208 protein-coding genes, 7 pseudogenes and 2 riboswitches (1 of these 217 running past the window's edge) are annotated in these 224,435 nt (G+C 74.1%); of the genes and pseudogenes, 95 read left to right on the top strand and 120 right to left on the bottom strand.

The window, feature by feature from the left end:
* The 9 genes and pseudogenes from ACIBPB_RS15670 to ACIBPB_RS15630 form a co-directional block, all read right to left on the bottom strand.
* A protein-coding gene (locus ACIBPB_RS15670) for an SDR family NAD(P)-dependent oxidoreductase (RefSeq protein WP_396840300.1) crosses the window boundary here: on the bottom strand, positions 1 to 502 show its 5' portion. 248 nt of this gene lie to the left of the window's left edge; 502 of the gene's 750 nt are visible here — the first part of the coding sequence; the start codon lies at positions 500 to 502; its stop codon lies beyond the left edge, outside the window.
* A 132-nt stretch (positions 503 to 634) separates the two neighbouring features.
* On the bottom strand, positions 635 to 1,750 hold the full coding sequence (locus ACIBPB_RS15665) for a branched-chain amino acid ABC transporter permease (protein ID WP_357324194.1): 1,116 nt from the start codon (positions 1,748 to 1,750) through the stop codon (positions 635 to 637).
* Complete coding sequence (locus ACIBPB_RS15660) at positions 1,747 to 2,637, bottom strand: branched-chain amino acid ABC transporter permease (protein WP_396840299.1); 891 nt, start codon at positions 2,635 to 2,637, stop codon at positions 1,747 to 1,749. The genes ACIBPB_RS15665 and ACIBPB_RS15660 overlap by 4 nt, the downstream gene beginning before the upstream one ends.
* On the bottom strand, positions 2,634 to 3,419 hold the full coding sequence (locus ACIBPB_RS15655) for an ABC transporter ATP-binding protein (protein ID WP_396840298.1): 786 nt from the start codon (positions 3,417 to 3,419) through the stop codon (positions 2,634 to 2,636). Before ACIBPB_RS15655 ends, ACIBPB_RS15660 begins: the two co-directional genes overlap by 4 nt.
* 55 nt (positions 3,420 to 3,474) lie before the next feature.
* Positions 3,475 to 3,879 (bottom strand): ATP-binding cassette domain-containing protein, encoded by a 405-nt coding sequence (locus tag ACIBPB_RS15650; protein ID WP_396840297.1) that lies wholly within the window; start codon positions 3,877 to 3,879, stop codon positions 3,475 to 3,477.
* A gap of 89 nt (positions 3,880 to 3,968) precedes the next feature.
* A pseudogene (locus ACIBPB_RS15645) lies at positions 3,969 to 4,118 on the bottom strand (ATP-binding cassette domain-containing protein); the annotation flags it as partial.
* A 96-nt stretch (positions 4,119 to 4,214) separates the two neighbouring features.
* Positions 4,215 to 5,411 (bottom strand): substrate-binding domain-containing protein, encoded by a 1,197-nt coding sequence (locus tag ACIBPB_RS15640; RefSeq protein ID WP_396840296.1) that lies wholly within the window; start codon positions 5,409 to 5,411, stop codon positions 4,215 to 4,217.
* A gap of 231 nt (positions 5,412 to 5,642) precedes the next feature.
* Positions 5,643 to 5,885, bottom strand: a pseudogene (locus ACIBPB_RS15635) (hypothetical protein); the annotation flags it as partial.
* A complete protein-coding gene (locus ACIBPB_RS15630; RefSeq protein ID WP_396840295.1) occupies positions 5,882 to 6,190 on the bottom strand; it encodes a DivIVA domain-containing protein in 309 nt (102 codons plus the stop codon). The pseudogene ACIBPB_RS15635 and the gene ACIBPB_RS15630, both read right to left, overlap by 4 nt.
* A gap of 309 nt (positions 6,191 to 6,499) precedes the next feature.
* Between ACIBPB_RS15630 and ACIBPB_RS15625 the strand changes: the two genes are divergently transcribed.
* Positions 6,500 to 6,730, top strand: coding sequence for a winged helix-turn-helix domain-containing protein (locus ACIBPB_RS15625; protein ID WP_396840294.1), 231 nt, complete (start codon positions 6,500 to 6,502; stop codon positions 6,728 to 6,730).
* 378 nt (positions 6,731 to 7,108) lie between these two features.
* Here the strand turns inward: ACIBPB_RS15625 and ACIBPB_RS15620 are convergent, their stop codons facing one another.
* Positions 7,109 to 7,552 carry a winged helix-turn-helix transcriptional regulator gene (locus tag ACIBPB_RS15620; protein ID WP_396840293.1) on the bottom strand — a complete coding sequence of 148 codons (444 nt, stop codon included), beginning with the start codon at positions 7,550 to 7,552 and terminating at the stop codon, positions 7,109 to 7,111.
* Positions 7,553 to 7,677: 125 nt separating this feature from the next.
* Between ACIBPB_RS15620 and ACIBPB_RS15615 the strand changes: the two genes are divergently transcribed.
* The 3 genes from ACIBPB_RS15615 to ACIBPB_RS15605 all read left to right on the top strand — a co-directional run bounded on the left by ACIBPB_RS15615 (position 7,678) and on the right by ACIBPB_RS15605 (position 10,659).
* A complete protein-coding gene (locus ACIBPB_RS15615; protein ID WP_396840292.1) occupies positions 7,678 to 8,589 on the top strand; it encodes an NADP-dependent oxidoreductase in 912 nt (303 codons plus the stop codon).
* Between the two features lie 77 nt (positions 8,590 to 8,666).
* Positions 8,667 to 10,001, top strand: coding sequence for a TrkH family potassium uptake protein (locus ACIBPB_RS15610; RefSeq protein ID WP_396840291.1), 1,335 nt, complete (start codon positions 8,667 to 8,669; stop codon positions 9,999 to 10,001).
* Positions 9,991 to 10,659: a potassium channel family protein gene (locus ACIBPB_RS15605; protein WP_396840290.1), complete on the top strand. Its 669-nt coding sequence runs from the start codon at positions 9,991 to 9,993 to the stop codon at positions 10,657 to 10,659. Before ACIBPB_RS15610 ends, ACIBPB_RS15605 begins: the two co-directional genes overlap by 11 nt.
* A gap of 67 nt (positions 10,660 to 10,726) precedes the next feature.
* On the opposite strand, the gene ACIBPB_RS15600 is transcribed toward ACIBPB_RS15605, so the two are convergent.
* The 7 genes from ACIBPB_RS15600 to ACIBPB_RS15570 all read right to left on the bottom strand — a co-directional run bounded on the left by ACIBPB_RS15600 (position 10,727) and on the right by ACIBPB_RS15570 (position 19,524).
* The gene (locus ACIBPB_RS15600; RefSeq protein ID WP_396840289.1) at positions 10,727 to 12,334 is read right to left on the bottom strand and encodes a protein kinase; all 1,608 of its coding nucleotides are present in this window, start codon (positions 12,332 to 12,334) and stop codon (positions 10,727 to 10,729) included.
* 71 nt (positions 12,335 to 12,405) lie between these two features.
* A complete protein-coding gene (locus ACIBPB_RS15595) occupies positions 12,406 to 13,959 on the bottom strand; it encodes a fused MFS/spermidine synthase (RefSeq protein ID WP_396840288.1) in 1,554 nt (517 codons plus the stop codon).
* 36 nt (positions 13,960 to 13,995) lie between these two features.
* The gene (locus ACIBPB_RS15590; protein WP_396840287.1) at positions 13,996 to 15,036 is read right to left on the bottom strand and encodes a coiled-coil domain-containing protein; all 1,041 of its coding nucleotides are present in this window, start codon (positions 15,034 to 15,036) and stop codon (positions 13,996 to 13,998) included.
* Between the two features lie 184 nt (positions 15,037 to 15,220).
* On the bottom strand, positions 15,221 to 16,030 hold the full coding sequence (locus tag ACIBPB_RS15585; RefSeq protein WP_357324160.1) for an inositol monophosphatase family protein: 810 nt from the start codon (positions 16,028 to 16,030) through the stop codon (positions 15,221 to 15,223).
* Positions 16,023 to 16,475: a response regulator gene (locus tag ACIBPB_RS15580; protein WP_396840286.1), complete on the bottom strand. Its 453-nt coding sequence runs from the start codon at positions 16,473 to 16,475 to the stop codon at positions 16,023 to 16,025. The genes ACIBPB_RS15585 and ACIBPB_RS15580 overlap by 8 nt, the downstream gene beginning before the upstream one ends.
* A complete protein-coding gene (locus ACIBPB_RS15575) occupies positions 16,472 to 18,250 on the bottom strand; it encodes an ATP-binding protein (RefSeq protein WP_396840284.1) in 1,779 nt (592 codons plus the stop codon). Before ACIBPB_RS15575 ends, ACIBPB_RS15580 begins: the two co-directional genes overlap by 4 nt.
* Before the next feature lie 35 nt (positions 18,251 to 18,285).
* Positions 18,286 to 19,524: a PP2C family protein-serine/threonine phosphatase gene (locus tag ACIBPB_RS15570; protein ID WP_396840282.1), complete on the bottom strand. Its 1,239-nt coding sequence runs from the start codon at positions 19,522 to 19,524 to the stop codon at positions 18,286 to 18,288.
* Positions 19,525 to 19,795: 271 nt separating this feature from the next.
* Between ACIBPB_RS15570 and ACIBPB_RS15565 the strand changes: the two genes are divergently transcribed.
* Entirely contained in the window at positions 19,796 to 22,174 is a 2,379-nt protein-coding gene (locus tag ACIBPB_RS15565; RefSeq protein ID WP_396840281.1) for a M28 family peptidase, read from the top strand.
* 18 nt (positions 22,175 to 22,192) lie between these two features.
* On the opposite strand, the gene ACIBPB_RS15560 is transcribed toward ACIBPB_RS15565, so the two are convergent.
* Complete coding sequence (locus tag ACIBPB_RS15560; protein ID WP_396840280.1) at positions 22,193 to 23,368, bottom strand: low temperature requirement protein A; 1,176 nt, start codon at positions 23,366 to 23,368, stop codon at positions 22,193 to 22,195.
* Between the two features lie 201 nt (positions 23,369 to 23,569).
* Between ACIBPB_RS15560 and ACIBPB_RS15555 the strand changes: the two genes are divergently transcribed.
* The 3 genes from ACIBPB_RS15555 (at position 23,570) to ACIBPB_RS15545 (ending at position 24,988) form a co-directional block, all read left to right on the top strand.
* The gene (locus tag ACIBPB_RS15555; RefSeq protein WP_396840278.1) at positions 23,570 to 23,968 is read left to right on the top strand and encodes a fluoride efflux transporter FluC; all 399 of its coding nucleotides are present in this window, start codon (positions 23,570 to 23,572) and stop codon (positions 23,966 to 23,968) included.
* Positions 23,968 to 24,363 (top strand): fluoride efflux transporter FluC, encoded by a 396-nt coding sequence (locus ACIBPB_RS15550; RefSeq protein WP_396840277.1) that lies wholly within the window; start codon positions 23,968 to 23,970, stop codon positions 24,361 to 24,363. The genes ACIBPB_RS15555 and ACIBPB_RS15550 overlap by 1 nt, the downstream gene beginning before the upstream one ends.
* Before the next feature lie 130 nt (positions 24,364 to 24,493).
* The gene (locus tag ACIBPB_RS15545) at positions 24,494 to 24,988 is read left to right on the top strand and encodes a GNAT family N-acetyltransferase (RefSeq protein WP_396840276.1); all 495 of its coding nucleotides are present in this window, start codon (positions 24,494 to 24,496) and stop codon (positions 24,986 to 24,988) included.
* A 44-nt stretch (positions 24,989 to 25,032) separates the two neighbouring features.
* On the opposite strand, the gene ACIBPB_RS15540 is transcribed toward ACIBPB_RS15545, so the two are convergent.
* The 3 genes from ACIBPB_RS15540 to ACIBPB_RS15530 all read right to left on the bottom strand — a co-directional run bounded on the left by ACIBPB_RS15540 (position 25,033) and on the right by ACIBPB_RS15530 (position 26,589).
* The gene (locus ACIBPB_RS15540; protein ID WP_046564396.1) at positions 25,033 to 25,287 is read right to left on the bottom strand and encodes a Smr/MutS family protein; all 255 of its coding nucleotides are present in this window, start codon (positions 25,285 to 25,287) and stop codon (positions 25,033 to 25,035) included.
* Positions 25,288 to 25,356: 69 nt separating this feature from the next.
* Positions 25,357 to 25,725, bottom strand: a complete 369-nt coding sequence (locus tag ACIBPB_RS15535; RefSeq protein ID WP_357324131.1) for a tetratricopeptide repeat protein — start codon at positions 25,723 to 25,725, stop codon at positions 25,357 to 25,359.
* Positions 25,726 to 25,818: 93 nt separating this feature from the next.
* Positions 25,819 to 26,589: an ROK family protein gene (locus ACIBPB_RS15530; RefSeq protein ID WP_357324128.1), complete on the bottom strand. Its 771-nt coding sequence runs from the start codon at positions 26,587 to 26,589 to the stop codon at positions 25,819 to 25,821.
* 89 nt (positions 26,590 to 26,678) lie between these two features.
* Between ACIBPB_RS15530 and ACIBPB_RS15525 the strand changes: the two genes are divergently transcribed.
* The 3 genes from ACIBPB_RS15525 to ACIBPB_RS15515 all read left to right on the top strand — a co-directional run bounded on the left by ACIBPB_RS15525 (position 26,679) and on the right by ACIBPB_RS15515 (position 29,942).
* Entirely contained in the window at positions 26,679 to 28,316 is a 1,638-nt protein-coding gene (locus ACIBPB_RS15525; protein ID WP_396840274.1) for an ABC-F family ATP-binding cassette domain-containing protein, read from the top strand.
* Positions 28,317 to 28,354: 38 nt separating this feature from the next.
* On the top strand, positions 28,355 to 28,675 hold the full coding sequence (locus tag ACIBPB_RS15520; RefSeq protein ID WP_357324122.1) for a hypothetical protein: 321 nt from the start codon (positions 28,355 to 28,357) through the stop codon (positions 28,673 to 28,675).
* Positions 28,676 to 29,216: 541 nt separating this feature from the next.
* Positions 29,217 to 29,942 (top strand): methyltransferase domain-containing protein, encoded by a 726-nt coding sequence (locus ACIBPB_RS15515; RefSeq protein ID WP_396840273.1) that lies wholly within the window; start codon positions 29,217 to 29,219, stop codon positions 29,940 to 29,942.
* Positions 29,943 to 30,057: 115 nt separating this feature from the next.
* On the opposite strand, the gene ACIBPB_RS15510 is transcribed toward ACIBPB_RS15515, so the two are convergent.
* The gene (locus tag ACIBPB_RS15510; protein WP_396840272.1) at positions 30,058 to 31,068 is read right to left on the bottom strand and encodes a LacI family DNA-binding transcriptional regulator; all 1,011 of its coding nucleotides are present in this window, start codon (positions 31,066 to 31,068) and stop codon (positions 30,058 to 30,060) included.
* Positions 31,069 to 31,217: 149 nt separating this feature from the next.
* Here ACIBPB_RS15510 and ACIBPB_RS15505 point away from each other — a divergent pair, with 149 nt between their 5' ends.
* From ACIBPB_RS15505 to ACIBPB_RS15475, 7 genes are all read left to right on the top strand, one after another.
* Complete coding sequence (locus ACIBPB_RS15505; protein WP_396840271.1) at positions 31,218 to 32,729, top strand: alpha-N-arabinofuranosidase; 1,512 nt, start codon at positions 31,218 to 31,220, stop codon at positions 32,727 to 32,729.
* 37 nt (positions 32,730 to 32,766) lie between these two features.
* Positions 32,767 to 34,095, top strand: a complete 1,329-nt coding sequence (locus ACIBPB_RS15500) for an ABC transporter substrate-binding protein (protein WP_396840270.1) — start codon at positions 32,767 to 32,769, stop codon at positions 34,093 to 34,095.
* Positions 34,096 to 34,101: 6 nt separating this feature from the next.
* Complete coding sequence (locus ACIBPB_RS15495; protein ID WP_396840269.1) at positions 34,102 to 35,067, top strand: carbohydrate ABC transporter permease; 966 nt, start codon at positions 34,102 to 34,104, stop codon at positions 35,065 to 35,067.
* Between the two features lie 10 nt (positions 35,068 to 35,077).
* The gene (locus ACIBPB_RS15490) at positions 35,078 to 35,902 is read left to right on the top strand and encodes a carbohydrate ABC transporter permease (RefSeq protein WP_396840268.1); all 825 of its coding nucleotides are present in this window, start codon (positions 35,078 to 35,080) and stop codon (positions 35,900 to 35,902) included.
* Positions 35,899 to 36,915: a glycoside hydrolase family 43 protein gene (locus tag ACIBPB_RS15485; protein WP_396840267.1), complete on the top strand. Its 1,017-nt coding sequence runs from the start codon at positions 35,899 to 35,901 to the stop codon at positions 36,913 to 36,915. Before ACIBPB_RS15490 ends, ACIBPB_RS15485 begins: the two co-directional genes overlap by 4 nt.
* A 262-nt stretch (positions 36,916 to 37,177) precedes the next feature.
* Positions 37,178 to 38,839, top strand: coding sequence for a glycoside hydrolase family 10 protein (locus ACIBPB_RS15480; protein ID WP_396840266.1), 1,662 nt, complete (start codon positions 37,178 to 37,180; stop codon positions 38,837 to 38,839).
* Positions 38,840 to 39,009: 170 nt separating this feature from the next.
* Entirely contained in the window at positions 39,010 to 39,549 is a 540-nt protein-coding gene (locus ACIBPB_RS15475) for a phospholipase (protein ID WP_396840265.1), read from the top strand.
* 72 nt (positions 39,550 to 39,621) lie between these two features.
* On the opposite strand, the gene ACIBPB_RS15470 is transcribed toward ACIBPB_RS15475, so the two are convergent.
* Complete coding sequence (locus tag ACIBPB_RS15470; RefSeq protein ID WP_396840264.1) at positions 39,622 to 42,423, bottom strand: ATP-binding protein; 2,802 nt, start codon at positions 42,421 to 42,423, stop codon at positions 39,622 to 39,624.
* A gap of 156 nt (positions 42,424 to 42,579) precedes the next feature.
* A complete protein-coding gene (locus ACIBPB_RS15465) occupies positions 42,580 to 42,801 on the bottom strand; it encodes a zinc ribbon domain-containing protein (RefSeq protein WP_396840263.1) in 222 nt (73 codons plus the stop codon).
* 38 nt (positions 42,802 to 42,839) lie between these two features.
* On the opposite strand from ACIBPB_RS15465, the gene ACIBPB_RS15460 reads away from it, so the two are divergent.
* The 3 genes from ACIBPB_RS15460 (at position 42,840) to ACIBPB_RS15450 (ending at position 48,720) form a co-directional block, all read left to right on the top strand.
* On the top strand, positions 42,840 to 44,264 hold the full coding sequence (locus ACIBPB_RS15460; RefSeq protein ID WP_396840262.1) for a lytic murein transglycosylase: 1,425 nt from the start codon (positions 42,840 to 42,842) through the stop codon (positions 44,262 to 44,264).
* A gap of 72 nt (positions 44,265 to 44,336) precedes the next feature.
* Positions 44,337 to 45,353, top strand: a complete 1,017-nt coding sequence (locus ACIBPB_RS15455; protein ID WP_396840588.1) for a GNAT family N-acetyltransferase — start codon at positions 44,337 to 44,339, stop codon at positions 45,351 to 45,353.
* Positions 45,354 to 45,447: 94 nt separating this feature from the next.
* Complete coding sequence (locus ACIBPB_RS15450) at positions 45,448 to 48,720, top strand: lamin tail domain-containing protein (RefSeq protein WP_396840261.1); 3,273 nt, start codon at positions 45,448 to 45,450, stop codon at positions 48,718 to 48,720.
* 390 nt (positions 48,721 to 49,110) lie between these two features.
* Here the strand turns inward: ACIBPB_RS15450 and hemB are convergent, their stop codons facing one another.
* From hemB to ACIBPB_RS15425, 5 genes are read right to left on the bottom strand one after another with little or no spacing between them, the layout of a single operon-like run.
* Complete coding sequence (hemB, locus tag ACIBPB_RS15445; RefSeq protein WP_396840260.1) at positions 49,111 to 50,094, bottom strand: porphobilinogen synthase; 984 nt, start codon at positions 50,092 to 50,094, stop codon at positions 49,111 to 49,113.
* A gap of 13 nt (positions 50,095 to 50,107) precedes the next feature.
* Positions 50,108 to 51,688, bottom strand: a complete 1,581-nt coding sequence (locus ACIBPB_RS15440; protein ID WP_396840259.1) for a uroporphyrinogen-III synthase — start codon at positions 51,686 to 51,688, stop codon at positions 50,108 to 50,110.
* Positions 51,685 to 52,653, bottom strand: a complete 969-nt coding sequence (gene hemC, locus ACIBPB_RS15435; protein WP_396840258.1) for a hydroxymethylbilane synthase — start codon at positions 52,651 to 52,653, stop codon at positions 51,685 to 51,687. The genes ACIBPB_RS15440 and hemC overlap by 4 nt, the downstream gene beginning before the upstream one ends.
* Positions 52,650 to 54,023, bottom strand: coding sequence for a glutamyl-tRNA reductase (locus ACIBPB_RS15430; protein WP_396840257.1), 1,374 nt, complete (start codon positions 54,021 to 54,023; stop codon positions 52,650 to 52,652). The genes hemC and ACIBPB_RS15430 overlap by 4 nt, the downstream gene beginning before the upstream one ends.
* Positions 54,020 to 54,790: a redox-sensing transcriptional repressor Rex gene (locus ACIBPB_RS15425; RefSeq protein WP_357324069.1), complete on the bottom strand. Its 771-nt coding sequence runs from the start codon at positions 54,788 to 54,790 to the stop codon at positions 54,020 to 54,022. Before ACIBPB_RS15425 ends, ACIBPB_RS15430 begins: the two co-directional genes overlap by 4 nt.
* A gap of 389 nt (positions 54,791 to 55,179) precedes the next feature.
* Here ACIBPB_RS15425 and ACIBPB_RS15420 point away from each other — a divergent pair, with 389 nt between their 5' ends.
* Positions 55,180 to 56,484, top strand: coding sequence for a sensor histidine kinase (locus ACIBPB_RS15420; protein WP_396840256.1), 1,305 nt, complete (start codon positions 55,180 to 55,182; stop codon positions 56,482 to 56,484).
* A gap of 134 nt (positions 56,485 to 56,618) precedes the next feature.
* Entirely contained in the window at positions 56,619 to 57,278 is a 660-nt protein-coding gene (locus ACIBPB_RS15415; protein WP_396840587.1) for a response regulator transcription factor, read from the top strand.
* A 28-nt stretch (positions 57,279 to 57,306) separates the two neighbouring features.
* Here ACIBPB_RS15415 and ACIBPB_RS15410 read toward each other — a convergent pair whose 3' ends face one another.
* Genes ACIBPB_RS15410 through ACIBPB_RS15400 form a run of 3 tightly spaced genes read right to left on the bottom strand, consistent with a single transcriptional unit; the run spans position 57,307 to position 59,854 of the window.
* Entirely contained in the window at positions 57,307 to 57,957 is a 651-nt protein-coding gene (locus ACIBPB_RS15410) for an HAD family hydrolase (protein WP_396840255.1), read from the bottom strand.
* A gap of 21 nt (positions 57,958 to 57,978) precedes the next feature.
* Positions 57,979 to 58,233, bottom strand: a complete 255-nt coding sequence (locus tag ACIBPB_RS15405; protein WP_357324060.1) for a glutaredoxin family protein — start codon at positions 58,231 to 58,233, stop codon at positions 57,979 to 57,981.
* Positions 58,223 to 59,854 (bottom strand): AMP-binding protein, encoded by a 1,632-nt coding sequence (locus ACIBPB_RS15400; protein ID WP_396840254.1) that lies wholly within the window; start codon positions 59,852 to 59,854, stop codon positions 58,223 to 58,225. Before ACIBPB_RS15400 ends, ACIBPB_RS15405 begins: the two co-directional genes overlap by 11 nt.
* A 733-nt stretch (positions 59,855 to 60,587) precedes the next feature.
* Here ACIBPB_RS15400 and ACIBPB_RS15395 point away from each other — a divergent pair.
* The 3 genes from ACIBPB_RS15395 (at position 60,588) to ACIBPB_RS15385 (ending at position 63,735) form a co-directional block, all read left to right on the top strand.
* The gene (locus ACIBPB_RS15395) at positions 60,588 to 61,586 is read left to right on the top strand and encodes an ECF subfamily RNA polymerase sigma factor, BldN family (RefSeq protein WP_396840253.1); all 999 of its coding nucleotides are present in this window, start codon (positions 60,588 to 60,590) and stop codon (positions 61,584 to 61,586) included.
* A 289-nt stretch (positions 61,587 to 61,875) separates the two neighbouring features.
* Positions 61,876 to 62,745: a DUF5667 domain-containing protein gene (locus ACIBPB_RS15390; protein WP_396840252.1), complete on the top strand. Its 870-nt coding sequence runs from the start codon at positions 61,876 to 61,878 to the stop codon at positions 62,743 to 62,745.
* Between the two features lie 111 nt (positions 62,746 to 62,856).
* Positions 62,857 to 63,735, top strand: coding sequence for an HAD family hydrolase (locus tag ACIBPB_RS15385; protein ID WP_396840251.1), 879 nt, complete (start codon positions 62,857 to 62,859; stop codon positions 63,733 to 63,735).
* A gap of 13 nt (positions 63,736 to 63,748) precedes the next feature.
* Here ACIBPB_RS15385 and ACIBPB_RS15380 read toward each other — a convergent pair whose 3' ends face one another.
* From ACIBPB_RS15380 to ACIBPB_RS15330, 11 genes are all read right to left on the bottom strand, one after another.
* Positions 63,749 to 64,624 (bottom strand): lysophospholipid acyltransferase family protein, encoded by an 876-nt coding sequence (locus tag ACIBPB_RS15380; protein WP_396840586.1) that lies wholly within the window; start codon positions 64,622 to 64,624, stop codon positions 63,749 to 63,751.
* A gap of 433 nt (positions 64,625 to 65,057) precedes the next feature.
* A complete protein-coding gene (locus ACIBPB_RS15375) occupies positions 65,058 to 66,131 on the bottom strand; it encodes an NAD-dependent epimerase/dehydratase family protein (protein ID WP_396840250.1) in 1,074 nt (357 codons plus the stop codon).
* A 120-nt stretch (positions 66,132 to 66,251) separates the two neighbouring features.
* A complete protein-coding gene (locus ACIBPB_RS15370; protein ID WP_007465623.1) occupies positions 66,252 to 66,353 on the bottom strand; it encodes a 30S ribosomal protein bS22 in 102 nt (33 codons plus the stop codon).
* 217 nt (positions 66,354 to 66,570) lie between these two features.
* Entirely contained in the window at positions 66,571 to 66,780 is a 210-nt protein-coding gene (locus ACIBPB_RS15365) for a helix-turn-helix domain-containing protein (protein WP_046564428.1), read from the bottom strand.
* A 316-nt stretch (positions 66,781 to 67,096) separates the two neighbouring features.
* A complete protein-coding gene (locus ACIBPB_RS15360) occupies positions 67,097 to 68,281 on the bottom strand; it encodes an ABC transporter permease (RefSeq protein WP_046564429.1) in 1,185 nt (394 codons plus the stop codon).
* The gene (locus ACIBPB_RS15355; RefSeq protein WP_396840249.1) at positions 68,278 to 69,201 is read right to left on the bottom strand and encodes an ABC transporter ATP-binding protein; all 924 of its coding nucleotides are present in this window, start codon (positions 69,199 to 69,201) and stop codon (positions 68,278 to 68,280) included. Before ACIBPB_RS15355 ends, ACIBPB_RS15360 begins: the two co-directional genes overlap by 4 nt.
* Before the next feature lie 34 nt (positions 69,202 to 69,235).
* A complete protein-coding gene (locus ACIBPB_RS15350; RefSeq protein WP_396840248.1) occupies positions 69,236 to 70,630 on the bottom strand; it encodes an efflux RND transporter periplasmic adaptor subunit in 1,395 nt (464 codons plus the stop codon).
* Positions 70,631 to 70,685: 55 nt separating this feature from the next.
* Positions 70,686 to 71,993: a hypothetical protein gene (locus ACIBPB_RS15345; RefSeq protein ID WP_396840247.1), complete on the bottom strand. Its 1,308-nt coding sequence runs from the start codon at positions 71,991 to 71,993 to the stop codon at positions 70,686 to 70,688.
* Between the two features lie 908 nt (positions 71,994 to 72,901).
* The gene (locus tag ACIBPB_RS15340; RefSeq protein ID WP_396840246.1) at positions 72,902 to 73,237 is read right to left on the bottom strand and encodes a YrdB family protein; all 336 of its coding nucleotides are present in this window, start codon (positions 73,235 to 73,237) and stop codon (positions 72,902 to 72,904) included.
* Complete coding sequence (locus tag ACIBPB_RS15335; protein ID WP_396840245.1) at positions 73,237 to 73,803, bottom strand: TetR/AcrR family transcriptional regulator; 567 nt, start codon at positions 73,801 to 73,803, stop codon at positions 73,237 to 73,239. The genes ACIBPB_RS15340 and ACIBPB_RS15335 overlap by 1 nt, the downstream gene beginning before the upstream one ends.
* Positions 73,796 to 74,590 (bottom strand): alpha/beta fold hydrolase, encoded by a 795-nt coding sequence (locus ACIBPB_RS15330; RefSeq protein ID WP_396840243.1) that lies wholly within the window; start codon positions 74,588 to 74,590, stop codon positions 73,796 to 73,798. Before ACIBPB_RS15330 ends, ACIBPB_RS15335 begins: the two co-directional genes overlap by 8 nt.
* A 77-nt stretch (positions 74,591 to 74,667) precedes the next feature.
* Between ACIBPB_RS15330 and ACIBPB_RS15325 the strand changes: the two genes are divergently transcribed.
* Positions 74,668 to 75,072, top strand: coding sequence for a VOC family protein (locus ACIBPB_RS15325; protein WP_396840242.1), 405 nt, complete (start codon positions 74,668 to 74,670; stop codon positions 75,070 to 75,072).
* Position 75,073: 1 nt separating this feature from the next.
* On the opposite strand, the gene ACIBPB_RS15320 is transcribed toward ACIBPB_RS15325, so the two are convergent.
* Complete coding sequence (locus ACIBPB_RS15320) at positions 75,074 to 75,994, bottom strand: proline dehydrogenase family protein (RefSeq protein WP_396840241.1); 921 nt, start codon at positions 75,992 to 75,994, stop codon at positions 75,074 to 75,076.
* A gap of 130 nt (positions 75,995 to 76,124) precedes the next feature.
* On the opposite strand from ACIBPB_RS15320, the gene ACIBPB_RS15315 reads away from it, so the two are divergent.
* The 3 genes from ACIBPB_RS15315 to ACIBPB_RS15305 are packed head-to-tail and all read left to right on the top strand — an operon-like array spanning position 76,125 to position 78,163.
* Complete coding sequence (locus ACIBPB_RS15315; protein WP_396840240.1) at positions 76,125 to 76,397, top strand: hypothetical protein; 273 nt, start codon at positions 76,125 to 76,127, stop codon at positions 76,395 to 76,397.
* Position 76,398: 1 nt separating this feature from the next.
* Complete coding sequence (locus ACIBPB_RS15310) at positions 76,399 to 77,565, top strand: glutathionylspermidine synthase family protein (RefSeq protein ID WP_396840239.1); 1,167 nt, start codon at positions 76,399 to 76,401, stop codon at positions 77,563 to 77,565.
* Positions 77,566 to 77,584: 19 nt separating this feature from the next.
* Positions 77,585 to 78,163: a CGNR zinc finger domain-containing protein gene (locus ACIBPB_RS15305; RefSeq protein WP_046564436.1), complete on the top strand. Its 579-nt coding sequence runs from the start codon at positions 77,585 to 77,587 to the stop codon at positions 78,161 to 78,163.
* Between the two features lie 43 nt (positions 78,164 to 78,206).
* Here ACIBPB_RS15305 and ACIBPB_RS15300 read toward each other — a convergent pair whose 3' ends face one another.
* Both ACIBPB_RS15300 and ACIBPB_RS15295 read right to left on the bottom strand, forming a co-directional pair.
* Positions 78,207 to 79,013: a sugar phosphate isomerase/epimerase family protein gene (locus tag ACIBPB_RS15300; RefSeq protein ID WP_396840238.1), complete on the bottom strand. Its 807-nt coding sequence runs from the start codon at positions 79,011 to 79,013 to the stop codon at positions 78,207 to 78,209.
* Between the two features lie 76 nt (positions 79,014 to 79,089).
* Positions 79,090 to 80,034: a Ppx/GppA phosphatase family protein gene (locus tag ACIBPB_RS15295; protein ID WP_396840237.1), complete on the bottom strand. Its 945-nt coding sequence runs from the start codon at positions 80,032 to 80,034 to the stop codon at positions 79,090 to 79,092.
* A 74-nt stretch (positions 80,035 to 80,108) separates the two neighbouring features.
* Between ACIBPB_RS15295 and ACIBPB_RS15290 the strand changes: the two genes are divergently transcribed.
* Positions 80,109 to 80,918, top strand: a complete 810-nt coding sequence (locus tag ACIBPB_RS15290; RefSeq protein ID WP_396840235.1) for a hypothetical protein — start codon at positions 80,109 to 80,111, stop codon at positions 80,916 to 80,918.
* 434 nt (positions 80,919 to 81,352) lie between these two features.
* On the opposite strand, the gene ACIBPB_RS15285 is transcribed toward ACIBPB_RS15290, so the two are convergent.
* The 3 genes from ACIBPB_RS15285 to ACIBPB_RS15275 form a co-directional block, all read right to left on the bottom strand.
* Positions 81,353 to 81,940 carry a hypothetical protein gene (locus ACIBPB_RS15285; protein WP_396840234.1) on the bottom strand — a complete coding sequence of 196 codons (588 nt, stop codon included), beginning with the start codon at positions 81,938 to 81,940 and terminating at the stop codon, positions 81,353 to 81,355.
* An 861-nt stretch (positions 81,941 to 82,801) separates the two neighbouring features.
* Positions 82,802 to 83,485 carry a response regulator gene (locus ACIBPB_RS15280; RefSeq protein WP_396840233.1) on the bottom strand — a complete coding sequence of 228 codons (684 nt, stop codon included), beginning with the start codon at positions 83,483 to 83,485 and terminating at the stop codon, positions 82,802 to 82,804.
* Positions 83,486 to 83,507: 22 nt separating this feature from the next.
* Positions 83,508 to 84,800, bottom strand: a complete 1,293-nt coding sequence (locus ACIBPB_RS15275) for a sensor histidine kinase (protein WP_396840232.1) — start codon at positions 84,798 to 84,800, stop codon at positions 83,508 to 83,510.
* A 210-nt stretch (positions 84,801 to 85,010) separates the two neighbouring features.
* On the opposite strand from ACIBPB_RS15275, the gene phoU reads away from it, so the two are divergent.
* Positions 85,011 to 85,664: a phosphate signaling complex protein PhoU gene (phoU, locus tag ACIBPB_RS15270; protein WP_396840230.1), complete on the top strand. Its 654-nt coding sequence runs from the start codon at positions 85,011 to 85,013 to the stop codon at positions 85,662 to 85,664.
* 111 nt (positions 85,665 to 85,775) lie between these two features.
* On the opposite strand, the gene ACIBPB_RS15265 is transcribed toward phoU, so the two are convergent.
* Positions 85,776 to 86,543 (bottom strand): phosphoglyceromutase, encoded by a 768-nt coding sequence (locus ACIBPB_RS15265; RefSeq protein ID WP_396840229.1) that lies wholly within the window; start codon positions 86,541 to 86,543, stop codon positions 85,776 to 85,778.
* 150 nt (positions 86,544 to 86,693) lie between these two features.
* Between ACIBPB_RS15265 and ACIBPB_RS15260 the strand changes: the two genes are divergently transcribed.
* Complete coding sequence (locus ACIBPB_RS15260) at positions 86,694 to 88,019, top strand: MDR family MFS transporter (RefSeq protein WP_396840228.1); 1,326 nt, start codon at positions 86,694 to 86,696, stop codon at positions 88,017 to 88,019.
* 250 nt (positions 88,020 to 88,269) lie between these two features.
* The gene (locus tag ACIBPB_RS15255) at positions 88,270 to 89,526 is read left to right on the top strand and encodes an MDR family MFS transporter (protein WP_396840227.1); all 1,257 of its coding nucleotides are present in this window, start codon (positions 88,270 to 88,272) and stop codon (positions 89,524 to 89,526) included.
* 401 nt (positions 89,527 to 89,927) lie between these two features.
* Here ACIBPB_RS15255 and ACIBPB_RS15250 read toward each other — a convergent pair whose 3' ends face one another.
* The 3 genes from ACIBPB_RS15250 to mshA form a co-directional block, all read right to left on the bottom strand.
* The gene (locus ACIBPB_RS15250) at positions 89,928 to 90,881 is read right to left on the bottom strand and encodes a hypothetical protein (RefSeq protein WP_396840226.1); all 954 of its coding nucleotides are present in this window, start codon (positions 90,879 to 90,881) and stop codon (positions 89,928 to 89,930) included.
* Between the two features lie 75 nt (positions 90,882 to 90,956).
* Positions 90,957 to 91,490, bottom strand: coding sequence for a YbjN domain-containing protein (locus ACIBPB_RS15245; protein ID WP_396840225.1), 534 nt, complete (start codon positions 91,488 to 91,490; stop codon positions 90,957 to 90,959).
* A 51-nt stretch (positions 91,491 to 91,541) separates the two neighbouring features.
* The gene (mshA, locus tag ACIBPB_RS15240; protein ID WP_396840223.1) at positions 91,542 to 92,906 is read right to left on the bottom strand and encodes a D-inositol-3-phosphate glycosyltransferase; all 1,365 of its coding nucleotides are present in this window, start codon (positions 92,904 to 92,906) and stop codon (positions 91,542 to 91,544) included.
* Positions 92,907 to 93,077: 171 nt separating this feature from the next.
* On the opposite strand from mshA, the gene ACIBPB_RS15235 reads away from it, so the two are divergent.
* Complete coding sequence (locus tag ACIBPB_RS15235; RefSeq protein WP_396840222.1) at positions 93,078 to 93,842, top strand: SDR family oxidoreductase; 765 nt, start codon at positions 93,078 to 93,080, stop codon at positions 93,840 to 93,842.
* The gene (locus ACIBPB_RS15230) at positions 93,842 to 94,621 is read left to right on the top strand and encodes a class I SAM-dependent methyltransferase (RefSeq protein ID WP_396840221.1); all 780 of its coding nucleotides are present in this window, start codon (positions 93,842 to 93,844) and stop codon (positions 94,619 to 94,621) included. Before ACIBPB_RS15235 ends, ACIBPB_RS15230 begins: the two co-directional genes overlap by 1 nt.
* Positions 94,622 to 95,086: 465 nt before the next feature.
* On the opposite strand, the gene ACIBPB_RS15225 is transcribed toward ACIBPB_RS15230, so the two are convergent.
* Positions 95,087 to 96,178 (bottom strand): UDP-N-acetylmuramate dehydrogenase, encoded by a 1,092-nt coding sequence (locus ACIBPB_RS15225; protein ID WP_396840220.1) that lies wholly within the window; start codon positions 96,176 to 96,178, stop codon positions 95,087 to 95,089.
* 70 nt (positions 96,179 to 96,248) lie between these two features.
* Between ACIBPB_RS15225 and ACIBPB_RS15220 the strand changes: the two genes are divergently transcribed.
* From ACIBPB_RS15220 to ACIBPB_RS15185, 8 genes are all read left to right on the top strand, one after another.
* Positions 96,249 to 97,004, top strand: a complete 756-nt coding sequence (locus tag ACIBPB_RS15220) for a maleylpyruvate isomerase family mycothiol-dependent enzyme (protein WP_396840219.1) — start codon at positions 96,249 to 96,251, stop codon at positions 97,002 to 97,004.
* Between the two features lie 214 nt (positions 97,005 to 97,218).
* On the top strand, positions 97,219 to 98,526 hold the full coding sequence (locus ACIBPB_RS15215) for an ABC transporter substrate-binding protein (RefSeq protein ID WP_396840218.1): 1,308 nt from the start codon (positions 97,219 to 97,221) through the stop codon (positions 98,524 to 98,526).
* Positions 98,527 to 98,597: 71 nt separating this feature from the next.
* Positions 98,598 to 99,584, top strand: coding sequence for a carbohydrate ABC transporter permease (locus ACIBPB_RS15210; RefSeq protein ID WP_396840217.1), 987 nt, complete (start codon positions 98,598 to 98,600; stop codon positions 99,582 to 99,584).
* On the top strand, positions 99,581 to 100,414 hold the full coding sequence (locus ACIBPB_RS15205; RefSeq protein ID WP_396840216.1) for a carbohydrate ABC transporter permease: 834 nt from the start codon (positions 99,581 to 99,583) through the stop codon (positions 100,412 to 100,414). The genes ACIBPB_RS15210 and ACIBPB_RS15205 overlap by 4 nt, the downstream gene beginning before the upstream one ends.
* 58 nt (positions 100,415 to 100,472) lie before the next feature.
* Positions 100,473 to 101,840, top strand: coding sequence for a GH1 family beta-glucosidase (locus ACIBPB_RS15200; RefSeq protein ID WP_396840215.1), 1,368 nt, complete (start codon positions 100,473 to 100,475; stop codon positions 101,838 to 101,840).
* 19 nt (positions 101,841 to 101,859) lie between these two features.
* Positions 101,860 to 102,867 carry a LacI family DNA-binding transcriptional regulator gene (locus ACIBPB_RS15195; RefSeq protein ID WP_396840214.1) on the top strand — a complete coding sequence of 336 codons (1,008 nt, stop codon included), beginning with the start codon at positions 101,860 to 101,862 and terminating at the stop codon, positions 102,865 to 102,867.
* Positions 102,868 to 102,932: 65 nt separating this feature from the next.
* A complete protein-coding gene (locus tag ACIBPB_RS15190) occupies positions 102,933 to 103,349 on the top strand; it encodes a RidA family protein (protein ID WP_396840213.1) in 417 nt (138 codons plus the stop codon).
* 68 nt (positions 103,350 to 103,417) lie between these two features.
* Positions 103,418 to 104,320 (top strand): GNAT family N-acetyltransferase, encoded by a 903-nt coding sequence (locus tag ACIBPB_RS15185; protein WP_396840212.1) that lies wholly within the window; start codon positions 103,418 to 103,420, stop codon positions 104,318 to 104,320.
* Here ACIBPB_RS15185 and ACIBPB_RS15180 read toward each other — a convergent pair.
* Positions 104,313 to 104,831, bottom strand: a complete 519-nt coding sequence (locus ACIBPB_RS15180; RefSeq protein WP_396840211.1) for an O-acetyl-ADP-ribose deacetylase — start codon at positions 104,829 to 104,831, stop codon at positions 104,313 to 104,315. The genes ACIBPB_RS15185 and ACIBPB_RS15180 overlap by 8 nt on opposite strands.
* 1 nt (position 104,832) lies before the next feature.
* Entirely contained in the window at positions 104,833 to 105,624 is a 792-nt protein-coding gene (locus ACIBPB_RS15175) for an EI24 domain-containing protein (protein ID WP_396840210.1), read from the bottom strand.
* Positions 105,625 to 105,777: 153 nt separating this feature from the next.
* Here ACIBPB_RS15175 and ACIBPB_RS15170 point away from each other — a divergent pair, with 153 nt between their 5' ends.
* Both ACIBPB_RS15170 and ACIBPB_RS15165 read left to right on the top strand, forming a co-directional pair.
* Positions 105,778 to 107,403, top strand: coding sequence for an Ig-like domain-containing protein (locus ACIBPB_RS15170; RefSeq protein ID WP_396840209.1), 1,626 nt, complete (start codon positions 105,778 to 105,780; stop codon positions 107,401 to 107,403).
* Between the two features lie 22 nt (positions 107,404 to 107,425).
* A complete protein-coding gene (locus ACIBPB_RS15165; RefSeq protein ID WP_396840208.1) occupies positions 107,426 to 108,427 on the top strand; it encodes a helix-turn-helix transcriptional regulator in 1,002 nt (333 codons plus the stop codon).
* Between the two features lie 24 nt (positions 108,428 to 108,451).
* On the opposite strand, the pseudogene ACIBPB_RS15160 reads toward ACIBPB_RS15165, so the two are convergent.
* Positions 108,452 to 109,365 (bottom strand): annotated as a pseudogene (locus ACIBPB_RS15160) (SDR family oxidoreductase).
* 77 nt (positions 109,366 to 109,442) lie between these two features.
* On the opposite strand from ACIBPB_RS15160, the gene ACIBPB_RS15155 reads away from it, so the two are divergent.
* Positions 109,443 to 110,129: a DNA polymerase beta superfamily protein gene (locus tag ACIBPB_RS15155; RefSeq protein WP_396840207.1), complete on the top strand. Its 687-nt coding sequence runs from the start codon at positions 109,443 to 109,445 to the stop codon at positions 110,127 to 110,129.
* Positions 110,130 to 110,139: 10 nt separating this feature from the next.
* On the opposite strand, the gene ACIBPB_RS15150 is transcribed toward ACIBPB_RS15155, so the two are convergent.
* The 5 genes from ACIBPB_RS15150 to ACIBPB_RS15130 form a co-directional block, all read right to left on the bottom strand.
* Positions 110,140 to 110,877, bottom strand: a complete 738-nt coding sequence (locus ACIBPB_RS15150) for an alanyl-tRNA editing protein (RefSeq protein ID WP_357325810.1) — start codon at positions 110,875 to 110,877, stop codon at positions 110,140 to 110,142.
* Positions 110,878 to 110,888: 11 nt separating this feature from the next.
* Entirely contained in the window at positions 110,889 to 111,776 is an 888-nt protein-coding gene (locus ACIBPB_RS15145; protein WP_396840206.1) for an alpha/beta fold hydrolase, read from the bottom strand.
* On the bottom strand, positions 111,773 to 112,105 hold the full coding sequence (locus ACIBPB_RS15140; RefSeq protein WP_046570780.1) for a DUF2516 family protein: 333 nt from the start codon (positions 112,103 to 112,105) through the stop codon (positions 111,773 to 111,775). Before ACIBPB_RS15140 ends, ACIBPB_RS15145 begins: the two co-directional genes overlap by 4 nt.
* Positions 112,106 to 112,177: 72 nt before the next feature.
* On the bottom strand, positions 112,178 to 112,867 hold the full coding sequence (locus ACIBPB_RS15135) for a hypothetical protein (RefSeq protein WP_396840205.1): 690 nt from the start codon (positions 112,865 to 112,867) through the stop codon (positions 112,178 to 112,180).
* Positions 112,864 to 113,475 carry a helix-turn-helix domain-containing protein gene (locus ACIBPB_RS15130; RefSeq protein WP_396840204.1) on the bottom strand — a complete coding sequence of 204 codons (612 nt, stop codon included), beginning with the start codon at positions 113,473 to 113,475 and terminating at the stop codon, positions 112,864 to 112,866. Before ACIBPB_RS15130 ends, ACIBPB_RS15135 begins: the two co-directional genes overlap by 4 nt.
* Positions 113,476 to 113,587: 112 nt before the next feature.
* Between ACIBPB_RS15130 and ACIBPB_RS15125 the strand changes: the two genes are divergently transcribed.
* Complete coding sequence (locus ACIBPB_RS15125; RefSeq protein ID WP_396840202.1) at positions 113,588 to 114,385, top strand: alpha/beta fold hydrolase; 798 nt, start codon at positions 113,588 to 113,590, stop codon at positions 114,383 to 114,385.
* 33 nt (positions 114,386 to 114,418) lie between these two features.
* Here ACIBPB_RS15125 and ACIBPB_RS15120 read toward each other — a convergent pair whose 3' ends face one another.
* The 4 genes from ACIBPB_RS15120 to ACIBPB_RS15105 form a co-directional block, all read right to left on the bottom strand.
* Positions 114,419 to 115,378: an asparaginase gene (locus tag ACIBPB_RS15120; RefSeq protein ID WP_396840201.1), complete on the bottom strand. Its 960-nt coding sequence runs from the start codon at positions 115,376 to 115,378 to the stop codon at positions 114,419 to 114,421.
* A 94-nt stretch (positions 115,379 to 115,472) separates the two neighbouring features.
* The gene (locus ACIBPB_RS15115; RefSeq protein WP_396840200.1) at positions 115,473 to 116,300 is read right to left on the bottom strand and encodes a 3-keto-5-aminohexanoate cleavage protein; all 828 of its coding nucleotides are present in this window, start codon (positions 116,298 to 116,300) and stop codon (positions 115,473 to 115,475) included.
* 112 nt (positions 116,301 to 116,412) lie between these two features.
* Entirely contained in the window at positions 116,413 to 117,525 is a 1,113-nt protein-coding gene (locus ACIBPB_RS15110; protein ID WP_396840199.1) for a YgfZ/GcvT domain-containing protein, read from the bottom strand.
* Positions 117,522 to 117,950, bottom strand: coding sequence for a Fur family transcriptional regulator (locus tag ACIBPB_RS15105; protein WP_357325785.1), 429 nt, complete (start codon positions 117,948 to 117,950; stop codon positions 117,522 to 117,524). Before ACIBPB_RS15105 ends, ACIBPB_RS15110 begins: the two co-directional genes overlap by 4 nt.
* Before the next feature lie 69 nt (positions 117,951 to 118,019).
* On the opposite strand from ACIBPB_RS15105, the gene ACIBPB_RS15100 reads away from it, so the two are divergent.
* Positions 118,020 to 118,868, top strand: coding sequence for an aminotransferase class IV (locus tag ACIBPB_RS15100; RefSeq protein WP_396840198.1), 849 nt, complete (start codon positions 118,020 to 118,022; stop codon positions 118,866 to 118,868).
* Positions 118,869 to 118,942: 74 nt separating this feature from the next.
* On the opposite strand, the gene ACIBPB_RS15095 is transcribed toward ACIBPB_RS15100, so the two are convergent.
* Positions 118,943 to 119,530, bottom strand: a complete 588-nt coding sequence (locus tag ACIBPB_RS15095; RefSeq protein ID WP_396840197.1) for an FABP family protein — start codon at positions 119,528 to 119,530, stop codon at positions 118,943 to 118,945.
* A gap of 114 nt (positions 119,531 to 119,644) precedes the next feature.
* Positions 119,645 to 119,749: a small membrane protein MtfM gene (gene mtfM, locus ACIBPB_RS15090; RefSeq protein ID WP_046570768.1), complete on the bottom strand. Its 105-nt coding sequence runs from the start codon at positions 119,747 to 119,749 to the stop codon at positions 119,645 to 119,647.
* 12 nt (positions 119,750 to 119,761) lie between these two features.
* On the opposite strand from mtfM, the gene ACIBPB_RS15085 reads away from it, so the two are divergent.
* The 3 genes from ACIBPB_RS15085 (at position 119,762) to ACIBPB_RS15075 (ending at position 122,697) form a co-directional block, all read left to right on the top strand.
* Complete coding sequence (locus ACIBPB_RS15085; RefSeq protein WP_396840196.1) at positions 119,762 to 120,136, top strand: DsrE family protein; 375 nt, start codon at positions 119,762 to 119,764, stop codon at positions 120,134 to 120,136.
* Between the two features lie 129 nt (positions 120,137 to 120,265).
* Positions 120,266 to 120,646, top strand: coding sequence for an SCP2 sterol-binding domain-containing protein (locus ACIBPB_RS15080; RefSeq protein ID WP_396840195.1), 381 nt, complete (start codon positions 120,266 to 120,268; stop codon positions 120,644 to 120,646).
* Entirely contained in the window at positions 120,643 to 122,697 is a 2,055-nt protein-coding gene (locus ACIBPB_RS15075; protein ID WP_396840194.1) for a glycogen debranching N-terminal domain-containing protein, read from the top strand. The genes ACIBPB_RS15080 and ACIBPB_RS15075 overlap by 4 nt, the downstream gene beginning before the upstream one ends.
* A 4-nt stretch (positions 122,698 to 122,701) precedes the next feature.
* Here ACIBPB_RS15075 and ACIBPB_RS15070 read toward each other — a convergent pair whose 3' ends face one another.
* The 6 genes from ACIBPB_RS15070 to ACIBPB_RS15045 all read right to left on the bottom strand — a co-directional run bounded on the left by ACIBPB_RS15070 (position 122,702) and on the right by ACIBPB_RS15045 (position 127,296).
* On the bottom strand, positions 122,702 to 123,562 hold the full coding sequence (locus ACIBPB_RS15070) for a hypothetical protein (protein WP_396840585.1): 861 nt from the start codon (positions 123,560 to 123,562) through the stop codon (positions 122,702 to 122,704).
* Between the two features lie 204 nt (positions 123,563 to 123,766).
* Positions 123,767 to 124,099 carry a DUF1416 domain-containing protein gene (locus ACIBPB_RS15065; protein WP_396840193.1) on the bottom strand — a complete coding sequence of 111 codons (333 nt, stop codon included), beginning with the start codon at positions 124,097 to 124,099 and terminating at the stop codon, positions 123,767 to 123,769.
* A gap of 3 nt (positions 124,100 to 124,102) precedes the next feature.
* Positions 124,103 to 124,951: a sulfurtransferase gene (locus tag ACIBPB_RS15060; protein WP_396840192.1), complete on the bottom strand. Its 849-nt coding sequence runs from the start codon at positions 124,949 to 124,951 to the stop codon at positions 124,103 to 124,105.
* 205 nt (positions 124,952 to 125,156) lie between these two features.
* Positions 125,157 to 125,234, bottom strand: a complete 78-nt coding sequence (locus tag ACIBPB_RS15055; protein WP_311202345.1) for an Ms5788A family Cys-rich leader peptide — start codon at positions 125,232 to 125,234, stop codon at positions 125,157 to 125,159.
* Between the two features lie 129 nt (positions 125,235 to 125,363).
* Complete coding sequence (locus ACIBPB_RS15050; protein ID WP_357325756.1) at positions 125,364 to 126,149, bottom strand: DUF2993 domain-containing protein; 786 nt, start codon at positions 126,147 to 126,149, stop codon at positions 125,364 to 125,366.
* A gap of 100 nt (positions 126,150 to 126,249) precedes the next feature.
* Positions 126,250 to 127,296 carry a hypothetical protein gene (locus ACIBPB_RS15045; protein ID WP_396840191.1) on the bottom strand — a complete coding sequence of 349 codons (1,047 nt, stop codon included), beginning with the start codon at positions 127,294 to 127,296 and terminating at the stop codon, positions 126,250 to 126,252.
* A 254-nt stretch (positions 127,297 to 127,550) separates the two neighbouring features.
* Here ACIBPB_RS15045 and ACIBPB_RS15040 point away from each other — a divergent pair, with 254 nt between their 5' ends.
* The 7 genes from ACIBPB_RS15040 to pstB all read left to right on the top strand — a co-directional run bounded on the left by ACIBPB_RS15040 (position 127,551) and on the right by pstB (position 134,789).
* Positions 127,551 to 128,264, top strand: a complete 714-nt coding sequence (locus tag ACIBPB_RS15040; RefSeq protein ID WP_200210793.1) for a response regulator transcription factor — start codon at positions 127,551 to 127,553, stop codon at positions 128,262 to 128,264.
* A 178-nt stretch (positions 128,265 to 128,442) separates the two neighbouring features.
* Entirely contained in the window at positions 128,443 to 129,300 is an 858-nt protein-coding gene (locus tag ACIBPB_RS15035) for a polysaccharide deacetylase family protein (protein WP_396840190.1), read from the top strand.
* Positions 129,301 to 129,366: 66 nt separating this feature from the next.
* Positions 129,367 to 130,293 (top strand): mycothiol synthase, encoded by a 927-nt coding sequence (gene mshD, locus ACIBPB_RS15030; protein ID WP_396840189.1) that lies wholly within the window; start codon positions 129,367 to 129,369, stop codon positions 130,291 to 130,293.
* Between the two features lie 327 nt (positions 130,294 to 130,620).
* On the top strand, positions 130,621 to 131,724 hold the full coding sequence (pstS, locus tag ACIBPB_RS15025) for a phosphate ABC transporter substrate-binding protein PstS (protein WP_396840188.1): 1,104 nt from the start codon (positions 130,621 to 130,623) through the stop codon (positions 131,722 to 131,724).
* 32 nt (positions 131,725 to 131,756) lie between these two features.
* A complete protein-coding gene (gene pstC, locus ACIBPB_RS15020) occupies positions 131,757 to 132,845 on the top strand; it encodes a phosphate ABC transporter permease subunit PstC (RefSeq protein WP_396840187.1) in 1,089 nt (362 codons plus the stop codon).
* Positions 132,846 to 132,903: 58 nt separating this feature from the next.
* Positions 132,904 to 133,992: a phosphate ABC transporter permease PstA gene (gene pstA, locus ACIBPB_RS15015; RefSeq protein WP_396840186.1), complete on the top strand. Its 1,089-nt coding sequence runs from the start codon at positions 132,904 to 132,906 to the stop codon at positions 133,990 to 133,992.
* A gap of 20 nt (positions 133,993 to 134,012) precedes the next feature.
* The gene (gene pstB, locus ACIBPB_RS15010; protein ID WP_396840185.1) at positions 134,013 to 134,789 is read left to right on the top strand and encodes a phosphate ABC transporter ATP-binding protein PstB; all 777 of its coding nucleotides are present in this window, start codon (positions 134,013 to 134,015) and stop codon (positions 134,787 to 134,789) included.
* 132 nt (positions 134,790 to 134,921) lie between these two features.
* Here the strand turns inward: pstB and ACIBPB_RS15005 are convergent, their stop codons facing one another.
* Positions 134,922 to 136,112 (bottom strand): epoxide hydrolase family protein, encoded by a 1,191-nt coding sequence (locus tag ACIBPB_RS15005; protein WP_396840184.1) that lies wholly within the window; start codon positions 136,110 to 136,112, stop codon positions 134,922 to 134,924.
* A gap of 62 nt (positions 136,113 to 136,174) precedes the next feature.
* On the opposite strand from ACIBPB_RS15005, the gene ACIBPB_RS15000 reads away from it, so the two are divergent.
* The gene (locus ACIBPB_RS15000; protein WP_396840183.1) at positions 136,175 to 137,131 is read left to right on the top strand and encodes a helix-turn-helix transcriptional regulator; all 957 of its coding nucleotides are present in this window, start codon (positions 136,175 to 136,177) and stop codon (positions 137,129 to 137,131) included.
* Between the two features lie 3 nt (positions 137,132 to 137,134).
* Here ACIBPB_RS15000 and ACIBPB_RS14995 read toward each other — a convergent pair whose 3' ends face one another.
* On the bottom strand, positions 137,135 to 137,962 hold the full coding sequence (locus ACIBPB_RS14995) for an NUDIX hydrolase (protein WP_396840182.1): 828 nt from the start codon (positions 137,960 to 137,962) through the stop codon (positions 137,135 to 137,137).
* A 150-nt stretch (positions 137,963 to 138,112) separates the two neighbouring features.
* Here ACIBPB_RS14995 and ACIBPB_RS14990 point away from each other — a divergent pair, with 150 nt between their 5' ends.
* Positions 138,113 to 139,081 carry a Gfo/Idh/MocA family protein gene (locus tag ACIBPB_RS14990; RefSeq protein ID WP_396840181.1) on the top strand — a complete coding sequence of 323 codons (969 nt, stop codon included), beginning with the start codon at positions 138,113 to 138,115 and terminating at the stop codon, positions 139,079 to 139,081.
* Between the two features lie 42 nt (positions 139,082 to 139,123).
* On the opposite strand, the gene ACIBPB_RS14985 is transcribed toward ACIBPB_RS14990, so the two are convergent.
* The 3 genes from ACIBPB_RS14985 to ACIBPB_RS14975 form a co-directional block, all read right to left on the bottom strand.
* A complete protein-coding gene (locus ACIBPB_RS14985; RefSeq protein WP_396840179.1) occupies positions 139,124 to 140,128 on the bottom strand; it encodes an anion permease in 1,005 nt (334 codons plus the stop codon).
* Between the two features lie 4 nt (positions 140,129 to 140,132).
* Positions 140,133 to 140,759, bottom strand: coding sequence for a DUF47 family protein (locus tag ACIBPB_RS14980; RefSeq protein WP_357325713.1), 627 nt, complete (start codon positions 140,757 to 140,759; stop codon positions 140,133 to 140,135).
* A gap of 121 nt (positions 140,760 to 140,880) precedes the next feature.
* Positions 140,881 to 141,870 carry a PPK2 family polyphosphate kinase gene (locus ACIBPB_RS14975; RefSeq protein WP_396840178.1) on the bottom strand — a complete coding sequence of 330 codons (990 nt, stop codon included), beginning with the start codon at positions 141,868 to 141,870 and terminating at the stop codon, positions 140,881 to 140,883.
* A 279-nt stretch (positions 141,871 to 142,149) separates the two neighbouring features.
* Between ACIBPB_RS14975 and sigJ the strand changes: the two genes are divergently transcribed.
* The gene (sigJ, locus tag ACIBPB_RS14970) at positions 142,150 to 143,106 is read left to right on the top strand and encodes an RNA polymerase sigma factor SigJ (RefSeq protein ID WP_396840177.1); all 957 of its coding nucleotides are present in this window, start codon (positions 142,150 to 142,152) and stop codon (positions 143,104 to 143,106) included.
* A gap of 7 nt (positions 143,107 to 143,113) precedes the next feature.
* Here sigJ and ACIBPB_RS14965 read toward each other — a convergent pair whose 3' ends face one another.
* Positions 143,114 to 143,620 (bottom strand): DUF402 domain-containing protein, encoded by a 507-nt coding sequence (locus ACIBPB_RS14965; protein WP_396840176.1) that lies wholly within the window; start codon positions 143,618 to 143,620, stop codon positions 143,114 to 143,116.
* A gap of 127 nt (positions 143,621 to 143,747) precedes the next feature.
* Between ACIBPB_RS14965 and ACIBPB_RS14960 the strand changes: the two are divergent.
* Positions 143,748 to 145,088 (top strand): annotated as a pseudogene (locus ACIBPB_RS14960) (ATP-dependent DNA helicase); the annotation flags it as partial.
* 132 nt (positions 145,089 to 145,220) lie between these two features.
* Positions 145,221 to 145,907, top strand: a pseudogene (locus ACIBPB_RS14955) (ATP-dependent DNA helicase); the annotation flags it as partial.
* Between the two features lie 171 nt (positions 145,908 to 146,078).
* On the opposite strand, the gene ACIBPB_RS14950 reads toward ACIBPB_RS14955, so the two are convergent.
* Complete coding sequence (locus tag ACIBPB_RS14950; RefSeq protein WP_396840174.1) at positions 146,079 to 147,386, bottom strand: AI-2E family transporter; 1,308 nt, start codon at positions 147,384 to 147,386, stop codon at positions 146,079 to 146,081.
* Positions 147,387 to 147,540: 154 nt separating this feature from the next.
* Here ACIBPB_RS14950 and ACIBPB_RS14945 point away from each other — a divergent pair, with 154 nt between their 5' ends.
* Positions 147,541 to 147,891, top strand: coding sequence for a GroES family chaperonin (locus ACIBPB_RS14945; protein WP_396840173.1), 351 nt, complete (start codon positions 147,541 to 147,543; stop codon positions 147,889 to 147,891).
* 76 nt (positions 147,892 to 147,967) lie between these two features.
* Positions 147,968 to 148,135 carry a hypothetical protein gene (locus tag ACIBPB_RS14940; protein WP_357325471.1) on the top strand — a complete coding sequence of 56 codons (168 nt, stop codon included), beginning with the start codon at positions 147,968 to 147,970 and terminating at the stop codon, positions 148,133 to 148,135.
* Between the two features lie 27 nt (positions 148,136 to 148,162).
* Here the strand turns inward: ACIBPB_RS14940 and ACIBPB_RS14935 are convergent, their stop codons facing one another.
* Entirely contained in the window at positions 148,163 to 149,644 is a 1,482-nt protein-coding gene (locus ACIBPB_RS14935) for a PrsW family intramembrane metalloprotease (RefSeq protein ID WP_396840172.1), read from the bottom strand.
* 23 nt (positions 149,645 to 149,667) lie between these two features.
* A riboswitch (SAM riboswitch) is annotated at positions 149,668 to 149,788 on the top strand.
* A gap of 50 nt (positions 149,789 to 149,838) precedes the next feature.
* Here ACIBPB_RS14935 and ACIBPB_RS14930 point away from each other — a divergent pair.
* Complete coding sequence (locus ACIBPB_RS14930; protein ID WP_396840171.1) at positions 149,839 to 151,101, top strand: aminotransferase class V-fold PLP-dependent enzyme; 1,263 nt, start codon at positions 149,839 to 149,841, stop codon at positions 151,099 to 151,101.
* A 21-nt stretch (positions 151,102 to 151,122) separates the two neighbouring features.
* Here ACIBPB_RS14930 and ACIBPB_RS14925 read toward each other — a convergent pair whose 3' ends face one another.
* Positions 151,123 to 152,382 (bottom strand): aromatic acid exporter family protein, encoded by a 1,260-nt coding sequence (locus ACIBPB_RS14925; RefSeq protein ID WP_396840170.1) that lies wholly within the window; start codon positions 152,380 to 152,382, stop codon positions 151,123 to 151,125.
* Positions 152,383 to 152,448: 66 nt separating this feature from the next.
* Here ACIBPB_RS14925 and ACIBPB_RS14920 point away from each other — a divergent pair, with 66 nt between their 5' ends.
* A complete protein-coding gene (locus tag ACIBPB_RS14920; protein ID WP_396840168.1) occupies positions 152,449 to 153,090 on the top strand; it encodes a metal-dependent phosphohydrolase in 642 nt (213 codons plus the stop codon).
* A 116-nt stretch (positions 153,091 to 153,206) separates the two neighbouring features.
* Here ACIBPB_RS14920 and ACIBPB_RS14915 read toward each other — a convergent pair whose 3' ends face one another.
* Complete coding sequence (locus tag ACIBPB_RS14915; RefSeq protein WP_396840167.1) at positions 153,207 to 153,581, bottom strand: DUF4031 domain-containing protein; 375 nt, start codon at positions 153,579 to 153,581, stop codon at positions 153,207 to 153,209.
* Between the two features lie 57 nt (positions 153,582 to 153,638).
* On the opposite strand from ACIBPB_RS14915, the gene ACIBPB_RS14910 reads away from it, so the two are divergent.
* On the top strand, positions 153,639 to 155,039 hold the full coding sequence (locus tag ACIBPB_RS14910; RefSeq protein ID WP_396840166.1) for an FAD-binding oxidoreductase: 1,401 nt from the start codon (positions 153,639 to 153,641) through the stop codon (positions 155,037 to 155,039).
* 3 nt (positions 155,040 to 155,042) lie between these two features.
* On the opposite strand, the gene ACIBPB_RS14905 is transcribed toward ACIBPB_RS14910, so the two are convergent.
* Together ACIBPB_RS14905 and ACIBPB_RS14900 are read right to left on the bottom strand one after the other, a co-directional pair.
* Positions 155,043 to 155,558, bottom strand: coding sequence for a hypothetical protein (locus ACIBPB_RS14905; RefSeq protein WP_396840165.1), 516 nt, complete (start codon positions 155,556 to 155,558; stop codon positions 155,043 to 155,045).
* 62 nt (positions 155,559 to 155,620) lie between these two features.
* Positions 155,621 to 157,441, bottom strand: a complete 1,821-nt coding sequence (locus tag ACIBPB_RS14900; RefSeq protein ID WP_396840584.1) for a glycerol-3-phosphate dehydrogenase/oxidase — start codon at positions 157,439 to 157,441, stop codon at positions 155,621 to 155,623.
* A gap of 198 nt (positions 157,442 to 157,639) precedes the next feature.
* Here ACIBPB_RS14900 and ACIBPB_RS14895 point away from each other — a divergent pair, with 198 nt between their 5' ends.
* The 3 genes from ACIBPB_RS14895 (at position 157,640) to ACIBPB_RS14885 (ending at position 161,393) form a co-directional block, all read left to right on the top strand.
* On the top strand, positions 157,640 to 160,063 hold the full coding sequence (locus ACIBPB_RS14895; protein WP_396840164.1) for a S8 family serine peptidase: 2,424 nt from the start codon (positions 157,640 to 157,642) through the stop codon (positions 160,061 to 160,063).
* Positions 160,064 to 160,138: 75 nt separating this feature from the next.
* Positions 160,139 to 161,068 (top strand): GNAT family N-acetyltransferase, encoded by a 930-nt coding sequence (locus ACIBPB_RS14890; protein WP_396840163.1) that lies wholly within the window; start codon positions 160,139 to 160,141, stop codon positions 161,066 to 161,068.
* Positions 161,069 to 161,150: 82 nt separating this feature from the next.
* Positions 161,151 to 161,393 carry a hypothetical protein gene (locus ACIBPB_RS14885; protein WP_357325443.1) on the top strand — a complete coding sequence of 81 codons (243 nt, stop codon included), beginning with the start codon at positions 161,151 to 161,153 and terminating at the stop codon, positions 161,391 to 161,393.
* Between the two features lie 66 nt (positions 161,394 to 161,459).
* On the opposite strand, the gene groL is transcribed toward ACIBPB_RS14885, so the two are convergent.
* The 3 genes from groL to ACIBPB_RS14870 all read right to left on the bottom strand — a co-directional run bounded on the left by groL (position 161,460) and on the right by ACIBPB_RS14870 (position 164,932).
* Positions 161,460 to 163,082: a chaperonin GroEL gene (gene groL / locus ACIBPB_RS14880; RefSeq protein WP_396840162.1), complete on the bottom strand. Its 1,623-nt coding sequence runs from the start codon at positions 163,080 to 163,082 to the stop codon at positions 161,460 to 161,462.
* Between the two features lie 274 nt (positions 163,083 to 163,356).
* Complete coding sequence (locus tag ACIBPB_RS14875; protein WP_396840161.1) at positions 163,357 to 164,631, bottom strand: hypothetical protein; 1,275 nt, start codon at positions 164,629 to 164,631, stop codon at positions 163,357 to 163,359.
* A gap of 100 nt (positions 164,632 to 164,731) precedes the next feature.
* Entirely contained in the window at positions 164,732 to 164,932 is a 201-nt protein-coding gene (locus tag ACIBPB_RS14870) for a cold-shock protein (protein ID WP_046562643.1), read from the bottom strand.
* A gap of 223 nt (positions 164,933 to 165,155) precedes the next feature.
* On the opposite strand from ACIBPB_RS14870, the gene ACIBPB_RS14865 reads away from it, so the two are divergent.
* Positions 165,156 to 165,674, top strand: a complete 519-nt coding sequence (locus ACIBPB_RS14865; RefSeq protein ID WP_396840160.1) for a GNAT family N-acetyltransferase — start codon at positions 165,156 to 165,158, stop codon at positions 165,672 to 165,674.
* Between the two features lie 49 nt (positions 165,675 to 165,723).
* On the opposite strand, the gene paaN is transcribed toward ACIBPB_RS14865, so the two are convergent.
* Positions 165,724 to 167,397: a phenylacetic acid degradation protein PaaN gene (paaN, locus tag ACIBPB_RS14860; RefSeq protein WP_396840158.1), complete on the bottom strand. Its 1,674-nt coding sequence runs from the start codon at positions 167,395 to 167,397 to the stop codon at positions 165,724 to 165,726.
* 138 nt (positions 167,398 to 167,535) lie between these two features.
* On the opposite strand from paaN, the gene ACIBPB_RS14855 reads away from it, so the two are divergent.
* Positions 167,536 to 169,737 (top strand): hypothetical protein, encoded by a 2,202-nt coding sequence (locus ACIBPB_RS14855; protein WP_396840157.1) that lies wholly within the window; start codon positions 167,536 to 167,538, stop codon positions 169,735 to 169,737.
* 211 nt (positions 169,738 to 169,948) lie between these two features.
* Here ACIBPB_RS14855 and ACIBPB_RS14850 read toward each other — a convergent pair whose 3' ends face one another.
* Positions 169,949 to 171,196, bottom strand: coding sequence for an MFS transporter (locus tag ACIBPB_RS14850; protein ID WP_396840156.1), 1,248 nt, complete (start codon positions 171,194 to 171,196; stop codon positions 169,949 to 169,951).
* 15 nt (positions 171,197 to 171,211) lie between these two features.
* On the opposite strand from ACIBPB_RS14850, the gene ACIBPB_RS14845 reads away from it, so the two are divergent.
* On the top strand, positions 171,212 to 172,276 hold the full coding sequence (locus tag ACIBPB_RS14845) for a LacI family DNA-binding transcriptional regulator (RefSeq protein WP_396840155.1): 1,065 nt from the start codon (positions 171,212 to 171,214) through the stop codon (positions 172,274 to 172,276).
* Positions 172,277 to 172,283: 7 nt separating this feature from the next.
* Here the strand turns inward: ACIBPB_RS14845 and thrC are convergent, their stop codons facing one another.
* Together thrC and ACIBPB_RS14835 are read right to left on the bottom strand one after the other, a co-directional pair.
* Complete coding sequence (gene thrC, locus ACIBPB_RS14840) at positions 172,284 to 173,573, bottom strand: threonine synthase (RefSeq protein ID WP_396840153.1); 1,290 nt, start codon at positions 173,571 to 173,573, stop codon at positions 172,284 to 172,286.
* 12 nt (positions 173,574 to 173,585) lie between these two features.
* A riboswitch (SAM riboswitch) is annotated at positions 173,586 to 173,718 on the bottom strand.
* A gap of 72 nt (positions 173,719 to 173,790) precedes the next feature.
* The gene (locus ACIBPB_RS14835) at positions 173,791 to 174,753 is read right to left on the bottom strand and encodes a DMT family transporter (protein WP_396840152.1); all 963 of its coding nucleotides are present in this window, start codon (positions 174,751 to 174,753) and stop codon (positions 173,791 to 173,793) included.
* 89 nt (positions 174,754 to 174,842) lie between these two features.
* Between ACIBPB_RS14835 and ACIBPB_RS14830 the strand changes: the two genes are divergently transcribed.
* Together ACIBPB_RS14830 and ACIBPB_RS14825 are read left to right on the top strand one after the other, a co-directional pair.
* Entirely contained in the window at positions 174,843 to 175,151 is a 309-nt protein-coding gene (locus tag ACIBPB_RS14830) for an ArsR/SmtB family transcription factor (RefSeq protein ID WP_396840151.1), read from the top strand.
* Positions 175,152 to 175,158: 7 nt separating this feature from the next.
* On the top strand, positions 175,159 to 175,881 hold the full coding sequence (locus tag ACIBPB_RS14825; RefSeq protein ID WP_396840150.1) for a DUF4232 domain-containing protein: 723 nt from the start codon (positions 175,159 to 175,161) through the stop codon (positions 175,879 to 175,881).
* Between the two features lie 7 nt (positions 175,882 to 175,888).
* On the opposite strand, the gene ACIBPB_RS14820 is transcribed toward ACIBPB_RS14825, so the two are convergent.
* The 3 genes from ACIBPB_RS14820 to ACIBPB_RS14810 all read right to left on the bottom strand — a co-directional run bounded on the left by ACIBPB_RS14820 (position 175,889) and on the right by ACIBPB_RS14810 (position 180,263).
* Positions 175,889 to 176,338 (bottom strand): DoxX family protein, encoded by a 450-nt coding sequence (locus ACIBPB_RS14820; RefSeq protein ID WP_396840149.1) that lies wholly within the window; start codon positions 176,336 to 176,338, stop codon positions 175,889 to 175,891.
* 149 nt (positions 176,339 to 176,487) lie between these two features.
* A complete protein-coding gene (locus ACIBPB_RS14815; RefSeq protein WP_396840148.1) occupies positions 176,488 to 177,402 on the bottom strand; it encodes an ABC transporter permease subunit in 915 nt (304 codons plus the stop codon).
* On the bottom strand, positions 177,402 to 180,263 hold the full coding sequence (locus tag ACIBPB_RS14810; protein ID WP_396840147.1) for an alpha/beta fold hydrolase: 2,862 nt from the start codon (positions 180,261 to 180,263) through the stop codon (positions 177,402 to 177,404). The genes ACIBPB_RS14815 and ACIBPB_RS14810 overlap by 1 nt, the downstream gene beginning before the upstream one ends.
* Before the next feature lie 374 nt (positions 180,264 to 180,637).
* Between ACIBPB_RS14810 and ACIBPB_RS14805 the strand changes: the two genes are divergently transcribed.
* From ACIBPB_RS14805 to ACIBPB_RS14775, 7 genes are read left to right on the top strand one after another with little or no spacing between them, the layout of a single operon-like run.
* Complete coding sequence (locus ACIBPB_RS14805; RefSeq protein ID WP_396840146.1) at positions 180,638 to 181,810, top strand: hypothetical protein; 1,173 nt, start codon at positions 180,638 to 180,640, stop codon at positions 181,808 to 181,810.
* Entirely contained in the window at positions 181,797 to 184,631 is a 2,835-nt protein-coding gene (locus ACIBPB_RS14800) for a nitrate- and nitrite sensing domain-containing protein (protein WP_396840145.1), read from the top strand. Before ACIBPB_RS14805 ends, ACIBPB_RS14800 begins: the two co-directional genes overlap by 14 nt.
* Positions 184,628 to 185,092 (top strand): roadblock/LC7 domain-containing protein, encoded by a 465-nt coding sequence (locus ACIBPB_RS14795; protein WP_046564265.1) that lies wholly within the window; start codon positions 184,628 to 184,630, stop codon positions 185,090 to 185,092. The genes ACIBPB_RS14800 and ACIBPB_RS14795 overlap by 4 nt, the downstream gene beginning before the upstream one ends.
* Positions 185,089 to 185,538 (top strand): DUF742 domain-containing protein, encoded by a 450-nt coding sequence (locus ACIBPB_RS14790; protein WP_396840144.1) that lies wholly within the window; start codon positions 185,089 to 185,091, stop codon positions 185,536 to 185,538. The genes ACIBPB_RS14795 and ACIBPB_RS14790 overlap by 4 nt, the downstream gene beginning before the upstream one ends.
* Positions 185,516 to 186,286 (top strand): GTP-binding protein, encoded by a 771-nt coding sequence (locus tag ACIBPB_RS14785; RefSeq protein ID WP_396840143.1) that lies wholly within the window; start codon positions 185,516 to 185,518, stop codon positions 186,284 to 186,286. The genes ACIBPB_RS14790 and ACIBPB_RS14785 overlap by 23 nt, the downstream gene beginning before the upstream one ends.
* A gap of 40 nt (positions 186,287 to 186,326) precedes the next feature.
* The gene (locus tag ACIBPB_RS14780) at positions 186,327 to 186,800 is read left to right on the top strand and encodes a hypothetical protein (RefSeq protein WP_396840142.1); all 474 of its coding nucleotides are present in this window, start codon (positions 186,327 to 186,329) and stop codon (positions 186,798 to 186,800) included.
* 46 nt (positions 186,801 to 186,846) lie between these two features.
* Entirely contained in the window at positions 186,847 to 189,189 is a 2,343-nt protein-coding gene (locus ACIBPB_RS14775) for an AAA family ATPase (RefSeq protein WP_396840141.1), read from the top strand.
* A 40-nt stretch (positions 189,190 to 189,229) separates the two neighbouring features.
* Here ACIBPB_RS14775 and ACIBPB_RS14770 read toward each other — a convergent pair whose 3' ends face one another.
* The 16 genes and pseudogenes from ACIBPB_RS14770 to ACIBPB_RS14695 form a co-directional block, all read right to left on the bottom strand.
* Positions 189,230 to 189,583, bottom strand: coding sequence for a gas vesicle protein K (locus tag ACIBPB_RS14770; protein ID WP_396840140.1), 354 nt, complete (start codon positions 189,581 to 189,583; stop codon positions 189,230 to 189,232).
* Entirely contained in the window at positions 189,580 to 189,801 is a 222-nt protein-coding gene (locus ACIBPB_RS14765) for a gas vesicle protein (protein ID WP_357325380.1), read from the bottom strand. Before ACIBPB_RS14765 ends, ACIBPB_RS14770 begins: the two co-directional genes overlap by 4 nt.
* On the bottom strand, positions 189,792 to 190,595 hold the full coding sequence (locus ACIBPB_RS14760) for a GvpL/GvpF family gas vesicle protein (RefSeq protein WP_396840139.1): 804 nt from the start codon (positions 190,593 to 190,595) through the stop codon (positions 189,792 to 189,794). The genes ACIBPB_RS14765 and ACIBPB_RS14760 overlap by 10 nt, the downstream gene beginning before the upstream one ends.
* Positions 190,596 to 190,746: 151 nt before the next feature.
* Positions 190,747 to 190,947 (bottom strand): annotated as a pseudogene (gvpJ, locus tag ACIBPB_RS14755) (gas vesicle protein GvpJ); the annotation flags it as partial.
* Between the two features lies 1 nt (position 190,948).
* Positions 190,949 to 191,296: a gas vesicle protein gene (locus ACIBPB_RS14750; RefSeq protein ID WP_396840138.1), complete on the bottom strand. Its 348-nt coding sequence runs from the start codon at positions 191,294 to 191,296 to the stop codon at positions 190,949 to 190,951.
* Positions 191,293 to 191,637, bottom strand: a complete 345-nt coding sequence (locus ACIBPB_RS14745; RefSeq protein WP_396840137.1) for a gas vesicle protein GvpG — start codon at positions 191,635 to 191,637, stop codon at positions 191,293 to 191,295. Before ACIBPB_RS14745 ends, ACIBPB_RS14750 begins: the two co-directional genes overlap by 4 nt.
* A gap of 3 nt (positions 191,638 to 191,640) precedes the next feature.
* The gene (locus ACIBPB_RS14740; protein WP_396840136.1) at positions 191,641 to 192,396 is read right to left on the bottom strand and encodes a GvpL/GvpF family gas vesicle protein; all 756 of its coding nucleotides are present in this window, start codon (positions 192,394 to 192,396) and stop codon (positions 191,641 to 191,643) included.
* Between the two features lie 208 nt (positions 192,397 to 192,604).
* Positions 192,605 to 192,826: pseudogene (gvpJ, locus tag ACIBPB_RS14735) on the bottom strand (gas vesicle protein GvpJ); the annotation flags it as partial.
* Positions 192,823 to 194,034 carry an SRPBCC family protein gene (locus ACIBPB_RS14730; protein WP_396840135.1) on the bottom strand — a complete coding sequence of 404 codons (1,212 nt, stop codon included), beginning with the start codon at positions 194,032 to 194,034 and terminating at the stop codon, positions 192,823 to 192,825. The gene ACIBPB_RS14730 and the pseudogene gvpJ (ACIBPB_RS14735), both read right to left, overlap by 4 nt.
* Positions 194,035 to 194,036: 2 nt before the next feature.
* On the bottom strand, positions 194,037 to 194,534 hold the full coding sequence (locus tag ACIBPB_RS14725) for a hypothetical protein (RefSeq protein WP_396840134.1): 498 nt from the start codon (positions 194,532 to 194,534) through the stop codon (positions 194,037 to 194,039).
* A 291-nt stretch (positions 194,535 to 194,825) separates the two neighbouring features.
* Positions 194,826 to 195,335 (bottom strand): GNAT family N-acetyltransferase, encoded by a 510-nt coding sequence (locus tag ACIBPB_RS14720; RefSeq protein ID WP_396840133.1) that lies wholly within the window; start codon positions 195,333 to 195,335, stop codon positions 194,826 to 194,828.
* Positions 195,336 to 195,484: 149 nt separating this feature from the next.
* A complete protein-coding gene (locus ACIBPB_RS14715) occupies positions 195,485 to 196,306 on the bottom strand; it encodes a hypothetical protein (protein WP_396840583.1) in 822 nt (273 codons plus the stop codon).
* 170 nt (positions 196,307 to 196,476) lie between these two features.
* Positions 196,477 to 196,986: a DUF3263 domain-containing protein gene (locus tag ACIBPB_RS14710; RefSeq protein WP_396840132.1), complete on the bottom strand. Its 510-nt coding sequence runs from the start codon at positions 196,984 to 196,986 to the stop codon at positions 196,477 to 196,479.
* A gap of 136 nt (positions 196,987 to 197,122) precedes the next feature.
* Positions 197,123 to 198,136 carry an ABC transporter permease subunit gene (locus tag ACIBPB_RS14705; protein WP_396840131.1) on the bottom strand — a complete coding sequence of 338 codons (1,014 nt, stop codon included), beginning with the start codon at positions 198,134 to 198,136 and terminating at the stop codon, positions 197,123 to 197,125.
* On the bottom strand, positions 198,133 to 199,143 hold the full coding sequence (locus ACIBPB_RS14700) for an ABC transporter ATP-binding protein (RefSeq protein ID WP_396840130.1): 1,011 nt from the start codon (positions 199,141 to 199,143) through the stop codon (positions 198,133 to 198,135). The genes ACIBPB_RS14705 and ACIBPB_RS14700 overlap by 4 nt, the downstream gene beginning before the upstream one ends.
* Positions 199,144 to 199,263: 120 nt before the next feature.
* Positions 199,264 to 200,049 (bottom strand): DeoR/GlpR family DNA-binding transcription regulator, encoded by a 786-nt coding sequence (locus tag ACIBPB_RS14695; protein WP_357325480.1) that lies wholly within the window; start codon positions 200,047 to 200,049, stop codon positions 199,264 to 199,266.
* 200 nt (positions 200,050 to 200,249) lie between these two features.
* Here ACIBPB_RS14695 and ACIBPB_RS14690 point away from each other — a divergent pair, with 200 nt between their 5' ends.
* Genes ACIBPB_RS14690 through nagA form a run of 3 tightly spaced genes read left to right on the top strand, consistent with a single transcriptional unit; the run spans position 200,250 to position 203,273 of the window.
* Positions 200,250 to 201,179, top strand: coding sequence for an SIS domain-containing protein (locus ACIBPB_RS14690; RefSeq protein ID WP_396840128.1), 930 nt, complete (start codon positions 200,250 to 200,252; stop codon positions 201,177 to 201,179).
* A 55-nt stretch (positions 201,180 to 201,234) separates the two neighbouring features.
* Complete coding sequence (locus tag ACIBPB_RS14685) at positions 201,235 to 202,167, top strand: ROK family protein (protein WP_396840127.1); 933 nt, start codon at positions 201,235 to 201,237, stop codon at positions 202,165 to 202,167.
* Positions 202,164 to 203,273: an N-acetylglucosamine-6-phosphate deacetylase gene (nagA, locus tag ACIBPB_RS14680; protein WP_396840126.1), complete on the top strand. Its 1,110-nt coding sequence runs from the start codon at positions 202,164 to 202,166 to the stop codon at positions 203,271 to 203,273. Before ACIBPB_RS14685 ends, nagA begins: the two co-directional genes overlap by 4 nt.
* A gap of 84 nt (positions 203,274 to 203,357) precedes the next feature.
* On the opposite strand, the gene ACIBPB_RS14675 is transcribed toward nagA, so the two are convergent.
* Complete coding sequence (locus ACIBPB_RS14675; RefSeq protein WP_396840125.1) at positions 203,358 to 204,569, bottom strand: DUF4032 domain-containing protein; 1,212 nt, start codon at positions 204,567 to 204,569, stop codon at positions 203,358 to 203,360.
* A 141-nt stretch (positions 204,570 to 204,710) separates the two neighbouring features.
* On the opposite strand from ACIBPB_RS14675, the gene ACIBPB_RS14670 reads away from it, so the two are divergent.
* Positions 204,711 to 205,448 carry a phosphatase PAP2 family protein gene (locus ACIBPB_RS14670; RefSeq protein ID WP_396840582.1) on the top strand — a complete coding sequence of 246 codons (738 nt, stop codon included), beginning with the start codon at positions 204,711 to 204,713 and terminating at the stop codon, positions 205,446 to 205,448.
* Between the two features lie 9 nt (positions 205,449 to 205,457).
* Here the strand turns inward: ACIBPB_RS14670 and ACIBPB_RS14665 are convergent, their stop codons facing one another.
* Positions 205,458 to 207,236, bottom strand: coding sequence for an NAD-binding protein (locus ACIBPB_RS14665; RefSeq protein WP_396840124.1), 1,779 nt, complete (start codon positions 207,234 to 207,236; stop codon positions 205,458 to 205,460).
* Positions 207,237 to 207,321: 85 nt separating this feature from the next.
* On the opposite strand from ACIBPB_RS14665, the gene ACIBPB_RS14660 reads away from it, so the two are divergent.
* The gene (locus tag ACIBPB_RS14660) at positions 207,322 to 207,813 is read left to right on the top strand and encodes an MSMEG_6728 family protein (protein ID WP_396840123.1); all 492 of its coding nucleotides are present in this window, start codon (positions 207,322 to 207,324) and stop codon (positions 207,811 to 207,813) included.
* A 38-nt stretch (positions 207,814 to 207,851) separates the two neighbouring features.
* The gene (locus ACIBPB_RS14655) at positions 207,852 to 209,378 is read left to right on the top strand and encodes an FAD-dependent oxidoreductase (RefSeq protein ID WP_396840122.1); all 1,527 of its coding nucleotides are present in this window, start codon (positions 207,852 to 207,854) and stop codon (positions 209,376 to 209,378) included.
* Between the two features lie 34 nt (positions 209,379 to 209,412).
* Here the strand turns inward: ACIBPB_RS14655 and adhE are convergent, their stop codons facing one another.
* On the bottom strand, positions 209,413 to 211,998 hold the full coding sequence (gene adhE / locus ACIBPB_RS14650) for a bifunctional acetaldehyde-CoA/alcohol dehydrogenase (RefSeq protein ID WP_396840121.1): 2,586 nt from the start codon (positions 211,996 to 211,998) through the stop codon (positions 209,413 to 209,415).
* A 184-nt stretch (positions 211,999 to 212,182) separates the two neighbouring features.
* Between adhE and ACIBPB_RS14645 the strand changes: the two genes are divergently transcribed.
* Positions 212,183 to 213,325 (top strand): hypothetical protein, encoded by a 1,143-nt coding sequence (locus tag ACIBPB_RS14645; RefSeq protein ID WP_396840120.1) that lies wholly within the window; start codon positions 212,183 to 212,185, stop codon positions 213,323 to 213,325.
* A 223-nt stretch (positions 213,326 to 213,548) separates the two neighbouring features.
* Positions 213,549 to 213,992 (top strand): HNH endonuclease, encoded by a 444-nt coding sequence (locus tag ACIBPB_RS14640; RefSeq protein WP_357325321.1) that lies wholly within the window; start codon positions 213,549 to 213,551, stop codon positions 213,990 to 213,992.
* Between the two features lie 336 nt (positions 213,993 to 214,328).
* Here the strand turns inward: ACIBPB_RS14640 and ACIBPB_RS14635 are convergent, their stop codons facing one another.
* Both ACIBPB_RS14635 and ACIBPB_RS14630 read right to left on the bottom strand, forming a co-directional pair.
* Complete coding sequence (locus ACIBPB_RS14635; RefSeq protein WP_396840119.1) at positions 214,329 to 215,096, bottom strand: enoyl-CoA hydratase/isomerase family protein; 768 nt, start codon at positions 215,094 to 215,096, stop codon at positions 214,329 to 214,331.
* 101 nt (positions 215,097 to 215,197) lie between these two features.
* Positions 215,198 to 217,597 carry a M4 family metallopeptidase gene (locus ACIBPB_RS14630; protein ID WP_396840118.1) on the bottom strand — a complete coding sequence of 800 codons (2,400 nt, stop codon included), beginning with the start codon at positions 217,595 to 217,597 and terminating at the stop codon, positions 215,198 to 215,200.
* Positions 217,598 to 217,770: 173 nt separating this feature from the next.
* Between ACIBPB_RS14630 and ACIBPB_RS14625 the strand changes: the two genes are divergently transcribed.
* On the top strand, positions 217,771 to 218,223 hold the full coding sequence (locus ACIBPB_RS14625) for a hypothetical protein (RefSeq protein ID WP_396840117.1): 453 nt from the start codon (positions 217,771 to 217,773) through the stop codon (positions 218,221 to 218,223).
* A 21-nt stretch (positions 218,224 to 218,244) separates the two neighbouring features.
* Here the strand turns inward: ACIBPB_RS14625 and ACIBPB_RS14620 are convergent, their stop codons facing one another.
* Positions 218,245 to 219,591 (bottom strand): hypothetical protein, encoded by a 1,347-nt coding sequence (locus ACIBPB_RS14620; protein WP_396840116.1) that lies wholly within the window; start codon positions 219,589 to 219,591, stop codon positions 218,245 to 218,247.
* A 262-nt stretch (positions 219,592 to 219,853) separates the two neighbouring features.
* Here ACIBPB_RS14620 and ACIBPB_RS14615 point away from each other — a divergent pair, with 262 nt between their 5' ends.
* Together ACIBPB_RS14615 and ACIBPB_RS14610 are read left to right on the top strand one after the other, a co-directional pair.
* Positions 219,854 to 221,524 (top strand): FG-GAP and VCBS repeat-containing protein, encoded by a 1,671-nt coding sequence (locus tag ACIBPB_RS14615; protein WP_396840115.1) that lies wholly within the window; start codon positions 219,854 to 219,856, stop codon positions 221,522 to 221,524.
* Positions 221,525 to 221,775: 251 nt separating this feature from the next.
* On the top strand, positions 221,776 to 223,017 hold the full coding sequence (locus ACIBPB_RS14610) for an MFS transporter (RefSeq protein WP_396840114.1): 1,242 nt from the start codon (positions 221,776 to 221,778) through the stop codon (positions 223,015 to 223,017).
* Between the two features lie 49 nt (positions 223,018 to 223,066).
* On the opposite strand, the gene ACIBPB_RS14605 is transcribed toward ACIBPB_RS14610, so the two are convergent.
* Positions 223,067 to 223,585 carry a DinB family protein gene (locus ACIBPB_RS14605; protein ID WP_396840113.1) on the bottom strand — a complete coding sequence of 173 codons (519 nt, stop codon included), beginning with the start codon at positions 223,583 to 223,585 and terminating at the stop codon, positions 223,067 to 223,069.
* Between the two features lie 232 nt (positions 223,586 to 223,817).
* The coding region (locus ACIBPB_RS14600) for a ricin-type beta-trefoil lectin domain protein (protein ID WP_396840112.1) at positions 223,818 to 224,435 on the bottom strand (618 nt) is incomplete at its 5' end.

Genomic DNA, 224,435 nt, shown 5'->3' with positions numbered 1-224,435 from the left:
CCAGGTCGTACGCCCAGCCGTGCAGCGCCGCCTTCGCCGCCGAGTACGGCCCGGCCCCGCCCCGCTGGGCGGCGATCGAGCTGATCAGCAGCACCCGCCCGCCGGGGCGGCGCAGGGCGGGCAGCAGCGCCTCGGTGAGCAGCACGGCGGTGAGCACGTTGGCGTCCAGGTTGGCCCGCCACCAGGTGGCCACGTCGGTCAGGGTGTCGGTCGGCCCGGCCAGGTAGCCGCCGGCGTTGTTGACCACGGCGTCGACGGTCCGTTCCCCGACCGCCTCGACGACGGCGGCGAGCTGCGCCGGATCGGTCAGGTCGGCGGTCACCGCGCTGACCGCCTCGGGCCGCCCGGATTCCGCCCCGATCCGTTCCGCGGCGGCCAGCAGCACCTCCGTGCGCCGGCCGACGATCAGCACGTCGTACCCGTCAGCGACGAGTCCCCGCGCGACCGCGGCCCCGATCCCGGTCCCGCCCCCGCTGACAACCGCGAACCTGCTCTGCCCCACGACCCCTCCAGCAGCCCGCCTCGCGCCCGCCGGCGCGCGGCCCGTCTTGATCAAGGAATGTGCGTCATCCTACGGCGGATTGCCGACGCAGACTCCTTGATCAACTCGGGCAGTGGCGGGCGGGCGGGGGGGTCAGCGGCGGCGGAGGGCGGTCAGCAGGGGGTGCAGGCGGGTGCGGAGGCTGGCCAGGCCGCCGGGGAAGAAGTACACCGCCAGGATGAAGACGGTGCCGAGGACGAACAGCGGCTGGGACAGCGGGTGGCTGAGGAACGCCGGCAGGCTGTTCACCGCGTCGCTGCTGCCGAAGGCGGTGAGCCGGTGGTCCAGGTACATGTACAGGACACCGCCCAGCACCGGGCCCCAGCGGGTGCCGGGCCCGCCCAGCACCACCATGACCAGCAGCGACAGGGTCAGCTCGGAGGAGGTGATGTGCGGGCTGGCGCCGCCGACGATCAGGCAGTAGACCACCCCGCCCGCCGCGGCCAGGCCGCCGGAGAGGGTGAAGGCGACCAGCTTGAACCGGTACGGGTCCAGCCCGAGCACGCCGATCCGCCGCTCGTCGTCGCGCAGCCCGGCCAGCACCCGCCCGGTCGGCGAGCCGCTCACCCGGTGCACCACGAAGACCACCAGGGCCAGGTACGCCAGCGCCAGCCAGTACAGGTTCACCGTGTTGGTGACCCCCACCAGGGCCGCCGGCAGGCCGGAGACGTCCAGCGGCAGCCCTTCCTCGCCGCCGGTGAGCCCGCCGAAGTCCCGGGCCACCAGAATGGCCCCGACCTGGGCGAAGGCGAGCGTCACCATGGCGAACGCGATGCCGACGGTGCGCAGCGCCACCGCGCCGAGCAGCGCCGCGAGGATCGTCCCGCCGGTGACGGTGAGCAGCCCCGCCTGCCACAGCGGCAGCCCGGCCCGGGTGACCAGGATGTCGGTGCCGTACACGCCGGCGGCGAAGTAGAGGGCGTGCCCGAAGGAGAGCATGCCGGTGCGGCCGAAGAGCAGGTCGTAGCCGGCGGCCAGGCCGCCGAAGACCAGGCAGATGGCGAGCAGTTGCAGGGTGCCCGGGGAGTTCAGCGGCCCCTCGAAGATGCCCGGCAGGTTGACCGTCGAGTACGGCAGGATCGCCGCCACCAGCAGCGCCACCAGCGGCGCGTACGGGCGCAGCCCGTGCCAGCGGGCATGCCCGGGGGTCAGCTCGTCGGGCACCCGCGCGGGCGGCGCGGCAACCTCGGGACTCGTCACCTCGGTCATGCGTGAGCCACCTTTCCGGCCAGGCCCTGCGGACGCAGCAGCAGCACCACGGCGAGCAGGCCGACCACGCAGACGTCACCGAGCCCGGAGGTGCCGTAGTAGTTGACGAACTGTTGCAGCAGCCCGACCGCGACCGCCGCGTACGCGGAGCCGACCACCGAGCCCATCCCGCCGATCACCACCACGATGAACGCGAAGATCAGCAGCGAGCCGCCCTGGCCGGGCGAGACGGTGCCGAAGTAGACGCCGCCGAGCGCGCCGGCCAGCGCGGCGGCCGCCCCGCCGATGGCGAAGACCAGGGTGAACGCCTTGCGCACGTCGATGCCGAGCGCGGTGACCATCTCCCGGTTCTCCACGCCGGCCCGGATGATCAGGCCGTACCGGGTGAACTGGAGGAAGGCGAGCAGCCCGGCGAGCACCAGCACGGCGGCGACGATCAGCAGCAGGCCGGCGTTCGGCACGTTGGCGCCGAGCACCGAGGTGACGTTCCGGGTCCAGCCGGGCCGCGGGAAGGTGCGCGGGTCCGCACCCCAGGTGGCCTGGAGCAGCGCCACCCCGGCCAGCGACAGGCCGACGGTGACCAGCACCTGCTCGATGGTGCGGGAGTAGAGCGGCCGGATCAGCACCAGTTCCACCAGCACCGCGACGAGCGCACCGGCGAGCACGCCGAAGGCGACCGCCACCACGAAACCGAAGCCGTCCGAGCCGGCGCCGGGCAGGTTGCCCGCCGCCCACCAGGTGGCGTACGCCCCGACGCCCAGGAACAGGCCGTGGGCGAAGTTGAGCACGTCGGCGAGGCCGAAGACCAGGGACAGGCCGGAGGCGACCAGGAAGTAGAGCGCCGCCAGGCCGAGCCCGGTCAGGGTCAGCAGGATCACCGTGTTCATGCCGCGTCACCCTTCGTTCGCGCCTGCGCGGCGGGCGGACCCGGCTCGCTCCGCGCGCCCACCGGCGCCTCGGAGCCGACGCCGAGCAGGGACTTGGTCAGGGCGGTCTCCAGCAGCAGTTCCTGGGCGTCGCCCGTCCAGGCCACCTGGCCGGCGGAGAGCACCACGGCGTCGCGCGCCAGCCGGCGCACCACGGCGAGGTTCTGCTCGACCAGCAGCACCGGCACGGACTCGGCCACCCGTTCCAGCACCTCGGCCACCTCGGTCACCACCTTCGGCGCCAACCCCTTGGTCGGCTCGTCGATCAGCAGCAGCCGGTTGTCGTTGAGCAGCACCCGGCCGATCGCGAGCATCTGCTGCTGCCCGCCGGAGAGCGAGCCGGCCCGTTGCCGTCCGCGCCGGTCCAGCTCGGGGAAGAGCGCGAAGACCTTGTCGTACGCCGGGGTGCTGCCCCGCCGTTCGGCGAGCCGCAGGTTCTCCGCGACGGTGAGTCCGGCGAAGACGCAGCGGTCCTCCGGCACGTAGCCGAGGCCGCCACGGACCAGCCGGTGGGTGGGGCGGGCCAGCAGGTCCTGCGCGCCCATCCGGACGGTGCCCCGCACCTCCCCGTTGCGCGGCGTGAGGCCGACGATCGCGCGCAGCGTGGTGGTCTTGCCGACGCCGTTGCGGCCGAGCAGCACGGTCACCCCGGTGGGCGCGACGGCGAACGACACGCCCTGCAGGATGTGCAGGCCGGCGATCCGCACGGACAGGTCGCGCACGTCGAGTACGGGTTCACTCACAGGGCCATCTCCGTTCGCGACTGCGGGGCTCGCAGCACCGGCGCACTCCTCGCGTTCACAGCGATTCCCCCAGGTACGCCTCCTGCACGGTGGCGTTGGCCATCACCGTGTCCGGGGTGTCGCAGGCCAGCAGCGCGCCGTGGTGCATCACGGCGATCCGGTCGGCGAGTTCCAGGATCACGTCCATGTGGTGCTCCACCATGAGCACCGCACGGCCGCTGTCGCCGGTCAGCGACCTGATCACGCTGACCAGCTCGGGCACGTCCTCGGCGCTGACCCCGGCCATCGGCTCGTCCAGCAGCATGACCCGGGGTTCCCCGGCGAGCAGCAGCGCGATCTCCAGCTTCCGCTTCTCGCCGTGGGCCAGGGTGCCGGCGAGCGCCGTACCCCGGTGGTGCAGGCCGACCCGGTCGAGCGCCGCGTCGGCGGCGGCGGCCACCTCCCGGTCGGCCGCCGCCACAGCTTCATCGAGCCACCCCGGTGCGCCTGTACGGCGAGCCGGACGTTCTCCCGGACCGTCAGCGATCCGAAGACCGAGGACGCCTGGAAGGTGCGCCCGAGCCCGAGGCGGGCCCGCCGGTGCGGGGGGAGGTCGGTGATGTCCTCCCCGTCCAGCAGGATCCGTCCGTCGGTGGGCCGGCGCAGCCCGGTGATCAGGTTGAACAGCGAGGTCTTGCCGGCGCCGTTGGGCCCGATCACGCCGAGGAACTCCCCGGGCGCGAGATCGAGGTAGACGGAGTCGACGATGGCGACCTCACCGATCCGCCAGGTCAGACCGCGGGTGGCGAGCACGGGTCAGCCCTTCATCTGGCCGGCCGGCGGCGCGGCCTCGTCGCCGGTCAGGGTCTTCTGCGCGGTGGCCGTGTAGGTGGTGCCGCTGCCGCTGAGCTTGGCCTGGTACATCGGCTGGAGCAGGGCGTGGTCCGCGGCCCGGATGCTCATCTGGCCCTTGACGCCCTCGAACTGCCAGCCCTCCAGCGCCTTGATCATCTTCTCCACGTCGTCGCCGCCCTCCTGCACGGCGCGCACCACCATCTGGGCGGCGGCGAAGCCGTCCGGGTGGAACAGGTCGAGCGTGCCGACCTTGGCCTTCAGCGCCTTGCTGGCCTCGGTGTCGCTGGCCCCGTCGAAGTAGTGCGACAGGAAGGAGATCTTGCTGCCGGCCGCGCCGAAGGTGGGCCAGGAGGCCCGGATGTCGAGGCCGGTGACCACCGTGGTGGAGGCGAGCACGCCCTGCTGGTCGAGGGTCTGCCACATGGCCGGGGCGGTGGTGCCGGCCCAGGCGACGAAGAGCAGGTCGGGCTTGGCCGCCTTGATCTGGCTGGCGAACGGGGTGAACTCGGTCGCGCTGGCCGGGGCCCGGACGCTGCTGACGGTCGCGCCGGCGCCGCCGATGACGGCCTTGACGGCGGCCTCGTTCGCGTCACCGAAGGCGCCGTCCTGGGCGAAGACCACGACCTTCTTGCCCTTGGCGTCGCCGATGAAGGACTTCGCGGTCAGCACGTCCTGGTACGACTGCCGGCCCGACCGGAACGTGTACTTGTTGGCCCCGGTCACCGCGTCGGTGGCCGCCGGCCCGGAGATGAACAGCACCTTGTTCTGCGCGGCGATCGGGGCGACCTGGAGGGCCACGCCCGAGGAGGTGGAACCGGCGATGATCTTCGTGCCCTTGCCGATCAGGTCCTTCGCCGCGGAGACCGCCTTCGCCGGGTCGCCCGCGTCGTCGACCTCGGTCACCTCGACCTTGCGGTCGCCGACCTTGCCGGTGCCCTTGGTGGCGAAGTCGAGGCCGGCCCGGAAGCCGTCGATGTACTGCTTGCCGTAGCTGGCCAGCGGGCCGGACTGGGAGTAGACCAGGCCGACCTTGACCGGTGCGGCGTCGCCGCCGCCGGAGGCGGTGTCCTGCGGGCTGCCACAGGCGGTGGCGGCGAGCGCGGCCGCCATCATCGTGGCGGCGGAAAGGAACACCCGTCGCGTGTGCCGGATCGTCATTGCGACTCCAGGTGGGGACAGGGGGATTGTCATGTGACGGCTCACGCTAGAAGTGACGTCACCCACGGGCTATGTGGCCGAAACACACAAGTAACCAGGGTGGGGTGGCCCGACGTTACAGCAGCCCCCGGCCGGTGGATACCTCCCTCACGTCCGGTGGTCGTCGGCCCCATCGACCGGACGGCCGTTGTGTCGCGGCGAGCCATCGAAGGAGCCCGACCAGCCGGCACCGCGCGGACCGCACCCGCCGTCGTGGTCGACCGGCAGCGCGCACCGTCGCCCGCCGCCGAGCAACCGGTCACACCAGACCCAGTGGCGTACGCCCTGCGCGTCCTCGGCCGACACGGTCGTGCCGAGCCGTTCGACGTCAGCGAGGAAGCCGAGCGCACGGCAGATCACCCGGGCCAGGCGGCGGGCCCCGTCCAGGTCGGCCGCGAGCACCGGCAGGTGTACGACGAACCGCTCCCGGCTCACCGGTACGCCCCCGGCGTGAACCGGGACTGCCAGCTCTTGAGCGCTCGCTTGATGCGCGTGTTTTCCTCGGCGTAGCGGGCCGCGTCGCGCCGGGCCAGCGCCAGGTCACCGGCGACCCGGTAGAGAAAGGCGTGCACCTCCACCGGGTCCAGCCCGCGCCGGACGGTACGGAACCGCCGCTCGCGGACCTGCCCCACGCTCAGTGGCCGACACGCTTCCGAGCGGTACCAGCCCTCGTTCGGCGGCCGCCCCTTGCCCCGTCGCCGGGACGGCCGGAACAGGTTGAGCACGTTACGCACGACCACCCCCAGGATTTTGGACGTCGGAAAGGCGGTCCATCCCGCGTCCCGGGGACGCGGGACGGCGGCCCGCGGACGCGCCGGGGACGCGGGACGGTCCGCCGGCCCCGCGACCGCAGCCCGCCTCGGCGACGTCCCCGGAGCCCAGCAGATGCCCGACCCCGAGGTTTGCCGAACCAACCGGAGCCGGACAGAGGAAACCTACACCAGTATCTGGTTGTGGTCGACCCCCGCCTTCGACGTGTCGCAACTTATTGCAGTTACTTGTGCAAGTAGGGCAGGATCGAACTCGCCGAACCAACCGGAGTCCTCACCATGCCCACAGCCGAAGCGCCCTACCGCACGATCGCCAACGACCTCGCCGCGAAGATCAAGAGCGGCGAGCTGAAGCCCGGCGACAAGCTGCCCTCCACACGGGAGCTGGCCGAGGCCTACGGCGTCCACATGAACACCGCCTACCGCGCGATGTCGCTGCTGCACGATCGCGAGCTGATCACCGGCCAGCCGGGCCGTGGCACCTACGTCGCCGAGCGGCCGGGGCATTAGTCCCCGCCGCCTGTGGAGCTGACGTCACAAACGACTCACGCACCCGCCAATCTCGGCCTCCCACAGCCAGCGCCACCGCCAAACTGGGCACTGGTGAGTCGTTTCTGATCTCAGGTCGAAAGGCAGCAAGCAGGACCCTGCCGTCGCCGCAGAACCGCGACTGGCGCGTGACGTGCGGCGATTCGCGGCATCCCGGTCCCGGGTAGGCCCGATGTGCCGCAACACGCGAGGCCGCGCATCCCGCGTAGGCCCGACGTGCCGCAACACGCGAGGCAGCTCCGCGCGGAGCACGCGGTGTCGGGCTGGTCGGCGCCGGCAGGTGCGCCACGAGGCGGCCTATCATCGCGATCGGCCAGCCGATCCGGCCGCGATCGGCGCTCAGCCGACGCGGGCGTCGTAACTCTCGCGGTTGGCGTGCACCTCGTCCATGTGCGCCTCGGCCCACTCCTTGACGCCGCGCATGAGCTGGTGCAGTGAGAGACCGAGGTCGGTCAGCTCGTACCTGACGGTGACCGGCACGGTCGCGGTCACGGTGCGGGTGACCAGGCCGTCGCGCTCGAGGGAGCGCAGCGTCTGGGTGAGCATCTTCTGGCTGACCCCGGCCAGCCGGCGGGCCAACTCCGAGTAGCGCATCGCGCGCGGCTCACCACCACCGTCCGCCCCGGACCGGTGCGGGCCGTCGCCGCCGAGCGCGGCCAGGATCAGCGCGACCCACTTGTCGGAGATCCGGTCGAGCAGCTGGCGACTGGGGCAGCCGGCCAGGAACGCGTCGTAGTCCGCCTGCGCCTGCGCCCGCTGCTGGGCCGCGGTGAGCGTCGGCACGGCCGCTCCTTCCTACCCGGTGGTGGCTTACGCACTTCGAGGTGGGTTCTTCCCGATGGAGAGTTACCCATCCATCGTAGACGCAGCACGACCGTTGCCGACAAGCCGCGAGGAGCAGATCGACCATGGCCACCTTCCGCACCGCCGTCGTCCGTACCCCGGGCGGTCCCGACTCCATCGAGATCATCGACGTTCCCGTCGTCGCGCCCGGCCCCGGCGAGGTCCGGGTTGAGATCGCCGCCGCGCCGGTCAACCCCGTCGACCTCGGCGTCGCGGGCGGGTTCTTCCACACCCTGGGGCTGATCAACCAGCCCGAGCGCACCGGCCTTGGCTGGGACTTCGCCGGTGTCGTCGTCGCCGGCGGTCCCGGCGTGGACCTGGCCGTCGGTACCCGGGTCGCCGGCGTGGTGGTCGGGTTCGACCGCGACTTCGGCACGTACGCCGAGCAGCTCGTCGTGCCGGCCGCCGACCTCGCCGTCGTGCCCGCCGGGCTGGACCTGGTCGCGGCGTCGACGGTACCGCTCAACGGGCTGGCCGCGGCGCAGCTCGTCGACCTGCTCGGCGACGCGCCCACCGGCGGGAACCGGCTGCTGGTGACCGGGGCGGCCGGCGCGGTCGGCGGGTACCTGACCTCGCTCGCGCAGGACCGCGGCTGGCAGGTGACCGGGCTGGCCCGAGCCCAGGACGAGGAGTTCGTCCGCAGCCTCGGCGCCGACTTCACCACCCGCCCGGAGCCGGGCTGGGACGCGGTCGCCGATGCGGGGGTGCTGCAGGAGCGGGCGCTGGCCCTGGTCCGTGACGGCGGCGCCTTCGTCGGCGTCCGGCCGAACGCCGTGCCGGCCGCCGAACGCGGGATCACCGTCGGCGTGGTGGTCACCCGGCCGGACGGCCCGCGGCTGGGCGACCTGCTCGCCCGTACCGCCTCCGGCGAACTGCCGGCGCGGGTGCACACGGTCCTGCCGCTGGACCGGGTCGCCGACGCCCACCGGGCCATGGCCAAGGGCGGGGTACGCGGTCGCTACGTGCTCCAGCCCTGACCCCGGGCGGCGCGGGCAGTGCCGGCAGTTGCTCGGTTCCGGACCTGCCGGTGAATCTCCGGACGGAAGATGACCAGATGCGCCGCCTGCTCCGGAACCCGGTACGGCTGGTGCCGTTCGGGTTCCTGGCGGCGATCCTGCTCGGCACCGGGCTGCTGATGCTGCCCGCGGCCACCAGCAAGCAGGAGTACACCCCGTTCGTCACGGCGCTGTTCACCTCGACCTCTGCGGTCTCCGTCACCGGGTTGGCCGTCAACGACACCCCGAACTACTGGAACCCGTTCGGGCTGGCCATGATCACCGTGCTCACCCAGCTCGGTGGCCTGGGCATCCTGTCCATCGCGGCGCTGGTGATCCTGGCCGTCTCCCGGCAGCTCGGGTTGCGCAACCGGCTGCTCGTGCAGGCCGAGACCGCCGAGTTCGGCATCGGCGACGTCGGCTGGCTGCTGGCCCGGATCGCCAGCACGGTCTTCGTCTGCGAGGCCGTGATGACCGCGACCATCGCCGCCCGGCTCTGGCTGACCTACCACTACCCGCTGCGGGTGGCGATCTGGACGGCCGCGTTCCACGCCATCCAGGCGTTCAACAACGGCGGTTTCACGCTCTACTCCGACGGCCTGCTCGCCTTCTCCCGCGATCCGTGGGTGGCGCTGCCGCTGGCCCTCGGTGCGATCATCGGCGGGCTCGGCTTCCCGTCGCTCTTCGAGGCGGTCCGGGAGCGGCGTCGGCCGATCGGCTGGACGGTGGCCACCAAGCTGACCATCTGGGGCACCGTGGCGCTGCTGCTGCTCGGGTTCGGCTTCCTGCTGCTGGCCGAGTGGACCAACCCGGCGACCATCGGCACCTACGACGCGCCGGGCAAGCTGCTCGCCTCGTTCACCCAGATCGCGCTGAGCCGCACCGGCGGCTTCGACGTGATCAACATCGAGAACCTCCGAGAGGAGACGTACCCGCTGTTCATCGTGCTGATGTTCATCGGCGGAGGCAGCGCCAGCACCGCCGGCGGCATCAAGGTCTCCACGTTCTTCCTGCTCGGCTTCGTGATCTGGGCCGAGCTGCGCGGCGAACCGGACGTGACGGTGAGCGGCCGGCGGGTCGCCACGGCCAGCCAACGACAGGCGCTGACCGTCGCGCTGCTCAGCGTGGCGCTGGTCGTCATCGGCACGATCGCCCTGATCCTGCTCGCCGACAACCTGCGCAGCCTCACCGCGGTCTTCGAGGTGACGTCGGCGTTCAGCACCACCGGCCTCTCCACCGGCCTCGCCCCCGACCTGTCCCGGCCCGGCCAGTACGTGCTGATCGTGCTCATGTTCATCGGCCGGGTCGGCCCCCTCACCCTGGGCTCCGCCATCGCGTTGAACACCCGTCGGCGTTTGTACCGCTACCCGGAGGAGCAACCCATTGTCGGCTAGGCGCACGGACGACAGCGGCGTCGTGGTGATCGGGCTGGGCCGGTTCGGTGCCCGGCTGGCCAACTCGCTACTGCAACTCGGCCACGACGTGCTGGCCGTCGACCACGACCAGGATCGCGTGCAGCACTGGGCCGGCCGGCTGGACCGGGTGGTGCAGGCGGACACCACCGAGGAGAACGTGCTGCGCCAACTCGGCATCGCGAGCTTCCGGCGGGTGCTGGTCGCCATCGGCGCCTCGGTCGAGGCGAGCGTGCTCACCGTGCTGGCCCTCGTCACGTTGCAGGTGCCGCAGATCTGGGCGCGCGCCACCTCGGAGAAGCACGCCAAGATTCTCCACTCGGTGGGCGCACACCACGTGATCTTCCCCGAGGCGGAGACCGCCGACCGGGTGGCGCACCTGATCGTCAGCAGGATGCTGGACTTCATCGAGTTCGGCGACGACTTCGCGATCGCCAAGGTCCGGGTGCCCCGGCCGCTGGTCGGCCGGTCGCTGCGCGAGCTGTCCCCGATGGAGCGGTACGGGGTGTCGGTGGTGGGCGCGAAGCTGCCCGGCGAGCCGTTCCGCTACGCCGCGCCGGACACCGTGCTCCAGCCGGACAGTGTGCTCATCGTGGAGGGCGGCATCGAGCGGGTGCAGCGCTTCGCCGCGCTCGGCTGAACGTCACCGCGCTCGGCTGAGCGTCACTTCCTGCCCTTGGCCCCGTGATCACCGCCCTTCGGTTGCTTCACTTTGCTTTTCCCTTCGGGTCCTCCTTCGGCTTGCGGGGCTTCTCGGGCTTGGGGTGCGACCCGCCCTTCGGGGCGGCGGCCTTCGGCGGCGTCTTGACGGTCGGCGCCTTGGCGGGGGCCTTCACGGCCGGCACCGTGGTCGGTGCCGAGCCGGCCACCCCGGCGACCTGCACGCCGCAGGTCTCAGCGCCGACCTTGAACTCCACCGGCAACTGGTTCACCCCGGTGTACGTCCCGCTCAGCGAGACCTTCTTCGACGCGCCGGGAGCCAGCGCGGCCTCCGCGGCGGGCGGCTGGAACAGCACGGTCCGCCCCTGCTGCCGGACCGCCGGCTGGGCCTTCGTCACCGTCTGCTTGCCGGGGAACGTGAAGCTCATCGTCCAGTCCCGCAGCTCCCGCTTCCCAGTGTTGGTGAGGGTCAGGTCGGCGGTGAAGTCCTTGCCGGTGTCCCGCCGCAGCACATAGTCGACGGCGCACGGGGTCGGCTCCGGCAGCGCCATCCGCGCCTCGGTCGGCTCCACCCCGCCGCTGGCCGGGCTCTTCGAGGTCAGCCCCCAAAGCGTGGCGGTGACCGCGACCAGGCCGGCGGCGGCCACCCCGGCCTCCACCCGGCGGCGCCGGGACGCGGCCCGGCGATTGCGGGTGCGTACGGCCGAGAACGGCAGCGCGTCGGTCGCCGTCGACCAGGGCAGGATCGTGGTGCCGGCGTTCTCCAGCAGCGCCGGGTCGAACTGGCCGAGCGCCGGGGAGACCGGCACGATCGCCGCGATCCCCGCCGCCTCGGCGAGCGTACGGGCCACCTCGGCGGTCGCCGGACGGTCCTCCGGGCGCTTGGCCAGGCAGCGCCGGACCAGCTCGGCGACCTGATCGGGCAGCCCCACCACCGCCGGCATCGGGTCCGGCTCGGTGTACATGTGCGCCCGCAGCATCTGGGTGGTGGTGCTGGCCTGCCAGGGCAGCCGGCCGGTGAGCATCCGGTACAGCAGCAGACCGACCGCGTACACGTCGGTGGCCGGGGAGACCTGGCCGTCGTCCAGCCGCTCCGGCGCCAGGTAGGCGGGCGTGCCGAGCAGGGCGCCGTCCGGGCCCTTCTCGCTCTCCCCCACCAGCGCCGAGATGCCGAAGTCGACGACCTTCACCCCGGTCGGGGTGAGCATCACGTTGTTCGGCGTGACGTCCCGGTGGACCACCCCCCGGGCGTGCGCGGTGGCCAGCGCCGAGGTCACCTCCGCGCCGATGGTCACCGCCTCCCGCCAGGGCAGTTGCCCGCCGCGCCCCAGCCGAGCGCTCAGCGGACCGCCGTCCACCAGCTCCATCACCACGTACGGCACGGTCAGGCCGACCTGCTCGGACTCGCCGTAGTCGTACACGTTGGTGATGTTGGGGTGGCAGAGCCGCGCGGCGGCCTGCGCCTCGATCCGGATCCGGTGCCGGAACGCCTTGTCGCTGGCGAGCCGCGAGGCGAGCACCTTGATCGCCACCTGACGGCCGAGCACCTCGTCGTAACCGCGCCAGACCACCGACATGCCACCGGCACCGAGCTGCTCGACCAACCGGTACCGCTCACCCAGCAGCTGCGCGCCGCCCCTGACCGCTGCTCCCATGGTGGGTGCAGTTGCCCCTGGTGGGCCCTCCTACACCTGAAGGGTCGGAATCGGTCAGAAAAGTCACCCGTTCAGGCGGTCGCCAGGAGCTGGTCCACCGGGGCGTAGTCGTCGGTCAGCACCAGGGCGTCACCGACGAACGCGGTCAGCTCGGCGCCGTGCAGCAGCACCGCCTGATCGGGCAGCCGGGGCAGGCCGGCGGCCAGCCGGTCCAGCGGCAACGGCGCGTCCGAGCCGACGATGAGGAAGTTGGCACCGGACCGGCCCTCGATCGCCCAGGGCGGCGCGATCAACGCGACGTTGCGGAACTCGGCCGCCACGGTGGCCAGTTCCGCCCGGATGAACCGGCCCGGCGGGTAGTCGATGACGTTCTGCACGTAGATCCCGCCCGGGCGCAGCACCCGGCGGATGTCCGCGGCCATCTCCCGGGTCGCCAGGTGCCACGGCACCACCAGGTGACCGAAGGCGTCGCCGACGATGAAGTCCCGGCTGTCGGTCGGCTCCCCGCCGAGCAGCACCCGCGCGTCGCCGACCTTCGCGGTCAGCTCCGGTCCGGTCCGCACGCCCAGCTCGCGCCGGTCCAGCTCGACCAGCCCGCCGTCGATCTCGAAGACCAGGCTGCGGGTGCCCGGCCGGGTGGCGGCCAGGTAACGCGGGATGGTGAAGCCGCCGCCGCCCAGGTGCAGGGCGTCCAGGCGCTGCCCCTTCGCGGCGATCTCGTCGGCCACCAGCCCGATCCACTGGGTGTACGCGTACTTCAGGTGGGTCGGGTCGCCCAGGTCGACGTAGGAGTGCTCGGCCGAGTTGAGATAGAGGGTGCGCCCGTCCGGCCACTGCCCGTCCACCTCGACCCGGGCGCAGTGGTAGGCCGTCTCCACGTCGCACGGGTTCGGGGCCACGGTGGTGAACCCGGCGCCGGCCAGGCCGAGCACTGCGAGAGCGGCCTTCGCCCGGGCCGGAGCCGGCAGCCCGGTCCCCGCGCGTCGCCGCAGGTACGCCCCGAGCACCAGCCCGGTCAGCCCGAGCCCGCCGGCCAGCCCGAGCACGATCACCGAGCTGGGCAGGGCGGCCACCAGCACGAAGCCGGTGAGCAGGGTGGCGGTGATCCCGCCGAGGGTGCCGATGCCGGAGAGCCGCCCGACCACCTGACCGGTCCGGCGCAGGTCGGCCAACTGGAGCTTCACCACCAGCGGGGTGATCCCGGCGAGCAGCGCCGCCGGCAGCAGCACCGCCACCGCGGTCAGCAGCAGCACCGCGCTGACCGCGCCGCCGCGCAGCGCCTCGCCGGCGTACCGGACGACGGGGAGGGTCACCGCGGTGGCGATGCCGGCCAGCACCAGGGCCGGGGCGAGCAGGGTACGCGGGTCCCGCCGGTCGGCCAGCCACCCGCCCATCCACGCCCCGTACGCGATGGCGGCCAGCGCCATGCCGATGACCGAACTGGTCACCTGGAGGGTCACCCCGACGTACGGGCCGACCAGCCGGAGCGAGACGGTCTCCAGCACCAGCACGGCGCCGCTGGAGAGGAAGACCAGGAACGCGGCGAGCCCGTTCGGCAGGGCCCGGGGCGGGGTCGGCGCCGCCGGCGCCGGGTCCACCGCGACATCGGAGAAGGTACTGCTCACCGTCGCGATGCTACGCAGCGTTCCGGCCCGGCAGGGTCAATACATCGAGATGTGAACATGGTTTGTGTGGTCGGCGGCCGGGCTGCCGCCCCCGCTGTACGACCGCCAACCGGTGTTCGGCATCCAGATCTGCCGATACCAGATCACGTACATGATGCCGAGCCGGCTCGCGTTGTTCTTCGCCCAGGTCGCCAGGCGATCGCCGTACGCCTTGTCCCCGCCGGTGGCCGAGACGTCCTTGAAGCCGCTGGTCGCCGCGGCGAAGTCGCAGGCCCGCCCCTTCGGGTGCTCCCCGTCGCCGCCGCTGCGGTGGCAGGACACGTAGCGCTGGTAGCCGGCCGCCTGGGCCTGCTGGAGCATGTGCAGGGTGCGCGGGGTGATGCAGCCGTCGGCCGGCGTCGGGTCGTTCACCGAGCACGACTCCGACGGCCACGAGCCGTCCGGGTTGCGCGGCGCGGGCTTGGCGGACGCGGAGCCGCCGCCGAAGCCGGCGCCGCTGCCCGAGCTGACCTTGGCCAGCGCCACCTCGGCGTCCCGCTTCTTCCGGGCCAGCACGGCGAGCTGCTTCTGCTGCTCGCGGACCTCGGCGTCGAGGGCCAGCTTGGCCTGGGCCGCCTCGGCCTTCGTCTCGTTCAGGTCGCGCAGCCGCTTGCTGTCCCGCTGCGCCATCACGTCCAGCTCGGCGGCACGCTTGACGAAGGCGTTCGGGCTGGAGCTGGCCAGCAGCATCGACACCGGGGTCAGCCGGCCCACCCGGTAGGACTGCGCGGCCACCTCGCCCACCTGGGCGGTCAGCTCGACCAGGCGTACGTCGAGCTGCTTGAGCTGCCCGGTCAGCGCGGTCTGCCGGCGCTTGGAGTTGTCGAGGCGCGCCTTGGCCTCGATGTGGCCCCGGGCCGCCGCGTCGAGCGCCGCCCGCAGCTGCTTGCTGCCTCCCTCGTCGGGGGCGCTCGGGCTGGGCGCGGCGGCCGCCGGCCCGGCGGTGGCGAGTCCCGCGCCGAGCAGCAGCGCCGTCGCGGCGAGCAGGGCGAGCAGCGCCCGGCGGACGCGCCGCCGGATGAGCCTGGTCCTGGGCACGAAAGCGTCCTTCCGTCGACCGCCGGCCCCCGGGTCGAACTCTGCGCGGCGGCGGCTCCACCGGCCCCGATCGGCGGCCTGCTGGCGGAAACCGCCGGTCACGATACCGGACCGCGCCCGCCGCGCCAGGCCCACGACCTCGCCCGACGCCGATCGTCGACGCAGCGTGGCGACCCTGTCGCGGTCAGCTGCCGAGCAGGGCCGCGCGGACCTCGTTCCAGATCTCCTCGCTGGCCGCGACCAGCAGGCCACGGCCCTCGTCCGCCGGGTGGTAGTCGGTGCCGTCGAAGCGCCGCGCCACCCCGCCCGCCTCCCGGACCAGCGTCGCGCCGGGGACGTGGTCCCACGGCAGGGTGCGCCAGAAGAGCACGAACTGCTGCTTGCCGGTGAGGATGTCGAGGTACTCCCGGCCCGCGCAGTGCTGGCCGGGCAGCAGCTCGCCGATGCGGGTACCGCCCGCCGACACGCTCCGCCGGGCGTCCGGCGGCAGGAACCGGGTCATCGCGGTGCCCCGCAAGGCGCCGACCTCCGGCTGCGCCCCGGTGGTGCGTACCGCCGTCCCGTCCAGCCGGGTGCCCGCCCCGGCGCGGGCGATGGCCATCGTCCCGTCCAGCGGGTCGTACACCCAGGAGGCCACCGGCACACCGTCGGTCAGCAGGGCGATCATCAGGGCGAACGGCCGCCGGCCGGCGGCGAAGTTGGAGGTGCCGTCGACCGGGTCGACCAGCCAGACGTCGCCGTCGCCGTGCAGGTGGCGCAGCAGGTCGGGATCCGCGGCGACCGCCTCCTCACCGACCACCACCGAGCCGGGGCGCAGCCGGCGCAGCCCCGCGGAGATCAGCTCCTCGGCCTCGCGGTCGGCGACGGTGACCACCTCGCCGGGTGCCTTCTCGGAGATGTCGGCGTCGTCGAGCCGCCGGAACAGCGGCACCACGATCTCCGCCGCGGCCTGTCGCAGCAGCGCGTCGACATCGTCCAGCAGCTGGTCAGCCACGCGGCGGCAGCTTGACCACGCTGACGAAGAACTCGTCGATCTGGCGGACCACCGAGATGAAGCGCTCGAAGTCCACCGGCTTGGTCACGTAGGCGTTGGCGTGCAGCTGGTAGCTGCGCAGGATGTCCTCGTCGGCCTGGGAGGTGGTCAGCACCACCACCGGGATCCGGCAGAGCTGCGCGTCCTTCTTGATCTCCTCCAGCACCTCCCGGCCGTCCCGGCGGGGCAGGTTCAGGTCGAGCAGGATCAGGTCGGGGGTCACCGCGTCCGCGTACTGGCCCTCCTGCCGCAGGTACGCCAGCGCCTCGGCGCCGTCGGAGACGACCGTGAGGCGGTTGCGGAGCTTGTGCTCCTCGAACGCCTCCTGGGTCATCAACACGTCGCCCGGGTCGTCCTCGACGAGCAGGACCTCGATCGGGCTCTTGCCGTCTGCCGGCGCGGTCATCCCACCGTCTCCTTCATGCCACCGGTTGTACCGTGTCCGGCCGCCCCCTCGGGCGGTTCCCCGCCTTCCGCGTGGTCGGCCTGGGCGCCGACGGGCGCCGACCGAAGGGTGTCATCCGCGCCGTCGCCGGTCGTCACCGACTCCCCGCTCGGCTCGCTGGCCGCCGCCGGCTCGGCGTCCGCCGGCTCGCCCGCCTCCGGCTCGGCCGCCGCACGGGCCCGCTCGACGTCCTCGGGCAGGGCGGGGAGGGTGAACCGGATCGCGGTGCCCTCGTCGAGGCCGGTGTCCACCCAGACCCGGCCGCCGTGGTACTCCACGATCTTCTTGACGATCGCCAAGCCGATCCCGGTGCCCGGGTACGCGTCCTTGGCGTGCAGCCGCTGGAAGATGACGAAGATCTTGTCGGCGAACTCCGGCTCGACCCCGATGCCGTTGTCCTGGCAGCTGATCTCCCACTCGTCGTCCACCAGCCGGGCCGACACGTGCACCTTCGGCGCCACGTCGGGCCGGCGGAACTTGATCGAGTTGCTGACCAGGTTGGCCAGCAGGTTGGTCAGCAGCGGCTCCTCGCCGCGGATCACCGGCAACTCGTCCCAGCTCAGCTCGGCGTCGCTGTACTGGCGGGCGGCCTCGGTCTGGCCGGCCACGTCACCCATCACCTTGTTCAGGTCGACCTCGGTGAAACCGGTGGTGAGGCGGCCGATCCGGGAGAACGCGAGCAGGTCGTTGATCAGCCGCTGCATCCGCTGCGCGCCGTCCACGGCGAACGCGATGTACTGGTCGGCGCGCTCGTCGAGCTGGCCGGCGTAGCGGCGCTGGAGGAGCTGGCAGAAGCTGGCCACCTTGCGCAGCGGCTCCTGCAGGTCGTGTGAGGCCACGTAGGCGAACTGCTCGAGGTCCCGGTTGGAGCGGGTGAGCTCCTCGGCCTGCTTCTGGAGCTGGCCGTTGACCCATTCGATCCGCTCCCGGGCCTCGCGGACCTCGTCCAGTTCCCGGGCGATCTTCTGCCGCATCAGGTCGATGTCGTCGGCGAGCCGGCGGAACTCCGGCGGGCCGGACCCCTCGATGTGGTGCTGGTAGTCGCCGGCGGCGACCTCCCGCACCTGGCCGACCAGGCCGGCCAGCGGCCGGATCAGGATCCGGTCCAGCGAGAGCAGCATGACCGCGCCGGCGACCGCCACCACCAGCGCCGCGATGATCAGCAGCACCACCAGGACGTTGCTGGTGTCGTTCACGTCCGCGGCGGTCTGCTGCCGGACGATCAGGATCTCGTTCTGGAGCTTGTCCACCGCGACCCGGATGCCGTCGAACCGCTGCCGGGTCTGTTCGGTGATCAGCGCCCGGCCGGCGGCCGGGCCGCTGCGCTCGGTGGTGCTGATCACCGGCGCGGCGACGTCGCGCCGCCACTGCGCGGCCTGCTGTTCCACGACGGCCAGCTCGCGCAGCACGTCCGGGTAGTCGCGGGCCAGCGCGCGCATCTCGGCGACGGTGTCCCGCTCCCGCTTCAGGCCGTCCTCGTACGGCGCCAGGTCCTTGCGGTCGGCGTTCACCGCGTAGCCGCGGACCGCGGTCTCCTGGTCGAGCAGGGCGCTGAGCAGCTCCTGCGCCTGCACCCGGAGGGGACCGGTCTTCAGCAGGACCGCGTCGATGTTCTGCCGGTTCTTCGCCGCCAGGGTCGCCTCCGCGGCGGCCAGCCCGAGCAGCAGCACCAGCACCACGCTGAGCAGCGCGACGACCCGCCGACGCAGGGTCCAACCCCGCTGGTACGCCTGCACCGAACCACCTTCCGAAGACCGAGGGAATGCCGTGCTCACCGGCCACCGCCGCGGGTGACCAGCAGCATGGCGACGTCGTCGGCGAGCGGGCCGCCGTTGAGCTGCTCGGCCCGGCCGACGAGCCAGGCGGGCAGCTCGGCCAGCGAGACCGCCCGGCTGGCCGGGTCGGCGAGCAGCTCGGTCAGCCCGGACACGTCGAGCCGGTCGTCGCCGCTGCCCACCCGCCCCTCGATCAGGCCGTCGGTGTACATCAGCAGGGACCAGTCCTCGGTCTCGAACTCCAGGTCGAACGCCACCGGCCGGCGCGGCCGTACGCCGAGCAGCAGGCCGCCCCGGGCCGGCACGGGACCCACCCGCCCGCCGGCGAGCAGCAGCGGCGGCGGGTGACCGGCGAGCCGCACCGTCGCCCGGTTGGCCGCCAGGTCGAGCCGGGTGGTGGCCACCGTGGCGAAGATCTCCTGGAGCCGCCGCTCGCTCATCAGCACCTGCTCCAGGGCGGGCAGCACCTCCTCGTCCGGCACGCCTGCCAGGATCAGCGCCCGCCAGGCCACCCGCAACTCGACGCCGAGGGCCGCCTCGTCGACCCCGTGGCCGCACACGTCACCGACGATCAGGTCGATCCGGTCCGGTCGGGTCTGCACCACGTCGTAGAAGTCGCCACCGATCAGCGCCGCGTGCCGGCCGGGGCGGTAGAAGGTGTGCACCGCCACCTGGTCGGTGGTCATCAGCGGCTGCGGCAGCAGACCGCGCTCCAGCCGGGCCGACTCGGCCTGGCGCAGCTCCACCTCGCGCAGCCGGCGGGCGTTCACGTCGGCCCGCTTGCGCTCCACGGCGTAGCGCAGGGCCCGGGTCAGCAGCACCCCGTCGACCTGCCCCTTGACCAGGTAGTCCTGCGCGCCCTCGGCGACCGCGACGATGCCCAGGTGCTCGTCGGAGCGGCCGGTCAGCACGCAGACCGCCGCGCCGCTGGCCATGTCCAGCACCTGGCGCAGGCCGTCCAGCCCCTGCGCGTCGGGCAGGCCCAGGTCGAGCAGGACGCAGTCGACCCCCATCACCCGCTGGCGGGCCTCGCTGAGGCTGGTGGCGACGAGCAGGTCGATCATCGAGTTGGTCTCGGCGAGCAGCTCGCCGACCAGGAAGGCGTCGCCCTCGTCGTCCTCGACCAGGAGCACCCGCAGCCGCTCGCCGGGGGGCACGCTCGCGTAGTGCCCGAAACCGGCCTGCGGCACGACCGCGGCGCCGGGCAGACCGGACCCCCGCTGCGGTCGGGTCACCGCCGCGAGACGCGGGAGTTCGCTGGTGATGTCGGGCTCCTTCCGAGTGCCCTGCTGATCCTGTATCAGACAACGGCCGCACACAACACGACAGATACCGGAACGGGCCGCACCGATATCGACCCACCCGCCGGAGAGCGACCGGGCCGGGTTCCGATGTTACGCGGCCGGCCCTGTCCGGCCCGGGACGCACCGGCCGACCGGGGGCTGCCGCGGCCCGCCGCCAGGGGTGCAGGATGATCCCCACCCGACCCATCCCCGAGGAGCTCCCGTGGGCGTACCCCCCTCCCGCCCCGCCGACCGGGCGCTGGCCCGGCCCCGCCGGCGACCGCTCGCCGCGCTCGCGGCACTCGTCGCGCTGCTCGCCGTCGGCGCGGGTGTCCTGGTCGACCTGGCCACCCCGGCGCCGCGCCCGGCGGACGCCCCGGCGGGCGAGTTCAGCGCCGAGCGGGCGTACGAGAACGTGCGGGTCATCGCGACCCGGCCGCACGTGGCCGGCAGCACCGCCAACGACCAGGTCCGCGAGCACCTGGTGGGCGTGCTGCGCGGCCTCGGCCTGGAGACCGAGGTGCAGGACGCGGTCGCGCCGGAGGCCGGGCAGCTCAGCGGGGCGGCCGGCGGGGCGACGGTGGCCCGGGTCCGCAACGTGGTGGCCCGGCTGCCCGGCACCGCCTCGACCGGGCGGGTCTTCCTGGTCGCCCACTACGATTCGGTGCAGTCCGGGCCGGGCGGCAACGACGACGCTGCCGGCACCTCCACCATCCTGGAGGTGGCCCGGGCGCTGACCACCGGTCCGCGCCCCCGCAACGACGTGGTCTTCGTGCTCACCGACGCCGAGGAGGCGTGCCTCTGCGGCGCGTCCGGGTTCGCCGCCGACCACCCGCTGGCCCGCGACGGGGGCGTGGTGCTCAACCTGGAGGCGCGCGGCGCCACCGGCCCGGTGATCATGTTCGAGACGTCCCGGAACAACGCGAAGCTGGTCGACGTCTTCGGCCGGGCCGCGCCGCACCCGGTGGGCACCTCCTTCGCCGTGGAGATCTACCGGGCGCTGCCGAACGACACCGACTTCACCGCGTTCCTGGACCACGACTTCGTCGGGCTGAACTCGGCGTACATCGACGGCGGGGCGATCTATCACACGCCGCTGGACACCCCGGCGGCGATGGACCGGGGCAGCCTGCAGATGCACGGCGACAACGCGCTCGGCCTGGCCCGCGAGTTCGGCCGGACCGACCTGCGGCAGTTGCGCTCCGGCCACGACGCCACCTACTTCCCGGTGCCGGGCGGGCTGGTCCGCTACCCCGGCTGGCTGACCCTGCCGCTGGCGCTGGCCGCCCTGCTGGCGGTCGGCGCGCTCGGCTGGCTGCTGCGCCGCCGTGGCCGGGCCACCGCCGGCCGGCTCGCCGCCGGCGTCGGGCTGACCCTGGTGCCGATCGTCGTCGCCCCGCTCGGCGCGTGGCTGCTCTGGACCGCGATCACCACGGTCCGCCCCGGGTACGCCGAGCTGCTCGACCCGTACCGGCCGGTCTGGTACCGGCTGGCCGTGGTGGCGCTCGCCGCCGCGGTCCTGTTCACCTGGTACGCGCTGACCCGCCGCCGGGTCGGTCCGGCCGCGCTGGCGTTCGGCGGGCTGGCCTGGCTGGCCCTGCTCGGGGTGCTGCTCGCCGTGCTGGTGCCCGGCGGCGCGTACCTGACCACGCTGCCGGCGCTGGCCGGCGCGCTCGCCGGCCTGGCGGCGCTGGGCACCCGGCTGGACGGCCCGTGGCCGGTGGTCGCGGCGACCCTGGCCGGCGCGGTGGCCGTGGTGATCCTGCTGCCTCCCGTGGTGCTGCTCTTCCCGGCGCTCGGCATGGCGATGGGCGGGGTGGCCGCGCTCGTCTCGGTGCTGCTCGGCCTGGCCGTGCTGCCGGTGGTCGACCTGCTGCACCCGCAGGCCGGCGGCCAGCGCGGCCTGGTCGCGCTACGGGCCCGCCGGCTGGGCGCGCTGCCGGCCGGTGCCGCCGCGCTCGCCGCCGTGGTGCTCGCCGGGGTCGGCCTGGCCGTGGACCGCTTCGACGCCGCCCATCCCGTGCCGACCCACCTGATGTACGCCCTGGACGCCGGCACCGGCGCCGCCCGCTGGCTCAGCCACGAGGACGCGCCGCAGCCCTGGACCCACGGGTACGTGGACGGCCGCACCGACGTCTCCGCCGACTTCCCCGGTCTCGGCGACGGCGAGCTGCGCGCCGGCCCGGCCCCGGCCGCCGACGTGCCCGCCCCGAAGCTGGAGACGCTCGCCGACACCCGCAGCGGTGACCAGCGGGTGCTCCGGCTGCGGGTGGTCCCGCAGCGGACGGTACGGCTGCTCACCCTGCACGTGGAGACCGCCACGGCCACGGTCCGGTCGGCCACCGTGGCCGGGCGGGACGTGCCGGTCAAGGCCCGCGCCGGGCGGTGGGGTTTCGGGGTCGTGTTCCACGCCCCGCCGCCGGAGGGCGTCGAGGTGACGCTCACCCTCGTGCCGAAGGCCGGCCAGGTGAACGTGCGGGTCATGGACGCCAGCGACGGCCTGACCGGGCTGCCCGGCTTCCGCCCGCGGCCCGCCGACGTCGGCGTGGTCGGCTCGCACAGCTCGGAGATGCTCGCGGTGGCCCGCACCTATCCGCTCTGACCCCGGGCCGGCCGGGGGTCAGCCGGGGCGGCCGCGGAGCGCGGATCGGGTCGGCGACGGGGCCACCGCGTCGCCGACCACCACGCCGGTCAGCACCAGCACGACGAAGGCGGCGACCAGCACCGGCGGCCAGCCGCCCGCCCAGGGGGCCACCGCCGCCAGCGCCAGCAGCCAGGGCACCCGCCGCCACGGGGGCACGCCCAGGACCCGCTGGATGAACAGGCTGCGCCCGATCAGGACCAGCGCGGGCCCGCCGAGGATCAGGACCAGCCAGCGTCCCGGCGTGTCCCCGGTGGGCCGGCCGACGACCAGGTCGAACGCCGCGGCGGTGCAGACGATGCCGGAGAGCATGAGCAGGTGGGTGTACGGCGCCAGCCGGGCCGCCCGCCGCACCTCCGGCGGGGTGGTGGAGGCCACGATGGTCCCGGCGCGCAGCACGTAGATCTGCCAGAGCAGCAGCATGACGGCGAAGGCGGCGAGGAAGGCCGCGGACCGGGCCCGGGTGAACTCGGCGGTGTTGATCCGCAGTGTGGGCACCAGCACGATGTCACCGAGCGCGAGGATGACGAACTGCTGGTACCGCTCGCCCAGGTGCTCGCTGGTCTTCTCGTACTGGGCGAATGGCACCCGGCCGAGTCCGGGTGTCGGGTAGCGGGCCGCGGCCGCGACGTAGTCGATCACCAGCCCGACCGACCAGAGCGCGGTCCGGGCCAGGCCGTGCAGCAGCGCGCCACCCAGCCAGAAAAGGCTGGAGGCCAGGAACCAGAAGAAGAACCGGGCCGCCCGCTGCTGGGCCCGGTGCCGGCGCCAGTGCAACAGGCTGACCAGGACCAGGCCCCGGAACAGGTGCGGGATCACGTACCCGCCCGCGAAGATCAGCGAGTGCGGGTCGGCGGCCAGCGCCGCCGCCATCACCAGGGCGCCGAGCATCGTCACCATGAGGATGCTCTGGATCGGCCGGCGGTCCGGGTCGTAGAAGTCGGTGGTGGTCGAGGTGACCGACCAGGTCCACCAGATCGCCATGAGCATGACCGCGACCAGCCAGGTGCCCGGCCACGAGTGCTGTTCGGCGATCCGCATCGAGGCCGCCGCCAGGGCGGCCACGAACACCACGTCGAAGACCAGTTCCAGCAGGGTGGCCCGGGTCGACCCGCCCGGCCGGCGCACCAGTTCGCCGCCGCCTCCGGTCGTCATGCCCGGCCTCCCGCCACTCCGGCGTCTGCCGGCCCGGTCGACGCCGGCAGCGGGGTCGCGCAGCGGGCGGCCGGCCGTACGCGCCCTGCCAGGATTATCGGGGCAGCCGACCCGGTCGCCCGCCGGGCCGCGGGTACGGCCCACGATCGGGTGAGACCCTTCCGACGGGTCCGGCGGCGGACAGCCGTGCAGATTGGAGCGGTGAAGGTTCTCGCGATCCTCCTCGGCGGCGGACTCGGCGCGACCCTGCGCTACCTGCTGTGGCAGAACTTCGCGGCGGCCACCCCACCGCACTTCCCGTGGGTCACCTTCGCGATCAACGTGGTGGGCGCGTTCGCCCTCGCCGCCGTGACGACGCTGGTCGGCGCGCACCTGTTGACCGGCCCCTGGGGCAAGCCGTTCCTCTCGACCGGGCTCATCGCCGGCTTCACCACCTGGTCGCACTTCATCGTCGAGTCCGACCAGTTGATCGGCGCGCGACGGACCGGCTCGGCCATCGGCTACCTGATCCTGAGCATCGTCGGCGGGGTCGTCGCGGCCGCGCTCGGCGCTCGGCTCGCCGAGGTCAAGGTGGGCCGTCCGGCAGCCGGAGGCAGATGATGTGGCTCGGCATCGGGGTGTTCCTGGCCGGCGGGCTGGGCGCGTTGACCCGCGCCGGGGTCGACGCGGCGGTCAAGCCCTGGTGGGCGGCGCGGGTGTCCGGCTCCGCCAGGGCGTTCCCGGCCAGCACCTTCCTGATCAACGTGTCCGGCGCGCTCGCGCTCGGCATCGTCACCGGCTACGCCGCGAAGCACGTCGGGGCGGGGGCGCAGGACTTCGCCACGATCGTCGGGGTCGGCTTCATCGCCGCGTACACCACCTTCTCCACCGAGGAGTGGCACACGCTGGGACTGCTGCGCAAGAACGCCACCGTGGAGGCGGTCAACGTGCTCGGCAGCGTCGGGGTGAGCATGGTGCTGGCCGCGTTCGGCCTCTGGCTCGGCAGGCAACTCTGAGGGTCGGCACCCGGCGGGGGAGGCCGCTTCCGTTCGGTTCGGTCGCCGCCGCGTGCAGATCGACCAACCGGCGGCTCCACTGTCGAGTGGTGGTGCGCCGAGTTCCCACCTCGTGTGCGAGGCTTCGGCGGTGACCGACCTCGGCATCCGCGCAGCCACCCCGGCTGACTCCGAATTCCTGGTCGACATGCTCGTGGAGGCCGTGAACTGGCTGCCTGAGCGCAACTGGTCCCGCGAGCGGATCCTGGCGGATCCCGCACTGGCTCACTACGTCACCGGTTGGATGCAGCCGAACGACTTCGGCCTGGTTGCGGTGGACCCGGCTGATCGGCCAGTCGGCGCCGCCTGGTTCCGATACCTGACCGCCGGTGATCCGGGCTACGGGTACGTCAGTGACGACGTGCCAGAGCTGACGATCGGCGTGCTGGAAACCTGGAGGGGCCGGGGTGTGGGCCGGATGCTCGTGCGCGCTGTTCTGGACGCCGCACGAGAACGTGGCATCCGCAGGGTGTCGCTGAGCGTGGAGCGGGCGAACTTCGCTGCGAGGCTGTACGCCGCTGAAGGGTTTCGCACGGTCGAGTCGTTCGAGGACGCGGACACGATGGTCGCTGAGATCAAGACCTGACACGTGTGGTGCCCCAGTCACGTCACCGCGAGCCAGGCACCTCGCTATTTCCAGCGGAAGTGGACGAAGAGGCGGCCGAAGTTCTTCGAGTCCTTCTCGACCCGGTGGTAGAGCTGCTTCACGTCCTTCTGGTCGAGGAAGCGCAGCACCTTCTTCTTGAGCTGGCCGGAGCCCTTGCCGGGGATGATCTCCACGAGGGTGGCCTTCTTCGCCACCGCCTCGTCCATGATCCCGCGCAGGGCCCGGTCGATGTCGTGGCCCCGGTTGTAGATGTCGTGGAGATCGAGCTTGAGCTTCACCAGCCCATCGTAGAGACGGTGAAGGGCAGCCCGCCGGGCTGCCCTGTCCGTTTCGTACGCTCCTGGGGGTCAGCGACCGCTGCCGACCTTTTCCTCCACCCGGCGCAGGGCCGTGGTGTAGTCGGCGTTGGTCGAGTACATGGCCGCCGCGATGCGCAGGTGCCGCAGCGCGTCGGCCGGCCGGTTCATCCGCTCCAGCGTGCGGCCCAGCACGTGGTGCGCGTAGTGGTCGCTCGGGTCCCGGTCGACCAGCTCGCGCAGCTGCTCCTCGGCCCGGTTGAGCTGGGCCGACTGGAAGTACGCCCGGGCCAGCAGCTGCCGCACCGAGGAGTTGCCGGGCTCCGCCTCGACGATCGGCTCGAGCAGCCGGGCCGCCCCGGTCGGGTCACCCGCTTCGAAGAACATGGTCGCCCGCCGGTAATCCGCCAGAAGATCCACTCGAACCCACCTCCTCGTGTCGCACCGCCCTTAGTCCGACGCTGACACAACACCGGGCGTACCGCGAGTGTTCCTCGGCTGGAAGTTGCGCCCTCAGGGCGTCGGGTCGTACCGGTCGCCCACCAGGTCCCAGGCCCGGACACCACCGACGATGCCGGCCGTGTTCGGCACGACCACGACGTCGTCGCCCATCCGGGCCAGTTGTTCCGGCCGGATCAGCCGGGAGTTACCGCCGCCCAGATAGAGCCGGTCCCAACGGAAGACCGGCCGCAGCCCGTCGACCACCTGCCGGATCCGCCGGGACCAGAACGCGTCACCCAGCCGCCGGCGTTCCGGCTCGCCCACGTACGTGTCGTAGGTGGTGTTCCAGCGCACCGGCGCGTGCGACAGCTCCAGGTGCGGGGCGAGCACCCCGCCGTCGAAGAGGGCGCTGCCCAGCCCGGTGCCGAGGGTCAGCACCAGTTCGCAGCCGGTGCCGGCGACCACCCCGGCGCCGTGCACCTCGGCGTCGTTGAGCACCAGCGCCGGCACCCCGAACGCCTCGGCGAGGGCGGTCCGCACGTCGTAGCCGGACCACTCGGCGACCAGTGCCGGATCGACCTTGCTGCGCGGCCCGGACCGGGTCACGTAGTGCGGGGTGGCCACCACCACGCCGTGCCGGATCATGCCGGGCATGCCGACCGTGAGCCGGTCCGCCGCGGGCAGCCGGCCGCCCAGGTCCAGCAGCGTCTTGACGAGGAGCGCGGGCGGCAGGGGGTACGGCGTGGGGACGCGCAGCGGTCGGGCCCGCATGGTCCCCGCGGCGTCCAGCACGGAAGCCTTGATCCCGCCGCCACCGCAGTCGATCGCCAGAGTGGTCACCACGGCTGTGAGTCTCCCTCACCCGGCCTGCGCGCAGCGCCCCGGTTATCCGATTCGCCGCGGGCCGCCCCGGCGGTAGTCTCGATCTCCTGATGAGCGCCACACTGATCGCCAAGGACCTCACCGCTGGGCACGGCGACCGCCTCCTCTTCACCGACCTGGACCTGGTCGTCGCCCCGGGCGACGTGATCGGGCTGGTCGGGGTGAACGGCGCCGGCAAGTCCACGCTGCTGCGTACGCTCGCCGCGCTCCAACCGCTGGAGCAGGGCTCGGTCGCGTTGAACCCGCCCGCCGCCACCGTCGGCTACCTGCCCCAGGAGCCGGAGCGGCGGCCCGGCGAGACGGTCCGCGACTTCCTGGCCCGGCGTACCGGGGTGAGCGCGGCACAGTCCGCGCTCGACGCCGCCACCGAGGCGCTGACCGCCGGCGCCGCCGGTGCCGACGACGCGTACGCCACCGCGCTGGAGCGCTGGCTGGACCTGGGCGGCGCGGACCTGGACGAGCGGGCCGAGCAGGTCGCCGCCGAACTGGGGCTCACCGTCGACCTGGACCACCCGATGACCGGCCTCTCCGGCGGCCAGGCGGCCCGGGCCGGGCTCGCCTCGCTGCTGCTCAGCCGCTACGACATCTTCCTGCTCGACGAGCCCACCAACGACCTCGACCTGGCCGGGCTGGACCGGCTGGAACACTTCGTCACCGGGCTGCGCGCCGGGACCGTGCTGGTCAGCCACGACCGGGAGTTCCTGACCCGTACGGTCACCCGGGTGCTGGAACTGGACCTGCACCAGGGCCAGGTCAACCACTTCGGCGGTGGCTACGCGGCCTACCTGGAGGAGCGGGAGGTGGCCCGCCGGCACGCCCGCGAGGAGTACGAGGAGTACGCCGACACCCGGGCGGGCCTGGAGGCGCGGGCCAGGATGCAGCGGGCCTGGATGGAGAAGGGCGTGAAGAACGCCCGGCGCAAGGCCACCGACAACGACAAGATCGGCCGCAAGTTCCGGACCGAGTCCACCGAGAAGCAGGCGGCCAAGGCCAAGCAGACCGCGCGGCTGATCGAGCGGCTGGAGGCGGTCGAGGAGCCCCGCCGGGAGTGGGAGCTGCGGATGGAGATCGCCGCCGCGCCCCGCGCCGGCGCCGTGGTGGCCTCGCTCCGCGGTGCGGTGGTACGCCGTGGCGGCTTCACTCTCGGGCCGGTGGACCTCCAGGTCGACTGGGCGGACCGGGTGGCGATCACCGGCGCGAACGGCTCCGGCAAGAGCACCCTGCTCGCCGCGCTGCTCGGCCGGCTGCCGCTGGACGAGGGGCACGCGGCGCTCGGCCCCGGGGTGGTGGTCGGCGAGGTGGACCAGGCCCGCGGGCTCTTCCTCGGCGGTCAGCCGCTGCTGGACGCCTTCGGCGCCGCCGTACCGGAGCTGACCCCGGCCGAGGTGCGGACGCTGCTGGCCAAGTTCGGCCTGCGGGCCGACCACGTGCTGCGGCCGGCGGCGACCCTCTCCCCCGGCGAGCGGACCCGCGCCGCGCTGGCCCTGCTGCAGGGGCGCGGGGTGAACCTGCTGGTGCTGGACGAGCCGACCAACCACCTGGACCTGCCGGCGATCGAGCAGCTGGAATCGGCGCTGGCCGGCTATCCGGGGACGCTGCTGCTGGTCACCCACGACCGGCGGATGCTGGACACGGTGAGCGTGAACCGGCGGCTGCGCGTCACCGACGGGCGGATCGCCGAGGACTGAGTCGTGCCGACCCGGTCGCGCGGGGTGAGAATGACGGCATGCTCAAGTGGGAGTACGCGCTGCTGGTCCGCCGCCGCCAGGCCGCCGCCACCGACATCGGGTGGGAGGTCGTCTTCATCTGGTACGGCCCGGACGGCTCGATGGTCGACGTCACCCCGTACGGCGACACCGCGCTGGCCCACCTGAACCGGGCCGGTGACCAGGGTTGGGAACTGGTCGCGATGAGCGAGGACCCGTCCCTGCCGGGCAACAACGAGCTGCACCGGTACCACCTCAAGCGGCCGAAGGCACCGGCTCCCCAGCCGCGCCAGCGGATGCGCGGCGCGGGCCGGACCGCCCGCCGCACCATCGCCGGCTGATCCCGCCGGCCACCCGCCCGCCGGTCCAGCGCGCCCTTCCCGGCCCACCCTTGCCGGACCGTGTTGCTGACCGCCGACCCGACGCCGACCGCTCCCCTGGCCTCGCGACCCGCCGAGCGCGCACGCCTGCCGAGCTCAGCTCCGGGCTCGCGGTAGCGCGGTGCCGACCCGGCCATCCCCCGCGCCCGGCGCGTCCCCTGCCGACCGACACACCACCCAAGACCGATATGCCTCTGCGGCATGAATATGCCGGAGAGGCATATTCATCTTTAGCGTCTCCCCGGCTCGCGGGCCGCGATCGCTCATCGGCGGGCAGTGGAGCCGCCGGCCGGCGCCGCTCCCGGTTCGCGGGCAGCGCCGCGAGGCGGGGACCGGCCCAACGGGCGACGTGACGTGGGCGGTGAACGTGACGTGGGCGGTGAACCAGCGCGGGCCGCGATCGCTCAGCGACGGGCGGCCGGAGTCGCGCCGGAGGCGCGGCCTGGGGCAGGGCAGGCATACCGGGCGGCGATCCGGGTATCGCGCCGCCCGGAGGTGGCGCATGGTGGTGATGGCGCATTCGGCACCGTCGGCCGAGCGGCTGGCCGTGGCCGACGGGTTCCTCGCCGACGCGTGGACGGACCTGGCCGCGCACGACGACCGGGTGCGCGGCCTCGGCGTGGAGGTGCGCTTCGACCGGGGCGTCGCGCACCTCAGTGGCGAGGTCGCCGACCCGGCCGAGCTGCGGCTGGTCCGCGACCTGGTGGGTCGCCTCGCCGGCGTGCTGGGCGTGTGGTGCCGGGTGGGCGTGGCCGGGCGGGCGCCGGTGGTGGTGGACCTGGGTTGCGGGGCGACCAAGCAGTGGCCGGGCAACCTGGGGTTGGACATCTATCCGGCGCCGGGGGTGGACGCGGTGGCCGACCTCTCCGGCTCGCTGCCGCTGGCCGACGACTCGGTCGACGTCTTCTTCGCGGTGCACATCCTGGAGCACCTGATCGACTTCCTGCCGCTGCTGGACGACTGCCACCGGGCGCTGCGGCCGGGCGGCGTGCTGCACGTGATGAGTCCCTGGTGGCGGCACGTCAACGCGGTGGCCGACCCGACCCACGTCCGGCTGCTGGACGTGCAGACCTTCAAGGGCATCTGCGGCCAGCGCCCGCCGGGCACCCCACGCTGGTACCCGCTGCACGTCGGCTGCGACGGGGCCTCGATCTTCGCCGACCTCACACCCCTCCCGTCCGACGCTCCGCCCCCCACCAGCTCCCACCTGGCCCGCTTCTTCGACTGACAGCGAGGGTGCGGGTGGGCAACCCGGGCCGCGGGCTCGCCCGGGAAGCGCCGCGCCGGACGGGCCGGGAGGCGCGACGCGGGAAGGGCTGCGGGCGCGGCGCGGGAAGGGCGGGTCAGGGGCGGGCGGGGGCGGATTCGCGGAGGGCGAGGCGGTGGGGGGCGACCAGCTCGCGCGGCGGGGCGTCGCGATCGCCGTCGAGGCGACCGGCGAGCAGTTCGACGGCGAGGCGGGCGATCCGCTCCTTGTCCGGGGCGACCGTGGTCAGGGTGGGGATGGAGAAGCGGCCGTCCTCGATGTCGTCGAAGCCGGCCACCGCGACGTCGGCGGGCACCCGCAGGCCGGCCTCGTGCAGGGCGCGCAGGGCGCCCAGGGCGAGGGTGTCGTTGAAGCAGAAGACGGCGTCGGGGCGTACGCCGGTGGCCAGCAGGTGCCGGATGGCGGCCGCGCCGTCGGCGCGGTGCCAGGCCGGCGCGGGCGCCACCAGCCGCTCGTCGTAACCGATGCCGGCATCGGTCAGCGCCTCGGCGTAGCCGGCCAGGCGGAGCCGGGCGCTGGCCCCCTCGGCGGTGCGCTGCGAGCCGATGGCGGCGATCCGGCGGCGGCCGAGGCCGATCAGGTGGGCGGTGATCTCCCGGGCGGCGGCCACGTTGTCGACCATCACGTGGTCGGCCGGCGCGTGGTCGACCCGCTCGCCGAGCAGCACCATCGGCGTGCCGTGCAGCCCGGTCAGGTCGTCGGCGCTGAGTGCGAGCGGGCTGAAGATGAGCCCGTCGATCAGGTGGTCGCCGATCCCCCTGGCGGCCTTCCGCTCCTGCTCGGGGCCGCCGCCGGTCTGGTCGATCAACACCGTCCAGCCGTGGTCGGCGGCGGCGCTGACCACGTGTCGGGCCAGCTCGGCGAAGTACGGGATGTCCAGCTCGGGCACGGCCAGGGCGATCACCCCGGTCCGGCCCTTGCGCAGGTTGCGCGCGGACAGGTTGGGCCGGTAGTTCAGCTCGGCGATGGCCTGCTCGACCCGGGCCCGGGTGTCCGGCCGGACGTGCTCGTAGCCGTTCACCACGTTGGAGACGGTCTTCACCGACACTCCGGCCCGTTCCGCGACGTCCTTGAGCCTGTGCCGCACTGAGCTTCCCTCCGGGTGACTGCTGGGCCGCACTCTACCGCGTCACGACGATATAACGACCCCTTTACATCGTTGCTTACAACGTTGTAGAAACCAGGGACACCCGGTGGCCCAGCTCACCGGGACAGTACGGAGGAGAGGGTGGGACCGTGCCCAACGCGCAGTTGACGATCGACCCGGCGTTCCGGATCGGGCCGGCGGACCGCCGGCTCTTCGGTTCCTTTGTGGAGCACATGGGGCGTTGCGTCTACGGCGGCATCTACGAGCCCGGGCACCCCACCGCCGACCCGCACGGCTTCCGCCGCGACGTGCTGGAGCTGACCCGGGAGCTGGGCGTCTCGGTGGTCCGCTACCCGGGCGGCAACTTCGTCTCCGGCTACCGCTGGGAGGACGGCGTCGGACCGGTCGGCGACCGGCCCCGCCGGCTCGACCTGGCCTGGAAGACGATCGAGACCAACGCCTTCGGGCTGGACGAGTTCATGATCTGGGCGGCCGAGGCCGGGGTCGAGCCGATGATGGCGGTCAACCTCGGCACCCGAGGCGTGCAGGAGGCCTGCGACCTGCTCGAATACGCCAACCACCCGGGCGGCACGCAACTGTCCGACCTGCGCCGCAAGCACGGCGCCGAGCAGCCGTACGGGGTGCGGCTCTGGTGCCTCGGCAACGAACTGGACGGGCCCTGGCAGGTCGGCCACAAGACCGCCGAGGAGTACGGCCGGCTCGCCGCCGAGACGGCCCGCGCCATGAAGCTGGTCGACCCCTCGATCAGCCTGGTCGCCTGCGGCAGCTCCAACCGGGGGATGCCGACCTTCGCCTCCTGGGAGGCGACCGTGCTGGAACACACCTACGAGCACGTCGACTACATCTCCGCCCACACCTACTACGACCCCTCGGACGGCGACCGGGCCAGCATCCTCGCCTCCGCCGTGGACATGGACGCCTTCATCACCGAGGTGACGGCCACCGCCGACCACGTCGGCGCCAAGCTGCGGCAGCGGCGCCGGCTGAAGATCTCCTTCGACGAGTGGAACGTCTGGTACCAGTCCCGCATGCGGGCCGACCTGGACCGGCGCGGCTGGGTGGAGGCGCCGGCGCTGATCGAGGACGACTACACCGCCGTCGACGCGGTCGTGGTCGGCGACCTCCTGATCACCCTGCTCCGGCACGCCGACCGGGTCGGTGTGGCCTGCCAGGCGCAGCTCGCCAACGTGATCGCCCCGATCCGGACCCGTGACGGCGGCCCCGCCTGGCGGCAGAGCATCTTCCACCCGTTCGCCCTCACCGCCCGGCACGCCCGGGGCACCGTGCTGCGCACCGAGCCGGTCGGCCCGACCTACGAGACGAAGCGGTACGGCGACGTGCCGGTGCTGGACACCGTCGCCGTGCACGACGAGGAGACCGGCGGGCTGGCCGTCTTCGCGGTCAACCGGGGCCCGCGGGACCTCCCGCTCGACCTCGACCTGCGCGGGCTGCCCGGCCTGCGCGCGGTCGCGCACACCACCCTCACCGCCGGGGCCGACCCGGCGGCCCTGAACACCGAGGCGGAGCCCGCCCGGGTGACGCCCCGGGAACTCACCACCCCCACCCTCGACGGCGGCCGGTGCTCCGTGGCGCTGCCCGCCTGCTCCTGGAACCTGCTGCGGTTCGCGCCTCAGCCGTGACCAGGCAATACCGCATCCCGTCCCCCAAGGAGTGAGCATGATCCAGAACGAGATGAGCCGACGACGGCTGCTCGGCCTCGGCGTCGGGCTCGGCGCCGCGGCCACGCTCTCGCTGGCCGGCTGCGGCGGCGGCAGCGCCACCACGTCCACCGGAGCCGGCAACGGCGGCAAGGACTACACGGGGCCGAAGGTCGACCTGAAGCTGTGGAACGGCTTCACCGGCGGCGACGGTGACATCTTCAAGAAGCTCGTCGAGCAGTTCAACACCGAGCACCAGAACATCGCGGTCAGCGTGGTCACCTACGAGTGGCAGGATTACTACAGCAAGCTGCCCGGCGCGGTCTCCAGCGGCAACGGACCGGACATCGCGGTCATGCACATGGACCAGCTCGCCACCTTCGCCGCCCGTGGCGTGATCACGGAGCTGGACGACGTGGCCAAGACCCTGGAGCTGAGCGAGGGCGACTTCGCCCCCACGGTCTGGAAGGGCGGCCTCTACCACGACAAGCGGTACGGCATCCCGCTGGACATGCACCCGCTCGGCCTCTACTACAACAAGGCGGTCCTGCAGAAGGGCGGCCTGGACCCGAACAAGCCGCCGACGACGCGGGACGAGTACACCGCGGCGCTGGCCGAGCTGAAGAAGGCCGGCGTGCAGGGCTTCTGGGTCAGCCCGTTCCAGTTCACCGGCGGCATGACCTTCTACAGCCTGCTGCACCAGTGGGGCGGCACCCTGTTCGACGCCGAGGTGGCGAAGGCGACCTTCAACTCGGACCCGGCGGTCGAGGCGTGCGGCTGGCTGGTCGACATGATCAAGCAGGGCTACTCGCCGGCCAACGTCGGCCAGGACGCCGACTACCTGGCGCTCAAGAGCGGCAAGAACGCCTTCAACTGGAACGGCATCTGGCAGATCAACGACCTGAAGAAGAGCCCGGACGTGCAGTGGGGCGTCGCCCCGCTGCCGCAGATCGGCAGCCAGCAGGCCGCCTGGGCGAACTCGCACAACTTCACCATCGTCAAGCAGCGCGCCGCCAACGACAACAAGGTGTCCGGGGCGAAGGTCTTCATCAACTGGCTCAGCCAGCACTCCCTGGACTGGGCCAAGGGCGGCCAGATCCCGGCCCGCAAGGCGGTCCGGGAGGGCGCCGAGTTCAAGGCCCTGCCGGAGATCAGCGCGCTCGCCCCCGAGCTGGAGTACGCGGCCTTCCCGCCGGCCGCGCCGGGCCTCGGCGAGGTCATGACCACCTTCTACAACTCCTTCAACGAGGCGGCGCTGGGCAAGAAGTCGCCGAAGCAGGCGCTGGACGACGGCGTGGCCAAGGCCAACAAGCAGCTCGAGGACAACCGCAAGAAGTACGGGAGCTGATCCGCCGTGGCGGACGTGATCGAGGCCGGGGCGGCGCGTGCCGACGCGCCGCCCCCGGCGGGGCGGACCCGCCGCCGGGGCGGGGTCACCGAGCGGGGACACCGGGCGACCCCGTACCTCTTCCTCGCGCCGTACCTGATCCTGTTCCTGGTCTTCGGCCTGGCGCCGATCCTGTTCGGCGCCTGGATCAGCCTGCACCAGTGGGACCTCCAACTGCCGAACCGTCCCTTCATCGGCCTCGGCAACTACCGGGACCTCTTCTCCAGCGACTCGGCGATCTACGGCGACTGGTGGTCCAGCGTCCGCGCGACCGGGATCTTCACGGTGCTCTCCGTGCCGCTGCTGGTGGTCGTCCCGCTCGGGCTGGCGCTGCTGCTCAACCGGTCCTTCCCGGGGCGGACCTTCTTCCGGGCCGCCTTCTTCGCCCCGTACGTCCTCGGCGTCGCGGTGATCGGCCTGCTCTGGCGCTTCCTGCTGGACGCCAACCTCGGCCTGGTCAACCGGCTGCTCGGGATGGTGGGCCTCCCCTCGGACACCCCGTGGGTGACCGACGTGCCGTGGGCGTGGGTCTCCCTGGTCGGCGTGACGGTCTGGTGGACCTGCGGCTTCAACGCGGTGATCTACCTGGCCGGGCTCCAGGACATCCCGGCGGAGCTGTACGAGGCGGCCCGGGTGGACGGCGCCAACGGCTGGGACCGTTTCCGGCACGTCACCCTGCCGGGGCTGCGGCCGGTGCTGCTCTTCGTGCTCACCACCACGATCCTCGCCTCGGCGAACGTCTTCGGGCAGTCGTTCCTGATCACCCAGGGCGCACCGGGCGAGCAGACCCGCACGGTGGTCTGGCGGATCGTCGACGAAGGGCTGCGCGACTACGACGCGGGCCGGGCGGCCGCGATGAGCGTGCTCTTCGCGCTCATGCTGGCCGTGGTCAGCATCGTCAACTTCCGGCTGTTCCGCTACCGGGAAGACTGAGGGGGCCACCATGACGACCGTGCGCCGGGTCGGGCGCTACGCCGTGCTGATCGGGATCACCGCGGTGTTCGTGACCCCGCTGGTGTGGATGCTCCTCACCTCGCTCAAGACGTACGCCGACGCGCAGCAGGACCCGCCGAGTTGGCTGCCGGACCCGTTCTCCACGTACGGCTACGACCAGATCGTCCACAACACCGCCAACCCGGTGCTGCGCTGGTTCGTCAACAGCATGCTGGCGGCCAGCCTGCACACCCTGCTGGTGCTGGCCACCGCGTCGATGGCCGCGTACGCCCTGGCCCGGCTGCGGTTCCACGGCCGGCGGTTGAGCTTCGCGCTGATCGTCGGGACGCTCTTCCTCCCGCCCACCTCGCTGATCATCCCGAACTTCGTGATCGCCGAGCGGCTGGGTTGGATCGACACCCTGACCGTGGTGGTCGTGCCCGGGGCGGCGAGCGCGTTCGGGGTGTTCTTCCTGCGCCAGTTCTTCCTCTCCATCCCGCGTGAGCTGGAGGAGGCGGCGGTGCTGGACGGGGCGAACCACTGGGAGGTGTTCACCCGGGTGCTGCTGCCGCTGTCGAAGCCGGCCCTGGCCACCCTGGCGGTGCTGTCGTTCCTGACCAACTGGAACGACTTCCTCTGGCCGGTCTACGTGCTGTTCAGCCCCGAGCGGCTGACCCTGCCGGCCGGGCTCGGCCTGCTCCAGGGCGCGTACGTGACCGACTACCCGGTCATCATGGCCGGGGCGGTGCTGGCCAGCGTGCCGGTGCTGATCCTCTTCGTGTTCGCCCAGCGTCACGTCATCCAGGGCGTCTCGCGCAGCGGCCTGAAGGGATGACCGGACCCGGACGGCGGCAAGCCGGCGCGGCAGCGGCCCTCGCCGCCGCGCTGCTCGCCGCCGGCTGCGCCGCCGAACCCACCCCGTCGAGTACGCCGGAGGACGGCCCCGTGTTCACCAATCCGGTCATCCGGACCGACGCCCCCGACCCGCAGGCGATCCGGGTCGGCGAGGCCTGGTACCTGGTCCACACCAACGCGGGCGGCCGCAACGTGCCCGTGCACACCTCCCCCGACCTGGTCGACTGGACGGCGGCCGGTGACGCCCTGCCGGAGCTGCCGGCCTGGGCCGACCCGGGCCGGACCTGGGCGCCCGAGCTGATCCAGCTCGCCCCGGACCGGTTCGTCCTCTACTACACGGTGGCCGACCGGGCCTCCGGGCGGCAGTGCCTCGGGCGGGCGGTGGCGGCCACCCCGCTGGGTCCGTACCGGGACGACTCGACCGGGCCGCTGGTGTGCCAGGCGGAGCTGGGCGGGTCGATCGACGCCAGCCCGTACCGGGACGCCGACGGCACGCTCTGGCTGCTGTGGAAGAACGACGGCAACGCCATCGGGGTGGACAGCTGGCTCTGGTCGCAGCGGCTCAGCGACGACGGCCTGCGCCTGGTGGGCACGCCGACGAAGCTGCTCAAGCAGACCGAGCCCTGGGAGGGCAGCCTGGTCGAGGGGCCCTTCTTCCACCGGCACGACGGGCGGCTCCACCTCTTCTTCGCCGCGAACGCCTACGACCGGGCGAGCTACGCCGAGGGCTACGCGGTCTGCGCGGGGCCCACCGGGCCGTGTGTGAAGGCCGCGGAGAATCCGATCCTGCGGTCGAACGGGGTCGCCTCCGGCCCGGGCCACGCCTCCATCGTGGAGAAGGACGGCCGCACCTGGCTGCTCTACCACGCCTGGCCGCCGGGCCAGGAGGGCAGCACCGACCCGGGCCGCCAGGTCTGGCTCGACGAGGTGGTGTGGACCGACGGCAGGCCCGTCGTCAAGGGCCCCACCCAGGGCCCGCAGCCCCGCCCCTGACCCCGCACCCCAGCCGGAGAGCGACCGGACCTCGGCGACGGAAGGTGTCGAACAGGTCACGGACCGGGGTGGGCTCCGTCGCGCCCTCGGATGTTCGGCCCGACCTGCGCATCGATCCGTCACGGGGTCTTGCGCCACCTCCGGATTGATGAAAGTTTCCTACCAGGGACAGATATCGTGCGGCGAATCTTGCCGGATGCGCCGGACGTCCGCCATCACCTGACACCGCCCACCGTGAGCCCCAACGAAGGGACCGCACCGCATGAAGGCAACTCGGCTCAGAGCCGCCGGGCTGGCCGTGGCGCTGCTCGGCACGCTCGTCGCCGCCGCCCCCGCCAGCGCCGCGGAGCGCGACACGGCGACCGATGCCACCGCCACCACCTGTGTCACCGACCCGGCCGTCCCGAAGCGGCAGTTCCGGGCCATGTGGATCGCCTCGGTGACGAACATCGACTGGCCCAGCAAGGACTCCTGGACCGCCCCGGACCAGGTCGCCAAGCAGAAGGCCGAATACCTGGCCTGGCTCGACCTGGCCCAGAAGCTCAACCACAACGCCGTCGTGGTCCAGGTCCGCCCGACCGCCGACGCGTTCTGGCCCTCCCCGGTCGAGCCCTGGTCGGAATACCTGACCGGGGTGCGCGGCCAGGACCCGGGCTGGGACCCGCTGGCCTTCCTGGTCGAGGAGTCGCACAAGCGCAACCTCGAGTTCCACGCCTGGATGAACCCGTACCGGGTGTCCATGCCGGCCCCCGGCGGCGCGGGCGCCGACATCAGCAAGCTCGCCCCGAACCACCCGGTGCGCCAGCACCCGGACTGGGTGTTCGCGTACCCGCCGGCCGGGGTCGCCGGCAGCCGGCTCTACTACAACCCCGGCATCCCCGAGGTCCGCGAGTTCGTCCAGACCGCGATGATGGACGCCGTCAAGCGGTACGACATCGACGGCGTGCACTTCGACGACTACTTCTACCCGTACCCGAGCGGCACGTACCAGTACCCGGACGACGCCACCTTCGCGGCGTACAACCGCGGCTTCACCGACCGGGCCGACTGGCGGCGGGACAACATCAACCTGCTGATCCAGGAGATGGCCGCCAAGATCAAGGCGGCGAAGCCGTGGGTGAAGTTCGGCGTCAGCCCGTTCGGCATCTGGCGCAACAAGTCCGCCGACCCGAACGGCTCGGACACCACCGGCTCCCAGTCGTACGACATCATCTCCGCCGACACCCGCAAGTGGGTCAAGGAGGAGTGGATCGACTACATCGTGCCGCAGCTCTACTGGTACATCGGGCAGTACCCGGCCGCCGACTACGCCCGGCTGGTGCCGTGGTGGGCGGAGACCGTGCGCGGCACCAACGTCCAGCTCTACATCGGCCAGGCCGACTACAAGAGCGGTGACCCGGCGTACGGGTCGTTCTGGATGAACCCGCAGGAGCTGTCGAACCACCTGACGCTCAACCGGTCGTACCCGGAGGTGCTCGGCAACGTGCACTTCTCCGCGGTGCAGGTGCGGGCCAACCGGCTCGGCGCCACCGACATCTACGCGGCCGAGCACTACTCCCGCCCCGCGCTGGTGCCCACCATGTCGCAGCTGCCGTCCCGGCCGCTGCTGTTCCCGGTGGTCACCGGGGCGCAGCGGCAGGACGACGGGATCCGGCTGAGCTGGCGGCAGCCGGCGAACGGCAAGGGCCCCTTCGGCACCGCCACCGGCTACGCGATCTACCGCTTCGACGGGGTCGTCGCGGCCGGCACGTGCGACTTCGCCGACGCGTCCCACCTGGTCGCCTCGGTGCGCGGCACCGACGACGCCGTGCAGTCCTGGGTGGACACCACGGCTTCGGCCGACAACCGCTACACCTACTACGTGCGGGCGCTGGACCGGTCCTGGAACGAGGGTCCGGTCGGGCCGGCGCGGGTCGTGGGCTGATCGACCGACGAATGCCCCGGACGCCCCGGCGTCCGGGGCATTCGTCTGTTTGGACGCATGTCACCAACCCGCCGGCCGGCTCGTCGCCCGGCGCCGGCCCATTGATCGACACTGATCGACACCCGGACATCCCCGGTGACCCGTCCCTCGCCCACCCCGCGGAGGTTCCCGTGTCCCGACGTCTCACCACCGCCCTCGCCGCCGGCATGTTCGCCCTGCTCATCGCCCTCGGCGTCGGCTCACCCGCGGCCGCCGCGGTGAGCACCGAACAGAAGCTCTCCGTGCTCTCCAGCTGGACCCAGACCAGCGCCACCAGCTACAACGCCTGGAACGCCGGCCGGCTCAACAAGGCCGCCTGGTCCGAGTACGCCTTCGACTGGTCCACCGACTACTGCTCGTCCAGCCCGGACAACCCGCTCGGCTTCAGCTTCAACCTCTCCTGCTACCGGCACGACTTCGGCTACCGCAACTACAAGGCGATGGGCGTGTTCTCCGCCAACAAGTCCCGGCTGGACAGCGCCTTCTACGCCGACCTGAAGCGGGTCTGCGCCACGTACAACACCGTGGTCCGCCCCGCCTGCTACAGCCTCGCCTGGACCTACTACCAGGCGGTCAGCATCTTCGGCTCGGTCGCCGCCGTGCAGCAGGCGGACATCGACCGGGCCGCCCGGATGAAGGCCGACGCCGAACGCCGCGCCGCCGCCCGCTGACCCACCGGCCACCACCCCGACCAGGGGGTTCGCGTCCCCCGGGACACCCGGAGCAGGACGCGGACCTCCTGGTCAGCTCGCGCTGGAGCGGCGGGACGCCGGCGCGGTGAACCGCGGCGAGTCCGCCGCGAGGTCCGGGTGCCCGACGTCCAGGGCCAGCTCGGCGGCGTCCTCGATGGGCAGCTCGGCACCCGCGCCGTACGCCGCGTCGAACACCTCGTCGCCCAGCGCACGCCGCAGCTCCGCCTGCTGGTGCTGCCAGTACGGCCCGTAGATGCCCGGCGTCGCCCGCAGGTACGCCCGGGTGGCCTGGGCCGCCCCGAAGAGCCGGGCCGCGATCAGCAGGTCCCCGCCCAGCGCGCAGCGCACCGCGATCGCGTTCAACGTGTCGCAGGCCCGCCCCAGATAGCCGTGACTCATCCGGGACCGGAACGCCACCAGCAGGTGCTCGTGCGCGGCGACCAGATCGCCCCGGGCCAGCGCCACCATGCCGAGCAGCATGTCCACCGACCGGCGGCCCCGCTCGACCGGGCGGACCGCCTCCACCGGGCGGGCCGCGCCGAGCAGCTCGGCCGACTCGTCCAGCGCCCCCCGGCGCCAGAGCAGCTCGGCGAGGTTGTAGACGGCGCGCAGCGCATCCGAGACGACGTCCTGCGCGGACGCCCAGTCGATCACCTCACGGCAGACCCGTTCCGCCTCGGCGAACTGTCCCATGTCGACCAGCGGCCCGGCCCGCCCGGCCAGCACCCGGGCCAGCAGCCCCAGGTCGCCGGCCTGCCGGGCGGCCGCCTCCGCGCGCTGCGAGTAGCGCAGCTCCTCGGCGAACTCGCCGTCCGCCCCGGCGTGCAGCGAGTGCATGTGGTACGCCGCCGCCAGCTCCGCCTCCGGGATCGCCTCGCCCGTCTCGGCGATCCGGCCGTAGAGCCGGAACAGCCAGAGCCGCCCCTCACGGGCCAGCCCCCGCTCCCGCCACCACTGGTCCAGCCCGCCGGCCAGGTGCAGCCCCGAGCGGGCGCTGCCGCCCGTGGCGCACCAGCGCAGCGCCGCCCGCAGCTCCCCGGCGAGCGGGTCCAGCGCGTACAGGGAGAGCGTGACCGGGCGACCGTCCGGGCCCAGGTGGGCCTGTTCCAGCGCGTGCCGGGACCAGGCCACGTGCCGGTCCCGGGCGGTCCGTTCCTCACCGGCCTCGACCAGCCGGCGGGCCGCGTACGCCCGGATCGGGTCGAGCATCCGGTAGGTGCTGCCCGAGGCGTGCGGCTCGGCCAGCACCATCGACTTGTCCACCAGCACCGAGAGCGGGTCGAGCGGGTCGTCGTCGAGCAGCCACTGCACCGTGGACAGGTCCACCGGTCCGGCGAAGACCGCCAGCCAGCGCAGCAGCCGGGCCGAGCGGGCCCCCAGCGTCCGGTAGGACCAGGTGACCGTGGCCTGCATGGTCAGGTGGCGCTCGCTCGCCGAACGCTGCAACTCCCGGCTCGCCGACGTGGCCGGGGCGGCACCGGTGGCGGCCGCCACCAGGTCGACGGTGTCCTGCTGGTTGCCGCTCCAGGCGGCCTCCACCGGCAACGGCTCCGGCTCCGGCTCCGCCCGCCCGGCGTCCAGGGTGCCCAGCATGTCATCGAGCCGCTCGGCGAGCTGGCCGGCCGAGAGCACCCGCATCCGAGCTGCGGCCAGCTCGATGGCGAGCGGCAGCCCGTCCAGCCGGCGGACCACCCGCCGCAGGTCGGCCTGCTCGGCGGGATCCGGCGCCCGGCCACCCCGGGCGGCCGTCGTCCGGTCCACCAGCAGCGCCACCGCGTCGCTCGCCCCGCCACCCGGGCCCGGGTCGACCGAGAGCGGCGGGATCCGCCAGACCACCTCACCGGGCACCCCGAACGACTCCCGGCTGGTGGCGAGCACCCGCACCCCCCGGCCGCCGGCCAGCAACCGGGAGATCACCTCGGCCGACGCCGCCGGCTGCGCGTCGCAGGTGTCCAGCACGACCAGCATCCGGCGGGCCGCCGCGTACTCGACCAGGGTGTCCACCATCGGGCGGCCCGGCTCCGGGCGCAGCCCGAGCACGGCGGCGATCTCGAACGCCACCAGCCCCGGGTCGGTCACCGCGGCGACGTCGACGAACCACACCCCGTCCGGGTACGCCTCGACGATCCCCGAGGCCAGCTCCACGGCCAGCCGCGTCTTGCCGGCGCCGCCCGCGCCCAGCACGGTCACCAGGCGGTACGTCTCGACCAGCCGGCGCAGCTCGGCCCGCTCCACCTCCCGGCCGACGAACGAGGTGACCTGGGTGGGCAGGTTGTGCGCCACCGCGTCGGCGGTACGCGGCCGCGGGAAGCTCCGCTCCAGCCCGGGCGCCACCAGCTGGAACAGGCGTTCCCGGTCGTCGAAGCCGCGCAACCGGTGCAGCCCCAGGTCCAGCAGGGACGCCCCGTCCGGGAGCGGGTCGGCGTGCCGGGCGGTCGCCGCCGAGCAGAGCACCTGTCCACCGTGGGCGGCGGCGGCCACCCGCGCCGCCCGGTGCACCTCGGGGCTGGCGTACTCGCCGTCGCGGGGCTCGGCGTAGCCGGTGTGCAGGCCCATCCGCACCCGCGGCGCGGCCTCCGGCGTGGGCCAGTCGTGGCTGGCCAGGGCCCGCTGGGCGGTGAGGCAGGCGCTGACCGCCGCGGCGGCGTCGCGGAAGGCGAGGAAGAACGAGTCACCCTCGGTCAGCAGCTCCGCCCCGTCGGTGCCGGCCAACGTGTCCCGCAGCAGCCGGCGGTGTTCCCGCAGTACGGGGCGGTAGCCCGGACCGAGCAGCTGGGCCAGCCGCGTCGAGCTCTCGATGTCGGTGAACACGAACGTCACCCAACCGCTCGGGAGGTGGAACCCTGGCGACATGCGTGGAACCTCCGCCCCTGACGTCGGTCTCATGCTGCCCTATGGTCACGCGGTCACGCATCGTGAGAACGGCCGGGCAGATTCCGACTCAAGGTGCCAAAGGAAAACACCGCCGGCAAGGTACAGATCGACCGGCGAGGGGAGACGGACGGCCGGTCAGCAGCCGCAGGCGCCGCCGCAGCAGCCCCCGCCGGCCGGGGCCGCGCCGCCGCCGGCCGGACCCGCGCCGCCCCGGCCGGTGACCGCGACGGTGGAGAGCAGCTTCACGGTGTCGGTGTGGCCCTGCGGGCAGGACGCGGGCTGGCCGGCCTCGGCCATCGGCCGGTTGACCTCGAAGGTGTCGCCGCAGGCGCGGCAGCGGAAGTCGTAGCGGGGCATGCCATCAGGGTACGACCGGGCCTGACGTGCCGGCAGGCATGGGTGATACTCGACGGGTGGTGGACGGCGAGGAGCGATCGACGATTCGACCCCTGCGACCGGCCGCGCCGCCCGACGGCGTCGGCCCGGCGCCGCTCCCCCGACCCCGCCGCGCCGAGCGCCGCCAGCCGGCCCCCGCCCCGCCGGAGCCGGCCGCCGCCGGTCCCGCCGCTCCCGGGAGCGCCCCGGCCGCCGACGCGCCACCGGCCGACAACACACCTCCGGCCGGCGAAACCAAGCCCACCGGCACCACCCCGACGCCCCCGGACCCGCCGCCGACCGGCGACCCGGCGGCCACCGCCCCGACCGGCCCGGACGCGGCTCCGACCGGCGACCCGGCGGCCACCGGCGCCGGGGCCGCCGAGGCGGAGGCGGCGGACGACGCGAGGCCCACCGGCGCCGCCGCGACCGGTTCGACGGCGACGGCCACGGACGACGGCGGGACGGCCGGGGCCGGCAGAGCGGAGAGCCCTCGCCCGGGTCGGCGCCGGCGGGTGCCGTTCGCGCACGCCGTGCGGCTGCCGGGGCCCCGGCAGCTCGCGGTCGGCGCGGCCCGGGCCACCCGGGCCTGGTCCCGCCGCCCGAGCGGGCGGGCGGCCGTACCGGGCATCTTCCTGCTCGCCCTGGTCGGGGCGACCGCGGCGGCGGGCGCGCTGGTGGTCCCGGCCACCGTGCACCGGTCGCGGCCGGTGGCCGTCGACGTGACCGCGTCCGCCTCCGCCGGCGTACCGCAGGGCGGTCCGACCCCCGGGACGACCGACCTGGGGCTGCCCGGCGGGCCGCTGCCGACCCAGACGGCGCTGCCCGGTGGCGCGCAGCCGACCGGCCCGGGGGTCGGGCTGCCGACCGGCCGGCCGGCGGACGCCCTGGCCGGCTGGGCACAGCAGCTCAGCCCGACGACCGGCATCCCGGTGGTGGCGTTGCAGGCGTACGGCTACGCCGAATGGGTGCTCAGCCAGACCCAGCGCAGCTGCCAGCTCAGCTGGACCACGCTGGCCGCGATCGGGTACGTGGAGTCCCGGCACGGCTCCGCCAACGGCGCGAAGCTCCAGCCCACCGGTGTCTCCACCCCGGAGATCGTCGGTGACCCGCTCGACGGCCAGGGTGGCCGGTCCCGGATCCTCGACACCGACCGGGGTGTGCTCGACCACGACACGGTCTACGACCGCGCGCTCGGCCCGATGCAGTTCATCCCGAGCACCTGGCAGGAGATCGGCGCGGACGCCGACGACGACGGCGCGAAGAACCCGCACGACATCGACGACGCGGCCCTGGCGGCAGGCAACTACCTGTGCAAGGGCGGCCGGAACATGACCATCCCCGGCGACTGGTGGGGCGCCATCCTGTCGTACAACGATGTACGCCGGTACGCCCAGGACGTCTTCAGCAAAGCGGACGAGTACGGGCGGCTCAGCGGTACGTGACGTGACGGCTCGCGTACATTCGCGGACTGAGCCCTTCCCCCGGGCACCCGTTACCGGCAAGCTAGACGGGTGATGGTGCGCGAGTGGGACCCCCGGACCGCGTCGTCCGCCGAGATCGCGTCGCTGTTGGACACGCTGAACGCGGTCCTGGCGGCCGACCTGCCGCAGGATCCGCCCTGGCGGGAGAGTTCCCTGCGGGAATACCTCTCCGAGGTGATGTCGGGTGAGCGGCGCCTCTCCTGGATCGCCCAGGACGATCCGGCCCCCGACGGCACCCCGGGTGCCGTCCTGGGGCAGGTGCACGTGCTGCTGCTCGGCGGGATCGGCGTGCTGGAGGTGCTGGTCCATCCGTCGGTCCGCCGCACCGGCCTGGGCCGGGAGTTGGTCCGGGTGGCCGCCCGCCGGGTCTGGGACGAGGGTTTCCAGTCGATCGGCGTCGAGGTGGTCGGCGACACCCCGGCCGTGGCGTTCTACGAGTCGCTCGGCTTCGTCCGGGAGTACGTGGAGACCCGCAGCGTGCTCGACCTGGGCGCGGTCGACTGGCCGACGCTGACCGAGATGGCCAGCGGCATCGGGGCCGGCTACCACCTGGAGTTCTGCCCGGGCGGCCTGCCCGACGAGCTGCTCGCGCCGTACGCGCGGGCCAAGGCCGAGGTGCGCGACGTCGACGACGGTGAGCTGCGGCCCAGCTCGTACGACCCGGAGCGGCTGCGGGACAGCCTCGACACCCTGCACCGGCGGGGCATGAAGCCGTACATCGTGCTGGCCCTGCACGAGCGGACCGGCGAGGTGGCCGGGCTGACCGAGGTGGTGGTGCCGGCGCAGCACCCGACCCGGGCCGACCAGTACGACACCATCGTGGTCCGGGACCACCGCGGCTACGGCATCGACCGGGCCATCAAGGCGCGGATGCTGCTGGAGCTGCGCTCGGCCGAGCCGGCGCTGGCCGAGGTGCAGACCTGGAACGCGCAGGCCAACGAGGCCATGCTCAAGGTCAACGCGGAGCTGGGCTACCGCCCCGACCGGGACTGGTGCGAATACAGCGTGGACGTCGCCGAGCTGGTGCATCGGCTCGACGCGCACCGATGACAGATATTCACCAAACGGCTGCCCGGGGGATGGACGGCGGGCGGTAACGCCCCTTAACGTGCGTTAGTTCCCGCCCACCCATCGTGGAGGCTTCATGCGCCCGCGCCGCACCCTAGCCGCGCTCGCGACCACCGCCGCCGTCTCCCTGACGGCCATCGGCGTCGCACCCCCCGCGGCCAGCGCCGCGCCCACCGACCTGTTCATCTCCGAGTACGTCGAGGGGTCGTCCAACAACAAGGCCGTCGAGCTGTACAACGGCACCGGCGCCCCGGTCGACCTGGCTGCGGGCGGCTACCAGCTCCAGTTCTTCTTCAACGGCGCCCAGACGTCGACGAACGTGGCGCTGAGTGGCACCGTCGCGGCCGGTGACGTCTTCGTCTTCGCCGCCTCGGCGGCCGCGCCGGCGATCCTGGCCGAGGCCGACCAGACGTACGGCGGCTCGCTCTACAACGGCGACGACGCGGTCGTGCTCCGCAAGGGCGGCACGGTGCTCGACGCGATCGGCCAGGTCGGGGTCGACCCGGGCACCGAGTGGGGCACCGGGCTCACCAGCACGGCGGACAACACCCTGCGCCGGCTCCCGTCGATCACCTCGGGCGACACCGACCCGTTGGACGCGTTCGACCCGGCCGCGCAGTGGGCCGGCTTCGCCACCGACACCTTCGACGGCCTGGGCAGCCACCACGTCGACGGGGGCGGTCCGGTCGACCAGCCGGCCACGGTGACCTGCGGCGGCGCGCTGACCGTGGAGGCCGGCGGCACGGCGACCCGGCAGGTGAGCGCCACCGACGCCGACGACACCATCACCGACCTGGCGGTCACCGCGGTCGCCCCGGCGCCGGCGGCCGGCTCGGTGAGCCGTACCGCCTTCACCGCCGCCACCGGCGTGGGGGGCACCGCCACCGCGACGCTGACCGCGACCGGCCTCCCGGCCGGCTCCTACGCGGTCACCGTGACCGCGACGGACGCCGAGGGCGGCACCGCCACCTGCACCCTCACCGTGCAGGCCACCGCGCTGCTGTCGGTGGGCGAGGTGCAGGGCCGCACGGGCGACGACGAGAACGGCCGCACCGACCGGTCCCCGCTCGCCCCGGCCAGCGGCAACGGCACCAGCTCCGCGCTGTACGACGTGCGCGGCGTGATCACCCAGAAGTCGCTGACCCGGTCCTCGGCCGGGGCCGACCAGTGGGGCTTCTACCTGCAGAGCCGCCTCGGCACCGAGGACGGGGACCCGCTCACCGCCGACGGCATCTTCGTCTTCATGGGCTCGTTCACCACGCTGATCGGCGGCTACGCGCCGACCGTCGGTGACGAGGTGGTGCTGCGGGGCCGGGTCTCCGAGTACTTCGACCAGACCCAGCTCTCCAGCGCCTCCCTGGTCCGCAAGCTCGACACCGGCCTGGACGTCGACACCGCGGTGCGGGTGACCGACGCGACCCCGCCGGCCGAGGCGGCCGCCGCCGACCGGTACTGGGAGCGGCACGAGGGTGAGCGGATGCGGGTCCGCTCCGGCAACGGGGTCTCCGCCCCGCGGCACATCTACGCCTCCACCGCCGACTCGGAGGTCTACGTGGTGGACCGCGAGGACCCGATCATGAAGCGGTCCGACCCGTACGCCCGCCGGGTGTTCCGGGACGCTCACCCGCTGGACGACGTCCCGGGCACGCTCTTCGACAACGGCAACAACCAGCGGATCCTGCTCGGCGCCGGCGGCGTGAAGGCGACCGCCGGGGACTCGGCCGCGCTGCTGCCCGAGGCCCGCACCTTCGACACGCTGACCGAGGACGCCTACGGCGCCATCTCGTACGCGTTCAGCAAGTACAGCGTGCAGCCGGAGCAGCTGACGCTGACCGGTGGGGTGGAGCCGGCGGAGAACAACCCGCCGCAGCCGGCCGACCGGAACTCCGAGGTCGCGGTCGCCACCTACAACGTGGAGAACCTGTACGACTACCGGGACGACCCGTTCGACGGCTGCGACTTCGCCGGCAACTCGGGCTGCGCCGGGGTCAGCCCGCCGTTCGACTACGTGCCGGCCAGCGAGGCGGCGTACACCGAGCGGCTGGGCGTGGAGGCCCGGCAGATCGTGAACGATCTGCACAGCCCTGACCTGGTGCTCGTGCAGGAGGCCGAGGACCAGGACATCTGTGCGGTGGCCGACGGCAGACTGGCCTGCGGCGACACCAACAACGCCGACGGCGCGCCGGACACCATCCAGGAGCTGGCGCTGACCATCGCGGCCAACGGCGGGCCCGCCTACGCGGCGGCCTACGACCGGACCGGCGCGGACGCCCGGGGCATCACCTCGGCGTTCCTCTACCGCACCGACCGGCTGACGCTGGCCGAGGCGACCGCCACCGACCCGCTGCTGGGCTCCGCGCCCACGGTCAGCTACCGCTCGGCGGCGCTGCCGTCCAACACGGACGTGCAGAACCCGAAGGCGTTCAACGCGGTGCTGCCGGCCGACGTGGACCGCTCCACCGGGGTGGACGGCAGCAACGTCTACACCCGGGCGGTCCAGCTGGCCAAGTTCACCGTGTCGGCGGCCCCGGGCTCGGCCGAGCACTACACCCTCTGGGCGGCGAGCAACCATTACTCGTCCGGGCCGGACAGCCGGGTCGGGCAGCGGCGGGAGCAGGCCGCGTACGGGGCCGCGGTGGTGCAGGCGGTGGAGGCGAGCGACCCGCACGCGCGAGTCGTGTACGGCGGCGACCTGAACGTGTTCCCGCGGCCGGACGACCCGATCGCCACCGGCGAGAACCCGACCCCGTCGGACCAGCTGGGCCCGCTGTACCAGGCCGGCATGCACAACCTCTGGGACGACCTGGTGGCGGACGTGCCGGCGGCGGCCTACTCATACACCTTCAGCGGGCAGGCCCAGACGCTGGACAACCTCTTCGTCAACGACAAGCTGCACAGCGACCTGGTGCAGGTGCGGGCGGCGCACATCAACGCCGACTACCCGACCGACGCCGAGGGCCTGGGCGACCGGGGGGCCAGTGACCACGACCCGCAGGTGGCCCGGTTCCGCTCCCGCGCGTCGTTGAGCGTGGCGGACGCCGCGGTGGTCGAGGGCGACAAGGGCAACAGCACCATGACGTTCACCGTGACGGTGTCCCGGCCGCTCTCGGTGCCGGCCCTCATCTGCGCCACCACCTACGGCACCACCGCCCAGGCCGGGTCGGACTACGACCCGTACGTGGGCTGCAAGACCCTGGCGGCCGGTCAGACCTCGCTGACCTTCCCGGTGACCGTGCGCGGTGACCGCAAGCGCGAGGCGGACGAGCAGCTCAAGCTGTACGTGGCCGGCGTGCCGGGGCTCCGGCTCGCCGACGTGGTCGGCGTGGGGACCATCCGCAACGACGACTGACGGCTCCACCGCGTAGCGGCCCGCCGTCCGGCTCACCAGCCGGGCGGCGGGCCGATCTCGTGGACCGCCCGCCGCGGCGTGGGAGGTCGGGGCGCCGCCCGGTACTTGGCCACCCGCACCTCCCACTGGCTGAGGCGGCGCAGGGCGTGCCGGACCTCACGGTTGCGGTAGAACGTCTCCGGCGGCCGGGCGAGGCCGTACCGGTCGGCCCACCACTCCCGCGGCTCAGGCCAGTGCTGACCCGCCCCGGATCAGGCCAGGGCCTGACCCGCCCCGGATCAGGCCGGCGCGGGTCGCCCTCAACAAGCTGGCGCCGGTCGGGTGGGTCAGGCCGCTGCCGGGCGACCGGACGAGGGGGGCCGAGGCGGCGGGGAGCTGGCCTCGCGGCGGTCAGTAGCGGGCGCGGAGCAGCTGGGCCGCCTCGACCGCCCAGTAGGTGAGGATGATCTGCGCGCCGGCCCGGCGGATCGAGGTGAGCGTCTCCAGCATCGTCCGCTCCCGGTCGATCCAACCGTTCGCGGCGGCGGCCTCGACCATCGCGTACTCGCCGGAGACCTGGTAGGCGGCGACCGGGACGTCCACAGCGGCCCGGACCGCCGACACCACGTCGAGGTAGGGCAGCGCCGGCTTGACCATCACCATGTCGGCGCCCTCGGCCACGTCCAGCTCGACCTCGCGCAGCGACTCCCGCAGGTTCGCCGGGTCCTGCTGGTAGGTGCGCCGGTCACCCTCCAACGCCGACTCCACCGCGTCCCGGAACGGGCCGTAGAAGGCGGAGGCGTACTTCACGGCGTACGCGAGCACCGAGACGTCCTGATGGCCGGCGGCGTCCAGGGCCCGCCGGACCACGCCGACCTGGCCGTCCATCATCCCGGACGGCCCGACCACGTGGACCCCGGCGTCGGCCTGGGCGACCGCCATCTCGGCGTACGCGGCCAGGGTGGCGTCGTTGTCCACTCCGCCGTCGGGAGTGAGCAGGCCGCAGTGCCCGTGCGAGGTGAACTCGTCCAGGCAGAGGTCGCTCATCACCACGGTCGAGTCACCGACCTCGGAGAGCACGTCCCGGATGGCGACGTTGAGGATGCCGGCCGGGTCGATGCCCCCAGAGCCGGTCTCGTCCCGCGCTGCCGGCACCCCGAAGAGCATGATGCCGCCCACGCCGGCCTGGACCGCCTCCACGGCGGCCTTGCGCAGCGAGTCCCGGGAGTGCTGGAGCACCCCCGGGAGCGACGCCACGGCGCGCGGCTCGGTCAGCCCCTCCTTGACGAACATCGGCACGATCAGCTCGGCCGGGTCGACGCGGGTCTCGGAGACCAGCCGCCGCACGGCGGCGTTGCGACGCAGCCGGCGGGGCCGGATCTCGGGGTACGGCATGAGGGGCCTCCTGTCAGCGGAACCTCAGGGCGGTCGGCCCCTGCACCTTCGAACCGCGGCGCTGCTTGGCCGGCATCGCGGCGAGCTTCTCGCGCAGTTCGACGGCGTAGGCGGCGAGCGCCTCCACCAGGTCGGGCACCGAGGCGTGCGCCGGCTGGACGTCCACCCGCAGGCCGAACTCCGTCGCGGTCTCCGCCGTCTTGGGCCCAATGACCGCAACAACGGTACGCGCGTGCGGCTTCCCGGCGATGCCGACCAGGTTCCGGACCGTGGAGGACGAGGTGAAGAGCACCGCGTCGAACCCGCCGGACTTGATCGCGTCGCGGATCTCGGCCGGCGGCGGCGCCGCCCGGACGGTCCGGTACGCGGTCACGTCGTCGACCTCCCAGCCGCGCTCGGTGAGCCCGGCGGCGAGGGTCTCGGTGGCGATGTCGGCGCGCGGCAGCAGCACCCGGCCGACCGGGTCGAGGATCTCGTCGTGCGGCGAGAACTCGGCCAGCAGGCCCTCCGAGGACTGCTCGCCGGAGGGGACCAGCTCCGGCTGGATGCCGAAGGCGCGGACCGCGTCGGCGGTCGCCTCGCCGATACAGGCGATCTTGACGCCGCCGAAGTGGCGGGCGTCGAGGCCGTGCTCGGCGAACTTCTCCCAGACCGCCCGGACGGCGTTCACCGAAGTGAAGATCACCCAGGCGTACCGGCCGTCGACCAGGCCCTTGACCGCCCGCTCCATCTGGGCCGGGGTACGCGGCGGCTCGACCGCGATGGTCGGCACCTCGCACGGGATCGCCCCGTACGCCCGCAGCCGCGCGCTCATCACGCCGGCCTGCTCCTTGGTCCGGGGGACCAGCACCTTCCAGCCGTACAGCGGGCGGTTCTCCCACCAGCTCAGCTTGTCCCGCTGGCCGACGCCCTCGCCGACGGTGAGCACCACCCGGCCGGTGAAGCCGAGCGCCGCCGCGACGAAGGAGTCCACGGTCGACGTGGTGGTGTACTGGGTCTCGCCGGTGCCGTCGCCGGTCACCCCGACGCCGGTGGTGCCGTCCACCCCGGCGGCCAGCAGCCCGTCCCGGACGGCGGCCAGGTCGCCGGCGTCCACGGCCAGCGCCAGCGAGCCCCGGCTGACGGCCGCGGCCAGCGCGTCGAAGTCCAGCGTGGTGACGTCCTCGACGTCGGCGGCGGTCCGTACGCCGGGCAGCGGCACGCCCGCGTAGGTGGCCACCCCCTCGGCCTGACCGATGCCCGGCACCACCTCGAAGTGGGCGGCGGTACGCGCGACCGCCTGCACCTCCTTGACCACCGAGTCGTGGCCGAACGGGTCCCCGGCGACCAGGTGCACGGCGTTCTGCCCGGCGCGGGCCGCGGAGATCAGCACCTTCGCCACGTCCCCCGGTACGCCCTCGGCCGGGCTGAACTCGGCGTCGGACCGGGCCTGGCCGCGGACGTGCTCGAGCAGCGACTCGGGGACTCCCCGGTCGTAGACCACGTGGTCGGCGTCGACCAGGGCGTCCAGCGCCCGGCGGGTCAGCAGGCCCGGGTCGCCGGGTCCGGCCCCGACGAACGCGATCCGGCCTACGGGCTTACGGGTGCGGGTCATTCTGTGCTCCCAAATTGCTGGGTCCCCGGGCCGGCGTGTCCTTCTTGGCCGAGGATCGAGTCGGCGCCGAGTTCGAGGAGTTCGGCGGCGAGCGCCTTGCCGATCTCCGCCGCGTCGGCGGGCGTTCCGGTGCGGGACAGCCGGAGGTCACGGGTACCGTCCGGGCTGATCACCGCCCCGCGCAGGTAGATCTCTTCACCGGCCTCCCCCTCGGCGAGTTCGCCGTAGGCGGCGACGGGCGCGCTGCACCCGGCCTCCAGGGTGGCCAGCAGGGCCCGCTCCGCGACGACCGCGGCGCGGGACGGTGCGTGGTCGAGCATCGCGAGCAGCTCGACCAGGTCATGGTCGTCGACCCGGCACTCCACCGCGAGCGCGCCCTGGGCGGGGGCCGGCAGCATCAGCATCGGGTCGAGCGTCTCGGTGATCACGTCGGTCCGGCCGATCCGGGCCAGCCCGGCCCGGGCCAGGACGATGGCGTCGAGGTCGGCCTCCGGGCCGAGCACCCGGCCCAGCCGGGTGTCGACGTTGCCCCGGATCGGGGTGACCTCGAGCTGCAGCCCGAGCGCGTGCAGCTGGGCGATGCGGCGCAGCGCGCCGGTGCCGACCCGCGCGCCGGGCGGCAGCTCGGCGAGGGTACGGCCGTCCCGCGCGACGAGCGCGTCCCGGGGGTCCTGCCGGGCCGGCACCGCGGCGATGTGCAGCCCGGGGGCCGCCGCGGTGGGCAGGTCCTTGTACGAGTGGACGGCGAAGTCGATGGTGCCGGCGGTCAGCGCGTCGCGCAGGGCGGAGACGAAGACGCCGACGCCGAGCCGGTGCACCGGGGCGGTGGAGCGGTCGCCGGCGGTCACCACCTCGACCAGTTCGACCTCGCGGCCGGTGGCCTCGGTGAGGGCCGCGGCCACCTGGCCGGACTGGGCCATCGCCAGGGTGCTGCCCCGGGTGCCGAGGCGCAGGGGGGCGGTCATCGCGCACCTCCGGTGGGCGGGACGTCAACGGCGTCGAACGACGGGCGACCGTCGTTGTCGGACGCCACCACGTCGGGGACGGTGTCGACCGGGGAGGTCTGTGGCACCTCGAGGTCGAACAGCTCGCGGAGCAGGGCCGCGTACTGGTCGCCGCCCGGCTCGGCGGCGAGTTGGCGGACCCGGACGGTCGGCTGGTGCAGCAGCCGCTGCACCACCCGGTGCACGGTGCGGGCGACCTCGGCGCGCTGGTCGTCGCTGAGGTCGGGGCGGCGCTGGGCGAGCCGGCGCAGCTCGGCGCTGACCACGTCCTCGGCGCGCCCGCGCAGGGCGGCCACGGTGGGCGCCACGTCGGCGCCGCGCAGCCAGCTGAGGAACGCCTCGACCTCGGTGGCGACGATCCGGGCCACCTCGGCGGCGTCGGCGGCGGCCGGGCCGTCGGCGAGGATCGTCGCCATCCGGTCGATGTCGATCACCTCGACGCCGGGCAGCGCGGCGACGCCCTCCGCCACGTCGCGCGGCACGGCCAGGTCGAGCAGGACCAGCGGGCCGCGCTCGGCGTCCCGCCGGGCCGACGCCCGGCTCACCACGTCGAGGGTGAGCACCGCCTCGGTGGCGGCGGTGGCGGCCACCACCACGTCGACCGTGGCGAGGGCGTCGACCAGCTCGGCCATCGGCACGGCGTGCGCGCCGTACGACTCGGCCAGCCGGACGGCCCGCTGGGCGCCCCGGTTGGTCACGGTGAGCGGCCCGGCGCCCAGCCGGGAGAGGGTGGCCACGCTCAGCGAGCCCATCGCGCCGGCACCGACGACCATGGCGGGCCGGCCGGCCAGGTCGCTGTCGAGCAGCCCGGCGGCCAGGTCGAGGGCGGCGGTGACCACGCTCTGGCCGGCCCGGTCGATGTTGGTCTCCGCGTGTGCCCGCTTGCCGACCCGCAGCGCCTGCTGCATCAGCTCGTGCAGCAGCCGGCCGGCGGAGTCGGCGCCGGAGGCGGAGTGGTAGGCGTCCCGGAGCTGGCCGAGGATCTGCGCCTCGCCGACCACCATCGAGTCCAGCCCGGCGGCGACCCGGAAGACGTGGTCGACGGCGGCGGCGTCGTAGTGCACGTAGAGGTGGTTGGCCAGGGCCGCCGGCGGGCAGCCGGCGTGCTCGGCCAGGACGGCGCAGATGTCGCCGAGGCCGCCGTGGAAACCGGACACGGCGGCGTACACCTCCACCCGGTTGCAGGTGGAGACGAGCACCGCCTCGCTGACGTACGGCTGGGCGACCAGGCGGTCCAGGGTGCGGGTGAGGTCCGCGGGCGGGACCGCCAGCCGCTCCAGGGTGGCGACCGGGGCGGTGCGGTAGGACGCGCCGACGACGAGCAGTTTCACGTGCCGATCGCCTCCTGGTTGTCGGTGACCGCGAGGCCGCCGGGCAGGGCGGTGAGGGCGGATCCGCCGGTGGCGGGAAGCGCGGTCAGCGATGCCTTGCGGTGCTCGTGGAAGGACAGGATCTGCAGCTCGATCGCGAGGTCGACCTTGCGCACGTCGACCCCCTCCGGAACCGAGAGTACGCACGGCGCGAAGTTGAGGATGCTGGTCACGCCGACGGCGACGAGTTGGTCGGCGACGCCCTGGGCGGCCAGCGCCGGGGTGGCGATCACGCCGATCGAGATCGACTCTTCGACGGCGACCCGGGGCAGCTCGTCGACGTGCCGGACGACCAGGCCGTTGATCTCCTCGCCGACCCGCGACGGGTCCGCGTCGAAGAGCGCGGCGATCCGGAAGCCGCGGCTGGCGAAGCCGTCGTAGCCGGCCAGGGCGTGACCGAGGTTACCCACGCCGACCAGTGCGACGGCCCGGCACTGGGTGAGCCCGAGCACCGACTCGATCTGGTCGATCAGCAAGGCGACGTCGTAGCCGACCCCGCGGGTGCCGTACGAGCCGAGGTGCGAGAGGTCCTTGCGGAGTTTGGCGGAGTTGACCCCGGCGGAGTTGGCCAGGCCCTCGCTGGAGACCGTCTCGTGTCCGGCGTCGGCGAGCGCGTGCAGGGCACGGAGGTATTCCGGGAGCCGGGCCACGGTCGCCTCGGGCAGGTCCGGGAGCGCCGGTACGGCACCGGCGCGGCCGGGCGCGCCTGGGTGACGGTGCTGACTCATGAGACTCCGTGCGGTGCGATTTTCGACCAGCGACGGTGGCCGGTCGTTCCGGGACTCCCGCTGGCGACCGATGGTGCCGGCTGTGCTAGCAGGGCGCGTCGGAACTACAGAGTAGGCGCTTGTGAAGAGGTGCACAAATCGCGATCTTGCAGACCCGCGACGCGCCTCCACCTGCACCTCCACTCCGACAAGATCGACGACCGCGCTCCCTCGGCGTCGCGTGGCGATTATTGCTCAATCCCGACTTCTCTGACCAATCGCACGCGCCCTGTCGCGCGGTGTCACCGGCGTGGCGAGGCGCGTCTCACTCCGGGGTAGGGACAGCCCCACCCCGGAAAGGGCGGCCCGCGGGATGGGTAAGCCGAGGTCGCGGACCATAGCCTCGGGTCATGACCGCCGTCCCGCTGGCCACCGCGCCCGCACCCACCACCCCCGCCCGGGGCCTCGTCCGGCAGCTCCTACGCGACTCCGGCTACGTCGTGTTCGGCCTGCCCCTGGCGCTGGTCGGGTTCGTGCTGGCCATCGCCGGCATCGCCCTGAGCGCCGCCCTGCTGGTCACCACGCTCGGCCTGCCCGTCCTGGCCGGCACCCTGTACGTCGCCCGCGCGCTGGCCGACCTGGAGCGGCTGCGGCTGCCCGCCGTGCTCCGCCAGCCCCGGGTCCGCCCGGTCTACCTGGCCCCCGAGCCGCGCTCCGGCTACTGGCGTCGGATCCTCACCCCGATGCGCGACCCGCAGTCCTGGCTCGACCTGCTGCACGCCGTCATCAAGCTGGTGGTGACGCTCCCCACGTTCGTGCTGGTGCTGGTCTGGTGGGCGCTGGCCGTCACCGGCACGCTCTACGGCGCGTACGACTGGGCGATCCCGCGCGGCCCCGGCGACCAGGACCTGAGCCAGCTCCTCGGGATGGGCGACGGGACCGGGGCGCGGGTCGCGCTGAACACCTCGATCGGGTTGTTCGCCCTGCTCACCCTGCCGCTGGTGGCCCGGGCCTGCGCCCGGATCCAGGGCGGCCTGGCCCGCTCGCTGCTGACCGGGGTGGCCGAGATGCGCCAGCGGATCACCACCCTGGAGGACCAAAAGCGGGCCGCCGTGTCCGCCGAGGCGTCCGCCCTGCGCCGGCTGGAGCGCGACATCCACGACGGCCCGCAGCAGCGCCTGGTCCGCCTCGCCATGGACCTCAGCCGGGCCCGCCAGCAGCTCGCCGCCGACCCGGAGGCCGCCGGGCGCACCCTGGACGAGGCGGTCGCGCAGACCCGGGAGACCCTCGACGAGCTGCGGGCCCTGTCCCGGGGCATCGCGCCGCCGATCCTGGTCGACCGAGGCCTGCCCAGCGCGCTGGCCGCCCTCGCCGCCCGCGCCCTGGTCCCCACCGAGCTGCTGGTCGACGACGAGCTGGGCACCGCCGCCGGGCGGCTCGAGCCGGCGCTGGAGAGCACCGCGTACTTCGTCGTGGCCGAGGCGCTGACCAACGTGGCCAAGCACAGCCGGGCCGCCGCCTGCCGGGTCGAGGTGACTCGCAAGGTCGGCCGGCTGGAGATCACCGTGGCCGACGACGGGGTCGGCGGCGCCCACCTGGCCAAGGGGCACGGGCTGAGCGGCATCGCCGACCGGGTCCGGGCCGTCGGCGGGACCCTGGAGGTGGACAGCCCGGCCGGCGGCCCGACCCGGATCCACGCGGAACTCCCCCGGTGACCCCGGGCGGCCACCATCCGGCCGCGCCGCCGGACGAGCCGGACGGGATGACGGGCGGCCACCAGCCGGCCGCCACGCCGCCGGACGGCGACCCGGGCGCGCTGTGGGTGTGGGACGTGGTAGACACCGGACCCATGCGGGTGGTGATCGCGGACGACGCCGTACTGCTCCGGGAGGGGCTGATCCGGTTGCTGACCGAGTCGGGGCACGAGGTGGTGGCCGCCGTCGGTGACGGGGACGCCCTGGTCGAGGCGGTCGTCGCGCACCGACCGGACATCTCGGTGGTGGACGTGCGGATGCCGCCCTCGCACACCGACGAGGGGCTGCGGGCGGCGGTGGAGGCCCGCCGGCGGGTGCCGCGTACGCCGGTCCTGGTGCTCTCCCAGTACGTCGAGGTGTCGTACGCCGACGACCTGCTGGCCACCGCCGGCGGGGCCGGCGGGGGCGGGATCGGCTACCTGCTCAAGGACCGGGTGGCCGCGATCGACGAGTTCCTGGACGCGCTGAACCGGGTGGCCGCCGGCGGCACGGTGCTCGACCCGGAGGTGATCGGCCAGTTGCTGGTCCGCCGGCGGCGCGACGACCCGCTGGCCGCGCTCACCCCGCGCGAGCGGGAGGTGCTGGCGCTGATGGCCGAGGGCCGCTCGAACACCGCCATCGCCCGGGCCCTGGTGGTCAGCGACGGCGCGGTCGAGAAGCACGTCCGCAACATCTTCACCAAGCTCGACCTTCCCGCCGACGCCACCACCCACCACCGCCGCGTCCTGGCCGTGCTGACCCACCTGCGCGCCTGACCTCCGGCGGGGCCCGGGAGGGACGGGGTCAGGGAAGGGTGTGGGCGAGGGTCACGGCCTGGGTGAGGGTGTCGGCGGTTGGGTGGCCGGAGGCGCGGAGCACTGTCGGGTCGGAGAGGCCGCCGGTGTAGAGGACGCAGCGGGCCCCCACCGAGGCGGCCGCGTCGGCGTCGTCCAGCGAGTCACCGATCAGCACCACGTCGTGGCCGGCCAGCCCCAGCTCGGCCAGGTGCTTCTCCAGCCACCCGGCCTTGTGCCCGCCGCCGACCGTGTCCCGCAGCCCGTCCACCCGGGCGAAGTGCGGGGTCAGCCCGTACGTGTGCACGGTGGGCACCAGCTCGTCGTGGAACCACATCGACAGCAGCGACTGGCTGCCCGGCCAGGCGGCGATCGCGTCGGCCGCGTCGGCCGCCAGCGCGCAGCTGGTCAGCCCGGCCCGGTACGCCTGGTGGAAGATCCGGTCCAGCTCGCCGAACGCCGCGTCGTCGATCACCCGCCCGAGCATCTCGGCGTAGTAGTCGGCGATCGGCCGGCGGAACCGCTGCCGGTGCTCCTCGGCGCTGACCGCCGGGCCGCCGGCGCTGGCGAACGCCGTGTTGGTGGCGCGTACCACCAGGTCGAGGTCGTCGAGAAGGGTGCCGTTCCAGTCCCACACCAGGTGGCGCCGTGCGGTGGTCATCACTGCACTGTAGGGGGCCGTTCAGAGCTGTGGGGTGGTGAGGTCCCCCAGCAGGCGCTCCTCCTCGACCCGCCAGTAGCCGTGCTCCTTGCCGTCCAGCAGCACCACCGGCAGCCGGTCGCCGTACTCGCGCTCCAGCTCGATGTCGTCGGTGACGTCCTTCTCGACCCAGCGGTCGCCGGTCACCGCCACCACCCGGTCCAGCGCGGCCCGGGCGTCCTCGCAGAGGTGGCAGCCGGGCCGGGTGATCAGGGTGAGCCGGGCGTCAGTGGACATCGGGTACCTCCGTGCTGATCTCGGTCGGCGGGGCCGGGGACGGCACCGCGGTCGCCGGGCGGAGCTCGGTCTTGCGTACCTTGCCGATCGCCGAGTGGGGCAGTTGGTCGACGAACTCGACGGCGGTCGGGCACTTGAACCGGGCCAGGTTGCGCGCGCAGTGGCCGAGCAGTTCCTCCTCGGTCACGGTCGAGCCGGCCGCCCGCACCACGTACGCCCGGACAGTCTCGCCGGTCCGCGGGTGCGGCACCCCCAGGACGGCCGACTCGGCCACCCCGGGATGCGCCTCGAGCACCAGCTCCACCTCGTGCGGGTAGACGTTGAAGCCGTTCACCAGGATCAGCTCGCCGAGCCGGTCGACCAGGTAGAGGTCGCCGTCGGCGTCGGCGTACGCGATGTCGCCGGTGGCCCACCAGCCGTCGGCGTCCGGACCGTCCCGCCCGTCCGGCCAGTAGCCGGAGAAGAGGTTGTCGCCGCGGACCACGATCTGCCCCGGGTCGCTGCCGGACGGGTCGTCGGCCAGGTGCAGCTCGTCGGCGTCCTCCTCGGCCACCGGCACGCCGTCGCGCCACAGGTCCGCGCCGTCCGCGCCGACCAGGCGCAGCTCGACCCCGGGCAGCGGCCGGCCGATCGAGCCGGGCCGGGGTTCCCCGTCGACGAGGGTGGAGGTGAGCACCGGCGCGGTCTCGGTGAGGCCGTACCCGACGTGCACCGGATGCCCGGTGACCTCGGTGAAGCGGCCCGCGACGGCCGGCGGCAGCGGCGCGGCGCCGCAGACGGCGACCCGGACCGAGGCCAGTGCTGCCGCTCCGCCGCGGTCCGCGTCGGCCCAGGTCAGAAACATCGACGGTACGCCGACCAGCACGCTGACCCGGTGCCGGGCGATCTCGGCGAGCGCCCCGGTCGAGCCGAGTTCGTCGACCAGCACCCCGGTGGCGCCGTGGTGCACGACGGCGCCGAGCCCGGAGTTCAGCCCGTACGCGTGGAACAGCGGCAGCGCGAGCAGCACGGTGTCGTCGGGGCCGACCACCGGCGGGGTGATCCGGTCGACCTGCTCGTGGTTGGCGGCCAGGGCGCGGTGCGACAGCATCGCGCCCTTGGGCCGGCCCTCGGTGCCGGAGGTGTAGAGCAGGACGGCGAGGTCGTCGCCGGTCCGGGCGGGGAACTCCGCCGGGCCGTCGTCACCGTCGGTGGTCGGCGGGGCGGTGTGCACGGCGGCCAGCGCCGGCAGCTCGCCGACCGGCACCCGGTCCCGGACGTCGGCGGCGCAGACCAGCACGGCGGCGCCCGAGTCGGTCAGCACGTGCCGCAGCTCCCGGCCGGTGAAGCCGGGGTTCACCGGCACCGCCACCAGGCCGGCGCGGAGCGCCGCGAGGTAGGTGACCACGAAGTCGGGGCTGTTGCCGAGGGCGATGGCCACCCGGGGCGGGTGGGCGTCCCGGGGGGACGGTGGGGCCGCGAGGGTCAGCGCGCGGGCGGTGGCGGTGACCGCCGCGTCCAGTTCGGACCAGGTCAGCGTCCGGTCACGCCAGTGCAGCGCGGCGCGGTCGCCGTCGGTGGCGGCCGTCCGGTGGAGCCGGTCGGCGAGGTTCGGCGCGGAGCTGTCGGCTGCGTCCTGCACGATGGCTGAGTCTGGCACAGCCGGGCCCGGCCGGCCACGGCCGACGGGCGGGGCGCGGGCCGGCTCGCCGGGTTCCGGACCGGGGGGATCCGCGCCTCGCGCCGGTGCGGTCGGCGGACGGCCGTCGGCGGACGGCGGGCGGCGGGCGGCGGGCGGCGGGCGGCGGGCGGCGGACGGCGGACGGCGGACGGCGGACGGCGGACGGCGGACGGCGGAGCGTCCCCCCGACGGGACTCGGCGACGGGTCGGACAGGATTACCGCGCGCGGGAACGGACCCCGGTTCGGCCCGCGGGCGCGCGTTCCGGGCACGTCGGACCGGTGTCCCGGCAGGACCGCCGCGACACGCCGAGCGACGCGAGAAGTTGGCTCCGACCTGGACTTTCCACTCCGGACCAGGTTCCGGCCGGAAAGTCAACCGCACCCGACGGACAACGGGTCCGCCAATTGTGCGACCGGGCGGGAAATACTTCCGCCCTGTGTAACGGACTTGCCACGCGCGGGTGACGTTGGCCCTATCATCACTCGGGTCGGCTCACCCCATTTGCCGTGAGTCGACACCCCTCAGCCCGAGGAGGCCCCCGTGCCTGTGAGCGCATTGGACCCGCACCTCAAGGGGATCTGCCGCCCGTCGGCACGCCCCGCAACGGCCCTGCCCGACCGGGCCGTGCCCGGTCCCGCCGCGACCCCGCGGCACCCGGTGCCGTCTCGTACCGTCCGGATCGGGGAGGCGCGGTGACCACGTTCGGCTACGCGGAGCGCCCCGCCACCGGAGTGACCGGCCCGACCCAGCGGACCCCCGTCAACGAACGGATCGAACCCGCCCCGCGCACCTCAGCCGAAGGGCTGTGGAGCCTCGCGGCGGTGCGGGGCGAGGGGACCCGGCGGGGCCGCAACCGCTCGCACCACAACGAGGCGCCACCGCGCCCGGCGGTGCCCGGGGGGAACGCGAAGTCCACCACCGGCCGGCTCGGCGCCCCGTCCCGGCCGACCATGCCGGCGCAGGGCCGCCGTGGTGACACCCCGGCCCCGGCGACGCCGGTCGAGACCGAGCCGTCGGCGGCCGAGACCGCCGTGCTGCCCGCCGTACCGGCCGGCGACACGGCCGTCCTGCCGGCGGTGCGCGTCGAGCCGGCCACCGGCTACCCGAGCCGGCCCGACCCGTCGGACCCGGCGACCGAGGTCTGGGCGCTGGTCGAGCGGGCCCAGGCCGGCGAGGCCGAGGCGTTCGGCCTGATCTACGACCGGTACGTGGACACGGTCTTCCGCTTCGTCTACTTCCGGGTCGGCAACCGGCAGCTCGCCGAGGACCTCACCTCCGACACCTTCCTGCGGGCCCTCAAGCGGATCGGCAGCTTCACCTGGCAGGGCCGGGACCTCGGCGCCTGGCTGGTCACCATCGCCCGCAACCTGGTCGCCGACCACTTCAAGTCCGGCCGCTACCGGCTGGAGGTCACCACCGGCGACGTGCTCGACGCGGACCGGGAGGACCGGGGGCCGGAGGGCAGCCCGGAGGCGGCGGTGGTCGAGCACATCACCAACGTCGCGCTGCTCACCGCCGTCAAGCAGCTCAACCCCGAGCAGCAGGAGTGCATCGTGCTCCGCTTCCTCCAGGGCTTCTCGGTGGCCGAGACGGCCCGGACGATGGGTAAGAACGAGGGCGCCATCAAGGCCCTGCAGTACCGCGCGGTCCGGGCCCTGGCCCGCCTCCTGCCTGACGGCTTCCAGCCCTGACCCGTCCCGCCTCGACCCGTCCGGCGACCCGCCGGGCGGGGTACGCGCACCCCTCGGCATCCCGTGGCGCCGATCACGCTTGGTGATTTCGGGACCGTCCGCCCCGTAACCGGCACCCGGCACAAACCGTTTCTCCGGGTGCGACCAGTGGTTGTCCCGGCGTCCCCCGGGCCACCCGGTCCGACGGGCTCGGTCGGCCGTCACGGCCGGCCGTCGCCGTCACGCTGCCACCGGTCGCTGGTGACCACGACGGCCGCCCGGCCGTGACCAGCGAGAGGGGGTGCCTGCGGTGGACAGCAACCTCTTCTCCCGTCGGCGTGCCGAGCGCTTCGCGCAGCTCCTCGACGAGGCCAACGGCGGCCGCCGGCACCACGTCCGCTCCTCGGCCGACGGGGAACTCGCCGCGCTCGTCGCGGTCAGCCGGCGGCTCACCGCCGAACGGCCGGCCGTCGAGGTGGACCGCGAGTTCCGCACCGGCCTGCGTGCCATGCTGGTGGCCACCGCCGAGCGGGAGGGCATCGGCACCCCGGCGCCGAGCGCGACCGGCGCGGCGGCCGGCGGCATCCGCGGTTCGCTGCTGCCGGCGGTGACCGGCCGGCGGGCCCGGGCCCGGGGCGCGATCCTGGTCGGCGTGGCCGCCGGCGCGATCGCCCTCTCCGGCATCTCCGCGGCGAGCGAGAACGCCCTGCCCGGCGACGCCCTGTACGGCATGAAGCGGTCCACCGAACGTGCCCAGCTCGCCCTGGCCAGCTCGGACATCAGCCGGGGCCAGCTCTTCCTCGACTTCGCCCGGACCCGCCTCGACGAGGCGGCCACGGTCCGCAACGACCGGCTCGGGTTCAGCGCGGTGCTGGACGACATGGACGCCGACACCCGCCAGGGCGTACGCCTGCTGACCACCGTGGCGGCCCAGCGCTCCGACCCGGCCGGCCTGGACGCCATCGACGCGTTCCTGAGCGGGCAGCGGCGGGCGGTCAGCGGGCTGCTGGACCGGGCGGACCACGCCGACCGGGACCGCACCCGCGGCTCGCTGGCGCTGCTCGACGCCGTCGGCAACCGGGCCGACGCCCTCCGCTCCGCGATCGGCTGCGGCCTGCCGGCCCCGGCGGCCAGCGACGCGCTCGGGCCCACCCCGCCGGCCTGCCCGGGCAACCGCTGACCCGCCCGGCGGGACGGTCGCCACACTTCGCCACGCGGACGCCTGGCCGTCACACCCCGCCGGATAGGCTCGGTGGGGAGCCCCACGCGGGCCGACGGGAGGGAGGTCGCCGTGACCGGCACCCGGAAGGTGACCGTCAGCACCGACGTCCACGGGCACACCGCCGGCTGGGCGGAGACCCCGGTGGCGCCGCCGGTCACCCCGACGCCCGATCCGGCCGCCGCCGCCTTCTTCGACGTGGACAACACGATGATGCAGGGCGCCTCGATCTACTGGTTCGCCCGCGGCCTGGCCGCCCGCAACTACTTCACCGCCGGTGACCTGGCCCGGTTCGCCTGGCGGCAGGCGAAGTTCCGGCTGCTCGCCACCGAGCACGCCGGGGACATGTCGCAGGCCAAGGAGGCGGCGCTCGCCTTCGTCCAGGGCTGGCGGGTGAACGACGTGGAACGGCTCGCGGAGGAGATCTTCGACGAGCTGATGGCGCCACGGATCTGGGCCGGCACCCGCAAGCTGGCCGAGCGGCACCTGGCCGCCGGGCAGCGGGTCTGGCTGGTCAGCGCCGCGCCGGTGGAGATCGGCCGGGTGATCGCCACCCGCCTCGGGCTGACCGGCGCCATCGGCACGGTCGCCGAGGTGGTCGACGGGGCGTACACCGGACGGCTGGTCGGCGACCTGATGCACGGGCCGGCCAAGGCCGAGGCGGTCGCCCAGCTCGCCGCCGTCGAAGGGCTGGACCTGTCCCGCTGCGCCGCCTACAGCGACTCCGCCAACGACCTGCCGATGCTCTCCGCCGTGGGCCACCCGGTGGCGGTGAACCCCGACCCGGCGCTGCTGCGCCAGGCCCGCGACCGGGGCTGGGACGTCCGCGACTTCCGCACCGGCCGCCGCGCGGTGAAGATCGCCGTGCCGTCCACGGCCGCCGCCGGGCTGCTCGCCGGCGCGGTCACCGCCGGCCTGGCCCTGCACCGGCGCCGCCACCGGCCGGACTGACCGGGGCCCGGCCTCAGGGGCCGAACGGGTCGGGGCGGCGTTCGAGCAGCTTGTGCAGCGTCTGCTGGATCGTCTCCCGCACCTGGTCGGCGAGGTTGAACACGACCAGCGGGTCGTCCGCCGAGTCGCGCAGGTGCGCGGTCGGGATCGGCGGGCAGAACTCGATCAGCCACTTGCTCGGCAGCGGCACCATGCCCAGCGGCCCCAGCCAGGGAAAGGTCGGCGTCACCGGGAAGTACGGCAGTTTGAGCAGCCGGGCGAGCGGCTTGATGTCGGCGAGCATCGGGTAGATCTCCTCGCCGCCGACGATCGCCACCGGCACGATCGGCGTGCCGGTGCGCAGGGCCGCCGAGACGAAGCCGCCCCGCCCGAACCGCTGGAGCTTGTAGCGGTCGGAGTAGAGCTTGCCGACGCCCTTGAAGCCCTCCGGGAAGACCCCGACCAGCTCACCGTTGCCGAGCAGCCGTTCCGCGTCCGGGCTGCAGGCCACCGTCCCGCCGGTCTTGCGGGCGATCTCGGAGACCACCGGCATCCGGAAGACCAGGTCCGCGCCGAGCAGTCGCAGGTAGCGGCGGGCCGGGTGCCGGTCGTGCAGCGCGGTGGCGAGCACCAGCGCGTCCAGCGCCACCGTGCCGGAGTGGTTGCCGACCACCAGGCCGGGCCCGTCGGCGGGGACGTTCTCCACCCCGCTCACCTCGGTCCGGAACCAGTCCCGGTAGAGCAGCCGGACCAGCGGGTGGAAGACCGAATCGGTCAGGTCCGGGTCGAAGCCGAACTCGTCGACCTCGTAGTCGCCGGAGAGCCGCCGCCGCAGGAACGCCAGGCCCTTGGCGACCTTCCGGTCCCAGTGATCGCCCGGCCGGTCCGCGACCGCCGGCCCCGGCGGCACGCCATCGTCCCCTGGCCGCCCGCCCGACGCCGCTCCGCCCGACGCCGCTCCACCGTCACCGCTGGCCGTCGGGCCGCCGTCGCCGGCCGCCGGCGCCTTCTTCGCGACGGCTTTCTTCGCGACGGCTTTCTTCGCGACCGCCTTCTTCGCGACCGCCTTCTTCGCCACGGTCCGCTTCGGCCCGGCCTGTCCCGGCGTGCCGACCGCGGGCTCGTCCGTCGAGGTGTCCGGCTCGTCGGCCGTTGCCCGGGGCGGGACGGCGGGCGCCGTGGCGCGCCGGTGTCCGTTGCGCCGCGCCGGTTCCGGCCCGGGCACGGCCAGCGGCACGTCGTAGCGGGCCTCCTCGCGCTCCTCGCCCGCGCTCACGCCGCCGCCTCGCATCCCGCCGTGGCGGCGCGCGGCGCCATGCCACCGGCGACGATCGGGTACCCGCTCACGAGCGCTCCCGGACGGCCGAGCGGACCTGCCGGATGCTCTCCAGCACCAACTGCTCGGCCGACTGGAGCTGATCCCGGGTCACCACCACGCCACCGTGGTGGGCCCGGATGAAGTCGTCGAAGGCGGCGGCCGTCGAGCGGGGCGTGAAGCGGTACTCCCGCTCGAGTCTGCTGGTGTCCACCACCCGACCGTGCACGAAGAGGTCGACCTGGTCCAGCCCGTACCGGCCGAAGCCCATGCTGCGCGCGATCGCGGCGACCCCGGCGAGGCCCGGTTCCAGCACCGGTACGGCCACCCTCCCGGCCCGCCGGATCGCCTGCGACAGGGACAGCACCCCGGGCCCGGCGACGTTGTACGTCCCCGGGTGCTCCTCGGCCACCGACCGGTGCAGCACCTCGAGGGCGTCGTCGAAGTGGACGAACTGCAGGCGCGGGTCCCGACCGAAGACGGTGGGGACCACGGGCTGGGCGAAGTAGCGGGTGAGCGTGGTGTCCGCGGTGGAACCGATGAACGGCGCGAACCGCAGCACGGTCGCGGTCACGTCGGGGCGCCGGCGGCGGAAGCCCCGGACGTACCCCTCGATGTCGAGGATGTCGCGGCCGAAGCCGCCGCGCGGCACCTCGCGCGGCTCGGTCTCCTCGGTGAAGACGGCCGGGTCCCGGAACGACACCCCGTACGCGGCGGTGGACGAGCGGACCACGAGCTTGCGCAGCCGGGGCGCGCGCTGGCAGGCGGCGAGCAGCTGCATGGTGCCGATGACGTTCTGTTCCTTCATCGCCGGCCGGCCGCCGTGCTGCGGGTCGGGCGCGGTGACCAGGGCGAGGTGGACCAGGGCGTCGACGTCGAGATCGGCCAGCAGGCCGCCGAGCGAGTCGAGGTCGAGCCGGATCCGCTCGACGCCGGCGAGCAGGTCGGCGAACTCGGGGTTGGGGGTGGCCGGGTCGACCCCGATGACCCGGTCGATCCGGGGATCGGCGGCGAGGCGGGCGGCGACGTGCGCGCCCAGGTAGCGGCCGACCCCGGTCACGACGACGACCCCCGGAGCACCTGGGGTGCCACCGGGGGTCACGTCGTGCGCCTTGTCCGGCAGGCGGGATCGAGCCGGGGTCTCCCTGGCCTGATCACCTGAGCCTCCGAGGGTCGACAGTTGGCAAGTGCCGCGGAGTGCCGGGCCACAGCCCGGCCCCGGTCACTTGCCGAGACGGCGACGCTGGACGCGGGTCTTGCGCAGCAGCTTGCGGTGCTTCTTCTTAGCCATGCGCTTGCGGCGCTTCTTGACCACCGAGCCCATACGACAGCCTTTCGATGCAACGTGCGGGGCGGACCGGGAGACACCAGCGGGTGGCGTCGTGACCGCTTGCGGACAACGGACCGGACCTGCGTGGTGGCAGGGCACACCATGGTGCGGTCACGGTCGGGGTCCAGGGTAGCGGGAGTGGGTCAGCAGGACCAACGCGCCCCCGTCGATGCCCCATTCGTCGCAGTCGGCGAGGTGCCTGAGGGGCGCGTCAGGCGGTCTCCTGGAACGCTCCCCGCAGGTATTCGTGCACGGCGTGCTCGGGTACCCGGAACGAGCGACCGACCCGGACCGCGGTCAGCTCGCCGCTGTGCACGAGACGGTAGACCGTCATCTTGGAGACCCGCATGACCGTCGCCACCTCGGCGACGGTCAGGAACCTGACATCCGACAGCCGTGCGTCGGACTGCGACCCGGCCATGGCTCACCGACCCATTCCCATGCCCGGCGCGAGCCATCGGGCAGGCTGGTTCCGCCACGACGGGCAACGCGCGTGTTACCAGTACGGTAGCGGGGCGGCTGTGACCGGCGCGATCCCTTCCTGCGAATGATCATGGGACATCTGCCGTTTCACCCGCATTGACCTGGCGTTTCCTCCCCGGACGGGCGACCCGTCCCGTTGACAGGAGCCCGCCCCGCCGGCGGGAGCGGCGGGCCGGTGCCGGCGGAACGGGGAGGGCGGTGCCGGCGGGAGCGGCGGGCCGGTGCCGGCGCAACGGGCAGGGCGGTGCCGGCGCTCACTCGGCGCGCAGCGCCACCACCGGGTCGAGTCGCCCGGCGCGCTGGGCGGGCACCACACCGAACACGATGCCCACCGCCGCCGACACCCCGAACGCCAGCGCCAGCGACCACCAGGTGATCGCGGCGGGGATCGGCGAGACCGCCTCGACCAGCAGCGCCGTACCGACCCCGAGCGCCATCCCGGCCAGCCCGCCGATCGAGGTGAGCAGCACCGCCTCCAGCAGGAACTGCACGCCGATGTCCCGGGGCCGGGCACCGACCGCCTTGCGCAGGCCGATCTCCCGCGTCCGTTCGCGGACCGAGACCAGCATGATGTTGGAGACACCGACGCCACCGACCAGCAACGAGATCCCCGCGATGGCGGCCAGCACCCCGGTCAGTACGCCGAGGATGTCGCCGAGCACGCCGAGGATCTGCTGCTGGGTGACCGCGCTGAACTCGGTGTCCGGGTGCCGGCGGGACAACTCGGCGACGATCCGCTCGCCGAGTTGGTCGATGCGCTCCCGGTCGGGGGCCTTCACCGCGATCCCGTCGATCCGCTGGGTGCCCCAGAGCCGCTGCGCCGCGGTCACCGGGATGTGCACCTCGTCGTCCCGGTCCACGCCCAGGCTCTGCCCGAGCGGGGTGAACACCCCGATCACCCGGAACCGCACCCCGGCCAGGGCGACCTGCTGACCGAGCGGGTCCCGGTCGGGGAAGAGCGCCCGCGCCACGGACGCGCCGAGCACCGCGACCCGGCGGCTGGTGTCCACGTCCGCCCCGGTGAGGTAGCGGCCGCGGGCCAGCGAACGGGTGAACACCTGCGGCGTGGTCTCCAGGACGCCCTGCACGGTGGTGAAGTCGGAGCGGGCGCCGGCCCGGGCGGTCGCCCCGGACGCCACGGTGACCGCCACCCGGCCCGGGTCGCCGACCACCCGGGAGACCGCGTCGACGTCCTTGAGGTCCAGCGGCGAGACCACCGGGGCGGTGCCGACGTCGATCCGCCCCGGGACGACCAGCAGCAGGTTCGAACCCAGCCCTTCGACCTGCCGCTCGACCTGCTGCTTGGTGCCGGTGCCGATGGCCACCAGCACCACCACCGAGGCGACCCCGATGATCACCCCGAGCATGGTCAGCAGGCTGCGCATCCGGTTGGCCCGCAGCGCGTCCAGCGCCACCCGCCAGGCCTCGGCGAGCCTCACCCGGCACCTCCCGAGGCGGTCTCCGCGTCGGGTCGCGGCCGGTGCGCGCGCGCCGGCCCGCCGCTCGTCCGCGGAAGGCGTCCGGTGGCTCCGGCGGCGCCACCGGAGCCACCGGACGGGTGCCCCGGACCGCTTCCGGACGCGGACCGGGGCTCCGCGCTGGGAGCGGCGTCCAGTGTCGCAGGTCCGCCGTCGCCGCCCGACAGCGGTCGATCATGAAAGGTGTCCGAGCGGATCAGGCCGTCCCGCATCGCGATCCGGCGGCGGGCCCGGGCCGCCACCTCCTGGTCGTGGGTCACCATCACCAACGCCACGCCGGACTCGGCGTTCAGCTGTTCGAGCAGCTCCAGCACCGCCTCGCCGGTGCCGGTGTCCAGGTTGCCGGTGGGCTCGTCGGCGAGCAGCACCGCCGGGTCGGTGACCAGGGCCCGGGCGATGGCCACCCGCTGCTGCTCGCCGCCGGAGAGCTGGTTGGGCCGGTGGTCCAGCCGGTGCCCGAGCCCGACCCGGCCGAGCATGGCCGCCGCCCGGTCCCGCCGCTGCCGGGCCCCGATGCCCCGGTAGACCAGGGGCAGCGCCACGTTGTCCACGGCGGACGTGCGGGGCAGCAGGTGGAACGCCTGGAAGACGAAGCCGATGGTGCGGTTGCGCAGCGTCGCCAGCTCGGGCGCGGAGAGGGTGGTCACGTCCCGGCCACCGATCACCAGCCGGCCGCCGCTCGGCCGGTCCAGCCCGCCGAGCAGGTGCATGAGCGTCGACTTGCCCGACCCGGACGGCCCGATCACCGCCACGTACTCGCCCGGGTCGATGGTGAGCGACACCCCACGCAGGGCCGGCACCGACACCCCGTCCAGCTCGTACGTCCGGGACACGTCGACCGCCTCGATCGCCGGCACCCCGGCGGGGAGGGCGCCGGTCACCGGCGGTCCCGCCGGGCGCGAGGCGGCGGGGGGATCACTTCAGCTCCTGGCCGTCGCGGACCTGGTCGGCGCCGCGTACCACGATCCGGTCGCCGGCCCGCACCCCGCTGACGATCTGCACCAGGTCCTGCCCCTGCACGCCGACGACGACCGGCACCCGGTCGGCGTGGCCGTCGCGCAGCACCCACACCGCGTCCCGGCCGTCGGCGGAGAACACCGCCGAGGCGGGCACCGCCACGGCGTCCGCCGCCTCCCGGACCCGCAGGTGCACGACCGCGTTCATGCCGGGCCGGGGGGTCGGCGCGGCCTCCCCCTCGCCGAGCCGGCCGGCGCCGAGGCTGAGCCGCACCCGGTAGGTCACCCCGCCCCGGGCGGAGGTGGTGGGCAGCACGTCCACCGAGCTGACCGTGGCGTCGTAGGTCGCGCCGGTCACCGCGTCCAGCTCCACCGAGGCGGCCAGGCCGGTCCGGACCAGCAGCACGTCCGTCTCGTCGACCTCGGCGAGCAGGCTGAGCCGGCCGGTGTCCACCACGGTCAGTACGGGGCTGCCCGCGCTGACCAGTCCGCCCTGCGGCACCGCGTCGTCGACCCCCGGCGGCGGCCCGCCCGAGGAGGCCCCGCCCAGGCTGGCCGGGTCGACGCCGGGCAGCCCACCGCCGGCCGCACCCAGCAACGCGGAGAGATCCGTCGGCTGGCCGGCCCGCGTCCCGCCCGGCTGCACCACCCCGGCGATCGGCGCGCGCAGGGTCAGCGCGTCGACGGTCGCCTTCGCCAGGTCGTACGCCTGCTGGGCCTGGACGCGCTGCGCGGCCGAGAGGGAGCCCACGGCGCTGCTCAGTCCGGCGACGCCGCGCTGCACCGCGGCGACCGCCCGGTCGGCGGCGCGGGCGGCCGACTCGTACTGGCGCTGCGCGGACTCGACCTGGAGCAGCAGCGCGGAGCGCACCTGCGGGTCGCCGATCCGCCCGGCGGCCCGGCGGGCGGCGTCGAACGCGTCGGCGGCCGCCCGGTCGGTGCCGCGCCGGCTGCCGCCCAGGTCGCCGACGCCGATGCCGCGGCCGGCCCGCTGAGCCGCGCGCAGCGCCGCCCGCGCCTGCCGGAGCCGGTCCTGCGCGGCCGGCGAGTCGATCACGGCGAGCACCTGGCCACGGGTGACCCGCTGCCCGGGGCGGACCCGCAGGCCGGCCAGCGTGCCGTCGGCCGGTGCGGTGAGGGTGGCGGCGGCGCGGGCGGCCACCGTGGCGGGGGCGTCGATGACCTCGGCCACCTCGGCACGGCCGACCTGCGCGACGGACACGGCGGCGCCGTCGTCGCCACAGGAGGCGGCGGTGGTGCCGGTCAGCGCGACGACGGCGAGCAGGGCGGTGAGCAGGCGGGGGCGGGTGACCGCGGGCAGTCGCGGAGGGTGGATGCGGGCCACCCGGCCCATGCTACGACCCGTCGACGACCGTCGACCCGAGCCGTATCCGCAGCACGGGGCAGGGTCAGCCGGCGACCGCCCGGACGTACCCGACGCAGTCGTCGTGCAGCGCGGGCCAGGAGTCGCCGAGGATCGCCTCGGCCGCGTCGTCCAGCGGCTTCCGCTCGTGCACCACCGCCCGGAAGAAGTCCCGCACCCGCTGCTCGCCGTACCGGTCGACCAGGTGCCGCACCGCCAGGTAGCCGACCCCGTAGGCGCCGCCGACCCGGTCGTCGGCCGCGTCGTCGGCGGGGGCGAGAGAGTCCAGCCGCCCGTTCCACCCGCCGTGGACCAGCCGACGCACCTCGGCCAGGCCCTCGTACCGGCCCACCGGCTGGCCGTCCGAGCCCGCGTACTCGGCCAGGCCCTCGACCAGCCACCAGCTCGACCGGTCCGAGTAGCCGCCGTCGGGCAGCGACGCGGCGTGGGTCAGCTCGTGCCGGAGCAGCTCGCCGGTTCCGCCCGGGGAGAGGCTCGCCGCGTTGAGCACCACGTCGTGGTGCCCACCGCCGACGCCGACCGCGTAGCCGGCCGTCCACTTCGGCCGCCCGCCGCCGTACCAGCGCTGCCACTCGGTCCGCCCGGCGTAGAAGACCAGATAGCGGTCCGGGGGCCGGCCGGTCACCGCGTACAGGTCGGCGACCGCCGCGGCGGCCTCGGCCTCGGCGAGCAGCCCCGGCAGCTTGCCCCGCAGGGCGGGCGTGGTGGCCACGACGGCCCGCTTCCCCACCGCCACCGCCAGGTTGCCGAGCTCCCAGGGGCGGGCGCCGGCCGGCTTCGCCCGCGACTCCTCGACGGCGACCAGCCGGGGTTCCGCGCCGACGAGCCGCCAGCGGGTACCGAACTCCACGGTGGCCGGGCGGCACGACGGCACCACGAAGCAGTAGCCGACCGTGACCGGCAGTCGCCACTGACCCGGATGCCCGTCGTCGCCGGTCGGCAGCCCCGCGGCCGCCGGCCGCCAGACGGTCACCCGCAACGCCCGCAGCCCGGCGTACCGCCGGCTGAGCGCCGGACGCGCGGCCGGCTCGGCGATCGCGAGGAACCCGCTCCGGTCACCGCCGAGCAGCGCCGTGGCCTGCCGTTCCAACTGCCCGGCCAGCCGCTCGCCGAGGCGCCGGGCGGCCGCCGTGGCCGGGTCGTCGCCCGCCGCGGCCGGCCGCCCGGCCGCGTCGCGCACCAGCCCCGGCAGCAGTACGCCTGCCGCGCCGCCCGCCACCAGCACGAACACCAACGTGACCGCCACCCAGCCCCGCCGCCAGCGACGCGTCCCGCCCTCGCCGGCGACCGGCCCTTGCCCGACCAGCCCTTGCCCGGCCGATTCGGCCGCCACCGGCCCTTGCCCGACCGGCTCTCGCACGACGGGCCCTTGCCCGACCGGCCCTTGCCCGACTGATTCGGCCGCCACCGGCCCTTGCCCGACCGGCTCCTGCACGACCGGCCATTGCCCGACCGACTCGGCCGCCACCGGCTCTCGCACGACCGGCTCCTGCACGATTGACCCTTGCACGACGGGCCCGGGCATGGCCGACCCGGCCTCGGCGGCACGGGGCCCAGGAGCGGCAGCGGTCGGGGACGGCACGCTGGCTGCGGCCGTCAGGCCGGGGTGCGGAGCGGGATGCGGGACGGCGGCCGGGGGCGGCGGAGTAACGGACGACCCGCCGCCGCTCGCGCTCGCGGCAGACGGCTCGCCGCCGCCCGCGGCAGGCGGTTCGCCGCCGCTCAGCGCCGGGTCGGAAGCCCGCTCGTCACCGTCGGTCACCGGCGAAGGGTACGACCAATCGGGCGTTCCGACCAGAGCCCACCCGCGCGTCGTCCGTCCGGGCCAACCGCGCCGCTCGGCGCTTCCTGTTCCGCCGCCGACCGGTCTGCCGGCGCAGCTGACTCGGCCGCGCACCACCCCGCCCCGCCGACAGCGGGCGGGGACAGCGTCGGGACAGGAGCGGGTCGGGACGCCTGGGACCGGGCCGCCGAGGCGGACCGGAACGGTGATTCGTTCGCGACATCACGTCGGCAGGCGACCACCACCCACGACCGTCCCCCTGAGAGTCGGCCACCATTCGCCTCGTTCCGCCGACGATCCGACCAACAACCCGACCCGGGAGAGTCGGCCACCCGCGCAGCATCCCGCTCGGCAACCCGACCGACACCCGGTCACCGAGACCCGCGCCGCGCGCCGCCGGCGGTGCCCCGTACCCGTCGGGGAGCGGCCGCCGGGACCGGCCGGTGCGCGGGCGGGCGCTACACCGATTCGCCGGAGTGCAGGAGGAGGGCCTTGTCGAGCGCCCAGAGGGCGGCCAGCAGCGCCCCTGGCACGGGCCGGCCGGCGAGCGCGAGGAGCAGCCCGCCGGTGACGAAGCAGGCGGCCTGCACGGTGAGCTTGGCCGGCGCGGGCAGCGCGACGGTGGCCTTCGGCGAGCAGAACGCGCCCCACACGACGGCGATCAGCAGCGGCGCGCCGAGCCCGGCGAGCAGGCGGAGCGGCCAGCCGGCGTCGAGCGTGAACCCCCACGTGGCGGCGGCCGCGAGCAGGGCCAGCTCGAGCAGGAAGATGAGCCCGATCAGCACGGCCTTCATCAGGATCTCCAGTTCCGGTACGCGGTGTCCAGGCCGGCCACCAGCTGGTCGAAGGAGCGGTCGACGTCGCGCGGCAGCCCGAACCCGCCGGCCGCCTCGAGGGTGATGAAGCCGTGCACCGCGGCCCGGAACATCCGGGTGGCGTCCACGGCGGCGTCGCCGCTGAGGCCGTACCCGCGCAGGATCGCGTAGACGGCGCCGACGGCCTGCTCGCCGGCGGCGAGGTGCTCCGGGTCGGCCGGGTCGGGGGCCCGCTGGGTGGCCGGGTAGCGGCCGGGGTGCCGGCGGGCGTACGTCCGGAAGGCGGCGGCGACCGCGCGCAGCGCGTCGCCGCCGGCCCGGCCCGCGGCGGCCCTGGTCAGCTCGGCGGCCACCTCGGCGGTGGCCAGCGCGGACAGCTTCTGGTGCAGCGCGTCGATCCCCTTGACGTGCTTGTAGAGGCTGGGCAGCGCCACGCCGAGCCGGGCGGCGAGGGCGGCCAGGGTGAACCGGTCGTGGCCGACCTCGTCGGCGAGCACGGCCGCCTCGCGGACCACCGTCTGCGGGGTCAGGCCGGCCCTAGGCACCGGTGGTCACCGTCAGGAACTCGACCAGGTCCGCGGCGGTGGCGTCGGGCTGGTCGGCGTGCGGGTAGTGGCCCGAGTCGGCGATCATGCGGGCCTCGGCGGTGGCGAAGAGCCGCCGGGCGGCCCGCGCCTCTGCGCCGGGGTCCGGGAAGTCCGGGTCCTTCGTACCCATCAGCACCAGCACCGGCTGGCGGACCGCCGCGGCCCGCGCGGTCCAGTGCGGCTCGACCGGCGCGACCACGCCGCGCACCGCGGCCATCCGGCCGCGCAGCCGGGCGACCATCTCCTTCCGGTACGCGGCGTCGTCGGCCGGCCGCCCGCACGGGAAGAGCGTGCGGTGGAACATCCCGAACAGCCGCGGGCTGCGCAGCACCAGCGCCTGCGCGATCCGCATGGCCGGGTTCGGCTTCGGCTGCGCGACGAACGGGCTGACCTGCACGACGCCGCTGACCAGGTCGGGTGCGTCGGCGGCGGCGAAGACCACCGCAGCGCCGCTGGACGAGCTGCCGACCAGGGTGGCCGGGCCGCCGCCGAGGGCCTGGACCACGGCGAGCAGGTCGCCGCCGACCTCGGCCGGGGCGTACGTGGGCCAGTGCGGGCTGGAGTCGCCGTGCCCGCGCACATCGACCGAGGCCACCCGGTAGCCGGCCGCCACCAGCCGGGGCGCCAGGTGCCGGAAGGAGGCCCGGTTCTCCCCCATGCCGTGCGCGAGGACCACCAGCGGACCCGCCCCGTGCACCTCGTACGCGATGCTGCCGCCGTCCCGCGCCACCTGGCTAATCGTCATAGCCGTAAAGCTAATGCTATTAGCTTTACGGGTCAAGGGTTGACCTCACGTCGGGTGCAGGTCGGAGGATCCTGCGCATGCCGCTCTCCGCAGACACCCACGTACGCCTGGCCCGCCCGAGCCGCGACCTCGCCGCCGCCGAGCGGTTCTGGACCGACGGCCTCGGCCTGGACCTGCTCTACCGGGGCGCCGGCGACGGGCCGGGCGAGCACGACCTGGTGATGCTGGGCTGGCCGGGGGCGGGCTGGCACCTGGAGCTGGTCGGCGGCGACCAGCTCGCCGTCACCCCGCGCCCCACCGAGGAGGACCTGTTCGTGCTCTACCTCGACGGCCCGGCCGATCCCGAGCTGGCCGACAGACTGGTACGGGCCGGCGGGACCAGGGTCTCCGCCGGCCCGTACTGGGACCGCTGGGGCATGACGTTCGCCGACCCGGACGGCTACCGCCTGGTGCTCTGCACCCGGGCCTGGTCGAACGCGTGACTCACTTCTTCGACGCCAACGCGCGGCCGAAGAACACCAGGTTCGCCGGGCGCTCGGCCAACCGACGCATCAGGTAGCCGTACCACTGGTCGCCGTAGGGGACGTAGGTGCGCACCGTGTAGCCCTCGCCCACCAGGCGCTGCTGCTCCTCGGGGCGGATGCCGTACAGCATCTGGAACTCGAACCGGTCGGGGTCGCGGTCGAACCAGCGGGCCCGGTCCTCGCCGATGGCGATCAGCCGCGGGTCGTGGGTGGCCAGCATCGGGTAGCCGTCCCCGGACATCAGCACGTTCATGCAGCGCACGTAGGACTTGTCCACCTCGCGGGCGGACTGGTAGGCCACCGACTCGGGCTCGGAGTACGCGCCCTTGCACAGCCGCACCCGGGACCCGGCGCCGGACAGCTCGCGGCAGTCCGACTCGGTCCGCCGCAGGTACGCCTGGAGCACCGCCCCGGTCGACGGGTAGTCCTTGCGCAGCTTGGCCAGGACGTCCAGGGTCGAGTCGGTGGTGGTGTGGTCCTCCATGTCGAGGGTGACCGTGGTGCCGGCCGCGTCGGCCGCCGCGCAGATCGCCCGGGCGTTGTCGTACGCGAGCTGCTCGTCGAAGAGCTGGCCGAGGGCGGAGAGCTTCACGCTCACCTCGGCGGCCGGGGTGAGCTCCGCGGCGGCGAGCAGCCGCAGCAGTTTGAGGTACTCGTCCCGGGTGGCGTTCGCCTGCTCGGGGGTGGTGGTGTCCTCGCCCAGGTAGTCGAGGGTCACCGCCTGGCCGTCGTCGACGAGTACGCGGGTCGCGCGCAGCGCGTCGTCGGTGCCGGCGCCGGCGACGAACCGGCGGACGACGTCCCGGGTGAACGGGGCCGTCGCGACGAGCCGCTCCACCTGGGATGACCGGGAGGCGGCGAGGATGACGGAACGGAGCATGAGCCGAGCGTAACGCCCGGGGGTGGGCCCGCGCCGGGGGGCGGCGGGGCAACGTCACGCTCCGTTCCAGGGGCGCCCGCGGGCCGTCCGGATGGCGGTCGACTGGCGGCGGTCGGCTACAAACGATCATGTGGATCGACACCCCCGCCGCCGGCTCCGGTCGGCCACCGTGCAGCTCGGCGCGCTGACCGCACTGGCGCTCGCCCTCTCCGGCTGCAACAACGGCTACGACGACGATGACGACTGCGCCCTCGGCCCGGCCGGTGGGGGTGGCGGCGACACGGTGGCCCTCGCCCTGCGCGTCGCCACGCCCGCCGCCGCCCGGGACACCCCGGCGCCGGTCGCCGGCCCGCTGCCCGAGCGGGGCGGCTTCGGCACCCACCTCGCCTCCTGCGGCGGCTGACGTGCGGCGCGAGGCGAGTGATCCGCGCCCCGACTGGGACGCGACCGTCCGGGCCCAGGGCCTCGTGTACGTCGACACCGAGCTGCCGGACGGCGGGATCATGTCGTACTGGGACGAGACCGCGGCGTACGCGTTCGAGCTGGACGAGGTGCTCCGGCTGGAGGAGGCCAGCGAGGAGCTGCACCGGATGTCGGTGGCCGCCGCCGAGCACGTGGTGGCCCGCCACCGGTACGCCGAGTTCGGCATCCCCGCCTGGGCCGCCGAGGCGGTCGCCCGCTCGCTGCGCGAGGCGCCGCCCAGCCTCTACGGCCGCTTCGACCTCTGGTACGACGGCAGCTGGCCGCCGAAGCTGCTGGAGTACAACGCCGACACGCCGACCGCGCTGGTCGAGGCGAGCATCGTGCAGTGGTACTGGCTGGAGCACACCCGACCGACGGCGGACCAGTGGAACAGCCTGCACGAGCGGCTGGTCGGCGCCTGGGCGAAGATCGGCACCGGCCTGCACGACCCCCGGGTGCACGTGGTCTGGTCCGCCGAGGAGGAGTCGGGCGAGGACCAGATCACCGCCGGCTACCTGGCCGAGACGGCCCGCCAGGCCGGGCTGGACGTCACGCTCATGCCGATCCAGCGGATCGGGTGGGACGGCCGGCGTTTCGTCGACGGCGTGGACCGGCCGATCACCACCTGCTTCAAGCTCTACCCTTGGGAGTGGATGCTGGCCGAGCCGTACGGGCCGCCGGCGCTGGCGCCGGGCACCCCGACCACCTGGATCGAGCCGGCCTGGAAGCTGCTGCTGTCGAACAAGGCGCTGCTGGCGGTGCTCTGGGAGCTGTACCCGGGCCACGAGCTGCTGCTGCCCGCGTACCTGGACTCGCCGCGCGGAATGTCGGAATACGTGGCCAAGCCGCTGCTCGGTCGGGAGGGCGCCTCGGTCCGCATCGTGACCGGCGGCACCGAGCTGATCAACCCGGGCAGCTACGGCGACGAGGGCTTCTGCTACCAGGAGTTCCGCGCGCTGCCCGAATTCGCGGGCAGCCGGATGGTGCTGGGCAGCTGGATCGTCGACGGCGAGTCGGCCGGCGCCGGGATACGCGAGAGCGAGAGCCTCATCACGGACGGTTACGCGCGGTTCCTGCCCCACTACATCGACGCGCCGCGCACCCCGTGAGTCGTCTACCGTTGGTGTCGTGAACTTCGACGCGTACGCCCGGACCGGTGTTGATCTCGTCAACGCCCGTCTGGACGACCTCGACGACCTGCGGGCCATCTTTCCCGACGACAACGCCTGGATGCGCGACGAGGTGGCGGAACGGGACCTGGCCATCTTCCGGCGGGCGCAGAAGCGCCTGCGTGACGTCTTCGAGTACGGCACCTCGGGCCGGGACGCCGACGCGGTGACCGAGCTGAACGCGCTGCTGGAGGCGTTCCCGGTGCAGCCGCGCATCTCCGGCCACGACTCCAGCGACTGGCACATGCACGTGACCAGCCGGGGCGCCTCGGTCTCGTCGGAATACCTGGCCGGCGCGGTCTGGGGCCTCTCCGTCTGGCTCTGCGAGTACGGCAGCGCCCGGTTCGGCGTCTGCGCCGACGAGCGGTGCGGCAACGTCTACCTCGACACCTCGTCGAACTGCTGCCGGCGGTTCTGCTCGGAGCGCTGCGCCACCCGCTCGCACGTGGCGGCGCACCGGGCCCGCAAGCGCGCCGCGGTCGGCGAGCAGGTCCCGGCCCCCGCCCAGCCGGCGGAGACCCTCACCCCGGTCAGCTGACCCGGCCGCCCTCGCCCGAGCGGCGGCGAGCCGCCCCGGCGGCTCAGGCGTCGACCGGGGACGGGGCGGTCAGGTTGGCGCGGGCGAACTCCAGCGCCTCGCGCAGGTCGGCCTCGCGCACGGCGCGGCTCTTCGCGCCCCGGGTGGTCACCTCCACGGCGACCGAGCCGGTGAAGCCCCGGCCGGCCAGCGAGCGGAGCAGCTCCGCGCAGGGCTGAGCGCCCCGGCCCGGCACCAGGTGCTGGTCGCGCCCCTCGCCGGTGCCGTCACCCAGGTGCACGTGGGCCAGGCCGGCGCCCATCCGATCCGCCATCGCGAGGGCGTCGGTGTGCGAGGCGGCGCAGTGCGACAGGTCCAGCGTGTACGACGGGTAGCCCGCGTCGGTCGGGTCCCAGCCCGGGACGTACGGCACGAACTGCCGGCCCGCCATCCGGACCGGGAACATGTTCTCCACCGCGAACCGCAGGCCACCGAACTGCCCGGCGATCGCGTCCAGGCCCTCGGTGAAGTTCCGCGCGTAGTCCCGCTGCCAGGTGAACGGCGGGTGCACCACGACGGTCGGCGCCTCCAGCGTCTCGGCCAGCTCGGCGGCCCTGCGCAGCCGCTCCCACGGGTCCGGGCTCCACACCCGCTGGGTGACCAGCAGGCAGGGCGCGTGCACCGAGAGGACCGGGACGCCGTAGTGGTCGGCCAGCCCGCGCAGCGCACCCGGGTCCTGGCTCACCACGTCGGTCCAGACCATCACCTCGACGCCGTCGTAGCCGAGCGCCGCGGCCAGCTGGAACGCCGCCGCGGTCCGCTCAGGGAAGACCGAGGAACTGGACAGGAGCACCGGGACGTGGGAAGTCACACCCCTCAGGGTAGCCGCCCCCGTCGCCCGACATCGGGACGAGCAGCCGCAAAGCGGGCGACGGCTCCGCCCTGGATCACATCGGCGTGAGCTGATCCAGCCGGCGGAGGATGACCCCTTCGCGCAGCGCCCACGGGCAGATGTCCAGGCTCTCCACGTCGAGCCGGCGCATTACCGCCTCGGCCACCACCGCCCCGGCGAGGAGCTGGTGGGCCCGCCCGGCGCTCACCCCCTCCAGCTCCTGCAACTGGCTCGGCGGGATGTGCCGGATGAAGCCGAGCACCTGCCGCAGCCCGGTGCGGGTGAGGCTGCGCCGCGCCCACAGTCCGGCCCCGGAGGGCGCCGCGCCGGCCAGCCGGGCCAACATCCGGAACGTCTTCGAGGTCGCCACCGGTCGCTCCCAGCCCACCTCGGTGAGCTGGGCCAACACCCCGTCGAGCCGGCCGTCGACGTACTCCCGCAGCTCCTCGACGGTCTCGGCGGCCGGCGGCACCGCGCTGGCCGGGTCGACCGCCAGCCGCTCCCGGCTCAACCGCCCGGCGCCGAGCGGCAGCGAGATCGCGACGTCCGGGTCCTCGTCGATGCCGGCGGCCAACTCCAGCGAGCCGCCGCCGATGTCCAGCACCAGCAGCCGGCCGGCGGACCAACCGAACCACCGCCGCACCGCCAGGAAGGTCATCCGCGCCTCGTCCGCACCGGAGAGCACCTCCAGGCGTACGCCGGTCTCGTCGCGGACCCGGGCCAGCACCTCGCCGGCGTTGGTGGCCTCCCGGACCGCACTGGTCGCGAAGGCCAACAGGTCGTCGGCGGCCATCCCGTCCGCGGCGGCCCGGGCCATCCCGACCGCCTTCACCAGCCCTTCCGCGCCCGCGTCGGTGAGCGCGCCGTCCGGGCCGATCTGCTCGGCCAGCCGCAGCACCACCTTCTCCGAGTGCGCCGGCCAGGGGTGGGCACCGTGGTGGGCGTCGACCACCAGCAGGTGCACCGTGTTGGAACCGACGTCGAGCACACCGAGTCGCATGATGACGACCCTAGGGCCAACACGTTTCGTCGGCTCGCCGGCCGGCGAGGGTCACCGCGCGTACGCTGGTCCGGGTGACAGGGCAGATCGAGCTTCACGTGCTGGTGGACGACCCGGACGACCCGCGCAGCCGCGAGGTGGGGCTGGACTTCCCCCGGGAGTGGATCGAGTTCGTCGACCCGGCCGACGCCAAGCACGTGGTGCGGGCCGACCTCACCTGGCTGCTCTCCCGCTGGACGTGCATCTTCGGCAAGGGCTGTCACGGCATCGTGGCCGGCCGGGCGGCCGACGGCTGCTGCTCGCACGGCGCGTTCTTCACCGACGGCGACGACGAGAAGCGGGTCCGGGCGGCGGTCAAGCGGCTCACCCCGCAGACCTGGCAGCACTTCCGCCGGGGCTTCAAGAACTGGACCGAGAGCGACACGATCGACGGGAAGAGCCCGGCCCGGCGCACGGCCACCCGGGACGTCGACGCGCCCTGCGTCTTCCTCAACGACGCGGACTTCCCCGCCGGGGGCGGCTGCGCGCTGCACGCCCAGGCACTGCGGGACGGGGTGCACCCGTTGGAATACAAGCCGGACGTCTGCTGGCAGCTGCCGATCCGCCGGGACCAGGACTGGCACAAGCGGCCCGACAACACCAAGGTGCTCATCTCCACGCTCGCCGAGTTCGACCGGCGAGGCTGGGGCGCGGGCGGGCACGACCTGGACTGGTGGTGCACCTCCTCGACCGACGCGCACGTCGGCGCCGAGCCGATGTACATCTCCTACGGACCGGAGCTGACCGCGCTGATCGGCGCCCCGGCATACGCGAAGCTCGCCGAGCTGTGCGCGGCGCGGCTCCGGCAGGGGCAGGTAGCGCCGCACCCGGCCAGCTCTGGCTGATCGCTGGTCGCGCGCCTCGCTTCCTGGTTCCGCGTTGTTGCTGGTTGCGGCTGTGTTCTGGTTGCGGCTGCGTTCTGGTTGCGCTTGGGGCTGGGGGCGAGGGTGACCGGCTCCGGGCGGTCAGGCTTGATCCCTGCGCCGGTCACCCTCGCCCCCAGCCCGTCGTGGGCGTTCGCCGTCCGGCGGTGACCGGCTGTGCTTGCTCAGGCCGTTGTGTTCGGTCGTCGACGGGTCCGCTCGGGCCTCCGGTCCGTGGTGGGCTCGGCCGGCACGCTCACCCTTCGGCCTGTGGTGGGCGTTCGTCGGCCGGTGGTGGCTGCTCGCTGAGCTGGTTGTGCTCGGCTGGCGGGAGACGCCGCTGGCCGGCACCCGGGTTCGGGTGCCGGCCAGCGTGCGCTTGGTGCTGTGGTCAGTTGTTTGCGTGCTGGGCTTGGTCAGCTGTTCCAGTGCTGGGCGACGATGTCGGCGGCCTGCTGCTCCCACTGGGCGTAGGCGTCCGGGTAGGCCGAGACCTGCACGGTCTGGGCGGCCTCGGTCAGCGGCATGTCCTGCCAGCCGTCGACCTGCTTGAGGCCCTTGAGGAAGGCCAGCGTGGAGTACTCGGGGTCGGTGATCTGCTCCGGCGTGCCCCAACCCGAGCTCGGGCGCTGCTGGAACAGGCCCAGCGAGTCGTGATCGTTGCGGTCGCCGAGGTGGCCCAGGTTCTCCAGCTTCGACTCCTGCAGGCTCGTGGCGATGGAGATCACCGCGGCCCGCTCCGGCAGACCCGCCTTCTTGGTGGCGGCGATGATCGCCTTGGCGTTGGCGGTCTGCTCATCGGACAGGTCGATACGCGACTGGGCGCCCTGCACACCGTGCGGAATCAGCTTGCCCATGTCCGGCTTGTCGGCCTGCACGGCCGCGACCGGCTTCGCCTGCATGGTCGGGGTGTCGGCGTGGGCGGCGATCGGACCGGCGAACACACCACCGGTGAACGCCAGACCAGCAATACCCAGCACGCTCTTACGCAGCATCGTGTTCATGACAAAGCTCCATTCGGGGGACGGCGCACACCCCGGCGGGGGACCGGTGAGATGTGCGCAAGCACCGTCAGGCGCTCAACGGATGACAACGCGATAAGCGCGCACCCAGAGGGGGAAAGTCTTAGGGGGATCATCCCGGCCGCGGGGCGGGGGCCTCTTCGCGGCGCCGGGACCATGTGTAACGACCACCGGCCCACCATCATTCCCGGGGGCCCGACACCCGTGAAGGGTGCTCTTCCTTGGCCGTTCACCCGGATACAACGACCCCCGGCCCCCAGCCATTCCGGCCCCACGGTGCCGCCGACCACACCCCCGGGACCGGACATAACCCCCAAGGGCGGCAGGTCAACGCGGGCGTCGCTCTCGTCGGTGGAACGCCATGGAGGTTTCCGGAGCCCGGAGACATCCATGGCGTTCCACCCGGCACACCCAGCCAGCTCAGTACCGGGCAATCCGCCCGGGCCGCCCTGGCCGGAGCAGGAGCAGTGACATCGAGCGTCCCCGGCAGCGATATCGCCTGAAGGCTGCCGCACTGCGCCGGGCAGCCGCACTGTCCCGGCAACCGCCACTGTCCTGGGCAGCTGCGCCGCCCCGGACGGTCGCACCGACAGGCTGCACCCGAGGTGACCCGCGAACCGGGCAAAACGTACACGAAACGCAGGCCGCGGATACGGCGGGATCACCCCGATCGGCCTGCCAACGGAGTGGCCGATCCTGGTCGACTCGCGGGTGGTCGCCACGCCGCAGCGCACGGCACGGACATCGCCAGCTCCACGGCACGGACGGGCGGCACGTCACGACACGGACGGGCGGCACCTCACGACACGGACGGCGCCTGGCTGTTACCAGCGCAGCCGAAGGTCACGGCTCGAACTTGTAGCCCAGTCCCCGGACCGTGACGATGTAGCGGGGCGCGGACGGCTCGGGCTCGATCTTGGACCGCAGCCGCTTCACGTGCACGTCGAGCGTCTTGGTGTCGCCCACGTAGTCGGCGCCCCAGACCCGGTCGATGAGCTGGCCCCGGGTGAGCACCCGGCCGGCGTTGCGCAGCAGCAGCTCCAGCAGCTCGAACTCCTTGAGCGGCAGTTGCACGCCGGCGCCGTCGACGGTCACCACGTGCCGTTCGATGTCCATCCGGACCGGGCCGGCGGCCAGCGTCGGGCCGCCCGGCTCGTTCGCCTCGGCGCTCTGCCGGCGCAGCACCGCCCGGATCCGGGCCACCAGCTCGCGCGGCGAGTACGGCTTGGTCACGTAGTCGTCGGCCCCGATCTCCAGGCCGACCACCTTGTCGATCTCGCTGTCCCGGGCGGTCACCATGATGATCGGGACGTGGGAACGCTGGCGGAGCTGGCGGCAGACCTCGCTACCCGACATCTCCGGGAGCATCAGGTCGAGCAGCACGATGTCGGCGCCGGTCCGGTCGAACTCGGTGAGGGCGGCGGGCCCCGTCGCGGCGACGGACACCTCGAAGCCCTCCTTGCGGAGCATGTAGGACAGGGCGTCGGAGAACGATTCCTCGTCCTCGACCACCAGTACGCGGCTCAACGGGGTGTTCCTTTCCTGTCGGTCAGACCGGCCGGAAGTCGGCCGGGCCGGCCTCGATCCCAGTGGAGGAGAGTGTCGCCTCCAGGTCGTCCGGAGGGCTGGCGGGCAGCCGGAGGGTGAACGTCGACCCACCACCAAGAGTGCTCGACACATCCACCCGGCCGCCATGGTTGCTGGCGATGTGTTTCACGATGGCCAGACCGAGGCCGGTGCCGCCGGTGGAGCGGGAGCGGGCCTGGTCGGCCCGGTAGAACCGCTCGAAGATCCGGTCGACCTCGTTCGGGGCGATGCCGATGCCCTGGTCGGCCACCGCGATCTCGACGTGCTCGTCGGTGGCCTGTGCGGTGACCCGGACGGTGGTGTCCTCGCCCGAGTAGTTGATCGCGTTCTCCACCAGGTTCGCCACCGCCGTGGCGAGTTGGCTGTCGCTGCCGTACGCGGTGAGGCCACGCTGGCCGGCCACGACGATTTCCACCCGGCGGGCGGTGGCCGCCGTCCGGGTCCGGTCGAGCACCTCGGCGATCACCCAGTCCACGGCGACCGGTTCGGGGGCGGGCTGCGGTTCGGCGCCCTGGAGCCGGGTGAGTTCCAGCAGTTCCTGGACGAGCCGGCCGAGGCGGGTGGACTCGTGCTGGATGCGCTCGGCGAACCGGCGGGCGGCGATCATGTCCTCGGAGAGGTCGGCCGCGGCCTCGCCGGCCGGTTCGGTGGCGTCCACCAGCGCCTCGGCGAGCAGTTGCAGGGCGCCGATCGGGGTCTTCAGCTCGTGGCTGACGTTGGCCACGAAGTCCCGCCGTACCCGGGCCAGCCGGTGCGACTCGGTGACGTCGGCCGCCTCGACCGAGATGTAGCCGGCGCCCAGCCCCATGGCGCGCAGGTGCACGCCGAGCGGGTTCTCTCCGGCGCTGTCGCGGCCCCGCGGCAGGTCCAGCTCGATCTCGCGCCGCACGCCCGTGCGGCGGACCTGCCCGGCGAGGGTACGGATCAACGGGTGCGCGGCGATCGAGCCGGGCGTCGCCCCGGTGCGGAGCAGGCCCATCGCCCGGGCGGCCGGGTTCACCAGCACCGGCTCGTCGTCCGGGTCGAGCACCACCACTCCGGCGCGCAGCGCGTCGATCGATTTGCGGCCGAGCCCGGCGAGCCGGGCCTGCTGGTCGTCCGGAATCGCGGGTCTCCCTGCGCCTCCTCGGGAGCCGCGGCTCCTCGGCCGCGCCGACCGGCGCCGCCACTCCCGGACGGGCCCGGACAGCAGCAGCCCGGCGACCAGCCCGGTCACCAGTGCCACGGCCACCCCGACCGTCACCGCCCATTCCACCCGGCGATCGTAGGGTCATCGTTTACCTGGCCATCGGGCAGAACGGGACGAAGCACTCGCGCTTCCGGGAAAGTTCACCCCCGGGTCCCGTGCCGTTCACCCGCGTTCACCGTGGCGCCGGTTCCCCCGGCCTACGGTGGGTCGCGCACCTGCTCACGCCGTACCCGGGCCGCTCCGGCCGCCGGCGGCCACCGACCCCAGGAAGTGACGATGCGCGACGAATTCCGGGCCGACCTGCAGATCGTCAGCCAACTGCTGGTGGACATGGCGGAGGGGGTGCGGTCCGCCATGCGCCACGCCACCCGGGGCCTGCTCACCGCCGACCGGGCGGCGTCCGAGACGGTGATCGCGCGGGACGCCGAGATCGACGACCTGTACCGGCACGTGGAGGAGCGGGTCTGCGACCTACTGGCCCGGCAGGCGCCGGTCGCCTCCGACCTGCGCGCCATGATCACCGCGCTGCACGTCGCCGCCGACCTGGAGCGGATGGGCGATCTGGCCGAGCACGTCGCCAAGACCGCGCTGCGCCGGCACCCGTCGCCGGCGGTGCCGGCCGAGCTGCGGCCGGTCTTCACCGACATGGCGGCCATCGCCGACCGGATGGCCGAGAAGATCGCCACCGTGCTGGCCAAGCCCGACGCCGACCTCGCCGCCGAGCTGGACCGCGACGACGACGCCATGGACGACCTGCACAAGAGCCTGTTCGGTGTGCTGCTCGGCGAGGGCTGGCCGTACGGGGTGGAGACGGCGATCGACGCGACCCTGCTGGGCCGCTTCTACGAGCGCTTCGCCGACCACGCGGTCAACGCCGGCGAGCACGTGGTCTACCTGATCACCGGCGAGACGGCACCCTCGGCGAACTGAGCCAGGCACCAGCCCCGGCCGCGCGCCGAGCCCGGCACCAGCCCTGGCCGCGAGCCGAGCCGGGCACGACGAAGGCCCCCGGTCACCCGGGGGCCTTTCCGTCGGCCGGGGTCAGCGGCCCTGGTTGGCGACCGCGGCGGCGGCCGCCTTGGCGGCCTCCGGGTCGAGGTAGGTACCGCCGAGCACCTGCGGGCGCAGGTGCGGGTCGAGGTCGTAGCGGAGCGGGATGCCGGTGGGGATGTTCAGCTTGGCGATCGCCTCGTCGGAGATCTGGTCGAGGTGCTTGACCAGGGCGCGCAGCGAGTTGCCGTGCGCGGCCACCAGCACCGTCCGGCCGGCCAGGATGTCCGGCACGATCGAGTCGTACCAGTAGGGCAGCATCCGCTCGACGACGTCCTTCAGGCATTCGGTACGCGGCATCAGCTCGGTCGGGAGGAGCGCGTACCGGGGGTCGCCGACCTGGGACCACTCGTCGTTGTCGTCGATCGGCGGCGGCGGCGTGTCGTACGACCGGCGCCAGAGCATGAACTGCTCCTCGCCGTACTCGTCCAGGGTCTGCTTCTTGTTCTTGCCCTGGAGGGCGCCGTAGTGCCGCTCGTTGAGCCGCCACGACCGGCGTACCGCGATCCAGTGCCGGTCGGCGGCGTTCAGCGCCAGCTCGGCGGTGCGGATCGCGCGGCGCAGCACGCTGGTGTGCACCACGTCCGGCAGCAGGTTGTGCTCGCGGAGCAGCTCGCCGCCGCGCCGCGCCTCGTTCTCGCCCTTCGCGGTCAGGTCGACGTCGACCCAGCCGGTGAAGAGGTTCTTGGCGTTCCAGTCGCTCTCGCCGTGCCGCAGCAGGACCAGCGTCCCGATGGTGGGCCCCTCGCTCGCAGTCATGCGGATCATCCTGCCGTACCGCCCGGGCGGACACGCGGGGACCGGTGGTGACGACCACCACGTGGAAAAGCTGATGACCGGCGTTCCGGGCCGGGACTAGGTTGTAAGGCGCTCAATAACCATCGGTCATTACCAAAACGGGGGCGTCGGATGCGGACGGTACGCGGCTGGTTCCAGAACACCACGGGCGGGCTGCCGCGGGCCTTCTGGTACCTGTGGACCGGCACGCTGATCAACCGGCTCGGTTCGTTCGTGCTGGTCTTCCTGGCCATCTACCTCACCCAGGAGCGCGGCTTCTCGGCGTCGGCGGCCGGCCTGGTGATCGGGCTCTGGGGCGTCGGCGGGGCGGTCGGCACCACCGTCGGGGGCACCCTGGCGGACCGGTGGGGCCGGCGCCCCACCCTGCTCACCGCGCACCTCGGCGCGGCCACCATGATGCTCGCGCTCGGGCTGGCCCGGCCGCTCTGGGCGGTGGCCCTCGGCGCGCTGCTGCTCGGCATGTTCGCCGAGGCGGCCCGCCCGGCCTTCGGCGCCATGATGATCGACGTGGTGCCGGAGAAGGACCGGCTGCGCGCCTTCTCCCTCAACTACTGGGCGATCAACCTCGGCTTCGCCTGCGCCGCCGTCCTGGCCGGGTTCGCCGCCCAGGCCGGCTACCTGCTGCTCTTCGTGGTCGACGCGGCCACCACGCTGGTCACCGCGCTGATCATCTTCACCCGGGTCCGGGAGACCCGCTCGGTCGCGGCCGGCCCGGCCCGGTCCGACGGCCGTGCCCCGGCCGGCGTCCTGCGGACCATCCTCAACGACCGGGTCTACCTCGGCTTCGTGGCGCTCAACCTCTTCGCCGCGCTGGTCTTCCTCCAGCACATCTCGATGCTGCCCATCGCCATGGGCGACTCCGGCCTGAGCCCCGCCACGTACGGCTCGGTGATCGCGCTCAACGGGGTGCTGATCGTGGTGGGCCAGCTCTTCGTACCCCGGTTGATCAAGGGGCGGAGCCGGTCGCACGTGTTGGCGCTCGCGGCGCTGGTGATGGGCGTCGGCTTCGGGCTCACCGCGTTCGCCCACGCGGCCTGGTTCTACGGCCTCACCGTGCTCGTCTGGACGGTCGGCGAGATGCTCAACTCGCCCTCCAACTCCACCCTCATCGCCGAACTCTCCCCCGCCGAGCTGCGCGGCCGCTATCAGGGCGTCTTCTCGCTCTCCTGGCAGGTGGCCGGGGCCGCCGCGCCGGTCCTCGGCGGCCTGGTCCGCGAGCACGCCGGCAACACGACGCTCTGGCTCGGCTGCGCCGTGGTCGGCGGGGTGATGGCGGTGGCCCACCTGGTCTCCGGCCCGGCCCGCGAGCGGCGGGCGGCCCAGCTGCGCACCCCGACCCTGCCGGTCCGGCCGGTCACCGTGGTCCGCACCCCGGTGCCCGAGGCGGCCGAGGCCGCGGCCACCGGACCCGCCGAGCCGGTCCGCGCCACCCAGTGAGGTACGCCGGCGCGCGGCCGCGTCGGGCGCCGATCCCTTTGCCTCCGCACGTTTGTCGGCGCGCCCTCGGGTCACCTACCGCACTGGGACCGCGGGCCGACGCGCGGTCAGCCGGGTCACCCACCGCAGCCGGGACGGCGGGCCGACGCGCCGTCCCGCGGGGGTAGGTGAGCAGCGCCACGCTGGCGCGGGCCGGCCCGGCTGCCTACGGTCGACGGCGGAGTAGTTAACAAACCTTCATGGAGGACGGGTGCGCGGCCTGCGGCGCTGGTGGGACAGCTCGGCCGGCGGGCTCCCCGGCACCTTCTGGTACCTCTGGTCCGGCATCCTGATCAACCGGGCCGGCGCGTTCGCGATGCTCTTCCTCTCGCTCTACCTGACCGCCGCGCGCGGCGCCTCGCCGGCCCTGGCCGGACTGGTCGTCGGGGCGTACGGGGTGGGCGGGGCGGCCGGCACGCTGCTCGGTGGGGTGCTCGCGGACCGGTGGGGTCGGCGGTCCACCCTGCTCGCCGCGCACCTGGTCGCGGCCGGGCTGATGGTGGCGCTGGCGTTCAGCCGGCACCTGCTGGTGATCGCCGTGCTGGCCGCGCTGGTCGGCGTGGCGCACTCGATGCCCAGCCCGGCCTTCGTCGCGGCGATCGTGGACGTGGTGCCGGAGGAGCGCCGCGCCCGGGCGTTCAACCTGCAGTTCTGGGCGTTCAACCTGGGCATGGCGGTGGCGTCGCTGCTGGCGGGCGTGCTGGCCGAGGCGAGCTACCTGGCGCTCTTCCTGGTCGACGCCTGCACCACGCTGGTGACGGCGGTGGTGATCGCGCTGAAGGTCCCCGAGACGCTCGACCGGCGCATCCGGGTGCCGTCCGCCCCGGGCGGACGCCGGCCCGGCCTGCACACCGCGCTGACCGACCGGGTCTTCCTCACCTTCGTCGGGCTGACCTTCCTGTTGGCCGTGCTCACCATGCAGACCTCGACGATCATGCCGCTGGCGATGCGCGCCGACGGCCTGCGCCCGTCGTCGTACGGGCTGGTGGTGGCGCTGGGCGGCGCGCTCATCGTGGTCGGCCAGCTCTTCGTGCCCCGGCTCATCGCGCCCTACCGCAAGTCGGCCGTGCTGTCGGTCTCCACCGGGCTCATGGCGCTCGGCTTCGGCGCCCTGTCCGCCGCCGACCACCTGCCGGTCTACCTGGGTGCCGCGGTGGTCTGGACGGTCGGGCAGATGCTGGCGGCGCCGCCGAACGCCCAGATCAACGCGGACCTCGCCCCGCCCGAGCTGCGGGCCCGCTACCAGTCGGTCTTCTACCTGACCTTCCCGGCCGCGTCCTTCGTGGCGCCCGCGTTGGGCGGGCTCAGCATCCAGCACCTCGGCGAACGGCACTGGCTCGTGGTGGGCGGGCTCGGCCTCGTCGCCGCGGTCGGTCACCTGCTCGCCGGCCCGGTCCGGGAACGCCGGGTCGCGGCGCTGCGAGCGGCCACCGCCGAGCGGGAGAAGGCGCTGGCCGGGGAGCGCTGACCGGCACCGCTGGCCGGGGAGCCTGACCGGCACCGGCCGGAAACGGCTCGAGCGCCCACCCTGACCCCCGTCAGGATGGGCGCTCGGACCGTACGCCCGGCGGCGGCGGGCGACCCTCACCCCCGTAAGCGTCGCCCGCTCGCGCCGCCGGTTCCACCGGGTGGCACCGTCCCCCAACGGCGTGCTCCACCCGATCCCTCGCGTCTCGCTTGCGCGGATCTGATCGATCCGCCGCTCCCCCGAACGATTCCAAGCGTGACGCGGTGCAATAAAGTTAGTTCGCCCGGATTCCGGATTCAACCCGGATCGCTGTCTCGCCCGTCACAACCGGGCCGGAAAGCTCCTGCTCCGGGCCTCGGTCATGGCCAACAGGGAATCCCCGCCGGCCATTCCCGTAAACCTCAACCGTCCTCCCGATTCGGGTTCTCGGTCCGGAAGAAGTTGCTCTGCCGGCCGTCCCGAAGCTGCTCCTGGTAGATCAGGTTCAGCCGGCGCAGGTCGAACGTGCGGAACCAGTCGTCCCAGCTGATCTCCTGGATCCGGCTGCTCTCCCGGTAGCCCGGGATGTTGAAGGTGAGCACCCCCGGCCGGTTGCCGCGCTCCGTACCGGCGATGGTGGCCGGCTTGGCGTTGCGGGCCCGCGCCCAGCGCTGGATCACCTCGTGGTTGCGGGTGACCAGGCTGCGACCCGGACGCTCCGGCCGATCCTCCAGCGACATGATGAGCTGGGACGAACCGACCGACCGGCTGGACGCCCGCCCCGTCGTCGTACCCCCGGACGGGGCCGCCCGGGCGGTGGCCCGGCGGGCCGGTGCGGCCTTGGCCCGGGCGGTGGTGCGCTTCGCGGCGGGCGCCGACTTCCGCGCGGCGGTGGTCCGCTTCGCGGCCGTGCCCGTCCGGGTCCGCGCGCCGGTGGTCTTCGCGGCCGGTGCCGCCTTCCGGGTCCGCGCGCCGGCCGCCTTCGCCGCCGGCGCCGACTTGCGGGCCCGCGCGCCGGTCGCCTTCGCGGCCGGCGCCGCCTTCGCCCGGGCGGTGGTCTTCTTCGCGGTCGTCTTCTTCGCCGCGGCGGTCTTCTTCGTCGCGGACGCCCGGCCGGCGGGGCCGGTGCTCTTCCGGGCCGCACCACCGCGCGACTCCGAGCGCAGGGTCCGGGTCAGGGTCTTCACCAGATCCGGCTTGCGCATGGTGGAGATTCCGGTGACCCCGCGGCGGCGGAGTTGCCCCCGGAGGTCGTCCACCTTCATCCGCGAGATGTCGGATTCGGCGATGCCCGGCGTGTTCGCGGTCTGGTTGCCGGGTTGCCGCTTGGTCCTGGCCGCGGTGCTGCCGCGACCTGAGCTGTTGCGCTGAGCCATGAGAAACGCTCCTCGACAGTCCGTCCTCGGCCCGCGGTGGGTCCCAGTGCCGCACCGCGCGGTGCGGCATACCCGTCAGGACGGGTCCGAACCTCCGACGCCCGAGGTCGCGTCGGCCGACGGCTCGAAGAGGTGGGCGAACGCGGCCAGATTGGCCGTCGACTCGCCCCGCTTGACCCGCCACTCCCACTCCCGGCGGATCGCGGTGCCGAAGCCGATCTCCAGCATGCTGTCGAACGACTCGTCGGCGTAGGTCAGCACGGCGCCGAGGAGCCGGTCCAGCTCCTCCTCGTCCACCCCGGCCAGGTTGACCCGCCCGGTCAGGTAGACGTCACCGACCGCGTCGATGGAGAACGACACCCCGTACATCCGGGCGTTGCGCTGCAACAGCCAGGCCCAGAGCTCCTCCCGGCGCTCGTCCGGCTGGCGCATCACGAACGCCTCGACCCGCAGCGCGTGCTCGCCCACGATCAGGTTGCAGATCGTCTTGAGCTTGTGCGTGCCCGGCAGGGTGACCGCGTACGACGTCTCGCCGGTGGACTCCCACTCCAGCTCACGCTCGGCGCAGACCGACTCGATCAACGCGGCGACGTCACTCCGGCGGCTCATCGCACCCACTCTACGGTCGCCACCCACCGCGCGCCGGGCGGGCGGCCCGGGTCACCACGAGCAGGAGAGGGCGGGATCGCGGGCCAGCCGGTCGGCCAGCCGGGCCCGCTGCTCGGCGATCGCCTCGCTGTAGACGGCGAGCAGCCCGGTCACCGTACGCTGCCAGGAGAAGTCGCGGGCGTGCCGCTCGGCGCCCTGGGCCAGCGCGGCCCGGCACAGCCGGTCGGGCAGCAGGCGGGCCAGCGCCCGGGCCCAGTCCACCGGGTCGTGGCCGTCGATGAGCATCCCGCTGACGCCGTCCCGGACCGCGGTCACCAGACCGCCCACCGCCGCCGCCAGCACCGGCGTGCCGCAGGCCTGGGCCTCCAGCGCCACCAGCCCGAACGACTCGTTGTACGAGGGCACCGCGACCAGGTCGGCGGCCCGGTAGAGGGCGGGCAGGTCCTCGCCGGTACGCGGCGGCAGGAAGCACACCCGGTCGGCCACCCCGAGCGAGGCGGCCAGCTCGATCAGCGCGGTGGGCCGGTCGAGGCCGCTGCCGCTGGGGCCGCCGCAGATCACCACGGTCACCTCGTCGGCGAGCGCGGGATCGCGCTGGCGCAGCGCGGCGACCGCACGGATCAGCACGTCGGGGGCCTTGAGCGGCTGGATCCGGCCGACGAAGGCGACCACGTACCCGGCGGTGGGCAGGCCGAGGCGGCGGCGCGCGGCCATCCGGGCGGCGTGCCGGTCACCGGCGGCCGGGCGGAACCGGTCCAGATCCACCCCCGGCTGCACCACGGCGACCCGGGCCGGGTCGGCGTTGTACCGGTCGATCAGGTCGCCGGCTTCGACCCGGGTGTTGGCGACCAGCCGGTCGGCCTCCGCCACCACCTGCTCCTCGCCGATCACCCGGGCCTTGGGCTCCGGCCGGTCCCCGGCGGCGAGCTGCGCGTTCTTGACCTTGGCGAGGGTGTGCGCGGTGTGCACCAGCGGCACCCCCCACCGCTCCTTGGCCAGCCAGCCGACCTGGCCGGAGAGCCAGTAGTGCGAGTGGATCAGGTCGTAGTGGCCCGGCGGGCGGGCCGCCTCGGCGCGCAGCACGCCCGCGGTGAACGCGCAGAGCTGCCCGGGCAGCTCCTCCTTGGTCAGCCCTTCGAGCGGGCCGGCGGTGACGTGCCGGACGTGCACCCCGGGCGCCATCTCGACCACCGGCGGCAGGTCACCGGAGGTGGCCCGGGTGAAGATCTCCACCTCGACGTCGGCCTCGGCCAACCGCCGGGCGATCTCCAGGATGTAGACGTTCATGCCGCCGGCGTCGCCCGTGCCGGGCTGGTGCAGCGGGGAGGTGTGCACGGAGACGGTGGCGATGCGGCGCGGCCGTGGCCACGGCAGGGCACCTCGCTGACGACCGACACCGGTGTGCAAATCCGCCACGTCCGCTCCCTCTGTCACGGTTGATGCCGTCCCGCACGACCGGCGCTTCTCGGTCAACCTCCACGCCGGATGTCATCTTCCCCATCGGGCTTGGGAAATGCTTCCCGGCCGGGTCCCGGCGTGACGGAGCTCATCGGCACGCCCCGGCACGGGCCGGGGGAGAATGGCCGGATGACCTCTGTCGCCATCGTCACCGGAGCGTCCAGCGGGATCGGCGCGGCCACCGCCCGCCGGCTGGCCGCCGAGGGTTTCCACGTACTCGCCGCCGCGCGGCGCACCGACCGGCTGGCCGGCCTGGTCGCCGAGATCGAGTCGGCCGGCGGGGCCGCCACCGCGGTGGAGTGCGACGTCACCTCGGACGAGTCCGTCGCCGGCCTGGCCGCCGCCGCGGCCGCCGCGCCCGGCCCGGTCACCGTGCTGGTCAACAACGCCGGCGGCGCGCGCGGCCTGGACCCGGTGGAGTCCGGCTCGGTGGGCGACTGGCAGTGGATGTACGAGGTGAACGTGCTCGGCACGGTCCGGGTCACCCAGGCGCTGCTGCCCGCGCTGGAGGCCTCCGGTGCTGGCACCATCGTGATCATCAGCTCCACCGCCGGTCAGGTGGTCTACGAGGGCGGCGGCGGCTACACCGCCGCCAAGCACGCGCAGACCGCGGTCGCCGGGACGCTGCGGCTCGAGCTGTGCGGCCGCCCGGTCCGGGTCATCGAGATCGACCCGGGCATGGTCAGGACGGAGGAGTTCGGGCTGGTCCGGTTCGACGGCGACGCGGCCAGGGCCGACGCCGTCTACGCCGGTGTCGCCGAGCCGCTGGTCGCCGAGGACATCGCCGACTGCGTCGCCTGGTGCGCCACCCGCCCGCAGCACGTCAACATCGACCAGCTGGTGGTCCGCCCGCTGGCCCAGGCCGCCCAGCACAAGGTGCACCGGGTGAGCTGATGAAACCGCTGGGCGTCGTCACGCGCGGGACGACGAACCCCAACCGGCTCCGCCGGGTGGACAACTGGATCGTCGAGACCTGCGGCCCCGCGCTGCGGGCCGCCGCCGACCCGCTCGTCGTCGACCTGGGCTACGGCGCCACCCCGGTCACCGCCGTCGAGCTGCGGGCCCGGCTCGCCGCCGGGGTCCGCGCCGACGTCCGGGTGGTCGGGCTGGAGATCGATCCGGTACGCGTGGCCGCCGCCCAACCGGCCGCCGACCCGCCCGGCCTGACCTTCGCCCGGGGCGGCTTCGAACTGGCCGGGCTCCGGCCCGCGCTGGTCCGGGCGTTCAACGTGCTGCGGCAGTACGACGAGAGCGAGGTCGCCGAGGCCTGGCGTACCGTCACCGGGCGGCTGGCCCCGGGCGGGCTGCTCGTCGAGGGCACCTGCGACGAGCTGGGCCGGCTCGGCGCCTGGGTGCTGCTGGACGCGTCCGGCCCGCGCACGCTGACCCTGGCCGCGCGGCCGACCACCCTGGAGAGCCCGGCCCAGTTCGCGGAGCGGCTGCCCAAGGCGCTGATCCACCGCAACGTGCCCGGCGAGCCGATCCACGACCTGCTCGTCGCCCTGGCCGACGCCTGGCAGGCCGCCGCCGGCTACGCCCCGTTCGGCCCCCGCGACCGCTGGACCAGGACGGTGGCCGCCGTCAGACAGGCCGGCTGGCCCGTCCTCGACCGCCCCCGCCGCTGGCGCCTCGGCGAACTCACCCTCCCCTGGCCCACCATCGCCCCCACCTGACCCCTCCGCCCTCGCCCCCGCCCCGCCCTCGCCCTGGCCTGGCCTGGCCTGGCCTGCCCTCGCTAGCCTGGCTTGCCCTCGCCCTGCCCTGCCTGCCCTCGCCCTAGCCTGGCCTCGCCCTGGCCTGGCCTGGGCCCACCCGCACCCGCACCCGCACCCGCACCCGCGATCATGGAGTTGTGGCACCGAACAAACGCCGCAAAAGCTGCGAGCCGGGCACCACAACTCCATGATCGACGCCGGAGGCCGCCGGGGTGGGCGAGGGCAGAGGCCGCCGGGGTGGGCGATGCCGAAGGCCGCCGGGGTGGGCGATGCCGAAGGCCGCCGCGGCGGGCGAGGGCGGAGGCCGCCGGGGCGGGCGAGGGCAGAGGCCACGGGGGTGGGCGGGGGTGCGGGGCGGGGGTGGGGGGAGCGGGGTGGGGGGTGCGGGGTGCGGGGTGGGGGGTGCGGGGTGGGGGTGCGGGGTCAGATGGTGCAGTTGATGAGGACGGGCTCGGGGTGGAGGGTCACGCCGAAGCGGGCGTGGACGCCGTCCCTGATCTCGCGGGCGAGGGCGACCAGGGCGGCGGTGCCGGCGGTGCCGCCCCGGTTGGTGAGGGCCAGCGTGTGCTTGCTGGAGATCGCCATCCCGGCCGGGCCCGGGTAGCCCTTGCCGAAGCCGGCCTTGTCGATCAGCCAGGCGGCACTGATCTTGACCCGGTCCCCCGGGCAGGGCCAGTTCGGCGGGTCACCCAGGTCACCGACCCGCTCCCGGAAAAGGTCGTACGCGGCCCGCTCCAGCACCGGATTCGTGAAGAACGAGCCCACCGAGCGGGTGTCCGGGTCGTCCGGGTCGAGCACCATGCCCTTGCCGGCGCGCAGCCGCAGCACGGTGGCCCGGGCGTCGGCCAGCGGCACCCGGTCGCCCACCTCGACGCCGAGCGCCCGGGCCAGTTCGGCGTAGCGCACCGGGCCGGAGAGCGGGGCGCGGGTGAGCCGGAAGTCGACCGAGAGCACCACCCACCGGTCGCTGTACTTGAAGATGCTGCCCCGGTACGCGAACCCGCAGTCCTCGGCCGCGATCCGGACCACCGCCCGGTGGCTGCGGTCGTACGCCTCGACGGCGACGATCGTCTCGGCCACCTCCTGGCCGTACGCGCCGACGTTCTGGATCGGGGTGGCACCGGCCGAGCCGGGGATGCCGGAGAGGCACTCCAGCCCCGACCAGCCGTGCTCGACGGTCGCCGCCACCAGGTCGTCCCAGGGCTCGCCGGCCTCGACGCGTACGGTGACGGTGTCGGCATCCTCCGCGACCACCCGGTAGCCCCGGGAGCGGATCAGCACGACGGTGCCGGGGAAGCCCTGGTCGCCGATCACCACGTTGCTGCCGCCGGCGAGGACCAGGACGGGGTCCTCCCGCAGCTCCGCTTCCTGCACCTTCTGGACGATTTCGTCCGCGCTGGCGGCGGTCGCCAACCGGCCGGCGGGGCCACCGAGGCGCAGCGTGGTGTAGCGCGCCAGGGTGGCCGGGTCGGCCGGGTCGGCTCCGGTCGTCGGTTCGGCGTAGACGTCTGACACGCCTCTCACCCTAGGCTGAGGGGTAGCCGCGGCACCCACTGGTGGCCCGGTCACCCCCGGGAGGATGGCGATGAGCAGATTGCACGGCACGAAGGACTTCTGGATCGGCTCGTTGCGGACGGAGGCACCCGCCTTCGCCGCCGCCGTTGCCGAGGCGCCCCCGGAGACACCGGTGCTCTCCTGTCCCGGCTGGACGGTCTCCGATCTCGCGCACCACCTCACCCGGGTCTACGTCTGGGCCCGGACGGTGCTGACCGCCGGGACCACCACCCGGCCGGAGCGGCACGATCCGGAGCCGCCGGCCGGCCTGGCCCCGGCCGACTGGTACCGGCGGGAGTTCGACCAGTTGATGGCGCTCTTCGAGGGGCTGGATCCGGAGGCGCCGGCGTGGAACTTCGCACCGCAGCCGAAGAAGGCGGGCTTCTGGCCGCGCCGGATGGCGCACGAGACGGCGGTGCACCGCTGGGACGCCCAGCTCGCGATCGGCGCGGGCGAGCCGATCGAGGCCAAACTCGCGGCCGACGGGGTGAGCGAGGTGCTGGACACCTGGCTGCCGGCGGGGCGGCGGATCACGCCGGGCCAGTGGCAGGGGGTGGTCCAGTTGAGCGCGACGGACGCCGCCCAGGACTGGTACCTGCGGCTGCGCGGCGAGGGGGTGGCGCTGCTGGACACCGCCACCATCCTCGACCACGACGACCACCACGCCCGGGTGCAGGTCACCGGGACGGCCAGCGACCTGCTGCTGGCGGTGATGGGCCGGATCAGCTTCGACGCCCTCGGGGTGGCCGGTGACCAGCGGCTGTTGCAGGGCCTGCGGGTGGGCTGAGGTCGCCCCGGCGTACGCCCTGCGGGGAGTGGCCTGTCCCGTCGGGGACGGCCACTCCCCGCCGCGTTTCCGGCCCACCCGGGCCGCTTCGTAACGGCCTGAGAGCGCTCTCTTGACAGGATCGAGGGCAACCTCCACCCTGTCGTGAGAGCGCTCTCTTAGTTCCGGAACCATCCTTCACCACCCGTTACGACCTAGAGGGGTCAGCAGACAGATGGGTATCTTCACGCGCCGCCGGCTGGCGGCGGTGGCCCTCGTCGCCACCACCGCGCTGCTCGGCGCCACCGGCTGCGGTGGCGGCGACGACGAGGCCACCGACGGCCCGGTCACACTCACCGTCGACGTCTTCGGCCAGTTCGGCTACGACGAGCTCTACCAGGAATACATGGCCGACCACCCCGGCGTGAAGATCGTCGAGCGGGGCACCGGCGGCAACCTCGACGAGTACTCCCCGAAGCTCACCCAGTGGCTCGCCGCGGGCAAGGGCGCCGGCGACGTGGTCGCCATCGAGGAGGGCCTGCTGGTCGAATACAAGGCCAACCCGCAGAACTTCGTGAACCTGCTCGACCACGGCGCGGCCGACCTGAAGGGCAACTTCCTCGACTGGAAGTGGAACCAGGGCCTCACCGCCGACGGCAAGCAGCTCATCGGCCTCGGCACCGACGTCGGCGGGATGGCCATGTGCTACCGCAAGGACCTGTTCGCCAAGGCCGGCCTGCCCACCGACCGGGAGGCGGTGTCCAAGCTCTGGCCCACCTGGCAGGACTACATCAAGGTCGGCGAGCAGTTCACCGCGAAGAAGACCGGCGCCGCGTTCCTGGACGCCGCGACCAACACGTACAACACGATCCTGCTCCAGAACGCCGGCAACACCACCGGCTACAGCTACTACGACACCGGCAACAACCTGGTCGTGGGCAGCAACCCGGCGGTCAGGCAGGCGTACGACACCACGATGGACATCATCGACTCGGGGCTCTCCGGCAGGTACGGCTCCTGGTCCGAGGAATGGGTGTCGGCGTTCAAGCAGGGCAAGTTCGCCACCATCGCCTGCCCGGCCTGGATGACCGGCGTGATCGAGGGCTACGCCGGCGCGGGCGCCAAGGGCAAGTGGGACATCGCGCAGGTCCCCGGCAACGGCGGCAACTGGGGCGGCTCGTTCCTCGCGGTGCCGAAGCAGAGCAAGCACCAGGCCGAGGCGATCGCGCTGGTCAAGTTCCTGACCAGCGCCAAGGGCCAGATCGGCGCGTTCAAGGCCAAGGGCCCGCTGCCGTCGTCGCCGCAGGCCCTGGCGGATCCGGCGATCGTCGACTCGACCAGCGCGTACTTCTCCGACGCCCCGGTCGGCACGATCTTCGCCACCGGCGCCAAGAGCCTGAAGCCGGTCTACATGGGCCCGAAGAACCAGGCCGTCCGCACCGAGGTGGAGAACGCGGTCCGCACCGTCGAGCTGGGCAAGCGCACCCCGGAGCAGGGCTGGTCCGACGCGGTCGCCAACGCCGAGAAGGCCGCCGCCAAGTAACCCGAGCCAGCGCGTGCGGGCGGGCCCCGGTGACGGGGTGCCGCCCGCACGGCGGAAAGGAGTCCCGGGCCATGGCAGTCCAGCTCGACGCCCGCCCGCCGGTCAGACCGGCGCACCGCACCCGGCCGAGCCGGGGCGCCCGGCTCAGCCGGTTCGACACCACGTACTCGCCGTACCTCTACGTGGCCCCGTTCTTCCTGGTCTTCGGGGTCTTCGGGATCTACCCGCTGATCTACACCTTCTGGGTGTCGCTGCACGACTGGGACCTGCTCGGCGCCGAGCACCCGTTCATCGGCTTCGACAACTACACCCAGTTGCTCGCCGACCCGGACTTCTGGCACTCGGTGGTGAACACCCTCGGCATCTTCGTCATCTCCACGGTCCCCCAGCTGCTGGCCGCGCTCTGGCTGGCCAACCTGCTCAACCGGCGGCTGCGCGCCCGCACCACCTGGCGGATGGCGGTGCTGATCCCGAACGTCACCTCGACCGCCGCCGTGGCGATCGTGTTCGCGGTGCTGTTCGGCCGGGACTTCGGCATGATCAACTGGCTGCTCGACCACGTGGGGATCACCGCGATCGACTGGAAGGCCAACCGGTTCGCCGCCTGGGTGGCCATCTCCACCATGGTCGACTGGCGCTGGACCGGCTACAACGCGCTGATCTTCCTGGCCGCCATGCAGGCCATCCCCCGCGACCTGTACGAGTCGTCGGCGATCGACGGCGCCGGCCGGTCCCGGCAGTTCTGGTCCATCACGGTGCCGCTGCTCAAGCCGACGATCATCTTCGCGGTCATCATCTCCACCATCGGCGGCCTCCAACTCTTCACCGAGCCGCGGATGTTCAACTCCGGCACCAACGCGATCCGCGGCGGGCCGCTGCGCGAGTCGCAGACCGTGACCATGTACATGTTCGAGAACGCCTTCGCCCCGCACTACAACTTCGGCTACGGCTCGGCCGTCGCCTGGCTGCTGTTCGCGCTCATCGCGGTGGTCGCGGTGATCAACGTGCTGCTCCTGCGTCGGCTCGGCGGCGGCGCCCGCAAGGAGGTCTCCCGATGACCCGCCTCTGGTCGGCCGGCCGGCTCACCTACCTGGCGCTGGCCCTCTCGGCCGCCCTGTCGATCTTCCCGATCTACTGGATGTTCGTGGTGGCGAGCCGGACCAGCGACACGATGGGCCAGGTCCCGCCGCCGTTCACCCCCGGCGGCAACCTGGGCGCCAACATCGCCAAGCTGTTCGACAACACCGACGCGTACTTCCTGGCCGGTCTGATCAACTCGGCGATCGTGGCCAGCACCGTGACCATCTCGGTGGTGTTCTTCTCCACCCTCGCCGGGTTCGCGTTCGCCAAGCTGCGGTTCCGGGGGCGCAACGCGCTGCTGCTGGTCATCGTCGCGACCATGATGGTGCCCACCCAGCTCGGTGTGATCCCGCTCTATCTGCTCATGACGAAGCTGAACTGGAACGACCGGCTGCCCGCGGTGATCGTGCCGGCGCTGGTCACCGGCTTCGGCGTGTTCATGATGCGGCAGTACGCCGGCCAGGCGGTCAGCACCGAGCTGATCGAGGCGGCCCGGATCGACGGCTGCAACACCGCGCGGATCTACTGGAACGTGGTGCTGCCGGCGCTGCGCCCGGCCGCCGCCGTGCTCGGCCTGCTCACCTTCATGACCACCTGGAACGACTTCCTCTGGCCGTACGCGGTGCTCAACGACCCGGAGAACCCGACCGTGCAGCTGTCCCTGCGGGCCCTCTCCGACGGCTACTACCAGGACATGTCGCAGGTCTTCACCGGCACGGCCATCGCCACCCTGCCGCTGCTGCTGGTCTTCGTGGTGTTCGGCCGCCAGATCATCGGCGGCATCATGGAGGGCGCCGTGAAGGCGTGAGGGCGAGGGACGAGCCGGGGTCGCGGGACCCGCGGCCAGGAACGAAGGAAGGCACCGCGTGACGCAGCTGAGGTTCCCCGAGAACTTCGTCTGGGGGGCGGCCACCGCCGCGTACCAGATCGAGGGCGCGGCCGGGGCGGACGGTCGCGCGCCGTCCATCTGGGACACCTTCAGCCGTACGCCCGGGAAGGTCTTCGCCGGGCACACCGGCGACGTGGCCTGCGACCACTACCACCGGTACGCCGAGGACGTGGCGCTGATGGCCGACCTGGGGCTGCGGGCGTACCGGTTCTCGGTCGCCTGGCCCCGGGTCCGGCCCGCCGGCACCGGCCCGGACAACCCGCCCGGCCTGGACTTCTACGACCGGCTGACGGACGCGCTGCTGGCGCGGGGCATCGACCCGATCGTCACGCTCTACCACTGGGACCTGCCGCAGGCCCTGGCGGACCGGGGCGGCTGGACCGTCCGGGAGACCGCCGAGCAGTTCGCCGAGTACGCGCTCGCCGTGCACGGCCGGCTCGGCGACCGGGTCCGCACCTGGACCACGCTCAACGAGCCGTGGTGCTCGGCCTACCTGGGCTACGGCAACGGGGTGCACGCGCCGGGCGGGCAGGACGCCGGGGCGGCCTTCCGGGCCGTACACCATCTGCTGCTCGGCCACGGCCTGGCCGCCCGGGCGCTGCGCGCGGCCGGCGCGCAGGTCGTGGGGATCACCCTCAACCTGGCCGACGTGCAGCCGGCCGACCCGGACAGCCCGGCGGACGCCGCCGCGGTGCGGCTGGTCGACGGCCTGCACAACCGGATCTTCCTGGGCCCGCTGACCGGTGCGGGATATCCGGACGACGTGCTGGCCCACCTGAGCCGGCTGGTCGAGCCGGACTTCCTGCGGGACGGCGACGAGAAGCTGATCGCCGCCCCGCTCGACCTGCTCGGCGTCAACTACTACTCCCCCACCTACGTGGCCGGGCGGGCCGGCGGCGCCGGCAGCAGCGCGTACCCGGGCAGCGCGGGCAGCGTCGAGTTCCTGCCGCCGGGCGGGCCGGTGACCGAGATGGGCTGGCTGATCGAACCGGCCGGGCTCACCCGGCTGCTGGAGCGGGTGGGCGCCGACCACCCGGGCCTGCCGATCATGATCACAGAGAACGGCGCGGCGTTCCCCGACGACCGGACCGACGAGCTGGGCCGGGTCGCCGACGACGACCGGGTCCGCTATCTCGATGGGCACCTGCGGGCCGCCCACGACGCCCTCGCCCGCGGCGTCGACCTGCGCGGCTATCTCGTATGGTCGTTGCTGGACAACTTCGAATGGGCCGAGGGTTACCGGAAGCGGTTCGGGATCGTGCACGTCGACTACCCGACCCAGCGGCGCACACCGAAGCGAAGTGCCCGCTGGTACCAGGAGGTGATCTCCCGGAACGGGCTGTGACGAGGCGGTGGTAACTGGGATGACGACGGCACAGCGGCCCACCCTGGAGGCGGTGGCGAGACGGGCGGGCGTGTCCCGCGCGACCGTGTCCCGGGTGGTCAACGGGTCCACCACCGTCGCGGAACCCATCCAGCAGGCGGTCCGCCGGGCGGTCGAGGAGCTGGGGTACGTCCCGAACCTCGCCGCCCGCAGCCTGGTCACCCAGCGCACCGACTCGGTCGCCCTGGTCCTGCCCGAGGCGGCCACCCGGGTCTTCTCCGACGACCAGGTCTTCCCCGGCATCATCCGCGGCGCCGCGCAGGAGCTGGAGGCGGCCGACAAGCAGCTCGTGCTGATGCTGGCCGGCTCGCCGGCCGGGCACGAACGGGTCGAGCGCTACACCACCGGCCGGCACGTCGACGGGGTGCTCTTCGCCTCGCTGCACGGCGAGGACCCGCTGCCCGGCAGGCTCGCCCGGCTCGGCATCCCGGTGGTGTGCAGCGGCCGGCCGCTGGACGGCGCCGAGGTGCCCTACGTCGACGTCGACCACGTCGGCGGGGTCGCCCGGGCGGTCCGCCACCTGATCGGGAACGGTCGCCGGCGGATCGCCACCATCGCCGGGCCGCAGGACATGGTGGCCGGCATCGAACGGCTGATCGGCTACCGGGACACGGTCGCCGCCGCCGGGCTGCCGGAGCTGGTCGCGTACGGCGACTTCACCCGGGAGTCCGGCAGCGCGGCCATGCGGCAACTGCTCGCCGCCGACCCGGAGCTGGACGCGGTCTTCGCGGCCTCCGACCTGATGGCGCACGCCGCCCTGCGCACCCTGCGGGAGGCCGGCCGGCGGGTGCCGCAGGACGTCGCCGTGATCGGCTTCGACGACATCGAGACGGCCGCGTACACCGAGCCGCCGCTGACCACGATCCGGCAGCCGATCGTCGAGCTGGGCCGGGCGATGACCCGCCAGCTGCTCCGGATCGCCGCCGGGGAGCAGGTCGAGCAGGCCCTCGTGCTCCCCACCGAGCTGGTGCTCCGCGACTCCGCCTGACCGGCCGGGCGGCGGTCCCGATTAACGCCTCGCCGGGTCGGCGGACCGGGCGCTACGGTCGGCCGATGACCGACACCGTGCGCCTGATCCGGGCGGCCCAGCTCTCCGACGTCGCCGAGTACGCGTACGCGGCCGAGGTCGTCCCGCCCGCCCGGCTGGTCTTCACCGCCGGCGCCTGCCCGCTGGACGCGGACGGGCGGACGGTCGCCCCCGGCGACCCCGCCGGCCAGGCCCGGCAGGTGATGGCCAACCTGGCGGTCGCCCTGGCCGCCGCCGGGGCCCGGCTCACCGACGTCGTCCGGACCACGGTGTACGTGGCCAGCGGCGACCGGGCCGACCTGGTGGCCGCCTGGGAGGTGGTCCGGGACGCGTTCGGTGACCACGACGTGCCCAGCACCCTGCTCGGGGTGGCCGTGCTCGGCTACCCCGACCAGCTCGTCGAGGTCGAGGCGGTCGCCGCGGTCCGGGCGGAGGTCGCCTGAGCGGCCCTCCGGCCCGCCCGCGGTAAACCCGTCGCCGGCGGGCGGGCGGCGGCTCTAGGGTCGGCCGGATGACCGACCTGATCAGATCCGCCCGCCCCGAGGACGCGCCCGGTGTCGTGGCGCTGCGCGCGCTCGTCTTCCCCTACCTGGTCCGCGGCGTCGAATCGACCCGACGCATGATCGCCCAGCCGCCGCCCGGCGAGGACTGGGCGGCCTGGGTGGTGGAGACGGACGGGCGGCTGGTCGGCTGGGCGTCGGCGTACCGCAACACGCAGACCTCGACGGCGGGCGTCGGGGAGATCTCCACCCTGCACGTCCACCCGGCGCACCGGGGCCGGGGCGCCGGCACCGCCCTCTTCGACGCCGCCCTCGCCCACCTGCGGCAGATCGGCGCGACCCGGGTGCTCACCCACTGCCGCGCCGAATCCCTGCCGTTCGCCCAGCGGCACGGCTTCACGCCCAGCCGCGAGCTGCGCTACTCCGCGCTCGACCTCCGGCCCGCCCCGCCGATGCCCGAACCGCCGCCGGGCGTACGGCTGCTGCCGGCCGCCGAGGTCGACCCGCGGCGGATCCACCGGGCGGACGCCGAGTCGTCGCGGGACGAGCCGGGCGACGTCCCCACCGACGTGCTCGGCTACGACCTCTGGCAGCACGAGGTCTGGCACAACCCGGGCCTGGACCGGCAGGCCAGCACGGTCGCCGAGGTGGCCGGGGAGGTGGTGGCGCTCAGCCTGGTCAAGCGGGACGGTGACCGGATGTGGTCGGACTTCACCGGCACCGTGCCGGAGCACCGGGGCCGGGGGCTGGCCCGGTTGACCAAGCAGGTCGCCCTGCACCGCGCCGCGGCGACCGGGGTGCGGACGGCGTACACCTCGAACGACGAGGCGAACGGGCCGATGCTGGCGATCAACGCCCGGCTCGGCTACCGGCCGGTGGACAGCCAGTGGTCCTGCCGCCGCACGCTCAGCTGAGCCCGCCGGCGACCCGCACCGCGGTGCCGTAGGTGTCCGCGCCGAAGAGCACGAGCCGGGCCTCGGTGACGTGCGCCGGGGTGGCCGCGTGCAGCACGGTGAGCGCCTGGCGGACCGCGTCGTCGACCGGCCAGCCGTAGACGCCGGCGGAGATCAGCGGGAAGGCCACGCTGGTGGCGCCCAGCTCGTCGGCGACCGCCAGGCTGTTGGCGTAGCAGTCGCGCAGCAGCGCCGACCGGTCCTCGCGTGGGGAGAAGACCGGCCCGACGGTGTGCACCACCCACCGGGCCGGCAGGTTGCCGGCGGTGGTGGCGACCGCCTGGCCGGTGGGCAGGCCCCGGCCGTAGCGGGAGGCGCGCAGCGCCCGGCACGCCTCAAGAATGGCCGGGCCGCCCGCGCGGTGGATCGCGCCGTCCACTCCCCCGCCGCCGAGCAGCGAGGAGTTGGCGGCGTTGACGATGGCGTCGACCCGCTGGGCGGTGATGTCTCCCGCGATCAGGACCGTGTCCACGTCACCCCTCCTCGACGGACTGCCCGAGCGACCGGCGGGCCAGCAGGGCGGCGCCGGCGACGGCGGCCGGCATGATGAGCACCGCGCCGAGCGGGATCAGGAAGCAGACGAAGACCGCCGTCCCGAAGCCCAGGGCGGTGGGCCGGTCGGCCCTCAGTATCGACCGCCGCTGCGGCAGCCGCATGCCGCGCCGGTAGAACGGCGCGCCGACCAGTTCCAGGGCCAGGAACCAGCCGCCCACCAGGGCGCCGACCACCGGCACCACGGTCTGCCCGACCACCGGGATGAAACCGGCCGCGAAGAGGGGTACGCCGACCAGCGCGGAGATGGCCACCAGCCGCAGCGAGTCCACGATGCTGCGCCGCAGCGACGCCCAGAACGGCACCTCGACGGCGCCCGGGGTGCCACCGAGCCGATCCTCGACCCGCTCGGAGATCTTCTCGTAGAACGGGTCGCCGACGGCCAGGGTGACCGCCGTGAAGGCGAGCACGCCGAGCAGCCCGGCCAGCCCCACGACAGCCAGCCCGGCGACCACCCGGACGAGCCCGCGCGCGGTCCCCGACCAGTCGTCCGCGAACGGGGTGACCAGCGCGGCCAGGTCGTCCACGAAGTACAGCAGGGTGGCGAACGCGGCGATGAAGAGCACCCCGGTGATCAGCGCGGGCACGATCCCGAGCAGCATCAGCCCGGGGTCGCGCACGTACAGCCGGAGCCCGCGCAGCAGCAGGCCGGCGCCGGCGAGGAAGCGGGTGACGGCGCCGGTGACGGGCGCGGCGAGGCGGGGTGCGTCCACGATCGCAGAGCCTAGTGGTCGGCCGCACGGTCGCCGGGCCGCCGCCGGCCGGGGACCGCGGTCCTCCCCGCGGGCCGGCGTGGGAAGCCCTTGACTCGCGGCGTCGCCACAGACAACCATCGAAGCGATGAACGTCGATAACGGGGGACGTTGATGAGAAATCGCATCGCCGGTCTGGTCATCGCCGCGCTCACCGCCACCTCGGCCGCGCTCGTCCTGGTGCATCCGGCGTCCGCCACCGGCGGCTGTGCCGCGGAGATGCCGGTCCGCGCCCAGTACCCGTCGATGCTCAGCGGCGAACTCACCGTCGTGAGCCTGGGCCGGTCACTGCCCGAGTGGACGCTCGACTTCCAGCTCCGGTATCCGAGCGAGCAGATCAAGAACGTCGACGGCGTGCGCTGGGAGCAGCACGGCGATCACGTCACACTGCACGGCCTGCCCGGGGCCGGGTTGCCGGCCGACCGGCCGATCTCCTTCCGGTACGTCATGACCCACGGGGTCAAGCGCGGCGACCCGCCGGTCTTCACCCTGAACGGTGTCCCGTGCGGGACCGTGCTGCCGCCGTCGCCGTCGCCCTCGTCATCTGTCCCGCCGAGCCCGACGAGCCCACCGAGCCCGACGCCGAGTTCGTCACCGAGTCCCACGCCCGACCCGAACCGGCCGGTCGTGCGGATCACCCGGCCCGAGGACGGTGACCACTTCTTCGCCCCGGCGACGATCACGGTGGAGGCCACCGCCACGCCCGCGCCGGGCCGGCGGATCACCCGGGTGGAGTTCTTCCACACCGGCGACTCGCCGGATTCGGCCCCGTTCGAGACCGACACCACCGCGCCGTACACCGCGGAGTGGCGTGATGTGCCGGCCGGCGGATACAGCTTCTTCGCCGTGGCGTACGACGACCAGGGCGCGAAGCAGAGCGGAAAAAACGCCCCGTTCGTCCGGGTGCTCACCCCCGGTGAGGAGCGGCAGGCGCCGTACGTCACCGTGGTGCGGGACCGGCTCTGGGGCATCTCCCCCGTCATCGACGCGGTGGCTCCGCGGGAGCTGGCGCCGCTCGCCCGGAGCGGCGCCGAGTCCCGATGCGTGCAGGGGCGCGGCATCTGGGACGGGCCGGTGGACGCGAGGGCCGTGGCCGGGCTGGCCGCCCGCGGCTTCCGGGCGGTGTACCTCGCCCTCAACGAGGCCTGCTGGCTCGGCCTGCCGTACGTCGACCCGCGCTACGGGGGCGAGCCGTACCGGCAGGAGGTCGTCGCGTACACGCAGCGACTGGCGGTCGCGGGTATCACCCCGATCGTCGGGCTCACCTGGAGTGAGGGCCGCTACACCGGGCCGGGCGCCACCTGCCGGGACGAGCGGGCGGTCTGCGCCAAACCGATGCCGGACGCCGCGCACGCCATCGACTTCTGGCAGAGCGTCGGCCAGACCCTGGGCACCGAAGCGGTGGTGTACGACCTGTTCACGGCGCCGTACCCGGACCGGGCGATCGGCGATCCGGCCCAGGCGTGGACGTGCTGGCGAGACGGTGCCGAGGCCTGCTCCGCGCTCGGCTATCCGGCGGTGGGCATGTGGGCGCTGTACCTCGCGGTCCGGACCGGCTCCTTCGGTGTGCTGCTCGCCGGCGGCCTTCGCGGCGGCAGCGACCTCTCCCGATGGGCGGCGTACGTGCCGGAGGACTGGTACTACAACATCGCTGCGGCGTGGCGGCCGGCGACACCCGGCGACTGCCGGCCGCCGGTGCTGGCGCAGGCGCCCGTCGTCGTCACCACCACCTGCCGTTAGCGCGCTACCGCAGAATGGTCGGGTGCGTGCCGCCCGGTTGATCTCGTTGCTCCTGCTGCTGCAGGCGCGGGAGACGATGACCGCCGCCGAGCTGGCCCGCGAGCTGGAGGTCTCCGAGCGCACCGTCTACCGGGACGTGCTGGCGCTCTCCGCGGCCGGTGTGCCGGTCTACGCGGACCGGGGCCGGGCCGGCGGCTACCGGCTGCTCGGCGGCTACCGGACCCGCCTGACCGGGCTCAACCGGGACGAGGCGGAGGCGCTCTTCCTGGCCGGGCTACCCGGGCCGGCCGGGGACATGGGGCTGGCGGACGCGGTGGCCGCCGCCGAGCTGAAGGTGCTGGCCGCGCTGCCGCCGAGCCTGCGGGACGCGCCCGCCCGGGCCGGGCAGCGGTTCCACCTGGACGTGCCGGGCTGGTTCCGCGAGTCGACCCCGCCGCCCCGGCTGGCCGAGCTGGCCCGCGCCGTCTGGCGGGACCTCGTGGTCGAGCTGCGCTACCGCCGGGGCGAGCGCGAGGTGGCGCGCACGGTCGAACCGTACGGGCTGGTGCTCAAGAACGGGGTCTGGTACCTGGTCGGCCGGGTCGGCGACGGCTGGCGGACGTACCGGGTGGACCGGGTGGTCGCCGTCGAGGTGGGCGAGGCGATGTTCGCCCGCGACGGCGGTTTCGACCTGGGGGCGTACTGGCGGGAACAGGCCAAGGCGTTCCTGCGGGGCATGCTCCGCGCCGAGGTCACCGTCCGGCTCAGCCCGGCCGGCCTGCGCGCGCTGCGGCACCGGGCCGAGGCGCCCTTCGCGTACGAGGAGGCGGTGGCCGGGGCCGGCGAACCCGACGGGCAGGGCTGGGTGGTGACCCGGCTGCCCGTCGAGTCCGTGCCGGTGGCGTACGACGTGCTGCTCGCGCTCGGCCCGGAGGTGGAGGTGCTCGACCCGCCCGAGCTGCGGGCACGCTTCGCCGAGGCGGCCCGCCGCTCGGCGGCGCTCTACCGGGACCCGCCCGCGCCGCCGGCCACGGGTCAGCGGTAGCCGATGCCGGCTGCCGGCCACGGGTCAGCGGTAGCCGGTGGGGTCCGCCGGCTTCCCGGGCGTGACCACCTCATCCTGGTAGCGGGCCCAGTGCGGCCGGCTGCCGTCGATGTCGGTGAAGCCGTACACCTGGGCCAGGCCGCCGCTGTCCACGGACCTGCCGTTCCAGCGGGCCCGGTCCGGGTCGGCGGCCAGGGCGGCCACCGCGCGCCCGACGAAGGCCGGCGTCTCGGACATGACGAAGTGCGGCTCCTTCGCCGCGCCGTCCCGCCAGGTGGCCTCGGTGACCCCGAAGTGCTCCAGCATGGCCTCGGAACGCAGCCAGCCGGGGGTGAGCGCGACCGCCGTGCACCCGTGCGGCGCCAGCTCGTGCGCCTGGGTGAAGGCGAGCCGGTTCACCGACACCTTGGCCAGGTCGTAGAAGACCGAGAGCCGGTACGCGGTGTCGTTGTACTCCTTGGTGCCGTCGCCGATCTCGACGACCAGGCCACCCGGCTTGCGGATCAGCAGCGGCAGCGCGAAGTGGCTGGTGATGATGTGGGTGTCCACGGCCAGCCGCAGGTGCGGAAGCCGGCGTCGAGCGGCTGCTCCCAGACCGGCTTCTCCCAGGTGATCAGCGGGTCCGCGCCCCAGATGTCGTTGACCAGCACGTCGAGCCGGCCCTGTTCGGCGTCGATCCGCCGCACCAGGCGGCGTACCTGGTCCGGGTCGAGGTGGTCGACCACCACGGCGATGCCGGTGCCGCCGGCGGCGGTGACCAGCTCGGCGGTCTCCTCGATGGTCTCCGGGCGGCCCAGCTCCGAGGGCCGTTCCCGACTGGTGCGCCCGGTGGCATAGACGGTGGCCCCGGCGGCGCCGAGCTGCACGGCGATCTGCCGGCCGGCGCCCCGGGTCGCCCCGGCGACCAGCGCGATCGTGCCTTCCAACGGTTTCGTCATGGCTGTCACCGTGCCACCGATACCTGACAGCCGAAGTCTGCTTTCCGGAGTGATCTCGATCGGCCATGATGGCCGGCATGCACCTGCTGCTCTCCGGGATCGTCGGCTCGGTCGCGTACGGGTTGGCGGGGCCGGACTCGGACGTGGACCGGATCGGTGTCTTCGCTGCGCCGACGGTCGCCTTCCACGGCCTGCACCCGCCACGGGAGTCGGTGGTCACCACCGATCCCGACCTGACGCTGCACGAGGCGGGCAAGTACGCGCGGCTGGCGTTGAGCGGCAACCCGACCGCCACCGAGCTGATGTGGCTGCCCGACGAGTGCTACGAGACCCGGACCGACCTCGGGGAGCGGCTGATCGGAATCCGTGCGGCGTTCCTCAGCGGCCCCCGGGTCCGGGACGCCTACCTCGGCTACGCCGCCCAACAGTTCCGCAAGCTGACGGCGCGGGACTCCTCGGTGGGCGGTCGGCGGCGGTCGGCGAAGCACGCCCGCCACCTGGCCCGCCTGCTGCACCAGGGGCGGACGCTCTACGCCACCGGGATGCTGGAGATCCGGCTGGCCGACCCGGAGTGGTTCCGGGCCTTCGGCGAGCGGGTCGCCGCCGGCGCGCTGGGCGAGGCGGAGGCGCTGGTCGCCGCCGCCGAGCGGGACTTCGACCGGATCCGCACCCCGTTGCCGGAGCGGCCCGACGAGGAGACCGTGGAACGCTGGCTGCTGGCCGTCCGGGCCGCGCACCTGCCGCCGGAACCGCGCCGCGGCTGACGCTGGACGGTCAGTCCACCAGCCGCACCCGGACCCGGCGGTTGGCCCGGCCCTTGCTCTCCACCTTGACCACCTGCACCTTGCCGATCTGGGCGGTGGAGGCGACGTGGGTGCCCCCGTCGGCCTGCACGTCCAGCCCGACGATGTCCACGATCCGCACCTCCTGCTCGTCCGGCGGGATCAGGTTGGACTGGGTGCGGATGATGTCCGGCAGGACCAGCGCCTCGGCCCGGGGCAGCACCCGGACGGCGACCGCCCGGTCGGCGGCCACCTCGACGTTGACCAGCTCCTCGATCCGGGCCTTGAAGTCCGGCGGCACCTCGGGCAGGTTGAAGTCCATCCGGGCCTCGCCGGGTTCCATGTTGCCGCCGGTGACCAGCGCGCCGAAGTCGCGGAACACCACGCCGCAGAGCACGTGCAGCCCGGAGTGGGTACGCATCAGCATGGTGCGCCGGGCGTCCTCGACGGCGCCGGTGACGGCGGTGCCGACCGGTGGCAGCGGGTCACCCTCGGCCGGGATCAGCCACAGGTCGTCGCCCTTGCGGGTGCCGACGATCCGGGTCTGCGCCCCCTGCCAGAGCAGCACCCCGTGGTCCGGCGGCTGTCCGCCGCCGCCCGGGTAGAAGGCCGACCGGTCCAGCACGATGCCCTGCTCGGGATCGGCCGCCAGCACCGTGCACGCCCACTCCCGCAGGGTGGGGTCGGCGAGGTCCAGTCGGTGGGTACGGCCGTGGTGTGTGACGCCCATAACGGGGGAGGTTACCCGTTGAGGAACGTCGAGATCCGCTCCCGCAGGTCGGCGCGTTCCGTCCAGAGCACGCCCGGCCGGTCGTACACGTGCAGGGTGGCCTGCGGGAGCGCGGCCGCCAACCGCTCGGCGACCGCCACCGGGTGCAGGTCGTCGCCGGCGCACCCGATCACCAGCGCCGGCGCGGTCACCGCGGCGAGCGCCCCGGCGTCGCGCAGCGGGGCCTGCTCGGGCAGGCTGGCCAGTCCCGGGGCGAGCCCGTCCCGGAGCAGCTGGTCCAGCCGCTGCCGCAGGTACGCCCACCCGGCCGGGGTGTTGCGCACGGACGGCGGCAACTCCAGGGCCACCACGTCGGCCAGCGCGGACGCGTCGCCGTCGGCGACCGCGTCGAGCAGCCCGGTCAGCCGGGACCGGGCGACCTCGCCGCGCGGGGTGTCCAGCACGGCGGGCAGGAAGAAGACCAGCCGGTCGAAGCGGTCCGGGCTCTCGGCGAGCAGCCGGCAGAGCGCGCCCGCGCCGAGGCTGGCCCCGAAGGCCCGACCGGCCCCGCCCAGGTCGGCGATGGCCCGCAGGTCGCGGGCCAGGTCCAGATAGGTCCACGGGCCGGGCGGCGAGTCGGAGCGGCCGTGCCCGCGGAACTGGAAGAAGATCCGCCGACCGGTGACCCCGCTGCCGAACGGGCGGGTGGTCGCGATGCCGTTGCCGAGCCCGTGCGCGAACACGGTGACCGGGTCGCCGGCGCCGGTGACCAGCCGTTCCAGCCGCACGCCGTGGGGGGTGGCGACCAGCTCGGTCTCCGGCTCGGGCAGCGCCGGCCGGCCGGTACGCGGAGCGCCGGGCCCGGGACCCCAGGTGCGGGGGCCGCCGTCCGGTGGTGGTGGCCAGCGGAAGCCTCTCACCAGGAGGAGCCTCTGCCGTCGTGCAGGTCCCGTAGGCCGGGCCGGACGTCCAGCAGGTAGATGAGCGACGCCGCGATGCCGACCAGGCCGAAGATGCTCAGCACGCCGCCGAAGCCGAAGCCCAGGCCGGGGAGCGTGAACAGCAGGCAGATCGCCAGGATGGCGATCCAGCCGCCCTTGGGCAGGGTGCCGATCGCGGAGAACCCGTCGGAGCGCTGGGTGATCGCGTGCACCAGCGAGACGGCCTCGATGACCAGGGCGAAGACGAGCAGGATCAGCTCGATCACGAAGCGGACGTCGTGGTAGAACAGCGGCGCGGCGTAGGCCATGACGGCAAGCTTATGCCGAGACCCCGGCAACGTCCGACAGGACGCCGTCCGGGGTCTCGGTCCAGCTTCGACTCACTCGGCGGTCGGGCGGGTCCGCTTCGTGGTCTTCGGCAGCTTCGCCGACGGGGTGGCCGGCTTCGCGGCGGTGGCCCTGGCGGCGGTGGCCTTGGTGGCCCGGGTCCGCTTCACGGCCGCGGGCTTGGCCTCGACGGCCTCGGCCACCTCGGCCGGGGTGGGCACCTCGGCCTGGGCCGGCGCCTCGGCCGCCCGGGCGGTCTCGACGACCGGCGTGGTCGCCTCGGTCGCCTCGATGTCGGCGTTCACCGTGTCGGCGGCCTCCAGCACGCCGGCGCCGACCACCCGCTCGCCGCGGGCGACCAGCTCGGTGTACGCGGCCAGCGCCCGGGCCTGGGCGGCGTGCGCACCGGCGAGGGCGCGCTCCTGGGCGGCCTGCGCGCCGGCCAGCACGGCGGCGGCGTTGCGGGCGGCGGCCTCCCGGAGCTTGTCCAGGTCGAGGTCGGTCGACTCGGCCTTCTCGCGGAACCCGGCCGCGGTCAGGTTGGCGGTCTTCAGCGTCTCGGTCGCCTTCTGGCGCAGCTCGACACCGGTGACGACGGCCTTGCCACCGAACTCGGCGACGACCCGGGTGCCCAGGTCACTCACCACGGTGGGCAGCTTGCGGAGCTGCTCGAGGGCCAGCTCGCCGGCGCCCGCGGCGGCGTAGAGCGGGGCCGGGATGCGGTTGGTCTTCGGCTGGGTCATGACTTCTCCTCTTCGGCCACACCGGCGGCCTCGCGGGCCACCCGGTGGGTGGTCTCCTTGTCGGGGGTGGTGGCGGTGGTCGGGGCGGGGGCGGCGCCGGCCTCGGTGACGGCGACCGACTCGAGAACCGCCTCCGTCGGGGTGCCCTCCGCCGTCGTGGGGCCGGTCGCGGCCGGCGTCACGGTGGCGGGTGCCTCGGTGGCCGGGGCCGGCTCGGTGGTGGCCGGCTCGGTCGCCGGCTGGGTGCCGGCCGTGGCCTCGGCGAGCCGGGCGTTCTCCCGGCGGAACGTCTCGTAGATCTGGGTGAGCGACTGCTTCTGCGCCATGGTCAGTTCGGGGTCCACGGCGATGGCGGCGAGCACCCCCTGGCCCTCCTTGTCGTCCAGCAACCCGGCCCGCAGGTACATGGCCGGGGTGGAGACGCGCAGGGCGCTGGCGAGCTGCTGGAGCACCTCGGCGCTGGGCTTGCGCAGGCCCCGCTCGATCTGGCTGAGGTACGGATTGCTGACGCCCGCCTGCTCGGCGAGCTGGCGGAGCGAGATCTTCGCGTTGCGACGCAGGTCGCGAATGAACCCGCCGACGTCGGGAAGGTCCTTACCGGTGGCCATGCCTCCACGCTAGCTCGATCTGCTAGCTGCTGCAAGCAAGGTGCTAGCTACTAGTTAGCAATGTCTCAGTTACCCGCTTGCGCCGCCGCCGTCCGGTCCGTAGCGTCCTCGCGTGCCCAAGATCGAGGTCAACAACGCCCAGCTCGCGTACGACGAGGCGGGCAGCGGCAGCCCGGTGGTGCTGCTGCACGCCGGCATCGCCGACCGGCGGATGTGGCGGCACCAGCTGTCTGCGCTCGCCCACCGGCACCGGGTGATCGCCCTCGACCTGCGCGGCTACGGCGACTCGGAGCTGCCACCCATCCCGTTCGCCCACCACGAAGACGTGATCGGCCTGCTGGACGCCCTCGGGATCGACCGGGCCGCCCTGGTCGGCTGCTCGTTCGGCGGCAAGGTGGCGGTGGACACCGCGCTGGCCCATCCGGCCCGGGTCGCCGCGCTGGCCCTGTTCGGCGCCCCGGTCTCCGGCAACGAGTGGTCCGAGGAGACCGAGCAGGCCTGGGAAGACCTGGTCGGCGAGGTGGACCCCGAGGACTTCGCGGCCACCGCGGCCGGCGAGGTGCGGTTCTGGGTGGTCGGCCCGAGCCGGCAACCGGCGGACGTCGATCCGGAGCTGATCCGGTTCGCCGAGGAGATGGACCGCCGGGCGCTCGCCGCCGAGCAGGCACTGAGCGCCGTGGAGGCGGGCGAGCTCGACCCGCCCGCGATCGACCGGCTGGCCGAGCTGTCGGTGCCGGTGCTGGCCGCGGCGGGCGCGGACGACCTCGGCGACATCCGCCGGCTGGCCGACCGGATCGCCGCCGAGGCACCCCGGGGGGTACGGCTGCCCGACGTCCCGGACGCCGGGCACCTGCTGCCGCTGGAGCGCCCCGAGCCGGTCAACGCCGCCCTGCTCGACTTCCTGCCCTGACCCGCGCCCCAACTCGCCCAGCGCCCGCCCGGTTCACCAGACCGGGCGGACCGCCCCCACCGGCAGGCCGCCGCCGAGCAGCGGCAGTTCGGCGTACTCGATCAGCACCGGGGCGTCGACGCCGAGCCGGCGCAGCGCCGACACCAGCACCGGCATCCGGGCCCGCCCGGCGCCGTCGTCGATCTTGAGGGCGACCGCGCCGACTCCCGGGACCGCCGCCGCGATGACCCCCTCCGCGCCCACCTTGGCCAGCAGCCCGGGTACGCCCCGCATCAGCCGCGTGTCGTCGGCCTGGGTGCCGCCCACCAGTTCCGGGTACGCCCGCATCGCGTCGGCCACACTCCGCTCGACGGTGCCTGGCTCGGCGGTGACCAGGCGCAGGAAGGCCCGGGCCAGCCCGGTCAGCGACACGGCGAGCACCGGTGCGCCGCAGCCGTCCACTCCGACGGCCGCCGCCCGCTCCCCGGTCAACTCCTCGATCGCGGCGGCCAGCCGCTGCTGGAGCGGATGCTCGGGACGCCAGTAACCGTCCAGCGGCCAACCCGCGGCCAGGCAGGTGAGCAGCATCCCGGTGTGCTTGCCGGAGCAGTTCATCAGGGTCCGGGTCGGGCCGCCCCCGGCGCGCAGCACCGCCTCCCGGGCCGCCTCGCCGACCGGCAGGTCGGGCGGGCAGTGCAGCGCCTCCTCGGTCAGGCCGGCGCCGCGCAGCAGGGCGGTCACCCGCTCGACGTGGAACTCCTCGCCGGCGTGGCTGGCCGCGACCAGTGCCAGGTCGGCCGGCTCGGTCAGCGGCAGGCCGGCCCGGAGCATCCCGATCGCCTGCATCGGCTTGTTGGACGACCGGGGGAAGATCGGCGAGGTGCTGTCCCCCGCCCCGGCCACCGGCGCGCCGTCGGCGTCGAGCACCGCCACGGAACCCCGGTGGAAACCCTCCACGAAGCCGGACCGGATCACCTCGGCGAGCGGCACGCCGCCCTCGTACGTCTTTCCCACGAGGTGGACGGTACCGACGGGCCCGGCGGGCCCGGCACCGGGGTGAACAGCGGCGTCACCCGAACGTGTACAGGAGTGCCGGGCGGGACGTGGCTTACAGGCCGAGCAGCGCGCGGGCCTCGGTGGTGGTCAGCGGCGGGCGCTGCGCGAGCTGGGCGAAGCCGACCGCGCGGGCGACCAGTTGCATGTTCGACTCGACCGGCCGCCCCTTGGCGTAGGTGACCGTGTCCTCCATGCCGACCCGGAGGTGCCCGCCGGCCGACAGCGACGCCAGCATGACCGGGATGGTGCTGCGGCCGATGCCGGTGGCCGAGAAGGTGGTGCCCTCGGGCAGGTCGCGCAGCATCTGCTCGGCGGCGACCAGGGTGGCCGTGCTGCCCGGCATGCCGCCCGGCACCCCCATCACGAAGTCGACGTGCACGTGCCCGCCGTGCGGCAGGCCGTACTTGCCGAGCAGCCGCTGGAGGGCGGTGAGGTGGCCGAGGTCGAAGATCTCGTACTCGGGGACCACGCCCTTCTCCTGCATCCGGGTGTGCAGGTCGACGATGAACTCCCAGCGGTTCAGGAACACGTCGTCGCCGAAGTTGACCGTGCCCATCGTGCAGGAGGCCATCTCCGGACCGGCGTCCAGCACGGCCAACCGGTCGGCCTCCGGGTCGGTCACCGCACCCCCGGAGGAGAGCTGCACGATCAGGTCGGTGCTCTCCCGCAGCGCCGCCACGGTCTCCCGCAGCCGGCCCTGGTCGAGGGTGGGCCGCGCCTGGTCGTCGCGGATGTGGACGTGGATCACGGCGGCGCCGAGCGCCTCGCACTCCTTGGCCGTCAGCAGCAGCTCGTCGAGGGTCACCGGCAGCGCCGGCACCTCCGCCTTGGCCGACTCCGCGCCGGTGGGGGCAACCGTGATCAACGTCCCTGTGGTCATGCCCGGGATCCTAGACCGAGGGCCGGCCGCCGGTCGACGGCCATCGGGCGCGTCGACGGAAGAATCAAGGATCCGGGCGGGCCGGACCGGAAAGTTTCCCGCCCTGAGCGGGTCAGGCGGGATCGATGGCGGCGGCCGACTCCCCGATCATCAGCCGGGCGTCGTCCGCGACGTTGCGCTTGACCACGGCCAGGGCGATCTGGCCCAGCTCGTGGTGGTGCACCGCGGTGCCGACGAAGCCGACCGTCCGGCCGTCCAGGGTCACCGGCGTACCGGCCGCGGGCGGCTGGTCCGTGGCCACCCCGTCCAGGTGCAGCAGGACGAGCCGCCGCGGCGGCCGGCCCAGGTTGTGCACCCGCGCCACCGTCTCCTGCCCCCGGTAGCAGCCCTTGTCCAGGTGCACGGCCGGGCCGACCAGGTCCAGCTCGGCCGGGATGGTCCGGTGGTCGCTGTCCACCCCGATCCGGGCCCGCCGGGCGGCCACCCGGATCGCCTCGTACGCCCAGAGCCCGGCCACCGGCACGCCGGCGCCGCGCAACTCGTCGACCACCCGGACCATCGCCTCGCGGGGCACCAGCAGATCCACGCCGAGCGCCACCCGCCGGGCCCAGCCGCCCCCCGGCAGCGGCTTGACGTCGTACACCACGCCGGGGCGCGGCGGCAGCTCGCCCGAGCGGAACTTCGGGCCCGGCACCGCGACCAGGTCGGGCGCGGCCAGCCCGGCGACGCCCAGGGTCTCGAGCGCGCCCGCGGCGTCCGGCCCGACCAGCGACAGCAGCGCGTGCTCCGCGGTGACGTCGCGCGGATCCACCTTGCTGAAGAAGCGCATCTTCTCCAGGTACGACAGCAGGCCGCCGGTCATCCCGGGCTCGGTGTCCAGCCAGGTGGTCTCGCCGTCCTCGGTGACCATGGCGTGCTGCTCGACGTGCCCGTGCGGGGAGAGGACCAGCAGCTCGGTGCCCTGCCACGGGCGCAGCCCGGTCAGGTGCTGGCTGGTCAGCGTGTGCAGCCAGCTGATCCGCTCCTCGCCCGGTACCGCCACCACCCCCCGGTGCGAGCGGTCCACCAGGCCCACACCGGTGGCCAGCGTGCGCTGTTCGCGCATCGGGTCGCCGTAGTGCGCCGCCACCGGGCCGACCCCGGCGGCCCGGTGGGCCGGCTCGGGCTGGTCCCGGGTCTCCTCGTCGATCGCCTCGGCAGCCACCGCGCCCGCGATGTCGATCACGTCGTCCCCCCGTCCTCGCACTGGCCGCAGACGCCGAAGAGCGCCACGTGCCCGATGTCGACCCGGAATCCCCGCTGTGCGGCCAGCCGGTCGGCCAGCGGGCGGAGCAGCTCCGGATCGATCTCGTCGATCCCGCCGCACTCCCGGCAGACCAGGTGGACGTGCTGGTGCTCGCCGGCCGCGTGGTAGGTCGGCGAGCCGTGCGACAGGTGCGTGTGGGTCACCAACCCGAGCCGTTCCAGCAGCTCCAGCGTGCGGTAGATGGTGGTGATGTTGACCCCGGCGGCCACCTCCCGCACCGCCGTGTGCACCTGCTCCGGCGTGGCGTGACCCAGATCCAGCACGGCCTGGAGCACCAACTGCCGCTGCGCCGTCAGCCGCAGCCCACGGGAGCGGAGCAGTTCCGCCAGGGAGGATTCGGACACCGTCCGATCATAGTTCGGCCGCCGCGCCACGCCGACCGCCGAGGTGGTACGCCACTACGCTCGACGGTCGTGGTGGCATCGCGGGTGGCCGTGCTGGGGCGGGGCGTCGTACCGGCCGGCCGTCCGGTGCTGCGCGGCGACGACCGGGGCGTGCTGCACGGCGACGGGCTCTTCGAGACCCTGCACCTGCGCGGCGGCGAGCCCTGGCTGCGCGACGCCCACCTGGATCGGCTGCGGGCCGGCGCGGCGGCCATCGAGCTGGACCTGCCGCCCACCGCCGCGCTGGCCGAACTGCTCGACGTGGTACGCGCCGGGTGGCCGCCGGAGGTGGAGGGGGCACTGCGGCTGGTCTGCACCCGGGGGCCGGAGGGCGGCGGCCCACCCACCGTCTACGCCACCCTGACCGAGGTCCCGGCCGCGACCGTGCGGGCCCGGCGGGACGGCCTGGCCGTGGCCACCCTGCCGCTCGGGGTCGCCGCCCGGGCCCGCCCCGAACTGGGCTGGCTCCCGGCCGGCCTGAAATCCACCTCGTACGCGGTCAGCACCGCGGCCCGGCGCTGGGCGGCCCGGGCCGGGGTGGACGACGTGCTCTGGACCTCCACCGACGGGTACGCGCTGGAGGCGCCGAGCGCGAACCTGGTCTGGCTGGCCGGGACGGCCCTGTGCACGGTGCCGGCCACGGCCACCGGGGTGCTCCCCGGGGTGACCGCCCGCTGGCTCCTGGACCACGCGGCGGAACTGGGCCTGCGGGCCGAGGAACGGCTGAGCACCCCGGCCGGGCTGCGCCACGCGGACGGCGCCTGGCTGACCTCGTCACTCCGCGGCCCCGCCGAGATCCGCTCCCTGGACGGCGCCCCCCTGCCCCGCTCCCCCCTGGCCCCCGCCCTGCTGGCCCTGACCGCCTTCCCCCCACCCTGACCCGCCCCACCGGGCCGGGCGGGTGAGCATCCGAGGCGTCCGGGCCGGACGGGTGGGGGCGGACGGTTGGTCGGTCAGCCGGCTACCCGGGTGAGGCGGGCGGAGAGGTGCGGGCTGAGGGGATGACCGACGGCGGCCATCTCCTGGGCGTACAGCAGCGCACCCTCGACGATGCCGAAGAGGCGGGCGCCGGCGGTGACCTCCTTGGCGGTGGCCGTCCGGACCACGGCGTCGGTGGCGAACTCGATCTGGGTGCCCGTGCGCTTGCCGATGTGCAGCTCCATCACGCCGGTCGGCGTGGTCATCAGCGCCTCCAGCTCGTCGGTGACCCGGTCGCCGTCCAGCACCGGACGCCACCAGCCCACCTCGCGTCCGGCCGGCCGGACCGGGCGGCTCTGCTCGTCGAGGATCCAGGCGCGCGACTCGTAGAACAGGAAGGGCCGGCCGTCGTGGCTGATCCGGATCTCCTGGGCGAAGTCGAAGTCCTCGATGGTGGGGAAGCCACCCCGGCCCCGCCCGCGCCACACCCCGATGTACGGCAGCAGCCCGTCCAGGCTGCGGTGCAGCTTCGGGCCGACGCGCAGGTCGTGGCTCTCCTCGTACGGGTACGGGTCGACCGGCGGCGCGTTCAGCCACGGCGGCTGGAGCGGGTTCTCGCTCACCGGGCCACCTTCGTTCGCGACTGCGGGGCTCGCAAACCCGGCTCACTCCTCACGCTCACCGGGCCGTCTCCGTTCGCGACTGCGGGGCTCGCAAACCCGGCTCACTCCTCACGCTCACCATTTTCCTCTCGAGATGCGAACTGCCAGGTACACCAGGCCACCGGCGAGCGCGCCCAGGCCGGCGACCAGCAGGCTGACGAACCCGATCTCGGTAACCATCCGGGCCATCCTATGCTGGGCGGTATGGCCCGCACTCTCGTCGTCAAGGCCACCGCCGGGGCCGACGCCCCCGAGCGCTGCGCCCAGGCCTTCACGGTCGCCGCCACCGCCGCCGCGGCGGGAATCGACGTGTCGCTCTGGTTGACCGGTGAATCGACCTGGTTCGCGGTGCCGGGCCGGGCGCAGGAGTTCGACCTGCCGCACTCCGCGCCGCTCGGCGAGCTGCTGCACGTGATCCTGGCTACCGGCAAGGTGACCGCCTGCACCCAGTGCGCGGCCCGCCGGGACATCGGCCCGGACGACGTCATCCCCGGCGTACGGATCGCCGGCGCGGCGGTCTTCGTCGAGGAGGCGATGGCCGAGGGCGCCCAGGCCCTCGTCTACTGACCCCGCCCGCCCGGCCCGACCGCCCGGACTGACGCCCACCGCGCGGTCCGCCCGCCGTCCGGGCTGTCCCGGTACGGGGGGAGCGGTGATATCCGCCCGACATGTCCGGCCACTGCCTACCATTCCCCTGTGGGCGAGGCGATCGAGCGGTTCTTCGCGACACTGCCGGCGCGTGCCCCGGCGGTGCTGCGCACCCCCATCCACGGCACCCTCCAGGTCGACCTGACCTGTGAGAACCGCACCGAGCACTGGTTCGCCGAGCTGTCCCCGGGGTCCGTCCGGGTGCGCCGGGAGCAACTGCCCGCCGACGCCACCTTCACCGTGAGCACCGACCTGTTCGAGAAACTGGTCACCGGGCGCGCCGCCGGCATGGCGGCGGTGCTGCGCAACGAGGCCACGTTCAGCGGCAACGTGGTGCTGTTCCTGCTCTTCCGCCGGTTCTTCCCCGACCCGCCCGGTGCCCGCGACCCCCGCGAGACCGCCCGCGCGCACCTCGGACGGCCCGGATGAACGAACGGGTCAGCATCCTCGACGGCAACACCTTCCTGGTCAGCGACGAGCGCGGCAACATCGAGCCGTCCTTCGACTTTCCCACCGGGCTGTTCTCCTTCGACACCCGGTTCATCTCGAACTGGGTGCTCACCCTCAACGGGGAGAAGCTGCACGCGCTCTCCATCGACGACTCGCTCTCGTACCGGACCCGGTTCTTCCTGGTCCCGGGCGAGCCCACGCACTACCTGGACGCCAAGGTGTCGGTGATCCGCAGCCGGTCCATCGGCGGCAGCTTCGACGAGGAGCTGACCCTGCTCAACCACGCGGACCAGGCGGCCGAGTTCGTGCTCCGGCTCGACATCGGCTCCGACTTCGCCGACCTGTTCGAGATCAAGCACCAGCGGCAGAAGAAGGGCCGCACCAGGCCCGTGGTGGTCGGCAACGAGCTGCGGCTGGTCTACCGGCGGGAGGGGTTCCACCGCGAGGCCGTGATCAGCACCGGCCCGCCGGCCGAGATCGACGAGGCGGGCGTCACCTACCGGATCGCGGTCGGGCCGCACGGCGAGTGGACCACCCGGCTGCACGTCGCCACGGTCATCTACGGCGCCCGCGGCGAGGACATCCGCTCCACGATCCCGCTGGGCGGGCACCGCTCGGTCGAGGAGATCCACGTCGAGCAGAACGAGTTGATCGCCCGCGCCCCGAAGCTCGCCTGCGACTGCGAGCCGCTGGCCGGGGCGTACCGGTGCAGCCTCGACGACCTGGCCGCCCTCCGGTACGAGTCGATCACGCTCGGCGTCCGGCTGCTCGCCGCCGGCCTGCCCTGGTTCATGACCCTGTTCGGGCGGGACAGCATCTTCACCTCGCTGCAGATCCTGCCGTTCCTGCCCGAACTGGTGCCGCCGACCCTCCTCATGCTGGCCGGGCTGCAGGGCAGCCGGCTGGACGACTTCCGGGACGAGGAACCGGGCAAGATCCTGCACGAGCTGCGGTACGGCGAGACCGCCGGCTTCGAGGAGCAGCCGCACTCGCCGTACTACGGCTCGGCCGACTCGACCGCGCTCTTCGTGATCCTGCTCGACGAGTACGAGCGGTGGACCGGGGACGACAGTCTGGTCCGGATGCTCGAACACGAGACCCGGGCGGCGTTGGCCTGGCTCGACACGTACGGGGACCTGCTCGGCACCGGCTACATCTCGTACCTGACCCGCAATCCGGAGACCGGGCTGCAGAACCAGTGCTGGAAGGACTCCTGGGACGCCATCTCGTTCTCCGACGGCCGGCTGCCCGCCTTCCCCCGGGCCACCTGCGAACTGCAGGGGTACGCGTACGACGCCAAGCTGCGCGGCGCCCGGCTGGCCCGGACGTTCTGGCAGGACCCGGCGTACGCCGACCGGCTGGAACGCGAGGCCGCGGCGCTGAAGGAACGGTTCAACCGGGACTTCTGGATCCACGACCGGGAGTACTACGCGCTGGCCCTGGACCCGGACGGGCGCCAGGTCGACGCGCTCTCCTCCAACATCGGCCACCTGTTGTGGAGCGGGATCGTCGACGAGCCCCGGGCGGCCGCGGTCGCCCGGCACCTGCTCGGCCCCCGCCTCTTCTCCGGCTGGGGCGTCCGCACCCTCGCCGACGACCAGGGCCGGTACAACCCGATCGGCTACCACGTCGGCACGGTCTGGCCGTTCGACAACTCGATCATCGCCTGGGGGTTGTGGAAGTACGGCTTCCGCGAGGAGGCCGGCCAGATCTGCGAGGCGATGCTCGCCGCGTCCCGGTTCTTCGAGGGCCGGCTGCCCGAGGCCTTCGCCGGCTACGAGCGCAGCCTCACCGACTACCCGGTGCAGTACCCGACCGCGTGCAGCCCGCAGGCCTGGTCGGCGGGGACGCCGCTGCTGCTGATGCGGGTGATGCTCGGCCTGGAGCCGCAGGGCGAGCATCTGATCATCGACCCGGCGGTGCCCCCCGGGATGGGACGGCTGGAGCTGCTGGACATCCCCGGCCGGTGGGGGCGGGTGGACGCCCTGGGCCGCAGCCGGAGCCCGCACGACGAGCGCCGCGGGCCATGACCGGTCAGCCGGGGCAGGGGGTGGTGACGGCGACCCGTACCCGGTCGCCGGCGCGCTCGGCCAGCACCGCCGGGCTGGACAGCCGGGCGTACTCGTCGGCGGAGTCGCGCAGCACCGGGCCGTCGCCGGCCCGGTCGCGGAACGGGTCGGCCAGCGGGACGCCGGCCGGCGCGCCGGCTGTCTCCGCCCGCGCGGTGCGGGCGGTGCCGCCGCCGGGGCACGGCGCGGCCAGCAGCTGGACCGGCCCGGCCGTGCCGCCCCAGCCGGTGAGGGCCTCGGTGACCTCGGCGGATTCCGGGCCGCCGGTGGCGGTCGGCGGCCGGTAGCCCGCGCCGACCGGCCGGCAGCCGGTGGCCGCGGTGAGCCGTACCCGGCCGGGCCCCGCGGGGCGGCCCTCGACGGCGACGAACTCGCCGGCGTCGGCACGCAGCACCGGCCCGGCCGCGGCGACCCGGACGCCGGCCCGCCAGTCCGCCGGCAGCCGGCCGGCCACCCGCGCCAGCAGATCGCGTACGTCGTCGCCGGCGATCGCGACCTCCACGCCACGGGTCAGCCCGGCGCCGTCGGCCAGCGGGGTGACCCGGCAGCCCCGCTCGATCCGGTCCGGCAGGAGCGCCGGCACCCCGTCGGCCCCGATCGCCACCATCAGCCGGCCGATCGCCCGGTCCACCACCGGCCCGGCCTGGTCGAGGGTGCGCTGCTCCTTCACCGTCGGCGGGTCACGCCGCACCGACCACCAGGTCAGCCCGGCGAGCAGCACCGCCCACGCGACCGTGGCGGCCACCAGCCAGCGCAGCCAGGGCCGGCGCGGGGCGGGCTGGTCGGGACGGGGCGGCGGGGCGTACCCCGCCTGCACGGCACCAATCACCGGCCCATCGTGTCACGCGGCGGCGACGCGTCCGGCCGGCACCTCGGCACGCCACCGGGCCGGCGCGGGTCCGCCGCCACGGGTGGCCGGCGCGAACCACCCGTGGCCCGGTGCCGGCGCAACGCCCCGTGGCCCGGTGTCCGGCGCGAACGACCCGTGGCCCGCCACCGCGGGGGTGACGGGCCACGATCAGAGCGTGGGTCAGGCGGCGACCGTGACGGTCACCTCGTTGATCCCGCGGGCGGCGGTGACGGCGGTGTCGCCGTTGCCGTGCCGGGAGAGCGCCCGCAGGGTCCAGGCGCCGGGTGCGGCGAAGAACCGGAACTGTCCCGCCGGGGAGGTCACCACCTCGGCGGTGAACTCACCGGTGGAGTCGAGCAGCCGGACGTACGCGCCCGGCACGGTCTCGCCGGACTCGGCCTGGACCAGGCCGGTGATGACGGTTTCCTTCTCCAGGTCCAGGCTGGCCGGCAGCGGGGCGGCCTGGTCGGGAGCGGCGCAGCCGGCGGCGGTGGAGGCAACGGGAGCGGTCATGGCTCAGGCCTCCCCCGGCTCGTCACCGAGCGCGACCGGCACGCCGACCAGCGAGCCGTACTCGGTCCAGGAGCCGTCGTAGTTCTTCACGTTGCGGTGGCCGAGCAGCTCCTGGAGCACGAACCAGGTGTGCGAGGAGCGCTCGCCGATCCGGCAGTACGCGATGGTCTCCCTGCTGTCGTCCAGCCCGGCGGCCGCGTAGATCTTGCGCAGCTCGTCGTCGGACTTGAAGGTGCCGTCCTCGTTGGCCGCCTTGGACCACGGCACGCTGATCGCGGTCGGCACGTGGCCGGCCCGCTGGGCCTGCTCCTGCGGCAGGTGGGCGGGGGCGAGGAGCCGGCCGGCGTACTCGTCGGGGCTGCGCACGTCGACCAGGTTCTTGGTGCCGATGGCGGCGACCACCTCGTCGCGGAAGGCGCGGATGGCGGTGTCGGGCTCCTGCGCGACGTACTGCGTGGCCGGGCGGGTCACCGCGTCCGTGACCAGCGGGCGGGCGTCCAGCTCCCACTTCTTGCGGCCGCCGTCGAGCAGCTTCACGTCGCGGTGGCCGTAGAGCTTGAAGTACCAGTACGCGTACGCGGCGAACCAGTTGTTGTTGCCGCCGTAGAGGATGACGGTGTCGTCGTTGGCGATGCCGCGCTCGGAGAGCAGCGCGGCGAACTGGGCCTTGTTGACGAAGTCCCGGCGCACCGGGTCCTGGAGGTCGGTGCGCCAGTCCAGCTTGATCGCACCGGCGATGTGGCCGGTGTCGTAGGCCGAGGTGTCCTCGTCGACCTCGACGAAGACGACGCCCGGGGCGTCGATGTTCTTCTCGGCCCACTCGGCCGAGACGAGTGCGGTGTCGCGACTCATCAGATCACTCCCTGTGAGGATGGATGGTGAGCCTGCGCGCGGAGATCGAAATTGGTGATTGTCGCACCACGCGCGGGACCCAGAGCTAGGAACGGATCACGGGTACGTGCGACGGCGCCGCTGCCGGGCGATCAGGGGGGAACACCGGGGGTCCGTGGACCCTGCGTGCCGGTGGCCGCCTAGGCGGCCGAGGACAGCCCCGCCGTCAGATGACGGGGCGACACAGGCAGGTGGCCACGCGGCACAGGTCGACCGCGCGCCGTTTGGTGAGGAGGGTCCCCATGAGGAGGGAGACTACCAGCCGGTCGCGCCGAAGCCACCGGGCCGACCAGCATCCGGGAACGCACCGACGTGGCCGGGACACCCGGACGGCACGGCCCGACCGGTGGTCGGGCCGTGCGCAGGGCCGGGGTCAGCCGACGTTGTTGATCGGCACGTTCTTCGCGTCGGCGGTGACCGCCAGGCCCTCCGGCCTCGGTTCCACCTTGCGGACGGTGAGCTGGAAGGGCAGCTCCGGCAGGGGCACGTCGATCGAGATGCCCTTGGCGTAGTTGGTCACCACCTGGCGGGCCAGCGGCAGGTTCGGCAGCCCGTCGGCGGTCAGGTCACTGAAGCGCAGCGCGACCTTGCCGTTGGTGGCGGTGACGTCGGCGGTGCCGTGCACGGTGAGCTTGACGCCCAGCACGTCCACCGGCGCCGTCACGATCAGCTTGCCGTTCTGCTCGCCCAGCTTCAGACCGGGCCGGTCGAGCAGCTTGGCCAGGCTCTCGTAGGTGATGGTGCCGCGCCCGTCGACGGTCTCCGCGGTCACGTCCCCGCGCCGGGTACGCAGGGTGTCCAGCGACGCCGTCACGTTGCGGGCGTCCACGTCCAGCCGGGGCACGCTGACCGCGCCGCCCTGCACGGTGCCCTGCACGTCGGTCAGCACGATCGAGATGTGCTCGTACCTGCCGGCGAGCACCTGGGTCAGGAACGGGAAGCCGCTCACCTCGACCTGGGGCGGCGCGGACCGGGCGTCCTGCTTGGCCACCTCCTGCTCGACCTGGTCGGCGATGGCCCGCTCGGCCGCTCCGGCCGCCAGCCGGTCGGCGACGACCAGCAGCCCGGCCACGATCAGCAGCAGGACGACGAAGCCGACGAGCACCTTCCGGCCGCGCCGTCGGGGCCGTTCCTCGTATGCCGGATTGGCCTCTGCCACGCCGCCTCCTGTCCTCGCTGTCGGTCGCCGTCCCGCGGCGGTCACGCCGCCTGGTGGCGCAACGCTACTTACCCGGAGCGTCGATCCCCCAACCGCGCGTTCAGAGGAAGAGCACGCACATGGCGTACGCGGCCGGCGCGGCGAGGGCGAACCCGCCGAGCGGGCCCTGCATGTGCCGGGCGACCCACATGGTCGGCGGCTCACCGGCCATCAGCCGGCCGGCCTCGGCGTACCCGACGGCGAGGTCGGCCAGCACGGCCGTGGCGGCCGTGACCAGCCCGACCAGGGCGGCGCTGGTCGGGGTGAAGCCGACCAGGTAGCTGCCGAGCACCGCGCTGGTCAGGGTGCCGAGCATGGCGCCCACGACCACGCCGGCGGCGCCGCGGGGCACCTGCGGGGCGAGCCGGGGCCAGGGCGCGATCGCGTCGGTCAACCGGGCCACCATGAGCGCCACCCCGGTGGCCGTGAGGCAGACCGTGATCGCCTGGGTGCCCTTCGGGATCCGGCTGAGCACGATCAGGGTGGCGAACGCGACCACCCCGACCACGATCAGCAGGGTGCCGCCGAGTGAGTCGGTCACCCGGACCCGGTCCACCCGGCGGAACAGCTGGCCGAGCACGCCGAGCACCAGGCCGGCGACCGCGGCGTAGCCGAGCGGGGCCAGCCCGGCGATGTCGGAGCGGACCGCGGCGGCGTCGGCGATGCCGGCCGTCGCGGCGCTGACCAGCGCGACCACCAGCAGCGCGGGCGGCCGCATGGCCATCGTCCAGGCGAGCACGAAGAGCAGTTGGACGCCGAAGATGATGAACGCGAACGGCAACCGGTGCCCCGGGCCGGCGGTCTGCGCGCCGAGCACCAGGCCGACGCCGAGCAGCGCGGCGAAGCCGGCGACGGTGAGCGCCAGCGGGCGGCGCACCGGGACCGGCGGCACCTCCTCCTCGGGCTCGTCAGCCTCGGCGTCGTCGGGCCGGCGCCCGGGGCCGCCCTTGCGGAGCCGGCGCGGGCCCTTCCTGGCGCGCGGCTCCTCGCCGTCGTCCGGGCCGGTGCGCGGGCCCGGCGGGTGGCCACGGGACGGGCCGGCCGGCCCTGGACGGGCGTCGTCGGCCCACGGCTCGGGGCCGGTGTCGGGCGAGGTCGAGGGAAACACGCCCCGATCGTGCCAGACCGGGCCGCCCGGGCGGAGGTCACGGTTTCGGCAACGTTAAAACCTGCGCCGCGATCGAGGGCAGATCGGGCATACGGGGAAACGACCTGGAGGCGCAGGGCGGGCGATCGGTTACGCTCAAGCCGTTACCCGCCCGTCAGCGACGCCGGGACCCCCGCCAATTCTCAGCGCCTCCCCCCGCCGGGAGGGCCGCTGGTCGCGCGCGGCCGGACGGCCGCCGGGACGGAGGTGATCGTGTGGAGCTCCTGTTGCTGGTGACCGCGCGCGCAGGTGAACCATCGGCGGTGCTGCCGGCGCTCGACCTGCTGCCGCACTCGGTCCGCACCGCGCCGCGCGACGTGCGCACGCTGGTCTCCGGCCCGAGCCCGGACGCGGTCCTGGTGGATGCCCGCTCCGAGCTGAGCGAGGCCCGGGCCACCTGCCGGATGCTGCACGCCACCGGGCTCGGGGTGCCGCTGGTCGCGGTGGTCACCGAGGCCGGTCTGATCGCGCTGAACGCCGACTGGGGCGTGGACGACGTCATCCTGGCCGGGGCCGGTCCGGCCGAGGTGGAGGCCCGGCTGCGGCTCGCGGTGGGCCGGTTGAGCAACGCGACGGCGGGTGCCGGCGGGTCGATCCGGGCCGGCGAGCTGACCATCGACCCGGACACCTACGCGGCCAAGCTCAAGGGCCGCCCGCTCGACCTCACCTACAAGGAGTTCGAGCTGCTCAAGTTCCTCGCCCAGCACCCGGGCCGGGTGTTCACCCGGGACCAGCTGCTCCGCGAGGTCTGGGGTTACGACTACTTCGGCGGCACCCGGACGGTCGACGTGCACGTGCGGCGGCTGCGCGCCAAGCTCGGCTCGGAGTACGAGTCGATGATCGGCACGGTGCGGCAGGTCGGCTACAAGTTCGTGGTGCCGCCCTCGCGCTCGCTGCCGGAGTCGGAGCCCGCGCCGCTGCCGGTCTGACGGGAGGCCGGACCGCCCACCCCCTTCCGCTGAACTTTCCTATACGCCCCTTTTGCCCTACTAGTCGGACCCTATGCTGACTGCCGGAATAGCCGGTTTCAGAGGGGGCGACGGTGCTTGCGCGGACCACGGGGGCGACCAGGGACCGGTGCGCCGGCCCGGGCGGGCGGGACCGCTGATGTCGGGCGCGAGGCTGCGGACGGCGGCGATCGTGACCCTGGTGGTGGCCGCGTTGCTCGGCTCGGCCTACACGCTCGGCCGCAGCCTGATCCCCGATCCGCCGCCCCGCAACACCGGGGTGAGCGCCAGCGTGACCGGCCCGCACTACGCCGACCAGCCGCCCAGCACGGACTTCCCGGCGCCGGCCCGGCCGACACCCGACGCCAGCCCCAGCGGCCCGGAAACCGATCAGCAGGCGCCCGCCGAGGACGAGGGCCCGTACGGCAGCCGCATCTCCACCGGGTCGTCGCAGATCGCGCTCACCTTCGACGACGGTCCCGACCCGCGCTACACCCCGCAGGTGCTCGCCCTGCTGAAGGAGTACCACGTCAAGGCCACCTTCTGCGTGGTCGGCGAGAACGCGGAGGCCCACCCGGAGTTGATCCAGGCGATCGTGGCCGACGGGCACACCCTCTGCAACCACTCCTGGAACCACGACGAGAACCTCGGCAAGCGGTCGCCGGACACCATCCAGGCCGACCTGAGCCGCACCAGCGACGCCATCCGGGCCGCGGTGCCCACCGCGCGGATCGAGTACTTCCGGCAGCCCGGCGGCAACTGGACCAAGCCGATCGTCTCGATCTGTACGGAGCTGGGCATGGTCCCGCTGCACTGGGCGGTCGACCCGTCGGACTGGACGGCGCCCGGCGCCAAGGCGATCATCAGCACCGTGCTCGCCCAGACCGGGCCCGGCTCGATCGTGCTGCTGCACGACGCCGGCGGCGACCGGAGCGGCACCGTCGACGCGCTGCGCGACCTGCTGCCGGCGCTGCTGGACCGGTTCCAGCTGGAGGCGCTGCCCGCCGGCACCACGTGACGACCGCCACCCGTCGCTCCCCGCGTCCGGCATGATCGGCGGCCCGCCGGCCGCTACGGTGACGGGATGAGCAGCACCGCGCCGACCGCCGACCGTGTCGCCCGCGCCGACCGGCTGGCGCCGGACGAGGTGGCCGAGGTGATCGGGCTGGCCGGCGCCGCCGGGGACGCCGACGGCGCCGACCCGCTCGACGAGCACGTGCTGCTGCGGCTGCGGGACCCGGAGGCGCCCGCCGTGCACCTCACCGCCCGCGCCGCCGACAACACCCTCACCGGGTACGCCCACCTGGACACCACCGACCCGACCGGCGGCATCGGCGTGGAACTGGTGGTGCATCCGGCGTACCGGCGGCGGGGCACCGGGCGGGCGCTGGCCCGGGGGGTGCTGGCCGCGGCCGCCGGGCCGCTGCGGGCCTGGGCGCACGGCGACCACCCGTCGGCCGCCGCGCTCGCGGTCGACCTGGGGTTCGCCCGCGCCCGGGTGCTCTGGCAGCTGCGCCGGCCGTTGACCGCGGCCCTGCCCGAGGCGACCCTGCCCGACGGCGTCGAGCTGCGCGCGTTCCGTCCCGGCACGGACGACGAGGCCTGGCTCGCGCTCAACAACGCGGCCTTCGCCCAGCACCCCGAGCAGGGCCGGTGGACCGACGCCGACCTGCGGCTGCGACTCGCCGAGCCGTGGTTCGACCCGGCCGGGTTCCTGCTCGCGGTCGATTCCGCGTCCGGCCGGCTGCTCGGCTTCCACTGGACCAAGGTGCACGAACGCCCCGGCTCCGCCCGGATCGGCGAGGTCTACGTGCTCGGGGTGGACCCGACCGCGCACCGGGGCGGGCTGGGCCGGGCGCTCACCACGGCCGGGCTGGCGTACCTGCGGGACCGGCGCGGGCTGGACCGGGTGATGCTCTACGTGGACGAGTCCAACACCGGGGCGGTCGCGCTCTACGAGCGGCTCGGCTTCGCCCGCTGGTCGGCGCACGTCAACTACCACCTCGGCTGAGCACGCCCCCAGCACCTCGGCTGAGCACACCCGCACCCCCTCACCACCCCGGCTGAGCCGCGGCTCCGGTCGGGTGCGCCGGTGGGGTCTGCCGGTGGGTGTGCCCGGATAAACCGGATAAGTAGCGATAGCGGGCCGCGAGTTCACGTAACGGACAACCCTCCCTCAGCGCAGGGTCACCCGGTCGGTCGGACCTGTTCATTCCCCGTTCACTTCCGACCGGCGCTGCGTCCACCTGGCACTTCTAACTTTCGTGTCAGCCGGTCAGCGCCGGCACCCGGGCCCGCCCGGGCGACCTGACCAAAGACGTGAAGGGAAACCCCTCAGGTGAAGCTCCAGCGGCACGGCGCCATCGCCTGCCTCGCTCTTACCGCGGTGCTCGGTCTCAGCGCCTGCGGCTCGGACAACAACGAGCCGACCGGCACCTCCGCCTCGGGCTCCGCCGCCGCCGTCGACTGCGGCAAGGGCACGCTGAACGCGCAGGGCTCCTCCGCGCAGAAGAACGCGATGGCCGAGTGGATCAAGGCGTACCAGCAGAAGTGCGCCGGCACCACCATCAACTACGAGCCCTCCGGCTCGGGCGCCGGCATCCAGGCCTTCATCGCCGGCACCGCCGACTTCGCCGGCTCCGACTCCGCCCTGAAGCCGGAGGAGCAGCCGCAGGCCGACGCCAAGTGCGCCGGTGGCCAGGCGATCCACCTGCCGATGGTCATCGGCCCGATCGCGGTGGCCTACAACGTCAACGGAGTGGACAACCTCCAGCTCAGCGCGCCCACCCTGGCCAAGATCTTCACCGGCAGGGTGACCAAGTGGGACGACGCCGCGATCAAGGCCGAGAACCCCGACGCCAAGCTGCCGTCGACCACGATCCAGACCGTCCACCGCTCGGACGAGTCCGGCACCACCGACAACTTCACCAAGTACCTGTCGAAGGCCGCCGCCACCGACTGGACCCTGGACCACACCAAGGCGTGGAAGGCGCCGGGCGGCACCGGCGCCAAGGGCTCGGACGGCGTGGCCAGCGCGGTCAAGGGCGCGGACGGCGCGATCGGTTACCTGGAGCTCTCCTTCGCCGATAACTCCGGCCTGAAGAAGGCCAAGATCAAGAACGGTGCCGGTGAGTTCACCGAGCTGACCGGCGAGGCCGCCGGCAAGACCATCGCCGGCGCCAAGGTCGAGGGCCAGGGCGACGACCTGAAGATGTCGATCGACTACAACACCACGGAGGCCGGGGCCTACCCGATCGTCCTGGCGACCTACGAGATCGTCTGCAGCAAGGGCCTCCCGGCCGACAAGCTCCCCCTGGTCAAGGGCCTGCTCGGCCTCGCCGCCAGCAGCGAGGGCCAGTCCCAGCTCGCCGAGCTGGGCTACGCGCCACTGCCGGACTCGGTCCGCACCAAGGTCGAGGCCGCGGTCAAGAACCTCTCCTGACCGTAACCACCACTCCCGAAGCGAGCGACCAGATGGGTCAGACCCCTCACCGCTCGGCGCACGCCGGCACCGGCGGCCCCTCCGTCCCCAGCAGTGACGGGTGGTCCGCCGGTGCCTCGGCGCGTGTGGCCGACATCCCCGGAACCCCCCGTCCGCCCGACCACGGGCTCGGCGGCGGTGACGCGCTGCCCCGGGCCAAGGCGTTCGGCGCGGAGAAGGCCTTCCGTGGCCTCACCATGGCCGCCGGCACCGCCGTGCTCGTCATCATCGCGGCCATCGCGGTCTTCCTGATCTCCAAGGCCGTGCCGGCTCTCCGCGCGAACACCGAGAACTTCTGGACCTACGAGGGCTGGTCGCCGAACCAGACCGAGCCGAAGTTCGGCATCGGGACGCTCGCCTTCGGCACCGTCCTCAGTTCGGCGCTCGCGCTGCTCATGGCCGTGCCGGTGGCCCTGGGCATCGCCCTCTACCTGTCCCACTACGCGCCGCGCCGGCTCGGCACCGCGCTGGGCTTCCTGATCGACCTGCTGGCCGCCGTGCCCAGCGTGGTCTTCGGGCTGTGGGGGCGGGACATCTTCGTCGAGCCGGTACGCGACTTCTCGGCCTGGCTGAACACCTACCTCGGCTGGATCCCGATCTTCGGCGGGGACGGCCCGTTCGGGAGGTCCATCCTGCTCGGCGCGCTGGTCCTGGCGATCATGGTGCTCCCGATCATCACGTCCCTCTCCCGCGAGGTGTTCCTCCAGACGCCCACGGCGAACGAGGAGGCCGCCCTGGCGCTCGGCGCCACCCGCTGGGAGATGATCCGCACCGCCGTGCTGCCGTACGGCCGGCCCGGCATCATCGCCGCCGTGATGCTCGGCCTCGGCCGGGCGCTCGGCGAGACCATCGCCCTGGCGATGACCCTCGGCATCACCTTCGGCATCTCGTTCAACCTGATCCAGAACGGCGGCAACACCATCGCCGCGAACATCGCCAACGCGTTCGGCGAGGCGAACGACACCGGACGCGGCGCGCTGATCGCCTCCGGCCTGGTGCTCTTCGCGATCACGCTGATCGTCAACATCACCGCGCGGGCGATCATCTACCGCCGCCGCGAGTTCACGGAGTCCGCGGCGTGAGCGCGAGGAGCGCGCCGGGGTTGCGAGCCCCGCAGTCGCGAACTGAAGGAAGCCCCGCATGACCACCACCGTCACCACCCACCGCTCACAGCCACCGGCCCAGCCGGTCACGCTGCGGGCCCGGCGGCTGCCGGCGTACGCCGCGCCCGCCATCGCCCTCGGGGCCCTGCTGGCCGCCGCCGGCATCGTCTACGGCGCGGGCATCGGCGGCCCGGTCCTCGTCGTGGTCCTCGCCGCCCTGCTCTACCTGGTCGGCCTCTTCGTCGCGGCCAACGCGGTCGAGGGCCGGCGCTCGGCCCGCGACCGCACCTGGAGCGCGCTGATCCACTCCGCCTTCGTGCTCGCGGTGCTGCCACTGGCCTCGGTGGTCTGGACGCTGGTCAGCAAGGGCGCCGAGCGGTTGGACGGCACCTTCTTCGGCACCTCGATGAACAACATCGGGGCGCGGGACGCGAACGGCGGCGCGTACCACGCCATCGTGGGGACCCTGGAGCAGGTCGGCATCGCCACCCTGATCACCGTCCCGCTCGGCCTGCTCTGCGCGATCTACGTGGTGGAGTACGGCCGAGGCCGGTTCGCCTTCGCCATCCGCTTCTTCGTGGACGTGATGACCGGCATCCCGTCGATCGTCTCCGGCCTGTTCGTGCTGGCCTTCTGGGTGCTGATCGTCTCGCCGTGGTTTAACGACGGCCGGCCGAGCTTCTCCGGCTTCGCCGCCGCGCTGGCGCTGAGCGTGCTCATGCTGCCCACCGTGGTCCGCTCCACCGAGGAGATGCTCCGCCTCGTCCCGGCGCCGCTGCGGGAGGGCGCGTACGCCCTCGGCGTGCCGAAGTGGAAGACCATCCTGCGGGTCGTGCTGCCGACCGCGCTGCCCGGGATCGTCACCGGCGTCATGCTCGCCATCGCGCGGGCGGCCGGCGAGACCGCCCCGGTGCTGCTCGTCGCGGGTGGCGGGGCGGCGATCAACGTCAACCCGTTCGAGAACAACCAGTCGTCGCTGGCCCTCTTCGTCTACCAGCAGGCCGGCGACGCCTCGAAGTACTCGCCGGCGCGGGCGTGGACGGCGGCGCTGACCCTGGTCGCCCTCGTCCTCGTCCTGACCATCGCGGCGAAGGTGCTGGCCCGCCGCAACCGGCTCGGCCGATGAACCCCGGAGGTACCGCCACCATGGCCAAGCGCATCGAAGCCACGAACGTCACCGCGTACTACGGCGGGTTCAAGGCGATCGAGAACATCAACCTCACCGTCGAACCGAAGACGGTCACCGCCCTGATCGGCCCCTCGGGCTGCGGGAAGTCCACCTTCCTGCGGTCCATCAACCGGATGCACGAGGTGCTGCCGGGGGCCCGGGTCGAGGGCAGCCTCACCATCGACCACCAGGACATCTACGACCGGGACGTGGACGTCACCGCGGTCCGCCGGATGATCGGCATGGTCTTCCAGCGGCCCAACCCGTTCCCCACCATGAGCATCTTCGAGAACGTGGTGGCCGGGCTGCGGCTCAACGGCGTGAAGCGCAAGTCGATCCTGGAGGAGGCGGCCGAGAAGGCGCTCCGCTCGGCGAACCTCTGGGACGAGGTGAAGGACCGGCTCGGCAAGCCCGGCGCCGGCCTCTCCGGCGGCCAGCAGCAGCGGCTCTGCATCGCCCGCACGATCGCGGTCGAGCCGCAGGTGGTGCTGATGGACGAGCCCTGCTCGGCGCTGGACCCGATCTCCACGCTGGCCATCGAGGACCTGATGTTCCAGCTCAAGGACAGGTTCACCATCATCATCGTCACGCACAACATGCAGCAGGCCGCCCGGGTGTCGGACCGGACCGCGTTCTTCTCCATCGAGAAGACCGGTGACCCGGGCCGGCTGATCGAGTACGACCACACCCAGAAGATCTTCAGCAACCCGAGCCAGAAGAAGACCGAGGACTACATCACCGGCCGCTTCGGCTGAGCCACAGAGAAGGGCCCCTTCTTGACGCCTACGGCGTGGGAAGGGGCCCTTCTCAACGTGCCCTCTCGGCTCAGCGCAGCGCGGCGTAGAACTGCCGCAGGTCCGCGACCAGCAGGTCCGGAGCCTGGTCGGTCAGCGCAGCGCGGCGAAGAACTGCCGCAGGTCCGCGACCAGCAGGTCCGGAGCCTGGTGGGCGGCGAAGTGCCCGCCCCGGTCGTACGTGTGCCAGGAGACGATGTTCTTGTGGTCGCGTTCGGCGAGCGTCCGGATCGACTGGAAGTCCCAGGCGAAGTTGGCCAGGCCGAGCGGCACCGTGGTCGGCTCCGGCAGCGCCGTGCCGCGCCCGTTGACCTTCTGGGTCGGGTGCACGGACTCGGCGTCCTCGTAGTAGTAGCGGGCCGCCGAGGCGGCCGTGTTGGTCAGCCAGTAGATGGTCGTGTTGGTGAGCACGTGGTCGGCGTCGATCTGGTCACCCATGAGCTGGCCCAGCCAGCCGAGCAGGCCCACCGGCGAGTCGGCCAGCGCGTGCGCCACGTTCTGCGGCTCGGTCGAGTGCAGCTTGTCGTAGCCGCCCCGCCGCTGCACGAACCAGTCGGCGAACGCCACCTTGCCCCGCTCCTCCTCGGTGAGCCCGGCCAACTCAGCGGGGTCACCGGACGGCAGGGAGAAGACCTGCGTGACGTGCACCCCGAGCACGTGCTCGGGGTCGGCCCGGCCCACCTCCGGCGAGACGAACGCGCCGAGGTCGTTGCCGGCCGCGCCGTACCGCTGGTAGCCGAGGCGGCGCATCAGCTCGGCCCAGGCGCGGGCCACCCGGTGGCGGTTCCAGCCGCGCTCCCGGGTGGGCCCGGAGAAGCCGTACCCCGGCACCGACGGGATGACCAGGTGGAAGGCGTCGGCCGGGTCGCCGCCGTGCGCCCGTGGGTCGGTCAGCGGCCCGATCACGTCCAGCCACTCCACGACGGTGCCCGGCCAGCCGTGGGTGAGGATCAGCGGGGTGGCGTCCGGCTCGGGCGAGCGGACGTGCAGGAAGTGCACCCGCTGCCCGTCGATCTCGGTGGTGAACTGCGGGTACGCGTTGAGCCGCGCCTCCCACTCCCGCCAGTCGTAGCCGGTGCGCCAGCGCTCGGCCAGCCGCCGCACCCAGCTCAGCGGGACGCCGTACTCCCAGCCGGGCGGGACCGGGCCGGCGGGGGCGGCCGGGTCGGGGTCGGCGGGCAGTTCCTCGGCCCAGCGGGTCCGGGCCAGCCGGTCGGCGAGGTCGTCCAGGTCGGCCTGGGGGACGTCGATACGGAACGGGACGATCGCGGTGTTGTCTGCCATGCCATGAGCGTAGGAAGGGATTAGGAAGGCCTCGTTCCTAATGCGCTGGCAGAATCCGGCACATGTTGGAGACCTCGGCGCGACTGCTGCGCCTGCTGTCGCTGTTGCAGACGCCACGCGAGTGGACCGGCGCCGAACTGGCCGAGCGCCTGGCGGTGAGCACCCGCACCGTACGCAACGACGTGGAACGGCTGCGCGCGCTCGGCTACCCGGTGCACGGCACCCGGGGCGCGGTCGGCGGCTACCGGCTGGGTGCCGGCGCGGCCCTGCCCCCGCTGCTCCTCGACGACGAGGAGGCGGTGGCCGTGGCGGTCGGGCTGCGCACCGCCGCGGCCGGCAGCGTGGCCGGCATCGAGGAGACCTCGCTGCGGGCGCTGGCCAAGCTGGAGCAGGTGCTCCCGCACCGGCTGCGCCGCCGGGTCACCGCCCTGCACACGCACACCGTGCGCGTCCCGCACGACCAGCCCGGCCCGACCGTGGACGCCGGGACGCTCAGCACGATCGGGGCGGCCTGCCGGGACCGGGAGCGCCTGCGCTTCGACTACGTCCGGCACGACGGCACCGCGGACCGGCGGGACGTCGAGCCGTACCGGCTGGTCAACTGGGGCCGGCGCTGGTACCTGGTGGCGTTCGACCCGGCCCGGGACGACTGGCGCACCTTCCGGGTGGACCGGATCACCCCGCGTACCCCGACCGGCCCCCGGTTCGCGGCCCGCGAGCTGCCCGGTGACGTGGTGGACCGGGTGCGGCAGGGGGTCTCCTCGGCCGCGTGGCGGCACCGGGCGCGCATCCGGGTGCACGCCCCCGCCGAGGTGGTCGCCGACCGGATCAACCCGGCCGTCGGCACGGTCGAGCCGGCCGGCGACACGGCCTGCCTCCTGCACACCGGCGCCGACCGGCTGGAGACCATCGCGGTCTGGCTCGGCCTGCTCGACCTCGACTTCACCGTCGAGGACCCGCCCGAGCTGACCGACCTCCTGCGTACCCTCGCCGAGCGCTACCTCCGCGCCGCCGGCTGACCGTCAGGACAGGCGGAAGCGGGGCGCCTCGGCATCGGAGAGGTCGAGGCGCGGGGTGACCGGGGTGCCGGCATCGCGGCCGGCCGAGGCGCGGGCCACGCCGGCCAGGTCGCCGGCGGCGGCCACCTCGGCCAGGGTGACCATGGTGGGCGGCAGCATGGTCAACTCCCCGGCCTCGACCCGGGTGAGGGCGTCCGCCGGGCGCAGCCACAGCGTGTGGTCGGCCTCGCCGGAGACGTCCCGGGTCCGCTGCCCCTCGGGCAGCAGGGCGACGAAGAAGTACGTGTCGAAGCGGCGCGGCTCGAACTCGGGGGTGATCCACCGGCTCCACGGCAGCAGCAGGTCGGACCGGAGGGTGAGCCCTTTCCCGGCCAGCAGGTCGGCGAAGCCGGCCCGCCGGGCCACCAGGTCCTGCCGGGCCGTCTCCCAGTCGTCGCCGCTCACGTCGCCCACCACCGTGCCGGTGTCCGGCCCGGCCAGCAGCACGCCCGCCTCCTCGAAGACCTCGCGGGCGGCGGCGCAGACGACCGCCTGGGCGGCGGCCGGGTCGAGCCGGAGCCGCTCGCCCCACGCCGCCGGATCCGGGCCGGCCCAGCCGAGGTGCGCCTCCGAGTCGGAGCGGTCCACCCCGCCGCCGGGGAAGGCGTACATGCCGCCGAAGGTCATCGCGGCCACCCGGCGGATCAGGTAGACCTCGAAGCCGTCGGCGGCCGGGCGGAGCAGCAGCACGGTGGCGGCGACCCGGGGTACGGCCGGCACCCCGCCCTCGGCCCGGAACCGGCGGGCGTGCTCCACCAGGGCGGGGGGTGCGGCGAAGCCGTCGATCGTCATGCGCCGAGCCTAGTTCCCGGCCGGTAACTCATCCGTCCGGCGGCCGCCGGGCGACGCGCTGCGCAGTTGGCCGGCGAAGAGACGGGGCCGGGTTTCCCGACGGGTGGATCTTCTTGTCGCCGGCCCAGCCGCCCGGGATAGCGTGCCGGCATGACTCGTTGGGGAATCCTCGCGACCGGATACATCGCCGGCCGTTTCGCCGAGGACCTGCGGTTCGTGCCGGGGGCCGAACTGGTGGCGGTGGGCTCGCGTACCCGGGAGAGCGCGGAGCTCTTCGCGCAGCGGCACGGCGCGTCCCGGGCGTACGCCTCCTGGGCGGAACTGGCCGCGGACCCGGAGGTGGACGTCGTCTACGTCGCCACCCCGCACGCCGCGCACCACGAGGCGACCATGACCTGCCTGGCCGGTGGCAAGGCGGTGCTGGTGGAGAAGCCCTGCACACTGGACCTCGCCAGCAGCACCGAGCTGATCGAGACGGCCCGCGCCCGCGGTCTCTTCCTCATGGAGGCCATGTGGATGCGGACCAACCCGCTGATCCTGCGGGTGCTGGAGCTGATCGCGGACGGCGCCATCGGCGAGGTCACCCACGTCCGGGCGGACTTCGGCGCGGCCGGCCCGTTCCCGCCGGAGCACCGGATGCGGGCCCGCACGCTGGGCGGCGGCGCCCTGCTCGACCTCGGGATCTATCCGCTGAGCCTGGCCCACCTGCTGCTCGGCGTGCCGCAGCACGTGCGGGCCTGGGCCCGGATCAGCCCCGAGCAGGTGGACGAGAACACCGGCATCGTCCTCGGCTGGGATTCCGGGGCGGTGGCGACGCTGAGCTGCGGGATGATCGGCGCCACCGCGATCACCGCGGCGATCACCGGTACCACCGGCCGGATCGACCTGCCGGAGCCGTTCTACCGGCCCGCCGCGGCGGTGCTGCACCGGGCCGGCACGGAGCCGGAGACCATCCCGGCGGACCCGACCGGCGGCGGCTACCAGTACGAGGCGATCGAGGTGCAGCGCTGCCTGGCGGCCGGGCTGATCGAGAGCCCGCTGGTGCCGCACTCGGCCACCCTCGAGGTGATGGCGCTGCTCGACGACATCCGGGCCCGGATCGGCGTCTCCTACACGTGACGCGGGGCCCCCGGTCGCTGCCGGAGGCCCCGCACACCGCGCTCAGAACAGCGGACGGACCAGCAGGTACGCCAGGCAGGCGATGATCGCGGCGGCCGGGAACGTGATCACCCAGGCGATCACGATGTTGCCGGCCACGTTCCAGCGGACCGCGGAGAGCCGCTTGGTGGCGCCCACACCCATGATCGCCGAGGTGATCGTGTGGGTGGTGGAGATCGGGGCCTTCAGCACCAGGGCGTTGAAGTAGAGCACCGCGCTGGCCACCGTCTCGGCGGCGAAGCCCTCCGGCGGGCCCAGGTCGATGATCTTCCGGCCCAGGGTCCGGATGATCCGCCAACCGCCCGCGTACGTGCCGGCGGCCAGCATGGCCGCCGAGGTCCAGAAGACCCACTGCGGGATGTGCGTCTTGGACTCCTGGAAGCCGCCCGTGTAGAGGGCCAGCACGATGATGCCCATGGTCTTGGCGGCGTCCTGCATGCCGTGGCCGACCGACATGGCGGCCGCCGAGGCGGTCTGCGCCCAGCGGAAGCCGCGGTTGAGCTTGCCGGGCTGGCCCTTCCGGAACAGCCACAGGATGGCCAGCATCACCAGGAAGCCGAGCACCAGGCCGACCACCGGGGAGAGCACCATCGGGATGAGCACCTTCTGCACGATGTTGCCCCACTGCACGACGCCGTCGTTGGCGAACAGGGTCGCGCCGACCAGGCCGCCGAAGAGGGCGTGCGAGGAGGACGACGGCAGGCCGAAGTACCAGGTGATCAGGTTCCAGGCGATCGCGCCGAGCACGCCGGCGAAGACCACCCCGAGGCTGGCCACCCCGGGTGGCAGGGTGACCAGGCCGTCGCCGACCGTCTTGGCCACCCCGGCGCCGAAGTGTGCGCCGACGAAGTTGCCGACGGCGGCCAGCGCGAGGGCGACCCGGGGGGTCAGCGCCCGGGTGGACACGCTGGTGGCGATCGCGTTCGCCGCGTCATGGAAGCCGTTCGTGTAGTCGAACGCCATGGCGACCACGATCACCGCCAGCACGGCGATGAGTTCGGGAGTCACGGGATCAGGACTCCTTGACCGCGATGGTCTCGACCGTGTTGGCCACGTGCTCGAAGGCGTCGCAGGCGGCCTCCAGCTCGTCGGCCACCTCCTTCATCTTCAGCACGGTCAGCGCGTCGTACTCGCCGGAGAAGAGCCGGACCAGCAGCTGCCGGTTGATCCGGTCACCCTCGTTCTCCAGGCGGTTGCACTCGATCCAGTAGTCCTCGAGGTTCTTCATCGAACGCAGCCGGGGCATCGCCTCGGCGGTCAGCTTGGCCTGCTGGTCGAGCACGTTGACCATCTCGTGCAGCTCGCGGGGCAGCGCCGGCAGCTCGGTCAGCCCGTACAGGTAGAGCAGGTCGCCGACCGCCTCCAGGTGGTCCATCACGTCGTCGAGCAGCGAGCCCAGGCGGTAGATGTCCTCCCGGTCGAAGGGCGTGATGAAGGTGGAGTTGATCTTCTTGTACAGGTCGTGGGTGATCTGGTCGCTGTCGTGCTCGACCTCGGTCAACCGCTCGCTGACCGACTGGACGTCGACGCCCGGCAGCGCCAGCTCGTTGAGCAGCTCGGTACCCCGCACCAGGTTCTGCGCGGCCCTGGTGAAGAGCTCGTAGAAGGCGCCCTCGGTGGGACGGAAGGAAAACTTCACAGCACGGACCTCGTCGTGTCGGTGGAAGGGTGGCCGTCGCCCCGGCGGGCGCCTGCTGAAGGGCATGCTAGGTACCCCGCGGAACCGGGCATCGGCCGGCCCACCCGAGGTCAGGCCCGATTCACCGCTCGTTCACCCGCCGTTCACCTTCGCCTTCCCGGCCCTCGCTCCGCAATCGGTCACGCTCCCCCTCGACGTCGAAATCGGCAGCGGGATACCCCAGATCCAGCCGGTCGAACGTCTCCCGCAGCAGGTGCGCCACCGCCCAGTCGCGGTACCACTTCCGGTCCGCCGGTACCACGAACCAGGGCGCCGCGTCCGTGCCGCACCGCCCCAGCGCCTCGGCGTACGCGGCCTGGTAGTCGTCCCACCGGGCGCGGGTGTCCAGGTCGCTCGGGTTGTACTTCCAGTACTTGGTGGGATCGGTGAGCCGCTGCATCAGCCGCTCGCCCTGCTCCGGGTAGGAGATGTGCAGCATCACCTTGATCAGGGTGACCGCGCCCTCGGTCAGCTCCCGCTCGAAGTCGTTGATCAGGTCGTACCGGGCCCGCCAGGTGGGCTCGTCGACCAGCCCTTCGACCCGGGCGATCAGCACGTCCTCGTAGTGCGAGCGGTTGAAGATCCCCACGTAGCCGGGCGGCGGCAGGGCGCGTCGGATCCGCCACAGGAAGTCGTGCCGCCGCTCCTCCTCGGTCGGCGGCCCGAACGAGCGGATGTGCAGCCCGAGCGGGTTCATCGCGCCGGCCACCCGCTTGATCGTGCCGTCCTTGCCGCCGCAGTCCATCGCCTGGAGCACCAGCAGCACCCGGCGCGGCCGGTCGCCGGCCAGGTGGGCGCCGGCCGCCGACGGCGCACCCGCCGGCGCCGCGGGCCCGGCCGGGGCCTTCGCGGCCGCGTACAACATCTCCTGCCGCCGGCCCAGCTCCGCGCCGAGCAGCTCCACCTGCGCCCGGGCCCACGCCTTGCGGTCCCTCCCGTGCCCCGCCGCGGCCGGCAGGCCCGGCGTCGACCGGGGATCGACGGCCGCCAGGTCCACCGTCCCGGGCCCCACCCGCAGCAGGTCCCGCATCGGCCCGCCCTCGGGCCGCACCGCCTCGTCGACTCCGCTCATGCCCCGATCCTCACCCACCCGGGGCGCGCCCGCCTCCCGAGCGCAGCCCGGCGCGCCGCCCGCCCCCGGCGCGCGCCCGCCCCCCGAGCGCAGCCCGGCGCGCCGCCCGCCCCCGGCGCGCGCCCGCCTCCCGAGCGCAGCCCGGCGCGCCGCCCGCCCCCAGCGCGCCCGCCCTCCGAGCGCCCTCGGTGGGCCCGCCGAGACGAAGCTCTCAGGCACCCGGTCGCCGAGGGGCCCGGGTGGCGGGGAGAATTGCGCACGCAGGGAGGGAGCACCCGGGTGGACGAGCTGACGGCGGAGTTCCAGGCGGAACGGGCACACCTGCTGGCGGTCGCGCAGCGGATGCTGGGCAGCCGGAGCGAGGCCGAGGACGCGGTGCAGGAGACCTGGCTGCGCTACGCCGCCGCGCTGGGCGACCCGGCCGCCCGGGCGGCGATCCGCGACCTGCGCGGCTGGCTGACCACCACCTGTTCCCGGATCTGCCTGGACGTGCTCCGCTCAGCCCGGGTCCGCCGCGAGGCGTACCCCGGCCAGTGGCTGCCGGAGCCGACGGTGCGCGAGCTGCCGACGGCCGACGGGTACGCGCCCGATCCCGCCGAGCGAGCGGTCCGGGCCGACCAGCTCGGCACCGCGCTGCTGGTGGTGCTGGAGCGGCTGACCCCGGAGCAGCGGGTCGCGTTCGTGCTCCACGACGTCTTCACCGTGCCGTTCGCCGACGTCGCCGAGGTGCTCGGCACCACACCGACCGCCGCCCGGCAGCTCGCCTCCCGAGGGCGCCGCGCGGTCACCGCCCCCGACGTCCCCCGGCACACCGCCGATCTGGCCGAGCAGCAGAAGGTGCTGACCGCCTTCGTCGCCGCCGTGGAGTCCGGCGAGCTGGACCGGCTGGTCGAGGTGCTCGCCCCGGACGTGGTGGTGATCGGCGACAGCGGCGGGCACTTCCCGGCCGCCCGCCGGCCGGTGGTCGGCGCCGAGCTCGCCGGCCGGTTCATCCTCGGCCTGTTCGGTCAGGCGGCCCGGTTCGGCGACTCGCTCTCCGCCCGGCCGGTGCTGGTCGACGGCGGGCTGGGCTGGCAGGCCGAGCTGGTCTACCGGGACGGCCGGCCGATGCGCATGATCACCTCGTTCGCCGTCCACGAGGGGCGGATCACCGGCCTGTTCAACCAGCTCAACCCGGAGAAGGTGCGCCATCTGCCCGCGGTCGACCCGGGCTCGCACTGGCCGCCGCGCTGGTGAGGCCGGCTCAGACCACCACGGCCAGCCATTTGCGGTACGACGTGGCGAACGGTTCGCTGCCGTCGCCGAGCGCGCCGAACAGCCAGCGGGCCGCCGCCTCGGCCTCGGCCACCACGTCGTCGGGGTAGCTCCAGCGCCGGCGGTGCTCGGCGAACTCGTCCTCGTCGCGCAGCTCGACCAGGCCGCTCTCCCGGCGGCGCACCACGTCCAGATCGAGGTCGACCAGGTGGACGGTGTCCTCGCCGGCCCACCGGGCCGGGGTGGTGATGTCGCAGTAGACCTCGCTGGTCCGGGGCGGCGGGTTGAACATGCCGGTCCACCAGCTGTGCCGGGGCACCAGCAGGACGAACGGGATCCGCTCGACCGAGGGGCGGCCGTGGTAGACCGACTCGGTGCCGGCCGGCACGCCGAGCCACACGCCGAGGTCGTCCTCGGCGAGGCGGCGGGCCGGGTAGTCGCGGTGCGCGCTGCCGTCGTACTTGCGGTAGATCACGCGGACCACATCGCTCGGCATGACAGGCACCCTAACCGATTCCGGCCACGCGACGCGATCGTCGGGTAACCGGACGCGACCCGACCGTGACCACGCCACGCGGGGCAGCGGCGGGGGCCGTGTCGGGCCCGGCGGGTACCGTCGCACGGTGACCCCGACCCGCATCGCCACCGGTTCCGCCGTGCCCAGGAAGCGTCGGGGCGACCGGCCCAGTGGCGCCGAGTTGCTGGCCGCGGCGGTCGGTGCGGTGCCCGGTGGGGCGGCCCGGCCGGGCCAGCAGCAGATGGCCGAGGCGATCGAGCGGAGCATCGCCTCCGGCGAGCACCTGCTGGTCCAGGCGGGCACCGGCACCGGCAAATCCCTGGCGTACCTGGCCCCGGCGCTGACCGTGGACGGGCCGGTGGTGGTCTCCACCGCCACCCTGGCCCTGCAGTCCCAGCTGGTCGAGCACGACCTGCCCCGCCTCGCCGACGCGGTCGAGCCGCTGCTGCGCCGCCGGCCCACCTTCGCGGTGCTCAAGGGGCGGCACCACTATCTCTGCCTGGCCCGGCTGGACAGCTCGGTGGAGGACGAGCCGGAGGACGGCCTCTTCGACGCGCCCCGCCCCGGCGGCACGAAGTGGCTCGGCGAGGCGGGCCGGCTGGGCAAGCAGATCCAGCGGGTCCGGGACTGGGCGGAGAAGACCGCCACCGGCGACCGGGACGAACTGGACCCGGGGGTGGACGACCAGCTGTGGCGGACCGTCTCGATGCCGGCCCGGGAATGCGTGGGCGCCACCCGGTGCCCGTTCGGGCAGGAGTGCTTCGCCGAGGCGTCCCGGGCCCGGGCCCGCGAGGCGGACATCGTGGTCACCAACCACAGCCTGCTCGCCGTCGACATGCTCGCCGGCCGGCACATCGTGCCGCCGCACAAGCTGCTCGTCGTCGACGAGGCGCACGAGCTGGCCGACCGGGTCTCCTCGGCCGCCCAGGCCGAACTGGTCCCCGAGCTGATCGACCGGTCCACCCGCCGGGCCCGCCCGCTGCTCCGCCCCGAGCTGGCCGAGCGGCTCACCGAGGCCGGCGACGCGCTCGCCGTGGGCCTGGCCGAGGCGTCACCCGGGCGGCTCACCGCCGGCCTGCCGCCCGCCCTACGCGAGGCGTGCACGCTGCTCGACGCGGCCACCCGGGCCGCACTGGAGGCGATCGGCGACGTCAAGGCCGACGATCCCGACCCGGTGCGCAAGCAACAGGCCAAGGCGGTGCTGGACGAGCTCTCCAGCACCGCCCAGCGGCTGCTGGAGGAGGCCGACCACGACGTGGCCTGGGTGGAGAAGCCGGAGAACGGCAGCCGCCGGGCGCTGGTGGTCGCGCCGCTCTCGGTCGCCGGCACCCTCGCCACCCACCTCTACGACGAGCGGACCGTGGTGGCCACCTCGGCCACCCTGGCGCTGGGTGGCCGCTTCGACACCGTGGCCCGGGCCCTGGGCCTGGACGCGCCGCCGCCCGCCCCGCCGTCCCCGGCGGCCGCCGCGCTGGCCACCGCCGCCGCAGCCGGCCGGGACACCGCCGCCGCGGCCGGCCGGGGCACCGCCGCACCGGTGGCGAGCGCCGAGGGCAGCCGGGCGGCCACCGGCACCGTGCCGGCCACCGAGGGGCCGGGATGGAGTTCGCTGGACGTCGGCTCGCCGTTCGACTACGCCCGGCAGGGCATCCTGTACGTCGCCGCGCACCTGCCCCGGCCGAGCGTCTCCGGGCTGCCGCAGGCGGCCGGCGAGGAGCTGCTCGCGCTGGTCGGGGCGCTCGGTGGGCGTACCCTCGGGCTCTTCTCCTCACGCCGGGCCGCGCAGCAGGCGGCGGAGCTGCTGCGGGCACGCACCGACCTGCCGGTGCTGCTCCAGGGCGAGGAGGCGCTGCCGCTGCTGGTCCGCCGGTTCCGCGAGGAGCGCGAGAGCTGCCTGTTCGGGGTGATGTCGCTCTGGCAGGGGGTGGACGTCCCCGGCGACGCGTGCCAGCTCGTGGTGATCGACCGGCTGCCCTTCCCCCGTCCCGACGAGCCCTTGGCGGCGGCCCGCGCGGCGGCCGTGGACGCGAGCGGCGGCTCCGGCTTCGCGGCGGTCAGCGTGCCGATCGCGGCGGTCCGGCTGGCCCAGGGGGTGGGCCGGCTGATCCGGGCCACCGCCGACCGGGGCGTGGTGGCGGTGCTCGACTCGCGGCTGGAGACGGCCCGCGGCTACGGCCCGTTCCTGCGCCGCTCGCTGCCTCCGTTCTGGTACACCACCCGCCCCGAGGTGGCCCGGGGCGCGCTGGAACGCCTCAGCAAGAGCTGACCGGCGCCACCGGCCGGGTGCCACACCGGCGAGGCGGCGCATCCCGTCGCCTGCGCGCGAGCCGAAGCCCCGAAATGCCGCAACCCGTGCCCTCCGCGCGAGCCGAAGCCCCGAAATGCCGCAACCCGTGGCACCCGCCCCGGCCGGGCCCGGCCCACCGGGATGGGCGGGTCAGGGGGCCTTGGCGGCGACCACCACCGCGTCCGGCGGGGTGTCCGGCACGGTACGCGCGGCGAGCCGGCGGACGGCGGTGTTCAGCACGGCGATCAGCGGCACCGCGACCAGCGCACCGGCGATCCCGGCGAGCACCACCCCGGCGGCGATCCCGATGATCACGGCGAGCGGGTGGATGGCCACCGCCCGGCCCATGATCAACGGTTGGAGCACGTGCCCCTCGACCTGCTGCACGCCGATCACCGCGCCCAGAATGATCAGCGCGGTCACCGGGCCGCTGTCGACCAGCGCCACCAGCACGGCCACCACCCCGGACAGGGTCGCCCCGACGATCGGGATGAACGCCCCGAGGAAGACCAGCGCGGCCAGCGGGAACGCGAACGGGATGTCGAACACGACCAGGAAGACGCCGATACCGACGGCGTCGATGAAGGCGACCAGCACGGTGGCCCGGACGTACGCGCCGAGGGTGGCCCAGGACGCCCGGCCGGCGTCGTCGACCTTCCACCGGGCCGCCACCGGCAGCAGCCGGACCAGGAAGCGCCAGATCTTGTTGCCGTCCCGGAGGAAGAAGAAGGTCGCGAAGAGCACCAGGATGGTGCCGGTGAGCACCTCCGCCAGGGTGGCCGCCGTGTTGAGCGCGCCGTTGGTGAACGTCTTGGTGTTCTCGTCCACCCACTTCTGCGCCTCGTCGATGTAGTTGTTGAGCTGGCCGTCGGAGAGGTGCAGCGGGCCGGTCTTGAGCCAGTCCTGGATCTGCCGGACGCCCTCCGAGGTCTTGTCGCTCAACTCCGGCACACCCTGGATGAACTCGTTCACCACCAGGGTCAGCGTGCCGACCACCGCGGCCAGGCCGCCGACCAGCACCACGCCGGTGGCCAGCGACCGGGGGAAGCGGGCCCGGAGCAGCCAGCCGACCGCCGGAGCGAGCAGCGCCGAGAGGAGCAGGGCCACCGCCAGCGGGATGATCACGATGCGGATGGTGCCGATGATCTTCAGCAGCGCCCAGGTGACGATGCCGATCACGATGAGCCGCCAGCACCAGGCCGCGGCGATCCGCAGCGCGTGCGGCACCTCGGTGTCGTCCCGGCTGGCCGTCGTGGCGGGCAGGACCCCGGGCGGCTCCGCACCGACCACGGTCGCGCCGGCGGGCGCCACCGGGCCCGGCGAGGCGGGCGAGGCCAGGCCGGACTCCTCCGACTCCCCCGGCGTACCGTCGGGGTCGGCCCGGTTGGCCCGCACCGACTCCCGGCCGGACTCGTAAGCCCGGCGCAGCCGTCGGCGCATCGCCTCGAAGCGGCTCAAGCGCACCTCCCGCAAACTTGCCCCGCCCACGTCACAGGGGGGACAGGATACGTCCCTCCGCCCCACCCTAGGGCGACTGCGCCACACATTGCCCCCGCGCCGGTCCGCTCAACCACCGCACGACCGGCCACGGCGTACGCGGTAGCGTCTTCGCGTGACCGAGGACCAGACTCTCGACTCCGGCCTGCCGATCCGCCTGCTGCACGACCGCGTGCTGGTGCGCACCGAGAACGGGGAGGGTGAGCGCCGCTCCAGCGCCGGCATCGTGATCCCGGCCACCGCGGCGGTGGGCAAGCGGCTGGCCTGGGCCACCGCCGTAGGGGTGGGCCCCAACGTACGGGCCGTCGTCGCCGGTGACCGGGTGCTCTTCGACCCCGACGACGACCGCTCCGAGGTCGAACTGCACGGCCGGGCGTACGTGCTGCTGCGCGAACGGGACGTGCACGCCGTCGCCGCCGAGCGGGTGGAGCGGGAGTCGACCGGCTCGACCGGCCTCTACCTCTAGGCCCCTGCCCCGGGGTGCCGTTTGCTCCGCCGCCCGGCGGGAAGCCCAGGCACCTCAGCGCCCTGGGGAGGGGACCATGCCGGTAGTCGTGAAGAAGATACTGAGCTGGGGATTCGTCGCGTTCCTGATCTACTTCATGGCGTTCCGGCCGGACGGGGCCGCCCAGCTGTTCAAGGGGATCGGGGCCGCCCTGGTCGCCATCTTCCAGGGCTTCGGCGACTTCCTCACCGGCCTGATGAGCTGACCCCGGTCCCGGGCGCGGGCTGGGCGGTCAGCCGCCCGGGGACCAGGGCGCGGCCGGGCGCGGGCCGTACCAGCCGGCCGGGCCGTGACCGACCGGGGGCGGCGGCGGGGCCAGCACCACCGGGATCGGCACCACCGGCTCGTCCGGCGCCTCCACCGCCCGCTGCGACCCGTCCGGGAAGCGCAGGTGGTAGCGGTGCCCGTCCCACACCCCCAGCGGCGCCTGCGGGTCGCGGCCCACGAAGAACGACCGGTACGCCCCGATCGCGTCCAGCAGCTCCCGCTCCTCCCGCGCTGTCCGGTCCCGCTCGGCCGGCTTGCGGTCCAGCCCCCGGCGCATCCCGTCGCGCAGCAGCGCCAGCCGGGTGGCGGCGAACTGGTATCCGCGCATCGCCTTCACCCCGCCGTCGCCGGCCACCCGCCGGGCCCAGGTCCGGGCCGCGTGCCGCCGGCCGAGGCTGCCCAGGGCGGCCACCTCGGGCGGGGTGAGCCAGCCGGCCCGGACGTAGTCCGGCAGGGTCCGCTCGGTGAGCCGCCCCTCCCAGGCCCGCAGCCAGATGGCCAGGCCGACCATGCCGAAGAAGATCGGCACCATCACGCCGATGTAGCCGTACAGGACGATCACCGGCTGCCCGGTGGCCACGGCCAGCGAGGGCAGCAGGTTCCAGGTGCCGTGCAGCATCATCGCCAGCAGCAGGCCGGCGATCGGGGCGAGCAGCCGGACCCGCCGGTCGGCGCTGCGGGCGGCGACGCCCAGCCCCACCCCGGTCATCGAGGTGAACAGCGGGTGGGCGAAGCCGAAGAGCAGGATCCGGACGATGAAGATGGCGATGACCTGCTGCGCGCCGGTGGCCGGCCCGTACTCCTCGACGCCGGTGCGGTAGCCGTAGCCGCCCAGGTAGAGGATGTTCTCCACCATGGCGAAGCCGACCGCGGAGAGCCCGCAGTAGACCAGCCCGTCGGTGATCCCGGAGAACTCCCGCCGCCGGAAGATCAACAGCAGGATCGGCCCGGCCGCCTTCGTCAACTCCTCGATGAACGGGGCCACCAGCACGGCGGTCAGCGCGCTGGGCAGCCCCCAGTTCTGGAACAGCTTCGCGCCGGTCTCGTTGACCAGCAGCGAGATCGCGGTCGAGACGAACGCGCCCCAGGCGAAGCAGAAGATCAGATACTTCAGCGGCTCCGGCTCGTACCGGTCCAGCCAGAGGAAACAGGAGACCAGCACCGGCACCGGCAGGATGGCCGCGATCACGCCGACCAGCAGGGCCTCGGCGCCCAGGCTCTCACCCAGGGTGAAGACCATGAACACGGCGCCGGCGGCGATCAGCAGCACCACGCCGGCGAGCGCCAGGAACCGCCGCCAGCCCACCCGGCGCAGGGGCATCCGGGGGGTCGCCGGCCCCGGCGGAGGGGCGGCGGGCGCGGTCGGCGGCGGCGGAAGGGCTCCGCCGGGCGGGGTGTCGGGCATGCCGTCAGCGTAGTTCCCCGGGCCCCTCTGGTCCGGCCGCATCGCGGCCGCTATGCTGCCGGGCAGGTCACGAGCGCCAGCGTCAAGCCCCGGCTTGCTGGCCGGCAACCCTCGTCGAGTTCGCGGTGGGGTGCCCCGGGTGATGACCGGGCCCAGCCCGAACGGCGTGCTGGGCAAGCGCGGACCCCGTCCCGGTGCCATCCCCCGGGGTCCCCTGGACCCGGGAGGTTCGGCCGATGACCGTCACCCTCGTACCCTCGCTGCCCACCCTGGCGCCGCCGACCCGGCCGGACCCGCTCGGCGTGCTCGGCGTACCGGGGGAAATCAACCTGGACCACGCGGCCAGCGCACCCTGCGCGCGGGCCGCGGCCGACGCGGTGGCCGAGCTGCTGCCCTGGTACGCCAGCGTGCACCGGGGCGCCGGGGCGCTGTCCCGGCGCTGCACGCTGGCCTACGAGCGGGCCCGGCAGACGGTCGGCGACTTCCTCGGCGCCCGCCCCGACGATCACGTGATCTTCACCCGGCACACCACCGACGCGATCAACCTGCTGGCCCGGGCGCTGCCCGCCGGCACCACCGTGGTCACCTTCGCCGCCGAGCACCACGCCAACCTGCTGCCCTGGCCGCGCGGCTCGGTACGGCTGCCGGTGCCGGAGAGCCCCGGCGGGGCGGTACGCGCCCTCGACGCGGCCCTCGGCGAGCTGTCCCGGGACGCCCGGCCGGGGCTGCCGGTGCTGGTCGCGGTGACCGGCGCGAGCAACGTGACCGGGGAGCGCTGGCCGGTGGCCGAGCTGGCCCGGGTGGCCCGGCGGCACGGCGCCCGGATCCTGGTGGACGCCGCCCAACTCGCCCCGCACGCCCCGGTCGACCTGGCCGCGCTGGACGTGGACTATCTGGCGCTCTCCGGGCACAAGCTGTACGCCCCGTTCGGGGCGGGCGTGCTCGTCGGCCGAAGCGACTGGCTGGACGCGGCCCCGCCGTACCTGGCCGGGGGCGGGGCCACCAGCCACGTCGGCGCGGGCACCCACGAGGTGCGCTGGGCCACCGGCCCGGCCCGGCACGAGGCGGGCACCCCGAACCTGCTCGGCGCGGTGGCCCTCGCGGCGGTCTGCGCCGCGCTCGCCGAGGCCGACCGGGACGCGCTGCACGCCCGGGAGCAGGCCCTGCTGGCCCGGCTGCGGGACGGCATCGCCGCCCTGCCGCACGTGCTGGAGCTGCGCACCTTCGCGCCGGACGCGCCCCGGGTGGGCATCGTCAGCTTCGTGGTCGCCGGCCGGGACTCCGCCGAGGTGGCCGCCCACCTGGCGACCGCGCACCGGATCGGGGTACGCGACGGCCTGTTCTGCGCCCACCCGCTGGCCCGCCGGCTGCTGACCGAGGCGGCCGCCCGCGCCGGCCGGACCGACCTGCCGCCCACCGCGCTGCGCGCCAGCCTCGGCCTCGGCACCACCCGCGCCGACGTGGACGCCCTGCTCACCGCCCTGGCCACGCTGGCCTGACCGGTCCCGGGAGGGGTGGGGTCAGCCGACCGGTGGGGCGGTGGGGGGTTTCGGGGCAGGGCTCTGCTCGGTGATCTCGCCGCTGCGCTGCTCCTTGTCGCCGAACGCCTGCCGGACCAGCCGGTTCGCCTCCTCCTGGTCGATGCCGGAGGCCACCAGCAGGTCGCTGGCCGTGGTGCGCACCTGGGCGATCACCACGCTGCCGGAGAACCCCACCCCCTCGGCGTACGCCCGGCCGGCCTCGCTGACCCCGCGGAGCGAGCGCTCCCGGGCCTGCTCGGGCTCCTCCCCGACGGCGAACTCGTGCCGCAGCAGGCGGACCGACTCGGCCAGGTGGGCGATGGCGTCGACCATCGGCTCGGGGATCGGCTCCTCGTCCTCGATGATGGTGACCGAGCGGCGGATCAGGGTGCCGCTGTTGCGCATCGCCCGGTCGATCGGGTCGGCCGCCTCCGCGTAGTGGGTCAGCTCGTTGCGCCGGTGCCAGCGGGCCGGAGAGATGGTGATGGTCTCCTTGGCTCCCTCGATCGCCTCGGAGAGCGCGGCCAGCTCCTCCTTGTTCTCCCGCAACCGGTGCAGCGCCTGCTGGGCGGCGCGCCGGTCCCGTCTTCGCAGCGCCTCGGCGCAGCTGTCGAGCTGCGACGCGAGCAGGTCCAACGCCGGCCGGGCGGCCCGGTTGATCACCCGGAGCGGGTTGAGTGGCAGCAGGATCGCGGTGACCAGCAGCGCGATACCGCCGCCCAGGAACGCGTCGACGAAGCGCGGTATCTCCAGGTTCTGGGTGGACGGGCTGAGCGTGACGATCAGCACCGCGGTGGCCGCCGCCTGGATCACGATGGCCACGCTGGCCCCGGCGAAGATGGTCAGCAGGATCGCCGCGGTCACCACCAGCGCCAGCTGCCAGGCACCGGTGCCGAGGAAATAGATCAGCAGGTCACCCACGGCCACCCCGACCGCCACGCCGACGATCAGCTCCACGGTCCGGCGGAACCGCTGCCCGACGGAGGCCGCGAGGGTGCCGACCGCGGAGATCGGCGCGAACACCGGCTGCGGGTTGTGCAGCAGCCGGTGCGAGATCAGGTACGCCAGGCCGGCGGCGAGGCCCGCCTGCACGGCCAGGCCGGCGGCCATCCGCACCCGGTGCAGCCGGTCGTGCAGGGTGGCCCGGCTCCGCTCCCGCAGCTGCTCCATCGCCTCGGTGACCCGGGGCCCGTCCACGTCGACCAGTCCTTCACGCAGCGGCGCACGCCGCAGAAACGGCGATCGTCGGTCCCCGGCCATGGGCGGGACTACCCGCCCGGTCAGGGCTGAATCCTGCGCGGGTGGCGGTGCGGCAGACTGCACCGGGTGGACGAGCTGATCGACCGGTGGCACGCGGCGGCGTACGCGGCCGGGGCGACCGATCCGGCGGGCGTGGCGCGGGCGGGGTCCCGGCTGCTGGCCGGCTGGCGGGAACCGCACCGGCACTATCACGCCCTGCCCCACCTGCGGGCCGTGCTGGCCGTCGTCGACTCGTACGCCGGGTCGGCCCGCCGCCCCGAGCTGGTCCGGCTCGCGGCGTGGTGCCACGACGCCGTCTACGACCCCCGGGCCGGCGGCGACGCCAACGAGCGGGCCAGCGCGGAACTGGCCGGCGAGCTGCTCGCCGGCGCCGGGCTACCTGACCCGGCGGTGACCGAGGTACGCCGGCTGGTGCTGCTGACCGCCGACCACGCGGTCCCCGCCGACGACCCGGACGGCGCCCTGCTCTGCGACGCCGACCTGGCGATCCTGGCCGCCCCGCCGGACCGCTACGACCGGTACGCCGCCGCCGTCCGCCGCGAGTACGCCCACGTCCCCGAGCCCGCCTTCCGCGCCGGTCGCGGCCAGGTCCTCGCCCACCTGCTCGCCCTGCCCGCGCTCTACCGCCTGCCGGCCCTGCACGCCCGCTGGGAAGCCCCCGCCCGCGCCAACCTCACCCGCGAACTAACCACCCTCCCCCACCCCTAACCCCGGCCCCCGCCCGCCCTCTCGCTCCCCTCGCCCCTCGCCCCTCGCCCTTGCCCTCCGCCCCCACCCCTCGCCGATCTTGGACTTGTGGCACCGGAGGAAAGCCGCGAATCACCTCATCCCGGGAACCACAACTCCTTGATCGCGGAAGCGGGGGTGGGGGCCGGAGCGGGGGTGCGGGGGGCGAGGGCGGGGGTGAGGGCCGGAGCGGGGGTGCGGGGGTGGGGGGTGGGGGTTAGGTGTTTGGGGCGGCGGAGGTTGGCGGTGCGCAGGAGGCGGACGATCTCGCGGGGCGCAACGACCTGGGCGCCGAGCCAGACGGCAACCGGGAAGCGGTCGGCGGGCAGGTCGTAGTGATCGCGGTCGAAGGCGCGTCGGGGAGCGCCCAGCGCCTCGGCGAAGGCGTGCAGTTCGGCGTAGGACACGTCGCTGATCAGATGCGACCAGAGCCGGCCCCGCCAGGGCACCGAGGGGCGGTCCAGGTAGAGCACGACCAGCAACGGTACGCCCGGTTGATGATCACGTTGGGTCGGCCTAGCCTTCCCGGCATGGCCGCCCATCCCCTCCTCGACGACCTGCGGGCCGCGCTCGGTGCCGCCGCGGTGCTGACCGACCCCGACCTGCTCCGCACCCACCAGCGGGACGAGGCGGACCTCTGCGACGCCGGCATGCCGCTGGCCGTGGTGCGTCCCCGGACCACCGGGGAGGTCGCCGCGGTGGTCCGGGCGGCCGGCCGGCACGGCGTACCGCTGGTGCCGCAGGGGGCGCGGACCGGGCTGGCCGGGGCGGCGAACGCGGTCGACGGCGCCGTGCTGGTGAGCACCGTGGCGATGGACCGGATCCTGGAGATCGACCCGGTGAGCCGGATCGCCGTGGTGCAACCCGGCGTGGTCAACGCGGCGCTGGCCGGCGCGGTCCGCAAGCACGACCTGTGGTACCCGCCGGATCCGGGCTCCTGGGAGTCCTCCACCATCGGCGGCAACGTGGCGACCAACGCGGGCGGCATGTGCTGCGTGAAGTACGGCGTCACCACCGAGTACGTGCTCGGCCTGGAGGTGGTGCTCGCCTCCGGCGAGGTGCTGCGCACCGGCCGGCGCACCGCCAAGGGCGTCGCCGGGTACGACCTGACCCGGCTCTTCGTCGGCTCCGAGGGCACCCTCGGGGTGATCACCGAGGTGACGCTGGCGCTGCGGCCGGCGCCCGAGGAGGCGCTGACCCTGGTCGCCGTCTTCCCCACCACGGCGGCGGCCGGCACCGCGGTGGCCGGGATCGCCGAGCGGGGACTCACCCCCAGCCTGCTGGAACTGCTGGACCGGACCCACCTGCGGGCCATCGAGGCGTACCGGCCGATGGGGTTGCGCACCGACGCGCAGGCGCTGCTGCTGGCGGCCGTGGACACCGGCGCCCGGGCGGCCACCGACCTGGCCCGGCTCGCCGAGGTGTGCGCGGCGGCCGGCGCCGACGAGGTCTACGCGGCCACCGACGCGGCGGAGGCAGCCGCCCTGCTCCAGGCCCGCCGGCTGGCCCACCCGGCGATGGAGCGGTTCGCCGCGGACGCCTTCCCCGGCGGCAACGGCGGGCTGGTCATCGACGACGTGGCGGTGCCGCGCGGGGCGCTCGCGGCGCTGCTGGACGGGGTGGCCCGGATCGCCGAGGAGTGCGCCGTGCCGATCGGCGTGGTGGGGCACGCCGGGGACGGCAACATGCACCCGAACATCGTGGTCGACCGGGCCGACCCGGCGAGCGTGGCGCGCGGCCGGCGGGCCTTCGACGAGATCATGCGGCTGGGGCTGGAACTCGGTGGCACCTGCACCGGCGAGCACGGGGTCGGCCTGCTCAAGCGGGACTGGCTGGCCCGGGAGATCGGCCCGGTCGGGGTCCGGGTGCACCAGGCGATCCGGGCCGCGCTGGACCCGGCCGGGCTGTTCAACCCCGGCAAGGTGTGCTGACCCTCAGTCCTTGTCCTTGTCCTCGGCCGGCGTGGCCTGGGTGAGCAGGAGCAGGATCTGGTAGGCCACCCGCGGCTGCTCCTCGCCCGGGCAGTCCTGCGTGGTGATCGTCAGGCCGGGCGGGATCAGCAGGGTGGAGGTCAACGCGCCGACGCAGCCCTGCTTGTACCGCCGGACCTCGTCGGTCTCCCGGGTCAGCGCCGGGTCGTCGAGCATCCGCTGCAGGCGGTGGGTCTGCTCGGGGGTGAGTTGGCCGGTGGAGTCGACCCCGTCGCCCGCGCAGTCCCGGCACTGCCACCGCCCGCCCGGGTCCACCTCGAGGGTGCGGGGCGAGCCGTCCGGGCCCAGCTTCTGCACCAGGGAGACCGGCCGGCCGGCCGCCGCGGCCGGCGACCCGCCCGGCTGGTCGGCGGTGGTGGCGCCCTCGGCCCGGCCGAACAGCGAGCAGCCGGTGAGGGCCAGCGCCAGCAGGACGCCGGCGGTCATCGGGACGACGCGCGGCCAGGAGGGGCGAACCACGCACGGAAACCTACACTTCCGTAGGTAGGGGCCGTAACCCTCTGCCGGACGTTACCGACCAGTCACCTTGCGGAGGACGACGGCAGCTCCGCGGTGTCGCCGTCGCCGCCCCGATCGGCCGCGAAGCCGCGGACATCCGGGGCACCCAGCCGGGCGGCGTCGGCGGCCACGTCGTCGGGCATCGCCTGCGACTGCCGCTCGGCCTCCACCCGGGCCCGGTAGTGGGCGACCTCGCGGGCCCGGGTCGCCGCGTCCCAGCCCAGCACCGCACCCATCAGCTCCGCGGCGTGCTCGGCCGACTCCAGGCCGCGGTGGCTGGTCTCGATGGAGATCCGGGTACGCCGGATCAGCACGTCCTCCAGGTGCAGCGCCCCCTCGGCGCGGGCCGCGTACGTCACCTCGGCGGCCAGGTATTCCGGTGCGCCGGCGAGCGGGGAGCCGAGCAGCGGATCGGTGTCGATCAGGGCGAGCAGGTCGCGGGTGAGGGTGCCGTACCGCTCCAGCAGGTGCTCCACCACCCCGACCGGCACCCCGTGCCGGCGGGCCAGGTCGGCGCGGTCCCGCCACATCGCCGCGTACCCGTCGGCGCCGAGCAGCGGCAGGTCGGCGGTGCGCGACGGCCGGGTCCAGCCGAGCCGGTGCACCGCCCGGTCCACCACGTCCGAGGCCATCACCCGGTACGTCGTGTATTTGCCGCCGGCCACCAGCAGCAGCCCGAGCATCGGCTCGATCACCGCGTGCTCGCGGGAGAGCTTGGAGGTGGAATCGGCCTCGCCGGCCAGCAGCGGGCGCAGCCCGGCGTAGACGCCCTCGATGTCGTCGGTGCTGAGCGGCCGGTCCAGCACGGTGTTGACCTGCTCCAGCAGGTAGGCGATGTCCTTGGCGGTGGCCGCCGGGTGGGACCGGTCCAGCTGCCAGTCGGTGTCGGTGGTGCCGATGATCCAGTGGCCGCCCCACGGGATGACGAAGAGCACGCTGCTGGCGGTGCGCAGGATCAGCCCGGTCTCGCCGGTGATCGCCGAGCGGGGCACCACCAGGTGCACGCCCTTCGACGCCCGGACCCGGAAGCCGGGGCGCAGCCCGACGTCGTTGAGCATCCGGGACATGTCGTCGGTCCACACGCCCGTCGCCGCGATCACGGTGCGGGCGCGTACCTCGAACTCGGCGTCCGGCGACCCGGCCGGCGCCTCCAGGTCACGCACCCGGACCCCGGTGACCTCGCGAGCCTGCCGGATCAGCCCGACCGCCCGGGCGCTGGTCACCACGGTGGCGCCGAGGCTGGCCGCGGTCCGGGCCAGGGTGACCACGAGGCGGGCGTCGTCGACCTGCCCGTCGTAGTAGCGGATCGCCCCGGCCAGCCGGTCGGGCCGCAGGCTGGGGAAGACCCGGCGGGCGCCCTCCCGGGTCAGGTGCCGGTGCAGCGGCATGCCGCGCCCGCCGCCGAAGATGCCGGCGAAGGCGTCGTAGGCGGCCACCCCGGCGCCGTAGTAGGACCGGCGGACCAGCCGGCGGGGCAGGTCACACAGCCCGCCCTCGGCCGGCAGCGGGACCAGGATGGGCACCGGGCGGACCAGGTGCGGGGCGAGCCGGGTGGCGAGCAGGCCGCGCTCGGTCAGCGCCTCGTGCACCAGGTGGAACTCGAGCTGCTCCAGGTAGCGCAGGCCGCCGTGGATGAGCTTGCTGGACCGGCTGGAGGTGCCGGCGGCGTAGTCCCGGGCCTCGACCAGGGCCACCTTCAGGCCGCGGGAAGCGGCGTCCAGCGCGGCGCCCGCCCCGGTCACCCCGCCCCCGATGACCAGCACGTCGAACCGCTCGCCGCGCAGCTTGCGCAGGTCATCGGCGCGGCGGTGGACGGAGAGCTGACCGGCCTCGGATCGGGACACGTTGGGGTCGCGCACCCGTCCACCGTAACCGCAGCGGCGCTCGGGCGACACGCCCCCACCGCCCGCCCACCCCGGCCGGGTGGTGGGCACGCGGCGGGCGCCCACGCCGGCCGGGCACGGCGGCACCGTTCAGCACCGGCGGCCACCGTTGCCGTTTCTCGGGTCGGCGGCTGCGGGTGGGCTCGTACTGTGCTCACCATGCAGGCCGATCCTCCCCCTCCCGCTCCCCCCTCGCCCGCCCCGCCGACCAGCGGCGGCTGGGCGGTGGTCGCCGCCGTGGCCACCGGCGTCTGGGCGGTGCTCGTCGCGGTGCCCGGGCAGTTCGTCGGCTGGGTGGTCGACCAGCTGGCCCTGGTCAGCGGCCTGGACCGGCCGGTGCCGGTCTGGCCGGTGGTCGCGCTGGTCACCGTGCTGCTGGTGGGGGCGCCCACGCTGGCGCTGGCGCTGCTGCCGCGTTCCCCGGCGATCCGCGCGGTGGGCCGGGTCTGGCTGGCCGGGGCGGTGGCGCTCGGCGCGCTGAGCCTGCTGCGCGCTCTGCCGCCGGTGCACCAGGAGGCGTACCTGGCCGCGCTCGCCGCGACGGCCGCGCTGCTCACGCTCGCCGCCGGCCGGTTGGCCCGGCGCGGCGCCCCGGCCGGCGCCGGTCCCGCACCCGCCGGCCGGTTCGGGTCGGTGGCCCTGCTGGCCCTCGCCGCCGGGCTGGCGATGCTGCTGCCCTGGGCCTGGGTGGGCGCGCTCGGCGGCGCGCTGGAGACCGTCCTCGCGGTCCTCGCCGCGGCCACGCTCGGCGCGCTCGCCGGGGCGCTGCTCGACGCCGCGTTCTGGGCCCGGTTCGCGGTCGGGACGCCGCCCCGGCCGGCCCGGCTGGTGCTGGTCGGCGGGCTGGTCGCCGGCGTGACCCTGGTCCTGCTGGCCGCCGGCGCCGGCCAGTCCGGAGCACAGCTGCCCGCCCTGTTCCTGCTCCCACCGCTGGGCTTCGTGCTGGGCGCGCTCGAGGCCGCGGCCCGCCGCGCCGGCCGCCCGGCCGGCGCGGCCCCGGTCCGCTGGCTGGTCGGGCTCGCGCTGGTGGGGCCGCTCGCCTTCGCCGACCCGGAGGAGCTGACCGTCCTGCTGGCCACCGCCCGGGACGTGCCGTTCTGGGTCGCGGTCGGCACCGGGGCCGCGTTCGCCGTCGCGGTCCTGCTCGCCGTCGGGTACGGCGTGCTGCTGGCCCGGCCCGGGGCCGGCGCGCCACCGCGGCGGCTGGCCGGGGCGACCGCCGCGGTCCTGCTCGCCGCGGTGGCCGTGGTGTACGTCGTACCGGGCCGGCCGGGCCTGCACGGCGAACGGCTGCTCGTGGTGCTGCGGGAACAGGCCGACCTGACCGGGCTCCCGGCCGGGGCACCGGGCCGGGCCGGGCGGGACGCCCGGGGGGCCGAGGTCTACCGGCGGCTGGTGGACACGGCCCAGCGGACCCAGGGCGACCTGCGCCGGGAACTGACCCGGCTGCGGCTGCACCCCACCCCGTACTACCTCGTCAACGCCATCGAGACGGACGGCGGCCCGGCGGTGCGCGGCTGGCTCTCCGGCCGGCCGGAGGTGGCCCGGGTGCTGGTCAGCCAGCGGCTCCGCCCGCTGCCCGCGGCGGCACCCCCGGCCCGGGGTGACGCGCCGGCACCGACCGGCCCGGTCTGGAACGTGTCGCTGATCGGGGCCGACCGGGTCTGGACCGAGCTGGGGGTCACCGGGGCGGGCGTGGTGGTGGGCAGCTCCGACTCCGGCGTGGACGGCCGGCACCCGGCCCTGGCGGCCGGCTTCCGGGGCGGCGACGACTCCTGGTACGACCCCTGGGAGCACCGCCGCACGCCGGGCGACCGGGGTGGGCACGGCACCCACACGGTGGGCAGCGCGGTCGGCCGCGACGGGATCGGGGTGGCCCCGGACGCGCGCTGGGTCGGCTGCGTCAACCTGGACCGCAACCTGGGCAGCCCGGCGCACTACCTGGACTGCCTCCAGTTCATGCTGGCCCCGTTCCCGCCCGGCGGGGACCCGTTCACCGACGGCCGGCCGGGGCGCGCGCCGGACGTGCTCACCAACTCCTGGGGCTGCCCGCCGGTCGAGGGGTGCGACCCGGGGGCGCTCCGGCCGGCGACCGCAGCGCTGGCCGCCGCCGGCATCCTGGTGGTGGCCGCCGCCGGCAACACCGGACCGTACTGCGCCTCGGTGGTCGACCCGCCCGCGCCGTACCCGGACGTGCTGACGGTCGGTGCGGTGGACCGGAACCGGATGGTCACCGACTTCTCCAGCCGGGGTCCGGCGGCCGGGGGCGCGGCCAAGCCGGATCTGGTCGCTCCCGGTGCCGGGGTGCTGTCGGCGTTCCCCGGCGGCGGGTACGCCACCCTCGACGGCACCTCGATGGCGACGCCGCAGGTGGCCGGGGTGGTGGCGCTGATGTGGTCGGCGAACCCGGCGCTCGTCGGCGACCTGGACCGGACCCGCCGGATCCTGCGCGACACGGCCGGTCCGGCCGGGGTGCCGCCCGGCACGGACCGGTGCGGGGGCGACCGGAACCTGACCGGTGCCGGCCTGGTCGACGCGTACGCCGCGGTCCAGGCCGCGATGCGGGCCGGGGACCGGGCCTGACCGGGGGGCCGCGCTCCGCGTGCCGGCGGGGCGGGCCCTGTTAACAAACCTGGCAGTTGAGTAGGGTCGGCGACCATGGACACGGAGATCATCGAGCTGGACCTCGACCGCCTGCCGGCGGTGGTCGAGCTCTGCCGGCGGGCCCTCGACCTGCCCGAGGACGCGGCCGAGGCGCCGGCCGTGGTGGACACCCTGGCCGCCCGGGCGGCGGCCGACCGGCCGGTGTTCCGGCTCGGCGCGGTCCGGGACGGCGCGCTGATCGGGGTGCTGGTCGGTTCGCTCTCGGCGGCGGATCCCCGGCTGGGCCACGTCGACCTGCTGGCGGTGGCTCCCGAGCAGCGCCGTCGGGGGGTGGGCCGGGCGCTGCTGGACGCCGCCGAACGGCGGCTCGCCGCGCTGGGCGCGGCGGAGGTGCTGCTCGCCGGCAACCCGCCCTACTACGCGTGGCCGGGCATCGACGTGCGGTACACCCCGGCGGTCTGCGCGGCGCTGCGGCTCGGTTACCGCCAGGACCGGACCGGCTGGAACATGACGGCGGACCTGACTGAGGGTTCGCCGGCGCTGCGCTCGACCGAGGCGGCCGAGCGCCGGCTCGCCGGGGCGGGGATCACGGTGCGCCGGGCCGAGCCGGCGGACCTGCCGGCGCTGGCCGGCTTCGCCCGGGACACCTTCGGCGGGGCGTGGGACGCGGAGCTGGCGGGTTCGCTGGGCCGCCCGGGCGCGGGCGCGCACCTGGCCGAGCGGGACGGGGAGATCCTCGGTTTCGCCGCGTACGGTTCGTCCCGGCCGAGCTGGTTCGGGCCGATGGGCACGGCACCGGCGGCGGAGGGTTCGGGCATCGGCGGGGTGCTGCTCCGGCGCTGCCTGCGCGACCAGGCCGTGGCCGGGATCAGCGCCGCGCAGATCGGCTGGGTGGGCCCGGTGCCGTTCTACGCGGGGGCGGCCGGGGCCCGGATCGAACGGGTCTTCTTCCTGTACCGGAAGCCACTTAACGGACAGAAGTAACCAAAGTTACATAGACTCTTATAACGCCATTCTGCCTCCCGGTCATCGACCGGCCCCTACGGTCGAGCTAGAGGAGGCAGCCATGTCCACGGATGACGAACGGACCGACGACCCGGCGGCGAGCTGGCGACCGGTCACCGACCTTCCCGGCCAACTGCCGTTCGACCGGCTCGACTACGGCGACGCCGAGCAACTGGCGGAGATGGCGGGCGCCGGCGAGCCGCCCACCGCGGAGCCACGGCAACCGGTGGACGAGCCGATCCGGATCACGCCGCCGTACGACCGGGCGCACAAACGCCGCAACCAGCGGCGGCTGCCGACCTGAGCGACGCGGAAAGGGGCGGACCGCTGACGCGGCCCGCCCCTTTCGGCGTACTGGATGGAACTGGACTCAGAAGTCCATGTCCCCGCCACCCGGGCCAGCCGGGGCGGCCGGGGTCTTCTCCGGCTTGTCCGCCACGACGGCCTCGGTGGTGAGGAACAGCGCGGCGATCGAGGCGGCGTTCTGCAGCGCGGAACGGGTCACCTTGGCCGGGTCGATGATGCCCGCGGCCAGCAGGTCCACGTACTCGCCGGTCGCGGCGTTGAGGCCGTGACCCGGGTCGAGGCTGCGGACGCGCTCGACGACCACGCCACCCTCGAGACCGGCGTTGACGGCGATCTGCCGCAGCGGGGCGTCCAGCGCGATCTTCACGATCTGCGCACCGGTCGCCTCGTCACCGGCCAGGTCCAGCTTGTCGAAGGCAGTCTTGCCGGCCTGCACCAGCGCGACGCCACCACCCGGGACGATGCCCTCCTCGACGGCGGCCTTCGCGTTGCGGACGGCGTCCTCGATGCGGTGCTTGCGCTCCTTCAGCTCGACCTCGGTGGCCGCGCCGACCTTGATCACCGCAACGCCACCGGCCAGCTTGGCCAGCCGCTCCTGCAGCTTCTCGCGGTCGTAGTCGGAGTCGCTCTTGTCGATCTCGGCCCGGATCTGGTTGACCCGGCCCTGGATCTGCTCGGCGTCGCCGGCACCGTCGACGATGGTGGTCTCGTCCTTGGTCACCACGACCTTGCGGGCGCGGCCCAGCATGTCGACGCCGACCGCGTCCAGCTTGAGGCCGACCTCCTCGCTGATGACCTGGCCACCGGTGAGGATGGCGATGTCGGTCAGCATGGCCTTGCGGCGGTCACCGAAGCCCGGCGCCTTGACGGCGACCGACTTGAAGGTGCCCCGGACCTTGTTGACCACCAGGGTGGCCAGGGCCTCGCCCTCCAGGTCCTCGGCGATGATCAGCAGCGGCTTGCCGCCCTGCATGACCTTCTCCAGGATCGGGAGCAGGTCCTTGACCGACGAGATCTTGCTGTTCGCGATGAGGATGTAGGGGTCGTCGAAGACGGCCTCCATCCGCTCCGGGTCGGTCATGAAGTACGCGGAGATGTACCCCTTGTCGAAGCGCATACCCTCGGTGAGCTCCAGCTCCAGGCCGAAGGTGTTGCTCTCCTCGACGGTGATGACGCCTTCCTTGCCGACCTTGTCCATCGCCTCGGCGATGATCTCGCCGACGCTGGGGTCGGCGGCGGAGATGGAGGCGGTGGAGGCGATCTGCTCCTTGGTCTCCACGTCCTTGGCGAGCTTGAGCAGCTCCTCCGAGACGTTGGCCACGGCGGCCTCGATGCCCCGCTTCAGGGCCATCGGGTTCGCGCCGGCGGCCACGTTGCGCAGGCCCTCGCGGACCAGGGCCTGGGCCAGGACGGTCGCCGTCGTCGTGCCGTCACCGGCAACGTCGTCGGTCTTCTTCGCGACCTCCTTGACCAGCTCGGCGCCGATCTTCTCGTACGGGTCCTCGAGCTCGATCTCCTTGGCGATGCTCACACCATCGTTGGTGATGGTGGGAGCGCCCCACTTCTTCTCGAGCACGACGTTGCGGCCCTTCGGGCCGAGCGTCACCTTCACGGCGTCGGCGAGCTGGTTCATGCCCCGCTCGAGGCCGCGGCGCGCCTCTTCGTCGAACGCGATCATCTTGGCCATACGGCGTTGTCCTCCTGGACACTCACGGGCCACCCGGGGATTCCCCGGATGGGCCGTCTGGTGTACGCACCTTGGGGACGTCGCCACCTGGCGACGACGACGTCTCCTCGGTCGGGCCGGACAGCCCGCGACGACCGGCCCCGTGCCGCCCGGCGTCATCGAGACACCGGCGCGGCCGTGGCCCTACCGCCCCGACCATTGGCACTCACCGTACGCGAGTGCCAATGACCTGTTTAGCACTCTCCCTAGCCGAGTGCAAGCACGATGCCCCCGCTCAGCCGAGTTCCGCGGCCAGCCGGGCGGCGTTCACCGGGCCTTCGTGGGCCCGCTGCTCGGCGTACGTGACGACCAGCCCGATCAGTTGGGCCAGGTAGCCCGGGACGACCAGCAGGGTGCCCACCAGGGTCAGCAGCACGGCGGCCACGGCGCTGGTCGGGGCGTCCAGCGGGTGCTCGCCGAAGAGCGCCCGGTTGACCAGGTCCAGGATGCCCTTGGCCACCGAGGCGACCACGAGCGCGGCGAGCACCAGCGCGACCCGGCCCAGCACCATCCCGAACCGCTGGTGGAACAGGCGGAACGCGCGGCCGATCGGCTCCTGCCGCTCGAAGAGATAGACCGGGCCGAAGAGGGCGAGCGCGAAGGCGACGTAGATGCCCGGCAGCAGGCAGGCACAGGCGCCGACCGTGATCAGCAGGGAGGCGACGATGGTCCAGCCCCACAGCCCGAGGCAGCGGCGCCAGCCGTAGCGGAAGGCCGCCCCGACGCCCGCCGGCTCACCGGCCGCCTGCCGGGTCACCACCCAGGTGCCGGCGGCCCACCCGGCGCTCTGCAGCGGGCCGAAGAGCAGCGCGGCCAGCAGCACCGCGCCGTAGAAGAGGAAGAAGTCGGTGAAGTAGCCGTCGGGCAGGACCGGCGCCCCGTCGGCCCCGGTGGCCGGCTGGCCGGTCGGCGCCAGGGCGAGCGAGAGGACGGCGATCACCGCGGCGGGCACCCCCTGGCTGACCAGGACGATCGGCAGGAGTTGCCGCCAGCCGCGGCGCAGCGCGCCGGTGCACCGGGCGAACCAGCCCGCGATGCCCGCCTGCGGCGGCGTGACGAGCGGATCGGTGGGGTCGGCCGGCGGGTACCAGCCGTAGGCGTGGCCCGGCATCGGCTCGCCGGGATATCCGCCGGGGGCGGGCCAGCCCCAGCCCTGCGCCGGGACCGGGTGTCCCGGCCACGGCTGCCCGTAACCGCCGGGGGCGCCGTAGCCCGGCTGCCCGTAACCGCCAGGGGCGCCAGAGCCCGGCTGCCCGTAGCCGGCGGGGGCACCGTAGCCCGGCTGCCCGTAACCGCCGGGGGCACCGTGGCCGGGCTGCTCGGGGGTGCCGGGCGGCGGTGGGGCGGGGGCGTCGGGCGGGACGAAGCCCGGCTGGGCGGGGTGTCCGGGCCAGCCCGGGTACGACGGCTGCGCCGCGGCCGGTGGCGTGGGCGGCGCCGGGTCGGCCGGGCCTCCGGACGACGCCGGCGGCACCGGCTCGGTGGAACCCGACGGGGGCTGGTCGGACATGAACCCTCCTCAGCGATGGCTGGAACGGCTCACGATCTTCCCTGGTGCGCCCCCGTGGCGCAGCCCCCGGGCCCGGGTGGTCCGGCTGCCGGGCGGCGGGTCAGATGACGCGGACCCGCTCGGCCTGCGGGCCCTTCTGGCCCTGGGCGATCTCGAACTCCACCCGCTGGCCGTCGTCCAGCGCCTTGTAGCCGTCCATCTCGATCGCGGAGAAGTGGACGAAGACGTCCTGGCCGCCGTCGACGGCGATGAAGCCGTAGCCCTTTTCGGAGTTGAACCACTTCACGGTGCCCTGTGCCACGGTGCACTTCCTCACTCTGCGCGGCGTTCCACAACCCGGAAACCGGCGGACCGGCACCGGCGGAGCACCGGCTCAGCGATCGGCGACGACCACTGAATCCGGTGACCGAAATCGCACGCTACACGAGGCGTGACGGCGGCGCACGACCACAAATCGGGCATATTTCGGCCGACTCGCGGCCCGGGTGGGCGCGGTCCGTGGGCGCTCCGGTATGCATTGCGTCATGACCAGCGCGCGCGTCCCGACCACCACCGTCCGCCGGGTCCGGCCGGCGGACGCCGCCCGGATGCGGGCGCTCCGGCTGGAGATGCTCGCCGACTCCCCGCTGGCCTTCCTGGAGACCGTGGCGGAGGCCGCCGCCCGCCCGCACGCCGAGGTCACGGCCCGGGTCGCCGCCGTCTCCCGGGGCAACCAGACGGCGCAGTTCGTGGCGGACCCGGGCGGCCGGCTGGTCGGCCACGCCGGCGGCACGGTGCTGCCCGCCGAACCGGGGCTCACCGTGGTCTACGCCGTCTACGTCACCCCGGCCCGGCGGGGCAGCGGCCTGCTCGCTGCCCTGGTCGACGAGGTGGCCGCCTGGTCTCGGGCCTGCGGGCGGCCCGAACTGCTGCTCGAGGTGGTGGTCGGCAACGACCGGGCCTACCGCGCCTACCAGAAGCTGGGCTTCGTGGACACCGGGGTCCGGGTCCCGCACCCCCGGATCCCCACCCTCACCGAACTCCAGATGCGCCGACCCGCCTGACCCGCCGGAGCAGCCGACGCGACCAGGCCGACCGGACCCAGCAGCAGGATCAGACGTGCCGACGCGACTGCACGACGCGGAACCGGTTGGCGACGTAGGCGCCGTCGGTGAGGGCGGAGTTCGCCGCGGCGTTCGCCCCGGAGCCGTGGAAGTCGGAGAACGCCGCCGACTGGTTGACGAACACCCCGCCGGTGAGGTTGCAGGACAGGTGCACCCCGGCGTCGATCGCCGCCGCCTCGGCGGCGTCGAGCACCGCCTCGTCGGTGGAGTAGACGGCCGCGGTGAGCGCGCCCTTCTCCCCCACCGTGGCGCGGAGGATCTCCAGGCTCTGCGCGGTGGAGTCGGTGGCGATGACGAACGAGATCGGCCCGAACCACTCCCGCGAGTAGGTCGCGGTCTCCGCGGCGTCCAGCTTCACCACCGTCGGGGTACGCACCACGGCGTCCGGGTACGACGGGTGCTCGACGGTCCGCGACTCCAGCACCGGCTCGCCGACCTTGGTGACCTCCGCCAGTCGCTCCAGCACGCCGTCGTTGACGATCGCGCCGGTCAGCTCGACGCCCCGGGCCGGGTCGGCGGTGAGCTTGGCGACCGCCCCGGCGATGCCGGCGGCCACCTCGTCGAAGCTCTTGTGCCCCTGGTCCGTGGCGATGCCGTCCCGGGGGATGAGCAGGTTCTGCGAGGTGGTGCACATCTGGCCGCTGTACAGGGTGAGCGTGAAGCCCAGGTTGCGGCAGAGCCCGGCGAAGTCGTCGGTGGAGTCGATCACCACCGTGTTCAGCCCGGCCTTCTCGGTGTAGACGGCCGCCTGCCGGGCGTTCTGCTCCAGCCAGTCGCCGTACTCGGTCGAGCCGGTGAAGTCGACGATCCGCACGGCCGGGTGCAGGGCCAGCGTCGAGGCGAGCCGCTCACCCGCCGCCTCCGGCGCGAGCTGCACCAGGTTCGGGTCGAAGCCCGCCTCGGCGAGGACCTGGCGGGCGTAGCGCACGGTGACGGCCAGCGGCAGCACCGCGCGGGGGTGCGGCTTGACCACCACCGGGTTGCCGGTGACCAGCGAGGCGAAGAGCCCCGGGTACGAGTTCCAGGTCGGGAAGGTGTTGCAGCCGATCACCAGGGCCACGCCGCGCGGCACCACGTGGAACGTCTTGGTCATCCGCAGCGGGTCACCCTTGCCGGCGGCCTTCTCCCAGCCGGCGGTGCCCGGGTGGCGGGTCATCTCCGCGTACGCGTAGGCGATCGCCTCCAGCGCCCGGTCCAGCGCGTGCGCGCCGCCGGCCTGGAAGGCCATCACGAACGCCTGGCCGCTGGTGAACTGCACCGCGTTGGCCAGCTCGAAGATGTTCTTGTGCAGCCGGTCCAGGATCTCCAGGCAGACGCCCACCCGGGCCTGCGGGCCGGCGTCCCGCCAGGCCGGCAGCGCGGCGGTCGCGGCGGACACCAACTGGTCGGCACCGGCGTGCGGGTAGCGCACGTTCAGCGCGACGCCGAACGGGCTGACCTCGGTGGCGACGGTCTCCCCGTCCGCCGGCTGGTCGAGCGGGAAGTCAGCGTTCAGGTACGCCTCGAAGGCGGCCCTGCCGTCGGCGGCGGCGGTCTCGCCGTACACCCGAGGGCTGGGCGACTCCGGGTAGGCGGACCAGTACCCCCGCTCCGTGATGGCGGTCAGCGCGCGGTTGAGGGTGTCGGCGTGCCTGGCGTACAGGGGGTGCGGGGTCTCCGTCATGCCCGCCATCATGCAACAGCAAGCCACCAGATCAGTAGGGGCGTGTCACAAGTTGGCACCGCCGCCCACCGCTCGGGCGGGATTGACCGGACCAGACGCGGGTAACCGCGCGGCCGGCGAACGAGGGGGCGGCCGCGGGTGGGAATCACCGAGATCCGGGTGCACGGCGTCGCCGACCGCGGGCCGGAGGCGATGCTGGACCGCCCGATCGTGCACCGGGTGGCCGGCGACCAGGAGGCCGGCTTCTACCGGGTCAGGCCGGACTTCGGAAACCCGTGCAACGCGGCCGGCGGGACCCTGGAGGCGTACCGCTGGAGCGGCCTCACCGGGGGCACCGCCGCCCGCACCTTCTCCCTGGTCCTGCTCCTGCCCTTCATGCTCGCCAACATCGCCGTCTGGATGCTGCCGCCGGGCCGCCGCACCGGGCTGATCGGCAAGGCCCTCTGCCGGCTGCTCGCCGCGACGCTCACCGCGATGTTCGTGCTGTCGATCGTGGGGGTGGCCCTGGACCTGATCGCGTGGCAGTGCGCGGAGTACCCGCGGTGCGTGGCGGGCCGCCGGGAGATCTCCTGGCTGGGTGACCTGCTGCCGGGGCAGCGCCTGGCCCTGCTCGCGCTGCTGCCGCTGCTCGCGGTCGCCCTGCTCTGGTGGCTCGGTGGGCGCACCTGGCAACTCCCCGAGGACACCCGCCCGGTGCCGGGGCCGGGGGCGGACCGGCTCGACGCCCCGGCCTTCTGGGACAACCGGGCCCTGCTGCTGCGCCTGCGATCCCTGCACGTGACGATCTCCCTGACCTCCCTCGACCTGGCCCTGCTGCTGGCCCTGGCGCCACACGACCGCGGTCTCCCCGGCAACGCGCTGCTCGCCGCGGTGGCCGGCCTGCACGCCGCCGCGCTCGTGCTGCTCTGCCTCCCCCAGCTCGAACGGCCCGCCGCCGCCCGCTGGCCGCGACGGGCGGTCCGGCTCGTCCGCTGGGGCGCCCTCACGCTGACCGCGCTGGCCCTGGCATACGCGGCGGCCCCCCGCGCGCCGTGGACCGCCCGGGGCGGCCTGCCCGGGTACGACGTGCTGGTCGCGCTCCTGTTCGCCGCCCAGATGGTGCTGCTCCTGGCGCTGGCCGTCCTGGTGCTGGCCCGGCGACCGGCCCTGGGCCGGTCGAACCTGCTGGTGACCGCCGCGCCGCTGGTGGTCTCGATCGCGATCGGCCTGGCCGTGTCGTACGACGCCGGGCTGACCTACGGCGTCGCCGAGTACCTGGACCGGGGCTCCAGCCCCACGCCGGCCCGCCCGCTGCCGGCCGACGCCCCGCCACTCTCCCCGCCGGTCGCCTTCCGCTGGGCGGCCTTGGGCGTCTCGGCCGCGCTGCTGCTCGCCGCCGGCACCGCCACGCTGGCCGGCCGCTACCGGCGGGCCAGCCGGCGCCGGGCGGCCGAGGACCTGGTCCGGAGCGAGTTCCCGGAGTCGGAGCGGGCCGCACCGGAACGGGTGCGTGCGGTCCGGGACCGGATCGTCCGGGCGCGGCTGGCGGACCGGCTCGCCCCGCTGCTCCTGACGGCGTACGCGCTGCTGGCCGCGCTGAGTCTGGGCGCCGCCGGGCTGTCGCTGCTGCATCACGGGCCGGAGGACGTGGCGCGCTGGCTGGGCGGGATGCCGCTGGCCCGTCCGGTGATCTTCGCGACCGACCTGGGGAGCCTGTTGATCGGGCTGTTCGCGGTGGTGCTGTTCGGCACCGGGCTGTTCGCGTACCGGTCGCACGCGATGCGGGTCGTCGGCGTGCTCTGGGAGCTGGCCACCTTCTGGCCGCGCGCCGGGCACCCGCTGGCCGCCCCGTGCTACGCCGAGCGCGCGGTGCCGGACCTCACCCGGCGGATCGCGCACCTCACCGCCGGCGGGAACGCGGTCGTGCTCTCCGGGCAGAGCCACGGCAGCGTGCTGGCCGCGGCGGCGGTCCTGCAGTTGCCGGCGGCCTGCCGGGCCCGGGTGGCGCTGCTGACCTACGGCACCCCGCTCGGCCGGCTCTACAGCCGGGTCTTTCCGGCGTACCTCGGGCCCGCGGTGCTCCGTGAGCTCGGTGACCGGGTGGACTGGCGGTGGATCAACCTGTGGCGGCGTACCGATCCGGTCGGCGGCCCGGTCTTCCCGCCGGAGTTGCCCCGCGACGATCCGGCCGCCGGGGTGGACCGCCGGGTCCGCGACCCGAAGTCGCTGGTCATTCCCGCGGGCGACACGGTGCCGCCGGCGATCGGCCGGCACCGCTTCCAGCCGGACGAGGACCTGCACCGCGCGGTGTGCGACCTGGCCGGCCGGCTGCCGCCGCCCGGGGCCGGGCCGACCGGCTGAGGGCCGCGGACAGCGAAAGGGCCGGCGGAGTTCCGCCGGCCCTTTCGCGAGGTTGGTCGGGAGGGACGTCCGCACAACGCCTCTGGCGTTGGGTCGCAAGAACTTGAAAAGTCTCCGGCGGATGCCCTCCCGCACCGAGCATCTTGCGCCGTCCGGTTCCTGCCGTCAAGTCCTTGGGGGTGGTTTTCTGGCACTCACCGGATACCGCCGGTTACCCACCGCTCTCTCCCGATCCCCCGCTCGGGCTGGCCGCCCTCGTCCGGACGGCCGGGCGGAGGGTGCGGAGCCCGGCCCACAACAGGACGGCGCCGCCGCCGATCAGCACCGGTTCGAGCGCGAAGCCGGTGGCCAGCCCGCGCCGGTCCGCCAGGGCGCCGAGCAGGTAGGGGGACGCGGCGGCGAGCACGCCGAGGACCACCTGCGTACGGGCGTTGGCCCGGTCCTCCTGGCCCGGCGCGGCGCCGAGGGTGAGTGCGAGCGAGAGCGGGTAGAGGTTCGCGATGCCCAGCCCGGCCAGGAACAGCGCCCCGACGGCGAGAGCCGGCTGGCCGGCGACCCAGAACAGCACGACGCCGACGAAGGTGGTGGCCAGCGAGAGGGACAGCAGCGGGACGCTGCGGCCCGGTCGGCGGGTGATCCGGGCGCCGATCACGCGCCCGACCAGGATGCCGAGGAGGTTGCTGCTCAACGCCGTGCCGGCGGCGGCCGCGGACAGCCCGACCTCCAGGAGCACCTGCGGGCCGAAGTAGACCAGGCAGAACTCGATCGCCGAACTCAGCGCGGTGAGCACGGCGAACAGCCAGCAGGCCAGCGGCAACCGGCCCGCTCCGCCGGCGGCCCGGCGCCCGCCGGGCGGGGGCAGGGTCTGCCGCCGGTAGCGCAGGTGGAGCGCCAGCAGGGCGACCGCCGGCAGCGCGAACACGGCACGCCACCCGAACACCAGGGCCGCCGACCCGCCGACGAGCAGCGGGGCGATCACCGCGGAGGCACCGGCCCCGACGTTGGCCTCGGTCAGCGCCCGGTCCCGCCGGCTTCCGTGCCGGTCGGAGAGGATCGCCTGGTCCACGGTGAGCAGCATCGTCCCGGCCGCGCCGAACACCCCGGCGCCGATCAGGGTGGCCGGCACGCCGGTGCCGAGGGTGAACACCGCGGCACCGCCGGCCGTGACCAGCGCCGACCACCACAGCAGCGCGCCGCGCGCCAGGTGGCGGGCCGCCCAGCCGAAGGTGGCGCCGGCGAGCGCCGCGCCGCCGGCCCAGAGCACCTGGTAGAGGCCGAGCACGGAGTAGGAGAAGCCCAACTCCGCGCGTAGCAGCGTCACCGCGGGCGCGAAGGCGTACAGCCAGAAGGTGTAGCAGGCCAGGACCGCGTAGGACAGCACGGTCGGCGCGTCCCGGACGAAGACGTCGGGGGCGGCGCTGCGGGGCAGCGCGGGCCGCCGACTTGTGTATCGATACACAACTAGAGTGTCACCATGAACCGCGCCGTCGGCAACCCCAAGCGGCGGCCCACCATGGGCGACGTGGCCCGCGCCGCCGCCGTCTCGCCGATGACCGTGTCCTACACCTACTCGCAACCGGAACGGGTGTCCGCCGAAACCGCCGCGAAGGTCCGCGCGGCAGCCGCGCGGCTGGGCTATCCGGGGCCGCACCCGGCCGCCCGCTCGTTGCGTCGCGGCCGGGCCGGCACCCTCGGCGTCGTGCTCGGCGAACGCCTGACGTACGCCTTCGAGGACCCACAGGCGGCCCGCTTCCTCGCCGGCGTCTCCGACGTGTGCGCCGCCGAGGGCGTCGGACTCACCCTGGTGCCGATCACCGGCGCCGCCACCGATCCCCGGCGGGTCGCGGAGGCCGCCGTGGACGGCTACGTCGTCTGGACCACCAGCGACGACGACCCGGTGCTCGACGCCGTGGCCGACACCGGACTGCCCGCGGTGATCCATGCCGGCCCGCACGGACGCGGGCTGCCGGTGGTCGGCATCGACGACCACGCCGCGGCGGTGGCGATCGGTCGGGTGGCCTTCGCGCGCGCCCGCCGCCCCCTCGTGCTCGGCTTCCCGCTCGACCGCGGTCGCGCCCGTCACCTGCTCGGCGGCGACGACGTGCCGCAGGTACGGTTCCCGGTGACCCGCCACCGGTGGCAGGGCTTCCGCGACGCCTGGACCGAAGCGGGGCACCCAGCCGGTCAGCTACGGCTGGCCGTCTGCCCGGTCAACCACATCACCGCGGGCGAGTCCTTCGCCGGGCAGGTGCTGACCGGCGGCGATCCGCCGGACGCCATCGCCGCCATGAGCGACGAACTCGCCCTCGGCGCCCTGCGCGCGGCCGGCGCCGCCGGCCGGCGCGTGCCGGAGGATCTCGCGGTGACCGGCTGGGACGACAGCGACGCCGCCGCGCCCGTCGGGCTGACCACCCTGGCGCAGTCGCTACGGGACCAGGGCGCCCACTGCGCCCGGGTGGCCCTCGGCCTGAGCAGCCCGGCTCCGGATCACCCGCGGTGGCACGTCGTGGTGCGCGACACCACCCGACCCACCGGTTGAGCGACCCCTAGGAGAGGAGGCCGGCGTCGCGGGCCGCCCGCAGCGAGGGCTTGATGCGGTGGGTGGGGCCGACCTGCGGGGCGACCGCGTCGATGGTCTTCAGTCCCTCGCCGGTGTTGAAGACCACCGTCTCGGCCGCCGGGTCGAGCCGGCCGGACTCGACCAGCTTGCGCAGCACCGCGACGGTGACCCCGCCGGCGGTCTCGGCGAACACCCCGGTGGTGCGGGCCAGCAGCCGGATGCCGGCGCGGATCTCGTCGTCGTCGGCGTACTCCATCCAGCCGCCGGTGCGGCGGACCGCCTCCAGCGCGTAGAGGCCCGCCGCCGGGTCGCCGATGTTCAGCGACTTGGCGATGCCGGTGGGCCTGACCGGGGTGATCGTGTCGGTGCCGGCGTGCAGCGCGGTGGCGATCGGGTTGCAGCCGGCCGACTGCGCGCCGAACACCTTCCAGCCGCCGGCCGGCGCCTCGACCAGGCCGATCTCGACCAGCTCGGCGAACGCCTTGTCGATCTTCGTGAGCAGCTCGCCGCTGGCCATCGGGATGACCACCTGGGCCGGGATCCGCCAACCGAGCTGCTCGGCCACCTCGTAGCCGAGGGTCTTGGAGCCCTCGGCGTAGAACGGCCGGACGTTGACGTTGACGAACGCGGTGTCCTCGAACTCGTCGGTCTCCACCAACTCGCCGCAGAGCCGGTTGACGTCGTCGTACGAGCCGTCGATGGCGACCAGGTCGCCGCCGTAGACGGCGGTGGTGACCACCTTGCCCGACTCCAGGTCGCTGGGGATGAAGACCACCGACGGCGCGCCGACCCGGGCCGCGTGGGCGGCCACCGAGTTGGCCAGGTTGCCGGTCGAGGCGCAGGCGTACCGGGTGAAGCCGAGCGCCCGGGCGGCGGTCAGCGCCACCGAGACGACCCGGTCCTTGAACGAGTGGGTGGGGTTGGCGCTGTCGTCCTTGACCCAGAGCGGGGCGGTGATGCCCAGCTCGGCGGCGAGGTGCGGGGCGGACACCAGCGGGGTCAGCCCCGGGTCCAGGGTCACCCGGGTGGCCGGGTCCTGGCCGGCCGGGAGCAGGGCGGCGTACCGCCAGAGGTTCTTCGGGCCGGCCTCGATCTGCTCGCGGGTGACGGCGGCCAGCGCGGCGGCGTCGTAGTCGACCTCCAGCGGGCCGAAACACTCGTAGCAGGCGTGCTGCGCGGCCAGCGGGTAGCGCGCGGAACAGGCGCGACAGACCAGGGCGCGGGCCGGGCTGAGGGTGGTGTCGATGCCGGAGACGGCGGGAAGCGTCGACGTCATGTCGAGAAGGTCCTCTCATCTTTCCCCGCATCGCCGGGTGCGGCGGGGACGGAATTGGCACCTGCCCGCGGTCGCTCGTCGTCGAGCGCGTGGGTGGTTGCCGGGGCGTCATCGGGCCGTATCCCTCAGCCCCTCTGGATGAGGTATGCAGTTGTGCCGTCGAGTCTATGCGCCGCCGGAGGCCGCGCCACCTGGGGATCCCACGGTGTGGGCCGGCTCAGCGCCCGAACACCGCGACCGGCTCCACCACGGCCGGCCGGTCGACCACGGCGGCCGGCGCCGGGGTCGCCGCGGCGCGGGTACGGGTGGCGAGGTTCGCGGCCACCAGGGCGGCGATGGTCAGCCCGGCGCCGACCAGCTCCACCGGGACCGGCCGGTAGCCGCGCAGGATCTGCACCGCGAACGTGGCGACCGGCACCAGGTTCATGAAGAGCGCGGCGTTGGCCGGACCGAGCCGTCGTACGCCGGTGTTCCAGGCCAGCACCGCGAGGACGGCGCCGACGAGCACCGCGTACCCGAGCTGGGGAGCGACCGCGACGAGGTCGGCGGCGGCCGGCGCGTGCTGGAGCCCGGCGAGGTCGGCGACGGCGCTGGCGGCGACCATGGCGAGCATGCCGGCGACGGCGGTCAGCGTGGTGTAGCGCAGCGCGGACCACTCGGGGAACCGGCTGGCACCGTGGGTGTAGAACGCCCAGCCGAACACCGCGCCGATCATGAGCAGCCCGCCCACGCCGAACTGTCCGAGCCCGTCCAGCCGACCTCGGGTGATCACCAGGCCGACGCCGACCAGGGCGACCAGCGAGAGGCCGAGCAGCGCGGGCCGGGGCCGTACGCCGTCGCGCGCCCAGCGGACCAGCTGGGTGACCAGCGGCACGGTGGCCGCGAAGAGCGCGATCTGCTGCGGGGTGGCGTGGCCGAGGGCGAGGTTCATCAGCGTGTTGAAGCCGGCGAAGCCGAGCGCGCCGAGCAGCGCCACCTCGACCCCGCGTCGCTGGGTGGCCAGGGCGGCGACCCCCTCGCGCGCCAGCAGCAGGGCGAGCAGCACGGCGGTGGCCAGCACGTACCGGGCGGTGGTCAGGTTGAGCGCGTCCACCCGGGTGAGCGCGCTGGCCAGCACGGGGAACATGACTCCCCAGCTGATCACGGCGAAGATCGGCAGGGTGGCGTGACGGGAACGCATCGCAGCTCCTATGTTCGAGTACCGTCGAACCAACGGCCCGACTCTAGGAGCTTGTTTGACGATTGTCGAACATAGGTTACCCTGGTCACATGGAGCTGCACGAACCCGAGCTGCGGGACGTACCGGTGACCGCCGTGCTGGCGGCGCTGGCCGACGACGTCCGGTTGCAGATCGTCCGGGCCCTCGCCGAGGGCGGGGAACACGCCTGCGGCACCTTCGAGTTCGGCGTCTCCAAGGCGACCCGCAGCCATCACCTCAAGGTGCTGCGCGAGGCCGGCCTGACCCGGACCCGGGTCGCCGGCACCAGCCGGTTCGTGCGCCTGCGCCGCGAGGAACTGGACCGCCACTACCCGGGGCTGCTCGACGCGGTCCTCGCCGGGCCCGGCCGGGCGGCCTGATCACCCGATGCGGAGCACGGCGCGCCTGATCGGCGCCCTCACCGGCGTGACGCTGCTGGCCGCCTGCGCCCCGACGCCGGGGCCGGCCGGGAGGCCGCCCGCGGCGCCGGCGGGTGCCGATCCGCTGGCCACCACACCGCCCCGGCCGGGCGCCCGCACGGCCGACCCGACGCCCGCCGCCACCTGCTCGCCGGAGGGCATCCTGATCACCGAACTCGGGGTGAGCGCCGCGATGGGGCTCCGGGCGATGGGCCTGGAGCTGGTCAACTGCGGCGACCGGCCGTACGAGCTGAGCGGTTATCCGGCGGTCCGACTCCGGGACGCCGACGGCGATCCGATCACGGTGCGGATCATCCCGGGCGCCGCCCCGATCACCGCCGGCTTCGACCACCCGCCCAGCCGGATCGTGCTGGCCCCCGGCGAGCGGGCCGGCGCGGCGCTGATCTGGCGCAACCTGGTCACCGACCCGACGGTGGTGGCGACCAACGGCACCGCGCTCGACGTCGCCCCGATGGCCGGGCGGCCGGCGTACCCGGTCGCCCTGGACGGGCCGATCGACCTGGGCAACACCGGCCGGCTGGGCGTCAGCGCGTGGGAGCGCAGGAAGCGCGGCCCGGCCACCGACGCGCCCGCGCCGCCCGCCCCGCCGTCGCCCACCACCCCGCCGGTCAACCCGCTGGCGCACCAGAGCCCGGTACGGGAGCGCCCGTACCGGACTCTGCTGCGCTAGCGGACGCTCAGACGGGGACCGAGGCCGGCGGGGCCGTGGCCGGCTCGGCCGGGGTGGCCCGGCGGCGGGCCAGCGCCGCGTCCAGCGCCCAGCTTCCCGGGCCGAGCACCGCGACCAGCAGGAACGACCAGCAGAAGAGGGCGGCCAGCTCGCCGCCGTTCTGGATCGGCAGCAGCTGGTGCGGCTGGTGCACCGTGAAGTACGCGTACGCCATCGAGCCGGAGGCGAGCAGCGCGGCGGGCCGGGTGAACAGGCCGACCAGCACCAGCGCGCCGCAGACGAGCTGGATCAGCGCCGCCCACCAGCCGGGCCAGGTGGCGAACGGGATGGCCACACCGGAGCCCCGGTTGCCACCGAGGACGCCGAAGATCGACGCGGCGCCGTGACACAGGAAGAGCGCACCCACCACAACGCGGTACAGGGACAGGACGGGGCCGCTCAGCTGGGCCGGAATCATGTGGAACCTCCTGGGCCGGATATCGGACGGTTCCAGGATGGCGATCACATATATCGATGTTAATCGATTTCTTTGCAGGCGGGACAATCTTGTGGGAACGCTCCCATGATATGGGCGAGCAGGCTCCCGCGGGTACCCCGCCGGTCAGCTCAGCTCGTGACGTCCTTGCGGGTGAAGCGCCAGAAGGCCAGGCTCCAGAACAGCGTCGCGTAGACGATCGCCGAGAACACGCCCTTGACCACGTCGTCGGTCTGCATCGGCGTGGACAGCAATCCCAGCCAGGCGCTGCTGTAGTGGGTGGGCAGCAGGTTCCGCAGCCCGCCCAGCGCGGTGATCTGGTCCAGGATGCTGGACAGGATCCAGAGCAGCACCGCGCCACCGACCGCGCCGAGCGCCGCGTCGGTGGTCACCGACAACAGGAACGCCAGCCCGGCCACCACCAGCAGGGCGACCGCGAGATAGCCGAGCACCCCGAGCAGCCGCAGCAACCCGTCGCCCGGGGCCAGCTCGGCCGAGACCTGGCTGCCCAGCGGCTGCCAGCCGTACCGCAGCGTGCCGGCCAGCAGCGCGGTGCCGGCCAGCAACAGCAGGGCCAGCCCGGAGTACGCGAGCGCCACCACCAGCTTCACCGCGAGCAGCCGGGCCCGGGGCACCGGCACCGCGAGCAGATAGCGCAGGCTGCCCCAGCTCGCCTCGCTCGCCACCGTGTCGCCGCAGAACAGCGCCACCACCACGACCAGCAGGAACGACGCGGACACCAGGATCGAGAACAGGGTGAAGTTGAGCCCGCCCGAGGTGGCCAGGTCGGCCAGGCTGGCGAACTCGCCCCGCCCGCCGCCGTCGTCGTCCCCGGCGTCGAACTGGAACGCCACCAGGATGATCAGCGGCAGCAGCACCATGAACCCCAGCGCGAGCTGGGTACGCCGGCGCGACGCCTGCCGCCGGAACTCCGCCCCGAACGGCAGCGTGGCCGAGGGCCGGTAGCCGGCCGCCGCGCCGCCCGCACCCGGCGCCGCCGTACCGGACGCGCCGCTCGACGACGATGCCACCGACGAACCCGCCATCACCGGTCCCCGCTTCCCCGAGAGTTCTCGCCCACCAGGGCGAGGAACGCGTCCTCCAGACGGCGCCGGGGCACCACCCGGTCCACCCCGATACCGGCCCGGACCAGTTCGGCCACCACCTCGCTGCGGGCGGTGCCGTTGGTGTCGACCACCAGCCCGCCGTCGCCGTCGGGCAACACCCGTACGCCGGCCAGCCGGTCGAGCACGCCCCGCGCCGCCTCCGGGTCGCTCACCTCGAACAGCACGCTCGGCGACTCGCCGACGATCTCCTCCACCGGGCCGGCGGCCACGATCCGGCCCTTGTTCACCACCACCGCGTGCGTGCAGGTCTGCTCCACCTCGGCCAGCAGGTGGCTGGAGACCAGCACCGCCCGGCCGTCGGTGGCGTAGCGCTGCAGCACCCGGCGCATCTCGGCGATCTGCGGCGGGTCCAGCCCGTCCGTCGGCTCGTCCAGCACCAGCAGCTCGGGCAGGCCGAGCATGGCCTGGGCGATGGCCAGCCGCTGCCGCATGCCGTGGCTGTACTTCTTCGTCCGCCGGTGCACCGAGTCGCCCAGGCCGGCGATCTCCAGCGCCTCGTCGAAGTGCGCGTCCGCCCACGGCCGCCCGGTCGCCCGCCAGTACGCCTTGAGGTTGTCCAGACCGGACAGGTGCGGCAGGAAGCCCGGCCCCTCGACGAGCGCGCCGATCCGGGACAGCACCGGCGAGCCGGGCACCAGCCGGTGCCCGAACACGTAGATCTCCCCGGCGGTGGGCTGGGTCAGCCCCATCAGCACCCGCAGCGTGGTGGTCTTGCCCGCGCCGTTCGGCCCGAGCAGGCCGACCACCTGCCCGGGGTGCACCTCGAAGTCCACCTCGGACACCGCGACGAAGCCGTCCGCGTACTCCTTGCGCAGGTTGCGCACGGCGAGCGGGACGCCCGCGTACTCCGGATGGATCGAGGTGTCCTGGCGGCGGTGCCGGCGGCGGGTGAGCAGCACGACCACGACGAGCCCGACCACGATCGCGGCGAGCAGGCCGGCCAGCGCCCAGCGCCAGATCGTGGCGGTGGTGGGGATCGGCGCGGCGTCGACGGTGGGCAGCGTCAGCGGCCCGTCCGCGAGCGCCACGGTGTGCACGGCCGGCTCGGCCGGCGAGGCGTACGCCTGGTCCGAGGTCGCCACCACGAGCCGTAGCCGGTGCCCGGCCTCGACCCGGCGGACGATCCCCGGCAGGGTGACGGTGACCGGCGTGGCCGCGTCGACGGTGCGCGGCAGGCCGGTCAGGCGCACCGGCGCGACCAGGCCGGACGGCAGCGTGGCCGCGCCCTGCGGGTCGACGTCGTAGAGCTTCACGAACAGCACCGCCTCGCCGGTCGGCGAGGCCGCCTTGATCCGCACGGTGGGCGCACCCACCACGTCGACCGGCTCGTCCAGCGGCGCCGACTCGAAGCGGGCGTGCTGGCCGGGGATGTCACCGGCCACGCCGTCCAGCAGCGAGCCGAGCGCGCCCGCGAACGGCACCGAGGAGATCGCCGCCGGGTTGCCGTTGGGCGGCACGGCGACCGGCTGCGGCGGGCCGGCGAGCGTCACCTCGCGGCGGTCCTGCCCGGTCAGCCCCGGATAGTCGGCGGTACGGAAGCCGGTGGCCACCAGGCCCCGGTCGAGCGCGTCGAAGCCGGCGATCCGGGAGAACGTGAACGTGTCGCCGGGCGCGGCTCCGTCGCCCTTCACGTAGTGGTCGAGCCACTGCGCGGTCAGGAACTTCACCCGGTCGGAGTCCGAGGTGGGGCCGGCGCCGCCGTCGTGACCGCCGGTGAACCAGGCGACCCGCACCGGCGTGCCGGCGGCCGCGATGCCCCGGGCGTTGGCGTCCGCCTCGGCCAGCGGGAAGAGGGTGTCCGCCTCGCCCTGCACCAGCAGCGTCGGGGACTTGATCCGGTCGAGCACGCCGGACGGCGACGACCGGCGCAGCAGCTCGACCGCCGCCGCGTCGGCCCGGCCGGTGGTGGCGATGCGCAGGTACGCGGCGCAGACGTCGGCCGCGAAGCGACCGCAGGACGGGTCGGCGGGGCCGCCCGGGGCACGGCCGGACCCGGTGCCCGGCCCGCCACCTGGTCGCGGGCTCGGCGGGCCGGCGGACTCGGGGGCACCTTCCGGCGCGGCGCCGGTGGCGCCGGAGAGCCCGGCCGGGCCGGAGCCGGCGTTCCCACCGCCGCCGAAGAAGATGCCGGCCCAGCCCTTCTTGAACACGCCGTCGGTGGGCTGCCGGCCGGTGCTCTCCGGCAGGAAGGCCCGGGACAGGTCGTTCCAGGTGATCATCGGGACGATCGCGTCGACCCGCTGGTCCTGCGCGGCCAGCAGCAGGGCCAGGCCGCCGCCGTACGAGCCGCCGACCACACCCACCCGGGGGTCGCCGGGCGCGTCCAGGCGGACGTCCGGGCGGGCCGCGAGGCGGTCGAGCAGCCGCTGGGCGTCGCGTACCTCGTAGTCAGGGCTGTCCAGGTGGATCTCGCCGCCGCTGCGGCCGAACCCACGGGCGGTCCAGGTGAGCACCGCGTACCCCCGGGCGGCCAGGTCCTCGGCGTCCGAGCGGACCGATTCCTTGGTGCCACCGAAGCCGTGCGCCAGCAGGACGGCCGGTACCCGGTGGGACGCGGAGGCGCCCTCTGGCAGGTAGAGCGTGGTGTCCAGGTCGACCGGCTCGTCGCCGGAGGGCCCGGAGCGCACTGTCACCAGCGCCGGCTCGGTACGGAAGCCCTCGCCCTGCGGCCGGGCCACCCAGACCAGCGCGGCGACGACGAGGACCACCACCACTGCGGCGGCAACGCGGCGCGGATGGCCGGCCAGGGCGCGCCGGAGCCGCGCGGCGGTTGATCTCATGCGCCACACGGTACGGGCCGGCGGCTGAGCATTCGCTGAGATCCGCCGTACGTCTGTCCGGTTGCGCCGATCGTCGCGTGGGGTCCGTCATCCGCCAAAGGTCCAGAGCGTCCCAGCGGGACGAATTCGGATCATGTGAATTCACATCTACGGGCGCAAATCATCGTCGATGTCACTTCTCGGCGTCACGATCGCACGCTACGTACCATTCGCCATGACGCAGGGTCACCCAAAATGCACTGACGTGAAGCCGACTCATCAGCCGAGGTCTCACCCGCGTCCGGTTCGGCTACTTTTCCGGTCCGGTGCACGGGACTGCGTACGGCGACCTCCCGGGGCACCGATCGCCCCGCCGTCGCCGGAGGAGACACACCATGACAGTCCCCGCGTCGCGGGTCCGTCGGCGGCCCGCCGTACCGGGCCGCACGCTCGCCCTGGTGCTGGCGCTGGCGCTGCTGGCCCCGCTCGGGTTCCTCTTCGTCCAGGCCGAACGCGACGCCGCCGACGACCACGACCTGGCGAGCCGGGAACGGCTCGGCGTCCGCTACCTGCGCGCCCTCGGGCCGGTCACGGACGCGCTGGTCGAGGCCCAGGCGATCGCCGTCGCCGAAGGTACCGTCTCCCGGGCCTCGCTCGCCGCCACCATCGAGGGCGTCGCGGCGGTCGACAACGCCGTCGGCGACCAGTTGCGCACCCACGAACGCTGGGCCGGGCTGCGGGCCAAGCTGGAGTCGCTGCCGGACCGCGGGATCGGTGACCCCGAGGCCACGTACCGGGCCTACGGCGAGGCGTCCGACCTGCTGCTGGCCCTCTACCACAAGGTGCGGGAGAGCTCCGGCCTGATCCGCGACCCGCGCGCCGACTCGTTCTTCCTCCAGGACGGCATCGGCGCGGACCTGCCCACCGCAACGGTGCTGGCCGGGCGGCTCGTCGACCTGGCCCGGCTGGCCGCCAAGCGCCCCGCCGCCGACCGCGCCCGAGCGGGCGCGGAGCTGGCCGAGCTGCGCGTCTCCGCGCTCGGTCCCGCCACCGACCTGGTCGCGGACCTGCGCTCGGCGGTCGACAGCTCGGAGAGCACCGACCTGGGCGCCAACGTGCTCACGCCGCTGGACACCTACCAGCGTTCACTGGAGACGTTCGCGGTCTACTCCGCACCCGGCGCCGGCCGGGCCGCGCCGAGCCCGGACCAGCTCACCCGCGCCGGGATCAGCGCGCAGAACGCCGCCAAGCAGCTCCGTACGGTCATCCTCGACCAGCTCGACGCGCTGCTGCGGGACCGGCTCGACGCCCTGGAGCGGGACCGGCTGCTCGGCCGGATCGCCGCCGGGGCGGCGCTGGCGCTGATCGCCGGGATCGTCGCGCTGCACGTCGCCGCGCTGCGCCGGGACCGTTCCCGGGCCACCCCGGCACGCCGCGAACCGGCCGAGGCCGCGCCGACGGTCCACCCGGACCCACCGGTGGCCGCGCCCGGGGCCGACCGCCAGCCGGTCGCGGTGGGGCACGGTGGCGACGCCGACCGGTGGAGGCCGTTCGATGCTGCTCGGTAGGTTACGCATCCGGGGCAAGCTCGCCCTGCTGGTGATCATTCCGCTGCTCGGCGTGGTCGGACTGGCCGTACCGGTCGTCATCGACCGGGTGACCGCCGCCCAGCGGGCCGCCGACACCGCCGAGACAGTCCGCGTCGCCAGCCGGGTCGGCAGCCTGGTCCAGGACCTCCAGCAGGAACGCCTGCTCTCGGTCGGGTTGCTGCTCGGCCGGGTGAGCCGCACCGAGCTGATCCAGAAGTCGGCCGCCGTCGACGACCGGATCGCCGACCTGCGCGCCGAGCCGCTGCCGGCGGCCGTCCGCGACAGCCTCGACGGGGTACGCCGGCTGGCGGACGTCCGCACCGCCACGCTCGCCGGTCGGTCCACGCCGCAGCAGATCCTGACCGTGTTCGGCCAGGTCGACACCGCCCTGATCGACGCGCTGCGGCTGCCCTTCCAGGTGGACACCGACACCGCGGCTGGACGCCAGGTGCTCGCCCTGGACTCGCTGCTGCGCGTCGACGAGGCACTGAGCTCGTGCACCACCCTGATCGTGCTGGTCAAGGCGACCGGCGATCCGCAGGTGGCCCAGTCGTTCGTGGCCTGCATGGCGGGTCTCAACGTCGACAACCGGCGGTTCCGCAAGCTGATCACGCCCGAGCAGCTGAAGGTGGCCGAGCTGGACGACGCGGCGGTGGCCGCCCGGACCAGCCCGACGTTCCTGGTGGACAGCCTCCGGGACCCGGACGAGGCGATCGCGCCGGTGCCGCTGGACGTGCTGTTCCCCTCGGCCCGGTCGATGATCACGCTGGGCCAGTTCGTGGAGAAGAAGGTCGTCGCCGACGTCATCGCGGAGACCCGCGCCCGGGAGCGGGCGGCGCTGACCGCCGCCTGGCTGGTCAGCCTCGCGGCGGCGGCGATCCTGCTGGTCGTGGTGCTGCTGAGCATGACCGTGGCGCGTACGGTGGCCCGGCCGCTGAGCCGGCTCACCCGCTCCGCCGAGCGGGTCGCCCGGGTCACCGAGGCCGAACTGACCCGGGTCGCCGACGACGAGTCCGAGACCGTCCCGCCGGTACGCCTCGACCCGGTGGAGGTGAGCGCCCGGGACGAGATCGGCGACCTGGCCCGTGCGTTCGACCGGGTGCAGCACACCGCGGCCCGGCTGGTCGAGCGGCAGGTCGCCGGGCGGCGCAACGTGGCCCAGATGTTCGGGCACGTCGGCCGACGTACGCAGAACCTGGTCGGCCGCCAGATCGCGCTCATCGACCGGCTGGAACGGCAGGAGACCGACCCGGGCCGCCTGGAGCACCTCTACCGGCTGGACCACATCTCCAGCCGGTTGCGCCGCAACGCGGGCAGCCTGGTGGTGCTCTCCGGTGCCACCGGCTCGGACGGCCACGTGGCGCCGGTCCCGCTGGCCGACACGGTCCGGCTCGCGCTCGGCGAGATCGAGGACTACACCCGCGTCGACGTGAAGGTCCCGCCCGGCGTGGCGGCGGCCCCCGCCATCGTCGGCGACCTGGTGCTGACGCTCGCCGAGCTGATGGAGAACGCCACCGTGTTCTCGCCGCCGCACACCCGGGTGGTGGTGACCGGTGAGCTGACCGACGGTGGGGCGCGGCTGGTCGTGGTCGACCACGGCATCGGCCTGACCGGGGACCGGATGGCCGAGGAGAACACCCGGTTCACCCGGCGGGAACGCCTCGACCTTGCCCCGACCGAGGTGCTCGGCCTGTTCGTGGTCGGCCGGCTGGCCCGCCGGCACGGCTGGAACGTCCGACTGAGCCCCACCCCCGGTGGCGGCGTCACCGCAGCCCTGGAGATCCCGCGCGCCTCGCTCGTGATCCGCCGCCCCGAGCCGGTCGGCGTCAGCGCCGGCCGGGCTGCCGTGCCCGGCGCCCGCGAGTCGGACCCGCCGGCCGTGGAGGCGTCGGGCGGCTTCGACGCCGAGCTGCTGAGCCGGGCCACGCGCAGCATGTCCAGCGGCCACCCGTGGAACGCCTTCGGCCACCAGGCCGACACCGCGGAGCCGGCCGAGGACCCGGGTCCGGTCGCCAGCGGTCCGCCTTCGGCCTGGGCGGCGCCGACCACCCGGCCGGCCGGACCGGCGGCGCGACCCGGTCCCGTCTCCCCGCCGACACCGGTCGTCGGCCCGGCTCCGGCCGCTCCCCCGGCCGCCGGGCCGGCGACCGGCCCGACCCTGACGCCACCGGCCACCCGCCCGACCCCGACGCCACCGGCCACCCGCCCGACCCTGGCGCCGCCCACCCGGCCGGCACCCGTGCCGCCCACCCGGCCGGCACCCGTGCCGCCCACCCGGCCGGCACCGGCGCCGCCGCCCGGGCCGGCACTCACGCCGCCGCCCGGTGGCGCCCACCCGCCGGCTCCCACCGGGCCACCCTCGGCCATGCCCGCGCCGACCGGACCGAACCCGGTCGGCCCGCCCGCCGGCCGGCCGGGTACCCGGGCGCCGATCCGGCAGCGGGTACCGGGCGCGAACCTGCCGGCCGCCCCGCCGGCCGCTCCGGCCGGACCGCTGATCGGCGACCCGGCGGACCCGTCAAGCGCCCGGGCCCTGGTCGAGGCGTTCCAGGACGGGGTACGGCGGGCCGAGAGCGACGTCGACCAGGCGCCCCCGGGTACGGAACCGACCCAGCTCAGCCGCCGGGTGCCCGGCGCGAACCTGTCCGTCTCCCCCGCGCAGTCCATGTCCCCCACCAGTGCCGACCTCGGCGACCCCGGCGAGGTCCGCGACCTCATCACCGAGTTCGAGGCGGGCGTCGCCCGTGCTCTGCGCGAAGTCAGTCCCGCCCGCCGTCACGAAGAGGATCCGACACGGTGACCAGCCCATTCCTGCACGAAAACGTCGACCAGAACGCCACCGGGGAACTCAGCCCGGAGGCCCGCACGTTCAACTGGCTGCTCGACTCGTTCACCTCCAGCACCGCCGGGGTCGTGGAGGCGATCGCCGTCTCCGCCGACGGGCTGCTGATGGCCATGTCGGCGATCAAGGACCGCTCCAACGCGGAACGGCTCGCCGCCGTCGTCTCCGGCATGACCAGCCTCGCCGGTGGCGCCGCGAGCTGGTACGCGTTGGGTGGCCTCAACCGGGTGATCGTGGACATGACCGAGGGCTACCTGCTGATCAGCGCGATCAGCAGCGGCTCGGTGCTCGGGGTGGTCGCCGACCGCTCGGCGAACCTGGGCACCGTGGCGTACGAGATGACGCTCTTCGCGGGGCGGGCCGGCGGCGCGCTGACCCCGCGCCTGATCGCCGAGCTGAAGAACGCCGTGCAGCAGTGAACCCGGAGCTGGCCGGCGCGGATCCGGACCCGGAACCCGGGGTCCGGATCCGACCGTACCTGCGGTCGCCCGCCCCCGGTGCGGAGGCGGACCAGGCCGGCGGGGAACCGCCCGGCCCGCGGCCCTTCGTGCTGACCGCCGGCCGGGTGGACGGTGACCCGTCGATCGGCCTGGAGACCCAGGTGACCGCCCGGCCGGGCAGCGCCTCCTGGGCGGTCATCGGCCGGCTGGCCCCCGAACTGGCCACGATCGTCGTGCTCAGCGCCGAACCGATCTCGGTCGCCGAGATCTCCGCCCGGACCCGGCTGCACTTCGGCGTGACCCGGGTACTCGTCGGTGACCTGCACGCCGCCGGCCACCTCGACGTGCACGTCGGCGACAACGACGACGCCCACGACCCCGACATCATCCTGCGAGTGATTGATGGACTTCGTGCGATCTCCTGACTGGCCGGCGGCCGCCCTGGGCGGGTCGGTCGCCAACAGCGCCACCGCCCGCTACGGCGGTCCGGCCGCCCCTGGTTCCGTCCCCGGCCACGCGGCCGCGCCACCCGCGCCGCCGCCCGTGCCGCCTCCGCCGCCGTACCGGCCGACGACGCCGGACAGCGCCGGGCCGGGCCGCTCGGCGACCAGCCGGGCGCCGATCCCCGTGAAGATCCTGATCGCCGGTGGCTTCGCCGTCGGCAAGACCACCACGGTGGCCGCCATCTCCGAGATCGCCCCGCTGACCACCGAGGCGCAGATGACCACCGCCGGCATCGGCGTGGACGACCCGGGCCTGGACTCCGAGAAGACCACCACCACGGTGGCGATGGACTTCGGCTGCGTGACCATCGATCGCAGCCTCAAGCTCTACCTCTTCGGCACGCCCGGGCAGTCCCGCTTCGGGTTCATGTGGGACGACCTGGCCCGCGGCGCGCTCGGCGCGCTGGTGGTGGTGGACAGCGCCCGGCTGGACCACTGCTATCCGGCGATCGACTACTTCGAGCGGGCCGGCCTGCCGTTCGCGGTCGGCGTGAACGCCTTCGACGGCCGGTTGGCGCTCGACCTGCCCTCGATCCGCTGGGCGCTGGCGATCGGCGACCACGTGCCACTGGTGCAGTTCGACGCCCGGGACCGGCTCTCCGTACGGGACGCCCTGCTGGTCGTCCTCGACCGGGCACTGGACCGGGCCACCCGGGATCGGGGGGCCTGATCCGGTCCTTCGACCCGTTTCACGCGGAAGGGGTGACGTGATGAGAGGTGAACTGGACGAGACCCTGGCTCGGCTGGCGCGCCGCGAAGAGCTGCGCCGCCGGACGCCGGGCCCCGGGGAGGACGGCGAGGAGGCCACCGCCGGCGGGGCGGCCCCGGTGACGCGGGACGGGCACGGCGCGTACCGGCTGCGGGGGGCGCCCGGGCCGGAGCAGCAGGACCCGGTCGAGGAGATCGCCGAGGCGGTCCGCCGGGTGGTGGCCGGGCATCCCGGCGTGGCCGTCACCCTCCGGGTGGAGCAGGGCGGACGGGTGTACCCGCTGCGGATCTCCTGGTCCGGACCGGAGGTCACGGTCGAGCCGGCCGCCGCTCCGGCCCCGCCGCCGACCTGGCCGATGTCGGTGAAGACGGTGCCCGCCCCCGGCCAGGACGGGGTGGCCACCGACCCGGCGGCCCGGCTCGCCGAGATGATCCGGCGCGACCCGTCGTTGCTGGAGGACATCGGCCCGCGGTGAACCGCCCGCGCCGCGCGGCGGGACGCCGGCGGCTACTGTCGGGCGGGTGGCGGAACCGGACCTGACCCTGACCGCGAGCCTGCGGCCGGCGGCGCTCGACGCCCGGCGCGGCGTCGTCCGCCTGCACCCCGAGGTGCTCACCGCGCTGGCGCTGCGCCCCGGCGACCCGGTGCGGCTGGCCGGGCGGCGGGTCACCGCCGGCATCGTGGCGCCGGCCGAGCCGACCGCGAGCAGCGTCCTGCTCTACGCCGACGACCTGCTGCTGGGCAACCTCGGGCTCCGGGACGGCGGCCAGGTGACGGTGAGCCCGCTGCCGGTCACCCCGGCCCGGCGGGTCACCCTGAGCGGACCGGTCGGGGTCGTCGCCGCGGTCTCCCCCGAGATGCTCCGGCTCGCCCTGCTCGGCAAGGTGGTCACCGCCGGCGACGACGTCTCGCTGCTGCCTCAGGACGTGCTGCCCGACGCCGCCGTGCGCGGCCTGGTCGAGGCCGCCCGGCGCAGCCTCGCCAACACCGTCGGGTACGCCTGGACCAGCACCCTGCTCACCGTGGTCGCCGCCGAGCCGGCGGCCGGTGCGCTGGTCACCATGGACACCGTGGTCGGCTGGGAGCACGGCTTGGCCACCCGGGGATCCGGCCCGGGCGGGTCGGACCCGACCGGGCCGCGCGCGGGCGACCGGCCGACCGGTGCGGGGCCGGGGTCCGGTCCGGGCGCGACCCGCCCGGCCGAGCCCGCCGCGACCGGCGGCCGGACCGGGGCGGACGCCGACGCCGGCCGGGCCGGGCCGGAGCCGGCCGCCGTCGGGTTGGTGGAGCCGGCGGACGCGCCCGACATCGACGAGCTGCCCGGCCTGCGCCCGCAGGCCGAGGAGCTGACCGAACTGCTCGACCTGGGCTTCCACCACCGGGAGGTGCTGGACCGGCTCGGCACCACGGTTTCCCTGGGTGTGCTGCTCAGCGGGCCGGCCGGCTCGGGCAAGTCGGCGCTGGTCCGGGCGGTCGCCGCCCGGGTCGGCGCCCGGGTCTGCCCGCTCTGGGCGCCGGAGCTGGCCGCGCTGAGCAACGACGCGGCGGCCCGCCGGCTGCGCGAGGCCGCCGCGGCGGTACGCGCCGGGGCGCCCGCCATCCTGCTGGTCACCGACGTGGAGGCGCTGGCCCCCGCCGCCGAGCCGGGCCCGGTGGCCACCGTGTTCCGGCAGGTCGTCGCCGAGACCGTGCGGGCCGGGGTGGCCGTGGTCGGCACCACCGGCCGGCCCGAGGCGGTGGATCCCGCGCTGCGCGGCCCGGAACTGCTCGCGCTGCGGATCACCGTCCCGCTGCCGGACGCGGCGCTGCGCCGGGAGCAGCTCACCGTGCTCACCCGCCAGGTCCCGCTCGACCCGGACGTGCGGCTGGACGAGGTGGCCGGGCGTACCCCCGGGTTCGTGGCCGCCGACCTGGCCGCGCTGGTCCGGGAGGCCGGGGTGCGCGCGGCGCTGCGGCAGAAGGCGGCCGAGACGCCCACGGTGGCGATGGCCGACTTCACCGCCGCGCTGGAGGTGGTCCGGCCCACCACGATGGCGGCCTCCACCCTGGAGCTGGCCTCGGTGACCCTGGACGACGTCGGCGGGCTGCACGAGGTCAAGGAGACGTTGACCGAGTCGGTGCTCTGGCCGCTGACCTATCCGGACACCTTCGCCCGGCTCGGCGTGACGCCGCCGCGCGGGGTGCTGCTCTACGGTCCACCCGGCTGCGGCAAGACCTACCTGGTCACCGCGCTGGCCGGCTCGGGGCGGGCGAACGTGCTGTCGGTGAAGGGCGCCGAGCTGCTGTCCAAGTGGGTGGGCGAGAGCGAGCGGGCGGTCCGTGAGCTGTTCCGCCGGGCCCGCGAGGCCGCCCCCACGCTGGTCTTCCTGGACGAGGTGGACGCGCTCGCCCCGGTGCGCGGCCAGTCCAGCGACGGGGGCACCACCGACCGGGTGGTCGCCGCCCTGCTCACCGAGCTGGACGGGGTGGAGGCGCTGCGCAACGTGGTGGTGGTCGGCGCGACGAACCGGCCGGACCTGGTGGACCCGGCACTGCTCCGCCCGGGCCGGCTGGAACGCCTGGTGTACGTGCCGCCGCCGGACGGCCCGGCCCGCGCGGAGATCCTCCGGTCCGCCGCCCGGAACGTCCCGCTCGCCCCCGACGTGGACCTGGCCGCCCTCGGCGCCGAGCTGGACGGCTTCTCCGCCGCCGACTGCGCCGCGCTGATCCGGGAGGCGGCGCTCGCCGCGATGCGCGAGTCGTTGGCCGCCGCCACGGTCACCGCCGCGCACGTGCAGAGCGCCCGGACCCGAGTCCGCCCCTCCCTCGATCCCGGCCAGCTCGCCCACCTGGCCGCGTACGCGCAGCAGCGGGCGGCCCGCTGAGCGGGCCGGCGCGGGGCGGCACCGCACGCGGTCGCCCGGGTCAGTCGGTCGGCAGCAGCGGCCCCAGCGGGCCGAGATCCAGGTTGAGGTCCTCGGGGGCGAGGCCGAAGTACTCCCGGAGCTGGGTCATCTGCTCCTCCAGCGCCATCAGCGTGGCCCCGATCCGCTCGACCTGGTCGTCGGTGAGGTCGCCGAGGTCGACCCGGCGCAGCGCCTGCCGTTCCATCAGCTGCCGCAGCAGCTCCACCACGGTGAGCACCAGGCTGGCCAAGCCGCGCTCGACGGAGTCCCGGTCGACCGCGAGCCGGCGCTCCAGCGGCCGTACCCGGGGGGCCTGCCACCGCGGTTCGCCCAGCGCGGCGGCCAGCTCGGCCGCCTCGTCCCGGCCGCTCACGGCTGGACCGCCAAAGGCGGTGGCGCCAGCGCGCCGACCGACGCGACCAGCGCGCGCAACGAGATCCGGACCAGGTCGACGTCGGCGATGGCCAGGGTGATGTCCCCGGTGATCACGACGCCGGTGGCGAGCACCCGGTCGAGCAGGTCGACCAGGGCCACCGGCCGGTAGGCCAGCGGGTCGTCGGCGCTGCTCGGCGCCAGCGAGGTCACGCCCATGCCGGCTCCGCCTCCGGTTCCGCCACGAAGGAGTACGGCGGCCACGGGCCGGTCGGCTCCAGCCGCAGCTCCGGGTGCCGCCCGGTCAGCTCCCGGACCAGCACGGCGAAGCCGTCCAGCCGGTCCCGGTCGACCAGGTACGCGCCGTTGAGCACCATGGCGGTCGGCGCGCCGGACAGCCGCCGGTCCTGCGGGGCGTGCCGGCGGGCGGCGGCCGCGTACCCGGCGAGGGCGGCGTGCACGGCGGCGGCCGCGTCGGCGGCGAGCCGCTGCCCCTCCTCCCGGGCGGTGAGCTGGGCCTTGCGCCGCCGCAGGTACGCCGCCCCGGATCCGCCCCCGCCGACCCGTTCCTCGGCGCGGGGCGTCGCGCCGGGCACCAGGTACCCCTTGACGCCCCACTCCTCGCGGCCGGTGAGCCGGGCCAGCGTGCCGGCCAGTTCGTCCCGCCGTTCCCGCAGCACCCGGGTCACCCGGTCGTCGTCGCGGTGCACGGTGGCGAGCCGGGCCGGCACCACCGTGCCGGACCGGGCCAGCGCGTCCACCACCGCGTGGTGCGCCCGGGCGGCCCGCTCCAGCCAGCCCAGGTCCTCCAGGTTGCGGCGCAGCGCCTCCTCGCCGTACTCGGCCAGCGGCGCGTCGCTGACCACGGCCACCAGGCCGGCGGCGGGCACCGCCCGGGCCGGCGTGCCGGCGATGCCGGCGAGGCCGGCCAGCGTGGCGGGGACGACCTCCGCGGTCACCCCGTGCAGCCAGACCCCGTTGCCGGTCGGGGCCGGCTCAGCCGTCGTACTCATCCCACTCCTCCCTCGCGGCGCGGGCGGCGACCCGGGGCCGCCGGGACGCCTCGACCTCCTCCGGATCGCGCGGCCCGGGCTCGACCGGTGGGCGGGCCCGCGAGCTGAGCCACGGGTCGTGCTCCCACCAGTCGATGCCGATCTGCCGCGCGGTGTCCACGGAGGCGATGACCAGGCGCAGCTTCAACGTCAGCAGCTCGATGTCGAGCAGGCTGACCCGGATGTCGCCGGCGATGACGATGCCCCGGTCGAGCACCCGTTCGAGGATGTCGCCCAGGTTCGCCGGCTCGTGCCCGGCCGGCAGCACCTGGCCGGAGTTCTGCACCACCGGAGGCGTCGGACCCAGCGTCATCTCAGTCCTCCTTGCCCCGCTGGTAGCGGCGGGTCCGCCGGTACCCGAGCAGGCTGCCGGTCATGTCCAGCTCCACCTCGTAGAGGCCGAGCAGGTCGGTCGACGACGGGATCCGGTGGTGCTCGACCACGTCCACCCCGATCCGCCAGCCGTCGTCGGTGGGTTGGATCGAGGTGACCCCGAGCGGGTCCCTGCCGGTCAGTTCGACGATCCGGCGCAGCCCTTCCCGGGCCGCCTCGGCGGCGCTGACCGCCTCCTCGTCGCCCTCGTCGAGGTAGCGCTCCTCGGGCCGGCCGCCCCGGTCGCGCCATCGCTCGCGGTCGCCGTCGCCCCGGATCCGTGCCGTCATGGTCCTCCCCCTCGTCCGCGACGCGCCCCGCCGTCCCGGCCGCCGGTGCCCCGCCGGGCGGGCGCCGGCCGGCGGGGGCCGGCCGCCCGCCGGGGCGGGCTGCCGCCGCCTCCGGCGGCCGGCCCGGTCAGGCGGTCCAGCACCTGCTGCTGCCGCCGGTCCCGTTCCTCGGGCGGGAGCTCGCCGGCCGCCGCCGCCCGGTCCAGCTCCTCCAGCTCACGCCGGACGTTGACCGGGTTGTGCTGCTGCGACTCCGCCTCCCGGGCGATCACCTTGACCGCGGCGGTCAGTCCGCGCACCGGGGCGTACGGCAGGGTCAGCAGCGCCCAGAGGAGGTCCACGGCTCACTCCGCCAGTTGGTGCGCGCTGACGAAGTCGTACGGGGCGAGCGGGCCGATCAGCCGCATCCGGATCAGGTCCCGCCGCTGCTCGGCGAAGTCCTCGACGGCCCGGACGAACTCGTCCTCGTCCTCCTCGGCCACCAGGAAGGCGACCCGTACCGCGTCCAGCTCGTGGCTGGGCGGCAGGGGTGCCCCGGCCACCGCCGCCCGGCCGACCGCGTCGACCAGGTCGCGGTTCTCCGCCTCCCGCCGCAGCTCCACCGCCTGGCTGATCATCTCGCCGAGCCGGATGCGCTGCTCCCGGCTCTCCGCCTCCGGCCGGCCGCGCACCTCGTCGGCGAGGGCGGCGGCCGAGGCGTTCTCCGCCAGGAAGCCGCCGATGAACTCCTGCTCGTCGAAGCGCCCGTGCACGGTGTACTGGAGCCGGTCGGCGAACTCGTCGAGGGCGGCGGCGAACCGGTCGTGGTGCGCGGCGAGCAGGTCCTCGACCGCGTCCTCGCCGGTCACCACCGTGCCGAACCGGACGGGTAGCACCGGCGCGACCGCCGCCGTCCCGTCCAGCAACCGCTCGTACGCGGTCAGGTCGGCCGGCCGGCCGAGCGGCTCCTCCAGCCCGACCGCGCTGGCCAGCGCGGCCAGCTCGCCGTGCCGGATCGCGATCACCTCGCCGGGCGGGGAGCCGACCCCTTCGGCGTCGGGGGTCGGCTCCACGTCGGACGGCACGATGCCGTAGATGAACAGGCCGTTCCGCGGCGCCATCTCAGCGCTCCCCGTCCCGCCGCCGGCGCGGCCGTTGCCGGTCCCGCTCGGCGCCACGGTCGCGGATCGAGTCGGCCACCGCGCCGCTGATCTCCTGGGCCGCCTTGCCCAGCCCGGAGATCGCCTGGCCCTTGCCGACCGCGGCGGCCGTGTCGCCGACCAGGTCCGGCAGTCCCTTCTGGTCCTTCGGCGTGATGCTCAGCCGGTCGACGGTCTCGGCGAACCGCAGGTACGTCTCGAGGCTGGCGACCACGATCCGGGCGTCGATCTCCAGGAGCTGGATGCCGACCACGCCCACCGACACCTGCGCGTCGATCACCACGCCCTTGTCCAGCACGGTCTCCACGACGTCGGCGAGGGCGCCCTCGCCACCGCCGCCGGTGCGTTCCAGCGCGCTGCCGGGCTGGCCCGTCGTCGTCGCCGCGGTCATTCCTCACCCTCCTCTCGCCGGCGGCGGACCACCGGCCGTCGCGGGGGTTCCGCGGTACGCCGCACCGGGCGCGGGCGCTCCTCGCGCGGTTCGCGCGGTTCGCGGGGCTCCCGGGCCGCGCGCTGCGGGCGGCGGGGCCGCTCGGGCTGCCGGCGGGGCGGCGGCTCCTCCTCCTCGGGCTGCTCGGCGTACTCGTCGTCGTCGAAGTCCTCGCCCTCGTCGTACGCCTCGTACTCCTCGTCCTGCGGGGGACGGCGGCGCTGCGGCGGGCGCCGGCGGGCGCGCTCGGCGGGCCGGCGCTCCTCGGCCAGCTCCTCCTCGAACTCTTCCGGCTCCTCCTCGGGGCGGCGGCCCTGGGCGGGCCGTTCGCGCGCCGCCCGCTCCTCGCGCAGCGCGGTCTCGTGATCCTTGACCACCTGGGAGTCCTCGATCTCACCGCGCCAGCCCTCGACGGAGTCCGGGTCGAGCACGGTCTGGGTCATCACGTGCCGGACGAAGTGCTTCAACTCCAGCCGCACCCGGCGGCCCTGGGCCCGCCACAGGTTGCCGGTGTGCTCGAACAGGCCCTGCGGGTGGTACTCGAGCACCACCAGGATCTTGGTGAGGTCCGGGCCGACCTCGTGGAAGCTGACGGTGCCGTCCACCGAGCCCTTCTCGCCCTTGGACCGCCAGTGGATCAGGCGGTCCGGGATCTGCCGGACGATGGTCGACTCCCAGCTCCGGTGCGACCAGAAGACCTGCGCCTTCCAGGTCATCTTCTCGTCGGAGTCGCAGTCGGCCTGCTCCACCTTCTTCATGAAGCTGGGGAAGTCACCGAAGGTCGTCCACTGGTTGTAGGCGACCCGTACCGGCACGCCGACCTCGATCGTCTCGACGATGTTGGTGACCTTGAGCTTCTTGCCGCCGCCGCCCTTGCCCCGCCCGCCGCCGCCGAACGCCGCCATCACCTTCTCCTTACCGCCGGCCACGCCGGCATGGAACATGGCCTTCATCGGGGAGTGGCCCTCGGCGAGCTTCTGTGCGCCGGTGGCGGCGGCGACCAGACCGGGTCCGCCACCCTGCTTCGCGTAGTCGCTGAGCCGGCCGGTGGCGCCGGTGACCCGTTCGGTCACCACCTGCACCGCCCGCTCACCGATCGCGGCGGCGAGGTTGCGCAGCTCGCCACCGAGCTGGTCGCGGGCCCTTCCGGCGAGGTTGTCGGTAGCCATGGTCACCGCCCCCGCTGGGCGCGGCGGGCGACCGGAGCCTCGCGCCGGCCGCCGTCGTCCCGGCCGCCGTCGTCCCGGCCGCCGTCGTCCCGGCCGCCGTCGTCCCGGGCCGCGGGCTGGTCCTCAAGGTCCGGCTCCTCGTCCGGGGCCGACCGCTCGTCGGACGCCGGTTGCGTGCCGGTGCCGCCGGACGACCGGCGGCGCAGCGCGTCGGCGCCGTCCCGCAGCTTCCCGCTCAGCACGTCGATGCCGTTGCCGGCGGCGGCGCTCGCGGCGGCCCGGCCGGCGGTGGCGAGCGGTACGCCCAGCTTGCTCAGATTTCCCAGTTGCGGGTTCGCCCCGATCAGGTCGGTGGCGACCTTCTTCAGCCCGCCCGGCTGCTGGCTGGCCCGTCCGGCCGCCACCGCGGCGGCCAGGGTCAGCGCGGTACGCATCTTCTTGCGGCGGCCCAGGAGGTAGCCGAAGCCCACCGCCAGCGCTACCCGTGCTCCGCTCTTCATTCGGTACTCCTTCGCTCCCCGGCGGAAGCGGACACCACTCGTGGTGCAGACCCGGGAAAACAGCTACCGGGGATCAGCGGAAATGGGCCTGCGACCGGCGTCCCCGTATCAGCGGACCCGGCGGGCAGTACCCGGGCTGGGCAGCACAAAACATTTCTCGCGCCAGACCCGGCAGGGTTTGCGACGCTATTCGGAAGGCGCGTCAACCTGAGAACAAAGCACTACAAACCGGTCAGGCACGCCGCCCCGAGCAGGGACGGTAGATAATTGCCCGAAGACAATCAGTCGGCTTCAGTGGGCCGGAAGCGTCGAATCCAGGCACATTTCCGCGTGCAGCTTGCCGTCCTTTTCACGCAATTCCGCGCCGCATTTTTTCAGCACCGAAACAGCTCCGGTGTTGTCCGGCGTCGTCTCCGCCACGACGGTGTGCATTCCGGCCGCCGCCGCCACGTGCAGCAGCTCGCGCAGGGCCGCCGCGCCGAGGCCCTGGCCCCGCGCCGAGCGCCCCAGCCACATGCCCGTCTCCACCGTGCCCGGCTCGTCCCGGCGGGTCATCCGCACCATGCCGACCACCTCGCCGCCGGCGACGATGGCGTACATCTGGGTGCGGGTGGGGCCGTCGAGGCCGCCGAAGCTGGCCCGGTGAAACTCGCGGAACGCGTCCCGACGGGCCAGCGACCAGCCGGCCGGCGCCTGCACGGGGGGCATGACGTCCTCCGGATCGGCCTCGGCAGCCGCTACGGAGAGCAACGGCTCCAGGTTGCGCTCGTCCACCGGCTCCAGCCGTACCGCACCCGTCACGAGCCGCAGTCTGCCCGTCGAACCGGCTCCAGTCCACCGCTTTGGGCGGGGACTGCCGGTCCGGCCGAGGGTGCCGTCCGGTCGTACCCCCGGGGTGTTCCGCCTCACGCTGCGTTGTCAGCCGACCGGCCGTACTTGCGTGAGGGTGCTCACGGAAATTCGCACAGGACCACCGAGGCGTCGTCGGTCCGCTTGTGCCGGCGCAGCCGATCGGCGTGGTCCCGTTCGGCCGCCCGGACCCGGGCGATCAGCCCTTCCGGCCCCTCCACGGCGGTCACCTCCAGCAGCCCCGCCCAGTCGAAGAGGCCGAACTGCTCGACCGCGCAGGACGCGCCGTCGCTGAGCAGCGCGGCCCGCCGCAGCGCGCCGGCCCCGCGCAGCGGCAGTGTCCCGGTCACCGCGTGGTACGCCGCGTCCGGGTCGCTGGCGGCGGCCCAGTAGCCGTGGGTGCGGTTCATCCGGGACCGCTGCCCGGTCACCGCGCGGCGGAACCGGGTCATCGGGTCGACGTCGTCGGGCAGCGCGTCGGCGGCGCGACGCAGCTCCGCCACGGCGGCGTCCAGCCGGTCGTCGGAGACCACGCTGACCTGGTCGCCGGTGTCCAGCACCAGCGGGCTGTCGCAGAGCACCAGGTAGTCGACCTGGTCACCGCCCTCCCGCAGCAGGCAGACCGTGGAGGACGGGGTGCCCGGATGGTCGAGGTCGCACGCGTCGCCGTGGTCCGCGCGGACCGCCAGGATCGCCGCCGCCAGGCTGCTCATCAGGGTCGCCGCCGGCCGGGCCGCGACGGCCAGGCCGATCCGGGCGGCCAGGTGCCGGACGTACCAGGACGGACCGTGCACGCAGCCGGTCTCGAAGCCCTCCGGCACGGTGGCGCCGTCGAGGACCCCGACCAGCGGCCCGAAGCGGAAGACCAGGTCCTCGTTCTCCAGCCGCCCGGGCGCCGGGTCGGACGCGGAACGCACCCGCATCATCGGCGCTGTCCCGACCGGCCGCGCCGGCACACTCCCGGTCGGGTACCGGCGATCTGGTGCCCCCATCGGTCTGCTCCCTCCGTCGCCGCCCGCCGCCTACCCGGCCCGGCGTGGCCCATGCCGCAGCGCACTCCCGCAGTGGATCCTTCCGTGGCGGGACCGCGCGGTCAGCGGCGCCGGCTGCGGGCCCGGGACGAGCGCAGCCGGCGCAGCCGGCCGATCAGCACCGGCTCGGCGGCCAGCGCGGCCGGGTGGTCGAGCAGCCCGTTGAGCAGCTGGTAGTACCGGGTCGCGGAGAGCCCGAAGGTGTCCCGGATCGCCTGTTCCTTGGCGCCGGCGTGCTTCCACCACTGCTGCTCGAAGGCGAGGATCCGCCGTTCCCGCTCGGTCAGTTCCCCCGCGGCGGCCGGGGCCGCGGCGCGGTCCGCGCGGCCGGCGCCCACCGAACCGACGGGCGCGGCGGCGGCCGGGTCGGTGGTCGCGGCGTCCGGGGCGGCCGCAGGGGCCGGTGCGGCATCCGCCTCGACGTCGGGGGTGGCCTCGACGTCGGGGGTGGCCTCTACGGCGGGTGCGGAGCGGGGTGGGGGGACCGTGGCGCCGGCGTCCCGGCGGGTGACGGCGGCGGAGCCGGACGGCTCGGGCCGGTCCGTGGCGGCCGGGGAGGCGTCGGCGGGCATGGCGCTCCTCCGGAGGGTGGGCGACCGGCGCGGCGGCGACCGGCCGGGGGGATCCCAGCCTAACCAGGGTCCCCACCGGCCGCATCGGACGCGCGGTCCGCGCCGCCGGCGGCGGCGCGGACCGGGGCGTCCCGGGTCAGGTGATGTCCCGCCGGCGCATCGCCCAGAACGCGGCGACCAGCACGACCGCGGTCCCGAGGCCGAACACCAGGGCGGAGTCCTGCCAGGTGACCAGCAGCTCGCCCGGATGGCACTCGCCCTTGGCGAACTGGCAGGCGTCATAGTCGAAGAGCTTCACCTGTTTCATGAACCAGGACTGGGCGTACGTGGACAGCACGTACCGGTCGCCGAACGGCACCCCCAGCACGCCCATCGCGATGCGGATGCCGACCTCGCTGATCGCGAAGACGGCCACCGCGGCGCCCAGCGCCATCGCGGTGTGCCGGCCCAGCGAGGCGAGCGCGAACGCCACCGCGGCGAACGCCAGGACGAGCCCGACCGCGCGCACGCCGTCCAGCCCGAACGACCGCCAGACGCCCGGGGTCATCTTCGCGGTGGTGCCGGAGACGGTGCCGATCAGCCAGAACGCCGCCGTCCAGAGCGCGCCGAGCAGCACGGTGACCCCGAGCACGGTGGTCAGCACGGCGGCCAGCTTGGTGCCCAGCACGGCGAGCCGTTTCGGGCGCCAGAGCAGCAGGTTCATCATGCCGCCGGTGCTCCACTCGGCCCCCACGAAGGAGGCCCCGACGATGAACGCGAAGAGCGCCATCGCCCCGGCGAAGACGGCGATGAAGGTGGAGAACTCGGCCCGGAAGTCGAACTGGTACGGCAGGTTCCACTTCGGGTCGAACATCTCCGGCTGCGGCTGGAAGTCCCGGGCACAGTTCGGCCCGAAGCGGTCCTCGGTCTCCTCACCGCGGGCCTCGGCGGCCTCGCACTCCGTGACGGCGTTCTGCCAGGCCGCCAGGGACCGGTGGTACTGGGCGTCGGACTCGGCCTTGGCCGCCGCCACCACCTCGGGCGACAGCTTGTGGCTGGAGAAGCTGAACGCGGTGGCCACCCCGGCCAGGCCGAGCACCAGCAGGACCAGCAGCAGCCGGGTGAGCCGGCGCTTGGCCAGCCGGCGCAACTCGGTGACGAACAGGCTCATGCGCCCCAACCTCCCGCGGTGCTGCCGGCGCCCGGCTCACCGACCTTCATGGACTGGTCGACCTGCCGGTGCTGGCCGGGGACCGGCGCGGTGGCGGTCAGCTCCAGGAAGACGCTCTCCAGGTCGACCGCGACCGGGGCCAGCTCGCTGACGTACAGGCCCCGTTCGGCGAGCAGGCGGGTGACCGTGGCCGGCTTGTCGACGCCGGCCAGCATCAGGTGGTCCGGTTCGGTGGCGGTGACCCGCACCCCGGCCCCGGACAGCGCGTCGGCGGCCTGCGGCAGGTCGGTGACCGCCTCCAGCCGGACCCGGACCGCGCCCTGCGAGTGGGCGGCGAGCACCTCGTCGACCGGCCCGTACGCGACCCGCCGGCCCAGCGAGATGATGGTGACCGAGTCGCAGATGAGCTGGATCTCGCCGAGGATGTGGCTGGAGAGCACCACGGTCATCCCGCCGGCGGCCAGGTCGCGCATCAGCGTGCGCATCTCCCGGATGCCACCCGGGTCGAGGCCGTTGGCCGGCTCGTCCAGGATCAGCAGCTTCGGGTCCTTCAACAGCGCGGAGGCGACCGCCAGGCGCTGCTTCATGCCGAGCGAGTAGGTCTTCACCCGCTCGCCGGCCCGTTCGCGGAGCCCGACCAGTTCCAGCACCTCGTCGACCCGCTGCCGGGGCAGCTCGCCGGCGGAGGCGAGCAGGGCCAGCGTGTCCCGGGCGGAGAAGTGCGGGAAGAACTGCGGACTCTCCACGATGGCGCCGATCTGGCCGGCGACCGCGGGCAGCGAGTGCGGCAGCTCGTGGCCCAGGATCGCCATCCGGCCACCGTTCGGCCGGATCAGGCCGAGCAGCGTCCGCAGCGTCGTGGTCTTGCCCGAGCCGTTCGGTCCGAGGAACCCGTGCACCTGGCCGGCCTCGACCCGCATGTCAAAGCCGTCGAGCGCGTGACGGGTCCCGCGTCTCCGGCTCCGGTACGTCTTACGGAGACCCTCGATCTCCAGGACAGCCGTCAAGCTGACCTCCCCCGATATGTAGGCGACAGCGGACACCATACGCGGTATGCAGGCGCTGACAATACCTGGTATGCATCGGGGTTTTCCCTGATTCGTGGCGGACGCGCCGCGGGTCGCCGCTCAGGCGCAGATGACGTGCACGCCGGCGTCCCGGAACGCCTGCACCACCACCGGGGACGCCCCCGAGTCGGTCACCAGCGTCTCGACCCGGTCCACCGGGCAGATCCGGGCGAACGCGTGACCGCCCAGCTTCGACGAGTCGGCGATGACCACCACCCGCTTCGCCCGCGCCACCATGAGGCTGTTCATCGCCGCCTCGCCCTCGTGATGGGCGGCGGCGCCGAGCTGCGGGTCGATCGCGTCCACGCCGAGCAGGGCGACGTCCAGGGTCACCTCGCGCAGCAGCGCCCCGCCGAGCGGGCCGACCAGCTCGAACGACTTGGGCCGCACCACGCCGCCGGCCACCACCACCTTCATCCGCGAGCGGACCAGCAGCTCGTTGGCGATGTTCAGCGCGTTCGTGACCACGGTGAGCTGGGCGCCCTCGGCGCTGGTGTTCAGGTCCGGCCGGACGGCCAGGGCCCGCGCCACCTCCGTGCTGGTGGTGCCGCCGTTGAGGCCGACCACGGTGCCCGGGGAGACCAGCGCGGCGGCGGCCGCCCCGATCCGCTGCTTCTCCGCCGAGTGCTTCGCGGTCTTGTAGCGCAGCGGCAGGTCGTACGAGACGCCGTTGGCCACCGCACCGCCCCGGGTGCGTGTGATCATCTGCTGCTGCGCGAGCTGGTCGAAGTCACGCCGGATGGTCGCCTGGGAGACGTCCAGGCGCGCGGCCGCCTCTTCGACGCTGACCCGGCCACTGTCGGTCAGCATCTCGAGCAGCGCGTTCCATCGGGCGTACCGGTCCACCGCGGGGGCCTCCACTGACTCTGCACGAACGGTGATTGATTGCGTGCACAGTAGTGCGCGAAACTACCAGGGCGCAAAACCCTGACCTGCGCGATCTGGGAGCCGGTTGCCACGGCCGCCCGGCTTCGCGCAGAATGGCGCGCGAAAGGCGGCCGTATCGCGCCGTATTGCGCAAGGTCTCCCCTGGTCGAGGAGTTGTCATGGCGTACGTGCACGCGGAGATCGCGAGCCAGCCCGACTGCTGGCGGGAGGCGGCCCGGCTCGCCCCGACCGTCGCCGACCGCCTGCCCCGGCCCGGCGAGCGGGTCGCCGTCGTCGGGTGCGGCACGTCGTGGTTCATGGCGATGGCGTACGCCGGGCTGCGCGAGGCGGCCGGGCAGGGCGAGACCGACGCCTTCCAGGCCAGCGAGTACCCCACCGGCCGCCGCTACGACCGGCTCATCGCGATCACCCGCTCCGGCACCACCACCGAGGTGCTGGACCTGCTCGGCGCGCTGCGCGGCCGGGTGCCCACCACGGTCCTGGTCGGCGACCCCGGCTCCCCCGCCGTCGAGTTGGCCGACGCCGCGGTGACCATGCCCTTCGCCGACGAGCGGTCGGTCGTGCAGACCCGCTTCGCCACCACCGCGCTCGCGCTGCTCCGCGCCCACCTCGGCGAGGACCTGGGCCGGCTGGCCGCCGACGCCGAGGTCGCCGTCCGGGCCCCGCTGCCGGTCGACCCGGCCACCGTCGAACAGGTCACCTTCCTCGGCCGCGGCTGGACCGTCGGGCTGGCCCAGGAGGCCGCGCTGAAGTGCCGGGAGGCGGCCACCTTCTGGGCCGAGGCGTACCCGGCCATGGACTACCGGCACGGCCCGATCTCGGTGGCCGCGCCCAACCGGCTGGTGTGGGCGTTCGGCGGGATCCCCGACGGCCTGCCGGAGGACGTCGACGCCACCGGCGCCACCTTCCTGCACAGCCGCACGCACGGCTGCCACACGGTGCTGACCAGTTGGGCGGCCGGGCGTACGCCGGTCGACCCGATGGCCGACCTGATCCTCGCCCAGCGGTTCGCCGTCGCGCTGGCCACCAGCCGCGGCCTCGACCCGGACGCGCCCCGGCACCTGACCCGCTCCGTGGTGCTGGCGTGAGCGCGAGGAGTGAGCCGGGGTTGCGAGCCCCGCGGTCGCGAACACAGGAAGCACAGTGAGCTCGGGCGGCGAGGTCGTCGTCGCACTGGACGTGGGCGGCACCGGGATGAAGTGCGCCCTGGTCCGCCCCGACGGCGCGACGGTGCACACCGAGCGGCACGCCACCGGGGCGGGTCGCGGCCCGGCGGCCGTGGTCGACACCGTCCTCGACGTGGCCGAGGGACTGGCCGGCAAGGCGCGCGCCGACGGGCTGACGCCGGTGGCCTGCGGGATCGCCGTACCCGGAGTGGTCGACGAGGCGCACGGGGTGGCGGTCTGGTCGGCGAACGTCGGCTTCCGGGACGTACCCCTGCGGGAGCTGGCCCGGACGCGGCTCGGCCTGCCCACGGCGCTCGGCCACGACGTGCGGGTGGGCGGCCTCGCGGAGGCCCGGCTCGGCGCCGGGCGGGACGCCGACCACGTGCTCTTCGTGGCGATCGGCACCGGCATCGCGGCCGCCCACGTGGTCGACGGGTCGGCCGCCACCGGCGCGCACGGCGCGGCCGGGGAGATCGGCCACATCCTGGTCCGCCCCGACGGCCCGCGCTGCGGCTGCGGCCGCCCCGGCTGCCTGGAGGCGCTCGCGTCGGCCGCCGCGATCGGCCGCCGGTACGCGGAGCTGGCCGGGACCCCGGCCACCGCGGCCGACGTGGCCGGCCGGGCCGCGGCCGGCGAGGCGCTGGCCGGCCGCGTCTGGCGGGACGCGATCGAGGCGCTCGCCGACGGCCTCGCCACCGGGCAGGCACTCTTCGACGTGCAGACCGTGGTGCTCGGCGGCGGGCTCGCCCAGGCCGGCGACCGGCTGCTCGACCCGCTCCGCGTGGCGCTGCGCGAACGACTGACCTTCCACCGGGAGCCGCGGCTGGTCGCGGCGGCCCTCGGCGACGAGGCCGGCTGCCTCGGCGCCGCCCTGCTCGCCCTGGACACCCTGAAGAAGGAGAGCCGATGACCCTGCGCGTGACCGGCAAGGTGGTGACCCCGTCCGGCGTGATCCGGCAGGGCTGCGTGGAGGTCGTCGGGGACCGGATCCGGGCCGTCGCGGAGTACCCGTCGGTGCGCGACGGGCACTGGATCCTGCCGGGCTTCGTGGACATGCACACCCACGGCGGCGGCGGGCACACCTTCACCACCGGGGACGCCGACTCGGCCCGGGCGGCGGCGGCCTTCCACCTGCGCCACGGCACCACCACGCTGCTGGCCAGCCTGGTCAGCTCGCCGTTCGCGCTGATGCGGGACGCCACCGTGGCGTTCCGGCCGCTGGTCGAGGCCGGAGTGCTGGCCGGCGTCCACTTCGAGGGCCCGTACCTGTCGGCGGACCGCTGCGGCGCGCAGAACCCGGAGTTCCTCCGCGACCCGTCCACCGACGAGCTGGCCGAGCTGATCGAGCTGGGCGGCGGGGCGGTCCGGATGGTCACCCTGGCTCCGGAGCGGGACGGCGCGCTGGAGGCGATCAAGCTGCTCGTCGCGCGGGGCGTGGTCGCGGCGGTCGGGCACACCGACGCCACCTGGGAGCAGACCCGGGCCGCGGTGGCCGCCGGGGCGAGCGTGGGCACCCACCTGTTCAACGGGATGCGCCCGGTGCACCACCGCGAGCCGGGGCCGGTGGTCGCCCTGCTCGACGCCCCCAACGTGGTCTGCGAGCTGGTCGCCGACGGGGTGCACCTGCACGACGGGATGCTCGGCTTCGCCAGCTCGGTGGCCGGCCCGGAGCGCGCCGCCCTGATCACCGACGCGATGGCCGCCGCCGGCATGCCCGACGGCGAGTACGAGCTGGGCGGCCAGGCCGTCACGGTGGCCGACGGGGTGGCCCGGCTGGGCCGGGACGGCGCGATCGCCGGCAGCACGCTGACCATGGACGCCGCCCTGCGGCACGCCGTCGCCGCCGGCCTCGCGCTGCCCGACGCCGCCCGGATGGTCGCCACCACCCCGGCCCGGGCGATCGGACTGGGCGACCGGCTCGGGGCACTCCAGACCGGCCTACGGGCCGACCTCGTGATGCTCGACGACGACCTCAACGTGGTGCGGGTGATGCGCGGGGGCAGCTGGGTGGAGTGAGCTGCCGGCCGACACCGCAGGTCCGGGCCCGGCGTGCGGCAGAACCGGGAGATCCGCCGGCGGAGAGGCCGGTGCGGCGGCGGGTCAGCCGGCGGTGGGCACCTCGACGCCGAGGACGGCCTGCTCGTCGGGGCGGTGCACCAGCACGTCCGACAGGTACGAGTGCACCGCGTGGCGCATGCCGACGTCCCGGCCGGCCCGCTCGGAGAGCAGCCACTTGTGCTCGATGATCTGGGCGAACAGCTCCTGCGGCTCCAGCTTGCGCCGCAGGTGCTCCGGCACCGCCCGGACCACCGGCTCGAACACCTCGGTCAGCCAGCGGTGCGCGGCCTGCTGCTCGTCGATCAGGTCGCTCTCCACCCGGTACGCGTCGAGGTCGTTGAGGAGCTTGCGGGCCTGGTTCTCCTCGGCGTCCAGGCCGGTGAGGCGGAGCAGCCGGCGGGTGTGGTAGCCGGCGTCGACCACCTTGGGCCGGACCAGGTACCGGCCGTTGTCGGCCGTCGACATGGCCACCTCGGCGACGTCGAAGCCCAGCTCGTTGAGGCGGCGGATCCGGCCCTCGATGTCGTGCCGGGCCGCCCGCTCGATCTGCTGCTCGTAGGTGATCTCGTGCCAGAGCCGCTCGTACCGCTGCACGACCTCCTCGCAGACCACCTCCGGGTCGATCGACTCGTGCAGCAGCCCGGCGGCCTGCAGGTCCAACGCCTCACCGAAGATGTTGACCCGGGCGATCTCCAGGTCCTCGCCGCGCTGGCCGTTGGAGAGCGCGTGGTGCAACGCCCCGGTCTCCGCGTCCACCAGGTAGGCGGCGAAGGCGCCCGCGTCGCGCCGGAACAGGGTGTTGGACAGCGAGCAGTCGCCCCAGAAGAACCCGGTCAGGTGCATCCGCACCAGCAGCACGGCGAGCGCGTCGAGCAGCCGGTTCATGGTCTCCGGCCGCAGCGTCCGGGAGAAGAGCGCCCGGTACGGCAACGAGAACTGCAGGTGCCGGGTGATCAGCACCGGATCCAGCGGCTCGCCGTCGTCGGTCTGCCGGTCGGCCACGATCGCCACCGCCTCGACGGACGGGAAGTCGATCCGCTCCAGCGCCCGGAGCAGGTCGTACTCCCGCTCGGCGACCCGCTCGCCGGTCTCCTTGACCGCGTACACGTAGTCGCCGAGCCGGACGAAACGCACGATGTGCCGCGAGATGCCCTGCGGCAACGCGACCAGATGCTGGGCAGGCCACTCCTCCAGCGGGGTCGACCAGGGAAGGTCGAGCAGCGCCGGGTCGACGAGGGCCGAGGTGATCCGCACGCCGACAAGTTTGACCGCTGACCCCGCCGCAGCGCCTCCCTTCGTGGGGCGGCACACAGCGGCCGCCGCCCGCGCCGGTCCGCCGCCGCCCGCGGCCGGTAGCGTGGTCGCGTGCGGGAGACCACGGGGGTACGCGAGAAGCTGCGGCTCCGGCCCGTCCGCCCGGCCGGCTGGTGGTACGACGGGCTGCTGCTCGCCGCCCTCGTCGCGCTCACCGTGGCGCTCGCCGGCGGGCACCTCTTCGGCCTGGACCGGGCGGTCGCCGACTGGGCCGCCGACCACCGGCCGACGGCCGCCCGATGGATCGCGATGATCTTCAACTACCTGGGCCAGGGCACCCCGCTGGCCCTCATCGCCCTCGGGCTCGGGGTGCTGCTGGCGGTCCGGCTCCGCTCGGTCCGCCCGCTGCTGCCGCCGGTCCTCGCCGAGGTGCTGACGTACCTGACCATCGGGCCGCTCAAGGTGTGGACGGCCCGGCCGGCACCGAGCGCCAGCGTCAAGGAGCCGTTCCTGCCGCCCGAGCAGACGCTGCCGCTGTTCCAGGACGGGCTGCCGGTGCGCTTCGCCCAGTCGTACCCGTCCGGGCACGTGGCCAACGCCATCGTCTGGTACGGCGTGCTCGCGCTGCTGCTCGCCCCGCTGCTGCGCACCTTCGGCCGGACCGTCCCGCCCCGGCTGGTCACCGTGGTCCGGGTGGTGCCGCCGCTGGTGGTCCTCTGCACCACCACCTACCTGGGCTGGCACTGGCTGACCGACTCGGTCGCCGGGCTGCTGCTCGGGCTGCTGCTGGACCGGCTGCTGCGCCGGGCACCCTGGGACGACCTGCCGTTGCCGGGCCGGCTACGCCGCTGGGACCACCCGTTCACCGCGCACCCGTAGCGTGCTGCTTCACTCCGCCGGCTGGCGGGGCACCGGCGGGCCGGCCGGCTCACCCGGTGCCGCGCTGGTCTCCCGGAGCAGGGCGCTGAGCCCGGCCCGGCGGGCCACCACGGTCAGCCGGTCCCCGGCCTGGATCACCATCCGCGGGTCCACGGTCCAGTCGGTCCGCTGCCCGGCCCGGGTGTGCGCGAGCACGCGCACCTCACCGGGGCGGGCCACCGCGGCCACCGGCCGGCCGTCCAGCGGGGAGTCGGCGACCACCGGCACCTCGGTGACCAGCAGCGCGTGCCGGTCGACCGGGATGGTGGCGATCACCGCCCGGTCCAGCAGCGCCACCGCGAACGCGGGCGCGGCGAGGTACGACACGCTGTGCGACAGGCCGACGCCGAACGCCTCCTGGATCCGCCGGGCGAAGTCGCCGTCAAAGAGCCGCAGCACCACCCGCAGGTCGGGGTCGAGGCCGCGGGCGTTCAGGGCGGCGCGCAGGTTGGTGCCGTCGTCGGTGGAGACCACCACCAGCGCCTGGCAGGTGTCCACCGAGGCGGCCCGCAGGGTCTCCTCCAGCCCGGCGTCCCCGACGATCAGCGGTACGCCGAGCCGGTGCGCGAGCGCCGCACCGCGCGCGTCGGGATTCTTGTCGATGGCCACCACCTCGACCCCGAAGTCGTGCAGCTGGGCCATCACCCGGGTGCCGATGTTGCCGAGCCCGACCACCACCACGTGCCCGGACCGGTCGGGCACCTGGCCGGCGTGCAGGGCGAGCCGGGCGTTCACGATGCCGTCGACCACCGCCGCGGTGATCAGCGGGATCAGGGCCAGCCCGGCGAGGTTGAGCACCACCTGCATGATCTGGGCGGCGACCGGCTTGCCGAGATCCGGATCCTGCCCGCTCAACGTGGTGACCAGGGTGAGGTAGAGCGCGTCGGACCAGCTCACGTGGGCCGCCCGGCCGTTCAGCCAGCCCAGCACGGCGATCACCGCGAGCAGCACCAGCACCGCCACGCCGATCTTGCGGGTGGCGAAGCTGCGGATCGCCCGCAGCAGCGCCACCACCGGCTCCCGGCGGCGGCGGGCCCGGACCAGCCGGCGGGCGGCCAACTCGGTGCCGGGCGGCTGCCCGGTCGCCTCGGCCAGCACCACGTCGGCGGAGGCCTCGTCGGCGGGCAGCACCCGGATCAGCTCCGGGTCGCCGGTGACGGCCAGCCCGCAGAGCACGTCCTGCGGGCGTACGTCGGCCCGGCGGGCCACGTAGAGGGTGCGGCCGGCGTGCCGGAAGTGGGTGGGGGCCAGTTCGCCGAGCGCGGCGGCGACGAACGCCGGGGCGGCCATCGAGGCGTCGGAGAGGACCGCCGAGTCGGGGAAGATCTGCCGCAGGCCGTTGGCGAGGCTGGTGTTGAACATGCGGACCACCAGGCGCAGCCGGGGCTCGACCTCCTGGGCGCAGAGCGCGGCGTGCATGTTGCCCACGTCGTCCTGGTGCAGCAGGGCCAGCCCGTCCGCGTCGGCCAGCCCGGCCCGGCGGAACGTGGCCTCGTCGAGCCGGTCGGCGCGCACCACCTGGATGCCCTCGATGTCCCGGCCGTCCGGCCCTTCCGAGCGGCGGCGCTCCGGCACCACCAGGGTGATCCGGATCCGCCCGGCGGACGACCCGGTGGCCAGCAGCGACCGGACCACCCAGTACGCGAGCGGGTCGGAGCCGCAGACCACGAAGTGCGGCCGGGAGTCGCCGTTCATCCGGAGCCGCCACCCGGTCGCGCGGCGAGCGCGGTCGCGCAGGGGCTCGGCCATGCCCGGATCGTAGTCAGCCGCTCGCGGTGCGCGCAGCCCCTCGATCATGAAGCATGGGGCCGACGCGTTCGGGTAGTGCAGCGCCATGCAGACGTTCCTGCCGTATCCGGACTTCCTGGCCAGCGCCCGGGCGCTGGACCAGAAGCGGCTGGGCAAGCAGCGGGTGGAGACCATCCAGGTGCTGCGCGGACTGACCCGGCCCGGCTACGGCTGGCGCAACCACCCGGCGGTGAAGATGTGGGCCGGCTACGAGGAGGCGCTGACCCGGTACGGGCTGGACATGTGTGCGGTGTGGTGCGAGCCGGGCCGGGCGGACACCTGCGCGGCCACCATGACCACGGACCTCGCCACCGCCTGCGGCCTGGCGGTCGTCCGGACCCAGGCGGAGCTGGCCGAGGCCGGCGAGTTGCCGCCCTGGCTGGGCCGGGAGGACCTGCACCGCAGCCACCGCTCGTCGCTGCTGCGCAAGGACCCCGCGCACTACGGCCCCCGGTTCGGTGACGTCCCACCCGACCTGGAGTACGTCTGGCCCGCCTCGGACCGGGCGCGGCGCTGTCTGCTGCCGCCGGACGCGTGAGCGGGCAGACTGGGGGCTCATCGGCCGGGGAGGTGCGGATGGCGCTGTCGCAACTGGTCGGCCGCCTCATCGGCGTACGCGAACACGTGGTGGACCCGGGCGGCGGTGGCGCCCCCCGGGTGCCCCGGCCGGTGCGGGCGGTGGTGGTGGGCGGCGGCATCGCCGGCATGTCGGCGGCCGTGGTGCTGGCCGAGCGCGGGGTCGACGTGACCGTGCTGGAGTCGGCGCCCACCCTGGGCGGCCGGCTCGGCGCCTGGCCGGAGGAGCTGCCGGACGGCCCGCAGCACAACGAGCACGGCTTCCACGCCTTCTTCCGGCAGTACTACAACTGGCGGTCCATCCTCCGCCGGGTCGACCCGGAGCTGGGGTTCCTCAAGCCGGTCCCCGGCTATCCGATCCTGTCGGCGCGGTGGCCGACCGAGGAGTTCGGCCGGCTGCCGCCCGCGCCCCCGGCGAACCTGCTGGCGCTGCTGCTGCGCAGCCCGAGCCTGCGCCTGGCCGACCTGCGGTCGATGGACCGGGACGCCGCGCTGCCGCTGCTCACCTACCACCCGGCGCGCACCTACGCCGAGTTCGACGGGCGGACCGCCGACGACCTGCTCACCTCGCTGCGGCTGCCGGACCGGGCCCGGGCCATGCTCTTCGAGGTCTTCTCCCACTCGTTCTTCAACCACGAGGCGGAGATGTCGGCCGCCGAGATGATCGCGCAGTTCCACTTCTACCTGCTGGGCAACCCGGAAGGGCTGGCCTTCGACTGCCCCGACGAGGACTACGCGACGGCGATCTGGCAGCCGTTGACCCGCCACCTGGAGCGGCACGGCGGCCAGGTCCGCACCGGCACGGCCGCCACCCGGCTGGACCGGACGCCGGGCGGATGGCGGGTACGCACCGCCGACGGGGCGGCCCACGACGCCGGGCACCTGGTGCTGGCCGTCGACCCGCCGGCGCTCGCCGCGCTGGTCGCCGCCTCCCCGGGCCTGGTCGCGGCGGCACCCCGGCTGGTGGCCCGGATGCCCGCGTTCGGCACCCCCGGTCCGCCGTACGCGGTGGCCCGGTACTGGCTGGACGGTGACGTCCGGCCGGACCGGGCGGTGTTCAGCGGGGTGTCCCGGCAGGCCACGTTGGACTCGGTGACGCTCTACCACCGGCTGGAGGCGGAGCCGCGCCGCTGGGCGGCCCGCACCGGCGGCTCGGTGGTCGAGTTGCACGCGTACGCCTGCGAGCCGGACGTGCCGGCGGAGGAGCTGGCCGAGCGGATGCGGCTGGAGCTGACCGAGCTGTGGCCGGAGGCGGCCGGGCTGCGGGTCCGGCAGCTGCGCGCCCGGGTGGAGGCGCGGGCCCCCGCGTTCGCCCCCGGCAGTCACGCCGAGCGGCCCGGGGTGCGCACCGACGCCGACCGCCTCTACCTGGCCGGCGACGGGATCCGCACCGGGTTCCCGAGCGCGCTGATGGAACGGTCGGCGGCGACCGGGATCGTGGCGGCCAACCACATCCTGCGGGCCGAGGGGGCGGCGGCCGAGCCGGTCCGCTCGATCCGGCCCCGCGGCCTGCTCGCCCCCCGCTGAGGAAGGGCCCGCCGAGGGCCCTCCCCGACCACCCTCAGCGGCTCACCCCGTCCCACCGGGTGCCGTGGTACGCGGCCCGCATGAGCTGCTGCATGTCGTCCAGCATCGGCATCCGGGGGTTGGCCGGCGCGCACTGGTCCTCGTACGCGTTCAGCGCCTGCTGCGGCAGGGCCGCCTCGAACGCCGCCTCGTCCACCCCGACGGCGGCGAACGACGGTTCGATGCCGACCGCGTCCCGCAGCCGTTCCACCGCGTCGGCGAGGGCGGCCACGCCCTGCGCCGGGGTGGCGGCGGGCAGGCCGAGCAGCCGGGCGATCTCGGCGAAGCGCTCGGGCGCCCGGTAGCTCTCGTACCGGGGCCAGCCGGAGAGCTTCGACGGGACGGTGCCGTTGTAGCGGATCACGTGCGGCAGCAGCACCGCGTTGGTCCGCCCGTGGGCGATGTGGAAGGTCGCGCCGAGGGTGTGCGACATGGCGTGCACGATGCCGAGGAAGGCGCTGCCGAAGGCCATGCCGGCGATGGTGCCGGCGTTGTGCATCCGTTCCCGCGCCTCGTCGTCGCCGTCGACCACCGAGCGTTCCAGGTTGGCGAAGATGAGCCGGATGGCGTGCAGGGCCAGCCCGTCGGTGAAGTCGTTGGCGTACACCGACACGTACGCCTCGATGGCGTGGGTGAGCGCGTCGAACCCGCTGTCGGCGGCGATGGCGCGCGGCATGCTGGCGGTCAGCACCGGGTCGACGATCGCCACGCTGGGGGTGAGCGCGTAGTCCGCGAGCGGGTACTTCTTGCCGGTGCGGTGGTCGGTGATGACGGCGAACGGGGTGACCTCCGCGCCGGTGCCCGAGGTGGTCGGCACGCAGACCAGCCGCGCCCGCTCGCCCAGGGTGGGGAAGGTGAAGGCCCGCTTGCGGATGTCGAAGAACTTCTCCCGCAGGTCGTCGAAGACGATTTCGGGGTGCTCGTACTTGAGCCACATGACCTTGGCCGCGTCCATCGCCGAGCCGCCGCCGAGCGCGATGATGGTGTCCGGTCCGAAGGCCCGCATCAGCTCCGCGCCCCGGTCGACGGTGGTGACGCCGGGCTCCGGCTCCACGTCGTCGATGATCTGCAGGGCGATCTTCTCGGCCCGGCGTTGCAGGATGCGGTTGATCCGGTCGACGAAGCCGAGCCGGGTCATGGTCGCGTCGGTGACCACGGTGACCCGGTGCACGTCCGGCATCTCGGCGAGGTAGCGGATCGCGTTCGGCTCGAAGTAGATCTTCGAGGGGACCTTGAACCACTGCATGTTGTTGGTCCGGCGGCCGATCCGCTTGATGTTGAGCAGGTTGACCGCCGAGACGTTGTTCGACACCGAGTTCCGCCCGTAGCTGCCGCAGCCGAGGGTGAGCGAGGGCAGGAAGGCGTTGTACATGTCGCCGATCCCGCCCTGGGAGGCCGGCGAATTCCAGATGATCCGGACCGCCTTCACCCGCTGGCCGAACTCCTCCACCAGCGCCTCGTCCGCGGTGTGGATGACCGCGCTGTGCCCGAGGCCGTGGAACTCCACCATCTGTTCGGCGTACCGCAGGCCCTGCTCGCGGGTGCCGGCCCGGAGCACGGCCAGCACCGGGCAGAGCTTCTCCCGGGTCAGCGGCTCGTCCGGTCCGACGCCGTCCACCTCGACCAGGAGCACCGAGGTACGCGGCGGCACGGTGAACCCGGCCGCCTCGGCGATCCACTCGGCGGTCCGCCCCACCACCTCGGGATTGAGCCGGCCCTCCGGGAAGAGCAGCCCTTCCAGCCGGCGCTTCTCCTCGGCCGTGGCGACGTACGCGTGCAGCCGCCGGAACTCCTCGAGCGCCGCGTCGTGGATCGCGTCGTCGAGGATGACGGCCTGCTCGGAGGCGCAGATCATGCCGTTGTCGAACGACTTGGAGAGCACGATGTCGTTGACGGCCCGGGCCAGCTTGGCGCTGCCCTCGACGTACGCGGGCACGTTGCCGGCCCCGACGCCCAGCGCCGGCTTCCCCGCCGAGTACGCGGCGCGCACCATGCTGTTGCCGCCGGTGGCGAGGATGGTGGCGATCCCGGGGTGGTGCATGAGCGCCGTGGTCGCCTCGACCGACGGCTCCTCGATCCACTGCACGCAGTGTGCCGGCGCCCCGGCGGCGACGGCCGCGTCCCGGACCGTACGGGCCGCCTCGACGCTGCACCGCTGGGCGGACGGGTGGAACGCGAAGACGATCGGGTTGCGGGTCTTCAACGCGAGCAGCGCCTTGAAGATGGTGGTCGAGGTGGGGTTGGTGACCGGGGTGATGCCGGCGATCACGCCGACCGGGTCGGCGATCTCCACGATGCCGTTGATCTCGTCGCGGCTGATCACGCCGACCGTCGGGGTCGTCGCCATCGCGTGCGTGACGTGCTCGCAGGCGAAGATGTTCTTCACCGCCTTGTCCTCGAAGACGCCCCGGCCGGTCTCCTCGACGGCGAGCCGGGCCAGCGCGGCGTGCCGGTCGAGCGCCGCGACGGACGCCTTGCGGACGATGTGGTCGACCTGCTCCTGGGTGAACCGCTCGTAGTCGGTGAGCGCCTTCAGGCCGTCGGCGACCAGGCTGTCGATGGTGGCGTGGAGTTCGGACATGCTGTTCTCACCTCGGCGGTTGCGGCGTCACGGGCCAGCTTCAGACTCGGACAGTCGCCGCCCCGGCGACCGTGCGTAATGGCCCGGATGCGGGGGTGCCGAAGGTCCCGTCCCGCCGTACCTCCCGGATGCCGGGAAGATGAACCACCACATCTAGCCTGAAAACCACCTCTATCCTCGATGGATGACCGGCACGGAACGCCGCGAGCCGGGCGCGGAATGGGACGACGCGTACGGGCTGCTCCGGGACGAGCGGGCGGGCATCGTCACCGCGCTGCGACTGGGCTGGTGGCTGGCGGACGCCTACCACCACGCCCAGACGGCCGACCTGACCGACGAGCCGGCCGGCCGTACCGCCGCCCCGGCGAAGCTGTCCAACCTCACCGCGATGCCCGCCCGGCACCGGCTACGGATGAACCTGGACGCGGTCGAGGTGGCGCTCACCCAGATCACGGCGCTGACCGGCCCGGTCCGGCCGGTACCGTCCACCGCCGCCGCGCGGGCCACCGTGGACCGCGAGCCGCTGCTGCTCGCCCTCGACGAGCTGAACCTGGACCTGCTGCGCTGGGCGACGGCCACCAACCAACGGATCGGGCTGGCGTACCGGCTCGGCCGCTCGCTCGCCGACACCGTCCGCCACGGCGAGGCCGAGCAACTGGTCCATCGCTTCGGCGGCCGGCACCTGGAGATCAGCCGGTGGCTGGACGAGCTGGCCACCGTGCTGCCCCCGTACTCGGCGGCGGTGGTGCGGCGCTCGCTGGCCGCCTGGGCGGCGGCGGTCACCCGGGCCACCGTCGGCGACCCGGGTGAGGCCGGGCTGCCCGAGCTGGCACGCGAGCTGCGCAACCAGGGCGACCTGTGGCGCGGCGTGCTGACCGGCGGGCTGCACCCGCAGGACCTGCTCGACGAGGAGAACTGGGCGGTGGTCGCCCGGAACCTGATCATCCGGGACCGGAAGCTGGTGGTGCAGGCCGCCCGGGGCGTCTTCTGGCCGGTGCTCGCGCCCCTGCTGGTGGTGCTGCTGGCGGTGGTCGGGGTGAGCGCCGCGGCGGCGGCCGGCTCGCCCGCCACCCGCGCCGCGGTGGCGCTGGTCGGCCTCGGGGCCGGGCTGACCGCGATCTGGCGGTCGGTCTCCGCGCCGGCGCTGTCGGTGGCCGCCGGCATCAACCGGCCGCTGCTGGAGAGCGAACTGACGGTGCAGATGGCGGCCCGGATCGACCGCCCGCTGGCCGCCGCGCGGACGTCGGGACGGGCCCGGCGGCAGCGGCCGCCGTCCGACGGCGGATCGAAATACGTTGCCCGCCTCTCCGGCGCGGATCTACCGTGAGCGCGCAAGGTCAACCACCGCTCCGGGAGCCGTCGATGTCGCAGCCGCACGTCACCCTCGTGCCGTTCTGGCTGCTCAGCGCCGGTTACCGGGGCACACACCCGGGTGCCGGGTGGCCCGGCTGAGGCGTACCCGCGTCTCCCGTCGCAGCCGCCCCGTCGCCATCGACCGGGCGGCTTTTCGCTGCCTACCCCCGACCACCGTTTCGTGAAGGGAGAGCCCGGTGGACGCCGTCCTCGTCATCAACGCCGACCTCGGCCCGCTGCACCGGGTCACCGTCCAGCACGCGATCCGGATGCTCTGCCGGCGGGTCGCCGAGATCCACGAGGCCGAGCCGGACCAGGTGATCGGGGTCTTCCCGATACCGCGGGTGGTCCGCCTCGTCCGGTACGTGGTCACCCGCTGGCGGTTCAGCGCCGGCCCGGCCTGGTCCCGGGCCGGGGTGCTGCGCCGCGACGGCCGGCGCTGCGCCTACTGCGACGCCCCGGCGAGCACCGTCGACCACATCCTGCCCCGCTCGCGCGGCGGCCGGAACACCTGGCGGAACACCACGGCCGCCTGCTACCCGTGCAACCAGCGCAAGGGCGACCGGACGCCGGCCGAGGCCGGCATGCCGCTGCGGCGGGAGCCGGTGACGCCGAGCTGGGCCTCGATGGCCGGGCGGTGACGAGCCGGCCGGCGGGCACAGGGGGCCGCGTCGGGGGTACGCCTCCGGCGCGGCGCCCGCCGGCCCCTCCCCACCCCGCCCGGCCCACCCCGCCGCCCCCGAGGACGCGAGGCGACGACCTGCGGCATACCGGGGTCTCCGGCCCGCGCGAGACCCACACCCGCCGCCCCGCCGAGGCCGCGAGGCGACGACCTGCGGCATACCGGGGTCTCCGGGCTTACCGAGGCCACGCCTTGCCGCATCTGGTGGATCGCGCCAGCGGCAAGGTCACGCCAGCGCGCAAGATGACGCCCGCGGTGAGATCACTCCCGCCGCGCGGGCAGGCCGGCGGTGAGGTCAGCCGGCGGTGGGCGGTGCCCAGCCGAACCGCGGCGGGCGACGCTCGTTGGCCGCGGCCACCCCCTCGCGGGCCTCACCGCTGTCCCGGACCTGCCCGTGCCACCAGGCGATCCGGTCGTCGTCGGCCCGCCCGTCGACGATCTCCTTGGCCGCCGCGACGGTGAGCCGCGACCGCTCGGCGATCCCGGCGGTCAGCGCGCCCACCCGGGCGGCCAACTCGTCGCCCGGCAGCACCTCGTCGACCAGCCCGATCCGCAGCGCCCGGTCGGCGTCGACCAGTTCGGCGGTGAAGAGCAGGTGCTTGGCGGCGGACGGGCCGACCAGCCGGGCCAGCCGGCGGGTGGTGGGCGCCGGGTAGACCAGGCCGAGCCGCGCCGGGGGTACGCCGAACCGCGCGTCGTCGGCGGCCAGCCGCAGGTCACAGGCGACGGCGAGCTGGCATCCGCCCCCGACGCAGGCGCCCCGGACGGCGGCCACCGTGGGCTTGGCGAAGGCGGCCAGCCGCTCCTCGGCGGCCACCGCGATGCTGCCGTCGCCGGCTTCCAGCAACTCGTTCAGGTCGCCGAGGTCGGCCCCGGCGCAGAAGGTCCCGTCGGCGCCGGTGAGCACCAGCACGCGCACCGCCGGGTCCGCCTCCAGGCCGTCGAGCAGCACCGGGAGCTGCCGCCACATGGCCGCCGTCAGGGCGTTGCGGCGGGCCGGGTTCCGGATCACCACCGTCGCCACCGGCCCGGTCACCGTCACGGTCAGCTCCGCGTCCGACATCTCTCCCCCTCGCGCCGCCGGTCCTCCGGCGACCGTAGCGGCGGGGCCCGGTGACCACCCGCGTGGGGTGGCCGCCGGGCCCCGGTTCGGGCGGGGTTACGTCAGGAGACGTTCACCGCGGTGTCGTCGATCACGAAGGAGGTCTGCAGGGTGACGTCCTCCGCGCCGGTGAACTTCAGGGTGACGGTCTGGCCGGCGTACGAGGCCAGGGAGAAGGACTTCTGGCTGTAGCCGGCGGCCTTGTTCAGGTTCGAGTAGGTCGCCAGGGTCGCCAGCACGCTGCCGGACGAGTTGAGCACCTGCACCGTCAGCTTGTCGTACTGCACGCTGGTGGTGCTCTCGGCCGAGTCGATGTGCAGCCAGAAGCTGAAGTTGTACGAGGTGCAGCCGCTCGGCAGGCTCACCGACTGGGAGAGCGTGTCGGTGTGGGTGCTGCCGTAGCCGGCCAGCCAGGCGTTCCAGGTGCCACCGTGGGTGGGCTGGCCCTGGGAGCCGTACTGACCGATCACGCCCGAGGTGGACGACCAGACCGTGTTGCCGGACTCGAAGCCGGGGTTGCCGAGCTTCTGGCCGGCGCCGGTGCAGCCGCCGCCGGTGCCGTTCACGGTCAGGCTGTAGGTCGCGGTGTGGTTCACCGAGGTGCCGGTGCCGGTGACGGTCACCGCGTAGGTGCCGGACGGCGTGCTGGCCGTGGTGCTGATGGTGAGGGTGGACGAGCTGCCCGAGGTCACCGAGGCCGGGCTGAACGACGCGGTGGCGCCGGTCGGCAGGCCGGACGCGGAGAACGTCACGGTCTGCGCGGTGCCACTGGTGGTGGCGGTGGCGACGGTGGTGGCGACCGAGCCGCCCGCGGTCACCGAGCCGGCGGTCGGCGAGAGCGAGACGGAGAAGTCGTTACCGGTCGACCCGCAGGGCGCGTCGTTGCCGGCCACGTTCACCGCGGTCCACGCCGCCTGGACGGCCTTGTACTCCGTGGAGCAGTTGCCGTACAGGTCGGTGGCGGCCTTCAGGCTGTACGCCCGGGCGGTGTTGGACGGGGTGGTGTTGTTGACGTACGCGGTGTTCGAGGTGAAGTAGACGTCGAGCGCCCGGTACCAGATCTTCTCCGCCTTGGCGCGGCCGATGCCGGTCACCGCGGGGGCCGAGCCGCAGACCGGCGAGGTGCCGTACGCGGTGGAGCCGGTGCCCTCGGCGAGGTTGAAGAAGAAGTGGTTCGCCACGCCGGACGAGTAGTGCACGTCCTTGTTCTTGGTGCTGGTCGACCAGCAGGAGTCGGACGAGCCGTCCAGCGACGGGTTGTACATGTAGCGCAGCGGCGTACCGTTGCCGTTGATGTTGATCTTTTCACCGACCTGGTAGTCGCCCGGGTCGCTCGGCGCGGCGGCGTAGAACTCCACCATGTTGCCGAAGATGTCGCTGGTGGCCTCGTTGAGGCCGCCGGCCTCACCGGAGTAGACCAGGCCGGAGAGCGCCTCGGTGACGCCGTGGCTCATCTCGTGGCCGGCCACGTCGAGGGAGACCAGCGGCCGGGAGTTGCTGGAGCCGTCGCCGTACGTCATCTGGGCGCCGTCCCAGAAGGCGTTGACGTAGTTGTTGCCGTAGTGCACCCGGCTCGGCACGCCGGTGCCGTTGCCGAAGATGCCGTTGCGGCCGTGCACGTTCTTGAAGTAGTCGAAGGTCTTCGCCGCGCCGAAGTGGGCGTCGACCGCGGCGGACTGCCGGTTCGAGTTGGCGCCGGTGCCCCAGGCGTTGTCGGCGTCGGTGAACGTGGTGCAGGTCGAGGTGCCGTTGTTCATGTCGCAGGTGCGGCCGTTGCCGTGCGACGGGTCGATCATCTGGTAGGTGCTGCCGGAGAGCGTGGTGTCGATGCTGACCGTGCCGGTGTAGATGCCCTGGCCGCTGCCGACCACCGTCTCGATCTCGTCGTACGAGCCGATCACCTTGCCGGTGGTGGCGTCCGTGATGACGTGCAGCTTCGAGGGCGTCTGCCGGTCGGCCTGCCAGCCGGTGGCGACGGTCTCCCAGGCCAGGCGGCCCCTGCCGGAGCTGGCGTCGACGAAGAGCTGCGGGGTGCCGACCGCGGTGAGGGTGCCGGAGAACGCCCGGCGGGCGCTCGCCTGGGCCGCGGTCGCGCGGACCTTGGCGGTGGTGCTCAGGGTGAGCGGGGCGGCCAGGCCGGAGGACGTCCCGACCATGGTGCCGTTCGGGGCGGTGTGGATGACGAAGTCACCGCCGTAGACGCGCAGGCCGTGATAGGTCCGGGTGTACCGGGTGTGGGCGGCCCCGGAGCTGTCCACCCGGGTGCGGACGGCCTGGTACGCCTCTCCGCTGGCGCCCTGGACGGCGCCGGGGTTGGCCCGCAGCAGGCTGTCCGCCCGGGCGGCGGCGGACGACTGAGGACCGGGGGCGCTGGGGGTTGCCGCGTACGCCGTGGTGGTGACGCAGGTCAGCACGCCACTGGTGAGCAGAGCTGCGCTGACGGCGGCGAGGGATCTTTTCACGTGCCCTCCTGACAGGGGGTGAAGTTGTGACGGGGGTAGTCACTCATGTAGATATAGAGACACATCGAAGAGTAGGGAAGGGTGCGAGCGCTTTCCTGCCGCTGATATTGGCCGTTCGGATGAGGGGAGCCCGGTGCTGGGAACCGGCTCGCTTCACCGTGCGTCCGATCGGCATGAGATCAGCCCCCGTCGCGGCGCTCCTGCTCGCCGCACTCCTCACCCCCCTGGCCGGGTGCGCGCGGACCGGCGACGAACCCGCCGGCCCCGGCCCGGCCGCCCTGCCGGCCGTCGAGGTGGTGCTGACGAAGTCGGGCGGGATCGCCGGGTTGAGCGACACCGTAACGGTCCGCCCCGACGGCCGGTGGACCAAGGTCGATCGGAGCGGCGTGTCGCGGAGCGGTCAGCTCACCGCCGCCGACCTGGACCGGCTGCGGCAGCTCGCCGCCGACCCCCGGCTGGCGGCCGAGGCCACCGTCACCGTCCCGCCGACGATGTGCGCGGACGCGTTCAGCTACCGGCTCCTGGTGGGCCAGACCACCACGAGCTACGTGGACTGTCCCCCGCAGGCCACCCCGCCGGCCGCCACCCACGCCGTGGTCGACCTGCTCACCCGGGCCACCGGCTGACCCCACCGGCCCCGGCCGCGGTCAATCGGTGGCGTCCGTCCAGACCTCGACCAACTCGAAGCGCTCGCGGCTCCGCTGGACCCGTCGACCGACCGCGACGGCGAGCGGCTCGGTGACGATCCAGCCGATCAGCCCGACCGCCGAACCGAGCACCACCCCCGTCAGGTTCGGATCGGCGTACGCGCCGACCCCGCCCACGGCCACCGTGGCGAACGCGGTGGCCGCCTTCCTGGTCGCCCGATCGCTGGACCGGCGGGCCGGCCCGTACTTCACGTCGGCCAACCGGTCGCCGATCGCCTGCAGCGCGGCCAGATCCCACTCCTCCCACCAGGCGTGCAACTCGGCGTCGACGACCTCCAGGAAGTGCTGCCACTGCCCGGCGGTCATCCCGCCGAGCAGGTCCTGGTAGCCGGCCGGGAAGACCACCACCTGACCCGACATCGCCACCTTCGCGGCCGCCTTGCGGCGTACCCCCCGCGGCGGGCCGACGTCGTCCACCAGCGCCAGCATCGCGCCCTCGGAGCGGGCGATGGTGCGGTGGTAACACCGGTTGAAGGCCTGCTTCAGCGTGCCGGCGTCGCGCTGCTCGGCCGGGGCACTGCTCGCCTCCAGCACCGCGATCTCCGCGTAGACCAGGCTGCGGCGCCGCACGCCGGTCTCCGGGTCGCGGGTGACGTCGGAGACGATCCGGTCCCGCACCGCCCGTCCGCTCGCGCTCTCCATCGGCAGCCGCCCGAACTCCTCGGCCCGCAGCGAGGGCAGGTCGTCGACCAGGGGCTGCGCGCGCCGGGTACGCAGCACCGAGCGCTGCTCCGCGTCGATCCAGAACTGCCAACCGGCGGCCAACCGGGCACACTCGCCCGAATCGACGCCGGCCCGGTCGCGCAGGATGCCCGCCAGCCCTTCGGCGACCCCGTCCCGGGAGAGCCGCCGCTCCACCTCCTCCGGCCGCACCGCGGCCAGATCACGCTGCAACGCGAGCCGGCGGAACCGGTTGCCGGAGACGGAGGAGAACAGGAAGCCTCGGTGGGCGATGTCGGTCAACGAGGACTCGACCGTCCACCCGCAGTTGCCCACCTCGAACGGGAGCACCAGGTCACCGGAGGCTCCCGGCACACCGACGTCGTCGATGAGGCGATGATCCGCGAGCCGGCGCAGCAGCGCGCCGTCGAGCAGCTGCGCGTAGGTCAGCAGGAACCGTGGACCCCGGATGGCGTCCCACCGCAGCTGCCCGAGGGCGAACCGCCGGAGGTCGTGCCCGAGGCCCGGCCCGGCCAGCTGGCCCGAGTCGCGCTTGACCAGCGCGCGCTGCCGCACGGAGTCGTACCAGTCGGTGAAGAGCACCGGTACGCCGGGAGCGTCGAGCATGAGCGTTCCCTCCTCGGCGGATGGAGCGGGTGCCGGTATTTTCCCCCGCAGCGACACGCGCGAATCTCGCCACCGGCCGCGGTGCGTGTCCAATTCACGACAGCGCGCGACGGGCCGCCGGCCCATCGGCTCAGGTCCGACCATCGTGGACGGCGCCGGTGACACCACCGGGAAGATCGGCTAGCCTCGTCCTCCGCGACCCACCACCGACAGGAAAAGCGTGAATATCGTACGGGGAACACGTGGCGCGGCCGTCGGAGTCTTGTCGCTGCTGACCGTCGTCGCCTGCGCTCCGAGCGCCGCCAGCAGGCCGGATGCTCCGCCCCGGCCGGTCGGGGCGGCCGCCGGAGCCGGCGCCCCCAGCGAGCCGGACGGCGGCAGCCAGGCGGCCGAGCGGCCGGAGTCGGCGCCCCGGGCGAGCACCGGTGGCCGGACCCCGGCAGCCGCCCCGCGGAGCGCGGCGGCGCTCGCCGCCGGCCGGGCCGGGGCCCGGTTCGACCTCGACGGGGACGGCAGGGACGAGTTGGTCGTCGGCGCTGCTGCGAGCCCGGGCGGGACCGCCCTGCACGTCCGGTACTCCCGCGTCGCCCGCCGGGACACGGTGACCGCCCCCGCCAGCGCGCCCGGATACCTGCTCGCGCCCCGGTACACCGCCGGCGACTTCAACGGCGACGACTTCCAGGACCTGGCGGTCGCCGCCTTCCGGACGCCCGCCCAGGGTGCCGTCGAGCACGCCATCCTCGTCTACTCCGGCGGCCCCGACGGGCTCGACCGCGACCGGGTGACCCTCCTGCCCGGGCTGAACGCCGGCGCGTTCGCCGCCGGCGACCTCGACCGGGACGGCGACGACGAACTCGCGGTCGGCGACGGCGGGGCGACCGAGCAGCGCGACGGACCCTTCCGGGGCTCGGTGACCGTGCTGTCGGGCAGCCCGAACGGCGTCACCCTCACCGGTTCGGTACGGCTCCAGCAGGTCGTCCCCCGCTGGTCCGGGCTGGTTGAGGAGAACTTCGGCACGCACCTGGCGATCGGCGACTTCACCGGCGACGGCTACGCCGACCTCGTCGTCAACGGGTCCAGGCGGGGCACGTCCGAGACCGACTGGCACGGCATGCTGACGCTCTTCCCCGGCTCCGCCACCGGACCGGACACCCGCCGGGTCAGCAAGATCGAGGGCCAGCTCGACGCCGTCGCGGACCCGATCCCGGTGGACACCATGCTGCTGTCCGACCTCGACCGGGACGGGCGGGCGGACCTCGTGCTAGGGCTCCCGCGCAGCAGCGGTGGCCGGGTGATCTACCTGCGCGGCGCCGCCGCCGGCCTGTCCTGGGCTGGGCGCCGGGTCATCGACCAGGACACCCCCGGCGTCCCCGGCCGACCGGACCCGGATTCGACCGGCGGCCACTTCGGCGCGGCGCTGGCGACCGGTGACGTGACCGGTGACGGCATCCCGGACCTGCTGGTCGGCGCGATGACGATGACCGTGGGCGCGGCGGCCGACGCCGGCTCGGTGACGTTGCTTCCCGGCACCCCGCAGGGGCCCACCGGGGCCGGCGCCATCGCCTACACCCAGGCCGTCCAGACCGGCGACTGGCCCCGCCCGCCGGCCGAGTTCGGGCAGTCGGCCGCGACGCTGCGCGACCAGCCGGAACCCAACGACTACCTGGGGTCCGCGGTGGCGATCCTCGACCTCGACGGCACCGGCCCGCTGGAGATGTTCGCCGTGGCCAAGTACGAGGACCGGTGGCAGCAGCCGGCCGACGCGCCGTACGGGCTCCTCACCACCCTGGGGCTGCAGACCCGGACGCCGCCGCGCGGCTCGACCGGGCCGGCCGCGTCCCGCCTCGTGCCGCTCCGGCAGCAACGTCCGGCCGACCTCTCCGGCGGCGGGATCCGCCTCCTCCACTTCGGATACGGCCTGCTCAGCAACTGACCGGCGCGCCAGGGCCGGCGGCCCGGAAATTCCGTCGCCGCCGGCCCTGCACGCGCCGTACGCTGCCCGGCATGTTCTCGCCGCGCAAGGTCTAGCTCCCTCCCCCGACACCCGGGTGGAGTCTGCCCTGCCGGCACCCTGACGCCGCTTGCCGCCGTCCGCGGTGATGCCGTCGCGTCGCCTGCCGCCCGCGTGTCCGTCGAGCCCGTGACGGCGCGCCGAATTCGGCGCCTCAGCGACAGGACCGCATCATGGCCACCCGCACCCCGACGCCGCCTGGGAACCTGTGGCGGCAGCGCGACTTCCCCCTGCTGCTCGGCGGACGACTGGTCTCCCAACTCGGTGACCAGCTCCAGTTCCTGGCCCTGCCGCTGCTCGTCGTGGCGCTGACCGGCTCGCCCACCCAGGCCGGCATCGTGCTCGGTCTCCAGACGATCGTCTACCTCGTCTTCGGGCTGCTGGCCGGCGCGCTGGCCGACCGCTGGGACCGCAAGACCACGATGATCTGGTGCGAGCTCGGACGCGGCGCGCTGACCGCCACCATTCCGCTCGCCGCCTGGTGCGGGGTGCTGGGCATGCCGCACCTGTTCGCCGTCGCGGTGCTGAACGGCGTGCTCGCCACCCTGTTCTCCGCGGCGAACAGCTCGGCCCTGCCGAACGTCGTCAGCCGGGACGACCTCCCCGACGCGCTCGGCGCGGTCGGGGCGATGTCCAACACGCTGCGGATCGTCGGCGCCTCGGTGGCGGGCCTCGCCTTCACGGCGGGACGGATGGTCCCGTTCGCCGTCAACGCCGTCTCGTTCCTCGTCTCGGCCGCCACCCTGCGCGGCATCCGGGCCGACTTCCAGCAGGATCGGGCGACGACCCGCACCTCGCCCCGGGCGCCCGTCGCCGACATCGGTCACGGCCTGTCCTGGCTCTGGGGCAAGCCGGTGATCCGGACGCTGGCCCTGCTCGACGCCGGCGACAGCCTGCGGTTCGGCGCCGGCTACCTCCTGATCATCATGCTGGCCCAGCAACTGCACGCGAGCCCCGCCCAGACCGGAATGGTCTTCACCGGCGCGGCGGTCGGCGCGCTCCTCGGCAGCCTGCTCGCCCCCTCGCTCACCCGCCGCTACGCCCTCGGCAGACTCTCCATCGCCATGCTGTGGGTCGAGGCCCTGGCCTTCCCCGGGTACGCGCTGGCGCCGACCTGGTGGCTGCTGCTGGTGGTGGCGTTCGCCGAGTCGGTGGTGTCGCCGATCTACAACGTCGCGCTGGACGCCTACCGGCTCAGCGTCACCCCCGACGCGTTCCGGGGCCGGGTGACCGGTGCGATCGACACCCTCACCAGCGGTGCCGCCGCCCTCGGCACGATGGCCAGCGGGGCCTTGATCGCGCTGCTCGGCGCGCCGGCCCTGACCTTCCTGCTGGCCGGCTGGCTCGCCCTCCTGGCGCTCACCGCGACCCTGAGCCGAACGGTCCGTACGGCCACGGCCACGGCCACGGGCTGACCGGCCGCATTCGCGCCGGCCACCGCCCGCGAGGCGTGCCGAGAGGGAGCTAGCGGGGACCGCGTCCGGTGGCGCCGTCGAGAAGTTCCCGCGCGGCATCAAGGTGGCCGGCGTGCCGGGCGGTTTCCTCGAGCATGTGCAGGCACACCCAGCGCAGGTCGGTGATCGGCTCGTCCGGCCAGTCGAGCCCGTGCTCGCCGACCAGCGCCGCGTCCAGCTCGACCGTCCGCAGGACCTCGTTCGAGATCGCGCACTGCCGCCGGTAGTGGTCGATCACCACGGCACTGGAGTGTTCGGTCGTGAACGGCGCCGCCGGGTCGTACGGCGGGTCGTCGATTCCGTCGTCCCAGGTCACCTCCGGTTCCGTGCCGAGGGCGACCCGTTGGAACCACTGCGCTTCCGCGCCGGCCAGGTGCAGGACCAGCCCGATGGGCGTCCAGCCGGACGGAAAAACCGGCCTGCGCAGTTGGGACTCGTCCAGGCCCTCGATGATCGCCAGTACGGCGGCACGCTGCTCGTCGAGGAAATACCGCAGCCGGTCGCGTTCGCTGATCGTCGATTGAGCCACGGGCCGACTCTAGACCGCACTCCGTGCGCGCGGGTGCCGCTCAACCCGGCGGCGAAGGACGAGGACGGGCACGGCAGGTGTCCACCCGGATCCGGCCAGCGTTGCTGTCATCCGGCGGCTCTCGGCAGCGACCGCCGCGAAACCGGAGGGAATTGGAGCCCCCGGCCCGGGATCGAACCGGCGATCGAAAAGGGGCGGCGGCAATCGCCGCCGCCCCCGATGAACGGGCGGACTACCTGAGGGTGAACCTCTGGTTGGCCTGTCCGTTGCAGTCGTAGATCTGGACCTGCTGGCCGTTGTTGGTGCCCCAGACGTCCAGGCAGCGTCCGGACTGGACACCGGTGATGGTGCCGTTGGAGTTGACGTTCCACTGCTGGTTGGTCTGCCCGTTGCAGCTGTAGATCTGCACGGCCGAGCCGTTGCCGGAGCCGGCGGCGTCGAGGCACATGTTGCCGTAGACCGTCAGCTGCTTACTCGACGTGAGGGTCCACTGCTGGTTGGTCTGCCCGTGGCAGTCGTAGAGCTGGACCCGGGTGCCGTTGCTCTGCGACGAGTTGGGCACGTCGATACACCTGCCGGACTGGGCGCCGTAGATTTGCTTGGCGCCGCCCTGGTTCGGGGGCGGGCTGCTGGTGTTCGGCGGCGGGGTGGTCGGGTTGGTGGGGCCGGATCCCTCGCTCACCGTGATGCTGGAGCTGCCGCTGCTCTGGTAGCCCTCGGTGGCCATGATCTGGTAGTCGTGGGTGCCCAGGTTGAGGCCGTGGCTGGCCCAGGCGTTGAAGTGGTTGGCGGTGGTGATGGTGCCGCTGCTGCGGTGCGACTGCCGGACGCTCCAGTACTGGTAGAACGT

The sequence above is a fragment of the Micromonospora sp. NPDC049836 genome, assembly GCF_044465125.1.
Taxonomy (GTDB): Bacteria; Actinomycetota; Actinomycetes; order Mycobacteriales; family Micromonosporaceae; genus Micromonospora.
Note: the sequence above shows the minus strand (reverse complement) of the source record. Positions and strands in the feature narration are given on the sequence as shown.

What these genes read in the sequence shown, in the direction of transcription:
- ACIBPB_RS15665 (WP_357324194.1), bottom strand. Translation starts at nt 1,750, where the DNA reads ATGACCGAGGTGACGAGTCCCGAGGTTGCCGCGCCGCCCGCGCGGGTG.
- ACIBPB_RS15660 (WP_396840299.1), bottom strand. Translation starts at nt 2,637, where the DNA reads ATGAACACGGTGATCCTGCTGACCCTGACCGGGCTCGGCCTGGCGGCG.
- ACIBPB_RS15640 (WP_396840296.1), bottom strand. Translation starts at nt 5,411, where the DNA reads ATGACGATCCGGCACACGCGACGGGTGTTCCTTTCCGCCGCCACGATG.
- ACIBPB_RS15625 (WP_396840294.1), top strand. Translation starts at nt 6,500, where the DNA reads ATGCCCACAGCCGAAGCGCCCTACCGCACGATCGCCAACGACCTCGCC.
- ACIBPB_RS15615 (WP_396840292.1), top strand. Translation starts at nt 7,678, where the DNA reads ATGGCCACCTTCCGCACCGCCGTCGTCCGTACCCCGGGCGGTCCCGAC.
- ACIBPB_RS15610 (WP_396840291.1), top strand. Translation starts at nt 8,667, where the DNA reads ATGCGCCGCCTGCTCCGGAACCCGGTACGGCTGGTGCCGTTCGGGTTC.
- ACIBPB_RS15600 (WP_396840289.1), bottom strand. Translation starts at nt 12,334, where the DNA reads ATGGGAGCAGCGGTCAGGGGCGGCGCGCAGCTGCTGGGTGAGCGGTAC.
- ACIBPB_RS15580 (WP_396840286.1), bottom strand. Translation starts at nt 16,475, where the DNA reads ATGACCGCGCCGGCAGACGGCAAGAGCCCGATCGAGGTCCTGCTCGTC.
- ACIBPB_RS15560 (WP_396840280.1), bottom strand. Translation starts at nt 23,368, where the DNA reads ATGACGACCGGAGGCGGCGGCGAACTGGTGCGCCGGCCGGGCGGGTCG.
- ACIBPB_RS15550 (WP_396840277.1), top strand. Translation starts at nt 23,968, where the DNA reads ATGTGGCTCGGCATCGGGGTGTTCCTGGCCGGCGGGCTGGGCGCGTTG.
- ACIBPB_RS15525 (WP_396840274.1), top strand. Translation starts at nt 26,679, where the DNA reads ATGAGCGCCACACTGATCGCCAAGGACCTCACCGCTGGGCACGGCGAC.
- ACIBPB_RS15520 (WP_357324122.1), top strand. Translation starts at nt 28,355, where the DNA reads ATGCTCAAGTGGGAGTACGCGCTGCTGGTCCGCCGCCGCCAGGCCGCC.
- ACIBPB_RS15515 (WP_396840273.1), top strand. Translation starts at nt 29,217, where the DNA reads ATGGTGGTGATGGCGCATTCGGCACCGTCGGCCGAGCGGCTGGCCGTG.
- ACIBPB_RS15500 (WP_396840270.1), top strand. Translation starts at nt 32,767, where the DNA reads ATGATCCAGAACGAGATGAGCCGACGACGGCTGCTCGGCCTCGGCGTC.
- ACIBPB_RS15490 (WP_396840268.1), top strand. Translation starts at nt 35,078, where the DNA reads ATGACGACCGTGCGCCGGGTCGGGCGCTACGCCGTGCTGATCGGGATC.
- ACIBPB_RS15485 (WP_396840267.1), top strand. Translation starts at nt 35,899, where the DNA reads ATGACCGGACCCGGACGGCGGCAAGCCGGCGCGGCAGCGGCCCTCGCC.
- ACIBPB_RS15480 (WP_396840266.1), top strand. Translation starts at nt 37,178, where the DNA reads ATGAAGGCAACTCGGCTCAGAGCCGCCGGGCTGGCCGTGGCGCTGCTC.
- ACIBPB_RS15470 (WP_396840264.1), bottom strand. Translation starts at nt 42,423, where the DNA reads ATGTCGCCAGGGTTCCACCTCCCGAGCGGTTGGGTGACGTTCGTGTTC.
- ACIBPB_RS15465 (WP_396840263.1), bottom strand. Translation starts at nt 42,801, where the DNA reads ATGCCCCGCTACGACTTCCGCTGCCGCGCCTGCGGCGACACCTTCGAG.
- ACIBPB_RS15460 (WP_396840262.1), top strand. Translation starts at nt 42,840, where the DNA reads ATGGGTGATACTCGACGGGTGGTGGACGGCGAGGAGCGATCGACGATT.
- ACIBPB_RS15455 (WP_396840588.1), top strand. Translation starts at nt 44,337, where the DNA reads ATGGTGCGCGAGTGGGACCCCCGGACCGCGTCGTCCGCCGAGATCGCG.
- ACIBPB_RS15450 (WP_396840261.1), top strand. Translation starts at nt 45,448, where the DNA reads ATGCGCCCGCGCCGCACCCTAGCCGCGCTCGCGACCACCGCCGCCGTC.
- hemB (WP_396840260.1), bottom strand. Translation starts at nt 50,094, where the DNA reads ATGCCGTACCCCGAGATCCGGCCCCGCCGGCTGCGTCGCAACGCCGCC.
- ACIBPB_RS15440 (WP_396840259.1), bottom strand. Translation starts at nt 51,688, where the DNA reads ATGACCCGCACCCGTAAGCCCGTAGGCCGGATCGCGTTCGTCGGGGCC.
- hemC (WP_396840258.1), bottom strand. Translation starts at nt 52,653, where the DNA reads ATGACCGCCCCCCTGCGCCTCGGCACCCGGGGCAGCACCCTGGCGATG.
- ACIBPB_RS15425 (WP_357324069.1), bottom strand. Translation starts at nt 54,790, where the DNA reads ATGAGTCAGCACCGTCACCCAGGCGCGCCCGGCCGCGCCGGTGCCGTA.
- ACIBPB_RS15420 (WP_396840256.1), top strand. Translation starts at nt 55,180, where the DNA reads ATGACCGCCGTCCCGCTGGCCACCGCGCCCGCACCCACCACCCCCGCC.
- ACIBPB_RS15415 (WP_396840587.1), top strand. Translation starts at nt 56,619, where the DNA reads ATGCGGGTGGTGATCGCGGACGACGCCGTACTGCTCCGGGAGGGGCTG.
- ACIBPB_RS15410 (WP_396840255.1), bottom strand. Translation starts at nt 57,957, where the DNA reads ATGACCACCGCACGGCGCCACCTGGTGTGGGACTGGAACGGCACCCTT.
- ACIBPB_RS15405 (WP_357324060.1), bottom strand. Translation starts at nt 58,233, where the DNA reads ATGTCCACTGACGCCCGGCTCACCCTGATCACCCGGCCCGGCTGCCAC.
- ACIBPB_RS15370 (WP_007465623.1), bottom strand. Translation starts at nt 66,353, where the DNA reads ATGGGCTCGGTGGTCAAGAAGCGCCGCAAGCGCATGGCTAAGAAGAAG.
- ACIBPB_RS15365 (WP_046564428.1), bottom strand. Translation starts at nt 66,780, where the DNA reads ATGGCCGGGTCGCAGTCCGACGCACGGCTGTCGGATGTCAGGTTCCTG.
- ACIBPB_RS15350 (WP_396840248.1), bottom strand. Translation starts at nt 70,630, where the DNA reads ATGGGCCGGGTGGCCCGCATCCACCCTCCGCGACTGCCCGCGGTCACC.
- ACIBPB_RS15340 (WP_396840246.1), bottom strand. Translation starts at nt 73,237, where the DNA reads ATGAAGGCCGTGCTGATCGGGCTCATCTTCCTGCTCGAGCTGGCCCTG.
- ACIBPB_RS15330 (WP_396840243.1), bottom strand. Translation starts at nt 74,590, where the DNA reads ATGACGATTAGCCAGGTGGCGCGGGACGGCGGCAGCATCGCGTACGAG.
- ACIBPB_RS15325 (WP_396840242.1), top strand. Translation starts at nt 74,668, where the DNA reads ATGCCGCTCTCCGCAGACACCCACGTACGCCTGGCCCGCCCGAGCCGC.
- ACIBPB_RS15320 (WP_396840241.1), bottom strand. Translation starts at nt 75,994, where the DNA reads ATGCTCCGTTCCGTCATCCTCGCCGCCTCCCGGTCATCCCAGGTGGAG.
- ACIBPB_RS15295 (WP_396840237.1), bottom strand. Translation starts at nt 80,034, where the DNA reads ATGCGACTCGGTGTGCTCGACGTCGGTTCCAACACGGTGCACCTGCTG.
- ACIBPB_RS15285 (WP_396840234.1), bottom strand. Translation starts at nt 81,940, where the DNA reads ATGAACACGATGCTGCGTAAGAGCGTGCTGGGTATTGCTGGTCTGGCG.
- phoU (WP_396840230.1), top strand. Translation starts at nt 85,011, where the DNA reads ATGCGCGACGAATTCCGGGCCGACCTGCAGATCGTCAGCCAACTGCTG.
- ACIBPB_RS15265 (WP_396840229.1), bottom strand. Translation starts at nt 86,543, where the DNA reads ATGACTGCGAGCGAGGGGCCCACCATCGGGACGCTGGTCCTGCTGCGG.
- ACIBPB_RS15260 (WP_396840228.1), top strand. Translation starts at nt 86,694, where the DNA reads ATGCGGACGGTACGCGGCTGGTTCCAGAACACCACGGGCGGGCTGCCG.
- ACIBPB_RS15250 (WP_396840226.1), bottom strand. Translation starts at nt 90,881, where the DNA reads ATGGCTCAGCGCAACAGCTCAGGTCGCGGCAGCACCGCGGCCAGGACC.
- ACIBPB_RS15245 (WP_396840225.1), bottom strand. Translation starts at nt 91,490, where the DNA reads ATGAGCCGCCGGAGTGACGTCGCCGCGTTGATCGAGTCGGTCTGCGCC.
- ACIBPB_RS15235 (WP_396840222.1), top strand. Translation starts at nt 93,078, where the DNA reads ATGACCTCTGTCGCCATCGTCACCGGAGCGTCCAGCGGGATCGGCGCG.
- ACIBPB_RS15230 (WP_396840221.1), top strand. Translation starts at nt 93,842, where the DNA reads ATGAAACCGCTGGGCGTCGTCACGCGCGGGACGACGAACCCCAACCGG.
- ACIBPB_RS15220 (WP_396840219.1), top strand. Translation starts at nt 96,249, where the DNA reads ATGAGCAGATTGCACGGCACGAAGGACTTCTGGATCGGCTCGTTGCGG.
- ACIBPB_RS15215 (WP_396840218.1), top strand. Translation starts at nt 97,219, where the DNA reads ATGGGTATCTTCACGCGCCGCCGGCTGGCGGCGGTGGCCCTCGTCGCC.
- ACIBPB_RS15210 (WP_396840217.1), top strand. Translation starts at nt 98,598, where the DNA reads ATGGCAGTCCAGCTCGACGCCCGCCCGCCGGTCAGACCGGCGCACCGC.
- ACIBPB_RS15205 (WP_396840216.1), top strand. Translation starts at nt 99,581, where the DNA reads ATGACCCGCCTCTGGTCGGCCGGCCGGCTCACCTACCTGGCGCTGGCC.
- ACIBPB_RS15195 (WP_396840214.1), top strand. Translation starts at nt 101,860, where the DNA reads ATGACGACGGCACAGCGGCCCACCCTGGAGGCGGTGGCGAGACGGGCG.
- ACIBPB_RS15190 (WP_396840213.1), top strand. Translation starts at nt 102,933, where the DNA reads ATGACCGACACCGTGCGCCTGATCCGGGCGGCCCAGCTCTCCGACGTC.
- ACIBPB_RS15185 (WP_396840212.1), top strand. Translation starts at nt 103,418, where the DNA reads ATGACCGACCTGATCAGATCCGCCCGCCCCGAGGACGCGCCCGGTGTC.
- ACIBPB_RS15170 (WP_396840209.1), top strand. Translation starts at nt 105,778, where the DNA reads ATGAGAAATCGCATCGCCGGTCTGGTCATCGCCGCGCTCACCGCCACC.
- ACIBPB_RS15155 (WP_396840207.1), top strand. Translation starts at nt 109,443, where the DNA reads ATGCACCTGCTGCTCTCCGGGATCGTCGGCTCGGTCGCGTACGGGTTG.
- ACIBPB_RS15150 (WP_357325810.1), bottom strand. Translation starts at nt 110,877, where the DNA reads ATGGGCGTCACACACCACGGCCGTACCCACCGACTGGACCTCGCCGAC.
- ACIBPB_RS15140 (WP_046570780.1), bottom strand. Translation starts at nt 112,105, where the DNA reads ATGGCCTACGCCGCGCCGCTGTTCTACCACGACGTCCGCTTCGTGATC.
- ACIBPB_RS15135 (WP_396840205.1), bottom strand. Translation starts at nt 112,867, where the DNA reads ATGACCCAGCCGAAGACCAACCGCATCCCGGCCCCGCTCTACGCCGCC.
- ACIBPB_RS15130 (WP_396840204.1), bottom strand. Translation starts at nt 113,475, where the DNA reads ATGGCCACCGGTAAGGACCTTCCCGACGTCGGCGGGTTCATTCGCGAC.
- ACIBPB_RS15115 (WP_396840200.1), bottom strand. Translation starts at nt 116,300, where the DNA reads ATGACCACAGGGACGTTGATCACGGTTGCCCCCACCGGCGCGGAGTCG.
- mtfM (WP_046570768.1), bottom strand. Translation starts at nt 119,749, where the DNA reads ATGGTTACCGAGATCGGGTTCGTCAGCCTGCTGGTCGCCGGCCTGGGC.
- ACIBPB_RS15085 (WP_396840196.1), top strand. Translation starts at nt 119,762, where the DNA reads ATGCTGGGCGGTATGGCCCGCACTCTCGTCGTCAAGGCCACCGCCGGG.
- ACIBPB_RS15075 (WP_396840194.1), top strand. Translation starts at nt 120,643, where the DNA reads ATGAACGAACGGGTCAGCATCCTCGACGGCAACACCTTCCTGGTCAGC.
- ACIBPB_RS15065 (WP_396840193.1), bottom strand. Translation starts at nt 124,099, where the DNA reads ATGACCGCTCCCGTTGCCTCCACCGCCGCCGGCTGCGCCGCTCCCGAC.
- ACIBPB_RS15060 (WP_396840192.1), bottom strand. Translation starts at nt 124,951, where the DNA reads ATGAGTCGCGACACCGCACTCGTCTCGGCCGAGTGGGCCGAGAAGAAC.
- ACIBPB_RS15055 (WP_311202345.1), bottom strand. Translation starts at nt 125,234, where the DNA reads ATGGGGACCCTCCTCACCAAACGGCGCGCGGTCGACCTGTGCCGCGTG.
- ACIBPB_RS15035 (WP_396840190.1), top strand. Translation starts at nt 128,443, where the DNA reads ATGTCGGGCGCGAGGCTGCGGACGGCGGCGATCGTGACCCTGGTGGTG.
- mshD (WP_396840189.1), top strand. Translation starts at nt 129,367, where the DNA reads ATGAGCAGCACCGCGCCGACCGCCGACCGTGTCGCCCGCGCCGACCGG.
- pstC (WP_396840187.1), top strand. Translation starts at nt 131,757, where the DNA reads ATGGGTCAGACCCCTCACCGCTCGGCGCACGCCGGCACCGGCGGCCCC.
- pstA (WP_396840186.1), top strand. Translation starts at nt 132,904, where the DNA reads ATGACCACCACCGTCACCACCCACCGCTCACAGCCACCGGCCCAGCCG.
- pstB (WP_396840185.1), top strand. Translation starts at nt 134,013, where the DNA reads ATGGCCAAGCGCATCGAAGCCACGAACGTCACCGCGTACTACGGCGGG.
- ACIBPB_RS15005 (WP_396840184.1), bottom strand. Translation starts at nt 136,112, where the DNA reads ATGGCAGACAACACCGCGATCGTCCCGTTCCGTATCGACGTCCCCCAG.
- ACIBPB_RS15000 (WP_396840183.1), top strand. Translation starts at nt 136,175, where the DNA reads ATGTTGGAGACCTCGGCGCGACTGCTGCGCCTGCTGTCGCTGTTGCAG.
- ACIBPB_RS14995 (WP_396840182.1), bottom strand. Translation starts at nt 137,962, where the DNA reads ATGACGATCGACGGCTTCGCCGCACCCCCCGCCCTGGTGGAGCACGCC.
- ACIBPB_RS14990 (WP_396840181.1), top strand. Translation starts at nt 138,113, where the DNA reads ATGACTCGTTGGGGAATCCTCGCGACCGGATACATCGCCGGCCGTTTC.
- ACIBPB_RS14975 (WP_396840178.1), bottom strand. Translation starts at nt 141,870, where the DNA reads ATGAGCGGAGTCGACGAGGCGGTGCGGCCCGAGGGCGGGCCGATGCGG.
- ACIBPB_RS14965 (WP_396840176.1), bottom strand. Translation starts at nt 143,620, where the DNA reads ATGCCGAGCGATGTGGTCCGCGTGATCTACCGCAAGTACGACGGCAGC.
- ACIBPB_RS14940 (WP_357325471.1), top strand. Translation starts at nt 147,968, where the DNA reads ATGCCGGTAGTCGTGAAGAAGATACTGAGCTGGGGATTCGTCGCGTTC.
- ACIBPB_RS14935 (WP_396840172.1), bottom strand. Translation starts at nt 149,644, where the DNA reads ATGCGGCCGGACCAGAGGGGCCCGGGGAACTACGCTGACGGCATGCCC.
- ACIBPB_RS14930 (WP_396840171.1), top strand. Translation starts at nt 149,839, where the DNA reads ATGACCGTCACCCTCGTACCCTCGCTGCCCACCCTGGCGCCGCCGACC.
- ACIBPB_RS14925 (WP_396840170.1), bottom strand. Translation starts at nt 152,382, where the DNA reads ATGGCCGGGGACCGACGATCGCCGTTTCTGCGGCGTGCGCCGCTGCGT.
- ACIBPB_RS14910 (WP_396840166.1), top strand. Translation starts at nt 153,639, where the DNA reads ATGGCCGCCCATCCCCTCCTCGACGACCTGCGGGCCGCGCTCGGTGCC.
- ACIBPB_RS14895 (WP_396840164.1), top strand. Translation starts at nt 157,640, where the DNA reads ATGCAGGCCGATCCTCCCCCTCCCGCTCCCCCCTCGCCCGCCCCGCCG.
- ACIBPB_RS14890 (WP_396840163.1), top strand. Translation starts at nt 160,139, where the DNA reads ATGGACACGGAGATCATCGAGCTGGACCTCGACCGCCTGCCGGCGGTG.
- ACIBPB_RS14885 (WP_357325443.1), top strand. Translation starts at nt 161,151, where the DNA reads ATGTCCACGGATGACGAACGGACCGACGACCCGGCGGCGAGCTGGCGA.
- groL (WP_396840162.1), bottom strand. Translation starts at nt 163,082, where the DNA reads ATGGCCAAGATGATCGCGTTCGACGAAGAGGCGCGCCGCGGCCTCGAG.
- ACIBPB_RS14875 (WP_396840161.1), bottom strand. Translation starts at nt 164,631, where the DNA reads ATGTCCGACCAGCCCCCGTCGGGTTCCACCGAGCCGGTGCCGCCGGCG.
- ACIBPB_RS14865 (WP_396840160.1), top strand. Translation starts at nt 165,156, where the DNA reads ATGACCAGCGCGCGCGTCCCGACCACCACCGTCCGCCGGGTCCGGCCG.
- paaN (WP_396840158.1), bottom strand. Translation starts at nt 167,397, where the DNA reads ATGACGGAGACCCCGCACCCCCTGTACGCCAGGCACGCCGACACCCTC.
- ACIBPB_RS14845 (WP_396840155.1), top strand. Translation starts at nt 171,212, where the DNA reads ATGAACCGCGCCGTCGGCAACCCCAAGCGGCGGCCCACCATGGGCGAC.
- thrC (WP_396840153.1), bottom strand. Translation starts at nt 173,573, where the DNA reads ATGACGTCGACGCTTCCCGCCGTCTCCGGCATCGACACCACCCTCAGC.
- ACIBPB_RS14835 (WP_396840152.1), bottom strand. Translation starts at nt 174,753, where the DNA reads ATGCGTTCCCGTCACGCCACCCTGCCGATCTTCGCCGTGATCAGCTGG.
- ACIBPB_RS14830 (WP_396840151.1), top strand. Translation starts at nt 174,843, where the DNA reads ATGGAGCTGCACGAACCCGAGCTGCGGGACGTACCGGTGACCGCCGTG.
- ACIBPB_RS14825 (WP_396840150.1), top strand. Translation starts at nt 175,159, where the DNA reads ATGCGGAGCACGGCGCGCCTGATCGGCGCCCTCACCGGCGTGACGCTG.
- ACIBPB_RS14820 (WP_396840149.1), bottom strand. Translation starts at nt 176,338, where the DNA reads ATGATTCCGGCCCAGCTGAGCGGCCCCGTCCTGTCCCTGTACCGCGTT.
- ACIBPB_RS14815 (WP_396840148.1), bottom strand. Translation starts at nt 177,402, where the DNA reads ATGGCGGGTTCGTCGGTGGCATCGTCGTCGAGCGGCGCGTCCGGTACG.
- ACIBPB_RS14810 (WP_396840147.1), bottom strand. Translation starts at nt 180,263, where the DNA reads ATGAGATCAACCGCCGCGCGGCTCCGGCGCGCCCTGGCCGGCCATCCG.
- ACIBPB_RS14805 (WP_396840146.1), top strand. Translation starts at nt 180,638, where the DNA reads ATGACAGTCCCCGCGTCGCGGGTCCGTCGGCGGCCCGCCGTACCGGGC.
- ACIBPB_RS14800 (WP_396840145.1), top strand. Translation starts at nt 181,797, where the DNA reads ATGCTGCTCGGTAGGTTACGCATCCGGGGCAAGCTCGCCCTGCTGGTG.
- ACIBPB_RS14785 (WP_396840143.1), top strand. Translation starts at nt 185,516, where the DNA reads ATGGACTTCGTGCGATCTCCTGACTGGCCGGCGGCCGCCCTGGGCGGG.
- ACIBPB_RS14780 (WP_396840142.1), top strand. Translation starts at nt 186,327, where the DNA reads ATGAGAGGTGAACTGGACGAGACCCTGGCTCGGCTGGCGCGCCGCGAA.
- ACIBPB_RS14765 (WP_357325380.1), bottom strand. Translation starts at nt 189,801, where the DNA reads ATGGGCGTGACCTCGCTGGCGCCGAGCAGCGCCGACGACCCGCTGGCC.
- ACIBPB_RS14760 (WP_396840139.1), bottom strand. Translation starts at nt 190,595, where the DNA reads ATGAGTACGACGGCTGAGCCGGCCCCGACCGGCAACGGGGTCTGGCTG.
- ACIBPB_RS14750 (WP_396840138.1), bottom strand. Translation starts at nt 191,296, where the DNA reads ATGACGGCACGGATCCGGGGCGACGGCGACCGCGAGCGATGGCGCGAC.
- ACIBPB_RS14740 (WP_396840136.1), bottom strand. Translation starts at nt 192,396, where the DNA reads ATGGCGCCGCGGAACGGCCTGTTCATCTACGGCATCGTGCCGTCCGAC.
- ACIBPB_RS14730 (WP_396840135.1), bottom strand. Translation starts at nt 194,034, where the DNA reads ATGGCTACCGACAACCTCGCCGGAAGGGCCCGCGACCAGCTCGGTGGC.
- ACIBPB_RS14725 (WP_396840134.1), bottom strand. Translation starts at nt 194,534, where the DNA reads ATGAAGAGCGGAGCACGGGTAGCGCTGGCGGTGGGCTTCGGCTACCTC.
- ACIBPB_RS14715 (WP_396840583.1), bottom strand. Translation starts at nt 196,306, where the DNA reads ATGCGGGTGCGTTCCGCGTCCGACCCGGCGCCCGGGCGGCTGGAGAAC.
- ACIBPB_RS14710 (WP_396840132.1), bottom strand. Translation starts at nt 196,986, where the DNA reads ATGCCCGCCGACGCCTCCCCGGCCGCCACGGACCGGCCCGAGCCGTCC.
- ACIBPB_RS14705 (WP_396840131.1), bottom strand. Translation starts at nt 198,136, where the DNA reads ATGAGCCTGTTCGTCACCGAGTTGCGCCGGCTGGCCAAGCGCCGGCTC.
- ACIBPB_RS14690 (WP_396840128.1), top strand. Translation starts at nt 200,250, where the DNA reads ATGGCGTACGTGCACGCGGAGATCGCGAGCCAGCCCGACTGCTGGCGG.
- nagA (WP_396840126.1), top strand. Translation starts at nt 202,164, where the DNA reads ATGACCCTGCGCGTGACCGGCAAGGTGGTGACCCCGTCCGGCGTGATC.
- ACIBPB_RS14665 (WP_396840124.1), bottom strand. Translation starts at nt 207,236, where the DNA reads ATGGCCGAGCCCCTGCGCGACCGCGCTCGCCGCGCGACCGGGTGGCGG.
- ACIBPB_RS14660 (WP_396840123.1), top strand. Translation starts at nt 207,322, where the DNA reads ATGCAGACGTTCCTGCCGTATCCGGACTTCCTGGCCAGCGCCCGGGCG.
- ACIBPB_RS14655 (WP_396840122.1), top strand. Translation starts at nt 207,852, where the DNA reads ATGGCGCTGTCGCAACTGGTCGGCCGCCTCATCGGCGTACGCGAACAC.
- adhE (WP_396840121.1), bottom strand. Translation starts at nt 211,998, where the DNA reads ATGTCCGAACTCCACGCCACCATCGACAGCCTGGTCGCCGACGGCCTG.
- ACIBPB_RS14645 (WP_396840120.1), top strand. Translation starts at nt 212,183, where the DNA reads ATGACCGGCACGGAACGCCGCGAGCCGGGCGCGGAATGGGACGACGCG.
- ACIBPB_RS14635 (WP_396840119.1), bottom strand. Translation starts at nt 215,096, where the DNA reads ATGTCGGACGCGGAGCTGACCGTGACGGTGACCGGGCCGGTGGCGACG.
- ACIBPB_RS14625 (WP_396840117.1), top strand. Translation starts at nt 217,771, where the DNA reads ATGAGATCAGCCCCCGTCGCGGCGCTCCTGCTCGCCGCACTCCTCACC.
- ACIBPB_RS14620 (WP_396840116.1), bottom strand. Translation starts at nt 219,591, where the DNA reads ATGCTCGACGCTCCCGGCGTACCGGTGCTCTTCACCGACTGGTACGAC.
- ACIBPB_RS14610 (WP_396840114.1), top strand. Translation starts at nt 221,776, where the DNA reads ATGGCCACCCGCACCCCGACGCCGCCTGGGAACCTGTGGCGGCAGCGC.